General features: G+C 38.6%; 211 protein-coding genes, 2 tRNA genes, 1 other RNA gene and 1 pseudogene (1 of these 215 running past the window's edge). 151 read left to right on the top strand and 64 right to left on the bottom strand.

Annotated features, from left to right (window positions below; genetic code table 11):
• Together AC106S_RS02185 and AC106S_RS02180 are read left to right on the top strand one after the other, a co-directional pair.
• A tRNA-Met gene (locus AC106S_RS02185) sits at positions 1–73 on the top strand.
• Between the two features lie 38 nt (positions 74–111).
• Positions 112–184, top strand: a tRNA-Met gene (locus AC106S_RS02180).
• 161 nt (positions 185–345) lie between these two features.
• On the opposite strand, the gene pdxR is transcribed toward AC106S_RS02180, so the two are convergent.
• Positions 346–1791 (bottom strand): MocR-like pyridoxine biosynthesis transcription factor PdxR, encoded by a 1446-nt coding sequence (gene pdxR, locus AC106S_RS02175; protein WP_482437496.1) that lies wholly within the window; start codon positions 1789–1791, stop codon positions 346–348.
• An 89-nt stretch (positions 1792–1880) separates the two neighbouring features.
• Here pdxR and AC106S_RS02170 point away from each other — a divergent pair, with 89 nt between their 5' ends.
• Positions 1881–2339: a GNAT family N-acetyltransferase gene (locus AC106S_RS02170; protein WP_482437495.1), complete on the top strand. Its 459-nt coding sequence runs from the start codon at positions 1881–1883 to the stop codon at positions 2337–2339.
• A 624-nt stretch (positions 2340–2963) separates the two neighbouring features.
• Here the strand turns inward: AC106S_RS02170 and AC106S_RS02165 are convergent.
• A complete protein-coding gene (locus AC106S_RS02165; RefSeq protein ID WP_482437494.1) occupies positions 2964–3545 on the bottom strand; it encodes a hypothetical protein in 582 nt (193 codons plus the stop codon).
• A 342-nt stretch (positions 3546–3887) separates the two neighbouring features.
• Between AC106S_RS02165 and AC106S_RS02160 the strand changes: the two genes are divergently transcribed.
• From AC106S_RS02160 to AC106S_RS02135, 6 genes are all read left to right on the top strand, one after another.
• Complete coding sequence (locus tag AC106S_RS02160; RefSeq protein WP_343686031.1) at positions 3888–4253, top strand: BlaI/MecI/CopY family transcriptional regulator; 366 nt, start codon at positions 3888–3890, stop codon at positions 4251–4253.
• Positions 4254–4264: 11 nt separating this feature from the next.
• On the top strand, positions 4265–5539 hold the full coding sequence (locus tag AC106S_RS02155) for a M56 family metallopeptidase (RefSeq protein WP_482437493.1): 1275 nt from the start codon (positions 4265–4267) through the stop codon (positions 5537–5539).
• A 57-nt stretch (positions 5540–5596) separates the two neighbouring features.
• Positions 5597–7456, top strand: a complete 1860-nt coding sequence (locus AC106S_RS02150) for a M56 family metallopeptidase (protein ID WP_482437492.1) — start codon at positions 5597–5599, stop codon at positions 7454–7456.
• A gap of 57 nt (positions 7457–7513) precedes the next feature.
• Complete coding sequence (locus tag AC106S_RS02145) at positions 7514–8419, top strand: GLPGLI family protein (protein WP_482437491.1); 906 nt, start codon at positions 7514–7516, stop codon at positions 8417–8419.
• A 124-nt stretch (positions 8420–8543) separates the two neighbouring features.
• On the top strand, positions 8544–9113 hold the full coding sequence (locus tag AC106S_RS02140) for a sugar O-acetyltransferase (RefSeq protein WP_482437490.1): 570 nt from the start codon (positions 8544–8546) through the stop codon (positions 9111–9113).
• A 3-nt stretch (positions 9114–9116) separates the two neighbouring features.
• A complete protein-coding gene (locus AC106S_RS02135; protein WP_482437489.1) occupies positions 9117–9998 on the top strand; it encodes a GLPGLI family protein in 882 nt (293 codons plus the stop codon).
• Between the two features lie 58 nt (positions 9999–10056).
• Here AC106S_RS02135 and fsa read toward each other — a convergent pair whose 3' ends face one another.
• Positions 10057–10710 (bottom strand): fructose-6-phosphate aldolase, encoded by a 654-nt coding sequence (gene fsa, locus AC106S_RS02130; RefSeq protein WP_482437488.1) that lies wholly within the window; start codon positions 10708–10710, stop codon positions 10057–10059.
• 270 nt (positions 10711–10980) lie between these two features.
• Here fsa and AC106S_RS02125 point away from each other — a divergent pair, with 270 nt between their 5' ends.
• Positions 10981–11469: a YdeI/OmpD-associated family protein gene (locus AC106S_RS02125; RefSeq protein WP_482437487.1), complete on the top strand. Its 489-nt coding sequence runs from the start codon at positions 10981–10983 to the stop codon at positions 11467–11469.
• Between the two features lie 61 nt (positions 11470–11530).
• On the opposite strand, the gene AC106S_RS02120 is transcribed toward AC106S_RS02125, so the two are convergent.
• Complete coding sequence (locus AC106S_RS02120; RefSeq protein ID WP_482437486.1) at positions 11531–12079, bottom strand: tetratricopeptide repeat protein; 549 nt, start codon at positions 12077–12079, stop codon at positions 11531–11533.
• A 194-nt stretch (positions 12080–12273) separates the two neighbouring features.
• Here AC106S_RS02120 and pepE point away from each other — a divergent pair, with 194 nt between their 5' ends.
• From pepE to AC106S_RS02105, 3 genes are all read left to right on the top strand, one after another.
• The gene (gene pepE / locus AC106S_RS02115; RefSeq protein WP_482437485.1) at positions 12274–12966 is read left to right on the top strand and encodes a dipeptidase PepE; all 693 of its coding nucleotides are present in this window, start codon (positions 12274–12276) and stop codon (positions 12964–12966) included.
• A gap of 124 nt (positions 12967–13090) precedes the next feature.
• Entirely contained in the window at positions 13091–14458 is a 1368-nt protein-coding gene (dacB, locus tag AC106S_RS02110; protein ID WP_482437484.1) for a D-alanyl-D-alanine carboxypeptidase/D-alanyl-D-alanine endopeptidase, read from the top strand.
• A 7-nt stretch (positions 14459–14465) separates the two neighbouring features.
• Entirely contained in the window at positions 14466–15629 is a 1164-nt protein-coding gene (locus AC106S_RS02105; RefSeq protein ID WP_482437483.1) for a sensor histidine kinase, read from the top strand.
• Positions 15630–15631: 2 nt separating this feature from the next.
• On the opposite strand, the gene AC106S_RS02100 is transcribed toward AC106S_RS02105, so the two are convergent.
• The gene (locus AC106S_RS02100) at positions 15632–15829 is read right to left on the bottom strand and encodes a hypothetical protein (protein WP_482437482.1); all 198 of its coding nucleotides are present in this window, start codon (positions 15827–15829) and stop codon (positions 15632–15634) included.
• A gap of 216 nt (positions 15830–16045) precedes the next feature.
• Between AC106S_RS02100 and AC106S_RS02095 the strand changes: the two are divergent.
• Both AC106S_RS02095 and AC106S_RS02090 read left to right on the top strand, forming a co-directional pair.
• Positions 16046–16219, top strand: a pseudogene (locus AC106S_RS02095) (ATP-binding protein); the annotation flags it as partial.
• 147 nt (positions 16220–16366) lie between these two features.
• Positions 16367–16693, top strand: a complete 327-nt coding sequence (locus tag AC106S_RS02090; RefSeq protein ID WP_482437481.1) for a hypothetical protein — start codon at positions 16367–16369, stop codon at positions 16691–16693.
• Positions 16694–16741: 48 nt separating this feature from the next.
• On the opposite strand, the gene AC106S_RS02085 is transcribed toward AC106S_RS02090, so the two are convergent.
• Complete coding sequence (locus tag AC106S_RS02085; protein WP_482437480.1) at positions 16742–18598, bottom strand: M61 family metallopeptidase; 1857 nt, start codon at positions 18596–18598, stop codon at positions 16742–16744.
• 153 nt (positions 18599–18751) lie between these two features.
• Positions 18752–20383: a M1 family metallopeptidase gene (locus AC106S_RS02080; RefSeq protein WP_482437479.1), complete on the bottom strand. Its 1632-nt coding sequence runs from the start codon at positions 20381–20383 to the stop codon at positions 18752–18754.
• Positions 20384–20610: 227 nt separating this feature from the next.
• Here AC106S_RS02080 and AC106S_RS02075 point away from each other — a divergent pair, with 227 nt between their 5' ends.
• The 6 genes from AC106S_RS02075 (at position 20611) to gwsS (ending at position 24258) form a co-directional block, all read left to right on the top strand.
• Entirely contained in the window at positions 20611–21201 is a 591-nt protein-coding gene (locus AC106S_RS02075) for a Crp/Fnr family transcriptional regulator (RefSeq protein WP_482437478.1), read from the top strand.
• A 125-nt stretch (positions 21202–21326) separates the two neighbouring features.
• Entirely contained in the window at positions 21327–21566 is a 240-nt protein-coding gene (locus tag AC106S_RS02070; protein WP_482437477.1) for a hypothetical protein, read from the top strand.
• A gap of 85 nt (positions 21567–21651) precedes the next feature.
• Positions 21652–21897, top strand: coding sequence for a hypothetical protein (locus tag AC106S_RS02065; protein ID WP_482437476.1), 246 nt, complete (start codon positions 21652–21654; stop codon positions 21895–21897).
• A gap of 62 nt (positions 21898–21959) precedes the next feature.
• Positions 21960–22952, top strand: coding sequence for an ATP-grasp domain-containing protein (locus tag AC106S_RS02060; protein ID WP_482437475.1), 993 nt, complete (start codon positions 21960–21962; stop codon positions 22950–22952).
• 2 nt (positions 22953–22954) lie between these two features.
• A complete protein-coding gene (locus AC106S_RS02055; RefSeq protein ID WP_482437474.1) occupies positions 22955–23188 on the top strand; it encodes a hypothetical protein in 234 nt (77 codons plus the stop codon).
• The gene (gene gwsS / locus AC106S_RS02050) at positions 23170–24258 is read left to right on the top strand and encodes a grasp-with-spasm system SPASM domain peptide maturase (RefSeq protein WP_482437473.1); all 1089 of its coding nucleotides are present in this window, start codon (positions 23170–23172) and stop codon (positions 24256–24258) included. The genes AC106S_RS02055 and gwsS overlap by 19 nt, the downstream gene beginning before the upstream one ends.
• A gap of 145 nt (positions 24259–24403) precedes the next feature.
• On the opposite strand, the gene tatC is transcribed toward gwsS, so the two are convergent.
• The 5 genes from tatC to AC106S_RS02025 all read right to left on the bottom strand — a co-directional run bounded on the left by tatC (position 24404) and on the right by AC106S_RS02025 (position 28261).
• Entirely contained in the window at positions 24404–25231 is an 828-nt protein-coding gene (tatC, locus tag AC106S_RS02045) for a twin-arginine translocase subunit TatC (RefSeq protein WP_482437472.1), read from the bottom strand.
• Positions 25232–25300: 69 nt separating this feature from the next.
• Positions 25301–25813 (bottom strand): hypothetical protein, encoded by a 513-nt coding sequence (locus AC106S_RS02040; protein ID WP_482437471.1) that lies wholly within the window; start codon positions 25811–25813, stop codon positions 25301–25303.
• A 105-nt stretch (positions 25814–25918) separates the two neighbouring features.
• Positions 25919–26605, bottom strand: a complete 687-nt coding sequence (locus AC106S_RS02035) for a type 1 glutamine amidotransferase domain-containing protein (protein ID WP_482437470.1) — start codon at positions 26603–26605, stop codon at positions 25919–25921.
• A 117-nt stretch (positions 26606–26722) separates the two neighbouring features.
• A complete protein-coding gene (locus AC106S_RS02030; protein WP_482437469.1) occupies positions 26723–27286 on the bottom strand; it encodes a Crp/Fnr family transcriptional regulator in 564 nt (187 codons plus the stop codon).
• A 15-nt stretch (positions 27287–27301) separates the two neighbouring features.
• Entirely contained in the window at positions 27302–28261 is a 960-nt protein-coding gene (locus tag AC106S_RS02025) for a KpsF/GutQ family sugar-phosphate isomerase (protein WP_482437468.1), read from the bottom strand.
• A 158-nt stretch (positions 28262–28419) separates the two neighbouring features.
• Here AC106S_RS02025 and recQ point away from each other — a divergent pair, with 158 nt between their 5' ends.
• From recQ to AC106S_RS01955, 14 genes are all read left to right on the top strand, one after another.
• Positions 28420–30624, top strand: a complete 2205-nt coding sequence (recQ, locus tag AC106S_RS02020) for a DNA helicase RecQ (RefSeq protein ID WP_482437467.1) — start codon at positions 28420–28422, stop codon at positions 30622–30624.
• Positions 30625–30693: 69 nt separating this feature from the next.
• Positions 30694–31674: a polysaccharide deacetylase family protein gene (locus AC106S_RS02015; RefSeq protein ID WP_482437466.1), complete on the top strand. Its 981-nt coding sequence runs from the start codon at positions 30694–30696 to the stop codon at positions 31672–31674.
• Positions 31661–32440 carry a formyl transferase gene (locus AC106S_RS02010; RefSeq protein ID WP_482437465.1) on the top strand — a complete coding sequence of 260 codons (780 nt, stop codon included), beginning with the start codon at positions 31661–31663 and terminating at the stop codon, positions 32438–32440. Before AC106S_RS02015 ends, AC106S_RS02010 begins: the two co-directional genes overlap by 14 nt.
• Positions 32440–33519 (top strand): glycosyltransferase, encoded by a 1080-nt coding sequence (locus AC106S_RS02005; protein WP_482437464.1) that lies wholly within the window; start codon positions 32440–32442, stop codon positions 33517–33519. The genes AC106S_RS02010 and AC106S_RS02005 overlap by 1 nt, the downstream gene beginning before the upstream one ends.
• Position 33520: 1 nt before the next feature.
• The gene (locus AC106S_RS02000; protein ID WP_482437463.1) at positions 33521–33877 is read left to right on the top strand and encodes a hypothetical protein; all 357 of its coding nucleotides are present in this window, start codon (positions 33521–33523) and stop codon (positions 33875–33877) included.
• Positions 33878–33890: 13 nt separating this feature from the next.
• The gene (locus tag AC106S_RS01995) at positions 33891–35027 is read left to right on the top strand and encodes a helix-turn-helix domain-containing protein (protein ID WP_482437462.1); all 1137 of its coding nucleotides are present in this window, start codon (positions 33891–33893) and stop codon (positions 35025–35027) included.
• A gap of 58 nt (positions 35028–35085) precedes the next feature.
• The gene (locus AC106S_RS01990) at positions 35086–35733 is read left to right on the top strand and encodes a DUF2306 domain-containing protein (RefSeq protein ID WP_482437461.1); all 648 of its coding nucleotides are present in this window, start codon (positions 35086–35088) and stop codon (positions 35731–35733) included.
• 204 nt (positions 35734–35937) lie between these two features.
• Positions 35938–37341 carry a dihydrolipoyl dehydrogenase gene (gene lpdA, locus AC106S_RS01985; RefSeq protein ID WP_482437460.1) on the top strand — a complete coding sequence of 468 codons (1404 nt, stop codon included), beginning with the start codon at positions 35938–35940 and terminating at the stop codon, positions 37339–37341.
• 102 nt (positions 37342–37443) lie between these two features.
• Positions 37444–38295: a DUF4476 domain-containing protein gene (locus AC106S_RS01980; protein WP_482437459.1), complete on the top strand. Its 852-nt coding sequence runs from the start codon at positions 37444–37446 to the stop codon at positions 38293–38295.
• 330 nt (positions 38296–38625) lie between these two features.
• The gene (locus tag AC106S_RS01975; protein WP_482437458.1) at positions 38626–39450 is read left to right on the top strand and encodes a CvfB family protein; all 825 of its coding nucleotides are present in this window, start codon (positions 38626–38628) and stop codon (positions 39448–39450) included.
• Positions 39451–39837: 387 nt separating this feature from the next.
• A complete protein-coding gene (locus AC106S_RS01970) occupies positions 39838–40431 on the top strand; it encodes a TetR/AcrR family transcriptional regulator (protein ID WP_482437457.1) in 594 nt (197 codons plus the stop codon).
• 97 nt (positions 40432–40528) lie between these two features.
• Positions 40529–41881 carry a TolC family protein gene (locus tag AC106S_RS01965; protein WP_482437456.1) on the top strand — a complete coding sequence of 451 codons (1353 nt, stop codon included), beginning with the start codon at positions 40529–40531 and terminating at the stop codon, positions 41879–41881.
• Between the two features lie 9 nt (positions 41882–41890).
• On the top strand, positions 41891–42952 hold the full coding sequence (locus tag AC106S_RS01960; protein WP_482437455.1) for an efflux RND transporter periplasmic adaptor subunit: 1062 nt from the start codon (positions 41891–41893) through the stop codon (positions 42950–42952).
• Between the two features lie 7 nt (positions 42953–42959).
• Positions 42960–46145, top strand: a complete 3186-nt coding sequence (locus AC106S_RS01955) for an efflux RND transporter permease subunit (protein WP_482437454.1) — start codon at positions 42960–42962, stop codon at positions 46143–46145.
• A 395-nt stretch (positions 46146–46540) separates the two neighbouring features.
• On the opposite strand, the gene AC106S_RS01950 is transcribed toward AC106S_RS01955, so the two are convergent.
• The 4 genes from AC106S_RS01950 to AC106S_RS01935 form a co-directional block, all read right to left on the bottom strand.
• Positions 46541–46987, bottom strand: coding sequence for a KTSC domain-containing protein (locus tag AC106S_RS01950; protein ID WP_482437453.1), 447 nt, complete (start codon positions 46985–46987; stop codon positions 46541–46543).
• Between the two features lie 279 nt (positions 46988–47266).
• A complete protein-coding gene (locus AC106S_RS01945; protein WP_482437452.1) occupies positions 47267–47926 on the bottom strand; it encodes a hypothetical protein in 660 nt (219 codons plus the stop codon).
• A gap of 803 nt (positions 47927–48729) precedes the next feature.
• A complete protein-coding gene (locus AC106S_RS01940) occupies positions 48730–49623 on the bottom strand; it encodes a retropepsin-like aspartic protease (RefSeq protein ID WP_482437451.1) in 894 nt (297 codons plus the stop codon).
• 176 nt (positions 49624–49799) lie between these two features.
• Positions 49800–50564: a hypothetical protein gene (locus AC106S_RS01935; protein WP_482437450.1), complete on the bottom strand. Its 765-nt coding sequence runs from the start codon at positions 50562–50564 to the stop codon at positions 49800–49802.
• Between the two features lie 265 nt (positions 50565–50829).
• Here AC106S_RS01935 and AC106S_RS01930 point away from each other — a divergent pair, with 265 nt between their 5' ends.
• Complete coding sequence (locus tag AC106S_RS01930; RefSeq protein WP_482437449.1) at positions 50830–53286, top strand: SEL1-like repeat protein; 2457 nt, start codon at positions 50830–50832, stop codon at positions 53284–53286.
• 109 nt (positions 53287–53395) lie between these two features.
• On the opposite strand, the gene AC106S_RS01925 is transcribed toward AC106S_RS01930, so the two are convergent.
• The 8 genes from AC106S_RS01925 to AC106S_RS01890 form a co-directional block, all read right to left on the bottom strand.
• The gene (locus AC106S_RS01925; RefSeq protein WP_482437448.1) at positions 53396–53938 is read right to left on the bottom strand and encodes a hypothetical protein; all 543 of its coding nucleotides are present in this window, start codon (positions 53936–53938) and stop codon (positions 53396–53398) included.
• Positions 53939–54142: 204 nt separating this feature from the next.
• Positions 54143–54841, bottom strand: a complete 699-nt coding sequence (locus AC106S_RS01920; RefSeq protein ID WP_482437447.1) for a DUF2306 domain-containing protein — start codon at positions 54839–54841, stop codon at positions 54143–54145.
• 13 nt (positions 54842–54854) lie between these two features.
• Positions 54855–55313, bottom strand: coding sequence for a DUF2750 domain-containing protein (locus AC106S_RS01915; RefSeq protein WP_482437446.1), 459 nt, complete (start codon positions 55311–55313; stop codon positions 54855–54857).
• 24 nt (positions 55314–55337) lie between these two features.
• Positions 55338–55919, bottom strand: coding sequence for a GDP-mannose pyrophosphatase NudK (gene nudK, locus AC106S_RS01910; RefSeq protein WP_482437445.1), 582 nt, complete (start codon positions 55917–55919; stop codon positions 55338–55340).
• Between the two features lie 27 nt (positions 55920–55946).
• Entirely contained in the window at positions 55947–56861 is a 915-nt protein-coding gene (locus AC106S_RS01905) for a TIGR01777 family oxidoreductase (RefSeq protein WP_482437444.1), read from the bottom strand.
• A 16-nt stretch (positions 56862–56877) separates the two neighbouring features.
• The gene (locus AC106S_RS01900; RefSeq protein WP_482437443.1) at positions 56878–57222 is read right to left on the bottom strand and encodes a hypothetical protein; all 345 of its coding nucleotides are present in this window, start codon (positions 57220–57222) and stop codon (positions 56878–56880) included.
• An 8-nt stretch (positions 57223–57230) separates the two neighbouring features.
• A complete protein-coding gene (locus AC106S_RS01895) occupies positions 57231–57824 on the bottom strand; it encodes an HPP family protein (protein ID WP_482437442.1) in 594 nt (197 codons plus the stop codon).
• 339 nt (positions 57825–58163) lie between these two features.
• Positions 58164–64235 carry a non-ribosomal peptide synthetase gene (locus AC106S_RS01890; RefSeq protein ID WP_482437441.1) on the bottom strand — a complete coding sequence of 2024 codons (6072 nt, stop codon included), beginning with the start codon at positions 64233–64235 and terminating at the stop codon, positions 58164–58166.
• Between the two features lie 101 nt (positions 64236–64336).
• On the opposite strand from AC106S_RS01890, the gene AC106S_RS01885 reads away from it, so the two are divergent.
• Together AC106S_RS01885 and AC106S_RS01880 are read left to right on the top strand one after the other, a co-directional pair.
• Positions 64337–65362, top strand: coding sequence for a methyltransferase (locus AC106S_RS01885; protein ID WP_482437440.1), 1026 nt, complete (start codon positions 64337–64339; stop codon positions 65360–65362).
• 3 nt (positions 65363–65365) lie between these two features.
• The gene (locus AC106S_RS01880; protein WP_482437439.1) at positions 65366–65692 is read left to right on the top strand and encodes an EthD family reductase; all 327 of its coding nucleotides are present in this window, start codon (positions 65366–65368) and stop codon (positions 65690–65692) included.
• A gap of 180 nt (positions 65693–65872) precedes the next feature.
• Here the strand turns inward: AC106S_RS01880 and AC106S_RS01875 are convergent, their stop codons facing one another.
• Positions 65873–66229, bottom strand: coding sequence for a helix-turn-helix domain-containing protein (locus AC106S_RS01875; protein ID WP_482437438.1), 357 nt, complete (start codon positions 66227–66229; stop codon positions 65873–65875).
• A 326-nt stretch (positions 66230–66555) separates the two neighbouring features.
• Between AC106S_RS01875 and AC106S_RS01870 the strand changes: the two genes are divergently transcribed.
• From AC106S_RS01870 to AC106S_RS01855, 4 genes are all read left to right on the top strand, one after another.
• Complete coding sequence (locus AC106S_RS01870) at positions 66556–66888, top strand: single-stranded DNA-binding protein (protein WP_482437437.1); 333 nt, start codon at positions 66556–66558, stop codon at positions 66886–66888.
• Positions 66889–66902: 14 nt separating this feature from the next.
• The gene (locus AC106S_RS01865) at positions 66903–67358 is read left to right on the top strand and encodes an HRDC domain-containing protein (protein WP_482437436.1); all 456 of its coding nucleotides are present in this window, start codon (positions 66903–66905) and stop codon (positions 67356–67358) included.
• Positions 67359–67481: 123 nt separating this feature from the next.
• A complete protein-coding gene (hisS, locus tag AC106S_RS01860) occupies positions 67482–68852 on the top strand; it encodes a histidine--tRNA ligase (RefSeq protein WP_482437435.1) in 1371 nt (456 codons plus the stop codon).
• A 9-nt stretch (positions 68853–68861) separates the two neighbouring features.
• Positions 68862–70196, top strand: coding sequence for a leucine-rich repeat domain-containing protein (locus tag AC106S_RS01855; RefSeq protein ID WP_482437434.1), 1335 nt, complete (start codon positions 68862–68864; stop codon positions 70194–70196).
• 262 nt (positions 70197–70458) lie between these two features.
• Here AC106S_RS01855 and AC106S_RS01850 read toward each other — a convergent pair whose 3' ends face one another.
• The gene (locus AC106S_RS01850) at positions 70459–71424 is read right to left on the bottom strand and encodes a dimethylarginine dimethylaminohydrolase family protein (protein WP_482437433.1); all 966 of its coding nucleotides are present in this window, start codon (positions 71422–71424) and stop codon (positions 70459–70461) included.
• A gap of 306 nt (positions 71425–71730) precedes the next feature.
• Between AC106S_RS01850 and AC106S_RS01845 the strand changes: the two genes are divergently transcribed.
• The 7 genes from AC106S_RS01845 to AC106S_RS01815 all read left to right on the top strand — a co-directional run bounded on the left by AC106S_RS01845 (position 71731) and on the right by AC106S_RS01815 (position 77155).
• Positions 71731–72606 (top strand): PH domain-containing protein, encoded by an 876-nt coding sequence (locus tag AC106S_RS01845; protein WP_482437432.1) that lies wholly within the window; start codon positions 71731–71733, stop codon positions 72604–72606.
• 11 nt (positions 72607–72617) lie between these two features.
• Complete coding sequence (locus tag AC106S_RS01840) at positions 72618–73448, top strand: PH domain-containing protein (protein WP_482437431.1); 831 nt, start codon at positions 72618–72620, stop codon at positions 73446–73448.
• Positions 73449–73466: 18 nt separating this feature from the next.
• A complete protein-coding gene (locus tag AC106S_RS01835; protein ID WP_482437430.1) occupies positions 73467–74123 on the top strand; it encodes a GNAT family N-acetyltransferase in 657 nt (218 codons plus the stop codon).
• An 18-nt stretch (positions 74124–74141) separates the two neighbouring features.
• Complete coding sequence (locus AC106S_RS01830; RefSeq protein WP_482437429.1) at positions 74142–75236, top strand: leucine-rich repeat domain-containing protein; 1095 nt, start codon at positions 74142–74144, stop codon at positions 75234–75236.
• A 97-nt stretch (positions 75237–75333) separates the two neighbouring features.
• Complete coding sequence (locus tag AC106S_RS01825) at positions 75334–75861, top strand: PH domain-containing protein (RefSeq protein ID WP_482437428.1); 528 nt, start codon at positions 75334–75336, stop codon at positions 75859–75861.
• A complete protein-coding gene (locus AC106S_RS01820) occupies positions 75858–76355 on the top strand; it encodes a hypothetical protein (protein ID WP_482437427.1) in 498 nt (165 codons plus the stop codon). The genes AC106S_RS01825 and AC106S_RS01820 overlap by 4 nt, the downstream gene beginning before the upstream one ends.
• Positions 76356–76363: 8 nt before the next feature.
• Complete coding sequence (locus AC106S_RS01815; RefSeq protein WP_482437426.1) at positions 76364–77155, top strand: class I SAM-dependent methyltransferase; 792 nt, start codon at positions 76364–76366, stop codon at positions 77153–77155.
• 325 nt (positions 77156–77480) lie between these two features.
• Here the strand turns inward: AC106S_RS01815 and AC106S_RS01810 are convergent, their stop codons facing one another.
• The 3 genes from AC106S_RS01810 to AC106S_RS01800 form a co-directional block, all read right to left on the bottom strand.
• Positions 77481–77717, bottom strand: a complete 237-nt coding sequence (locus AC106S_RS01810) for a YtxH domain-containing protein (protein WP_482437424.1) — start codon at positions 77715–77717, stop codon at positions 77481–77483.
• Positions 77718–77819: 102 nt separating this feature from the next.
• Positions 77820–78662 carry an isoaspartyl peptidase/L-asparaginase gene (locus AC106S_RS01805; RefSeq protein ID WP_482437423.1) on the bottom strand — a complete coding sequence of 281 codons (843 nt, stop codon included), beginning with the start codon at positions 78660–78662 and terminating at the stop codon, positions 77820–77822.
• A 115-nt stretch (positions 78663–78777) separates the two neighbouring features.
• Positions 78778–79665, bottom strand: a complete 888-nt coding sequence (locus tag AC106S_RS01800) for a cyanophycinase (protein WP_482438410.1) — start codon at positions 79663–79665, stop codon at positions 78778–78780.
• A gap of 200 nt (positions 79666–79865) precedes the next feature.
• Here AC106S_RS01800 and cphA point away from each other — a divergent pair, with 200 nt between their 5' ends.
• Positions 79866–82496, top strand: a complete 2631-nt coding sequence (gene cphA, locus AC106S_RS01795) for a cyanophycin synthetase (RefSeq protein ID WP_482437422.1) — start codon at positions 79866–79868, stop codon at positions 82494–82496.
• Between the two features lie 514 nt (positions 82497–83010).
• Here cphA and AC106S_RS01790 read toward each other — a convergent pair.
• The 9 genes from AC106S_RS01790 to AC106S_RS01750 all read right to left on the bottom strand — a co-directional run bounded on the left by AC106S_RS01790 (position 83011) and on the right by AC106S_RS01750 (position 92667).
• On the bottom strand, positions 83011–83517 hold the full coding sequence (locus AC106S_RS01790; protein WP_482437421.1) for a MepB family protein: 507 nt from the start codon (positions 83515–83517) through the stop codon (positions 83011–83013).
• 24 nt (positions 83518–83541) lie between these two features.
• Positions 83542–84726 carry a hypothetical protein gene (locus AC106S_RS01785; RefSeq protein ID WP_482437420.1) on the bottom strand — a complete coding sequence of 395 codons (1185 nt, stop codon included), beginning with the start codon at positions 84724–84726 and terminating at the stop codon, positions 83542–83544.
• Between the two features lie 210 nt (positions 84727–84936).
• The gene (locus tag AC106S_RS01780) at positions 84937–85770 is read right to left on the bottom strand and encodes a type 1 glutamine amidotransferase (protein ID WP_482437419.1); all 834 of its coding nucleotides are present in this window, start codon (positions 85768–85770) and stop codon (positions 84937–84939) included.
• A 35-nt stretch (positions 85771–85805) separates the two neighbouring features.
• On the bottom strand, positions 85806–86924 hold the full coding sequence (locus AC106S_RS01775; protein ID WP_482437418.1) for a carboxylate-amine ligase: 1119 nt from the start codon (positions 86922–86924) through the stop codon (positions 85806–85808).
• Between the two features lie 31 nt (positions 86925–86955).
• Positions 86956–87909: an ATP-grasp domain-containing protein gene (locus AC106S_RS01770; RefSeq protein WP_482437417.1), complete on the bottom strand. Its 954-nt coding sequence runs from the start codon at positions 87907–87909 to the stop codon at positions 86956–86958.
• Between the two features lie 58 nt (positions 87910–87967).
• The gene (locus AC106S_RS01765) at positions 87968–88681 is read right to left on the bottom strand and encodes an alpha/beta hydrolase-fold protein (RefSeq protein ID WP_482437416.1); all 714 of its coding nucleotides are present in this window, start codon (positions 88679–88681) and stop codon (positions 87968–87970) included.
• A gap of 91 nt (positions 88682–88772) precedes the next feature.
• Positions 88773–89984, bottom strand: coding sequence for an ATP-grasp domain-containing protein (locus AC106S_RS01760; RefSeq protein ID WP_482437415.1), 1212 nt, complete (start codon positions 89982–89984; stop codon positions 88773–88775).
• A 141-nt stretch (positions 89985–90125) separates the two neighbouring features.
• Positions 90126–91541, bottom strand: a complete 1416-nt coding sequence (locus AC106S_RS01755; protein WP_482437414.1) for a M17 family metallopeptidase — start codon at positions 91539–91541, stop codon at positions 90126–90128.
• Between the two features lie 4 nt (positions 91542–91545).
• Complete coding sequence (locus AC106S_RS01750) at positions 91546–92667, bottom strand: alpha/beta hydrolase-fold protein (RefSeq protein WP_482437413.1); 1122 nt, start codon at positions 92665–92667, stop codon at positions 91546–91548.
• Positions 92668–92866: 199 nt separating this feature from the next.
• On the opposite strand from AC106S_RS01750, the gene glgB reads away from it, so the two are divergent.
• From glgB to apaG, 7 genes are all read left to right on the top strand, one after another.
• Positions 92867–94816, top strand: coding sequence for a 1,4-alpha-glucan branching protein GlgB (gene glgB, locus AC106S_RS01745; RefSeq protein ID WP_482437412.1), 1950 nt, complete (start codon positions 92867–92869; stop codon positions 94814–94816).
• A gap of 40 nt (positions 94817–94856) precedes the next feature.
• Positions 94857–96263: a glycogen synthase gene (locus tag AC106S_RS01740; protein WP_482437411.1), complete on the top strand. Its 1407-nt coding sequence runs from the start codon at positions 94857–94859 to the stop codon at positions 96261–96263.
• An 85-nt stretch (positions 96264–96348) separates the two neighbouring features.
• A complete protein-coding gene (locus AC106S_RS01735; RefSeq protein ID WP_482437410.1) occupies positions 96349–97617 on the top strand; it encodes a glucose-1-phosphate adenylyltransferase in 1269 nt (422 codons plus the stop codon).
• Between the two features lie 205 nt (positions 97618–97822).
• Positions 97823–98863: an SRPBCC domain-containing protein gene (locus tag AC106S_RS01730; protein ID WP_482437409.1), complete on the top strand. Its 1041-nt coding sequence runs from the start codon at positions 97823–97825 to the stop codon at positions 98861–98863.
• Between the two features lie 124 nt (positions 98864–98987).
• On the top strand, positions 98988–101801 hold the full coding sequence (locus AC106S_RS01725; RefSeq protein ID WP_482437408.1) for a 2-oxoglutarate dehydrogenase E1 component: 2814 nt from the start codon (positions 98988–98990) through the stop codon (positions 101799–101801).
• 39 nt (positions 101802–101840) lie between these two features.
• Positions 101841–103097, top strand: a complete 1257-nt coding sequence (gene odhB, locus AC106S_RS01720) for a 2-oxoglutarate dehydrogenase complex dihydrolipoyllysine-residue succinyltransferase (RefSeq protein WP_482437407.1) — start codon at positions 101841–101843, stop codon at positions 103095–103097.
• 79 nt (positions 103098–103176) lie between these two features.
• Complete coding sequence (gene apaG, locus AC106S_RS01715; protein WP_482437406.1) at positions 103177–103566, top strand: Co2+/Mg2+ efflux protein ApaG; 390 nt, start codon at positions 103177–103179, stop codon at positions 103564–103566.
• Position 103567: 1 nt separating this feature from the next.
• Here apaG and AC106S_RS01710 read toward each other — a convergent pair whose 3' ends face one another.
• The 4 genes from AC106S_RS01710 to AC106S_RS01695 all read right to left on the bottom strand — a co-directional run bounded on the left by AC106S_RS01710 (position 103568) and on the right by AC106S_RS01695 (position 107009).
• The gene (locus tag AC106S_RS01710; RefSeq protein ID WP_482437405.1) at positions 103568–104290 is read right to left on the bottom strand and encodes a T9SS type A sorting domain-containing protein; all 723 of its coding nucleotides are present in this window, start codon (positions 104288–104290) and stop codon (positions 103568–103570) included.
• Between the two features lie 223 nt (positions 104291–104513).
• Positions 104514–105071 (bottom strand): 3'-5' exonuclease, encoded by a 558-nt coding sequence (locus AC106S_RS01705; protein WP_482437404.1) that lies wholly within the window; start codon positions 105069–105071, stop codon positions 104514–104516.
• Positions 105072–105131: 60 nt separating this feature from the next.
• A complete protein-coding gene (locus AC106S_RS01700) occupies positions 105132–106118 on the bottom strand; it encodes a glycosyltransferase family 2 protein (RefSeq protein WP_482437403.1) in 987 nt (328 codons plus the stop codon).
• A 6-nt stretch (positions 106119–106124) separates the two neighbouring features.
• On the bottom strand, positions 106125–107009 hold the full coding sequence (locus AC106S_RS01695; protein WP_482437402.1) for a lysophospholipid acyltransferase family protein: 885 nt from the start codon (positions 107007–107009) through the stop codon (positions 106125–106127).
• A gap of 80 nt (positions 107010–107089) precedes the next feature.
• Here AC106S_RS01695 and AC106S_RS01690 point away from each other — a divergent pair, with 80 nt between their 5' ends.
• On the top strand, positions 107090–107653 hold the full coding sequence (locus tag AC106S_RS01690; RefSeq protein ID WP_482437401.1) for a thioredoxin family protein: 564 nt from the start codon (positions 107090–107092) through the stop codon (positions 107651–107653).
• Positions 107654–107706: 53 nt separating this feature from the next.
• On the opposite strand, the gene AC106S_RS01685 is transcribed toward AC106S_RS01690, so the two are convergent.
• From AC106S_RS01685 to AC106S_RS01635, 11 genes are all read right to left on the bottom strand, one after another.
• Complete coding sequence (locus AC106S_RS01685) at positions 107707–107895, bottom strand: bacteriocin-like protein (protein WP_482437400.1); 189 nt, start codon at positions 107893–107895, stop codon at positions 107707–107709.
• Between the two features lie 67 nt (positions 107896–107962).
• Positions 107963–109324 (bottom strand): aldehyde dehydrogenase, encoded by a 1362-nt coding sequence (locus AC106S_RS01680; RefSeq protein ID WP_482437399.1) that lies wholly within the window; start codon positions 109322–109324, stop codon positions 107963–107965.
• 152 nt (positions 109325–109476) lie between these two features.
• A complete protein-coding gene (gene rplI / locus AC106S_RS01675) occupies positions 109477–109977 on the bottom strand; it encodes a 50S ribosomal protein L9 (protein WP_482437398.1) in 501 nt (166 codons plus the stop codon).
• Between the two features lie 112 nt (positions 109978–110089).
• Positions 110090–110392 carry a 30S ribosomal protein S18 gene (gene rpsR, locus AC106S_RS01670; RefSeq protein ID WP_007844708.1) on the bottom strand — a complete coding sequence of 101 codons (303 nt, stop codon included), beginning with the start codon at positions 110390–110392 and terminating at the stop codon, positions 110090–110092.
• Between the two features lie 31 nt (positions 110393–110423).
• Positions 110424–110765: a 30S ribosomal protein S6 gene (gene rpsF / locus AC106S_RS01665; RefSeq protein WP_482437397.1), complete on the bottom strand. Its 342-nt coding sequence runs from the start codon at positions 110763–110765 to the stop codon at positions 110424–110426.
• 126 nt (positions 110766–110891) lie between these two features.
• On the bottom strand, positions 110892–112214 hold the full coding sequence (locus tag AC106S_RS01660) for a choice-of-anchor J domain-containing protein (RefSeq protein ID WP_482437396.1): 1323 nt from the start codon (positions 112212–112214) through the stop codon (positions 110892–110894).
• 227 nt (positions 112215–112441) lie between these two features.
• On the bottom strand, positions 112442–113794 hold the full coding sequence (locus AC106S_RS01655; RefSeq protein WP_482437395.1) for a chloride channel protein: 1353 nt from the start codon (positions 113792–113794) through the stop codon (positions 112442–112444).
• Between the two features lie 394 nt (positions 113795–114188).
• A complete protein-coding gene (locus AC106S_RS01650) occupies positions 114189–114533 on the bottom strand; it encodes a hypothetical protein (RefSeq protein WP_482437394.1) in 345 nt (114 codons plus the stop codon).
• The gene (locus AC106S_RS01645; RefSeq protein ID WP_482437393.1) at positions 114533–114721 is read right to left on the bottom strand and encodes a hypothetical protein; all 189 of its coding nucleotides are present in this window, start codon (positions 114719–114721) and stop codon (positions 114533–114535) included. The genes AC106S_RS01650 and AC106S_RS01645 overlap by 1 nt, the downstream gene beginning before the upstream one ends.
• Positions 114722–114785: 64 nt before the next feature.
• Entirely contained in the window at positions 114786–116093 is a 1308-nt protein-coding gene (locus AC106S_RS01640) for a dihydrolipoamide acetyltransferase family protein (RefSeq protein WP_482437392.1), read from the bottom strand.
• A 63-nt stretch (positions 116094–116156) separates the two neighbouring features.
• A complete protein-coding gene (locus AC106S_RS01635; protein WP_482437391.1) occupies positions 116157–116984 on the bottom strand; it encodes an SAM hydrolase/SAM-dependent halogenase family protein in 828 nt (275 codons plus the stop codon).
• A gap of 136 nt (positions 116985–117120) precedes the next feature.
• Between AC106S_RS01635 and AC106S_RS01630 the strand changes: the two genes are divergently transcribed.
• The 12 genes from AC106S_RS01630 (at position 117121) to AC106S_RS01575 (ending at position 127797) form a co-directional block, all read left to right on the top strand.
• Complete coding sequence (locus AC106S_RS01630; RefSeq protein ID WP_482437390.1) at positions 117121–118077, top strand: PhoH family protein; 957 nt, start codon at positions 117121–117123, stop codon at positions 118075–118077.
• 102 nt (positions 118078–118179) lie between these two features.
• Positions 118180–118851 carry an outer membrane beta-barrel protein gene (locus AC106S_RS01625; RefSeq protein ID WP_482437389.1) on the top strand — a complete coding sequence of 224 codons (672 nt, stop codon included), beginning with the start codon at positions 118180–118182 and terminating at the stop codon, positions 118849–118851.
• Between the two features lie 349 nt (positions 118852–119200).
• Positions 119201–119866, top strand: coding sequence for a porin family protein (locus AC106S_RS01620; protein ID WP_482437388.1), 666 nt, complete (start codon positions 119201–119203; stop codon positions 119864–119866).
• 142 nt (positions 119867–120008) lie between these two features.
• On the top strand, positions 120009–120506 hold the full coding sequence (locus tag AC106S_RS01615) for a hypothetical protein (RefSeq protein WP_482437387.1): 498 nt from the start codon (positions 120009–120011) through the stop codon (positions 120504–120506).
• A gap of 429 nt (positions 120507–120935) precedes the next feature.
• Positions 120936–121625 (top strand): outer membrane beta-barrel protein, encoded by a 690-nt coding sequence (locus AC106S_RS01610; RefSeq protein ID WP_482437386.1) that lies wholly within the window; start codon positions 120936–120938, stop codon positions 121623–121625.
• 90 nt (positions 121626–121715) lie between these two features.
• Entirely contained in the window at positions 121716–122369 is a 654-nt protein-coding gene (locus tag AC106S_RS01605; RefSeq protein WP_482437385.1) for a porin family protein, read from the top strand.
• An 89-nt stretch (positions 122370–122458) separates the two neighbouring features.
• Positions 122459–123094 carry an OmpW family outer membrane protein gene (locus tag AC106S_RS01600; protein WP_482437384.1) on the top strand — a complete coding sequence of 212 codons (636 nt, stop codon included), beginning with the start codon at positions 122459–122461 and terminating at the stop codon, positions 123092–123094.
• A 136-nt stretch (positions 123095–123230) separates the two neighbouring features.
• Entirely contained in the window at positions 123231–123590 is a 360-nt protein-coding gene (locus AC106S_RS01595) for a hypothetical protein (protein ID WP_482437383.1), read from the top strand.
• 36 nt (positions 123591–123626) lie between these two features.
• The gene (locus tag AC106S_RS01590; protein ID WP_482437382.1) at positions 123627–124253 is read left to right on the top strand and encodes a suppressor of fused domain protein; all 627 of its coding nucleotides are present in this window, start codon (positions 123627–123629) and stop codon (positions 124251–124253) included.
• A gap of 28 nt (positions 124254–124281) precedes the next feature.
• The gene (locus AC106S_RS01585; protein WP_482437381.1) at positions 124282–125769 is read left to right on the top strand and encodes a hypothetical protein; all 1488 of its coding nucleotides are present in this window, start codon (positions 124282–124284) and stop codon (positions 125767–125769) included.
• A 63-nt stretch (positions 125770–125832) separates the two neighbouring features.
• The gene (locus AC106S_RS01580) at positions 125833–127338 is read left to right on the top strand and encodes a hypothetical protein (protein WP_482437380.1); all 1506 of its coding nucleotides are present in this window, start codon (positions 125833–125835) and stop codon (positions 127336–127338) included.
• Between the two features lie 18 nt (positions 127339–127356).
• The gene (locus AC106S_RS01575; protein WP_482437379.1) at positions 127357–127797 is read left to right on the top strand and encodes a hypothetical protein; all 441 of its coding nucleotides are present in this window, start codon (positions 127357–127359) and stop codon (positions 127795–127797) included.
• A 53-nt stretch (positions 127798–127850) separates the two neighbouring features.
• Here the strand turns inward: AC106S_RS01575 and ffh are convergent, their stop codons facing one another.
• Positions 127851–129212, bottom strand: coding sequence for a signal recognition particle protein (ffh, locus tag AC106S_RS01570; RefSeq protein WP_062700049.1), 1362 nt, complete (start codon positions 129210–129212; stop codon positions 127851–127853).
• A 1485-nt stretch (positions 129213–130697) separates the two neighbouring features.
• On the opposite strand from ffh, the gene atpB reads away from it, so the two are divergent.
• From atpB to AC106S_RS01490, 16 genes are all read left to right on the top strand, one after another.
• A complete protein-coding gene (atpB, locus tag AC106S_RS01565; RefSeq protein ID WP_482437378.1) occupies positions 130698–131822 on the top strand; it encodes a F0F1 ATP synthase subunit A in 1125 nt (374 codons plus the stop codon).
• Positions 131823–131874: 52 nt separating this feature from the next.
• A complete protein-coding gene (locus AC106S_RS01560) occupies positions 131875–132093 on the top strand; it encodes an ATP synthase F0 subunit C (protein WP_034681712.1) in 219 nt (72 codons plus the stop codon).
• A gap of 102 nt (positions 132094–132195) precedes the next feature.
• Positions 132196–132690, top strand: coding sequence for a F0F1 ATP synthase subunit B (locus AC106S_RS01555; protein ID WP_482437377.1), 495 nt, complete (start codon positions 132196–132198; stop codon positions 132688–132690).
• Positions 132691–132692: 2 nt separating this feature from the next.
• The gene (atpH, locus tag AC106S_RS01550; protein ID WP_482437376.1) at positions 132693–133232 is read left to right on the top strand and encodes an ATP synthase F1 subunit delta; all 540 of its coding nucleotides are present in this window, start codon (positions 132693–132695) and stop codon (positions 133230–133232) included.
• Between the two features lie 16 nt (positions 133233–133248).
• Positions 133249–134826, top strand: a complete 1578-nt coding sequence (gene atpA, locus AC106S_RS01545) for a F0F1 ATP synthase subunit alpha (protein ID WP_482437375.1) — start codon at positions 133249–133251, stop codon at positions 134824–134826.
• Positions 134827–134900: 74 nt separating this feature from the next.
• Complete coding sequence (gene atpG, locus AC106S_RS01540; protein ID WP_062700037.1) at positions 134901–135770, top strand: ATP synthase F1 subunit gamma; 870 nt, start codon at positions 134901–134903, stop codon at positions 135768–135770.
• A gap of 248 nt (positions 135771–136018) precedes the next feature.
• On the top strand, positions 136019–137377 hold the full coding sequence (locus AC106S_RS01535) for a hemolysin family protein (RefSeq protein ID WP_482437374.1): 1359 nt from the start codon (positions 136019–136021) through the stop codon (positions 137375–137377).
• A gap of 12 nt (positions 137378–137389) precedes the next feature.
• Positions 137390–137695, top strand: a complete 306-nt coding sequence (locus AC106S_RS01530; protein WP_482437373.1) for an ATP-dependent Clp protease adaptor ClpS — start codon at positions 137390–137392, stop codon at positions 137693–137695.
• A gap of 152 nt (positions 137696–137847) precedes the next feature.
• On the top strand, positions 137848–139686 hold the full coding sequence (locus AC106S_RS01525; protein ID WP_482437372.1) for a T9SS type A sorting domain-containing protein: 1839 nt from the start codon (positions 137848–137850) through the stop codon (positions 139684–139686).
• Positions 139687–139882: 196 nt separating this feature from the next.
• The gene (gene udk / locus AC106S_RS01520) at positions 139883–140497 is read left to right on the top strand and encodes a uridine kinase (RefSeq protein WP_482437371.1); all 615 of its coding nucleotides are present in this window, start codon (positions 139883–139885) and stop codon (positions 140495–140497) included.
• A 2-nt stretch (positions 140498–140499) separates the two neighbouring features.
• The gene (locus AC106S_RS01515) at positions 140500–140856 is read left to right on the top strand and encodes an FtsB family cell division protein (RefSeq protein ID WP_482437370.1); all 357 of its coding nucleotides are present in this window, start codon (positions 140500–140502) and stop codon (positions 140854–140856) included.
• A gap of 92 nt (positions 140857–140948) precedes the next feature.
• Positions 140949–142106, top strand: a complete 1158-nt coding sequence (locus AC106S_RS01510) for a methylmalonyl-CoA mutase family protein (protein ID WP_482437369.1) — start codon at positions 140949–140951, stop codon at positions 142104–142106.
• Between the two features lie 114 nt (positions 142107–142220).
• A complete protein-coding gene (locus tag AC106S_RS01505; RefSeq protein ID WP_482437368.1) occupies positions 142221–143378 on the top strand; it encodes a class I SAM-dependent methyltransferase in 1158 nt (385 codons plus the stop codon).
• 137 nt (positions 143379–143515) lie between these two features.
• Entirely contained in the window at positions 143516–143794 is a 279-nt protein-coding gene (locus AC106S_RS01500; RefSeq protein ID WP_482437367.1) for a hypothetical protein, read from the top strand.
• Positions 143795–143985: 191 nt separating this feature from the next.
• Positions 143986–144291 carry a hypothetical protein gene (locus AC106S_RS01495; RefSeq protein ID WP_482437366.1) on the top strand — a complete coding sequence of 102 codons (306 nt, stop codon included), beginning with the start codon at positions 143986–143988 and terminating at the stop codon, positions 144289–144291.
• Positions 144292–144300: 9 nt separating this feature from the next.
• On the top strand, positions 144301–145104 hold the full coding sequence (locus AC106S_RS01490) for a GLPGLI family protein (RefSeq protein WP_482437365.1): 804 nt from the start codon (positions 144301–144303) through the stop codon (positions 145102–145104).
• 355 nt (positions 145105–145459) lie between these two features.
• Here AC106S_RS01490 and AC106S_RS01485 read toward each other — a convergent pair whose 3' ends face one another.
• Positions 145460–145768, bottom strand: a complete 309-nt coding sequence (locus AC106S_RS01485) for a helix-turn-helix transcriptional regulator (RefSeq protein WP_482437364.1) — start codon at positions 145766–145768, stop codon at positions 145460–145462.
• Positions 145769–146204: 436 nt separating this feature from the next.
• On the opposite strand from AC106S_RS01485, the gene AC106S_RS01480 reads away from it, so the two are divergent.
• The 20 genes from AC106S_RS01480 (at position 146205) to AC106S_RS01385 (ending at position 166636) form a co-directional block, all read left to right on the top strand.
• Entirely contained in the window at positions 146205–147584 is a 1380-nt protein-coding gene (locus AC106S_RS01480) for a dipeptidase (RefSeq protein WP_482437363.1), read from the top strand.
• Between the two features lie 251 nt (positions 147585–147835).
• The gene (locus tag AC106S_RS01475) at positions 147836–148657 is read left to right on the top strand and encodes a T9SS type A sorting domain-containing protein (RefSeq protein WP_482437362.1); all 822 of its coding nucleotides are present in this window, start codon (positions 147836–147838) and stop codon (positions 148655–148657) included.
• A gap of 155 nt (positions 148658–148812) precedes the next feature.
• A complete protein-coding gene (locus tag AC106S_RS01470) occupies positions 148813–149727 on the top strand; it encodes a T9SS type A sorting domain-containing protein (RefSeq protein ID WP_482437361.1) in 915 nt (304 codons plus the stop codon).
• A 287-nt stretch (positions 149728–150014) separates the two neighbouring features.
• Positions 150015–151034 (top strand): T9SS type A sorting domain-containing protein, encoded by a 1020-nt coding sequence (locus AC106S_RS01465; protein ID WP_482437360.1) that lies wholly within the window; start codon positions 150015–150017, stop codon positions 151032–151034.
• Between the two features lie 251 nt (positions 151035–151285).
• A complete protein-coding gene (locus AC106S_RS01460) occupies positions 151286–152197 on the top strand; it encodes a T9SS type A sorting domain-containing protein (RefSeq protein WP_482437359.1) in 912 nt (303 codons plus the stop codon).
• 76 nt (positions 152198–152273) lie between these two features.
• Positions 152274–152981 carry an SDR family oxidoreductase gene (locus AC106S_RS01455; protein ID WP_482437358.1) on the top strand — a complete coding sequence of 236 codons (708 nt, stop codon included), beginning with the start codon at positions 152274–152276 and terminating at the stop codon, positions 152979–152981.
• 141 nt (positions 152982–153122) lie between these two features.
• Positions 153123–153869, top strand: coding sequence for an electron transfer flavoprotein subunit beta/FixA family protein (locus AC106S_RS01450; RefSeq protein WP_050020848.1), 747 nt, complete (start codon positions 153123–153125; stop codon positions 153867–153869).
• A 39-nt stretch (positions 153870–153908) separates the two neighbouring features.
• On the top strand, positions 153909–154856 hold the full coding sequence (locus AC106S_RS01445; protein WP_482437357.1) for an electron transfer flavoprotein subunit alpha/FixB family protein: 948 nt from the start codon (positions 153909–153911) through the stop codon (positions 154854–154856).
• A 194-nt stretch (positions 154857–155050) separates the two neighbouring features.
• Complete coding sequence (locus tag AC106S_RS01440) at positions 155051–155650, top strand: bifunctional nuclease family protein (RefSeq protein WP_482437356.1); 600 nt, start codon at positions 155051–155053, stop codon at positions 155648–155650.
• 22 nt (positions 155651–155672) lie between these two features.
• Positions 155673–157055 carry a nucleoside permease gene (locus AC106S_RS01435; RefSeq protein ID WP_482437355.1) on the top strand — a complete coding sequence of 461 codons (1383 nt, stop codon included), beginning with the start codon at positions 155673–155675 and terminating at the stop codon, positions 157053–157055.
• 116 nt (positions 157056–157171) lie between these two features.
• Positions 157172–157726 carry an RNA polymerase sigma factor gene (locus AC106S_RS01430; protein ID WP_482437354.1) on the top strand — a complete coding sequence of 185 codons (555 nt, stop codon included), beginning with the start codon at positions 157172–157174 and terminating at the stop codon, positions 157724–157726.
• On the top strand, positions 157692–158399 hold the full coding sequence (locus AC106S_RS01425) for a hypothetical protein (protein ID WP_482437353.1): 708 nt from the start codon (positions 157692–157694) through the stop codon (positions 158397–158399). Before AC106S_RS01430 ends, AC106S_RS01425 begins: the two co-directional genes overlap by 35 nt.
• Before the next feature lie 77 nt (positions 158400–158476).
• The gene (locus AC106S_RS01420) at positions 158477–159574 is read left to right on the top strand and encodes a hypothetical protein (protein ID WP_482437352.1); all 1098 of its coding nucleotides are present in this window, start codon (positions 158477–158479) and stop codon (positions 159572–159574) included.
• A gap of 148 nt (positions 159575–159722) precedes the next feature.
• The gene (locus tag AC106S_RS01415) at positions 159723–160127 is read left to right on the top strand and encodes a hypothetical protein (protein ID WP_482437351.1); all 405 of its coding nucleotides are present in this window, start codon (positions 159723–159725) and stop codon (positions 160125–160127) included.
• Complete coding sequence (locus AC106S_RS01410; RefSeq protein ID WP_482437350.1) at positions 160124–160534, top strand: hypothetical protein; 411 nt, start codon at positions 160124–160126, stop codon at positions 160532–160534. Before AC106S_RS01415 ends, AC106S_RS01410 begins: the two co-directional genes overlap by 4 nt.
• A gap of 60 nt (positions 160535–160594) precedes the next feature.
• Positions 160595–161773 (top strand): acetyl-CoA C-acyltransferase, encoded by a 1179-nt coding sequence (locus AC106S_RS01405; RefSeq protein ID WP_482437348.1) that lies wholly within the window; start codon positions 160595–160597, stop codon positions 161771–161773.
• A 106-nt stretch (positions 161774–161879) separates the two neighbouring features.
• Positions 161880–163370 (top strand): MFS transporter, encoded by a 1491-nt coding sequence (locus AC106S_RS01400; protein ID WP_482437347.1) that lies wholly within the window; start codon positions 161880–161882, stop codon positions 163368–163370.
• A gap of 167 nt (positions 163371–163537) precedes the next feature.
• Positions 163538–164464 (top strand): mevalonate kinase family protein, encoded by a 927-nt coding sequence (locus AC106S_RS01395; protein WP_482437346.1) that lies wholly within the window; start codon positions 163538–163540, stop codon positions 164462–164464.
• 10 nt (positions 164465–164474) lie between these two features.
• Entirely contained in the window at positions 164475–165404 is a 930-nt protein-coding gene (locus AC106S_RS01390) for a UbiA family prenyltransferase (protein ID WP_482437345.1), read from the top strand.
• 65 nt (positions 165405–165469) lie between these two features.
• Positions 165470–166636, top strand: coding sequence for a proline dehydrogenase family protein (locus tag AC106S_RS01385; RefSeq protein WP_482437344.1), 1167 nt, complete (start codon positions 165470–165472; stop codon positions 166634–166636).
• A 429-nt stretch (positions 166637–167065) separates the two neighbouring features.
• Here the strand turns inward: AC106S_RS01385 and AC106S_RS01380 are convergent, their stop codons facing one another.
• The gene (locus AC106S_RS01380) at positions 167066–167602 is read right to left on the bottom strand and encodes a helix-turn-helix domain-containing protein (RefSeq protein ID WP_482437343.1); all 537 of its coding nucleotides are present in this window, start codon (positions 167600–167602) and stop codon (positions 167066–167068) included.
• An 828-nt stretch (positions 167603–168430) separates the two neighbouring features.
• Between AC106S_RS01380 and AC106S_RS01375 the strand changes: the two genes are divergently transcribed.
• A complete protein-coding gene (locus AC106S_RS01375; protein ID WP_482437342.1) occupies positions 168431–169540 on the top strand; it encodes a M14 family zinc carboxypeptidase in 1110 nt (369 codons plus the stop codon).
• A 290-nt stretch (positions 169541–169830) separates the two neighbouring features.
• Here AC106S_RS01375 and AC106S_RS01370 read toward each other — a convergent pair whose 3' ends face one another.
• Positions 169831–170346, bottom strand: a complete 516-nt coding sequence (locus AC106S_RS01370) for a DUF4920 domain-containing protein (RefSeq protein WP_482437341.1) — start codon at positions 170344–170346, stop codon at positions 169831–169833.
• A gap of 143 nt (positions 170347–170489) precedes the next feature.
• Between AC106S_RS01370 and AC106S_RS01365 the strand changes: the two genes are divergently transcribed.
• The 5 genes from AC106S_RS01365 to uvrA all read left to right on the top strand — a co-directional run bounded on the left by AC106S_RS01365 (position 170490) and on the right by uvrA (position 178517).
• Positions 170490–171908, top strand: coding sequence for an APC family permease (locus tag AC106S_RS01365; RefSeq protein ID WP_482437340.1), 1419 nt, complete (start codon positions 170490–170492; stop codon positions 171906–171908).
• Positions 171909–172131: 223 nt separating this feature from the next.
• A complete protein-coding gene (locus tag AC106S_RS01360) occupies positions 172132–172572 on the top strand; it encodes a GPW/gp25 family protein (protein ID WP_482437339.1) in 441 nt (146 codons plus the stop codon).
• 24 nt (positions 172573–172596) lie between these two features.
• Positions 172597–174480, top strand: a complete 1884-nt coding sequence (locus AC106S_RS01355) for a type VI secretion system baseplate subunit TssF (RefSeq protein WP_482437338.1) — start codon at positions 172597–172599, stop codon at positions 174478–174480.
• A gap of 18 nt (positions 174481–174498) precedes the next feature.
• Positions 174499–175431, top strand: coding sequence for a DUF3829 domain-containing protein (locus tag AC106S_RS01350; protein WP_482437337.1), 933 nt, complete (start codon positions 174499–174501; stop codon positions 175429–175431).
• Positions 175432–175688: 257 nt separating this feature from the next.
• A complete protein-coding gene (gene uvrA / locus AC106S_RS01345) occupies positions 175689–178517 on the top strand; it encodes an excinuclease ABC subunit UvrA (RefSeq protein ID WP_482437336.1) in 2829 nt (942 codons plus the stop codon).
• Between the two features lie 66 nt (positions 178518–178583).
• On the opposite strand, the gene AC106S_RS01340 is transcribed toward uvrA, so the two are convergent.
• On the bottom strand, positions 178584–179072 hold the full coding sequence (locus AC106S_RS01340; RefSeq protein WP_482437335.1) for a hypothetical protein: 489 nt from the start codon (positions 179070–179072) through the stop codon (positions 178584–178586).
• Positions 179073–179269: 197 nt separating this feature from the next.
• Between AC106S_RS01340 and AC106S_RS01335 the strand changes: the two genes are divergently transcribed.
• On the top strand, positions 179270–179404 hold the full coding sequence (locus tag AC106S_RS01335) for a bacteriocin-like protein (RefSeq protein WP_482437334.1): 135 nt from the start codon (positions 179270–179272) through the stop codon (positions 179402–179404).
• 112 nt (positions 179405–179516) lie between these two features.
• Here the strand turns inward: AC106S_RS01335 and AC106S_RS01330 are convergent, their stop codons facing one another.
• Entirely contained in the window at positions 179517–180008 is a 492-nt protein-coding gene (locus tag AC106S_RS01330; RefSeq protein ID WP_482437333.1) for a hypothetical protein, read from the bottom strand.
• Between the two features lie 154 nt (positions 180009–180162).
• Here AC106S_RS01330 and AC106S_RS01325 point away from each other — a divergent pair, with 154 nt between their 5' ends.
• The 3 genes from AC106S_RS01325 (at position 180163) to AC106S_RS01315 (ending at position 181529) form a co-directional block, all read left to right on the top strand.
• Positions 180163–180675 carry a DUF421 domain-containing protein gene (locus AC106S_RS01325; RefSeq protein WP_482437332.1) on the top strand — a complete coding sequence of 171 codons (513 nt, stop codon included), beginning with the start codon at positions 180163–180165 and terminating at the stop codon, positions 180673–180675.
• 3 nt (positions 180676–180678) lie between these two features.
• A complete protein-coding gene (locus AC106S_RS01320) occupies positions 180679–181173 on the top strand; it encodes a GNAT family N-acetyltransferase (protein ID WP_482437331.1) in 495 nt (164 codons plus the stop codon).
• Between the two features lie 122 nt (positions 181174–181295).
• On the top strand, positions 181296–181529 hold the full coding sequence (locus AC106S_RS01315) for a hypothetical protein (RefSeq protein ID WP_482437330.1): 234 nt from the start codon (positions 181296–181298) through the stop codon (positions 181527–181529).
• Between the two features lie 43 nt (positions 181530–181572).
• Here AC106S_RS01315 and AC106S_RS01310 read toward each other — a convergent pair whose 3' ends face one another.
• Entirely contained in the window at positions 181573–181887 is a 315-nt protein-coding gene (locus AC106S_RS01310) for a DUF4286 family protein (RefSeq protein ID WP_482437329.1), read from the bottom strand.
• A gap of 148 nt (positions 181888–182035) precedes the next feature.
• Between AC106S_RS01310 and gyrA the strand changes: the two genes are divergently transcribed.
• The 6 genes from gyrA (at position 182036) to AC106S_RS01280 (ending at position 188900) form a co-directional block, all read left to right on the top strand.
• Positions 182036–184636: a DNA gyrase subunit A gene (gyrA, locus tag AC106S_RS01305; RefSeq protein WP_482437328.1), complete on the top strand. Its 2601-nt coding sequence runs from the start codon at positions 182036–182038 to the stop codon at positions 184634–184636.
• A gap of 28 nt (positions 184637–184664) precedes the next feature.
• Entirely contained in the window at positions 184665–185690 is a 1026-nt protein-coding gene (locus tag AC106S_RS01300) for a tetratricopeptide repeat protein (protein WP_482437327.1), read from the top strand.
• 157 nt (positions 185691–185847) lie between these two features.
• Positions 185848–186684 (top strand): 1,4-dihydroxy-2-naphthoyl-CoA synthase, encoded by an 837-nt coding sequence (locus AC106S_RS01295; RefSeq protein WP_482437326.1) that lies wholly within the window; start codon positions 185848–185850, stop codon positions 186682–186684.
• 94 nt (positions 186685–186778) lie between these two features.
• Positions 186779–187708, top strand: coding sequence for a 1,4-dihydroxy-2-naphthoate octaprenyltransferase (gene menA, locus AC106S_RS01290; RefSeq protein ID WP_482437325.1), 930 nt, complete (start codon positions 186779–186781; stop codon positions 187706–187708).
• A gap of 19 nt (positions 187709–187727) precedes the next feature.
• A complete protein-coding gene (locus AC106S_RS01285; protein WP_482437324.1) occupies positions 187728–188171 on the top strand; it encodes an SRPBCC family protein in 444 nt (147 codons plus the stop codon).
• Positions 188172–188213: 42 nt separating this feature from the next.
• Positions 188214–188900: a metal-dependent hydrolase gene (locus AC106S_RS01280; protein WP_482437323.1), complete on the top strand. Its 687-nt coding sequence runs from the start codon at positions 188214–188216 to the stop codon at positions 188898–188900.
• A 115-nt stretch (positions 188901–189015) separates the two neighbouring features.
• Here AC106S_RS01280 and ffs read toward each other — a convergent pair.
• Positions 189016–189113: signal recognition particle sRNA small type (gene ffs, locus AC106S_RS01275), an RNA gene on the bottom strand.
• Positions 189114–189243: 130 nt separating this feature from the next.
• On the opposite strand from ffs, the gene AC106S_RS01270 reads away from it, so the two are divergent.
• From AC106S_RS01270 to AC106S_RS01155, 24 genes are all read left to right on the top strand, one after another.
• A complete protein-coding gene (locus tag AC106S_RS01270; RefSeq protein ID WP_482437322.1) occupies positions 189244–189843 on the top strand; it encodes a DUF4199 domain-containing protein in 600 nt (199 codons plus the stop codon).
• Positions 189844–189859: 16 nt separating this feature from the next.
• On the top strand, positions 189860–190810 hold the full coding sequence (locus AC106S_RS01265) for a glycosyltransferase family 2 protein (protein WP_482437321.1): 951 nt from the start codon (positions 189860–189862) through the stop codon (positions 190808–190810).
• A 117-nt stretch (positions 190811–190927) separates the two neighbouring features.
• Positions 190928–191896 (top strand): hypothetical protein, encoded by a 969-nt coding sequence (locus AC106S_RS01260; protein WP_482437320.1) that lies wholly within the window; start codon positions 190928–190930, stop codon positions 191894–191896.
• Positions 191897–192011: 115 nt separating this feature from the next.
• Complete coding sequence (locus AC106S_RS01255) at positions 192012–192596, top strand: ankyrin repeat domain-containing protein (protein WP_482437319.1); 585 nt, start codon at positions 192012–192014, stop codon at positions 192594–192596.
• Positions 192597–192599: 3 nt separating this feature from the next.
• Positions 192600–193232, top strand: a complete 633-nt coding sequence (locus AC106S_RS01250) for a WD40 repeat domain-containing protein (protein WP_482437318.1) — start codon at positions 192600–192602, stop codon at positions 193230–193232.
• Positions 193233–193610: 378 nt separating this feature from the next.
• The gene (locus AC106S_RS01245) at positions 193611–194888 is read left to right on the top strand and encodes a PAAR-like protein (RefSeq protein ID WP_482437317.1); all 1278 of its coding nucleotides are present in this window, start codon (positions 193611–193613) and stop codon (positions 194886–194888) included.
• Positions 194860–195396 carry a hypothetical protein gene (locus tag AC106S_RS01240; RefSeq protein ID WP_482437316.1) on the top strand — a complete coding sequence of 179 codons (537 nt, stop codon included), beginning with the start codon at positions 194860–194862 and terminating at the stop codon, positions 195394–195396. Before AC106S_RS01245 ends, AC106S_RS01240 begins: the two co-directional genes overlap by 29 nt.
• A gap of 133 nt (positions 195397–195529) precedes the next feature.
• Positions 195530–196762 carry a DUF4280 domain-containing protein gene (locus AC106S_RS01235; RefSeq protein WP_482437315.1) on the top strand — a complete coding sequence of 411 codons (1233 nt, stop codon included), beginning with the start codon at positions 195530–195532 and terminating at the stop codon, positions 196760–196762.
• 8 nt (positions 196763–196770) lie between these two features.
• Positions 196771–197400 carry a hypothetical protein gene (locus tag AC106S_RS01230; RefSeq protein WP_482437314.1) on the top strand — a complete coding sequence of 210 codons (630 nt, stop codon included), beginning with the start codon at positions 196771–196773 and terminating at the stop codon, positions 197398–197400.
• Positions 197401–197667: 267 nt separating this feature from the next.
• Complete coding sequence (locus AC106S_RS01225) at positions 197668–199980, top strand: T6SS phospholipase effector Tle1-like catalytic domain-containing protein (protein ID WP_482437313.1); 2313 nt, start codon at positions 197668–197670, stop codon at positions 199978–199980.
• A 71-nt stretch (positions 199981–200051) separates the two neighbouring features.
• Positions 200052–201032, top strand: coding sequence for a DUF2931 family protein (locus AC106S_RS01220; RefSeq protein WP_482437312.1), 981 nt, complete (start codon positions 200052–200054; stop codon positions 201030–201032).
• Positions 201033–201038: 6 nt separating this feature from the next.
• Positions 201039–202082 (top strand): DUF2931 family protein, encoded by a 1044-nt coding sequence (locus tag AC106S_RS01215; RefSeq protein ID WP_482437311.1) that lies wholly within the window; start codon positions 201039–201041, stop codon positions 202080–202082.
• Between the two features lie 127 nt (positions 202083–202209).
• Entirely contained in the window at positions 202210–202569 is a 360-nt protein-coding gene (locus AC106S_RS01210; protein ID WP_482437310.1) for a hypothetical protein, read from the top strand.
• 28 nt (positions 202570–202597) lie between these two features.
• Complete coding sequence (locus AC106S_RS01205; RefSeq protein ID WP_482437309.1) at positions 202598–203329, top strand: DUF3667 domain-containing protein; 732 nt, start codon at positions 202598–202600, stop codon at positions 203327–203329.
• A gap of 2 nt (positions 203330–203331) precedes the next feature.
• Positions 203332–204033, top strand: a complete 702-nt coding sequence (locus tag AC106S_RS01200; protein WP_482437308.1) for a GIN domain-containing protein — start codon at positions 203332–203334, stop codon at positions 204031–204033.
• A 2-nt stretch (positions 204034–204035) separates the two neighbouring features.
• Positions 204036–204647: a hypothetical protein gene (locus AC106S_RS01195; RefSeq protein ID WP_482437307.1), complete on the top strand. Its 612-nt coding sequence runs from the start codon at positions 204036–204038 to the stop codon at positions 204645–204647.
• Between the two features lie 17 nt (positions 204648–204664).
• Entirely contained in the window at positions 204665–206380 is a 1716-nt protein-coding gene (locus AC106S_RS01190; RefSeq protein ID WP_482437306.1) for a phospho-sugar mutase, read from the top strand.
• A gap of 7 nt (positions 206381–206387) precedes the next feature.
• On the top strand, positions 206388–207293 hold the full coding sequence (locus AC106S_RS01185; RefSeq protein WP_482437305.1) for a hypothetical protein: 906 nt from the start codon (positions 206388–206390) through the stop codon (positions 207291–207293).
• 21 nt (positions 207294–207314) lie between these two features.
• Positions 207315–208568 carry a pyridoxal phosphate-dependent aminotransferase gene (locus tag AC106S_RS01180; protein WP_482437304.1) on the top strand — a complete coding sequence of 418 codons (1254 nt, stop codon included), beginning with the start codon at positions 207315–207317 and terminating at the stop codon, positions 208566–208568.
• A 75-nt stretch (positions 208569–208643) separates the two neighbouring features.
• Positions 208644–209348, top strand: a complete 705-nt coding sequence (locus AC106S_RS01175) for a hypothetical protein (RefSeq protein ID WP_482437303.1) — start codon at positions 208644–208646, stop codon at positions 209346–209348.
• Between the two features lie 167 nt (positions 209349–209515).
• Positions 209516–210238: a 3-deoxy-manno-octulosonate cytidylyltransferase gene (gene kdsB, locus AC106S_RS01170; RefSeq protein ID WP_482437302.1), complete on the top strand. Its 723-nt coding sequence runs from the start codon at positions 209516–209518 to the stop codon at positions 210236–210238.
• 111 nt (positions 210239–210349) lie between these two features.
• A complete protein-coding gene (locus AC106S_RS01165) occupies positions 210350–210748 on the top strand; it encodes a hypothetical protein (RefSeq protein ID WP_482437301.1) in 399 nt (132 codons plus the stop codon).
• Positions 210745–211407, top strand: a complete 663-nt coding sequence (locus AC106S_RS01160) for a histidine kinase (RefSeq protein ID WP_482437300.1) — start codon at positions 210745–210747, stop codon at positions 211405–211407. The genes AC106S_RS01165 and AC106S_RS01160 overlap by 4 nt, the downstream gene beginning before the upstream one ends.
• A gap of 41 nt (positions 211408–211448) precedes the next feature.
• Positions 211449–212024 carry a glutathione peroxidase gene (locus AC106S_RS01155; RefSeq protein WP_482437299.1) on the top strand — a complete coding sequence of 192 codons (576 nt, stop codon included), beginning with the start codon at positions 211449–211451 and terminating at the stop codon, positions 212022–212024.
• A gap of 327 nt (positions 212025–212351) precedes the next feature.
• Here the strand turns inward: AC106S_RS01155 and AC106S_RS01150 are convergent, their stop codons facing one another.
• The gene (locus tag AC106S_RS01150) at positions 212352–213008 is read right to left on the bottom strand and encodes an NAD(P)H-binding protein (protein ID WP_482437298.1); all 657 of its coding nucleotides are present in this window, start codon (positions 213006–213008) and stop codon (positions 212352–212354) included.
• 130 nt (positions 213009–213138) lie between these two features.
• Here AC106S_RS01150 and AC106S_RS01145 point away from each other — a divergent pair, with 130 nt between their 5' ends.
• Complete coding sequence (locus AC106S_RS01145; protein WP_482437297.1) at positions 213139–213492, top strand: MmcQ/YjbR family DNA-binding protein; 354 nt, start codon at positions 213139–213141, stop codon at positions 213490–213492.
• 20 nt (positions 213493–213512) lie between these two features.
• Complete coding sequence (locus tag AC106S_RS01140; protein WP_482437296.1) at positions 213513–217268, top strand: DUF3857 domain-containing protein; 3756 nt, start codon at positions 213513–213515, stop codon at positions 217266–217268.
• Between the two features lie 52 nt (positions 217269–217320).
• Here the strand turns inward: AC106S_RS01140 and AC106S_RS01135 are convergent, their stop codons facing one another.
• Positions 217321–218241 (bottom strand): bifunctional riboflavin kinase/FAD synthetase, encoded by a 921-nt coding sequence (locus AC106S_RS01135; protein WP_482437295.1) that lies wholly within the window; start codon positions 218239–218241, stop codon positions 217321–217323.
• Positions 218242–218449: 208 nt separating this feature from the next.
• Here AC106S_RS01135 and atpD point away from each other — a divergent pair, with 208 nt between their 5' ends.
• The 3 genes from atpD (at position 218450) to AC106S_RS01120 (ending at position 221217) form a co-directional block, all read left to right on the top strand.
• The gene (atpD, locus tag AC106S_RS01130; RefSeq protein WP_482437294.1) at positions 218450–219958 is read left to right on the top strand and encodes a F0F1 ATP synthase subunit beta; all 1509 of its coding nucleotides are present in this window, start codon (positions 218450–218452) and stop codon (positions 219956–219958) included.
• 81 nt (positions 219959–220039) lie between these two features.
• Positions 220040–220321, top strand: coding sequence for a FoF1 ATP synthase subunit delta/epsilon (locus tag AC106S_RS01125; RefSeq protein WP_062699876.1), 282 nt, complete (start codon positions 220040–220042; stop codon positions 220319–220321).
• Positions 220322–220398: 77 nt separating this feature from the next.
• The gene (locus AC106S_RS01120; protein ID WP_482437293.1) at positions 220399–221217 is read left to right on the top strand and encodes a hypothetical protein; all 819 of its coding nucleotides are present in this window, start codon (positions 220399–220401) and stop codon (positions 221215–221217) included.
• 280 nt (positions 221218–221497) lie between these two features.
• On the opposite strand, the gene AC106S_RS01115 is transcribed toward AC106S_RS01120, so the two are convergent.
• On the bottom strand, positions 221498–223516 hold the 3' portion of the coding sequence (locus tag AC106S_RS01115; protein ID WP_482437292.1) for a B12-binding domain-containing radical SAM protein. 171 nt of this gene lie beyond the right edge of the window; only the last 2019 of its 2190 coding nucleotides appear in the window; its start codon lies off the right edge, out of view; it ends in the stop codon at positions 221498–221500.

Below are 223516 nucleotides of genomic sequence, written 5' to 3'. Positions count from 1 at the left end.
CGCGGGATGGAGCAGTAGGTAGCTCGTCGGGCTCATAACCCGAAGGTCATCGGTTCGAGTCCGGTTCCCGCTACTAGGACAGTGTTTGTCGGTAACACTCTAAAAATATACCGCGGGATGGAGCAGTAGGTAGCTCGTCGGGCTCATAACCCGAAGGTCATCGGTTCGAGTCCGGTTCCCGCTACTAAGACACGTGAGAAGCAGTATTTTATTGCTTCTCTTTTTTATTTGGGATCTGATGAAAGCGTTTATTCACTTTGCCCGTTCAAAATAAAACGGAATGATTCACGTCTTTGCGTGGTAAGTCTGCAATAAATTAAAAAGAACTAATTTCAAATCTGTTCATTATTTCCTCATCATGTATTTTTTCAGAATATCCACAGTGGCTTCCAGTTCTTTTTCATCCATTGAGGCAAAACCAAAACGGAAAGCATTCTGTTCTTCGTCTGTACGGATGATCTTCAGGCCGGGAACCTCTGTCAGTTTTCGCACCGGGTAGCCGGAATCCAGTTTTATCCAAATGGCCATTCCCCCGGAAGGGAGTGTATAGGAAATGCTGCTGCCCAGTTTTTCTTTTAACAGTGTATCTAAAAAATCCCTGCGCTGATGGTAGATCTTTTTTGCTTTTTTAAGATGTCTTTTAAGTTCTCCCTGCCTGATAAGTGATGCCAGGGCATTCTGCATATAGCCGTCACCTCCAACGTCAATGGATTTTCTGAGTATCGTACATTGGGTTATAAAATTGGAAGGGGCTACCATAAAACCTATGCGGAGCGAAGGGTCCAGTATTTTGGAGAAAGAACCTATATAGATAATATTCCCGTTATGACTGCCGCTTGCCAGAGGAAGATAGGGAGAGGAGGTATAATGATAATCATAATCGTAATCATCTTCTATAACGGCAAATGAATACCGGATAGAAAGTTCCAGCAGCTTCATTCTTCGGTCTACACCGAGTGTTACGGTAGTTGGATAATGATGGTGGGGAATAACGTATACAGCACATATTTTTTTCTTTTTACAGATTGTTTCAAGGAGATCCGTATCTATTCCGTTTTCATCCACAGGAATTTCAATAACGGATGCGCCGGTATTTCTGAATACCTCGTTGGCCGCAGGATAATTGGGCTTTCCTACGATAACGGCAGATCCGGGGGCTGAAAGAAGCTGTGCGGAGAGATAGATGCTCATCTGGGCACCATGAGTGATCAGAAGGTTTTCCGTACTGATATTAAGGCCTCTTGTTTCAGAAAGATAGCGGCATAGCTCTTCTCTCAGTTTTAAGGTACCCTGTCCGGTTCCGGAGCCTGCATTTTTAATGGTATGGCGTTTTGAGGTATAAGAACGATAGGTTTTCAGGAGTTCATCAATAGGCGATAATCTTACATCCGGATGGCCGTCGTCAATAATAATATCCGGAACAGCATTATACAGATCCTGTTTTTCTGTCTCACCAATATTTTTGAACGGAAGGCTGAAACTGTTTTCATAAGGAGGAGAAACCGTTGTATTCCATTCTTTAGGCTGGAGTATAGGAATCCGGTCCGACACGACTGTATATTTTCTTGGAATCACTGTAATCCAGTCCTGTGCATGAAGCTCATCATAGGCAGCAATAACCGTTTTCCGGTGTACTCCAAGTTTCTGAGCCAGTTCTCGGGTGCCTGGAAGAGGAGTGCCGGCCTTTAAAGAACCATTTCTTATAGCATTGATCACAGAAACTGCAATTTGTCTGTAAATGGGAGAAGTATTTTCTTTATTAATGATGATAATGTGTTCAAACGGAAACATACTGGACTACTTAATTGTTACAATCTGGAATACAAATGTAGTCCTATTTGGAAATATTTTTGTCCCGTTAATAAAAAATAATCACGACAATGAATTACACCATTAAAAAAGCAGGTCTTGAAGATCTGAATGACGCAGCGGAACTTTTTAATCTGTACCGTATTTTTTACCGCCAGGAATCTGATCTTGAAAAAGGAAAAGCATTTCTGAAAGAACGATTTCTGAACAATGAGTCGGATATTTTTCTGGCTTTTGAAGAAGGAAAGGCAGTTGGGTTTGTACAGCTTTACAAATTATTCCATTACACAAAATTACAGAAGCAATGGCTTCTAAGCGATCTTTTTGTGCATCCCGACCACAGGGGTAAAGGAATTTCAGTAGGTCTTATAGACCGGAGCAAGCAATGGTGCAGGGAAACTGAAGCCTGTGGGCTGATGCTTGAAACCGAAAAAACCAACGACATTGGAAACGCACTCTATCCACGTTGTGGTTTTGAATATGACGGACTGCATAATTATTATCACTGGTGGATTGAAAACCGGAAATAATCTCAACCGGGATTTGCAGGAAACATGCATTACAAGGGGGTATTGGTTATTTCTACGTAATGAGATGTAGAATTACTTCTACATGGAATGTTATTTAATTCTACATTTTTTTTTGATAAGTACAGCCCCGGAATCCTACTTTTGTACCGCTCTTGTGAATCAGAGGAAGACTGGCTTACAGAGTTTTATTTATGTTTAATGGTCTCCGCCATCATTTTCTACTTTTTTCCGAATGTTTTTATGATTAGTACCCATAACTGCTTTCAGGCGGAGATCTCTTTTTAACTCAGCCCTTTAAACGATAACCAGGTTTCGCAAAAGTACAAAAGGAATTCTATTGACGGAAGCAGGTCATACAATGAATTTTGTGACCTGCTTTTTTCATCATAAAAAGATCCGGGTTCTGCCACGGGCAGTCATTACTGCGGCCGGAACCGATATCAGTTTTTGGGCAGATGAATTGGATTTTATAGATTTTTCAGGGGAAGGATAACGGAAAAATCTCACTTTCTATTCATCATCTGTTTCCCAAAATTTATTTTAAGCTGAAAAGAAAAACGAAGACCTGTCCCAATAAAAAAATCCCGCTTAACAGCAGGATTTTGGTATATTTTTATGTTATGATTATTGAGCTAACTGGGAAAAAGAAGTCAGTTTATTATCATCAGACATGGTTTGTCCTAAAAAATCTTTTTTCTGTTCACCTTTCATTCTTCCGGCAGCATCATTGGCATTGAAATAAGCTTCACTTAATTTTGTTGCAATTTCCGCAGGTTTGAAATCGAATTTTGTATCACCTTCTACCCCCAGATATCCGTTCTTTCTGGTAAGGTTGCTGATGTAGTTGCTGTAGTTGATGAAGGTATTTCTCAGATACTGGGTATGGTATTCCATACATTTCTTAGCTTTTTTGGAAGAGTTATTCAGGATGCAGTTCTTCATATTATTTCTGTACAGAAACCATTCAGATTCCAGAATGCCGTATTCTTTGCTGAGTGCTTTCTTTCCGTTGGTTACAATATTGCTGTCGCCTTCCTTATCTGCAATGGTCTGTAAATGGGTAATGACCAGTGGAACCGTATTTTCAATCTTTGATCTGGTTTCTTTCAGAATGCTGAGATCCGCAGCAGGAGAGTTCTTCTTTTGAGCGGTAGTAACGTTAAAAATAAGCAGTAATAGTACAATCAGTAAATTATATCTTTTCATGAGAAATTTTTAAAGCACTAAAATAAATATAATTTCCCGGTTTAAACAAATTCATTTTAATTTTATTTAATAAAAATTAACAAGTTTTAAGAATTTAGAGCCTGATTTCATGTTTTTCTGCCGATTAAACAGGTGGTAAATTCAGTCTGTTAAAAATTTAACATATTTTAATAAAATTTATTCCGCTGGTTATCAGTTAATTATATTAATTTTGTTTTTATCACTAGAAAAATAGTTGTTAGCGTAAGATTTATTTCTACATTTGTATAACTAATTTCTTAGTGATATAGATTTTAAGGGTAATAAAAAGTATATCACATTAATGATTTAAATGAACAGGATATGAAAATTCAGACTTTAACAAAAGCAGAAGAACAGGTAATGCAGTACTTATGGAAAATAGAAAAAGGCTTTTTAAAAGATGTTCTTGATCTTTTTCCAGAGCCTAAACCGCATACCAATACTGTTTCTACCATTTTAAAAGTATTGAAAGACAAAGAATTCGTAGACTATCATGTACATGGAAGACAGCATGAGTATTTCCCGTTGGTTTCCAAAGAACAGTATTCCGGGAAAACCATGAAAAGTCTTGTAAAAAACTATTTTAAAGGATCTTATAAAAGTGCCGTTTCTTTTCTTGTAGAAAAAAATGAAATGACGGTAGAAGATCTGGAAATGCTTTTGGACGAGCTTAAAAAGAAAGATTAAATCAACAGATTATGGAAACGGTATTTCTGTATTTCGGAAAAGTTATCATATGCTCCGGTGTAACGTTTTTGTATTATCAGTTGTCTTTAAAAGACAGGACGTTCCATCATTATAACAGATTTTATCTGTTGTCTGCTATACTGGTATCATTGTTTTTGCCAATGATCAGAACAGAGGACTTTACTATGGAAGTAAATAACGGTGTATATATGCTTCTTGACAGAATACCGGATTTTAATGCTAATAAAAACATCAACAATGATCACACTTATTTTAGAATTATTTTTTCAGCTCTGGGACTGGTTACTCTCTGTTTTCTAGGAAGGCTGTTCTATGGGATCATCAGAATCCGGCAGCTGAAAAATAAGTTTCATAAAGAAAATTTTAACGGAATTCATTTTTACCGTACAGATTTACCCGAAGCACCGTTTTCTTACTTTAAGAATCTTTTCTGGAAGGAAGGTATCCTGCTGGATTCAGAGGCAGGAAAGCAGATTCTGAAGCACGAAATGGTACATATTGAACAGAGACATACCTACGATAAAATCTTTGCAGAGATCATTACCTCTGTGTTCTGGTTCAATCCGTTCTTTCATATCATAAAAAAAGAAATCAGTTTGATCCACGAATATCTGGCTGATAAAAAAGCCATACAACAATCGGACACGAAGGCATTTGCGCAGATGCTTTTGGCAGGGCATTTTTCCGGAACACAATTGCCTGCTGCCAGCCCGTTTTTAAGTTCAAACCTAAAAAAACGACTTAAGATGTTACAAAAACCAAAAACCAGATTCGGATATGCGCGCAGAATTTTTGCCCTTCCGGTAGTATTTTCAGTAGCTTTTACCTATTTGGTAAGCTGTAAAAACGAAGAAATAAAGCATTTAAATGCATCCGTAGAAAAAAATAAAAAGGTTTCGGCCTCCGTTAACAATTTTGATGAAAAACTGGCCTCTGCCTCAGAAAATGCATTGTTTATCATCAATTCCGAAAGAAAAACCAAAGAAGAATTTGTGAACTGGCTTCAAAGCCATGACCGCAATCAGATTATAGCAGGTTATAAAGGCCCTGAAATGAATAATGATGAACATCTGGTTTTCGGGGAGATTGAAAAGAAATACGGTGTTTTCACCATCGATGAACCTGGTAAAATGGGCATTGAAAACAGTGAAAAATACCATCAGCTGATCAAAGAGATCAATCCTAAATGGTATAATGATCAGATTGTCGGCAAGAAGTATAATGTGAAAAAATCTGCTGAAGCAAGAAGAGTTTCCAAATCGTAAAAGAATCCGGCAAAACATTTCTGAAGCAGTACTATTTGAAAAATAAAAACCTAAAGCATGGAAGCGTTGTTTATCTATTTAATCAAAGTCATTATTTGTTCCGGTGTGATGTTGGGATATTATTACCTGTCGCTTAAAGACAAAACATTTCACCACTACAACAGGTTTTACCTGCTGTCCGCAGTGCTGATCTCTTTACTGATCCCGCTTATCAGGATCGAAGATTTTACCATTGAGGTGAATAGTGATATCTATAAACTGATCGACAGGGTGCAGAATTTCAGGACTTCTGAACATGCAGATACCCATGAAAACGTGTATTATACCATTGCTTTTTCAGTTTTAGGACTGGTTGCCTTTTATTTTTCAGCGAAGCTGATGTACGGAATTTTTAAAATCTATGAACTGAAAAAACAGTTCAAGAGAGAGAATATTGAAGGAATCAATTTTTATCATACCGACCTTACCGAAGCACCGTTTTCTTATTTTAAAAATCTTTTCTGGAAGAATTCAATTACCCTGAATTCTGATATTGGAAAACAGATTTTAAAACATGAAATGGTACACATTGAACAGAAACATTCATTTGACAGGATTTTTATCGAGATTATTACCTCAGTGTTCTGGTTCAATCCTTTCTTTCATATCATCAAAAGAGAAATCAGTTTAATACATGAATACCTTGCCGATAAAAAGGCGGTAAAACAATCGGACACCAAAGCATTTGCGCAGATGCTTTTAGCAAGCCATTTCTCCGGAACACAATTGCCTGCTGCCAGTCCGTTTTTAAGTTCAAATCTAAAAAAACGACTCAAAATGTTACAGACATCAAAAACAAAATTCGGATATGCGCGCAGAATTTTTGCCCTTCCGGTTTTATTTTCAGTAGCTTTTGCCTATATGGTAAATGCAAAGAATAAAGAAATTAAAGAAACCAATATAGCGATTGAGAAAGCTGTTGCCCAGATTAAAAAAGATACCGTTGCTCCTCAGGCATCAACAGAAGCAGTAAAGTCCGGAGTTTTCAGAGAACCTCAGAGCCGGAAAGAAATTAAGGCTCTCGGAGAGAAAATACAGGAGAAAAGCAAAGCTTTGAAAGCAATGAAACCTGACAGCAAAGAATTTGAGAAAAACCTTGAAGAGATCGGAGAACTTTCAGGAGAAATAGGAAGAATTGCAAGTTCCGGTGATTTTAAAATGGGCTATGCTATCGATGCTTCGGAATTAAAAAAAGTGAACGAGTATTTCAAATCCAGTGAATGGAAAAATAAAACGAAGGCACTGAAAGATATGGGAGTGGAAATCCCGGATCTGTCCAATCTGAACTTTGACTTCCCGGATACTCCTCCGGTACCTCCGAGAGCTCCCGGAACACCGCCGGCACCCCCTTCGCCGCCCGGAGCACCTAAAGTGAGGTTCTTCAAATCCAATGACTATGTATATGAAAACTGGAGTCCAAAAGCAGAAGCAGCTCCCGCAGATGCAAAAAGAGCAGCCAAAGTGGCAAAGGTAAAAGCTGAAATCGCAAGAAAGAAAGCTAAGCTGGATATAGAACGTGCAAAGCTGGAAGGTGAAAGAGCCAAACTGGATGCCCAACGTAGAGCTTTGGATGCCAGTGAAAGAAATGTTATTGTTTTAAAGTCTTTCAATTTTGATAAGATGGCAGACATGCCAAGAATGATGGAAATGCAGGCAGACTTTATCAGGAAAACCCCGAAAGGAGGAATTGAACTGAACGGAGTAAAGAAATTCAAAGTGGGCGACGACAGCGAGATGAAAATATATATAGACGGAAAAGAGGCTTCCAAAGCCGAACTGGATGCCCTGAAGCCTGGAACAATTACCAGTATAAACGTTAATAAACAAAATACAGACAATGTGAAAAGTGGCGAAATAAGAATTCAGACAAAGAAATAAAGTTCCATTAGCTTTGTCAGTCCCCGATTGACAAAGCTTTTTATTTAAAAATAAATTATGAAAACCCAGATTTTACTTTTAATGCTTCTTGGTATCCTTACCGGAGCACAGACCAACAGATTCTTTTATGAGTACAAATTCATTCCGGATTCCAATAACAAAGAAGAGGTGAAAAAAGAAATGATGCTGCTTGATATTAATAAAGACGGCTCAACCTATTACAGCCATGATAAATTTGTTGCAGATTCCACTTCCAGAGCAGATCTGGAGAAACAGCTGAAATCAGGCTCAGGAAACATCAGTGTAAGCAGAAGAGATAAAATGGGGCAGGTTTCCTATAAAGTAACAAAGCAGTATCCTGACTTTAAAACGTATCTTTTTACCAATATTTCTACGGATAAATATAAAGTACTGGAAGATAAAAAACCGGTTTGGAAAATTCTCTCAGAAAAACAGAAGATCGGAGAATATAATGCCCAGAAAGCAACTGCAAGTTTCGGAGGCAGAGAATGGACCGCCTGGTTTACCTCAGATATTCCTTTTCAGGACGGACCGTATAAATTTTACGGGCTTCCGGGGTTGATCGTAAAAATTGAAGATGCCACAGGTTCCCATATCATGACTCTGGTAGGAAACAAAACCATACAGACTCCTGAACAGGAAAAAGAACTTACACTTCCGGGCAATGTGAAATTATTGGGATTAGACGGGAAAGAGCTTGAAATATCCAAAGAACAGTATAAAAAAGTATGGAAAGCCTATGTGAACGATCCTTCTAAAAATATGAGAGAAATGATGAACCGTAGCGGTGGAAGTGATAATGCCAGAGTGGCTTTTAAAGTAAAAACGGCAGACGGAAAAGAAATGTCTGACCCAAATGAGGTGTTCAGGGAAATAGAAAAAAGAACTAAGGAAAGCCTTAAGAAAAATAATAATCCGATCGAACCGGATCTGATGAATTAAAGTTATTTCATTTTTTAATCTTAAAAAAAAACAGGATATCGTATAGCGGTTATCCTGTTTTCTTTTTTATTGTTATACCTTTAGCCCTGAACCAAAGCCGTAAACTTAAAATTTTGAATTCCTTATGACAGAAAAAGAAAAATGTGCCGCCGGGCTTCTGTACGATGCCAATTACGATGAAGAACTGATCCGCGATAGAATGACCTGCAAAGACCTGTGCCTGGAATATAATCAGTTAAAAAACTCCGATACCCTGCAAAGGAATGAAAAGATCAGAAAGATCATTAAAAGTACCGGGATAAACATTTGTATAGAACCTTCTTTCTGGTGTGATTACGGATATAATATCGAGGTTGGGGAAAATTTTTATGCCAATCATAATCTTACCATACTGGACTGTGCGAAAGTACGTTTTGGAGACAATGTTTTCATCGGCCCGAACTGCAGCTTTTATACTGCAGGACATCCTTTAGATGCTGAACAGAGAAATAAAGGCCTGGAGTACGCTTATCCTGTTACCATAGGAAATAATGTATGGCTGGGGGGAAATGTTGTCGTGCTGCCGGGTGTTTCTATCGGTGATAATTCCGTGATAGGAGCGGGAAGTGTTGTAACCAAAGATATTCCGGATCATGTGGTGGCCGTCGGAAACCCATGCAGGGTGATAAAAAGTATCGAAAAAAACATAATTTAAAATATGATGAATACTAAAAAAATGTTTTTTTTCTTCTGTCTGTTATCCGGATTGTTTTTTTACGGACAGAACCGCCGTTTTATCTACGAATATAAATATTCCATTGATTCTACGGCTAAAGATAAACAGGAAACAGAAATGATGTTGTTGGATATTTCTCCAAAAGGATCAAAATTTTACAGTAAAGATTATTTTGAATCTGATTCCATCATGAAAGCAACTTTTGAAAAGCAGATAAAAAGCGGAACAACGGATTTTAACATTAACCTCACGGGAGTAAAATTCAGAGGAAAAGTGAGATACAGTGTTGAAAAATCCTATCCCGGCTATTCCGTTAATTACTATATGACTTTAGCTGCTGACGAATATCAGGTACAGGACGGAAGAACACAGAACTGGAAGATTCTTCCCGATAAAGCCAAAGTAGGGGAGTTTGCGGCACAGAAGGCAACCTGTGAATTTGCAGGAAGGAAATGGACCGCATGGTTTACTCCAGATCTGCCCATTCAGGACGGTCCTTACAAATTTCATGGCCTGCCAGGGCTGATTGTTAAACTGGAAGATACTTCAAACACACATGTATTTGAATTAAAAGGAGTCAGGAAACTTCCGGAAGGATATGAATGGGAAAGCGTTAAAGATAAAGAACGGTATGACCCTCTGATTGTAGTGAATGAAAAAAAATATAAAAAAGCTTTTAAAGACTTTTTGAATGATCCTATGAAAGGGCACCGTAAAATGATGGGGCAGGGAGTAACGATCGAAATGAGAGACAGTACGGGAAAAATTATAGATCCTGAAATAGCAAGAAGAGATCAGGAAAAAAGAATGAAAGATCAATTAAAAAAACAGAATAATATCCTCGAACTTGATCTGCTGAAATAAAATAAGATCCCGGAATCAGAAGATTCCGGGATCTTTTATATCTGAATAACCTTCAGGTTTAAGCTAATTTCTGGGAATCAGCAATGAACTGGGCAAGTCCGCTGTCAGTTAAAGGATGCTTCAGTAAGCTCAGGATCGGAGGAAGCGGAGATGTGATTACATCAGCACCGATCTTGGCACAGTCGATAATGTGCATAGAGTGACGGATGGAAGCTGCAAGGATCTCTGTTTCATACATATAGTTATCAAAGATCAGTCTGATTTCCTGGATAAGGTTAAGACCGTCAGTAGAAATGTCATCTAATCTTCCTAAGAAAGGAGAAACATAGGTAGCTCCTGCTTTGGCTGCCAAAAGAGCCTGTCCCGGAGAGAAAATCAGGGTACAGTTGGTTTTGATCCCTTTATCGGAGAAATACTTCAGCGCTTTGATACCGTCTTTAATCATCGGGATCTTTACCACAATATTTTCATGGATGGCCGCCAGTTCTTCCCCTTCTTTGATCATTTCTTCGTAAGTAGTAGAAAGTACTTCAGCAGAAATATCACCATCTACAAGCTCACAGATTGCTTTATAATGATTTTTGATCGCTTCAGCTCCCTGGATTCCTTCTTTTGCCATTAAGGAAGGGTTGGTAGTAACACCATCTAAAATTCCGAGGTCTCTTGCTTCTTTGATCTGCTCTAAATTGGCTGTGTCAATAAAAAATTTCATTTTGTTTGATCGATTTATTTGCTGCAAAGATAAGCATTCCTGCGTGAGTGGAAAATTTTAATTTGAGTGATCATAATGATCACACTGTTTGAATCAGCCTCAGAATTTCTATACAGGTTTGAAGCCGGGAAGTTATGAGGGTCCTCTGCTATAAATACAGACCTGTTTCTAGTCTTTTATAATATTAAAGTTTTACAGTAGTTTTCAATACCTATAACTGAAAGGAGCTTCCATCTTTTAAAATAAAATTTAGCTGTACATTTGTTTATCATGAAAAACAGCAGCTTTACTGCCGAACTGCAGATCATCGGCATCAATCCCTTTGTTTTCCTTCCGGAAGACATTTTGAATGAAATATTTGAAACATCCGGGAGGATGAAAAGCCCGATTCCGGTACGGGGAACCGTAAACGGTAAAGAATTTCAGCAGAACCTGATGAAATACCTCGGAGAATGGAGACTTTATGTAAACATGATGATGTTGAAAGATTCTCCCAAAAGAATCGGGGAAACCATTGAAGTTTCGGTAGAATATGATGAGACAGACAGAAGTATTTCCATTCATCCCCAACTGGATAAAGCAATAAAATCAAGCCCCGTTGCTGTTAAAAATTTTGAAAACCTGACTCCCTCCAGAAGGAATGAACTGATCCGGTATATCAACAATCTGAAAACAGAAGCCGGTATCCTGAGGAATATTGAGAAAATCATCAGTCACCTGCATGGTGAGACCGATTTTTTTGGAAAAACGATTGAGTAAAAATAAAGAGAGACCCTAACCATAAAAAAATCCGGAACATATTTTCCGGACCTATTTATTTCTATGAATTTAAAGCTTTACTCAGCTTTACAGCGTCCTGGTTGGTAGGATCATACTGTAAGGATTTGGCAATATGTTCTTTAGCTTTGCCGGGATCACTCTGTTGTTCGGCAAAAGCGATATAAAAGTAAGCGTAAGCCAGATTTTTCTTATTTTGTTCCACCTCTTCAGGTTTTACAGTGGCAATATACTTTTCATAAGCCATTTTTGCATTTACATCATCTTTGGCAGACTGGTAAGCATAGGCCTGGCTGTAATAGGAAGGAGCCCAGTCCGGCAACAGAACGGATATTTTTTTCCAGGTATCAATAGCATTGGTCCAGTCGGAAGCTTCCTGGTAAGCATTAGCCAGCTTAGCCAATACTTCTGCATCCTTTGGATTGGCTTCAGCCTGCTTTTTAAGTCCCTCAATAACCGGATTAGTAGATTGCTGAACGGTGGCTGCTGCGGCACTGTCCCCCTGAGTGGTCTGTGCGTTTACAAGACCTGCACTTCCTGCAAGTATTAAACCTAAAAATAGATTTTTAATATTAACTTTAACCATTTTCATAATCTTATATTTAAAAATTCTAATATTTCGAAGTTCAAGAATAATTCCATAAAAATTCAGATTTTAGAAGCTTTAAGCTTTTTTAGAAAATATTAACGGGATTCCTGTTTTTTTTAATTTAATTTTTGATTCGTTCGGGTCTGGGGTCTATCTTTGTAATCCAACTATTTTTTTAATCAATATCATTTTCTTGTATGAACATCATATTAGCCTCAACATCCACACTTTTCGGTGGAGAATATCTGGAATACCTGAGAGAAGAATTAATTCAGCTGTATAAAGGAATCGATGAAATTGTATTTATCCCTTTTGCCAGACCCGGCGGAATTTCTCATGATGAATATACAGCTAAAGCCCGTTCTTTTTTTGAAACCATTCATATCAACGTCAAAGGGCTGCACGAATTTGAAGATAAGACCGAAGCTTTAAATAATGCCCGGGGATATTTTACAGGAGGCGGAAACACATTCTTATTGGTTAAAACACTACATGAAGAAGGCCTGATGTCCGTTTTAAAGGAAAATACAGAAAAAGGGAAAGCATATCTGGGCTGCAGTGCCGGAAGCAATATCGGAGGACAGAATATGAAAACCACGAATGATATGCCGATTGTTTATCCGCCAAGCTTTGACTGTATGGGACTGGTTCCTTTCAATATCAACCCACATTATCTTGATCCGAATCCCGATCTTAAACATAACGGAGAAACCAGGGAAACCCGTATTAAGGAATTTCTGACCCAGAATGACATTAAAGTGGTAGGGCTGAGAGAAGGAAACTGGATCAGGAGGATTAACGATACCATTACGGTAGAGGGAAGTGAACTGACAAGAATTTTCGAAAAAAATAAAGAACCCTATGAAATAGAAGCAGGGAGTGCTGTGTAAGCGGAAAAATAAACTTTCCATGTAAAATCCATAACGGTTATCCCATGACTAAAAATAAATGAACGGAAGTTCCGGGATATAAAAGGGATTTTTTTTTAATTATATTTGAATAAACAACCTCAGAATGAAAAGAACGATTGCGGTTTTTACGCTTTCTACACAGCTGTTTTTTGCCCAGGATATCACCCGGAAACTGGATAAAGCCACCAAAGACCTGATGGATTCCTCCGGTGCTGTTTCATCCGGTCTGTCGTTTTATGTTTCCGATGAAAGCGGTAATCTGATCTATGAATATCAGGGGAATAAAGGGCTTTCAACGGCTTCCACCCAGAAGATATTTACGGCAGGAGCTGCACTTGAAACACTGGGCCGGGATTATACCTTTAAAACAACGGCAGGCTACTCCGGAACCTTATCAGGAGGTACACTGAACGGAAACCTTTTCATCAGCTCAAACGGAGATCCTACGTTGGGAAGCTGGCGCTATGAGGCCTATAAGCCTGAAGCCTTTAAAAAGAAATTCATCGAAGCCGTTAAAAACTCAGGAATTATAAAAATTTCAGGTGATCTGGTGATTGACGATTCTTATTTTGACCACCAGACAATTCCGGGGGGATGGCCGTGGGATGATCTCGGAAATTATTACGGAGCCGGAGTGTGGGGAGTGAACTGGCGTGAAAACCAGTTCGATATCAACATCAACGGGACCGAATTTAAAGGATTTTCCTATCCTCTGGAAAATGTAAAATGGCTGAATGACCTGAAAACAGGCGGAAGCTCTGATCAAAGTCTGATCTTCACAGCTCCGCATTCCGGTGTTGCCCTGATCAACGGAACACTCCCGGCCGGGAAAACAATTACCGTTTCAGGTTCAGTTCCTGATCCTCCCCTGCAGTTGGGAACAGAAGCCCGTGAATGGCTTAAAGAAGCAGGGGTAGAACTTTCAGGAAAAGTGACCACCTCTTCACAGCTCGAACTGGAAGGGAAAAAACCGGAATCTCCCAAAAATACGATCCTTACCTATCAGTCGCCGTCTCTGGATAAGATTGTATACTGGTTTCTGAGAAAAAGTGTAAACATGTACGGGGAAACACTGATCAAAACTATGGGCAGGGAGAAAAAAGGAAATTCCGGCTTTAAAAGTGGTGTTGCCTATTTGAAGGAGTTCTGGAAATCGAAAGGGATCAATCCGAATATGATTAATTTTGCCGATGGAAGCGGGCTTTCCCCTCAGAATTATGTCGCTGCCAAAGCTGAAGTACAGGCTCTTTTGTACGCAAAAAAACAGCCCTGGTTTGAAGCTTATTATGATGGCTTTCCGGTGCAGGACAACGGGATGAAGATGAAAAGCGGAACCATGAGGGATACCAAATCTTTTGCAGGCTATCATACCGCCAAAGACGGTAAAAAATATGTATTTTCGATCATTATTAACAATTATCAGGGAAGCGGAAGTGCAGAACTGCAGAAAATCCTGAATGTTTTAAAATAAACACACCGTGAGGAAATCCATACTGACCCGACTGAATAACTGGATTATTTTTGTTGTGATGACTGCCCTGGTGGTGGCCATCGTGGTGGCATCTACATCACTGATTAATTTCCTCAGAAAAGAAGAGATTAAAAGGATAAACCTTCTTTCAAAAGCTATAAGAATCCAGCAGGAAGTAAAAACCCCGAATACAGACGTTCTGGATCTTATTCCGGAGATCCTTAATATTAACAATACAATTCCGTTCATTGTAACAGACAGAGACAAAAAGCCGATTATAGATCTTGGGTATTACCGGAATATCCCTGAAGCTACGATAAAAGATCCTGAAAAGCTTCAGGCTCTTATAAGCCGGATGGAAAAGAATTATGCTCCGATAGAAATCAAAGTTTTGGACGGGAACAATCAGTTTGTGTATTATGATAACTCCCGGCTGCTGAATAATCTGCGTTATTCACCCTATATTCTGGGACTGTTTATTCTGCTGTATTTTGGCTTTTCATTCTGGTTTTTCAGGACGATAAAAAAAACGGATGAAGGTTACCTCTGGGCAGGGCTGGCGAAAGAAACGGCCCACCAGATCGGAACTCCTCTGTCTTCAATGATTGGCTGGATGGAGATTATGAAACTGGAAACCCCGGAATCTGAAGGCATTTATGAAATTGAAAAAGATATTGAAAGGCTGAGGACGATTTCCGAACGTTTTTCAAAGATCGGGTCTGTTCCTGAGTTGAACGATATAAATTTCAATGAAACCATTCTGGAAAATTATGACTACCTGAAAACGAGAATTTCCAAAAAAATAAAATTCAGCCTGCATCTTCCTACCTATACCATTGAGGTTCCACATAATAAGATCCTGATGAGCTGGGTGATTGAAAACCTTGTAAAAAATGCAGTAGATGCCATGAAAGGAGAAGGTGTTCTGGAAATGTATGTTTTTGAAAGAAACAAAAATATCCTGGTTGAAGTAAAAGATACCGGAAGCGGAATGACCAAGCAGCAGGCAAGAAATGCTTTCAAACCGGGTTATTCTACTAAAAAACGGGGCTGGGGATTAGGATTGTCATTGGCAAAAAGAGTAGTTCAGGAATATCACAATGGGGATATTAAAATAGCCCAAACCGAAATAGGAAAGGGCACTATTTTTAGAATCATTTTAAAAAAATAATTTTAATTTGAAGAATAGACCTGATTGCCTATGACGTTAAAATATGTAAATGAGCCATCTGACCATTCTATACAATAATATTTACTGTATATCATTTGACCACCAGGAGTTCCTGAACAATAGCCATAGAACATTGTGGTACTAACCTTGGTTTTACCACCATAAAAATTTTGCATTTGATTTTTTGTAAGTGTTTTCATTACTTTTATTTTGAAGATTTGTATGTCAAATTTAATTTTTTTTAAAAATATTATAATGAAAAGATTTTTTTTATTTTAATTTATTGGCTATTTTTGGTTTATTGGTTGGTTTTTGATAATTTTATAAACTAAAATCATAAAATAGTATAAAATTATTAACATGAATTTTTTGCCATTTCCGGATGACTTTAATATTGACGGTTAAGATTTTTACAGCAGGCAAGAAATGCTTGCAAACCGGGTTATTTTACTAAAAAACGGGGTTAGGGGCTGGGACTTTCATTAGCTAGGAGGGTTATTCATGAATACCATAACGGGGATATTAAGATCTCCCAGACTGAAGTAGGTAAAGGAATAACCTTCAGAATTACTGTTAAAAAGGCATCATAGGATATGAATACGTTCAAACCTTATAGATTTAACAATGTATATTTTTTTTAAACTATAAGGTTTTTACAATTAAGCCTGCAGCCGGACCGGAAAATTATCTGAAACCTGCGGAAATAAAAAACTTTTCCTGCGAAAAAAAATTAAATAATGAACTCTACAATACAGTTGCTGAAAGAAAAGCAATCTCAACTGATAGAACAGTTGCGGAACGAAAATGCAGGTATACCTGAAACATTGCAACAAAAGAAAGATATAGACAAAGCCATTGCATGGCTGGAAAATATTGAAAAACATAATCTTGAACATCCTGCACACTACGAATGGGTAGAACTTCCGTGGATGGAAACCGGCTACTATACCGATTATCGCATTATGAATGATTGTGAGACCGACGACCGCCAGTATTGGGTGGAGTTTAAACCGCCATTTACTGTGACGCCCTTTGATTTTCTGCTTATCAAAAAACCAAAATAAAAAAGCGGAGAACCACCTCCGCTTTTTATTGACCGTCTAATTTTGCTTTTATTTCTTTCCCGTCAGCCACTGATCCTGCAGCTTCTGTTCAGCCGGTGTAGGATTGGATTTAAATTGAAGCATTTCTATGCTTATCTTATCCAGCACGGCCTTTCCTTTAAGAGCCATTTTTTCACTTTTACCCCCATTATTTCTAAGGATAGTAACGGTAACCTCCTGTCCTTCTTTGATAGATCTCGCATAGCCTACAAAATCCTGCATCTTTTTAATATCGACAGATCTTCCGTCCAGGGCCAAAATTTCGTCGGTACTTTTTAAGCCGATATTTTTTGAAAATGTAGAAAGAGCGGCTGTCTCTTCAAAAACAAGGGTCTTGTTTTTTTCGTTGTATCCGGTAAGATTAGGATCTTTAATAAACCAGAAGATAGGAGGGATTTCCTGTTTTTGGACGGTTACTCCTGCCATATTCAGGTATTCCGTGTAAGGGGTAGGCTGGTTTCCGGCAATATATTTATTATAGAAATCTTTTACCTGCGGATATCCGGTTACGGCTACCAGCTCATCAATCAGCTTGTCATCTTTGAAAGGCTTATTCTCTCCGAATCTTTGAGACAGCTTTCTGATCATGTCGCGATAGCCCATTTCTCCGTTAGACAGTTTTCTCAGTTCAATATCCAGGCACATCGCAAGCAGGGCTCCTTTTTCGTAAACATTTCTGTACTGATCCTTGTAGGGCTCTTTCAGAACATTTTTACTCATCACCGTAAACGGCATGGTATCATCGTAATTCTTGGAATTGGCGATCTTTTCTCCGATTCTTTCAAGGAATTCTTCTTTATTGATCAGGCCTTCCTGGATCTGGAAAAGGTTGGCGAAATATTCTGTTCCCCCTTCGTACATCCAAAGGTGCTGAGACATTTTCGGGTCTGCATAATCGAAATAGTGAATCTCTTCAGAGTGGGTCTTCAGAGGATTTACAGTATGGAAGAACTCATGCGAAACTACATCCGTAAGCGTTTTATCAATGGCATCTTTCGGCATGGCTTCCGGGAGGGCCACACTCGTTGATTCATGGTGCTCCAAAGCCCCGAAACCTTTGATGTTGGGTCCGTTACCTCCGGAAAGGTAAAGCATAATCGCATATTTTTTATTGGTATTCATGTCGCCTAAGAATTTCTTCTGGGCCACTACCATTTTTTCTATATTGTCTTTAAAATCAGCTGCTTTGTATTTCCCTGTTGCAGAATAAACCCCCAATACCAGATCCATTCCTCCTGCATTGAAGGTAATATAATCCGGTTTGCTGTACATAAGCGGAGAATCTGTCACCTTAGCATAATTGGCCAGCGTGTAGGTATCCGTAACGTCCGATTTGTCCTGATCTACCAGTGCCGTAGTACCGTAGAAATCTGCCGGCTTCTGAACCACCAGCTGGTAGGGAACATCCTGCATATTATCGATGTAGCCAATGAAGCCGTGGGTGTTGATCAGATAAATTTTACCCTCCTCAATATTCGTTCCTGAAGGGGAAAATACAGCCTTATGTTTGGACGTATCCATTTCCTCATCAAAGCTGTCATTCACCAGGTAGGTTACTTTCGTTAAATTCTGGGCGTTTTTGAGTGAATAGGTATTGTCGTTTACTTTCGTATAGGTAAGTTCTTTGCCTTTATTGTCGTAAAATTTAATGCCTTCTACAAATCTTCCGTAATCATCTTCAGAGTAGGTACCCGGAACGGTTTTGGGAAAATGGAATTTTACGTCTCCGGATTTCATTTTCGGAAACTCCATCGTAACAGCTACTTTATCGTCTTTTACATTAACAAGGTCAATTGTTGTTTTTATAGACTGGGCATTGGCCATTAAAGCGGCAAAAAGCCCCAGGCTGATCGCTATTTTTTTCATTAAGTCTGAATTTTATAGTTAAGTAGTTGATTTTTTCCTCATATTGTTACGAAACAGGGTCTTAAACTTTTCTTAAATTTTTTTTTAAATGAACTTATCCCGGAAACCAAAAGGCAGACCACCTGAAATGATCTGCCTTTCAGCGGTTATTATTTACTGGACTTTTATATAATGTATGTAATAATTCTTATTCAGCTCAACCGGGGTACTTTTCTTCAGCTTTACAGTCTGCCACTGTTCAGTTGGATTAATCGTCTGATCTCCGTTGATTCTGATTGGCAGTTTAAGATTCTTGATTACGTTGGTGTAACGGAATTTCAAAGTTTCGCCATCCTGTGAATATTCCAGAGCCGGGATTTTGGTGGTTCTCAGATACTGGTTGAAAACACTTGAAAAATCGATTCCGGCTTTTGAAGAAATATAGTCTTCAATCTGTTTGGTAGTAACGGTCTGATGGTAAAAATCCTTATTCATCCCCCTTAAAATCTGTCTGAACTTTTCATCATTACTGATGATCTGTCTTATGGTATGGATCATGCTGGCTCCTTTAGGATACATATCTCCGCTTCCTTCACTTTTTACTCCGTAATGGCCGATGATCGGGGTATCGTTCATAATGATGTTATGAAGCCCCTGTGCATAGATATCGGCCGATTTTTTATCCATATATTTTTCAGTGAAAAGAACCTCGGAATACATGGTAAAACTTTCGTGTATCCACATATCCGCCATATCTTTCGCTGTAATATTATTGGCAAACCATTCGTGGCCGCTTTCATGGATGATGATATAATCCCAGTTCAGCCCCACTCCGGTTCCGGAAAGATCTCTTCCCAGGTATCCGTTCTGGTATCCGTTTCCGTAAGCTACATTGCTCTGATGTTCCATTCCAAGATAGGGAGAATCTACCAGTTTGTAGGAATCCTCATAAAAAGGATAAGGTCCGAACCAGTATTCAAAAGCCGAAAGCATAGGTTTTACCTGTTGAAACTGTTTCTTTGCTTTTTCCAGGTTATAGTCGATTACCCAGTAATCCAGGTCCAGCTTTCCTTTTTCACCATTGAAAGTGTCTTTGAAATTGACGTATTTTCCGATGTTCGGAATGATGGAATAATCGTTGATCGGGTTTTTAACTTCCCAGGTATAGGCAGTTTTGCTGCCTTCCGTTTTTTTACCGGTCAGTCTGCCGTTTCCAACTCCCACAAGATCATTGGGAGTGATGATTTTCATGATGATGCCGTTATCCGGCTCGTCACTCCAGATATCTTTGGTAGGCAGCCACAGCGAAGACCCTTCCGCCTGGTCGGCAACACTCATCCACGGATTTCCGTTTTTATCTTTAGTGAAGACCCAGCCTCCGTCCCAGGGGGCATTTTTAGCAATCACAGGATTTCCGGAATAGGTAATATTCAGGGTGTATTTTTCGCCTTTTCTGAATTTCTTTTTAGAGGTAATAAAAATAAAATCGCCATCCTGTTTATAACCGGCAATCGGGAAATCGCCATCTATCTTATCTGCCTTCATGGGCTGCTGCAGGTCGATCTGGAAAACAGGATCGGTAGCATCCTTTGTGATTTCAAAGCTTATCTTATTATAACCTTTTATACTTTTCTGTTCAAAATCCGGTTCCACAGAAAGATCATATTTCTTTACATCCCAGAAATTACGGAATGGGGTATCAGATCCTTTTAAAGTATCCTGTTTGGTGAAAACCCTGTTTTTTTCGAAGAACTGCCCGAAAGCAAGACCTGAAGCAAAAAGAAGGGGAAGTGCCAGCTTTTTCATATTGGATTGCATTAATAATCTTTCAAAAATAGAAAAATTAATGCCAACCGGGAGATGTTTTTTCAGGATTAATTATCCGGATTCTCAATAATATTTTGATTTTAGTGTTATTTTATTCATCGGATGTGGAATTTTTTCATCCCAGATTAACATTTGTTAATGAAACTTATGGAAAATGTAAATATTTTTGAGAAAAGTAACTCCGAAAATGATAATAAAAAATACTTATGGAATCTGAAGCATTACTTTTATTTTTAAAAGAAAACCTGAAGCTGAGTGAAGAAGAAATCGGAATGTCAAAACATTTATGGAAAAAAGTGACCTATGAAAAAGGTTCCTACTTTAATCAGCGTGGAGATATCTGTTTACAGCTTGGTTTTATAGAAAAAGGGATTTTCAGGACTTATTTTATTGATGATCATGCCAAAGAGCATATTCTTTTCCTGAGCGGTAAGGGTGAACTGGTAACAGCCTTGAGAAGTATGACCAAAAAGATCCAGTGTACTTATTATATCGAAGCCATTATAGAATCTTCCATATGGGTGATCAATGTGGATGATCTTGAAAATCTGTACGAGGTTTCCAAAGGATGGGAAAGAGCAGGACGTATCATTGCTGAAGAATCTTTCTTTGCCCTTCTTCACAGAATGGAAACCATTTCTTTTCTATGTGCCCGGGACCGTTATATGCAGTTTCTTAAAGAATTCCCGGAGCTGCCGTCTCATATCCCCCAGTATTATATCGCTTCATTCCTGGGAATGGAAAACCCTTCGCTCAGCCGCCTGAAACGCGGTATGGCTGCGAATGAACAGGATTGATAAAATTAAAAATATTCAGTAGCTACGAATAGAGGCCGTAACCTTCTCCGGCCAGAGAAAAAAGAGAAGAAACCGCTGAAACACTCCGGCGGAAGGGAGTGTATTAACCAAAAACGATCAAAATTATGCAACTTGAAAATTTAAACTCAGACAAATTTAAAACCTTAACAAGACCTCAGCTGGGAACGGTAAAAGGAGGGGAAAGATACGCCACTAAAGGTGGAACTTATACAGCTAAGGGACTTGATGTCCTTAAAGACGGTACGTATACCTATTCTGAAGACCGTGAAGAGCGTAACAGTGAAGGTATGACTCTGCATATGGAATATTGTATTGAAGGCAGATGGTATACCATACGTGCCTGATAAAAGATATCCGGTGTGACAGACTGAAGAAACCGTTGAAAACACCGGCGGAAAATAGGGTGTACTAACCAAAAATAGCAAAATCATGAAACTTGAAAATTTAAAGTCAGACAGATTCAGAACGTTAACAAAAGTTCAGCTGGGAACTGTGAATGGAGGTTCCGAAACAATCAAAACACAGGGCGGCTCCGGGCACTTTGGTGGTATTAAAGGTTTGGACCCGGGGAAAGAATATAGTTTTTCATCAGACTGCCAGGAATTTGATGCCAGAGGAAATATGGTCCACCAGGAGTTTTTAATTGATGGAGTATGGTATATGACTAATTATTAAATTTATAATCAGAAGTTGTTCCGTTTTCGGGAACAACTTCTTTTAAAAACAGGATATTTAATATGATGAATATAAAGATCAACTCTATTCATCAGGATTATTCCACCAATGACGTCCTGGACTGGATCTATTTTGAATATCCTTCTGCTGTATGTGACCGGAATGAAGATTTTGAAGTGGAAAGTATGTTGATTTCCAGTCATAAAGATGATGCGAATGAGCATTCATATTGGTATAGAAGGGGATATTTAAAAGAGCATGGCTACAATCCGGCTCCTGTATTGAACCAATATGGTAACCCGTCAGTCAGAAAGATATTCCTGGATGTTTACGGGAAATATAATTTTGAAGAACAGGCAATTCATGAAGCGTATATTGAATGGTATCACAGGCTTTTCAGAAAATGCTTAAATAAAAAGAGTGATAATAATATCAACAAATTGAAAGTTCTTCAGGAAGCTAAAAAAACGGGCCTTATGATCCCTGAGACACTCGTTTCTTCCAATATATCCGCGATAGAAAATTTTTACAGATCCCACAGAAAGATTATCGTTAAAGATGTGATGCTTGATACGATAAGGATGGATTGGGACGAAGAATTTGAGATAATGGTAAAAGTTCCTCCCGCTATTGTGACAGAGGGTCATATCCGGAAGTTAAGGGAAACGGAAAGCAGTATTTCACAGGGATATATTTTTTTGCAGGAATATATTGAAAAAGAATATGAACTGCGTATTTTTTACCTCAGTGGGCAACTGTATTCTATGGCTATTTTTTCCCAGGCCAATGAAAGGACCAAAGTAGATTTCAGAAATTATGATACACAACGCCCGAACCGCTGTGTGCCATACAGGCTACCCCGAAAGGAAACTCTGAAACTGAAAAAACTGATGGAAAACCTGGACATCAGCTGTGCTTCCATAGATATGATCTATACGGATAAAAAAGAATATGTTTTCCTGGAAGTAAATCCCATAGGACAGTTCCAATGGCTTTCCGACCTCTGTAATTATGATATTGAACGCAGCATAGCCCGGTTTTTAAATCAACAATAATAATGAATCAAAAAAGCGAAAAGGTCCGTAAAGATTTTATAACCTGGACCGAAGAAAACAGACGGCATCTGCCCCTGAATTCTACATTCTGGGAGTTCCGGATAGTCCATAAAAAAAAGCAGGACGATATTCAGCATGATTTTGTTGAATTGGGAAAATATCATACCCGGCTGCAAAGAGGAATCCCTTTTTATAAACCCTATTCAAAACTGGTGATATGGAATCTGAATGGTTAAAACTGTACAGCAACTGTGTGTTGGTAAAAGGTGCCGCAAGAGCATCAGTATGTGACTTGCAGCGGGGCGAAATTCATCTTATTCCACTGTCTTTGGCCGAACTGTTCAATAAAAATGACTGCTTTAATACCACAGCTGTCAGAAAGAAATTAAACGGAGATTCTCAGGAAATTCTTGATGACTATATCGGGTTTCTTCTTGAACATGAATTATGTTTTTTCTGTACTTCAAAAGAAATCAGCCGCTTTCCCAAAATGCCGGAAGAATGGCTGTTTCCCGCTCATATTTCCCATGCCGTCCTGGATACGTACTCCGGTTTTGATTATTTCGATGATGCTTTTCTGGCCCAGCTGGAAAAACTCTGCTGTAATCATCTTCAGTTCAGATTTTTTAATGAAATATCTATTCATCAGCTGAACGGTTTGCTCGGAATAATAAAGCCGTCGCAGATTAAGTCCATAGAAGTGATCCTGCCTGAAAACAAGAATGAAACAGAGTTTTACGACAGGATAGCAGATCTGGTAAACAGGCATAAAAAAATAAGCACTCTGATCATAACCAATGCCGGCGATAACAAAGTGCTGCAGGATGAAAATGGAGGGATGGGAATGATCGTGAGGGTTACAGAAAAAATCAGCAGTCCTTTACATTGCGGTTTGATGAGCCCGAAATTATTCAATGTTAATATTCCTACGTATACAGAATCTCTCCATCACAATTCCTGCCTGAACCGTAAGCTCTCCATTGATGCTGATGGTCATATCAAAAACTGCCCGGCAATGAAAGAATCTTTTGGAAATATCCGGGATACGGCTTTAGAAGAAGCTGTCATCCAGTCAGAATTTCAAAAATATTGGAATATCACCAAAGATCAGATCACCAAATGTAGGGATTGTGAATTCCGTCATGTCTGTATCGATTGCAGAGCCTACATAGAAAATCCGGAAGATCAATACTCAGCACCCCTTAAATGTGGCTACGATCCACAAACCTGTGAATGGGAAGACTGGAGCACACACCCTTTAAAACAGAAGGCGATAGACCATTATGGAATGAGAAAAATTCTTTAAAAATGAATCAAAGCTTCAGAAACTTGTTGAAAATCTTTGATTTTCTGGCACCATAAAAACAGCATAATGGTTCAAAAAATATTGAATATCATCCATTCAAACAAAATATAACATTACATCTTGAGTTAGGACCATAGGCCATAAGCTATTTCTGCACTGCCGGAAGATTCCCGTTAGCCTTCTGAACCCTTTTGTATGTGATATTACACATCATGATACTGAATTCATAAAGGATCAGCAGCGGGAAAGCAGCCATCAGCATACTTAAAACATCGGCCGGAGTGATGATTGCGGCCACTACCATGATCAGTACAATAGCATGACGGCGGTAGGTTTTCATAAACATCGGAGTCAGAATACCTATGCTGGTCAGGAAGTAGATCAGAATAGGGAAAAGGAATATCACACCCATCCCTAAGACAACCTGCAGAAACAGAGTCGTATAATCGCTCAGGTCATACAGCGGGACAATAATATCCGAAATTTTGAAAATAACTCCAAAATTTACCGCGAACGGAAGAATCAGGAAATAACCGCAAAGTACGCCTGTCATAAACAGGATCCATACTGCATTAATGATATAAATAGAATTTTTTCTTTCTTTAGGATGAAGGGCAGGACTGATAAAACGCCACAATTCCCATACAATATAAGGAAATGCAGCCACCATTCCTCCGAAAATAGAAACGGCCATCATCACGTTAAACTGCTGGTAAAGTCTCTGTACACGAACCGGAAAATCCTTCGGAAGATGAATGCTGTCTTCCCCTAAGATCATTCTGGAAAAATGGTTCACCAGCTTAAACGTAGGAAAATCATTTCTTGTAGGCCCGAAAAAAATATGGTCCATGATCCAGTTGATATTGAAGCCGACAGCAAAAGCAGCAATTATAATCGCAATAATCGAGCGGATAAGATGTCCTCTTAATTCTCCAATATGCCCAAGAAAGGACATGTCTTTACCTTCACTCACTGAATATATTTTTTAAAGGCACAAATTTATGAAATATTTGATGAAAAGCCCGAGGTTTGAAACTTAAAATTATTTTGGTCTGTACAAACTGAAATCATATCCTCTTTCCTTCACATTCATTGCAGTTAAAAGTTCCTCTGCTGTCCTGTTGATGAGCTTCCACCGTTCGTCATGATCCACATCAACAGAGTCGAAAAGCCATTCGGATTCTGAAATTCGGGAAGTAACCTCTTTAAAATACAGTAACTGAGGTAATAAAGATCTTTCAACCAGCTGATTCCGGAATAAACTTTCCATGCTCTCCTTATGAAAAAGACTTTCCAGATCATCACCAATATCTCCGAAATACAGACTCTCCTCAATAAGTTTGAACTGTCCGGAATTATAAGTACAGAAGATCAGACACTTTACTAAAAGATCATAATGTCCGTGGCTGTATTGGTCATAATAAGCTTCGCTTCCGTACTCATCAGCTCCTTCCCGGGGAATATAGCGCGGTGCGGATCTTCTTATATCATCCTGATGATCCAGATATTTTTTAAGGAAATAGATGAAGATGACCAGAATATATAAAAAGATCATGATTAGTTTTTAGTTCCCAAAATTAAGTTAATCTTCGGGACAAAAAAAGGTCATACACAGCGTATCTGTGCATGACCCTGAGAGATTTCTGATCATAAGCCTGATTTATTTCTCCAGAATTTCCAGAACTTTCTCTCCGACAGCCCCTCCGGACTGTGGATTCTGCCCGGTAACCAAACGTCCGTCCGAAACAGCAAAAGAAACAAAATCCTGATCTGCTTTTACATAATGGGCACCTCTGCTTTTCAAAACGTCTTCAGTAAGGTAAGGCATATGATCGGCCAGTTCCGCGGCAATTTCCTCAGAATTGGAAAAACCGGTCAGCGTTTTTCCTTTAATGAGAAGCTCCCCGTCTGAAAGTTTAATATTGAACAGGCCTACCGCTCCGTGGCAGACAGAAGAAACAACACCTCCGTTTTCATAAATTTTGCGGGCGGTTTCCTGAAGTTCTGTATTTTCCGGGAAATCCCAGACTACACCGTGTCCTCCGGAATAGTAGATCACACTGTAATCTTCCGCGTTGATATCAGCAGGTTTGAATGTATCCGCCAGCTTACCTCTGAATGTTTCATTAGCATAATATTTCCAGTCTGAAGGCTGCACAAACATCTGAAGCGAAACAGGATCGAGTGGAGTATAACCTCCTTTCGGGCTTACAAAATCTATTTCATAGCCTTTTTCATGCAGTTTTTCATAAAAATGAACGGCTTCTCCCAGCCATAAGCCGGTAGCTCTGTCCATTTCAGGATATTTTTCTACGCTGGTAACTACGATTAATGCTTTCTTTTTCATTGTATTCGGGATTAAATGTTATTTTTTGTATTCGTTTTGATAAGTACAAAGTTTCACATTTTAATACCGGAAAAGAAGGATATTCCTCAAAAAAAAAGTGTGACCTTCATCACACTTTTAAGAATATAATCTGCTTAAAGTTTCTCTTGAAACACCCAGGTAGCTTGCAATGAGCTGTTTGGGAACATGTTCCGTAAAACCGGGATACTGCCGTATAAAATCTTCATACCGTTCTTTGGCAGATTTGCTGATCAGTGAAAGAATCCTTTGCTGTAAGGCCACATATCCGAAGTTAGACTTCACCCTGAAAAAATGTTCCATAGAAGGAAATTCTGAGCAAAGGCTATTTAAATTTTCATAAGTTATGGCGTACACTTCCGTATTCTCAATACAGTCAACGGCCAGTGAGGCGTTTTCCTGTTTAAAGAAGGCTGCGAAATCTGAAATCCACCAGTTGGGAGCAGCAAACTGAAGAATGTGCTCTTTTCCCGTACTGTCAACGGTACTGCTTTTAAGAATTCCTTTTTCTATCAGGTAAATTTCATGAACAGGTTGGTTTTCCTGGATCAGAAACTGCCTTTTCCTGAATTGCTTCCGGGTGAAAAAAGGAAGTACCGCTTCAAACTCATCATCATTCAGATGGATGATTTCCTGGATATGGGCTTTCAGAAACTGGTTCATACAGAACAGATACAATTAATTGATTCCCTCGTCAAGAAGTTTATGGAGGTCGATAATCCCGAAATATTTTCCGTTTTTCGTTACCACAAGCTGTCCGATATTGTTTTCTTTAAGGATTTTCATCGCTTCTTTGGCAAGAGCATCTTTTTCAATGGTTTTCGGATAGCCGGACATAATATCCTTGGCCTGAACCTTTGTAATATCTTCCCCTTTCATCAGCATTCTTCTAAGGTCTCCGTCGGTTATTACCCCGATAATTTTTTCCTCATCGGTAACCACGGTGATCCCGTGGCTTGAAGCACTGATTGATATGATGACATCCCGGATCGACGAATCTTCCGATACCTGAGGCTTCTGTGAAGACAGGAACTGTTCCACTTTTGAAGTCAGGTTTTTCCCCAGGCTTCCTCCCGGGTGAAATTTGGCGAAATCGTTCGCTTTGAAATCATTCAGTTCCATTAAAGCCACGGCAAGAGCATCTCCCAGGGCCATCTGTATCGTTGTAGAGCTGGTAGGTGCCAGTTTATTCGGGCAGGCTTCCACATCAACATGCGTATTCAGGATGATTTCAGAAAATTCGGCAAGCCTGCTGGATTTATTTCCCGTCATTCCGATCAGGGCGGAAGAGTAGTCTTTTAAATAAGGAACCAGATTCGCTATTTCAGGGGAATTTCCGGAATTGGAAATACATAAAACCACATCCTGCTTCTGGATCACTCCCAGATCTCCGTGGATGGCTTCCGAAGCATGAAGGAACTGAGAAGGGGTTCCCGTGGAGTTTAAAGTAGCAACGATCTTGTTGCCCACATGGGCCGACTTTCCGATTCCTACAACAATTAATTTTCCTTTGGCCGAATGAATGATCTCTACGGCTTTGGCAAAATCTTCATCAATCCTGTTCTTTAATTTTTCAAGTTCTGAAATTTCTATCTCTAAAGTAGTTTTAGCAATTGAAATAATGTCGGTTCTTTCCATTTTACGAGTTTGAGGCATACAAAAAATCTCTTAAAAAACGTTATATTTTAAAAAGGATATTTAATATAAATTTTATTTTTTATAAATTCGTTCGCTTTTATTTTAAGCAGAATTTTTATAACTTTGAGGTACATGCAAATTTAGCAATAGAAAATTAGATGAGCGCAAAAAAAGCCAATTTATCAGGCGAATTGAAAAAGTATTTTGGGTTTTCTACATTTAAAGGCCAGCAGGAACAGATCATAGAAAACCTATTGAACGGGAAGGATATATTTGTTTTGATGCCGACAGGAGGTGGTAAATCATTATGTTATCAGCTTCCGGCACTTATTTCCGAAGGCACGGCAATCGTAGTTTCGCCCTTAATAGCGTTGATGAAGAATCAGGTAGATGCAGTAAACGGCCTTTCATCAGACGATGGGGTAGCTCATGTATTGAATTCATCATTAAACAAAACACAGACCAAACAGGTTTTTGACGACATCAAAAGCGGGAAGACAAAACTTTTGTACGTTGCCCCGGAATCATTGATTAAAGACGATTACTTAGACTTCCTGAAAGAAGTGAAAATCTCTTTCTTTGCCATTGATGAAGCGCACTGTATTTCAGAATGGGGACATGATTTCAGACCGGAATACCGGAATCTGAAGCAGATTATCGACAAGATTGCCGATGTACCGGTAATCGCTTTAACAGCCACTGCAACGCCTAAGGTTCAGGATGATATTCAGAAAACTCTTGGAATGACGAATGCGCTGGTCTTTAAAGAAAGTTTCAACCGTCCCAATCTGTATTATGAGGTATGTCCGAAAGTAAATGTAGATAAGGAGATCGTAAAATTTATCAGTCAGAATAAAGGAAAATCGGGGATTGTGTATTGCCTGAGCCGCAGAAAGGTTGAAGAATTTGCCCAGCTGCTGCAGGTTAACGGAATCAACGCGCTTCCTTATCATGCCGGTCTTGATCAGAAGATAAGAGTTGCCAATCAGGATAAATTTCTGATGGAGGAAGTAGACGTTATTGTAGCCACCATTGCATTCGGGATGGGAATAGATAAGCCGGATGTACGCTTTGTGATCCACTATGATTTTCCGAAATCACTGGAAAGTTATTACCAGGAAACAGGAAGAGCAGGAAGGGATGGCGGAGAAGGCCATTGCCTGGCATTCTATGACCCTAAAGATATTGAAAAACTGGAAAAATTCCTGGCACAGAAACCCGTTTCCGAAAGAGAAATCGGTCTTCAGTTATTAAACGAAGTGGTGGGGTATGCCGAAACTTCAATGAGCAGAAGGCAGTATATTCTTTATTATTTCGGGGAAAACTTCGATCCTGTAAAAGGAGAAGGAGCGATGATGTGTGATAACTCGTCCAATCCTCCTAAACTGAAAGATGCCGCGGAAGATCTGAAAAAAGTTCTGGAACTCATCAGAGATACCGGAGAAAAATTCAAAGCTAAAGATCTGATCTCCGTGATCGCGGGAAAAGAAACAGCGGTGACCAAGTCCTACAAACTGGAACAGGCTTCCTACTTCGGATTTGGAAAAGAAGAAAAAGACAATTACTGGAAAACCATCCTGAGACAGGCAACAGTTCAGGGAATCCTGCAGAAAGATATTGAAACGTACGGCGTTCTGAAAATGTCTGAAAAAGGTAAAAATATCCTGGACGGAAAATCCAGGGAATCATTCTTAATTGCCGAAGACCGGGAATTTGATCTCAGCCAGACCAAAGCAGAAAGCGATCAGGTACAGATGCAGGCAGGCGGAGGTCTTGATCAGAATCTGTTCGGACAGCTGAAAGAACTGCGTAAAAAAGTGGCGAAGAAACACGGCATTCCGCCTTACACCGTATTCATGGATCCCAGTCTGGAAGATATGACGGTACAGTACCCGATCACCGTAGAAGAAATTGCTAAAATCTATGGGGTAGGAGAAGGAAAAGCCAAGAAATACGGTAAAGAATTCGCAGATTTCATCAAAACGTATGTAGAAGATAACAATATTGAACGTACTCAGGATATGGTGCTGAAACAGGTGGCCAATAAATCCAGCCATAAAGTTTTCATCATCCAGAGTACCGATAAAAAAATTGATCTTGAAGACATTGCAAGAGCCAAAAACCTTTCGATGAACGAGCTGCTGAAAGAAATGGAAAGCATCGTTTATCAGGGAACCAAACTCAATATTGATTATTATATAGAAGACAACTTCGATGAAGATATTGTAGAAGGCTTCATGGAATTCATGAACGAATCTGAAAGCGACAGTATGAAAGTGCTTCTGGATGAATTCGGGGATGAACTTTCAGATGAAGAGGTAAGAATGCTGAGAATAAAATTTATAAGCGATGTAGCTAATTGATGAAAAATGACAGTTTTTTAGTTTCAGATTGAAAGACCGGAAAAAACTGTAAATTTGCAGACAACACTTATGAAAAAAAATAACGGCATTTTCACCGTATCTCTGGATTTTGAACTGTACTGGGGAATCCGGGATAAAAAAACAATTCAGGAATATGGACAAAATATTTCAGGAGTTTGGGAAGTTGTTCCGAGGCTCCTGAAACTTTATAATCAGTACGGTATTCATTGTACCTGGGCAGCAGTGGGAGCTATGATGACCGGAGATTTCCGGGATTTACAGCAATACTGTCCCGAAAACACACCTTCTTATCTGGAAAAAGAACTTTCTCCTTATCATGATTTCATTCCGTCTTCACGGGAAATGGAAGGTCTCTATCTGTATGGAAAAGAGCTGGTGGAGCTGGTTCAGAAAGCCAGGCATCAGGAAATCGGAAGCCATACTTTTTCACACTATTACTGCCTGGAAGACGGACAGACAAAAGATCAGTTTGAAGCAGATATACAGGCTGCCATCGCTGTTTCTTCTGCCCAAAAAATCGAAATTCAGTCTTTTATTTTCCCCCGGCATCAGATTAACAACAGCTATCTGGAAGTCCTTAAAAAAAATGGAATTTTAATCTACCGCGGTACAGAAAAAGCGTGGTATCATTCTCCGGCAAAAGGTTCAGAAGAAGGCGTGGTAAAAAGAGCCTTCAGGTATCTGGACTATTTTGTGAAAGTGGGAAGCCATCATACACAGAAAACTTCCGACCTTCATAAAGACGGCTTTACAGTCATTAGGGCAAGCCGCTGGCTGAGGCCGTATTCAGAAAAAATAAAATTCCTGGACGGGCTGAAGCTTCGGAGAATAAAACAGCAGATGACCTACGCAGCCAAAAACAACGAAATTTTTCACCTCTGGTTTCATCCGCATGATATCGGGATTCATCAGGATATCAACTTCGGGTATTTGGAAGAGATTTTTCAGCACTATAAAAAATTAAATGAAAAGTATAATTTTCAAAGCAAAAACATGTCTGAAATAGCAGCAGAATATGAAAAAAAATAACAGTAAGAAAATTGTCATGCTCACCGGAAACACACGGTCGTCGGCAATTATTTATAATACTTTAATAAAAGATTTTGATATTTCTGCCGTGCTGCAGGAGGAAGCGGTCCCTATGAAGCAGATTATGAAGAACCGTGCTAAAAGATTAGGCTGGATAAATGTGGGCGGACAGATTATGTTTGGCCTTCTACTGCTGCCGTTTATTAAGAAATTTTCGAAAAACCAGACCAGAAGAGTCATCGAAAAACTAAAAATAGACCTGTCTCCGATTCCTGAAACCGTCCTTACAAGAACCGATTCCGTAAATTCAAAGAAAACGCTTAAGCTGCTGCAGGAGCTGAAACCGGATTTGGTAATCGTGAATGGCTGCAGGATTATTTCCAAAAAAATCCTGGACAGTACCAATGCGGTTTTTATGAATACCCATGAAGGAATTACTCCAAAATACAGGGGAATCCACGGCGGATATTGGGCTTTAGCCAATAATGACAGAGAAAACTGCGGGGTTACCGTACATCTGGTAGACCAGTCGGTAGATACGGGCGATGTCCTGTACCAGGCAAGAATTTCACCGGAAAAATCAGATAATTTTACAACATATCCGCTATATCAGACCGCAGAGGGCGGTAAAATATTAAAACTTGCCGTTGAGGATTTTTGTAACGATCAGCTGAAAACAACGGGCGGAACAGAAGAAAACTTCATTTGGTATCATCCTACCATCTGGCAGTATTTATATTATAGAATTTTCAGAGGTGTGAAATAATGAAAAAAAAAGTTTACTTTCTTTTACCGGGGCTTACCTTTGGAGGAGCTGAGAGAATAATTTTTACATTACTCAATCATCTGGATGATGAAAAATATGATTTCACCCTTTTCCTTTTTAAAAATGTAGATTTTCCTACCTCTCAACTCAAGCCCAATATAAAAGTCCGGGAATTGGGCATAGAAAGAATTCGGTTTTCAATTTTTAAAATTTTACCGGTTATCTATAAAGAAAAACCCGATATTTTCTTTTCCGGGTGGGGCGAAATCTCAGCGTTTATGTCCCCGTTTATTCCGTTCTTAAAAAAGACGAAGTTTATCTCCAGAGAAACCAATGTGGTGTCACAGCATGTAACCAAAAAGGAAATAAAAGTTTTCTATAATTTTTATAACAATTTTCAGAGAATCATTGCGCAAAGTGATGACATGAAGAAGGATTTAATAGAGAATTTCAACATCAAAGAAAAGAAGATCGTCAAAATCAATAATCCTGTTGATTTCGATTTTATCAATGCCAGACTGGAAATTTCCGTAAAACCTGAAAGTTTTAAAGATCATTACAAAAATGTAGTGGCCATCGGAAACTTATCCTCCAGAAAAGGATTCGATAACCTGCTCAACGTTTTCTCAAAGCTTACCCATGAAAATATCCTTCTCCATATTCTCGGGGATGGGGATGACAGAGAAATGCTGTATGCAATGAAAGAATCATTAGGGTTAAAAAACGTTATTTTTCATGGAAAACAGGAAAATCCCTATCAGTTTCTGAAGTATGCAGACCTTTTTATCCTTTCATCCAGATATGAAGGTTTTCCGAATGTACTTCTGGAAGCAGGAGCCTGCGGAACCTATTCTTTAGCGAATAACTGTCCGGGAGGAATCAATGAGATCATTCAGCATTCTATCAACGGAGAAATTGCAGATATTGAAAACTATGAAGATTTTGCACAGAAAATAATCAGTGTAATGCAGACGGATTATGACAGGGAGTCCATAAAAAACTCCATCAGATCAAGGTTTTCCAAAGATATTATTCTGGATCAGTATGAAAAGGTATTGCAGGATCTGATGAAAAAATGAGATGAATAAGTTTGAAGAATTAAAACGCAACAGGTACATCAAAAAGATGCATTCCAATGCTATTGCTATGGCAACCGGGCAAACCAGTCTCCGTGAAGGGTGTTTAAAAATGCAATATCTTTATGATCAGATCGACTATATCAGTCCTTTTGATGAAATTGATATTGACATTATGGATGAATTCTCTTCAAAAACGAGTTTTTTTCCTCTTAATAAAGAAAGAAGTGTGTATAATCAGGAATATTTATCAGGTTTGGATAAAAGCCTGGCTGTGATTACAGACCAATACCGGGAACAGGTGATGCAGAAATGCAGCGAGATAATAGAAAAACTTCAGTATATTAAAACGATTACTTAATAATCATCCGGCCATGATATTAGAAAGCATTGCTTTTTCGGGAATAGTTGTTGCATCCATGTGTGCTGCTTTACTGCTTTCTAAAAAGAAAAATGTTTCTTCAGACTATTATCTTATCATTTGGCTGTTAGTTGGTGCTGCCAACCTGGTGTATTACCTTTTTCCGGCTTTACTTCCTGAAAGGCTTCAGCCTTTTGGCTTTGCTCTTCCGGTGCTGGGTATGGGAATGCTTTATCTGTACGTTATTTCAATAACTTTTAATGTCCCTTTCCGTTCAGATTACCTTATCAGACATTCGTTGTTCTTTATTGTTTACAGTGTGTCTTTTATTGGTATTTCGGCATTGTATAGTCCGGTAGGGTTCAAAAACAGTATTCCGTATTTTATTGAAAAGCATCAGGCCGGAGTATTACTGGATCTGTTGACTTTTCCAATGGCTGCGGTGCCGGTAGTTTATATTGTCCTGTGTTTTATGGCTTTAAGAAAATACCGGAAAATACTTCCCGGATATTATTCTGCCCTTGAAAAAATAAATCTTGACTGGCTGAAATATATAGTCATTTCACTAATCGTTCTGTTTATTGGTGTTTTCTGTATCATTGCTTCAGGAACCAGAAGTAAAGCTATTTCTTTTGATCAGATCTTTAAGATTGTTGCGGTGGTACAGAGCGGATATTTATTCTGTATAGTATTCTTCAGTTTAAGGCAAAGCCTTGTTTTTCATCAGCAGGGAGTTCTTGATATGAATAATGCCGTTATTAAAGAAGAGAAAATAAGTGTTCAGGATAAAAACAGAGCCGGTTTTGTTTCTCAAAAGCTGTTACAATTTATGGAAAAAGAGAAGCCTTACCTTGATGAAGAATTGAGTTTGCAGAAATTATCTCTATTAATGAATATTTCCACTCATCAGGTTTCCCAGGCAATCAATCAGGGGCTGCATACTAATTTTTATAAATTCGTGAATGCGTACAGAATAGAAGAGGTCAAAAATAAATTGACAAATCCGGAGTTCGAAAAATATTCAATCCTGGGAATTGCTTTTGAGTCAGGTTTTAATTCCAAGTCCACTTTCAACAAGATCTTCAAGGAAGAAACCGGGATGACTCCATCCGAGTTTAAAAAGTCCGGATTTATCAGAAAAGAGTCCTAACCGGTCATTTAGGACGATCAGAACTGTGTTTTAAAGGATTTTTGCCATCAAAAAAACTATGGACACACTTCATTTAAGCAACATTATTGTGCATGTCATCAGCGGAACTCTTGCATTGATTACCGGATTTCTTATTCTGTTAAAAACAAAAGGAACACGACTTCATATCAGGCTCGGATACTTTTTTTGCTGTTGTATGATCGTTGTTGTAACAACCGGGGCTTTTGGAGTTATCATATTCAAAAGAAACCTGTTTCTTCTCTTAATTACGGTTCTTGCTGCCTATAATACATATTCGGGATTCAGAATATTAAAAGAAAAGTCGAACCGTTTTTATTTCAAAGACCTTTTAATTATGTTGGGAGCTTTATCGATGGCTTTGGCATTCATGTATTATCTCAAATTCATCGGTTTTTATTGGAATCCTGTGGTTATTTACTCCGGATTGGGGTATTTGCTGGCAGTTGTTTCCTATGACATTTTCCGCTATTTCATCCCGGTGTCCCGGTATGGAAACCTGTGGCGTTATGAACATTCCAGTAAAATGATCAGTGCGATGGGAGCCCTTTTATCTGCTTTTACAGGAACTCTTTTGCCGGATTATAAACCATATAGCCAGATTCTTCCGTCTTTGCTGATGACCCTGCTGATGATCTTTTTTAATATTAAAATCTACTTACGCCTGAAAAAGAAAGCGGTAATGTGATTTTGAGAAAAGGAATTTAGAGGATAATTCAGAAGCTATAATCTCCATAAGGTAAGATTTCGGCTTTTGAATATCATTTCACAGGCGGCAGGTATTTACAGCTTTTGATCTCAAAATTGATAAAACTCACTTTGGTGCTTGATAATTTATATGTAAATTTGTGAGAATTAAGATAGATAATAATAAACAAATTCATACAATAACATGAGTCAATTCGATGTTACCGTAATAGGTTCCGGTCCTGGAGGTTATGTAGCTGCTATCCGTGCAGCACAATTAGGTTTCAAAACAGCAATTATTGAAAAATATTCAACTTTAGGCGGAACTTGTCTTAACGTTGGATGTATTCCGTCAAAAGCACTTCTTGACAGCTCTGAGCACTTCGAGAATGCAAAACACAATTTTGCGGGTCATGGAATCATTATTAATGAGCCACAGGCAGACATTACAAGAATGATTGAACGTAAAAATGAAGTGATCAAGCAGAATACAGACGGAATCAGCTATCTGATGAACAAAAATCAGATTACTGTTTTTGAAGGAGTAGGAAGTTTCGAATCTGCTACTCAGATCAAAATCACTAAAAACGACGGTTCTTCTGAAACAGTTGAATCTAAATATACCATCATTGCAACAGGTTCCAAGCCATCCTCTTTACCTTTCATCACATTGGATAAAGAACGAGTGATTACTTCTACTGAGGCATTAAACCTAAAGGAAATTCCTAAACATCTGGTAGTAATCGGAGGTGGGGTAATCGGTCTTGAATTAGGATCTGTGTATTTAAGATTGGGAGCTCAGGTAACGGTTGTTGAATTTATGGACAAGATCATTCCTGGAATGGACGGAGCTTTAAGCAAGGAACTGACTAAAGTTCTTAAAAAGCAGGGAATGAAATTCATGCTTTCCACTGCGGTTTCTGCAGTCGAGAGAAACGGAGATACCGTAAAGATCACTGCTAAAGATAAAAAAGGTGAGGAAGTAGTGGTAGAAGGAGATTACTGCCTGGTTTCTGTTGGTAGAAAACCTTACACGGACGGTCTTGGCCTTGAAAAAGCAGGCGTAGAGCTTGATGAAAGAGGAAGAGTAAAAGTAAACGATCATTTACAGACTAACGTAGCCAATATCTATGCGATCGGTGACGTAATCAAAGGGGCAATGCTTGCGCACAAAGCTGAAGAAGAAGGAGTATTTGTAGCTGAAACATTGGCAGGACAGAAGCCGCACATCAACTACAACCTGATTCCTGGTGTTGTTTATACATGGCCTGAAGTTGCAGGAGTAGGTAAAACTGAAGAGCAGCTGAAAGAAGAAGGAGTGGCTTATAAAGTAGGTTCTTTCCCGATGAGAGCATTAGGAAGAAGCCGTGCAAGTGGCGATATCGATGGTCTTGTGAAAATTATTGCAGACGAAAAAACTGACGAGGTTTTAGGAATGCACATCGTTGGAGCAAGAGCTGCCGACCTTATCGCAGAAGGAGTAATTGCTATGGAATTCCGTGCAAGTGCTGAAGATATCGCAAGAAGTTCCCATGCTCACCCAACTTATGCAGAAGCAATTAAAGAAGCTGCACTGGATGCTACGGCAAAAAGACCGATTCATATGTAATTTTCAAATGAAAGATTACAATATCTAAATAATAAAAGAGAAACAGCTACTGTTTCTCTTTTTTTGGCACAGAAATGGAGTTCGCAATAATAAATTTCACCTATGAAAAATATCTTTACAAGCTTAATCATACTGGCAGGACTGAATTTATCTGCTCAACAGGCCGGAAAAGCCGGCGAACTTTTGAAAAACGAAGCTTCCGCAACCGAAATGAAAGCTCAGGGAGGTACGGATATAAAAAACAGATCTTCTGACAATTCCCGGTATGGTAACATAAACGGTCAGCAAAACAGAAACAGAAACCCCAATTACCAATGGAACAGGAATTACGGGTATGCCGAAGTTTTTCTGCGGATTCCTGAGCAGGGGTATTTTACCGTTGAAGTAGGTGATCAGACGATTTCAAACGGTGCCGGGAAATACCGTTTCTTTGATCTCCAGTCCGGAAGAACCTCTGTTTCAGTGTACAGTAACGGATTCCTGATTTACAGAACTTCTCTGATGTTGAGAAATAACAGCAGAATGGTACTGGACTTCTTTACCAATGAAGGACTGTACTTATTGGATTCCTATCCCGTTCAGGGACAGTATGGCTTCAATGACTGGAATGATGTATGGAACAATCCTTACGGAAACCAGTCCGGAAACTGGAATAACTCCGGGAATGTAATGGATAACAACACTTTTCGCCGTTTTTTTGAAATGCTCCAGAAAAATGCAAAGTTTGATGACAGTAAAATAGCGATGATCAATCAGCAGATGAACAATTCTCTTTTTACTTCCGCGCAGGTCCGGGATCTGGTAAAATTCATCAGTTTCGATAAAAACAGACTGTCCCTTGCCAAATCCATGTATAGAAAATGTGTGGATAAAGACAGGTTCTTTGTGGTATACGATGCTTTTGACTTCGAAAACAGCAGAAAAGAACTCATGGAATATATTTCAAGATCATAATAAGAAAGAGAGAATCCAATGATGATTCTCTCTTTTTATTTTAAGTCTTACCTATTTAAACATTCAACAGGAACGCAATAATTTTAATAACAAGGCCATCCTTTATTTACTCCCTTATTCAATAGAAATGGGCTTCAGCCTCATTTAACAATTGCCAAAAGAAAAGCTATAAAGAAATATCTCTTCATATTTTTTCAGATTTGTTCTTCCAGATGTACAGGTTTTACAGTTGTTATTTTTAATAAAAGGAGGTTAAATAATCACCGAAGAAAATCTGATGGTTTAAAAATCTTCAAATTTCCGTACCTTTGTCAGCTAATTTTATCATCAATGCAACTCGGAAAAACCCAGACTTTAAAAATTTCAGAAAAAAATACTTCAGGATGGATCCTTACAGACGAATCAGGAGAAAAGGCTTTCCTGCCTAAGATCTTTATTCAGGACGAAAAGGAAACAGGTGAAGATGTAGAGGTATTTGTTTACCAGGATGACCATAAACTGAAGGCTACCACTGAAATTCCGCTGGCTGAAGTAGGAGAGTTTGCGGTGATGAGCTGTGTACAGAGTCTTCCGAGCGGAGCGTTCATGGATTGGGGAATCATCAAAGATCTTTTTATTCCGTACAAACAGCAGAAATCCAAGATCATTGAAGGCAAAAGATATCTGGTACATATTTATGTGGATGAAGATCTGGATCTCATCACAGGAACAACGAAATTCAAAAGAAATCCGCAATATGAGGATCTTCCGTTCAAAAAAGGGGATAAGGTAGACCTGATTATGATGAATGAAAGCGAACTGGGCTGGAATGTTGTGATCAATAAGGAATATATCGGGCTGGTATATGCATCGGATGTATTCAAAAAGCTTTATCCGCTGTCTGAAGAAACAGGTTATATTAAAGCGATCCGTGAAGATGGTAAAATTGATGTTTCCCTGCAGCCGGAAGGTTTTGAAAATATTGATGAATTCAGAAAAAAGATTCTTGAAAGACTGGAGGAAAATTACGGACTGATTCACCTTTCGGATAAATCTTCACCGGAAGAGATCAAAGAAGAGCTTCAGATGAGCAAAAAGAATTTCAAAAAGGCAATCGGCGGACTGTATAAGGATAAGGTGATTGATATTTTGGAAGATAAAATCCGACTGTTGTAATTTAGATTGATCTTAAAAAAGTTTAAAATATATTGAGACTGCCCAATGGGTGGTCTTTTTTATTGGTCTTAAGTGGCCTGTCTTTAATAATCAATTTCAGTTTGAAAGTTTGATACAGAGTTATGCGGTCCATTAATAATATGCTTTTTCAGTTAATTTGATTTTACAGACATCTTCAGTAGTTGTACCTAAAAGTAACTTCCAGCTTCCATATTCCAACCTTCATTTGAGGATCTGCCCCGATCTGACGCAATTAGTGAGCATTTGAACGTAAATAAAATAACAAAAACATGATGCATGTCATAACAATTTTGTTTAATTTTTTTGTTTAACAATTTTGTCAAAAACAGATTTTGATTTAAATTTGCACAAAATTGTTTAACAATAATGTCAAATCAAGCAAAAAAGGACCAAACACAGGAATTGATCAAGGAGACCGCGAAGAATTTATTCTTTGTGAAAGGAAAATTTGGCGCAACTACACAGGAGATTGCAGATGAAGCCGGAGTAAACAGAACGCTTATTAACTACTACTTCCGTTCAAGGGACAATCTGATCCAGATCATCTTTGACGAAGCTCAGAAAGTGGAGCAGGAAAAATCAAAAATCATTCAGACCTCAGACCTTCCTTTCAAGGAAAAAATGAGCAAATTCATAGAAAGCAGTCTTTCCACCAGCCTTCAGTATCCGTATCTGGAAACTTATATCGTATCCCAGATCAACAAAGGAAACTGTCATCAGAAAGAAATAGAAGAAGATATTCTGGAAACTTTATATAAGGATATTGAAAAAGAGATGGAATTGGGAAACATTGAGAAAATGGCCCCGGTACAGTTTATCCTCAATATGGTATCGCTTCTCGTTTTTCCGAGTGCCATAAGACCCCTGTTTATGGAGAATCTGATGATTAGCGACGAAGAATATGATAAGATTATCTCCGAAAGAAAAGAGATCATTATCAATATGCTTTTCAAAAACTAAAAAAATGTTAAAGTATTTTTAAAAGTTATTCGTCCTTTAGAAACAAAAACATTGAAAGAGAAAAATCAAACTAAAAAAATAAACGAAGTATAAAATTATGAACAGAAAACGTATAACTGCTAAAAAGCTAAAAATTGGGATAGCTGCAGCATTTATGATTTTCGGTTTTTCATCCGTATCTGCACAGCAGCAGGTTTCTTTGCAGGAAGCAATCAAACAGGCACTGCAGAATAAGGCAGAAGCTAAAAAAGCTGCTTTACAGGTGAAAAAAGCCGAATATAAAATTGATGAGGCCAGAGCCGGAGCTCTTCCTCAGATCAGTGCCACAGCCGGGCTTACCTACAATCCGGTTATTCAGGAATCCCTGCTTGAATTTGGCGGAGAAAGAATCAGAGCCCAGTTAGGACAGCCGTGGAGTTCAAGTGCAGTAGTGCAGCTTCAGCAGGCTATATTCGACCAGAGGGTGTTTACAGGTCTTAAAGCAGCGAAATCTACCAGAGAATTCTACATTCTGAATGCAGAACTTACCAATGAGCAGATCATTGAAAACGTAGCCACAGCTTATTATCAGGTATTTGTACAGGAAGAAAACCTTAAAACGGTAGAAGCCAGCTATGCCAATACCGAAAGAGTAAGAAACGTAATCAAAAGTCTTGTGGATAATGGTTTAGCTAAATCTATTGACTTAGACCGTACCAACGTACAGCTTACCAACATCGGTTCCAATAAACAGCAGCTGATCAATTCGGTTGAACTTTCCAAAAATGCTCTGAAGTTCTACATGGGAGTTCCGATTGGTACAGACATCGAGCTTGAAGAAAAAACCATTGAGCCGAAACCTGAACTTATTGCCAGCAATGTAAATCTGGAAAACCGTACAGAGCTTAAAGTACTCAATAAGAACAGAGAACTTCTTCAGTTTAACAAAAAAGCAACGGAAGCTTATCTTTATCCAACCGTAAACCTTACCGCAAGCTACGGCTGGGCCGGAATGGGTAAAAAGTTTCCTTTAACCAACGGACTTAATAACGGAGTACTTTGGAGCGATTATTCAGCGATAGGCCTTAACGTTAATATCCCGATTTTCACCGGTGGAGCTACAAAAGCAAAAATCCAGCAGGCGGAAATCGATATTCTGGACATAGATCAGGACATTCAGAAAACACAACTGAGCCTGGATCTGGATTATAAAAATGCCATTACCAATATGGAAAATACCATTATCAATATCCAGAGTATGAAAGATAATGTGGAGCTGGCAGAAAGAGTACAGAAAAACACCCAGTCTAACTATCAGTACGGATTGGCAACCCTTACAGAAGTACTGGATTCTGAAAATGCTTTAACACAGGCTAAACAGAATTACTCCAATGCATTATTAGACTACAAACAGGCCGAGATCAAGCTGATCAAGGCTAAAGGCGAACTGAACACATTACAAAACCCATAATAAACTAAAATGAAAAAAACTTTAATATATATCATCGTAGCGGCAGTGCTGGTAGGACTTGCAGCTTACAAGATTGCAGGTAACAAGGAGAAACAGACCCAGGAAGTAAAAGAGGTGGCCAAGCAGGTTGATAAGATCAATGTAAATGTGGTAACTGTTGCCAGAGAAAATATTGATACAGACTATTCAGCCAACGGAACATTCATTCCCAAGCAGGAAATGAACCAGTCTTCAGAGATTTCCGGACGTATCGTAAGCGTTCTGGTAAAAGAAGGCTCAAGAGTGGGAGCAGGACAGGTTCTGGCAACGATCAAGAAAGATGCTATCGAAGTGGATGTTACCCAGGCTCAGAACAACCTTCAGAATGCGGTTATCGACAACCAGCGTTATGAAAATGCTTATAAAACAGGAGGAGTTACCAAGCAGCAACTGGATAATTCAAGATTACAGCTTAAAAATGCACAGGCTGCAGTGAGAGCCCAAAGTGTAAAAGTAAATGATACAAGCATCCGTGCAGGAATTAGCGGAACCATCAACAAAAAAATGGTGGAACCGGGAGCAGTAGTTTCTCCGGGAACCGCAATGTTTGAAATCGTTAATATCAACAGCCTGAAATTATCAGTTTTGGTGGATGAAAGCCAGATTGGCAAAATCCAGTTAGGGCAGGAAGTTCCGATCAAAGTAAATGTATTGCCTGAAGACTCTTTCGTAGGCAGAATTACATTCATTGCTCCGAAAAGTGATGCTTCCCTTAATTTCCCTGTTGAAATTGAAGTTCAGAACAGAGGAAACCTGAAAGCGGGGATGTATGCAACGGCTACCTTTAAAACCAATAACGGTGCCGAAACACAGAATATGATCACCGTTCCTGCGGAAGCTTTCGTAAATGGAGTAAGCTCAGGACAGCTGTTCATCGTTCAGAACGGTACGGCTAAGATGATCAAAGTGACCGTAGGTAAAGTATATGGAGACAAAGTTCAGGTATTAAGTGGTCTGAATGGCGGTGAACAGGTAATTACCAGCGGACAGATCAATCTTGATAACGGATCCAAAATCAATATCGTAAAGTAGAAGAAAGATGAAGTTAGCAGAAATATCCATTAAAAGGCCGTCCCTGGTGATCGTATTATTTACGATACTTACGCTGGGCGGTATCTTAAGTTACTCCATGATGGGGTACGAATTGATTCCGAAGTTTGAAACCAATATGGTAACCATTTCTACGGTATATCCGGGAGCTTCACCGGCAGAGGTGGAAACTTCCGTAACCCGGAAGATTGAAGATGCCGTAGGTTCTTTGGAAAACGTGAAAAAAGTAGAATCTTCCTCTTACGAAAGTTTATCCGTAATCATGGTTCAGCTGAACAACGGAGCAGACGTAGACTATGCCCTGAATGATGCCCAGAGAAAGGTGAACGCTATCCTGGCAGACCTTCCGGATGATGTGGACGCTCCCTCTCTGAACAAATTCTCCCTGGATGATCTGCCGATCATTACAATGAGTATTTCCTCAGATAAACTGAACAGTAAAGATCTTTATGACCTTTTAGATAAAAAGATCGAACCTATCTTCTCCCGTGTAAACGGTGTGGCACAGGTGGACCTTGTGGGTGGACAGGAAAGAGAAATCCAGGTGAATCTGGATGAGAAAAAGCTTCAGGGGTACGGACTTTCAATCGGAGACGTACAACAGGCTATTCTTTCCTCAAACCTTGATTTCCCGACAGGAAGTCTGAAGACCAGAACCACAAAATCTACGATCAGATTATCAGGAAAATATAAGTCGATTGCAGAAATGAACAACCTTGTGGTTTCCAATAAAAACGGAGCCCAGGTACGTTTATCCGACATTGCGACAGTTTTCGATGCTCAGAAAGACATTGAAAAAGTAGCGAGATTCAATCAGTTTCCTACCATATTAATGCAGGTTAAAAAACAGTCGGATGCCAATGCAGTGGCGGTATCTGAAAGTGTTCAGAAAACCATTCAGACAGTAGAAAATGCCTATAAAGTTCAGGGGGTAAAAGTAAAAGTGGTAAACGATACCACAGACTTTACCCTGGAATCTGCCAACCACGTTATTTTCGACCTGTTCCTGGCGATTATCCTCGTGGCAATTGTGATGCTGTTGTTCCTTCACAGTATCAGAAACGCATTCATCGTAATGGTTTCCATTCCGGCTTCACTGGTAGCAGCATTCATCGGAATGAACCTGATGGGGTATACGCTGAACTTAATGAGTTTACTCGGGCTTTCGCTTGTGGTAGGTATCCTTGTGGATGACGCGATCGTTGTACTTGAAAACATCTACCGTCACATGGAGATGGGGAAAAGCAAGATCAGGGCAGCTTATGACGGAGCTTCGGAGATCGGATTTACCGTAGCAGCGATTACCCTGGTAATTGTGGTGGTATTCTTACCAATTGCGATGAGTTCAGGTCTTGTAGCCAATATCCTTGCGCAGTTCTGCGTCACGGTAGTTATTGCCACCCTATTATCATTGCTGGCTTCCTTTACCATCATTCCGTGGTTGTCATCAAGATTCGGTAAGCTGGAACATTTAACAGGTAAAAACTGGTTTGAGAAATTCATCCTTTGGTTTGAAGGTCTGATTGAGAAATTCACACACTGGATCACAGATATTCTTGAATGGTGTCTGAAAACCACACTGAGAAGAATTTCAACCGTAATTATTACATTCGTTGTCCTGATCAGTTCATTTATGCTGGTAGCATTCGGATTCATCGGAGGTGAATTCTTCCCGCCGATCGACCGTGGACAGTTCCTTGTTCAGATGGAATTATCAAAAGATGCAACGATTGAAAAAACCAACCAGCTGACCTTAGATGTTGAGAAGTTTTTAAGAAATGATAAAGATGTAGTGGACCTTATTACAACGGTCGGACAGCAGTCAACAGGTTTTGGTGGAGCCCAGGCAACAACGTACCAGTCTGAGGTTCAGGTAAACCTGACGGATAAGTCTGAACGTTATGAAAGCACCAACATCAAAGCGGCAAAAGTAAAAAGAGCGTTAGAAGAGAAATTCACAGGAGTTGAATTCAAAACAGCACCAATCGGTATCATGGGAGCTGAAAACGCACCGATCGAAATGGTGGTAACCGCTCCGGATAACGCAACAGCAGTAAAAGAAGCGACAAGAATCTTGGAATTGCTGAAAAAAGTTCCGGGAGCAGTAGATGCTGAATTATCAACGGATACAGGTAATCCGGAGGTTCAGGTGAATATCGACAGAGATAAAATGGCTTCTTTAGGCTTAAATCTTTCCAGTGTAGGCCAGACGATGCAGACTGCATTCAACGGAAATACCGATGGAAAATTCAGAGCCGGAGAATATGAATATGATATTAATATCCGTTTCGGAGATGCCAACAGACAATCTATTGATGACGTTAAAAACTTAATGTTCACCAACCCTCAGGGGCAGCAGATTCGTCTGAGCCAGTTTGCCGATGTGAAGATGGGATCAGGACCAAGTTTGCTTGAACGTAGAGATAAATCCCCTTCTGTAAAAGTAAGAGCCAAAGCGGTAGGTAGACCTGTGGGTGACGTAGCCAACGAATGGGCGGCGAAATTTATGGACAGCAAAGAAAAGCCGGTAGGTGTGGATTACATCTGGAGTGGTGATATGGAAAACCAGCAGGAAGGTTTCGGTACGTTAGGTATTGCTTTATTAGCAGCGATCGTATTGGTTTACCTGGTAATGGTTTCCCTGTATGACAGTTTTGTATATCCGTTTGTAGTATTGTTCTCTATTCCTTTGGCAATGATCGGAGTAATGGTGATCCTTGCCCTGACAGCCAATTCACTGAACATCTTTACGATGCTGGGGATGATCATGTTGATCGGTCTTGTTGCGAAAAACGCGATCCTGATCGTTGACTTTACAAATGCCAGAAAAGCAGCGGGTGCCAATACACACGACGCTCTGATTCAGGCCAACCATGCGCGTCTCCGTCCGATCCTGATGACAACGATTGCGATGATCTTCGGTATGCTTCCGATTGCATTGGCAACAGGAGCAGGAGCCGAAATGAATAAAGGTCTTGCGTGGGTAGTTATCGGTGGTCTTACATCGTCCCTATTCCTTACCCTGATCATTGTTCCGGTAGTATACTCCCTGTTTGACTCTATCCTGAGAAGAATGGGTAAACATGAAAAAGTAGACTACGAAGCTGAAATGAAAGCAGATTATGAACACAGAGAACTGAGTGAAGACGGTTACACTCCAAAACACTTAGACTAAAATAACAACCTTTAATTAGCCGAAAGCGCCTCAGATCATCCGGGGCGCTTTCTTATTTCAGGTAAAGCCGTTGGTTTTTCTTGCTGGATTATATGCCAGATGTTAAATCCAGCTCTATTGAATAATGACGTGACCTGATTGATATAAGGTTTATTTTTATAATTTCTGATTGGTTTTAAAGAAAGCTAAACCATGTTTTATTATGATTTTTGAAATCTGTGAAATACTATCGGGATTTTAAAATGAGTTTCTGGGATTGTAAAGTGTTTTAAATAGTTTAAATCGAAAATTATTGATATTCATTATTTTATGATGTTTATGTAAAAACAGGTTCAATCCAAAAAAAAGCTTCCGGAACAAACCGAAAGCCTATATTGTTTTTTATATAACAGAAATTAATCTGCCATAACTTCACCGGATTTTCTGTAAATGAAACTTCCGTAAATATGTCTTCTTGCAAAACGGCTCGGCGAATCGGAATTAACCATTTTAATGTAGGTATTCCTCGGAACTCCCATATATTCATAGATATTTCCATTCAAATGCTGAACGGTTAAAATCGATTTTTCAAGGTAAAAATCCTGAATATTGGATTTGGTTATCGTTTCTGTATATTCTTCCTTATACTTTTCCTGCGTTTCAGGATTGATGCTCACCAGAAAATGATAGGCTTCAATCACCGATTTGCTTTTTTCTTCTGCTTCCTGTTTTCCGGCTTCATCATTGATAAATTTATCAGGATGCGTATCCTTCATTACATTTCTGTAAATGGTTTTTAACTCCTTTAAAGTAACGGTTTTATCAACACCTAAAAGCTTTCTGTGCTCGCCCAGTTTTTTCATAATATATGATCCTTATTTCGGGGTGCAAAATTAAGCTTTTAAATTGTAAAAATCATAACTTATTCATTTTTAATTTATTTAATGACTTGAAACAGAAATTTTATTTATAATAAATACAAATGTACAGGGTTGTTGAAGGAGGCTCATAGGCTTTGGAATTACTCAAGATATAAAAAGAACGTTTTTAGGGAAAAATCAATCGATAAAGCTGTGTTATTCAGTAACAACAGGTTTTTATCCGGAATTGAGACCCAAAGGTTCGAATATATAGAAAATCACTTATTTGCTCCTTATATCCAGGATATTGTCTACGGGTTGGTCCGGATGTTCAAGATAAACTTTATTCATATCCACTCTTCGCAGCCAGTCGGAAACTTTAAAGTTCCGTAACGGTAATGCTGTTGAATCTTCATGGATCTCAAAGCTCAGGCTTTTAATTGTATTTCCTCCACCGAAGGATTGTCCCCAGAACTTATTTTTATCGTAACCGATAAGACGGTTGTCCAGGCTTTTTCCTTCTGTGTCATAAACTTCCGGACGGGTATAGGTTTTATCAAAAGTCCATCGGGTAATGTATCCGATTCCGTTGGAATCAACTTTTAATTCATTGGTATCGAGTTTTGAAAGCACCAGATTGACCTCCCCCGAATATCCTTTGGGAACAATGATCTTCAGGGTCGGGGAATACAGTTTATAACAGGTGACCATTAAAATTGGGATAGATGTTAAAAAAACAATGGATATAAATTGAGTTTTACGGAAAATAAGATTCAGAATAAAAGAGAGGAACAAAATAAGCCCTATAACTATAACAAACACCACGACAGAAACCAGTGATGCCGGAAAGAAAACACCTCCCGGAATATCTTTCAACTGGTATAAAAAACAGATCAGTAAAAGGGCCGATACAACAGGTGCAATTCTCTTTAAAGTGTTCATACAGGTTAAGTTTTAACAAATTTAAGTCAAATGTTCAGAAAGAACAACCATTAAGAGTATGTTTAAACTTTAGAATAAAGTTTGATTATTATGATTTTTTATAAGGGCCAATAAATCATGTCTGAAATTATTTTTTGATTAAAAAAACGAACCCAAAGCTTTATGATTAATACCGTTTTATTGTAAGCAGGCAAAGGTAAGCGGCTTCGTCGCTGATGAAGCTGATGCTTATCCATACGCTTCATCGGATCAACGGAGTTGATTCCTGCCTTTGCTTCCTGAAATATGCACAAAGAAGCTAAGGCCTTTGCGTCAAAAAAATCCATCAGTACACTATCTTATTAATCAAAAGATCCTTAAAGAATGTGATTCAGATAAAGATTTGAATGGTATTTAAAAAATCAAATATAGAATTTAAACATACTCTAAAAAGATCCTGCCAATTCTATATTTCTTCAATTCTGCAAAAAATTAAGCGCAAAGTTGACGAATAATACCGTTTTATTGTAAGCAGGCAAAGGTAAGCGGCTTCGTCGCTGATGAAGCTGATGCTTATCCATACGCTTCATCGGATCAACGGAGTTGATTCTCCACTTTGCTTCCTGAAATATGCACAAAGAAGCTAAGGCCTTTGCGTCAAAAAAATCCATCAATACACTATCTTATTAATCAAGAGATCCTTAAAGAGTGATTCAGATAAAGATTTGAATGGTATTTAAAAAATCAAATATAGAATTTCACAGGCTCTAAGAGTACTTGAAATTTTCAGTAAAAATCTTAATTTTCAAATAAAATTTAGTGGTTTAAAAAGACTCATACAGATATTTATTAAGTTTAAAATAAATGAGCTGCCTTTTGAAATCAATGATCGTATTAAATCTCTTGAGGAATTTATTACCGAAGAAACCTGCCATTTTCTCGGTGGAATCAATACCTTCCTTAGATCCGGAAAGGGTAACCGGGATATTATAAAGGAACTTTTGGGCAAATTTCAGGGAAGGGCAGAGTACCACAGGCATTTCATATACGGAACCGTCTGAACCCTGGGCTGTCGCTTTTCCTATTTTTTTCATGGAGCCTGCCAAAGCATGTTTTCTGGCAAAAGGAGAAGCGATGGTCAGCGCATCATCAGCACCGCTGTCGAGACCGAATAACCCGGAATATTCTTTGCCATTGACGGTGAAGCTGCTTTCTATGGCCGGATAATCATCCACAAGATGCAGCTTCATTTTTTCATAGCCTGTAAAATCTATGGTCTTGCTGTTTTCATCATGAAACCGGATCTCATTTTTATGGTAATCAATTTCAATGATCTTTCCCTGCATCAGGTTGGTACCGAACACACCATCAAAATGATTGGTTTCATAGGGAATCAGGGTAAGCAGGACATCTTTTTTTTCAAGAGTTCCGAACTGTATGGTATTGTGGCTGCTGTGTTCCACCGTATTGCTTCCGTTGGAGCCCTGGTTTACAGATTGGCCGTCAATGGTAAGAGCCGGTTTTTTCTTGGCGTTGCTGTTGATGACAGAATTACTGGCGCCGGTGTCAAATAAAAACTTGATGCTGTCTGTTTTATTGACCTTACAATAGATGTAAATGGAATGATCTTCCAGAGAAAACGGAATAATCACCGGACCGTTCTGTGCTGATATTCCTGTACTGACTAATACTGCTAAAACAAGATAAATGAATTTCATAACGTTTTGATTTACCGGCGAAAATAGATGGAATTATCACCTTTGCAAAAGATTAGCCTGTCATTAACCTTTCCTTAACCGTGCTGTTAACATTCATTGTTCTTTTTCGGATGTTAACAAAAAACAGCACCCGGTCAGGTACTGTTTCTGTTATTTGAAATCTTTTAAACCAAAGCCTATGGCTCATCGCAATCCATTTTCAGCTTTGTAAATATCTTATCAAAGGTTTTATATACGGTTCCTTCTTCATCTACCGTCGGTCTGAAACTGTTATTGGCACAGTTGTGAAACGAAATACCGATCAGATCGATCATCGCATAATCGTCTTTCTGAGGATCATTGAACTTGGCATTAAAGTTAGCCATAACCGCCTGTGGATTGGAATTTCTTTTGCTGCTTGCTTCTGCATAACTCTTCCAGGCTGTATACATCTTTTGTCTGTCAGAGGCAGTGATCGCATCAATATGTTCCCGGCAGGTATTGTAAAATTTACTGCTTTTCAGGGACGAAGGGTCGGAAAAGGCGGTAATGTCTTCTTTGGTAAGCTGATATTCATTTTCAAAGGTCTGCATTGCCTGTTGGTGAAGATCTTTCCATATCGGAAGGTCGATTACTTTAAGACCGTAGAGTTCTTTTTTCTTTTCCTGATACTGCTGTTCCAGCTTTTGGAGATAGGTGTTTTTATTTTTCCTTATATCTTCAAGTCCTGAAAGTTTGAATACCGTAGGACTGTCGAAATAGAGTCCGCTGAACTTATACAAAAGCTTGTACGTATCGTCAATCTCGCTCTTTTTATATTTTGCAGGATCAAAATATCCCTTATTGTCACAGCCGAAAGTCTGGTAAGAATACTGCACCAGACTCTGAGTTTTGCCGGAAGCTTTCTGTCCCCAGACTGCAAACGACATCATCAGGGAAAGCCCGGTTACTATTTTTTTCATATAGATGGAGAAATTATGGCCTCAAAATTAAGGTTTTAAATTCAAAACTGAAGGATATAATGCTCTTTTTAATGATTAAATTTCCCTGAATTAAAGCGTAGCAAAGTCTGTTTTTCATTTTCTTTTATTATTTTGCATGAAACTTGAAGAAAGTCTGTTTCCGGATCAGGAAATGCAATCAGAAATCAGGATCATAAAACTAGAATGAAAGAAACCGTGAGCTGTTCTCCAGACCTGGTTTTTTAATATGAAAAAATGAAAAATTATGGCACACCGTATTTACGTATATAATGTTGATGCAGAGAATAATGGCCAGTATCCCTGGTATTTGGGGGAATGGAATTACGAAATTCCGGCACTTCTGCTTCCTCTGTTTTTTGGAAATCCCAGATCAAAAGGAAAACTGATGTATTTCGACAGACAGGAAGGTATAGCAAAGCTGCGGACATTTTATCAGTTATTGGCAGATCATTATCAGCTGAATTATAAAAAGGTGTATTATGAACCTGTGAATAAAATGTTTGAATTTCTGGAATCACTTCCTTATGATACCTTAAAAATGGATGCCTGGGATGTTTTCAATATGAGTGAAGACAGGCATTCTGATCAGGCTAAAGACTGGATTGAAGAGATAAAAGATCAGTATATCATCTATAATAGAGCCGTTCAGAAAATGGACCTTAAGATTTTGGAAAAAGCTTTCCTGAAAAGATCCGGGTACAGTTCATTTTTGGAAATTCTGGAGACAGACTGGATCAACTACGGGCTGGGATACTGGAACGACGAAGCTTATAAAGATCACTACGAAACTTTTGAAGAAAATGGCTTTCAGGGACTGAAAGACAGTAAAGGCAATGTAATTGCTCCGGCAGTCTATGACGAGATCTATGATTTTAATGAGGAAGGGATTGCCGTTGTTCAGAAAGACGGTAAGTTCGGTTATCTTAAAAATGACGGTATTCTGACTGTGAAATGCCTTTATCAGGATGTTTTGGAGGCACTTTCTATTAACGGAAAAAATTACGGACTGGTTCAGGCCGATGATTTATGGGGTGTTATGGATATAGATGAGGAAGAATGGTCGGTTCCCAACAGTTTTGACGATCTGGAACTGCTGAATTACACAGGACTGTTCAATGCAAAAAAAGGAGAACATTTCAGGCTGATTAACCAGTGGAATAAAGAAATCGTTGCCGGAGATTTTGAAACCCCGTTTAATTTTGATTATCAGGGGCTTGTCTTCAGAAAACTTCCTGGAACTTCAAAGAGGGCCTATTATAACCTGGAAGGAGTTTATATGGGAGAATATCCTGAAGATACTCTGTCTCCGATAGATAACGGGTATTATTGGGTAAATCCTAATAAGTTTCAGCATAAGATCAGCATCATCCGGCCGGATGGAAGCCTTCTGGATGAAGGAATAGACAAACTGATCACACTGGATGGCTATATGGTAGCCGCTTACAGAAAGGATAAAAAATGGCAGATCTATGATACTCTCAGCGAACGGTTCAGGCTTAAAGAGTTTGAAATTGAAAATATCCGGGTCGATTCATTTATTCAGGAGATGAAGAATGTTTTTACTGTTTCAGTTTCAGAAGGAACCGGGCTTTATGAGGCCTCGGAAGACCGATGGCTGGTTCCGTTTTCCAGAGAACATCAGAAAATAGAATCATGCAGGCCGGAAATATGCAGGATCATCCTTCAGACCGGAATGTTTTATTATGACCGGAAAACAGATGTTTCAAGTCCCACGTACGATTATATCTGCGAGGGAATCGACTATGACAACCAGCTTTTATGCCTTTTCAGAGGATCAGAAATGCTGATACTGAACAAAGACCGAAGGCTTCAGAAAATATCTGATTCTGAAATGGGAACTCTTTATGAAAAAAGATACAACCTTCGCGGAAAAGACCAGAAATATTTCCTTGATTTTTATAAGAAATGGACTGAAAAAACCGGCCCGGGATATGAAAATCACTTTGATAATGAAACGCTGAAGTCTAAAGCTGTCGAAATGGAAAGAGAAGGCAACATCAGAGAAGCTGTCCGGTTGTACACGATGGGAGCAGAGCGTGGAGATGCCACGATGCAGACCAATCTCGGGTTTATCCTCACCAATGGAGATAATCCTGAGTTTTACGATCTTCAGAAAGGACTTTTCTGGTATGAAAAAGCGGCAAAACAGAACGAATCTTATGCCTGGAACAATCTGGGATACCATTACCACAACGGAATCGGGTATTCTCAGGATATTCAGAAAGCATTGGAATGTTACGGTAAAGCGGCGGATCTGGGTAACGGTACAGCACTCGGTAACCTGGGAGACCTTTATTTTAACGGAAAATATGTGGAGCAAAATTATGATCTTGCCCTGGATTACTACAAAAAAGCGGAAAAAAAATACAGCTTCAACCGGGAAAACATCTCCGAGATCTACTACCAGAAAAAGGACTATGCAAACTTACAGCGCTATCTGAGACAGGATTACGACGGTACTTACTCCCATATCTATTACGGAATCCTGTATGATCATGGCTTTGGCGTGAAACAGAATATTAAAAAGGCACTCAGATATTATGAGGATGCCCTGGGCTATATGAATTATTTCTATGCGCTTGAAAGACTGCTGCATTATTACAGAGAAGATCCGGATTTTGCAGATCCTGAAAAATATAGGCAGTGGAAGAAGTATGGCGAAGAGAATGATATGGACTGACGATAAGATATTGAATTTTGACGCCAGTTCCGCATTAGAATCTCTGATTCAGAGAGGCTTGAAGCCGACATCGTTAAACGTAATTTCCCTTTTCCGAGTTTAAATAAAATTAGTCAAGATAATTAATATTTAAAATTCCTTTTTTAAAACGGATATGTAAAGTGTCCGTATTCTGATAAGTGAAAATTGATTTTTGATTTCCTGATTTTCGTTTTTCATCAATAAGGTGAAGTTCTTTGGTATCGTGAATCGATTTTTTCTCACCGGCATCCAGCCAGAAAATTTTATATTCGCGGTGATGGATAACCTGATAAACCTGTTCGGTGGTGTTTTTTTCAGTATGAGAATTAACGTACAGCAGTACATTGGAAATCAAAGTTCTGAATGCCCAAAAGGTAAAAAAGCCTGAAAAAAGAGAAATAATAACAATGGCTGCCAGATTTTTCACTTTCATAAGCAAAGTAAGGGCAGCTGTAATGATGACAGCGACTGCAAGCTGGTATTTCCAGAATCCGGCATTGAAGTTCTGCAAATCTGTACTCAGGTAATGATCCTGAATGGCAGGCTTTAAAAAGAAACCGTCAAAACAGAAAATGACTACGAGAATAATAAAAAAAATAATGTTGTTTTTTGATAATAATGCTTTTTTCACAGTCTATTTAGGTTTAAATGATGGTTTTTTAATTTTAAAATAATAGTTTTGATATAAATTTATTTAAACGTGACACTATACTTATTTCTGGGCTTTATAGTCCTTATCTTTGGCGGGATCGCTTATCTGATGATGCGTTTTTTCAATCGCTGGACAAGGAACAGCAAATATGAGACGCTCTGGGATACTGTGATCTTTGTCGGCTCATTCGCTTTGGTGCTGCTTGTGGCAGGATTTATTTTCTTCTACAACCTTAATCTCAGACGCTGATGTCTGCCGTTTTCTTTTAATGATAAAAAAGGCGGTTAAAAGGTTAAGGATTAGTGCCAGCCATACATTCATTCCGTAAAACAACTCATAGTCGTGAAGTTTTTCGTTATAGAAAAGATTTTTAATGATTCTGAATGTAATGGCAGTCACCGTAACGGCATAGCTCAGGATCATAGCATTTCTGTGTGCTGTAACATTTCCTCTTTTAACGGAAAGAATAGCTTTCGTTGTGAAATATGCCCAGAGAATATCCTGAACGATAAAACCGGTAATTCCGATCAATCCTCCGTTTGAGAACATTCCCAGTACGAAACAGGCCGGCACGTTGATGACCAGGATATTATAAACATAGATCCGGCCAATGATTCTGTGCAGCTTTTTATTTTCCTGTAAAAAACGGCTCGAAAACTGCGTTAAACCTGCCAGCAGGCAAAGCGTTATCGAAAAAATATGGATGTAAAAGAAAGCCATCCAGTAAGGATTTCCGGTCACCTGCTGTTTAAACAGAAGAAAGCCCACATTCTTTTCCAGCCCGGTATATTGGAAGATCGTCTGCAGCATGACGAGACTGAATATCATCACTAAACATACAGCCACTGCATTAATGATCTTTATTCCAATAGACTTTGCCATTTAATCCGCTATGTTAATCTTCTAAAACTTCCTTAATCTGCGTTTCCAGATCTTCCATGTTCTCAAATTTTCTGAAATTGAGGGACTTCCCTGTTCTTTTAAGTTCTTCAACAAGATCAAGGATCAGCTCCAGAGGTTCAGCTTCATATCCGAACAGATGATTGTCAAATTCAGTTCCCGCAACCAATCCGTCCTGATTCATGCCCAGACACCAGTTTTCGATGAAATCATTCAGGGAGAGTTCTGATACTTCATAATGGCTCCATTCCTGTTCAATGCAGGATTTTGCCCTTGCCCGGTCAGACCAGAAGCAGATGATCTGTACCGGTTCCCCGTCTTCATATTCCAGTTCGTTGGAGTAGGATACCGCAAACCCTGTTTCATCCTTTAAGGCATAAAGAATTTCTGTTTCGCATACTTTCCGGATAAAGTCTTTATGGCGGTTTTCTACCGTGATATGATCTTGTAGCATAGTGTGTATTGTATTAATTAAGTGTTATAAAATTCCTTTAATTCTGAGATGCTGCAGCAGCATAATTGTTTTGGCATCCCTGATCTCTCCGCTATCGGTCATTTCCAGCGCTTTCTCAAACGGGAGTTCCAGTACCTCAATATGCTCACCTTCTTCTTCCAGGCCGCCCCCGTCTGCTATTTTCATATCATGGGAATATTCGGCAATGAAAAAATGCAGGATTTCGGTAACGGAGCCGGGAGACATATATGCTTCAAAAATCTTTTCGGCATTGGAAATCTTATATCCGGTTTCCTCTTCCGTTTCCCTTTTGATGCATTCTTCAGGATGGTCATTATCCAGAAGTCCGGCGCAGGCTTCAATAAGCATTCCGTCCTGATTGCCGTTGATAAACGTAGGAAGTCTGAATTGCCGGGTTAAAATAACCGTTTTTAAAGTTTTATGATAAAGTAAAATAACCGCTCCGTTTCCCCGGTCATAGGCTTCCCTGCTCTGGGTTTCTGCTGAACCGTCTTTTTTTGAAATAGAGTAGGTGACTTTCTTTAAAATATACCAGTTATCAGAAAGAATTTCGGTATTGGTAATCGTTACGTTGGGAGTATACATAAAATGATGAATCGTTGATATAGTGTGTTATGGATTATTTTGAATTAACAGATCTTCCAGAGCCTTCTTGAGATCCGGAAACCTGAATGTAAAACCTGTGTTCTGAATTTTCTTACAGGAAGCCCTTGATCCTTTTAAAAGCGCGTCTGCCAGCTCACCAAACATCAGCTTTAAAACAAAAGACGGAACATTCGGCATAAATAAAGGTTTTTTAAGAACCTCAGCAATTTTCTTTGTCAGGTTTTCATTAGTGGTATGTTCCGGAGCAACAGCATTATAAGCGCCGTTTATGTCCGGATTTTTCAATGCCGTCTCATAAATCGAGCAGATGTCATCAATATGAATCCAGGGCATATACTGCTTTCCATTGCCTAAAGCAGAACCTATTCCGTATCGTATCGTTGGAACCATCTTTTTCAGGGCACCGTCTTTTTCCGAAAGTACTACGGCTGTTCTTATTTTTACCACTCTTTCTGCCAGGTTCTGTTCCTTAAAATTATCGGCCGCTCTTTCCCACAGAACTACAACCTCACTCAGGAAATCATTTCCCGGCATATCGTCTTCCGTATAAATCTTTTCCGTAGTTTCCGTTCCGTAAAAATTGATTCCCGAAGCGGAAATAAAAGACCTGAGTTTAATTTTTTTATCTCTTACCGCCTTCAGAAGTAGCCCCGCAGAATCTACACGGCTGGAGATCAGTTCTTCTTTCCGTTTTTTCGTCCAGCGTTTTTCAGAAATATTGGCTCCTGCGAGGTGGATGATGTGGGAAACCCCTTCCAGAGCTTTTTCATCAATCGTTCCTTTCAGAACATCCCATTCAAATTCATGTTCATGCTTCTTTTTTCTGGTCAGGAACCTTACTTCAAATTCTTTACTTATCTTTTTAGACAGCTCCTGCGCGACCATGCCACCGGCACCGGTGATCAGAACAATTTCCTTCATAATGATGAGGTTTGGGTTAATTTTGGTTTTTTACAATCAGGATAAAATCATCCTCCAGGAATTTATAGCCGTAATCGTAGATAAAGCGGTATTCAGAACCGTTTTTATAGACTTTCAGATTCGTAAAATAATCGAAGTCAAAACCTAGATTGTCTAATTTGGATTTGGCCACTTTTGCTTTTCCTTCCGTATTAAACTCGGTAAGGATACGGTAGTTTTTGCGGAGCTTATTGTTTACATTCCGCATCAGGTTGTTAGAATCTTTATTCTGCTTATTGTTGTAGGCATTCCGGCAGGCATCGTTGCAGAACTTTTTATCAGCCCTTCCGATAATTTTTTCGCCGCATTCCAGGCAGTTCATTAATTGGTTTATTTTAAATGATGACTATGTCTTTTCTGTAACAGTCTTTTGAACCTGCTGTGGGAAGGATAGCTCCGGTTTGGCGTTATATTATTGAAAAACAAGGCCACAATCAGCAGAATAATGCACCCCGATAAAACAGGGGAGATAACATACCAATATCCCAGCTCCGGAATTTTCCCTGTGGAACTCACGGCGATCAGAGCTGTGGCACCGCCGGGCGGGTGAAGAGTTTTTGTGTACTGCATCATTACAATAGACAATGCTACTGCCAATGGAGCGGAAAGCCAGATGATGTCAGGAACAATCTTGTAAACGGTAACCCCTACAATTGCCGAAAAAACATGACCTCCGATCAGGTTTCTGGGCTGTGCCAGGGGACTTTGAATAGCCCCGTAAATCAGAACACTTGAAGCCCCGAAAGAACCGATCAGGAAAATATTCTCAGTCTCCGCTAAAGAATGCGACTGGATAAAGGCGATGATCCCGATTCCAAAAAACGCACCCAGAAACGACCAGAAATGCTCCTTGTAGTCAACCAGTGTTTCCTTATAGATCACATACTTCGAGACCCTGAAAGTTCTTTTTATTGTCTTCTTCATTTATTCTTCTTTATTGTTTATAATTTGCATTAAATTATTGATAAACGGTTGGGTATAAATTCCCTCTGATGTTTCTTTTCATAAAAGAAATTTCATCAAAGATACAGAATTATCCGTTTACAAACGGATAATTCTCCGGTGAATATGGCTTTAGAATAATTTGAAACAGGACTATAAAAATGCTTTATTCAATTCATTTTAATCTCATAAACAAAAAAAATAATTGAGCATTTTAAAGAGAAAATAAAAAAACTGCATCCGGAGCAAAAGATCCGGACACAGTCAGAGAAATAATTATTTAATCAACAGCATCAGTCTTCTGTTACCAATTACCGTAGACTAAAGAACGCCGAGATATTTACAGAATGCCTCTACATTATCCCGCTGTACGGTTTTATTTTCAATCCCGCTTTCCGAAAGAAATTTTTTGGTATTGCTGATGTCGAAATCAGGGGTATTCTGATGGATTTCAATAATGGATTTTCCATCATAAGCTTCAAACTTAAACAAGTTAAGGAGCGGGTAAAGCGGGCTGTTTTCATCATGTTCCCAAAGTGACCGCCATTCTGTAAAAGGAACGGGAGTTAATTCAAAATTGAATTCCCGGCGCAGAAGTTCAAAGAACTCAGTTACCGTCATATTGTCTTCAGGTTCCGGGCTTAGATGGAAAATATTTCCGGCAGCATCAGGATTTCTGGAAATATGGGCAACTGCTTTTCCTACAAAATCAACCATGATCAGTTCCTCTTTCTGATCCATCAGTATAGGATAGCATTTAAGCTGGATACAGGTTTTGATCAGTGATCCCCACCACTGATATCGGGCAGTAGCTCCTGTCTGGCTGTGGCAGAAAACATATCCCAGTCTGAAAATAATGATAGGAACCCCCTGTTGAATGGCTTCGGCGGCAACCTGTTCCATTACCCATTTGCTTTGAATGTATCCCATATCACGGCTCAGGTATTTAAAAGCCGCTCGTGTATCCGTATCTTCCCTGATAAGCTGAGGTTTGGTGAAATAATGCTCCCAGCTGAATACGCCAACGGTAGAGAGTAAAGAAAGCTGTTTGAGCTGATGGGTGGTTACAAATTGTATCAGGGTATGAAGGGCATCTACGTTGGCCGCTTTCATATACGAATAAGGCTGGATAAAATTTACGGCACTTCCTGCATGATGAACAACATCCACAGTCTGTGCCAGTTCGTTGTATTGTTCAGAAGAAAGTCCCAGAAACGGCTGGGCAAGGTCTCCAACATGAATGCTGATTCTTTTCGGATCATATACTTCTGATGGGATCAGCTGGCTTTCCATAGTTGCAAACAGACGTTCTCTGGCATGATCTTCATCGCGGGCCCTTATCAGAAGGTGAATGGCAGCCTGAGTGGAATGGAGTAGTTCCGTTAATATATGAATCCCCACAAAGCCGGTGACACCTGTCAGCAGAATTGCTTTGGGATCTGTAAAATTTCCTTTTCCGGAAACATGAAATTTAAACTGTTCAGCAGAAACCATAGCGTCTCTTTTTATTTCAAAACTCAGCGGGTCCATGCCGAGACTGTAATTTTTTATATCCGTGCCGGACTCTCTTTCTTCAATCAGCCGGGCAAGTTTTCTTATAGTACTGTTCAGGTATAATTCGCTCAGGGTAATGGTGTTGGGGAATTTCTGAAACAACTTGTTGTAAAGCTTCGTCAGTTGTATAGAATGTCCTCCCAGACTGAAGAAATCGTCACCCATACCGGAAATCCGGCATTGCAGAACATCGGTCCAGATTTCTTTAATGATTCTTTCGTATTCATTGGCAGGCTCTTCTTCTGTAATTTCCCAGGTTTCAGTCATCGATACTGATGCATGCAGATTTAAAGATTCCATATCTGTTTTTCCGTTGGACTTCACCGGAATGGCATCAATCATATAAATCTCGTGCGGAATCATATAGCTCGGAAGTTTCCTGCTTAATTCAGCTTTAATATGAGAAACAGGAGCATCTGCGGCAACAAAGGCCCTGAGCGATTTTTCGGTTTCGGAACCGGTATGAATGTGAACTACCGCATTTTTTATTCCTTTGATTTGGCGCAGGGTATTTTCAATTTCAGACAGCTCAATGCGGTAGCCGCGAACTTTTACCTGATGATCGGATCTTCCGGCGTATTGCAGCATTCCGTCTGATAATATCTTTGCCTGATCTCCCGTTCTGTACATCCTGCTGTAAATCCCGTTTTCTCCGGCAAAAGGATTTGTGATGAATTTTTCATCCGTTAGGTCAGGCTGATTCAGATACCCTCTTGAAAGCTGTATCCCGGAAATATAGAGTTCACCTGTGACCCCATCCGGTACGGGACGTAAGTAAGAGTCCAGAACGTAGAGCCGGGTATTTTTTATTGCGGTTCCAATGGTGTTACCGGGATGAATATCATCAAAAATAAAAGTGTTCACCGCTACGGTGGCTTCTGTGGGTCCGTACATGTTGATTAGTTTTACCCGCTGTTTCCAGTATCTGCTTACCTGTGGCGGACAGGTTTCGGCTCCGGTTCCTATGGTTTTAAGTATTGGAAGTTCCATAGTACCGGAAATTGTTGAAAGTACGGAAGGTGAGATAAATGGAATAACTGTGATAGAATGGAGACTTAAAAATTCAGCAAGATGATCTCCGAGAAGTTTATTGTTCGGATACAGATGAACAGTTGCCCCTTTGGTAAGAGGAATCCACAGATCGATAACCGAACCGTCAAAATTATAAGGAGAGAACTGCAGAGTCCTGTCTTTTTCGTTCAGATTGAGCAGCTGGCCGTATTCTGTGATGAAATTTCCCAGAGACCGATGTTCAATCAGTACACCTTTCGGCGTGCCGGTGGTTCCGGAGGTATGGATAACGTAGACCAGATCGGAGGGAGTATGGGTATGGGAATAAGCGGGCTGTATATGCTCAACAGGATTGGCCAGCATTTCCCCAATAAAAAGGACTTGTTGTTCGGAAGTATTGATCGTTTCAGGATCAACAGACTCAGATACGATAAGGAATTTCGGTTTTGTATCGTTGAGTATGGTCTGAATCCTTTCAGAAGGATAGCCTGTATCCAAAGGAACATAAGCGGCTCCGGATTTTATGATCCCAAGTAAAGTAATGATCCGTTCAGCAGACTGATCCTGACAGCAGGCAATAAAATCTCCGCTTTTACAGCCTAAAGAGATCAGTTGTTCCGCAATATGGCTGGATCTTTCGTTAAGTTCCCGGTAAGAGATACCGATCCCTGAATAATGCAGGGCTGTTTTCTCCGGTGTTTTTTCTACCTGCTCTTCAAATAATTCAATCAGTGTTTTAGGATTTTCAACAGGTGAGTGAATTTCAGATTTTCCTTTTTCTAATACCTCATAAACCTTTATTTCGCCAATCTTCCGGTTGGGATAACGGGCAACAGATTCTAAAATAGACTGATAAACCTCAGCCATCTGGATGATGGTTTCTTCTTTAAACAAAACCTCAGAATAATCAATATTGACGGTTAGTTTTGAATGTTTAGGCAATACTTCAAACTGAAGATCAAACTTGGTTTTCTGATTGCTGATCCATTCCACATCCTGATTCCGGATAATATCAGAAGGTTGCGATTCTTCATCAGGATGCTGAAGCACAAAAACATTCTGAAATAAAGGATTATGCCCTGCAAAACGGTCCTGGATCACCTCATTGATAATTCTGTCCAAAGGAACATCCTGATGTTGCAGTATTTTGGAAACTGAATCCCTGGTTTGTTTTAAAACCTCTGAAAAGGAAGGATTCCCGTCAATGGTTATCCGTACAGGAAGCATATTGGAGAAATATCCGACAGTTTTATCATAGGCAAGAGGACGGCTGGAAGACGGGCTTCCGATGCAGATATCATCCTGGCCGCTGTAATACTGCATTAAAAGTCCGAAAGCAGATAATAACGTCATATATAAAGTAGCGGACTGTTCTTCAGAAATCTTTTGTAAAGAATGCGTCAAGGTTTCATTGATCTCAAACTGATATTGTTTTCCCGGATCTGAACCTGAAGCTTGCTTTTTAAAATCATGAACAATCTGAAGTACCGGAACATCAGCCAGATATTCTTTCCAGAACTGAATGCCATCTTCATAATCCTGCACAGCCTGCCATTGAACATAATCCTCATATTCCGGATACGATATAGAGGCTGAAGGAATGTCAATATGGTTGATCTGCTGATAAAGGGTATTAAGTTGCCGGATAATTAAAGGCATCGTCCAGCCGTCTGTCACTATATGATGTAACATTAAAAACAAAGAAATGGGCTGATCTTTTTCAATGATGATGTATGCTCTCAGCATATAATCTCTTTTCAGATCAAACGGAATCCGGATCAGCTCGTTGATTTTGTTCCGGCTATATACGGTTTCCAGTCTCCAGTTATTTTCACTGATGGGGTGTTGGAAGTACTGTCCGTCATTTTCTTCAATAACTGTTCTTAGTATGCGGTGTTTTTTCAGAAGCTGTAAAAAGGCTTTCTCTAAAACAGGTATAGAAATTTCAGGATTTATCGGATATAAAGCTCCTACATGATAGGCTGAACTTCCGTGTAGCTGGTCCAGAAACCATAGGTTTTGTTGCTGTGAAGAAAGTGGGATAATCGTGTTTTTTGAGGTATAAACATTCTTCTCATGAAAAACCTTCTTGTTAATTATATAATTCTCTAAAACGTGAATTGTTGGATGTGAAAATAGATCCGCAGATTCCAAAGGAAGACTCAGCTCTTTCCGAAGTAACCCCGTAAGACGGTAAGCCAGGATTGAATTTCCTCCAAACTGAAAAAAATTATCATCAATTCCGATTTCTTTTATTCCTAAAATAGCGCTCCATGCCTGAGCCAGTTTTTGCTGCAGTTCGGTTTGGGGTGTTGTATAGGATCTTCTTATCTCTTCAGCTTCTTCCAAATGGAGAAGGGCTGCTTTATCAACTTTTCCATTGGCTGTTAAAGGGAATTCTTTTACTTTTAAAAATCCGGAAGGAATCATATAAGAAGGAAGATGCTCAGGCAGATAAGCTCTGAGGTCCTCAGAAAAGGCTTCCGAACCTTTAAAATAACAGATCAGCTGTTTATCATCCCCTTCCTGTTTCACTATAACGACACAATTTTCAACAAGCCCGGATTGCCTGATATTTTCTTCCACTTCTGCAGGCTCTACCCGGAAACCTCTGATTTTAACCTGCTGATCTGCCCGGCCTGTAAATTCAATATTTCCGTCCGGAAGTCTTCTGACAAGATCTCCTGTCTTGTAAACCCTGGCCACTTTACCTTCATCTGTGATGTATGGAAGAAACCTTTCGGAAGTGAGATCCGGCCTGTTATAATATCCTCGGGACACCTGTATACCGCCAATATAAAGTTCACCTGTTTCATGATCCGGAAGAACTTTCATTGCATCATCCAGAACATAAAAATCTACGTTAGGCAGCGGCTTTCCAATAGTACCCATCGGATAGTTTTCATTGAATGGGAACCCGGACACGACAACCGTAGTTTCAGTAGGCCCATAAATATTGATAAGTTCTACCTTAGATTTCCAGCTATGAATCACAGAGGGAATGGGAGCTTCTCCACCTGTACATATTTTTCTCAGTCTGCCCGTAGTTTTGTCAGTGGGAAGAGTAGCCAGAATAGACACCGGAAGATAAGGAAGGAGGCTGATCTGGTTTTCACAGATATATTCCAGAAGAGGTTCTCCAACGATCCTGTTATCCGGATAGAGATAAACAGTGAGACCTAAAGACAGGGGAACCCACAGATCGAGAACAATACCATCAAAGTTTGAAGATGAAATATTCAAGGCCGTATCACTGAGTTCAGGTTTCAGGAATTCCCCGAAATATTTTACAAAATTAAAAAGACCTGCCTGTTCCGCCATGACTGCTTTTGGAAGTCCTGTACTTCCGGAGGTATAAGCCAGATACGCCAGGCTGTTTTCAGATTCCTGAAATATATTTTCACAAGGCATTTGCTCAATATTTTCTTTCTGTTCATCAATCAGAATGATTTCCCCATGATAGAAATGGAATTTTCCTGCATAAGCTTTTGATGTAATGAGAATTGGACTTTTTGTATCTTCTAAGATATGTCTGCACCTGTTTTCAGGATATAAAGGATCTAAAGAAACGTAAGCGCCGCCGGCTTTCCAGATGGCAAGCATGACAATTACTTTTTCAATAGACTGATCAAGACAAAAACAAAGAGGAACATCCGTAAATATCCCTCTTTGCTTTAAATAACAGGCAAGCTGATTGGATTCATTCTCTAATTGCTTGAAAGTAATAGCTGAATGATTGCAGATCAGTGCCTTTTTGTCGGGATACTTTGCTGTCGCTGTGTTAATTAAAGACACAACGCTTGATTCTTTTGTTAACATTTTGTTCATTTTGGTTGGGTTTTAGTTTAATTTTCTTTAAAAGTATAAAATTATGTAAAAAAAATATTTAATTTCACGTATTGTTGAATTTTTAATAACAATAAATTAATATGAAAGAATCAAATCAAAAACCTGGGCTTACTTTTAAAATGTATGAACTGATCAGTGGTTATTGGCTGGCCTGTTGTATCAGGACAGTAGCCCAATTGGATATTGCCGACCATCTGCTTAATGGCCCTCAAACCCTTAAAGAACTGGCCAAGGAAACAGAATCTGATGAAAGGTCCCTGTACCGCTTGCTCCGGGTCATTACCGGCGCAGGAATATTTTATGAAAGAGAAGATGGTGCTTTTGAACTGAATGATTTCGGAGCTACTTTACTCACTGATGTTCCCGGATCTGTTAAACCCTGGGCTTTGGCAAATCTGGGAGAGCATTATCCTGCTTTCGGAGAATTGGCATATGGAATACAGACCGGAAAAGTTCCCTTTGAACTAGCTCATGGAATGCCTGTCTGGGAATATTACAAACAGCATCCGGAAGAAGGAGCCAATCTGGCGAAAGCAATGGCGGGAATGTCCGGAGCTGTGGTTGAAACGATAACAGAGACCTATGATTTTACTCCTTATAAAACGATAGTTGATGTAGGGGGAGGAAACGGAGCCCTTATGTTTTCCGTATTGAATGCCTCTCCTGAAAGTACCGGAATTATTTTAGATGAACCTTATGTGATAGAGCAAACAGCGCAGTTTATCCCTGAAAATTTAAAAGAAAGATGCGCGGTAATTGGAGGAAGCTTTTTTGAAGAAATACCTGCCGGTGCAGACCTTTACATGACGAAATGGGTAATTCATGACTGGAATGATGATGAAGCGGTACAGATCTTAAAAAACATACATCAGGTAATGCCTGCGGGAGGCAAATTATTAATCATAGATTCTGTAATTCCGGATGATTCCAGAAATACCCCTCATGCCGGAAAGCTGCTTGATATTAATATTATGGCTATGACCACAGGAAAAGAACGGACGCTGGGAGAATTCAGATCACTGCTTGAAAGATCAGGACTGAATTTTATCCGACTGATAGAAACCGATACGGAAATATCCGGTATTGTTGAATCTGAAAAGCTTTAATGCATGTATAAAGTGACTATTTTTTATCCTGTTAAAGATAATGACTGGTTTGACATGGAATATTACATGACCACTCATATGCCATTGTCCAAATCGGTATTCGGAGAGGCTTTAAAGGGGCTTGCGATAGAAGAAGCATATAATCAGCAGTCAGGAACTCATCATTTTCCATATCAGGTTATCGGGCATCTGTTTTTTGAAAAAACAGAAGATTTTTATTCGAAATTTCTTCCGAACAAGGAAATTCTTGAAAAAGATGCAAAAAATTATACCAATGTGGAAGCGGTCATTCAAATCAGCAGGGTAGTGGTCTGGAACCACTATCAATAAAGAGGCTTTATATATAATACCTAAAATTTATAGTTCATTCAGGAGACTTGCCATCCTTTAGCCTGAATCCCTTTAAATTTTATTTGTGTGTCAGCTAAAAAGAAAAATCGGGATAAATGTTCTATCCCGATTATATATTTTAGTATCAGCTATAAATTTATCAAAAGCATTCCTTACTGATTACTTTTTCAGCCTATTAATTTCCTCTTTTAGCAGACTGATGTATTCCTGTAGATTTTTAATGATTTCTATGCTTAATTCATTGTTAATTGTAGCATTGCTATTTCCAACATTAGCCTGTGTGTTATCATTAAAGACAGGGTTTTCAATAATAATTTTAGCTTCCTCTTCCTCATATATTTCTTCCACAGGAACCTCTAAAAACCTGGCAAGTTTGTTCCATTCTGCCTGTGTAATAGATGCGGTGCCACTTTCTTTTCTGCTATAATTGGAAACGTCAGTCGGGATCACATCAGCCATTTGCTGCTGGGTGAAACCCTTCGTTTTTCTTACTGTACGTAGCTTTTCTTTTTGCATATTATACGTTTTTACAAATTTGAAAAAAAATAACTTATAAAATGCAGAGGTTTTCAAAATTTTCATCTGTAAAATAAAATTTATTATTTCCGGGTAAACTCATGTTGTTTTTTTTATTTTCAATTTGTGACAATATTTTTTTTCTGTTAAAATAAAGTATCGCAAAACAATTTTAATTTCACTTATCCGTTTACAAACGACTACAAACGAATTTAAATAGTTTATAACCGACTAGACTTTGGGGAAGTGGCAATCTTTGCAACAGAGATTTGAGAAAACAGTGAACGTCTCTGATCTGAATTATTAATCTTAAAAATTTTAAAGCTATGTCACTAAGAAACAAAGTAACATTAATTGGTTACACAGGAAAAGAAGTAGAAATGGTAAACTTCGACAACGGAAGTGTAAAAGCAAGCGTATCTTTAGCTACAAGCGATCATTACACCAATGCTAAGGGCGAAAAGGTAGAAGAAACACAATGGCACAATCTGATTGCTTTCGGGAAAGTTGCAGAAATTATGGAAAAGTACGTCCATAAAGGAAAAGAAATAGCCATTGAAGGAAAACTGATGTATCGGTCATATGATGACAAAGACGGTGTTAAGCGGTATATAACAGAAATCAGAGTAGATGAAATTCTGCTGCTGGGAGGCAAATAATTCTAAAAGCACAGATGATGAAAGTAAAGGTTTTTAAAATCAGACTTCCGGAAGAGTTTTTATACAGAGATCAGAAAATGCTTGACGACTTTCTGGAAATCAATGAGATTATAAAAGTGGAGACCGCTTTTGTAAATGATGAATGTTATTGGTCTGTGATACTGTATTTTGAAGAGGTAAAACCACCGAAGAATATGGTAAGAGAGCCAAAAATGGTGAAATACTCTGCTGATAATGAGGTTTTAAGTTCTGATGAAGAACAGATTCTGAATGCTCTGAAACTCTGGAGATCAGAAAAAGCAAGAGAACAGAACCTGCCTACTTACTTTATTGCGAGTAATAAAGAACTGATGTCGGTGGCAAAGTATAAACCTGCGAAAAAAGAAGAACTGCTTGATATTAAAGGCTTCGGAAAACACAAGATTGAAAATTATGGTGAAGAAATCCTGGAAATTCTTGAAAGTGTCTGATTTTTCAAAATGAATGATGCTTAACTGTGAAAGCTGGGGAAGATTCCTTCTCCGGCTTTTTTATCTTTCGGAAAAGTCCTTTCAATTCCGTACTTTTGCGTATATCAAAATGACATACAAGAAATGAAACCAGGTTTAGCAAAAGGAACGAGAGATTTTACGTCACAGGAAGTTTCCAGAAGAAAATATATCATCAATATTTTACAGAATAACTTCGAGTTATTCGGATTTCAGCCGTTGGAAACTCCAAGTTTTGAAAATCTTTCTACATTGACAGGAAAATATGGTGAAGAAGGAGACCGTCTGATCTTTAAGATTTTAAATTCGAGCATTAACGAGGCTAAAGAAGATAAAAAGACTCAAATGCTTCAGGACTTCCAAAGAGCATTGGAAAAGCCTTTCAGCTCTGAAAATTTAACAGACAAAGCCCTTCGCTATGATCTTACCGTACCTTTTGCAAGATTTGTAGCAATGAATCATGGGAAACTGACATTTCCATTCAAACGTTCCCAGATCCAGCCGGTGTGGAGAGCAGACAGACCTCAGAAAGGACGATTCAGAGAGTTTTATCAGTGTGATGCAGATGTTGTAGGAAGTGAAAGCCTACTTCAGGAAGTAGAATTGGTTCAGCTGTACTTAAAATCATTTGCAGATTTGGGAGTTTCGGTAACGATTCACATGAACAACCGTAAGATCCTTTCCGGGCTGGCTGAATATGCAGGGATTACAGATAAACTGATTGATTTTACAGTAGCTTTGGATAAACTGGATAAAATCGGAAAAGATGGAGTTGTTAAGGAATTACTGGAGCGAGAAATTTCCCAGGAGTCTATTGACAAACTGGATTTCTTATTTGAACAGTCTGATGATGCTCTGGAAAATCTTCTTCAGCTGAAAGAAAAGTTTGCCGGAAACGAAATCGGATTAAAAGGAGTGGAGGAACTGGAGTTTGTGCTTACCCAGTCTCTGAATCTTGGTGTCGATATGAAGAATCTGGTATTTAATATTACACTTGCCAGAGGGCTGGATTATTATACCGGAGCTATTTTTGAAGTTAAAGCAGATGAAGCCGTGATGGGATCTATCGGCGGTGGCGGAAGATATGATAACCTTACTGAAGTTTTCGGAGTTAAAAATATTCCGGGGATCGGGATTTCTTTCGGACTGGACAGAATCTATCTGGTTATGGAAGAACTGAATCTTTTCCCTGAAGAAGCATCTTCCAAAATAGAATATCTGTTTGCTAATTTCGGAGGAGAGGAAACCACTGAAGCTTTAAAGCTGATCATGCAGTTGAGAGGAAAGGGAGTTTCTGCGGAACTTTACCCTGAAAATGCAAAAATCAATAAACAGTTTACCTATGCTGAAAAGAAAGGGATTAAAAACCTTGTTTTCTTAGGGGAGGAGGAGATAAAAAATAATACGGTGACGTTTAAAAACCTTGAAGCGGGAGAACAGAAAACAGTCTCCGCAGAAGAATTCTTAAACCTGTAATACAGTTTCATGGTAAAAAAAGTTCTTTGTTTGGGCCTGCTGGCATTGGCGGTTACCGTCAGTGCCCAGATTTCCCTTCCTCCGGGGCCTTCGGACCCTCATGCTTATAACGCGCAAAAAAAGAGTATATCTTTAAATAATATCAAAGATTTCCCCAAAGAAGTTTTCAGCAGGGATCTGAAGATCTTAAAAATAAGAGCTCATGAGAGTTTTCGGGAAATTCCTGCGGACATAAAGAACTTTAAAAATCTTGAGGATTTTGAATTGATCAGCTCCGGAGGAAATGTCACTTTTCCTGAAAGCTTTGCAGATCTTCAAAACATAAAAAAAATAAATATCAGCCTTAGAGGAAGTGAATTTCCAGAGCCTGTCTTAAAGTTGAAAAACCTGCAGGAACTGAAATATGGTGATAAAAAGCTGAAAAAATGGCCGGAAAATCTGGGGAATCTGGAAAATCTTAAAACACTGGATCTGTCCTATTTCAGATCGGTAGACACTGATTTTGCCAATCTTCCTGAACTGATATTACCAAAAAGCATAGGAAATCTGAAAAAACTGGAACAGTTCACTGCTGTCAGTAACGGGATGAAAAGACTTCCTGATGAAATAGGTAGCCTGACTTCGTTAAAGGATCTGAATCTGGGATACAACAGCCTGACTGATTTGCCTGAACGTTTTGGAACACTGAAGAGCCTGGAAAAGCTGGATCTTCAACAGAATCGGTTTACTGAATTTCCCAAAGCAGTTTCAGGACTGGAAAACCTTCAGGATCTCAATTTTAATTTTTGTCTGATTGAAAAGATTCCTTATGCAACAGATAATTTGAAATCTCTGAGAACATTAGGCATGGCAGGAAATAAAATATCCTCTGATTTCAAAAAGCTGTATACAATTCCCAATCTCGAAGAACTGAATGTATACGAATGTGGAATCAGTAAAATTCCTTCCGGGGCAGGAAATATGAAACAGTTAAAGATCCTGAATATAGGGGCTAACCGGCTTTCTTCCGGATCGGTTAAAGAACTGTACACTCTCACTGGCCTGGAAGTACTGGAAATGGGCAGCTGTCAGCTCGAAGGTCTTCCTTCGGGAATCCGGCAGCTTAAAAACCTGAAGAGATTAGGACTGGATAAGAATAAAATATCTCAGGATAATCTTAAAGAGATCTATGATTTGGAAAATCTTGAATCACTGGACCTTTCAGAATGCCAGATCGAAACCCTCCCAAAAGGTATTGAAAAACTCAGAAACCTGAAGAGTCTTTATCTGCGGGGAAATCAAATTTCCCAAACAGATATTGAGGGGCTGAAAAAAGCATTACCCTATACCGACGTCCGTATTTAACTAAAATTGTTATTGGCTGATATTTAAACGCTGGGAATGGATTCTGTGGATGCTGTTCCTCATGATCATAGCGTTTCTGAAAACTGAGGATGGTGTCGAAATCAATACGGAAGAAAAGACTTTTAAGCTTGAAAAGGCAGATCCGGAATATGCTTTGTAATTTGTGAGGTTATAAATACTTTATTTGGAAAAGATACTCCGGCTGACAGCACATCTGTTTTTGAACTCCTGGAAAAGCTGTAAGCATTCAAAATTTTATTTTTTAATATCTCAGCAGAGGCTGCGTGCTGCAGCGGAAAGATCCTCCAAAGCTTCTGCTGACAGAAAAATCAATATATTCCACTTTAATATTTTCCTTTTCGATCTGCTCTCCGATATGTTTAAAAGCCGGATCTGTAATATAAACCTCCGGGGACACGGGAAGCCCGTTGGTAGCCAGATTCATGGCTTCATCTAAAGTTACGCGGATTCTTTTCCATTCCTTCAGCGCAGCTGGGAGTCCATCTAAAAATGCTTCTTCGCATACAATCATCAGCCCTTCTTTTATAAGACCGAGTGCGCAATCCAGATGCAGGATATCAGGATGGAGCCTGACCTGTTCAACAGTATATCCCTGCGGTTTTAGAAGTTTCTGCAGCCACTGAATTCCCAGTGTATTCGAAGCAAGCCCGGAATTTCCTACAAAAACCTGTTTCCCTAAGACAAGAACATCCCCACCTTCAAGAAACGGTCCTTTTCCTAACGTTGAATCCCCCGGATCGGCAATTTCAGGCTGAGGTACTGCCACATAACCGCATTCCTCAGGGTAAACTTCCTTAAGAAAGAGTTCCCGTACCGGAAAAACTTCATTTCTGCGGTGTAAAAAACGGAGTGATGACTCAACGACGAAATTTCCCACCGTAAAAAAAGGATCCCTGACAAAAAAATTGGAATATCCGGCTGTTCCCACAGCTTCCTTTTCAGCGGAAGACAGCTTGCGGGGACGGAGTACTTCTACACCATGTTTTTCCAGTGTTTTTTTTAAATTTTCCCTTTCATTTTCCCATTGTTCCTGAAGTTCAGGAAAGGCCTCAGAATAATCTTTTCCTTTATTCTCAAAGTTTTCTTTTATTGCTTCTTCACTCAGGAAACGCAGGTCCTCTGGTCTGGGTTCTTTGGGAAAACCAAATTCAGACTGAGCGAGAACTACTTTTTTCAAAGGGGAAAATTCATTTTCAACAAAGATCATAGCTGGATGCTTTTTGATTACTACTTTTAGCAAAAGTATTTAAATTTTGGAGAAGGTCAGTATTCAAAACAATTTTAATGAAATCTTAGAATTATATTGAGGAAATGACAAATAAAATTTAGCCCGTAAAAACAGCCCGGGGAATTATAAAAATTACTTATTTTTAGAACAAAATTATGAATATATGGGGTGATCTTGCCAGTTGTGGACTTTGCGGAATTTAGATAGAAAAAATGCTGAAACCGGACTGAAGAACATAAAATAATATAATATGCTTTTTTTACAGATTAATATCAAATAATAAAAATGAATACGGAATGTGTTTTATGCGGAACTTCACTTACCTCGATGGACACGCTTTTAGGTGAAAACAAGCTTTCAGACGGAGGTATTCTCTGCAATAAATGTCTGAATAAAGCAACGGATGCCAATAAAGATCTGGTATACAATCTCATCAATTATAATGTCATACAGATAAAGGATATGCTTCAGAACGGAAATGCTGAAGAGGAAGAATACAGGGGACCAAAAGCCGCTGAACTGAAAACCGAAATTCCTCTTGTAGCATCTGTACCGCAATCGGTTCAGTTTGAATTCACCCCGGAAGAACCCTCCGGATCTGTTGAAATAAAAGACCGGATTGCCCCATTGAATCCGGTACTCAGCGTTCTTACTGACAGTGAAGTCAATGAACTGACCAATATCCTTGATGAAGATGAAAAAGTGATTGCCATTGCCGAAGGAACCTATGAATATAACAATCTTAAGGGAGTTGTACTGGCAACGCAGAAAGCGATTATGTTTGTGGATAAAAGTATCTTTGGAGAAGTTTTTAAAAATAAATTTCCGTTTGCAAAAATCACCTCCATACAGTATGATACAAACCTGATGTCTTCCGGATTAAAGGTTTTTACGCCTGGATTTATCGCAGAATTCACATTGTATAGCAGAAGTGCCGCAAAAAAGTTTTGTGAAAGTGCAGAACCTTATCTTTTACGTCCCGGAAGCCATTCTGAAACAGGAATGGAACAAAAACCACAGTTCCGGCAGGAACCTGTAAAAAAAGAAGCTCCTGAAATTATTTTTGGTCAGCTTGAAAAACTTGGGAAATTGAGAGATGACGGAATTTTAACCGAAGAAGAATTCGTAGAGCAGAAAAAAAAGCTGCTTGCCAAACTGTAAATACAAAAAAAATGAATAAGAACTGTGCATTATGCAATGCTGAACTGACTTCTATGGATACACTTCTGGGAGAAAATAAGCTCTCGGATGGAAGTGTTCTCTGCAATACCTGTTTAGAGAAGATGAGCAGTATTAACCAGGAGCTGCTGGACGATCTCAGAAAGTTCAGTATTGATGATATAAAAAAACTTATAGATGATGAAAAAGCAGAACCTGATCTGCCTGTTGAACAGCATGAGGATTTTCCAGTATCTGCGGTCCGTGATCCACAGAGCTTTATTTCCGGTGACGTCTATAAAAGAAGGCTTAAAGAGATTAAATATCAGCTTGATAAAATAGGAGCCAATCTTTCTGTGTTTACGAGAGGGGAGATTAAAGCCCTGCCGCGGATCCTTGCTGAAGAGGAACTGATCCTTGCCGCTACGGATGCCCAGTTTATCAACACAGTGGATGCCGGAATCCTTCTTGTGACTCCAGCAAGAATACTGTCCGTATCAAAATCGATGTTTGATGCTGTAAAAGTAGCGGAATATCCTAATGAAACCATCAGAGAGATAAGCTTCGTACCCAATCGTGTCACGCCGTTCATAACACTGCATACGGAAAATGGGGAGGTTAAATTCGAATGTTTCCGGGACCGGGAAGATGCTGAAAGATTTTATAACTTCGCTAAAAAGATATATAACCAGCCGAAGCAGATTGAACAACAGGAAAAGCCGGAAGAAAAAACCATTCCTTCAGAAACTCTCTATGAGCAGCTTGAAAAACTGGGCGAATTAAGAGAAAGAGGAATTTTAACCCAGGAAGAATTTGCAGAACAGAAGAAAAAGCTGCTTGGATAAACAGTAACCAATAAAATAATGAACGGAACAGTATCCCGGGAAATTCTGGAAAAGTGGCTCAAAGCATGGTCACTGTCAAGAAAATTACCGCTTCCTGAAAAATATAAATCCGGCTTTAAAGTAGAAGTAGGAGAAGAAAAACAGAAAACAAGATATGTTTTTCCGGAAATTACAGACGATTTTATTAAACTTTCAAAAGAAATAAGCGAACCCTGGATTTATCTTAAAGCATGCGCTTCTGCAGGTGAAATAAAAGAGAAAATATCCGGAAAATGGGAAATACAGCCACCCGGTTATATGATGTGCTGTATGGGCGGAATGGAGTTTGGCGAGAAAAAGCTCCCCCTAAATTACAGGATAATATCGGAAAAATATAATACGGTTAACACACTGAAAATTTTCGCAGAAAATGGAAGCCTGGCCTGCTCGGGGCATATTGTAACGGTGGATGATGTAGCGGTTTATGACAGGATTATCACCGAAGAGTCCTACCGGAGAAAAGGGCTTGCCTCTTTCCTGATGTCTGAACTTGAAAAAATAGCTTTATTGAATGGGATCTCAGACAGCTTTTTAGTGGCAACAGCTCAGGGAAAAGGTTTATATGAATCATTGGGATGGGAGCTTTACAGCCCGTATACCTCCATTGTTATTCCGGGACCTGATGATTTTAAATAATGTTACAGACTTTAAATAATGAACAGAAAAATAATATCCGCAATTTTCGCCAGTGCTGTTATGATGTGCAGTGCGCAATATTCAGAAACTTACAGCTTCAAACGGCAGGATCTCACAAAAGAAAGTGAAGTGGTATCGTTAGATGAATTAAAAGAGTTCCCCAAACATATTTTAGGCTGGAAGAAGGTTAGAGTGCTGAGCATTATCAGTGAAAAAGAATTTAATGAAATTCCAAAAGATATAGACCGTCTGGAAAACCTTGAGTTATTCAGCATGAGCGGAGGTACGGGAGTAACCACGTTTCCCAATTCCTTTTCCAGACTGAATAAGCTGCGTGAAATTACAATCCACTCAATTTATATTAAACAGTTTCCACAGCAGTTACTCAAGGTTAAAAATCTTGAAAGTCTTGGCTTTTTCTGTCCTTTTCTGGAAGAATATCCTTCCGGTCTGGGAGATATGAAGAACCTTAAAACCTTAAATCTTGCCTGCAGAACAAAAGATAAAGTGATTGTAGACGGGAAAAATTTTATTTTCCAGCCTTTGACCATTCCTAAAAGCATCAGGAATTTAAAGAAACTGGAAGATCTTTCAGTAAGCCAGAATATGCTTCAGAGTCTGCCGGAAGAAATAGGAGATTTGCAGAGTCTGAAAAGGCTGAACGTATCCGAAAATCAGCTGAAATCCCTTCCCGGAAGTCTGTCTAAACTTAAAAACCTGGTAGAAATAACCTTAGACCGCAACAGCTTTAAAGAATTTCCTTCCGTATTGTACAGTATTGAGAACCTTGTGAAGATCAATTACAATAATAATACGATTCAGAATATTCCTGCGGGTATGGAAAAGATGAAAAATCTGAAATATTTCTTTGCCTCAAATTGTAAGATTGAGCCATCGGTACTTGCTGAACTCTATAATGCTTCAAACCTTGAGGTAATAGATCTTTCGGATTGCCAGATCGAAAGTCTTCCGCCGGGAATTGAGAAACTTTCTCATCTGAAAGCATTGTTTTTTTGGGGAAACAAAATTTCTTCTGCAGATGCTGAAAACTTAAAAAAGAAGCTGCCCAATACTAAAATACATCTGAATAGTCCGGCTAAAAGAGGTTTCTAAATAAAAATATAAAAATAAGATGGCTGTCGCGGCAATTTTTTATAACAACAAAATCATTTTTTGAGGAGAAATAGTAATTTAGCTGTAAATTAAAACTATGGGGAACAGATCAAGATTAGACGAAATAAAAGACGAACTCGAAAAACTGGATATCAGTCCTACCTTTTTTGCAAGAAAAGAGATCCGTGCACTTCCGGACATTCTATCAGCAGATGAAAAAATTGTTTACCTTGTTGAAGGACGGAATAAAGTAACAAATCATCATATCATCTTAACGGCAACAGACCGGAGGCTTATTTTTGTGGATAAAGAGTTTATGTACGGATTAAAAGTACAGGATTTTTCCTACGATAAAATAAATTCCATACAGTATGAAACCTCATTTATGCTTGGCTCCATCGATATTCATGTTGCAGATGATATTGTTGAAATTGATGGTGTTGGAAAGTACGAAGCAGAATTATTCTGTGAGAAAGTAAGAGACTTTATGGCCAGACCGAAGGTGCCTGCCTATGAACCTATGCTTTTTGAATTGCTCGAACAATTGGAAAAATTAAAGGAAAGCGGCATGATAAGCGAAGAAGACTTTATGAAACAGAAGAAAATGCTGCTTAACGAGATATGAAACCGTACTATTGGCTTTTAATGACATTCTTTTTCGTTTCCTGTGCCGGTCAGAAAAATAAAGAAGACCGGATAAAAGAAACCGACCGCCAGGCTCAGTTGCTCGATACCGGTGAAGGATTAAAAAAAGATAGCATTATTTCCGGAATCAGCAGTGGAGGAGTGGACAGAATAGTTTCAACGGTAAGCGTGATCTTTAATCCTCAGTATCCTGAATATGTTAAAATAGAGCATAAAACAGGAGCAGATGGAACCCATAGCAGTCAATTCTACTATAAAAACCAAAAACTTATCAAAGCGAAAATAAATATTAAAAATAATACAGATTCCGGAAAACCGGAGGCAGACTACAACGCCGTTTACTATTTACATCGTAACAGATGCATTAAAAAAATAAATGAAGACCCCGGAAGATCAGACTGCCGTAAAGTAAAATACGATTCGGAAACGGCTCTTTTGGACGGACTTCCGTTATTCCCCAGGAATCTGAAATAAACAACATTATGGAAAATTACTTAGAAATCAATAAAAAATCATGGAATGCCAAAGTAGAACCGCATCTGAAATCGGATTTTTACTTTGTAGATGAGTTTTTAAAAGGAAGAAGTTCATTGAATTCAATAGAACTGGAACTGCTTGGGGATATAAAAGGCAAAACAATTCTGCATCTGCAGTGCCATTTCGGGCAGGATTCCATTTCGCTTTCCAGAATGGGAGCGGAAGTTACCGGAATAGACCTTTCGGATAAAGCCATTGAAACAGCAAAAGATCTGGCACAGCAATGCGGTACCGGTACAAAATTTATCTGTTCAGATGTGTATGAACTGCCCAATGTTCTCGATCAGCAATTTGATATAGTCTATACCAGTTACGGGACAATAGGCTGGCTTCCCGACCTGGATAAATGGGCAGGGGTGATCAGTCATTTCCTGAAACCGGGCGGAAAATTCATCATGGCAGAATTTCATCCGGTTGTGTGGATGTTCGATGATGACTTTACCAAAGTGGCTTACAATTATTTTAATGAAAAGCCTATTGTAGAAACCTATGAAGGAACTTATGCAGACCAGTCGGCAGAGATTGTACAGGAATACGTAATGTGGAACCATTCGCTGGCAGAAGTCCTTCAGAGTTTGCTCCAAAACGGTACCGACCTGAAAACCTTCCGGGAATTTGACTGGTCTCCGTATCCATGTTTCAGACATGTAGAAGAGTTTGAAAAAGGAAAATGGAGAATTCCACAGTTCGGAAACAAAATACCGATCGTTTTTGCACTGGCCGCAGAAAAAAAATAATAGAAGGAAAAACCAAACCTAATAGGTTTTATAAAGCACTCACATTATAAACCTATTAGGTTTCTCTCATGGCTTGCTCCATTTTAAAATACCAAAATTGAGAATAAAATATAATGAATTTCTCTTTCATATCTGACCGATATGCCGACTTTTTCCAGGAAAATAAATCAGAGAAATATAGAAGGTTTTTTTAGAACAAAGGACTAAACCTATTAAGTTTCTCCAATAATTCCTTCATCTTGAAATATCACGATCAAAAAAGTCACCGTAATAAAATTTACGGTGACTTTTTCTATATATGAATGTTAAAAAAACTAATTTGCTTTTAGCTTAAAGAGTCCTCAGCTTTTGTTCTGGCTTCATCTACTTTATTCTGAACCTGGGATGCTACATCATTTGCCTTGTTTTTAATATCATTACCCCATTTGTTAAGGTTGTCTTTAGCATTGTTGATTTTGTCCTTTACAGCCTGCTGTTCTTCCGGAGTAGAGTTCTTATATTTCCAGTATGCTAAAGCACCAATTCCTAGTAAAGCCAATAAGCCTTTTGTTTTATTTCCCATGATTTCTATTTTTTAAGGTTGTTAAACTATTAAAATTTGTTATTAGTAATCATGTAAAATACGTGCCAAAAAATTATGTGAAATTATAAAAAAATGTTAAACTTATTGAAAGACCTCAAATTTTTCGCCGTCGAAACTGGCAAAAACCATAGTAGGATAGGAATCCTGATGGTATAGATTTCCATCTTTATCAATAGCAATGGCACCTGCAAATCCGTCGATGGTTTTCAGCTCTTCAAAAGTTTTGTGAAAAGCTCCATCAAGACTCATCCCATCGGTAACTCTTGTTACGATTTTAGCAGCAGTAGCATTGCTGACAATATCTTCTCCGACACCTGTACAGCTTACGGCGCAAAAGGCATTGGCATAATTTCCTGCCACAGTGGCAGAGTCAGAGATTCTTCCCGGAATTTCAAAACCTTTCCCTCCGGTGGAAGTCGCTACGGCAAGTTTTCCGTCTTTATCCAGTGCAACGCAGCCAACCGTTCCTTTTCCTGCAGATCCCGATTTCGCTTCATATTCTTTTCTGCGTTGGGGAATTTCCGTTGAGAAATTTTCAAAGCCATGTTCGGTAGCATATATTTTAGCACCGTTTCCGCCCAGGACCCTGTCATCTTCCTTCATCAGTTCTTTGGCTACGAAAACCGGATTTTTTACATCCTGAATATTGATGACGCCGCTGAGTTTCTGAGTTTCCCCATTCATAATGGCTGCACTCATGCGGATTACGCCGTCACTCTGGATCTGGGAGCCGATCCCCGCGTTATACAGCGGATCATCTTCCAGAAGGGAAACAGCATAAGCTGCCGTATCAAAAGCTGAATGATCCTGAAGGTATTCATAAGCTTTCTGAGCAATTTGTTGTAAAGAATTCTGCTTTGCCGTTTTTACTTCGTGGCTCTGATCGCTTTCAGAGAAAAAACCACCGTGGATAATGACTTTCATATAGTATAAATGATCGTTGATATTAATAAATCATATTTTAAGGTAATATTGAAATAATATTACTGATTGCTAATTACCCATTACCCATTACCCATTACCCATTACCCATTATCCATTATTTATCCTGCGGGATCGGATTGAACTGTGAATTTTCAATCGTAAGCGTCTTGGTTGTCAGATCATAATGATCGTTCATAGACATCACATGAACCGTTAAATTATCGATGGAAATAGGTTCCCCCAGATTGATATTGGTAAGATTGGTATCTTTAATAAATCTTCCGTCTACAAGAATCACAAGCCCTGATCCCACGGCCGTCATCACATCATTGTGGATGAAAAGCCCGGTATCTTCTCCCAGCCCGATTCCCAGTGTTCTCGGATTGTTTACTACTGCCTGGAAAAGTCGTCCGATTCTGCCTCGCTGAACAAAATGGGTGTCAATAATTACATTATCGATTAGGCCTAGCCCTTGTGTTGTTTTGATTTCTCCTTTCAGAAGAGCTTCAGAACTGCTTCCCTGATAGATCATATTTTCAGAAGCGGCAGCTGCACCGGCAGAAGTTCCGGAATAAATGAAATCCTGTTCCTGATATTTTAGCAGAATGGTGTCATGAAATCTTGTTCCTCCAAGAATGGAGGTCAGTCTCAGCTGATCTCCTCCTGTAAACATCATCACATCCGCAGCATTGGCTCTGGCCACCATAGCATCAGAGTTGGCCTCTTCACGGTTGTGGATATCAAGGACATTCACATTTCTGGCACCGAGAAATTCAAAAGCCCTCTTGTATTCTACTCCCACAATCTGCGGGATCTGAGAAGCAGTTGTAACGATTTCTATAACAGAGTCTTCTTTATGTTTAGATTCGTTGATAATTTTTCTTAAAATTCCTCTTTCAAAGAAATTAAGATTTTTTTCGATATTCTGATCGTAATCGGTTTCTGAAAAGCTTCCTTTATTTACAGCTCCTCCGATCACTATTAATTTTCCAACAGGTTTCATCATAGGGTACAAATTTAAAAAATAATTGACATTTGACGAAATTCATGCCATTTAAATTGATTTTTAATGTTTTAGGATTGTTAATTGTTTTCAAATCTTTTTTGAGAAATCTTTAAATGGAGTATAGTTTTGTTTAGGGTTTTACATTATCTTTGGTTTCTGAAGGAGTTATTGTTAACAGATAAAAATGCAAATAGATTATGAAAATTGAGAAGATACAGGCACTGCGCGGCCCGAACATCTGGAGCATCAGACGAAAGAAGCTGATACAGATGAGATTGGATCTGGAAGAGATGGAAAATTATCCTACCAACAAGATCGATGGATTCAGAGAAAGAATCGAAAAACTGATCCCGTCACTGATTACCCACAGGTGTTCGGAAGGAATGGAAGGAGGTTTCTTTCACCGGGTGGAAACGGGAACCTGGATGGGACATGTTATTGAACATATCGCTTTGGAGATTCAGACCCTGGCGGGTATGGATGTAGGTTTCGGAAGAACCAGAGAAACAAAAACTCCGGGTGTATATAACGTTGTTTTCAACTACATAGAAGAAAATGCCGGGATTTACGCTGCAGAAGAAGCCGTAAAAATAGCACAGGTTTTGATTGATGGCGGCGAATATGATATGAATGCCTGTATCCACAGACTTAAAGAAATCAGGGAACGTGTACGTTTGGGACCTTCAACGGGAAGTATTGTGGAAGAAGCTGTTTCCAGAAGAATTCCATGGATCAGGCTGGGTACCAATTCTTTGGTACAGTTGGGGTATGGAGTGAATCAGCAGCGTTTTCAGGCTACTATAACCGGAAAAACAAGCTCTATTGCGGTAGATATTGCCTGTAACAAAGAACTTACCAAAAAAATGCTTCATGATGCGGCGATTCCTGTTCCTACCGGTGATCTGGTTGTAGATGAGGAAGATCTGGGTGCGGTTATCAGGAAAATAGGCTATCCGATTGTTTTAAAACCGCTGGACGGAAATCACGGAAAAGGCTCTTCCATTAATGTTAATGATTGGGAAGCTGCAAAAACAGGACTTGAACACGCCCGGAAGTATTCCCGAAAAGTAATTGTAGAAAAATACATTACAGGATATGACTTCAGGGTCCTGGTAATCAATAATAAAATGGTTGCTGCCGCACGACGGGTTCCTGCTCATGTGGTAGGAGACGGAGAACTGAATCTGCAGCAGCTGATTGACAAAGAAAATAAAGATCCGAGAAGAGGGTACGGGCATGAAAATGTTCTTACCGAAATAGAAGTGGATAAAGATACGCTGGAACTTCTTGAAAAACTTCAGTATACCCTGGAAACTATTCCTCAGAAGGGGGAAGTTGTTTACCTTAAATCCACGGCCAATCTTTCTACGGGAGGAACTTCCATTGATGTAACCGATATGGTACACCCGGAAAATATTACGATGGCAGAAAGGATTTCAAAAATTATCGGCCTTGATGTATGCGGAATTGATATTATGGCAGAAAATTTAACCCAACCGCTGAAAGAAAGCGGGGGAGCCATCATAGAAGTGAATGCTGCTCCCGGATTCAGAATGCACCTGGCACCAAGTGAAGGCCTTCCGAGAAACGTTGCCGCTCCGGTAGTGGATATGCTTTATCCTCCGGGGAAACCGTTTACTATTCCGATTATTGCAGTAACCGGAACCAACGGGAAAACCACTACAACAAGATTAATTTCCCATATTGTAAAAAGCAACGGTTACAGAGTAGGTTTTACCACTTCAGACGGAATTTATATTCAGAACACAATGCTTTCAAAAGGAGATACCACCGGACCGCTTTCCGCTGAATTTGTATTAAAAGATCCTACCGTGGAATTCGCTGTACTGGAAACTGCCAGAGGCGGAATTCTGCGTTCAGGGCTGGGCTTTTCTCAATGTGATATCGGAGTTCTCACCAATATTGAAGAGGACCATCTCGGAATGAACGATATTCACAACCTGAAAGATCTCACTAAGGTAAAAAGAGTGGTTCTGGACAGTGTAAAGAAAACCGGATGGAGTGTTCTGAATGCAGACAATGCTTATTCCATGAAGATCATTAATGACCTGGACAGCAATGTCGCCATTTTCAGTATGGATGAAAACAACCCTCATATTGTAAAATTTGCCAAAGAAGGAAGAATCACCTGTGTATATGAAGAAGGTTTTGTAACCATCAAGAAAGGGGACTGGAAGATCAGAATTGGAAAAGCCAAAGACTTCCCGATCACTATGGAAGGTAAAGCAAGATTCATGATTGAAAATGTTCTGGCAGCCAGTCTGGCAAGTTATCTGTATGGTTTTGAAATCGAGGATATTTCCAACTCTTTAAGAACTTTCATTCCAAGCGCGCAGCTTACCCCGGGAAGACTGAATATCTTTAAGTTTAAAAGCTTTAAAGTGCTGATCGACTTTGCGCATAATCCGTCAGGTTATGAAGCCATTGAAGATTATCTTAAAAATGTGGAAGCTACCAAGAAAATAGGGATTATTTCCGGAGTAGGAGACCGGAGAGACAGTGATATTAAGGAATGTGGGAAAATTGCCGGAAGAATGTTCGACTACATTATTATCCGGAATGAAAAACATCTGAGAGGAAGAACCGAAGACGAAATCAACGGTCTGATCATAGACGGAATCAACGAAGCCGGAAGAAATGTAAGCTACGAGATTATTCCTAAAGAAATTGAAGCTTTAAAACATGCGATGGGAATGGCTGAAGAAGGAACTTTCATCACAGCCCTGAGCGACGTAATCTCCAATGCTATTGATCTTGTCCAGGAATATCAGGCAAGGGAACTGCTGGAAGATGACAAAAATGGATAAAACAAAGAATGCCCGGAAATTCCGGGCATTTTTATTTGATGGAGACTGGGAGAGAGAAGCTGGAATTTAGTCCGGTCTTTAGTTTGAATACTTTTTTTAAGACTCGCAGATTTTGCGGATGGAGCAGATTTTTTTTGTTGGCTTAACGCAAAAGTCACAAAGATTTAAGTGATTATACTGCTTTTAAGGCGCAAGAAAATCGAAGATTTTCAGCAGATTTTTAGAATTAAAATCAATTCTTTTAAAGATAAAACAGCCGAAGGCAAATCCATCGCTTCATCGAATCAACGGAGTTGATTCTACACTTTGCTCCCTTTAAATATGCATTGCCTAAAAGCAAATCTTTGCGTTAAAAAAAACAGGATTTTCATCTATCTTTTCAACTTTTATCAGTTAGTTTAAGACTTAAAACAGCCGAAGGCTAATCCATCGCTTCATCGGATCAGCGGAGTTGATTCCTCTCTTTGCACTCTTGAAGTATTCATCCACAAAATTCAACTTTGCATTAAAAAAATTAAGATATTATTGATTCCAAACCAAACAATAACTTAGCTTTTCGAAGCCGGGATTCTTCGTTTTCAGAAAGATTCAGAAAATATTCTGTCTGCCATTTTTGTGTAGCTGAAGCCTGTCTGTTTTCGGTTTTATCCCAGACAGGGTATACTCTGAATCCTCTCTTACCTTCCTTTCCTTCGTAAGTTAATATTCCCTTTTTTGCAAGAATTTCCTTTGAAAAAATGAAAATTCCGGTATGATTTTCTTTAGAAGCAGAAATCAGGTAAAAATCAAAAGGATCATCGGAATGAAACGGAGTTGTTTCTCCTTTTTCATTCCTTTTCCAGAGTGTCACAAATTGCCCTGTTTTAGTTGGGGTTATTTTGGATGTACGGAATTTTATGCTCAGTGGGTCTAAAGTAAAATTCATTCCTGAATATTCCCTGCATCCGGTATCCTCTTCAGCATTAGATATTTTCAGTCCGAGTGGCTGAAAAATCATTTCATCAACATTTTTCAGATTCATTTATTTTTATTTGAATTTTAAAGTTTATTCTTCTCCAAAAAAGGCATTGGAGCTTCCGATCCATATCGCGTCTTTTTTGTTGAAATCTACATTCACCATAGCGGCTTTGGTCATTCTTCCCAGGTTTTCCAGCAATACAGGGCGGTCCTCATTTTCGTGCCACACGTAAAGAAGCCGGATCTCTGCTTTTGAGAAGTCTCCGTTGATGTCTTCAAATACAGGCTCATAACTTACTTTTCTCTGAAGAATATAGTTTTCTTTATCCTGAATAGCATCAGTAATTTCCTGAGTTGGATTGAGATTTACTCCGCTTCCTGCAAATGAAAACAGGGGTTTCAGTACAAAGTTTTCCAGGTTTTCATGCTCCGGAAATTCATGCAGGAAATAACTCTTCGGGACAAACTGATGATGGAGCAGTGGGAGGAGAAACTTGGAAATTTTAAAAAACCAGTTGGGATGGGTGATCCATTTTACGTCAACCTCATCGCGGAAATCAAATTCAGTTACCAGATCCGGAATGCGATCCAGTTCATCGAAGATAACGCGGTTGTAAATTCTTTTAATTTCAGTTTTTCTGCCGTCTTTTTCGTAAAACAGTTTCTTTCCGTCTTTTTTTACCTGGGTGAGACAGACTGTTTTTATACCCAATAATTTTTCAGTAAGGGCAAAATCTATGGCTGTCTTTTGTTTTTCGGGGAATATTTCCAGCAGAATGACATTTTCCGGATTTTCATCGCCTACTATAATTCTCTTCAGATGATCCCTGAATTCTTCATCGGGCATTGGGTTTTTAATCTCATTCAGAAAAGGATAAATATCACAGAAGGTTTCTTCAAAGATCTTTTGAAAGGCATATAGAGAAGGGAAGGCCTGAAGTTCAATCAACTGGGGCTCTATCTCTCCGTTCTCATTTCTGCATACTCCAAAGTCAATGGTAAAGAAATGAGGCTGCCCGGTATCATTGGGAACGTAGCAGTTTTCAGGGACAGCTTTCCGAAGAAGGTCGGAAGGAAGTGCTTTGATCTGGTCAATGATACTTTCCGTAGCATCAATAAGTTTATTTTCAAATGCTCTGGTTAGAAAAAGCGGACTTTCCGACACCCTGAATGTTGGAGTTATTCCGCCTTTCTGTGCCAGAATTTCTTTAAGCTGAGTATATTTTTCCTGTGAAAATTCCTGATTGAATTGCTTTCTGTATTTTGGGATCATATTTTTTCTTTGTGATTTTGATTTAAAAAATCGAGCAGTTGTGCCCGATTTGGTATTTGATAACTTATTTAAAGTTCAGGACTATTGAGTAAAATTTAACAAAAGGCACAAAAAATTTATACTTAAATTACTTTATGAAATAACATTTAAGTGTTCTAAAAGGTTTAAAAACACTTCTGTGACTTTTATGGTTTATTGTTAATTTACTTTTTAAGCCAGGGCTTCACATCCTTTCAGAATGTTTTTTTTTGCAAACTGCAGGAATCTCGGAAGAATCTGGTTTCTGGTCAGGATAATTTTGTCTTCATCATCTATTCTGTCCATCGTTTCAAGATACTTTTCCATTCCGAAGCTTTCAATCATAGCGGTCTTGTTCTTTTCGTCTTTCAGGTTTTCAATCATTCCCTGCGGATCTGCTTCCGGGTGGAACTGGGTTCCGAATATCTCTTCAGAAAAACGTACGGCCATTACCGCTCTTTCCAGGTTGATATGCGGACGGAACTTCTCAATCGCTGTGATTTTCATTCCAAGTTCGTCAAGGCGCTCCAGATCAGGCTCAATAAACTGATAGGCTCTTGAGTCTACGGCATAGAAAGGATCCTGAAGATTTTTAAACAGAAATTCTTCTTTTCCTTCATCTGTTTTATGAACCGGCATCACTCCGAAAGAATATGATTTTCTTTTACAGATGTTCCCCAGCTTCCAGTGGATACTGGCCAGCTGAAATGAGTGGCAGATCAGGAAAACGTATTTCTTATCTTCGTTATATCGGTTGTGTTCAAAAACGGAATCCAGAAAACCGGCAAATCGATCTTCCCATTCCAGACCTTCACGGTGCGGATTTCCAGGCCCTCCTGAGGAAATGTAGATGTCAAAATCATGAATGTCAGGCATTTCATTTTTGAACCTTACGTCGAAGGTCTGAATCACTACATTTTCATCGGAATTTTGCTGAAAAGCTTCAGAAATCTCTTTAATATTCCTGAAACCCTGATTCGCATGATTGTTGTTCATGTCCAGCAGGGCAATTCGAATATCTTTCATACTACTTCATATTTTTTGCAAAGTTACCAAAAATATTATGAAGCTGTTTCACCATGTGTTATGCCATACTCAGTTTCAGAGATCATATAATCAACGACTTTGGTGAGGTCTCCGGTTTCCTTATAGATCTGAAGCTGGCGGTCTGCACCCGTTCCGTTTTCAATGATCTTCCAGGCATATTGTACTTCTTCCCGGCATCCCAGGTCGTCCACAACGTCATCAATGAATTCCAGAAGTTCTTTCAGCAGATCAGGATAGGGTACGGATTCTTCTTTCCCGAAATCGATCAGATGAGCTTCTATGCCGCTTTTGGAAGCACGCCATTTATTTTCATTCAGCAGCAGCCTGCGGTAGCTTCTGAAGCTCAGATTCTGCTGGTGAAGTTTATAGATCTTGGCAACCAGGCACTGCATGATGGCAGCCAGGCACACGGTTTCATCAATTCTTAAAGGCATATCGCAGATCCTGAACTCAATGGTAGGATAGAACGGGTGTACACGCAAATCCCACCATATTTTTTTGGCGTTGTCGATCGTTCCTGTTTTTACAAGTAAATCAACATAGCTGTCAAATTCAGCCAGAGAGTTGAAATAACTTGGAATGCCGGTTCTCGGGAATTTAACGAAAATTTCCTGTCGGTAAGATTTGAAACCGGTATATCTTCCGATCCAGAACGGGGAATTGGTAGAAAGTGCGTAGACGTGCGGCAGAAAATAGCGCATGACATTCTGGATTCTTACTCCTTCTTCACGGTTCGGAATTCCGATGTGTACGTGGAGTCCGAAAATAAGGTTTTCACGGGCCACGTCTCCCATGTCGTCTACAATTTTGATATACCTTTCGCCCTGGGTGATATTATTGGCAGACCAGTGGGAAAAGGGATGTGTTCCTCCTCCTGAAACTCTCAGCCCCTGTTCGTGGGCTGTATTGATCAGGTGTCTTCTAAGATTGGTGAGCTCAGCTCTCGCTTCCTGGATATTCTGACAGATGCCGGTTTCCATTTCAATCATGGATTCGTGCATTTCATGCTTTAAATTCTCGCTTAAAACGGCCTTCCCGCCTTCAATGATCTTGGAAACATGAGATATTAAGTCTCTGCTTTCAACATCAATGATCTGATATTCTTCTTCGATTCCGATAGTAAATTGATGCATTTTTTTCCGTGTTTTTTATTTTTTCAGTTTTTTATTGTACAGAGTCTTTTACGAAAGTTCCCCATGAAATGTTAGGTTTTCCGGGAACATACTCTTTTGCTTTTTCAACAGCCAGTTTGGCGGCATGCTCTACGATCCAGGCAAAGTTGTCTTCACCTACCGAGTTCCTGTCGGCATCCGGAGCCGGATTGCAGAAGTCAATAGCATATGGAATACCGTCTCTTACGGCAAATTCTACCGTATTGAAATCGTATCCAAGAGCTTCATTCATTTTGATCGTATAATCGTGAATCGTTTTTAACAGTTTTTCCAGTTCTTCTCCCTGCGTCTGATGGGTTGTTGCATACCTTAAATGATGAGGATTACGCGGTTCGTAAGGCATGATATGAACATATTTTTTACCCAGGCAGTATACCCTGTAATAGTCATCAAAAATGATTTCTTCCTGTACCATCATGACCAGCTGTTCTGTTTCACTCAGTTTATTCCAGAGATCATCCGGGTTTTCCACACGGTAAACATTTTTCCATCCGCCGCCGTCATGAGGCTTCATATAAGCCGGAAACCCTACATAATTGAAAATATATTCCCAGTCATGAGGGAATTTCAGGTTTCTGAAAGAGGTTTCAGAAGTGTCTGTCGGTCTTTCGTGCGAAGGAAGCAGTACCGTTTTAGGAAGCGGAATACCCAGCTTGGTCATCAGTGCGTTATTGAAAAACTTTTCATCAGCACTCCACCAGAACGGATTATTGATTACATACGTGCCGTTAAGTGCTGCATTTTTCAGATAAGCTCTGTAGAAAGGAACATTTTGCGAAATTCTGTCGATAATCACTGCATAGCCATAATCAGCTCCCTGTTCCAGTTTGTCGATATTTACCGGTTCAGCAATAATTTCTCCGCCTCCCAGTTCATTAACCTTGTCGATGAACGCCCAGGGAAATGTATCTTCCATACCGAATAGAATTCCCACTTTTTTTGCCATAATTTTTGTTTTTTAGTTGGTGTTTATTAATAAATTATCTTTCACTAATGTACGTTTTTTAAGAAAAGTACGCGCCTATAAATGTCGGAAAAACCATTCTCCATAACGGCCAGTCATGATTGATCCATTTTCTCTCGTCATACCAGAAGTCAATTCCTTTTACCCGCAGGATCTCGGCCATTTCTATATTTTTATCCCGGCAAATATCCTGATCGGAAGTGCTGAGGACAATATGCATGTGTTTGTATTTCCAGGCCTCATCATTACGGACAAATTCTCTCGGACAGTTAAAATAAACCAGATCATCCGAATATCCGTCCATAAAATTTCTTATGCTGAATGCTCCTGAAAGACAGAACAGATGAGATACCACATCGGGGAACCTGAAAGCAAAATTAGCTGCATGATACCCCCCGAAACTGGCTCCGGCAATAGCGATGCGGTGTACTTTGTGGAGCTTCTGGATATACGGAACAAATTCTTTGATCAGAAACTGCACGTACAGTTCGTAGTTCTTAATCCTTTTCTGCGGCGGAATCTTTTCGTCATAGAAACTCCAGCTGTCTATGGTCTGGATATTGTAAAGTTTTACCTTTCCCTGTTCTATAAACCAGTTGATACTTCCGTTAAGGTGAAAATCGTGATTCTGGGTGTACTGTCCCTGGGAAGTCGGGAACATGATAATCGGATATCCGTGATGCCCGGTAACTTCTACTTTTAAACTTGTTCCTAAGATATTTGAATAGTAATCTGTATGTTCTATATGAGGCATTTTTTATTTGGTTTTTAGTATTTCAGTCATATGAATTTCATAGGTCCGTCTTTTCAGGATAATGTATCATTTTTATCCTGTATACGTCAGATTATGAAGTTAGTTTGCTTTTTGGGGGAAGAATGTTCAGCATTTCTGTCTGTATTTTCTCTGCGGCACTGTCCAGCCTTTCCTGTATCATATCAGGATCTGTGGATTTATATACGATTCCCACATGGTGGTCTATCGGGAGAAATTTTACAGCTTCTTCACATTCAAAAGCTTTATAGTCCGGATGTTTGTCTTTAATAAGAGCAACGATCAGTCCTGAATAATATCCCGTAGGTTTAGGGGCTTCATAGGTTTTTCCGCGGAGTAGGACGTCCTCGATTTTAGCCCACTCGCGCCAGATATTGATATTGCTGGAAGCTTCTACCAGATCCGGAATATGAGCACCGCCGACCCTTGATGATGTTTCCAGGAAATACCATTTGCCATCTTCTTTTCCGCGAATAAATTCCGTATGAGTGGCTCCGTTGAGCAGTCCGAAACTTGAAAGTACCTTTGCATTCACTTCTTCAAGGGCTCTGAACTCATCAGAATATCTTCCTAAAGTTTTTGACCTGAATACACCTCCTTCATGGGAAACCTGCATAGGAGGGGCCAGATATTTTGAGGCGGACGTAAATACGATTTCCCTGTTGAAAGTAAGGCTGTCAACATGGTAAACATCGCCGGGCTTAAAACTTTCCAGTAAAAACATATGCCGCTCCTCACCCAAGGTTTCCAGTGCTTCCCAAAGCTGGTCTTTGGAGGTGATCTTTTTAATGCCGGAAGCCGAAGCTTCTGATCTTGGTTTAAGTACCCAGGGAGCCGGAACTCTGTCTGCAAAACTGCTTACCTCATCGTTATTAAAGACCGCTGTAAATTCAGGCACATTAATGCCCGAATCTCTGGCTTTCTGGCGCATGGCCAGTTTATCTCTGAAATAACGGTGTGTAGTCTGCCCCATCCCCGGAATGCGGAATGTTTCCCTGATAAGGGCTGCTTTCTCTACGTCGTAATCATCCAGTGCAACCACGGCATCTACCTTTCGGGTTTTCATCAGATGGGAAAATCCCTGGACCAGATGCTCCATATTCCAGACGGAAGGCCGTTCTTCGGTCATATAAAACACCTCATCAATGGCATGCCACGGCCAGTTTTTTTCTTTGAGATTCTCTGAAGTAACCAGGATGATTTTATTACCGAGCTTTTTCATTTCATCCATGAAATCATAGCCCTTGTAATAGCACGAAATACATACTATAATTTTCTCCTCCATACAATATTTTTTAATTTTTAGTGAAAATTCAAAAATAAAAGCAAATTTTTGTTGATTGTTTAATGTTAAAAAATCAAAATAAACTGCGTTTTTGAAAATCGCTAATCAATTATACAGAGAAATTTTGTAATAAACTAATTTTTAGTGATAATTTTCAATTAAATCAGCTAATAATTGTACTCCAAAACCGGTTGCCGCTTTTTCCTTTGCATATCCCGTATTTCCGAAAGCAACTCCGGCAATGTCGAGATGAGCCCATTTAGGATGGTTTTCAATAAACTGTTCCAGAAATTTGGCTGCCACGATGCAGTCTCCGATCGGTTTCATGGAAATATTTTTCAGATCGGCAACGTCAGACTGAATATCCTCTTTCCATATATCCCATAACGGAAGATTCCATAATCTTTGGTTCGTTTTGTCACCGGTTCTGATCAGCAGGTTTTTAAGATCTTCATTATTGGAGAAAAGGGCTCCACAGGTGTCCCCGAACATTCTTACGGAACTTCCTGTAAGTGTGGCAAGATCGATCAGGAGGTCTGTTTTGTAGTTTCCGGCAAGATAAGACAGGGAGTCTGCCAGGATCATTCTGCCTTCTGCGTCTGTATTTAATACCTCAATGGTTTTTCCGTTGTAGGCGGTAATCACATCGCTGGGAAGGAATGCTTTCTCGGAAATCGCATTGTCAGTAACCGGGAGAATGGCAATAATATTCACCGGAAGTTTCATTTCCGCGGCATAAATAAGGGCTCCGATCACAGCGGTTGCTCCGCCCATATCAGATTTCATATAATGCATATTGTCAGGATTCTTTAGAGAAATCCCGCCGGTATCAAAGACCACGCATTTTCCGACCAGACCGATTGTTTTGACATTTTTCGCGGTGGTTTTGTATTCCAGAATTGTGAATGCCGCATCGTAAGCGCTTCCCTGGTTTACCGAAAGATAAGCATTCAGTCCCAGTTCTTCACATTTTTTCCTGTTGAAAGCAGTATACTTCAATTCGTATTTTTTTGCCAGGTTTTTAAGATAGGTACTTAAAATTACAGGGCTCTTCAGGTTGGCAGGCTTGTTGAGCCATTCCTGACAGGCAGTTTGTCCCGCAGTTACAGCTTCCGCTCTTGTATTGATTGTATCCAGCTTTTTCTGGCTCAGGTTTTCGGAATGGATTTCAAATTTCGTATTCCAGAAAGGGTGTTTTTTATCAAAAGGGTAGTTGTAGGTTCCCGTAAGAAGTCCTTTGATGAATTCTTCAAACTGTTTTTCGTTCAGAAATTCAGCGAGAATCAGAGTGGGGACAGGCTGAAGTTTCTCTTTCTGAGTCTGGGAGAATTTAACGGCAGTCTGCTGAATTTCAAAATCCTGCATACCGGATTTACCTAACCCAATGAAATAGATGATGCTTTCTTCGTTGGCATGAATGAAAATCTCATTCTTTTTTCCGGAAAAAAGAGAGGTAATGTTTTTAGGGAAATTTTTACCCGATTTTGTCCATTCTTCTTCAGTAAATAACTGGAAAATCTGGGAATAACTTTTATTTTTTTTATTGATCAGTTTCATAAGTTTAATTTTTAATGCTTTGTTGCTGCGGCTTTACCTCAGCCGGGTTTTCTTTGTTGTCATAGAACAGCCATTCGATAGCCCTGGGGAATTCCTGAGACCAGTAAAATTCACTGTGGGTGCCTTCAGGATTTACGCTGGTTCTGAACTCAAAATCGAATAGGTTTTTCTTTTCCCACCTTTTGAGATACTCTTCAAAAATATGGATCCTTTTGACCATCTTTGAGCCTTCCTGACCTCCTCCGTACAGGTAGATCTTTGTTCTGAAGGGGACTCTGAAGTTCATCATCGGGAAATTGTTATTCGGTTCAACCCAAAGAGAAGGGGAGAAGATCAGCAGCCTGGAATACACTTCCGGATAGAGGAATCCACTGTAAATGCTGATGAGGGCACCCAGGGAACTTCCGCCGATTCCGGTATTCTCCCGGTCTTTCTTTGTCCGGTAATTTTCGTCTACAAAAGGCTTTAACGTATCGGTAATAAAACGGATGTATTTTTTGCCTTCCGATCCGTTAGCTATATTGTCATTGTCGAAAATATATTCCTTGATGCGGTCTTCACTTCCGTGTTCTATGGCAATAATAATGACATCGCCCCGGCCGTATTCAGCCAGAATAGAGAGTTTTTTATCGATTTCCCAGTTTCCGTACCCGCTGCCTTCGTTGAATAAGTTCTGGGCATCCTGAAGGTATAGTACAGGGTAGCTTTTGTCAGAAACATAATAATCATAAGGCAGAAGAGCCCATACTTTGCGGTACCGGTCAAGCTGCGGAATATAAAATTCTTCGGAGATGATTTCGGCGATCGGGAAAAATTCCTTTTTGAACGGTCCCCAGTTGAGTCTCCATTTTTCTACGTGATCAGAGGTCTTTTCAGCTGATTTTGCGATTTTCCGGTTGGGGGTAATGCTTCCGTATGGATCCAGCTCTACATTTTCCCAGCCACCTTTTGTAAATTTATATTCAATGGTATCGGGAAGGATCCCGTTGTCGATCTCTATGCAATAACTGTTCGGGGTCAGTTGTTCGAGCTGATAACTGTAATCCCTGGGGTTCCAGCTGTTGAAATTTCCTGTGATGTATACTGTTCTGTCGTCGGTTTCGTCAGTATAAAGTTCAAACCTCATCCTGTGTGTTTTATAAATTGGCAGCTAAATTTATAAAAAAGATTGTTTTGAAACCTTAAAAAAAATAATGAAAAATTTGATATATTTGATAGAAGTGCCGGAGAAGGGAATTAACATAATAATTATTTGACTAATAATTAACGGTTGTTGACCGGAATTTTCGTAGTTTCAGAGAAAAATTAAATACAGTTCAGTCTTGATGAATTCTGTTAAAACATACACGCTGTTCACTGATCATGATGTTTATCTTTTTAAAGAAGGAAAGCATTATAAACTGTATGATAAATTCGGAGCGCATTCAGCAGAAAAAGACGGAATAAAAGGTGTTTATTTTTCAGTCTGGGCTCCCAATGCCAAAAAGGTATCCGTAATCGGAAACTTCAATAACTGGAACCATAAAGACCATATTCTGTTCCCACGCTGGGATGGCTCGGGGATTTGGGAAGGTTTTATTACCGGCCTTACCTGGGGTACTTTATATAAATACGCCATTGAAACCGCAAGAGGTGAAATTCTTGAGAAAAGCGATCCTTATGCCTTAAGCTGGGAACAGAATATTCAGGCAGCATCACTGGTTTCTACCACCTGGTATGAGTGGAATGACCGGCACTGGATGGAGAACCGCGGAAAAAACAACAGCCTTGAAGCTCCTCTGTCAGTGTATGAGCTTCACATGGGATCGTGGGTAAGAGATGGAGATGCCCCGGACCGGTTCCTCAATTACCGTGATATTGCTGAAAAGCTGGTTCCTTATATCAAAGAAATGGGCTTTACCCATGTGGAATTCATGCCTGTTATGGAATATCCGTACGATCCGAGCTGGGGATACCAGATTACCGGATTTTATGCGGCTACCTCACGCTTCGGCTCTCCGCAGGATCTTATGTTCCTCATCGATGAGCTTCATCAGAATCATATCGGGGTTATTCTGGATTGGGTTCCTTCTCATTTTCCGGGAGATGCCAACGGACTTTACCGCTTTGACGGCTCTTATCTTTATGAACATGAAGATCCGAGAAAAGGTTTTCATCCCGACTGGAAATCCCACATCTTCAATTACGGCAGAAATGAAGTGAAATCTTTTCTGATCTCCAATGCGATGTTCTGGCTGGAGCGTTATCATGCCGACGGACTCAGGGTAGATGCTGTAACTTCTATGCTTCATTTAGACTATTCAAGAAATGAAGGCGAATGGGAGCCTAATATATACGGCGGAAATGTAAATCTTGAAGCCAAAGCTTTCCTGCAGGAGTTTAATACAGCGGTGTATAAAGAATTCGGAGACGGTATTATGACTATTGCGGAGGAAAGCTCAGATTTCCCTCTGCTTACAAAGCCGGTTCACGAGGGTGGGGTAGGCTTCGGAATGAAATGGATGATGGGCTGGATGCATGATACGCTGGATTACTTCAAAGAAGATCCCGTCAACAGAAAATACCATCATCACAAACTGACCTTTGCTTCCATGTATATGTATAATGAAAATTATATGATGCCGCTGTCACATGACGAAGTGGTGCATGGTAAAGCAAGCCTTATTTATAAAATGCCGGGTGACGAATGGCAGAAATTTGCCAACCTCCGCGCTCTTTACGTATATATGTATACCCATCCGGGAGCCAAGCTGCTTTTTATGGGAGATGAATTCGGGCAGACCGGCGAATGGAACTTTACCAGAAGTCTCGACTGGCATCTGCTGCAGTATCCTGTTCATAAAGGTCTTCAGACATTAGTAAAAGACCTTAATCATTTATATAAAGGAGAAACTTCACTGTATGAAAATCAGTTTAATAAAAACGGCTTTGAATGGGTGGAAGCCGATGATCTGGAAAATTCGGTATATGTTTATCTCAGAAAAGGCAGAAGGAGGGATGATGTGCTGATGATTGTTCTGAATCTCACTCCCCGTATCACAGAATATAAAATCGGGGTGAATGCAGGAACGCATTGGGAAACAGTTCTCAGTTCGGATGACGGAAAGTATGGCGGAAGCGGTGCGCAGGCAGAGATCCTGAATGAAAAATATGAAGAATCGACCAAGTTTCCGAAGTCAATAACAGTAAGACTGCCTCCTCTGGCGGGTATTGTTTTGAGGCAGCATAAAGATAAAAAATACAGACTGCACAGAATTAAGCATAAAAAAGAATAATCTGATCCTCAGTAGAAAGAATACAAATGACATTAAAACTATGGTAATATATCATTTAAGTACAGAATGCTATCCGGTAGCCAAAGTTGGCGGCCTGGCTGATGTGGTGGGAGCCCTGCCCAAATATCAGAATAAAATGAAAGGGATTGATGCCCGGGTCGTCATGCCCTGGTACAATAAGCCTTTTGTTTATGATCATGAATTTGAGACCGTTTTTGACGGATTTATTCACCAGGGAAACAATATGCTGCAGGTTCAGGTGATGAGAGAGAAAACAGATGTACTGGGATTTGAACTGTATATGGTAAAAATTCCCGGACTTCTGGACAGGGAAAACCCTTACGGTTATCAGGATGAAAGTTTCCAGTTTCTGGCTTTCCAACATGGCATCCTGCATTGGCTTACTGCAATGGAGATCCGTCCGGATATTCTGCACTGTCACGATTACCATACAGGTCTGGTTCCTTTTATGATTGAACACTGCCCTGAATTTAAGTTCCTGAAAGGCGTAAAAACAGTCGGAACCATACATAATGGCGAATACCAGGGAATGATGAGCTGGAATATGGCGAATTATATGCCCTCTTTTGATGCCTATAAATGGGGATTAATGGACTGGAACGGCCTTATGAATCCGCTGGCAAGCATGATCAAATGTTCCAGTGCTTTTACAACAGTTTCCGAAGGCTATCTTGAGGAACTCTTTATAAGCTTCAGAGGTCTGGAGAGCCTGGTGCGGGAAGAATTCGGAAAAGCTTACGGAATCATCAACGGAATCGATACGGAAGTATGGAATCCGGAAACAGATCCGATGCTGGATTTTAATTTTAATATCAAAAATGCGGTAGCCAAAAAGAAGAAAAATAAAGAAAAGCTTTGTAAAGAATACGGACTGAAACCCGAACTTCCGCTGTTTGCCTTTATCGGAAGGTTTGCAACGGAAAAAGGAGCCGATCTTCTTCCGGATGTGGTCTGGAAAAGCATTAAGCAGAGTTATGGTGCTTTGAACATTATAATCCTGGGGTCAGGAAATTCGTATATTGAAAACAAACTTAAAGAATACGAATACACCTATACCAATTTTGCCCTGGATCTCGGATATAAAGAGCATCTTTCCCACAAAATCTATGCCTCCGCAGACTTTCTGCTGATGCCTTCAAGAGTAGAACCCTGCGGGCTGAACCAGATGTATTCCATGAGATACGGAACGGTGCCGGTGGTAAGATATACCGGAGGGCTGAAAGATACCGTGGAGGATATATCAACCGGAGGAGCGGGGCTTAATTTTACCTATCCCGGTGTAGATGATGTTGTGCATACGATGAACAGGGCTCTGGCAGTATATAACCAGAAAGGGGCAATGGAGAATCTCATTCATGCCAATATGAGTTTTGATTTTGCATGGGAGAAATCTGCAGAAAAATACATAGCTTTATATAATAACTGAAAACCGTACGGATATCCGGCAGCATACCGTGTGGAAACATTAAAAAAGCTGCACAATTAATACATTAAAAAACGCAATATAATTTATGAAACGAAACGTAATCTCCATAGTTTTAGGAGGAGGCAGAGGGACAAGGTTATTCCCGTTAACCTATTCAAGATCGAAACCGGCAGTTCCTATTGCGGGGAAATACAGGCTGGTAGATATTCCTATTTCAAACTGTCTGAACTCAGGGCTGAACAAGATCCTGGTACTGACGCAGTTTAATTCAGCATCATTGAATTCCCATATCAAGAATTCCTATCATTTTGATATTTTCAGCAAAGGTTTTGTGGATATTCTTGCCGCAGAACAGAATGTAGAAAACGAAAGCTGGTATCAGGGAACGGCAGATGCCGTACGGCAGTCGATGAAGCATCTTGAGAAGTATGACTACGATTATATCCTGATTCTTTCCGGAGACCAGCTTTATCAGATGGATTTCCGTGAAATGCTGGATTTCCATATCGATAACGGAGGTGATCTGACGATTGCAACCATTCCCGTGATTGCCAAAGATGCCACAGGTTTCGGGATTCTGAAATCAGATGATGACGGTAATATCACTTCCTTCTATGAAAAACCGGATTATGATATGCTGGACGGCTTAAAATCTGAAGTTTCAGAAGAAAATAAACGCAGAGGAAAAGAATACCTGGCTTCTATGGGAATCTATATCTTCACCAAGAATATTCTGAAAAAAATGTTTGAAGAAGGAGCCGGCGATGATTTCGGAAAAGATATTATCCCAAGTTCTATCGGGAAATATAAAACACTGAGCTATCAGTACGAAGGCTACTGGACAGACATCGGAACAATAGAATCTTTCTACGAAGCCAATCTGGATCTGTGTCAGGATCTGCCGCAGTTCAATCTTTTCGGTTCATCGCCTATTTACACCAGAGCAAGAATGCTTCCTCCGTCCAAAATCAACGGTTCTTATGTAAGTAAGGCGGTTTTTGGGGACGGATGCATCATCATGGCCGATAAGATTGAAAATTCAGTGATTGGAAACAGAACCAGGGTGGATAAAGGAAGCTCTATTGTCAATTCTTACGTCATGGGTGCTGATTTCTACCAGAATACCACAGAAATTGTACTGAACGACAGGAGCGGCCGCCCGAATATGGGAATCGGAAAATACTGCTATATTGAAAAAGCAATCCTTGATAAAAACTGCTATATCGGCGATAATGTAAAGATCATCGGCGGAAAACATATTCCGGACGGAGATTACGGAACCCATTCCGTTCAGGATGGCATCGTTGTGGTGAAGAAAGGGGCGGTCCTTCCTCCGGGAACCCATATAGGATAAAGAAAAGGAAGCGGGAAAACGGAAGTTGATGGCATTCGGTAATACAGAATTTTTTTTGACTTCTCAGAATTTAACATGAAATTCAAAAGTCTGTCAGTTATTAAAAAAAAACGATCAAAACTTCCATTTTCCTTCATCCGTCTTTTTTAAAAACAAGCGTGATCAGCATATTGGTCACTTTTTTTATTTGTATTACTTTTGTACGATGCGTTTTTTTAAAATAACAGCCGTAATTCTTGTTCTCCTGGTTGGAGCTTATGCTGCTTCCATGTATTATTTTGTGGATGAAAATAAAGATTTCAAAATTGAAAAAGAGATCGATTACCCCATTGATAAAGTTTTTTCCCAGTTTAATAATCTGCAGCACTTTACCCGCTGGAACAACTTTTTTACCAGTTCACCATCCATTGATATTGATTACTACACCCCTTATGAAGGACAGGGGAGTTCAATGAGCTATGTGGATCCTAAAAACGATACAGACGGAGAGATGTTCATCCGTTACGAAAATCCCAACAAAACTTTGAGGTATCAGCTTTTTGAGGACCGTAATGAAAATCCTACTCTGGTAGATGTAAAATTTAAAGCTGTTTCTGCTGAAAAAACCAAAATTACCTGGTATGTACATACCCCGAAACTTTCCGTGATGAGAAGAGTGGAGAATTTCTGGACCGAAGACCGCTTTGCCGAAAACATCAGCAAAAGTATGGTCAATCTGAAAAACGTACTCGGGAATAAAGTGGAAAAAGATAACCAGATGGCTTCCATTAAATACGACAGCCTGATGGTGGAAAACGAAGAAGATAAAATACTCCTGGGAACTAATGTGAGTACCGCCAACAAAAAGGATGCGCTTTATAAAAATATCGTTATGAATTACAGCAAAGTCTACAATTATGTGACGATGGATCTGGGTAAAAAAGACGATGAATTCGGGTTCCCGGTGCTGATTACCGATGCAGACAATTACAAAGACAAAGAAATATCCTATTTCCTGGGAATCCCGCTTTCCAAGAAGATCGGAGTAACGGATAATAATTTCAATTTCAGAACCGTAAATCCGTCCCGGAATTACGTTATGTATTACAAAGGAAGTTACGAAGGAAGAATAAGGGCAATTCAGCAGCTGATTCAGAAAGCCAAAAAAGATGAGATGCGCTTCGGAGATGTCCGTATAACTTTTATTGAGCGTCCGATAGAAGGACAGGAGGTGAATGTTAAGCTCTCATTATCAGTGTTTAAGTAAATTTGAAAAAATAAATTTTCCGATAATTTTTTTTAATGCCTTCAGGCTGTTCCAAATCGGTTTTTTTTATTAAATTTGAAGATTAATTCTACAAATAAATTTTAATAATAGATAAACTGTAATAATGGACAGATTTTCATTCCTAAACGCAGCTCATTCTCAGTTAATTGAGGATTTATACCAACAGTACTTAAAATTCCCGGATTCTTTAGAGCCTTCATGGAAAGCCTTTTTTCAAGGTTTCGACTTTGCTCTGGAGAACTACGGAGATGACGATAACATCCAATACATCCAGGCTCCGGCCAGCACTGCACCGGCAGTACAGCAGATCTCTCAGGCCGTAGCAGGCGGCGAGGTTCCTGAGCACATCAAAAAAGAATTCAAAGTAGTAAACCTTATCGAGGCTTACAGAACAAGAGGGCATCTTTTTACCAAAACCAATCCGGTAAGAGAAAGAAGACATTATACACCTACTTTAGATATCGAGAACTTCGGTCTTACTAAAGAGGATCTGAATACAAAATTCAACTGTGCTGTTGAAACAGGAATGAAAGAGCCTGCAACACTGGCAGACCTTATCAAACACCTGGAAAATATTTACTGCGATTCTATCGGGGTAGAGTATATGCACATCAACAATGTTGAGGAAAAAGATTTCATCAAGAGATGGCTTCAGGTTAACGAAAACCATCCAAGCCTTTCTGCTAACGAAAAAACAGAAATCTTATTAAAATTAAACCAGGCAGTAGCCTTTGAAAATTACCTTCATACAAAATTTGTAGGACAGAAAAGATTCTCACTGGAAGGAGGAGAAACGTTGATCCCTGCTTTGGATCAGCTGATTTCAAGATCTTCCCAGCTGGGGGTGGATGAAGTGGTTTTAGGAATGGCTCACAGAGGAAGACTGAATGTACTTTCCAATATCTTCGGAAAATCATACAAGCAGATCTTCTCGGAATTTGAAGGAAAAGAATTTGAAGAAGACGTATTCTCAGGGGACGTTAAATATCACCTGGGATCTTCTAAAAAAATTAAAACGGCTTCAGGGGAAGAAGTTTGCATCAACCTTACGCCGAACCCGTCTCATCTTGAAACGGTAGCAGCTCTTGTAGAAGGAATCTGCCGTGCAAAAGTGGATGATAAGTATAAAGAGTATTCTAAGGTTTTACCGATCATCATTCATGGTGATGGTGCGATCGCGGGTCAGGGTATTGCTTATGAAGTAGCCCAGATGATGACTTTGGAAGGATACAGAACAGGAGGTACGGTACACATCGTTGTCAACAACCAGGTATCTTTCACCACCAATTTCCATGACGCACGATCTTCAACCTACTGTACAGACATTGCAAAAGTTACAGAATCTCCCGTAATGCACGTTAATGCGGATGATGCGGAAGCAGTAGTTCATGCGATGCACTTTGCCGCCGATTTCAGAGCTAAATTCGGAAAAGATGTGTATATCGATCTTTTAGGATACAGAAAATACGGTCATAACGAAGGAGATGAACCGAGATTTACACAGCCTAACCTGTACAAAGCTATCTCTAAGCACCCGAACCCAAGAGAAATTTATAAAGATAAATTAATCAACGACAGCGTTATTTCCAACGATATCATCAAAAAGATGGAAGTGGATTTCAAAGCACTTTTAGATAAAGACTTTGATGCTTCCAAAGAGATCGAGAAAAACGTTATGGACGTATTCATGGCTGAAGACTGGACGAATTATCCTATCGGGAAGAGAGGAGCTGTTCAGCTGCCGGTTGATACTAAATATGATTTAGCTAAACTGAAAGAGCTGGCTCTTAAAATGTCAACACTTCCTTCAGATAAAAAATTCATTAACAAGATTACAAGACTTTTCGAAAACCGTATCAAAGCTATTGAAGGAAATTCATTAGACTGGGCGTTAGGAGAGTGGCTGGCTTATGCTACACTTCTTGTGGAAGGTCACAACGTAAGAATTTCCGGAGAAGATGTGGAAAGAGGTACTTTCTCTCACAGACATGCTGTGGTAAAAACAGAAGATACGGAAGAAGAATATATCCCGCTGAGACACGTTTCAGAAAGCAGGTTTGATGTATACAACTCTCACCTTTCAGAATATGGGGTGTTAGGATTTGACTACGGATATGCAATGGCTTCTCCCAATACGCTAACGATCTGGGAAGCTCAGTTCGGGGATTTCGTAAACGGAGCACAGATCATTGTAGATCAGTATCTTGCCGCTGCAGAAGAAAAATGGAAAATTCAGGACGGTTTAGTAATGTTATTGCCTCACGGTTCTGAAGGACAGGGAGCGGAACACTCTTCAGCAAGGCTGGAAAGATTCCTTACCCTTTGTGCCAATGAGAACATGGTGGTAGCCAATATCACTTCACCGGCCAACTATTTCCACTTATTGAGAAGACAGCTGAAATGGGCGTTCAGAAAGCCATTGGTCGTAATGAGTCCTAAATCCCTGTTAAGACATCCTAAAGTGGTTTCTCCGCTTGAAGATTTTGCAGAAGGTTCATTCCAGCCTATCCTGGACGATCCTGCCGCAGATCCTAAAAAAGTTGAAAAATTAGTTCTTTGTTCAGGAAAACTGTACTTCGAATTATTGGCGAAGAAAGAAGAGCTGAACTGTGAAAATATTGCACTGGTAAGATTCGAGCAGTTATATCCGCTTCAAACGGATGCTATCGAAGCGATCTTCAGCAAATATGAGAACAGAAAACAACTGGTTTGGGCTCAGGAAGAACCTGAAAACATGGGAGCATGGTCTTATATCTTAAGAAACTTCAGAAATACAGGAATTGAAGTTGTTGCTCCGGTACCAAGCGGTGCTCCGGCTCCGGGAAGCCACAAAATGTTCGAAAAGAACCAGAATGCAGTGATCAACAGAGTTTTCGACAGAGACGATGCTCCTGCAAAAAGACCTGTAACAGCCTAATTTAAATAATAATCAATTAAAAAATAAAAAATACTCAATATGTCAGTTTTAGAAATGAAAGTTCCTTCACCGGGCGAATCAATCACAGAAGTTGAAATTGCAACCTGGCTTGTAAAAGATGGTGATTATGTAGAAAAAGATCAACCTATCGCTGAAGTAGACTCAGACAAAGCAACCCTGGAATTGCCTGCAGAACAGAGCGGTGTGATCACTCTGAAAGCAGAAGAAGGTGATGTGGTACAGGTAGGTCAGGTAGTTTGTTTAATTGATATGGATGCTGCAAGACCGGAAGGAGGAAGTGCTCCTGCTGCTGAAGCTCCAAAACAGGAAGAAGCTCCGAAAGCTGCTGAACCTGCTAAACAGGAAGCTCCGAAGCCGGCTGCTCCGGTTGCTGCTCCACAAACTTATGCTACGGGTGCTCCATCTCCTGCGGCTAAGAAAATCCTTGACGAAAAAGGAATTGATGCAGGACAGGTTTCCGGAAGCGGAAGAGACGGAAGAATCACTAAAACTGATGCTGAACTGGCTGCTGTTCCTGCGTTAGGAGGAAATCCTCTTACGGCAACAGGATCAAGATCTACTACAACAACAAAACTTTCTGTTCTTAGAAGAAAAATCGCTCAGAGATTGGTTTCTGTAAAGAATGAAACAGCGATGTTAACCACTTTCAATGAAGTTGACATGTCTGAAATCTTCAGATTAAGAAAGCAGTATAAAGAAGAATTCGCTCAGAAACACGGAGTAGGACTTGGTTTCATGTCTTTCTTTACAAAAGCGGTTACAAGAGCTCTTCAGATGTACCCGGATGTAAATGCATCTATCGACGGAGATTTCAAAGTAAACTACGATTTCTGCGATATTTCAATCGCGGTATCAGGTCCTAAAGGATTGATGGTTCCGGTACTGAGAAACGCAGAAAATATGTCTTTCAGTGCTATTGAAGCAAATATCAAAGATCTTGCTACAAAAGTAAGAGACGGTAAAATTACAGTGGACGAAATGACGGGTGGTACTTTCACCATTACCAACGGTGGTACTTTCGGGTCTATGATGTCTACACCAATCATCAACCCTCCTCAATCTGCAATTCTTGGGATGCACAATATTATCCAGAGACCGGTTGCTGTTGACGGACAGGTAGTGATCAGACCGATGATGTACGTTGCGATGTCTTATGACCACAGAATTATCGACGGAAAAGAATCAGTAGGATTCCTTGTAGCGGTAAAAGAAGGTATCGACAATCCTGTTGGAGTATTAATGGGAGGTGACGAAAGAAAAGGTCTTGGATTATAATTTTGTTAAAAATATAATATAACTTTACAATCTCGCCTAAAAAGGCGAGATTTTTGTATTTATTAAGAAAATACTCAAAATGATGTTTTCAAAAATGACCTCTAATATCAAAGTTTCAGTAATTCCTGAATATGATAGTAAAAACAGTTATCCGTCTGAAAACCGTTATGTCTTTAAATATACGATTACCATTGAAAATGACGGATTGTTCCCGATTAAGGTGCTTAAAAGAAAATGGCTGATCTTTGACGTAGGTTTTGGATATACCGAGATTATAGGAGACGGTGTCATCGGATTGACTCCCGAGATCTCCGTAGGCGAAAGTTTCGCTTATTTTTCCAATGTAATGCTTCGTTCCGGAGTAGGGAATATGAGCGGGAAATACCAGGTTAAAAACCTGGAGACGCAGGAGATTTTTGAGATTGATATCCCAAAATTCAACCTGCTCTCCGAAGTTTTAAGTAACTAAATTATTCTTTAATAAATTTATGTCTGCTAATACCACTTTGAGATTTTACTTCCATAAAGTAGCCCCCTTTTAGCAGGTTAGAGACATTCATTTTAGCATCGCCGGAGTGATCCTGCATAATAAGCTTTCCTTCCGTACTATATACTTTTATCCATTCAATTCGTTCTGCGTTTTTAAGATAAACAGTTCCTTCTTTAACAGGATTGGGATAAACGCTTATCGTTTTATCAGACAGATATGGATGAGCTTCTTTTGTTCCCAGTGTTTCGGCCTGGTAGAAGGCTTGGTTTCCTGTGTCGGTGGTTATAACAAGGTTTTTTACTCCATTGGCATAAGTGATCTGATAATTATACAGAGTCGTCATTAAAACACTGTTATACAGGTTAGTGAAAGCAATATTTTCCGGTATTGTACAGGTTAAAGTACCACCAAGACCATTGGCCCAGGGATTAAATCGGTCTGCGTATATTTCAGCATCATAAATTAATGCCCATGCATAGGTTCCGCAAATAGGACTTTTCATGTCACTTGTTGGTGGAGTAGAAGGGTTCGGGGAAGATGTAAAAGTAAGAACAGGAAATCCCATTTCGCTGTTTTGCGGAAGATTGTAGGTAATATTATTCTTTACTACTTTCTTTAAGTTCCATTGCGTGTTGTGAAGTTGTGTCTGAGCCTGTGCAGAAATGCCGGCAATTGCAGTAAGAGACAGTAAGATTTTTTTCATGGTTTTTTGTTTTTTAAGTTAAAATTTTGTCTGAACCTGTGCAGAAATGTCTGCAATTATAGTAAGAGACGGTAATATTGTTTTCATTGTTTTATTTTTTAAGTTAAAGATTTGTCTGAACCTGTGCAGGAATGCCCACGATTGTAATAAGAGAAAGTAAGATTTTTTTCATTGTTTTTTAAGTTAAAATTTTGTTTTTAAAATTAAACTTTTATTTTTAATGTTACAATTTTTTGATATGTTTTTTTAATACAGATTCATTGATCTCTTCATTTCTTGTGATAAAAAGCTTTTCAAAAGCCAGTAAAGAGATTTTTGCACAGACTTCTGCATCTGCACCCGCCCTGTGATGATTGAACTGAATCTGATGATATTCCGCTAAAGGTTTCAGCCCGTATTTCGGAAGATAATTCCAGGATTTTTTAGCCAGCTGTATGCTGCACAGATAGTTCAGTTTGGGAGTAAACATTCCGTAATGCTCAAGACATCCTCTTAAAACGCCGGCATCAAAACCTGCGTTGTGGGCAATCATAAGGCTTCCGTACATCATTTCTTCCGCCTCATACCAGATCTCGTCAAAAGTAGGCGCATCCTTTACATCTTCAGGAGTTATTCCGTGTACATCTATATTGAACCTGCTGAAATAAGGAAAACTCGGAGGTTTGATCAGCCATGTTCTGGTTTCCACGATTTTAGAATCCTGAACCACACAGATTCCCATCTCACACGCAGAACTCCTGTCGTGGGTTGCCGTTTCAAAATCTATTGCGCAGAAATCCATTGTGTTTGATTTAAAGTTTAATGTCCGGAGTTTCAATTGACCGGTCTTTTATCTGAAATTCTATACCTGTTTTTTTCCTCCCAGAAAATGTTTAAAAATTAACCATTTCGTCTGGTAAAATTCATTCTTCTGATGCTTTTGGCGAAGTTTCCATGTTCCGGCAGCCTGTCCGTAAAAGCCAAAGTGAGCCCGTACAACAGCCCAAAGATGGGGAAACCCCTGTTTTAAGCCAAAATAGATCCCGGCAATTCCGTCAAGACAGAGTCTGAAAAAGACCAGCCCTATGAGCTTCGGAAAAGGCAGGTTCTTCAGCATCATGGAAAGATTGTTCCTGATATTGAGATACGTTTTTTGTGCACTCTGTTTGTTCAGGGTTCCGCCACCTACGTGATATACTTTGGATCTTCCCGTATAAAAAATCTTTTTCCCTGAATTGATAAGTCTCCAGCAGAGATCAATTTCTTCCTGGTGGGCAAAAAAACGTTCATCAAAACCATTCTGTTCCCAAAAATCCTCTGAGCGGATGAAAAGACAGCAGCCTGATGCCCAGAAGATCTCCGTTTCATCATCATACTGGCCTTTATCTTCTTCCAGATCATCGAAAACACGTCCACGGCAGTAAGGATAGCCTAAATTGTCAATAAGACCGCCTCCGGCTCCGGCAAACTCAAAAAGATTTTTGTTGCTGAAAGATAAGATCTTCGGTTGTACTGCTGCAATGGAAGCATCTTTTTCAAATACTTTCATCACAGGATCAATCCAGTTTCCGGTAACTTCCACATCGGAATTAAGAAGGCAGTAGTATTCGTTCCGGATCTCTTTCAGTCCTGTATTATATCCGCCTGCAAAACCGTAATTTTTATCGTTTCTGATGATCTTTACCTCCGGATAATAAGTCTGAAGAAAGGTAACCGAATCATCAGTCGAGAGATTGTCGATTACATAAATATCAGCTTCCTGAGAAAAACGGATTACACTGGGTAGAAACTGTTCAAGCCATTTTCTGCCGTTCCAGTTCAGGATGGCCACTCCTAATTTTTTCTGCATCTGCATCTATATTTTTTCAGAATCGAAGGTTTTAATAGAACTCTGATATTTCCATTTCCGGTGTGACCAGAGATAATTGTCCGGTCTTTTATGAAGTGTATTTTCTAACAGTTTATGGAATTTTTTCACTACCTCATGTTCAACGAATTTTTCTCCATCCGGATAGATCCTGTGGTAATTTACCTGATAATATCCCCGTTTTACCTTCTTCATTTCACAGTAGATGAAAACAAGATCCATTCTGGTGGCCAGTTTATCATACCCGATAAAAGCAGGCGTTCTCTGGCTTAAAAAATCCAATCCGTAATTGACGTGGGCAATATGAGGAGTCTGATCCGCTACAAACATATAGGCAGAATCACCGTCATTCTTCGATCTGAAGATGTTCATAATCACTTCATTCGCTTCCAGGGCCTCATTTCCGAATTTATTACGGACTTTCTTCATCTGGTTTTCCCAGAAATCATTGTTTACTTTTCTGTATACAGGATGGCAGTGCTGCTGAGGAATGATCCTGGCCAGCGCATTGATCCATTCCCAATTGAAGACATGGCCTGCAAGAAGAATAATGTTTTTTCCCTCTGCCTTAGCTTCATGAAACAGTTCCTGATTGATGTGCTGCATCCTTACCCTTGATTCTGTTTCCGAAATACTGAATGATTTGATGGTTTCTACAAGGTAGTCAGAAAAATTACGGTAAAATTTCTTCCGTATTCTGTTGATTTCTCCTTCAGACTTATCAGGAAAAGAATTGTGTAAATTCTGCGTAATAACCTTCTTTCTGTATCCTACAAAATAATAATTTAGGAAAAACATAACGTCCGAAAAAATATACAATACCTTAAGCGGAAGTTTGGAAATGAAGAATAATATTTTAATTAAGAAATTCATAAAACACGCAAATTTAGTGATAATAAAATTATGGTTCTATTTTTGCTTGCAATAAGTGATATTTTTTTTATTTTTATGTTATGAAAAATTTAGTTGTTATTGCTTTTCTGGGATTGAGCACATTGGCCTTTTCCCAGAACGTTGTAAAGACGAATGAAGACAGAAAGCATGATAATGCTCTTCTGGTAAAGCCTGACCATGCGGAAATGGAAGCCAAGAAGATGGCAGGAGAGGAAAAAGCAAAACTTCCCAAACCTTATGATCCGAAGGCTGATGCACAGGCTGATCTTGATAAATTAATTGCCCGGGCTAAAAAAGAAGGAAAAAATATTATGATTCAGGCAGGCGGAAACTGGTGTATCTGGTGTCTGCGCTTTAATAATTTTGTACAGACCACTCCTGAACTGAAGGAAATTGTAGATAAAAAATATTTATACTATCATTTAAACTATTCTCCGGATAATAAGAATGAAAAGATTTTCTCTCAATATATTAATATTAATGAACAACAGTTTTATCCTTTCTTTATCATTTTAGACAAAAATGGGAAGAAAATTCATGTTCAGCAGAGTGAAGTATTAGAAGATGGCAAAGGCTACAGCAAGGTGAAAGTAAAAGAGTTTCTGGAAAAAGGAGAAATCTAAAATATTATAAAAAACAGCGCCGATCATAAAATTTGTGATCGGCGCTGTTTTAGTTAACAACTAGCTACGTGTATGCTATTATCGCGAGAATCAAAACAAGCTACGCCGTCTCCCTTATAATCTATACATGAAGTACATGTATTTAAAACTACGGATGATCCGTTTGAGCAAGAAGAAATACAAGATGCCCCTCCTGAGATAGTTTTCAGTTGATTTTTAGTTAATTTTTTTAGATTTTTCATAAATTATTTTTTAATGGTATAAATAAATTTACAGTAAAAAAGTTATAATTTTTATTTTTGGGAATATTTACAATAACTTTCTGATCCAGCTTAATTTTTTATCAGAATACGGAGGATATTTAATATCCGGTTCACCCCAGATTGCTTTTTCAAGAACAGATTTTTGGTGTGAAAAGGCTTCAAATCCATATTTTCCGTGATAATTTCCGATGCCTGATGCTCCGGTACCTCCAAATGGGAGATTGTCATTACTTAAATGCATCACAACATCATTGATGCAGCCTCCACCGAAAGAGAGTTTTGCTGTAAATATTTCTTTTTCTTCAGCGTTACCGGTAAAAAGGTAGGCGGCAAGCGGTTTTTCCATCGCTGAGATCATATTGAGGGCAGTATTGAAATGGGTAAAACTGATCACAGGCAGAACCGGCCCAAAAATCTCTTCCTGCATAACGGGGTCCTCCCAGGTAACATGATGCAGAACGGTCGGTTCTATATACAGCTTTTCTTCATTGAAACCTCCTCCGAAATATACTTTTTCAGGATCAATAAGGCGGATCAGCCTCTGGAAATTTCTGACGTTAATAATCCGGGTATACTGCAGAGAATCCGGTTCATACTGAAATTCCCGGATGAATTTGCGGAGCATTTCCGTGAACTGTTCTTCTACCGATTCTTCTACAAGCAGATAATCCGGGGCTACACAGGTTTGGCCGGCATTCAGGAATTTGCCCCAGACAATTCTTCTGGCAGCTGTTTCCAGATTGGCATGTTTCGTTACAATAGCGGGTGATTTTCCGCCTAATTCAAGAACAACCGGAGTAAGATGCTCCGCTGCTGCTTTATACACGATTTTTCCTACTCTGGTGCTTCCGGTAAAAAATATTTTATCAAACCTGAATTTCAACAATTCTGTGGTTTCGTCTATACCGCCCTCATAAGCATACAGATATTCAGGGGGAAAGTGGGTATTGATGATACCGGCCATCGCTTTCATGGTATGGAAGGCAATTTCGCTGGGCTTCAGAATACAGCAGTTTCCGGCTGCCATCGCTGCGATCATAGGTGAAAGTGAAAGCTGGTAAGGATAGTTCCAGGCTCCGATTACCAGAACACATCCTAAAGGCTCGGGATAGATTCTGCTGTTTCCGATCTGATTAACCAGATTGGTCCTGACTTTTTTAGGCTTTGAAAGTGAATTGATATTTTTTAAATAATAATCAATATCATTCAAGACAAATGAAATTTCTGTTGTTAAGGTATCAAATCTTGATTTGCCGAAATCTTCAGCAATAGCTTCATACAGAAGTTCTTCATTTTTTATGATAAGATCCCGGAGTTTTTCAAGATACATCTTCCTGAATTTGATGCTTTTAGTCTGTTGGGTTCTGAAAAACTCTTTCTGGCTGAATACAATATCCTGAATTTTCATACGTCACATTTCCCGAAGTACAGCAAATTTTCTGCCTAAAATATCATTTTGTATTTTACAGGAAGGCATAATGATGGGAAGTAAAATATTAACAACAAAAAACCACTCCAAAAATTGAAGTGGTTCTGTATGGTGAGAAAATTCTCTTCTGATTAAGCTTCTTCAGTTTTAGCTTCTTCTTTCTTAGGAGCAGGAGCTTCAACCGGAGCATCAGATACGATGTCAAACTCATAGTTGTACTCAACGTTTCTGTGAAGTCTGATAAGAGCTGAGAATTTACCGGTTCTTTTGATCGTGTTACCAGGAATCTTGATGTATTTCTTATCTACTGAAACACCAGCTTTTCCTAAAGCTTCAGCTAAGTCAGCATTGTTGATAGAACCGAAAAGTTTATCACCGGTACCTACTTTTGCAGGGATTGTGATAGAAGTTTTCTTCAATTGCTCAACTATACCGTTTGCAGCAGCGATTAATTTAGCTTCTTCTTCTTTTCTAGCTTCAAGAGTAGCTTCTAAAGCAGCTTTGTTTTTAGGAGTAGCTAAAAGAGCAAATCCCTGAGGGATAAGGAAGTTTCTAGCATAACCTGGTTTTACGTTTACTGTATCAAACTCAAGTCCTAAGTTTTCTACATCTTTTTTTAGGATAATTTCCATTGTTGTTGTCCTTTTTTAGATTTCAGAGGCTGTCTGAAATCAAGTTAGAATTAAATTAGTATTATTCAGCAACAAAAGAAGAGGTTGCCCTCTTCCTTTATTATTTTTTGTCTTATTTCAATAAGTCAGCTACGTACGGCATTAAAGCAAGGTGTCTTGCTCTTTTGATAGCAGCAGAAACTTTTCTTTGGTATTTTAAAGAAGTTCCGGTGTATCTTCTTGGTAAAATTTTACCCTGCTCGTTTACAAACTGTAATAAGAAGTCAGCATCTTTGTAATCTACGTGCTTAATTCCGAATTTTTTGAATCTACAATATTTCTTTTCAGATTTAGTGTTGATATCAAGCGGAGTTAAGAATTTTACTTCTGATTCTCCTCCAGCTGAGGCTTGTTTAGCCATTTCATCTATTGCCATGTCTTGTCTTTTTAAAAAATTGGGTTAATAATTAAGCTTTAGCTGCTTTGATTTTTGTTCTTCTGGTTACAGCGTACTCAACAGCGTGTTTGTCAAGTTTTGTAGTTAAGTAACGAATTACTCTTTCGTCACGTTTGAAAGCTAATTCCAGATCAGCAACTACAGTACCTTCACCTTTAAACTCGATTAAAGTGTAGAATCCGTTCTTTTTCAATTGGATCGGATAAGCTAATTTTTTTAATCCCCAGTTTTCTTTAGCAACGATTTCGCAGTTCTTTTCTTTTAAAAGATCTTCAAATTTTTTCACTGCTTCCTCCACCTGTGCGTCAGATAGAACGGGAGTTAAAATGAAAACAGTTTCGTAATTGTTCATAATGTTAAATAAATTTGTTAATTATTTCGAGGTGCAAAAGTAGAAAATATATTTGTAATATGCAAGATGTTTATAAAAAAAGACCTGCGGGAGCAGGCCTTTCGTTCATAAAGACAATATATCTTTTTACTTTTTGATCACTTTTACCGACTGGGCTCCGCTCTCGGTATAAGCGGTTACAATGTAGGTTCCTGCATTCAGCCCGGAAAGATCAATAGTGGATTTACTGCTGTTGATCTCAGTATTCATTACATTTCTTCCGCCTGCATCATATACATTCACTGATTTTATTTTGCCCTTCGATTCAATATTTAGAATATCGGTTACCGGATTAGGATATGCTTTGAATGAAGTATCTTTTTTGGCGATATCATTTACGGCAAGGGTATTGGTTACGGTTACGGTGTAATCTTCTGCCTGTCCGTAGCTTCCACCAGTACAAGGATCGAGAAGGTTTGTTGTTCCATACATCTTTTTCACCCTCATTCTTGTATTTCCAAGCAGTGCATTGACAGGAACCGAAATTGAGTGTACCGCCTGTAAAGCATCGCTGCCCGTGGAATTCTGAATGGTCTGGGTTACCTGGTACACTTCACCGGCATCATCTAAAATACCGTTCTGATTCCAGTCGATAAAGACAACGAAATTGCTTGCATAATTTCCTCCTGTATTTCCTTTTAAAGTTATATCATAAGACTGTCCGCGGGCAACGGAAGCAGCCTGTTCCAGAAACATTTCATGAGAATCTCCTGTATAGGCGGTGGCACTTGTGGGATTATTGATTCCTGCAAAATTGACCAATGTGATAGGCTCATCTCCCGGCTCTTCGAAAAGAGGATCTAAAAAGCTTACCGGGCCACAATAAAGAGCAGTAAAGACAGGGTCCACTTTAATGTTATCAACAAGCAGCATAAACTTGTCATTACTGTTGTTTACAAAAGCTACTCTTATATTCTGTCCGATATAGGGTGTCAGATCTGCGGATCTTGTTGTCCATGCTCCGTTCTCTCCTGCGGTGGTGTAAAGCTGTACGGTAAAATCTGCTATTGTGTTGCCACCGTTCGGGGCAAGCATTACTTTATAACCATCCCTGTAACTTGGGTCCTGTGCCTTTGCATCCCAATACAGGGTAGGTGAAGCTCCGGAGATAGTGATCTGTGGAGAAATCAGCCAGTCGTTCGAGGTGCCGGCAGGGGTATACCAGGACGTGCTCATTGCAGCATAATTTCCGGCAGGCCCGCCAAAACTTCCATCATCTCCCGCTCTGTCAATACGGTTCCAGCCGTTGGTAATAAAGGAAACATCTTCAGCCGGAGTTAATCCGTCGGCATCTATTACAGTCCATGCAGCCATTCCCGGGCCGCTGCCATCAAAATTTTCTTGAAATATCTGGCTGTATCCAAGCAAAGGGAGAGCAGCCAATACTACACTCAGTAAAGGTCGTTTCATAAGTTATTATTTTTTTATTGATTTATCCAAAAATAGATAAAAAAATCAATAATTCAAAATTTAAGAGTCTTTAACGAGGTTTTTATTGAATGGTTTTAGTTAAAATTGAAAATTTAATGTTTATTTTATATTTTTAGACCTCCTGTTCTAGGGGCTTTGCTGAGATTTGCAGATAAGGTTGAGTGAATGAAATAATTTTTATAAAAAATCTATTTTTAATTTAAAATTTACCTGTTATTTCTAATTTCTGATAAAAAATTAACTTTAATTACATCATACAAAGAATGTCGACTAACTAAAATTGAAGCAATAGAAGAAACCATTCCCGCCAGCATCAGATGAAAAATGAGAGAGTGTCTGTCGGTCATTTCAAGGACAATGATGGCCGAAGTAAAAGGTGCCCGGGTAATTCCGGTAAGGAAAGCTACCATTCCGGCGAGGATAACGACATTGGTTTCATTCGGAGTTAAATGAATTGCTCCTGAAATAACAGATCCTATGCTGGCTCCGGCTGTCAGTGCGGGAGCAAAAATTCCGCCCGCTCCCCCGGATGTAAAGGAAAGGGCAGGACCCAGCATTCTCAGGATGGGAACATACCATTCTTCATGTTTATTCTTTGTGAAAAGAACACGTTCCATGATTTCTTTTCCGGAACCCAGAATTTCCCGGTTGATGAAATAGGCGATACAGGCAATAAAAAGCGCACAGATCACTAAGAAAATCACATTGGATTTATCTGTTGTAAGTTTTCTTTTTTTCCAGTCATTCATTTTCAGCATGCTCACAGAGAGCTGGCTGGCCAGAATTCCTGCTGTTCCTGCCACCAGAATAATAGGAAACATTACCATCAGGGAAACTCCGTTGGTTTTTGGGTAACCCAGATATAAGTAAGATCCGGCTAAGGTCTGAGCTGTTAAGCCGGCTATGATAACCGCTGTAAATAAAGCGGTTTTAAAATAGTTGATATGGGTCTTTGAAAGTTCTTCCACAGCAAACACAATTCCTCCGAGAGGAGTATTAAAGGCAGCTGCAAGACCTGCCGCAGCCCCGGTCATGATCATGTTTTTCTTGGAAATTTTCGGCCACCATTCCGGAAGGTATTCATTAACTTTTCTGAATACAGAGCCGGCAATCTGAATCGTGGGTCCTTCACGGCCTACTGCTCCGCCTCCGATAACCAGAATCACCGATGAAAGGATCTTAAAAACAATGATTTTAATGCTTAAAAGACTTCTGATGTTTTTATGTTCCTTAGGATTGGCCAGTTCCACAGCAGCCATTACCTGTGGGATGCCGCTTCCTTTGGCATTGGGAGCAAATTCTTTCACCAGCCACCAGGAAAGAACGAAACCAACAGGAGCAATAATGAAGATCATCCATGCATGCCAGTCGAGGATGAAATTTAAAAGGTGTTCTCCCCACGCAAATATCTGGGCGTACATTACGGCAAAAAAGCCTGTGATCACCGATCCTATCCAGAAGGGAATAGCCTGAAGAAGGTTATACTTCAGCTGCTCATTCCGGATGTTGTCAAAAGATTTTTTCAGGCTCCTGCGAAGCAGAACAAAAATTTTCAGCATGTGTGTAGATTAGAAATGACCTGTGAAAAATTATGAAAAATATCCGGGATATAAAACCTGTGAGGAAAAAAACAGGTAAGAAGTTTAATTCTGACTTGGTTATAAGTGAAAATATTGGGAAATAAACGAGGTTGGAAGCTGAAAGAAGGAGGTTGGAATTACTTTTAGTTAAGGTACTGAAAAACCTTATCAAATTAACTTAGAGTGTCTTTAAAAAAATCAAAGATTCTACTGTGTTCTCGCAGATAAAATATCCATTAAGATCCGTGTTATCTGAAAAATCTGTGGGAACTTCTTTTAACTAAGATAAAAGACTCTCTAAAGCCAAAAGATACAATGATTTGATTATGATAAAAGTAAAAAAGCTTCCCTGAGAAGAGAAGCTTTTAATTGATTACTTAAACCAGCCTAAAAACAAGCCGTAAATAAATAAGAGGCCTACAATTAAACCAAGATTTGTATTTCTGAGAATCAGTTTATTATTGCTTTGTAATACCAATGCTTCAATAATCATAATAACAGCCCAGAGTACGTGGAAAACCAGCATAAACAGCAGGTAACCCAAAGCTCCCAAGCCGTACTCATCATTCATGGCAATCCCGAAACCAACTGTTCCGGCAATAAGGACGGCAAGACGGATTAAAACATGTTTAACAACGTTTTGTTCTGGAGTTTTAGGTATTCCTGTTTCCACTTTTTCGTCTTTAAGCTCAAAAAGTTCCTTTAGTTCAGGATCCATTATTTCTGTTTTTTATAAAGGGTTATAAAAAATGGAAGCAGGCCGGCAAAGGCAATAAGATTTAAAACACCAAATAGCTTGAATACCGATAATGAATAAACCTCGAAGAAACTGAGGACAATCTGGACAAAATCAATAAGAACGATCGCAATCAGTGAGATAATAGCAATTAAAGTTGTATTTTTCATGTCCTTATTGATTTTGTAGGTTATTTAAAGTTGATTTAAATTCTTTTTGAATTGGAATCAGTTCTTAGATCTCTGTATTAAGATCCCAGTTTTCCAGGTAGTCGTGAACATGCTTAAGCATCATTCCTCCCAGGGAACCGTCTACCACTCTGTGATCATAAGAGTGAGACATGAACATCAGGTTTCTGATCGCAATCACATCACCGTCTTTTGTTTCAAGAACAGCAGGTTTTTTAACGATAGCTCCGATGGCTAAAATCGCTACCTGTGGCTGAGGAATGATTGGAGTTCCCATAAGGTTTCCGAAGCTTCCTACGTTAGAGATGGTATACGTTGCTCCCTGAGTGTCCTCAGGTCTCAGTTTTTTGTTTCTTGCTCTGTAAGCTAAATCATTGATGGCTTTTGCAAGACCTGAAAGAGACAATTGATCTGCATTCTTGATCACAGGAACAATAAGGTTTCCGTCCGGAAGGGCAGTGGCCATACCGATGTTGATGTTTTTCTTTTTGATGATATTTTCACCGCTCACAGAAACGTTGATCATCGGGAAATCCTGGATTGCTTTCACTACCGCTTTTACGAAAATCGGCATGAAAGTCAGCTTTTCACCTTCCCTTTTTTCGAAAAGAGCTTTGTTCTTATTTCTCCATTTCACTACATTGGTTACATCTGTTTCAATGAAAGAAGTAACGTGTGGAGCGATCTGTTTTGCTTTTACCATGTTTTCAGCGATGATCTTTCTCATTCTGTCCATTGGAATGATCTCATCACCTGCAGCAGCTGTAATTGTTGTAGCTGGTGCTGAAACAGGAGCCGGAGCAGAAACGGTCTGCTGAACCGGAGCTGCCTGTTGTGGCTGACTTCCTCTGTTGGCTACATAAGCCAGTATATCTTCTTTGGTAATTCTTCCTTCTAAACCGCTTCCTTTGATGGTTTTCAGCTCTGCTTCGGAAATGTTTTCCTGCTGTGCGATGGATTTTACCAGTGGAGAAAGGTAAAGATCACCGGAAAATTCTACGTTTGATGCGGCTGCTTGTAACGGCTCTTCAATGGTTTTTAAAGTGTCGGCATCCGGAGCTGCGGCAGGAGTTTCAGTTTTTACTTCTTCTGAAGCTGTATTTCCGCCTTCACCTTCGATTTCTAAAATAGCAATGGCTTCACCAACTTTTGCAACTTCGTCTTTTTGCTTTAAGATTTTTACAATTTTCCCCGAAACTGGTGTCGGAACGTCTGAATCTACCTTATCTGTTGCAATTTCTACTACGGAGTCATCCTCTTTTACATTATCACCTTCATTGAATAACCAAGTGATAATCGTCGCTTCCATAACACCTTCTCCCATTGACGGAAGCAATAATTTGTATTCTGCCATTTTTAATTTTTAGATTTTGACAAATATATAAAAAAAATCGGTTTTTTTATGAAATATATAATTTTAGAAAAATTCAATGTAGATATTCTCCCCTACATTCAGTCCGAACAGGCTTTTCGCGCCGTTTTTCTTACTCCCTTTATAGATGGTAAGCTCCAGCAGCTGGCTGTCGTTGAAGATCGCTGCCGACTGTCCGTGGAATTCCGTTTCCCTGTCCCAGTCCGAGACCACTTCCGTATGGCTGGAAAAGACTTTCGAAAGCGTTAAATTTCTGAATTTGATGATGAAGCCTTCCTGTCCTTTGCTGATGGTTTCAAAAAGATCTTTGCCGATATTCGAGATTATATTTCCGAAATTATCAATATAGGTCACCTCGCCAATGATCATTTTTTCCGATTCGTTATACACCGGTTTAGGGAAAAGAAGCTGCTTGGCAGAGTCTATCTTCCTTCCGATCACTTCGGGAAGTCCGCCTCCTGCTAAATGCACGGCGGCAGGTACAAAAATATCGGTAGAAGTAAAGTCTACTACATCATCAAAACGGCTGTTCAAAGTAATTTCATAAATCGCTTCCGGTTTTATATCGAAGAAGATAAGACTCAGAAGTCCGTTGTCTGCGGCCAGAAAATAAGAGCCGTCCGCCTTGTACAGGATATTTTTTCTGGATCTGTTATAAAAACTGTCAACAGAAAGGATATGAATGCTCCCTTTTGGGAAATATTTATAAGCATTCCGGACAATATAAGAGGTCTGTATAAGGTTGAATGCCTGGATATCGTGGGTTATATCAATAATATTAACCTCAGGATTTAGAGACAGGATTTTGCCCTTTACAGCGGCAACTCTGTAATCTAAATTTCCGAAATCCGAAGTAAGGGTAATAATTGACATGAATTGTTGGTAGAATAAATAGTGTTTCCTGCAAAGTTATTTAAAATAAAAACAAAGCCCGAAAGATTATGGAAAAGAATTTCATATAAATTTGAAAAAAAACGTTAAATTTAAAATCTAAAAATAAAAATACTGCATGTTTGAATTAACCTATGATCTGGAAGATGTTGACGTGAAAATCTTCTATGGTGTTAATAACCAATATTTCAATTTAATAAAATCAAGCTTTCCGACGCTTAAAATTACAGGAAGAGACCATTTTATCTTTGCTATGGGGAATCAGGAAGCTTTAGACATACTTAAACAGAAACTGAATGATATTGTTAAATTTATTTCCAAAAACAATTCCATTGAGCTGAAGGATGTGGAAAATATCCTGAATATTAAAGATGAAAATGAGAAACAGCTGATCTTTGACCAGGATATTATTGTAAAAGGGGTAAACGGTAAAGTTATTAAAGCGAAAACCACCAATCTTAAAAAGCTCGTTAAAGAAACCGAGAAAAAAGACATGGTTTTTGCCATTGGCCCTGCCGGAACAGGAAAAACATACACGAGTGTGGCGTTGGCGGCAAAAGCTTTAAGAGATAAGGAGGTGAAAAGAATTATTCTGACCAGACCTGCCGTAGAAGCAGGGGAGAGTCTTGGATTTTTACCGGGAGACCTTAAAGAAAAGCTGGATCCGTATTTGCAGCCTTTATACGATGCGCTCCGGGATATGATTCCCCATGAGAAGCTGGAAGGATTTATGGAGAAAAAAGTTATTGAAGTGGCGCCCCTTGCCTTTATGAGGGGAAGAACGCTGGATGACGCATTTGTAATTCTTGATGAAGCCCAGAATACTACGCATGCCCAGATGAAGATGTTCCTGACAAGAATGGGGATGAATGCCAAATTCATTATTACCGGAGACCCGAGCCAGATCGACCTTCCGAAAAACCAGCAGTCTGGATTGAAAGAAGCGATGAGAATTCTAAAAGACGTTAAAGAAATCGGCTTTGTACACCTTACAGAAGAAGATGTGGTAAGACATCCTGTGGTAAGAAAGATCATTCTGGCGTATAACGATGAAGAAAAAAGACTGAGAGATTAAATTTCTGTTATCTGAAAATTATCTTTAAATGAATAAACAGTGACGGGGAATGCAGATTCCCCGTTTCATGATATATTTGGGATCTGAAACCTCAGATTAACCATGAAAAAAGCACTGTTTACAGCCTTACTTCTTCTTTACGGAGCCGGTATTTCCGGACAGAAATTCAATTTCGGTATCAAAGGAAACGTTGGACGCACCACATTAGATCCGTCATTTAAAAATCCTGATTTTAGCTTTGAATCCAAAGGAAGGCTCGCCATCCGTATTGCGGGATTTGCAGAATATCAGTTCGATGAAAAACTGGCCGTACAGGCCGAAATTGCGGCATCTGTTCTTGGAGGAAAATATGAATATCAGGACGAAGAAACAGGAATGATCAACAAGATCAATCTGAAAACACTTAACTTTCCTCTGTTGTTCAAATATTATCCTGCACGCAGCTTTAATCTTAATGCAGGAGCGGATATTGGATTTCTGATTGAAGCCGAAAGTGCGGTCAGCAGAAACTCAGATCATAAGCTTTTCCTGGCCGGTGATCTGGTTCAGAATCTTTTCAGTGAGAAAAAGAATAATAAGGACCAGCTGAGAACCTTTTCGGTAAATCCTTTTGCCGGAGCAGAATATCATCTGAATAACGGAATGTTTCTGGATGTAAGATATACTTTCGGAATGTTCAATATGGTGAAAAACAGCAGCCAGCAGGACTTTTATACGATGAAGAACAGTTACCTGCTGCTAGGAGTGGGATATAAAATTAAAAAGAAAGACTGACGAATCTGTTGGAATTGTTCTAAAAGGATATTTGAATTCGGAGAAACATGGATTTTGAAAGTTTTCTCTCTCTGATTTATTGGAAGGACTAAACCTTACAGATTGTCAACCTCATACATATTAAAACTTATAAGATCTGATCTGACAATTCCCCGAAGATCTCAGATTCTTATGAGTGGGAAATCTGCCGTATACGCAGGAACAACTGAAATCTTTATGAAAATCTGATAGAGATTTGAACGTCCCACAAAAAATAAATTTATAAATTTAAGCCAAACCTTAATTTATTTCATGGATACTTGCTGATTTGAAAAAAATATCTAGTTTTGTACCGAACTAAAAAATAATCATGAAAAAACTATTACTGGTTGCAGCTATTGCAATGATAGGCACAAAACTAAGTGCTCAGGAAACAAGATTCGGGGTAAAAGCAGGATATTCTCTCTCAACTTTAAAATTCAAAAACGACGGCAAATCTGAAAGTACAGACCCTTCTCATACGTTCTATGTAGGAGGTGTGGTAGAGCACAAACTGAGTGACAAGTTTGCACTTCAGGGAGAAGTTCTTTATTCAAAGCTGGGGGGCAAAATCAGCAGACATGTGGAGGACGCGGATGATCCGGGAACATTTTTCGGTGTAAAATCCAAAAGAATGTTAGGAACCTTACTGGTGCCGGTTTCAGCGAAATATTTTATTACAGAGAATTTTTCAGTATCTGCAGGAGCGAGTTTCGGAATCATCCTTACAGCAGAAGAAAAAACGGTAACGGATTTCGGGCTTGGAATGATTCCTGGTTTTGAAATTTCGGGAAGCGATAAAGTAGATGTTAAAGATCAGATGAATACCCTGAATATTGCTCCTTTCTTAGGTGCGGAATATGCTCTTGAAAACGGGTTATTCTTTGATGCCAGATACAATATGGGAGTTTCTAATCTGGCCAAGAATTCAGGAGATGCTAAATTAACAAACAGCTTCCTTCAGGTAGGCGTTGGGTTTAAGTTCGGAGGAAACTAAGCCTTTACCCGTAATAAAGATAACAGAAAGCAGGGAAAATTTTTCCTGCTTTTCTTTTGTTTATAGTATTCAATCATGAATATTGCCTGAGTAACGGAAATATTTAGTAATTTTGGGGCATCAATCGAAAACTATTTTAGAAATGAAAAAACTATTATTACTAGGTGCTTTTGCGTTTTTAGGAGGCGCTGCACATGCGCAGGAAGGTTTTAAGCTGGGTGGACACATCGGAGTTCCGGTAGGTGATGCGGGAGATGCTTCTTCATTTACATTAGGAATAGATGCAGCTTATATGTGGAACATTACAAAAGGGCTTGACCTTGGGGTTACCACAGGATATTCTCATTTCTTCGGAAAAGATCATTTTGATGATTTCGGATTTATTCCGGTAGCGGTTTCCGGAAAATATAAATTTTCAGGAGCTCCTATCTTTGTGGGACTTGACTTAGGATACGGGATTTCTACGAAAGACGGAGTAGACGGAGGTTTCTATGCACAGCCGAAATTCGGGTACCAGATGTCTAAAGGTGAGCTTTACATAGGATATCAGTCTATCAGCAACAAGCGTGATTACGGATGGTATACTTCCAGCTGGAACGTAGGTGCTGTAAATATTGGCTATAACTTTTTCCTTAAATAAGGAAACTTAAAATCGAATCATACAGACTCCGGCTTTTATGGCCGGAGTTTTTTATATGATATTACACTTCATTTCCGGCCAAATAATTTTTTATAAGAAAAAGTCCGGATTTATGTCTTGATTCGTTTGATTAATGTGTAATATCTTAAAAATTAACGTTTTAAATCTACGGACAAATGTTAAAAACTAAAATTTATGATGATTTTTCATGAATTGCTGAATTAAATAAAATAATCGATATTATGGTACCATTGAAAAATTGTAATTTTTTTATTCATAATATTGTGAAAACCTCAATGCCTTATTGTAACTAGGTTTTATTTCCGAAAAACGCTTAATTTTAACAATGATATTAATCAGGTTAACAAATTTTAATATTAACAGCTCCCACTGTAAATTTGCCCTCAGAAAGTATTAAAATTTTTTAAAATGAAAAAAATATTATTAGCGGGTGCAGTAGCACTTTTCGGTTTATCAAACGCTCAGATTGCTAAAGGTACTGTATATGTATCTGGTCAAGTTGGATTTTCTCAGGAAAGCGATAATAATACAGATAAGAAAGTATCTGAATTCAATATTGTTCCAACAGTTGGATATTTTGTAAATACTAACCTTGCAATAGGTTTAGGTGTTGGGTACAGAAATGGAAAAACAACTTTTGAAAAAAGCGAAACTAACACATCTGGTACTACTGTTACTACTTTAGATGCAAAAACTAAAGATATCAACAACGCTATCGTAGTTGAGCCTTTCGTAAGAAAATACTGGACTTTAAGCGATAAATTATATTTCTTCGGTCAGTTATCAGTTCCAATGGAATTCGGAAGCGGTAAAGATAAAGTAGAAGGATCTACAACTGTTACTACTCCTTCAGGAACTACAACTACAAGTGTTTCTACAAGCACTGACAAAGCAAAATCTACTTCTATCGGAGTGAGCATCAAGCCAGGTTTGGATTATTTCCTAAACAAAAACTGGACTATCGAAGCTACTATCGGTGAGTTTGGTTACAACAACAAAAAATATAACACAGACGGTGCAAAAAGCGTAGATAACTACAACTTCGGTGTAAATCTATCTACTGTAACTATCGGTGTTAAATATGTTTTCTCTAAATAATTAGTAAAAACATTAATAAAACAAGAGCCCTAAAGAGTAATTTTTAGGGTTTTTTTTATCTTTATAAATCAAGTTTTTAAATTAATGATCATGAAAAAAATCTTATTAATCGGAGCTCTTGCTCTGTTTACCGGAATAAATGCCCAAACCAGATTTGGAGTAAAAGGAGGTTATGCTTTATCAAAATTAACCTCGAATGAAAATGATTTTGAGCTGGGAGGAATTGAAGGAAGCCTGAAATCTAAATCCGGTTTTTACATCGGCGCTTTGGTGGAACATAAGTTCAATAATAAATTCGCGATCCAGGGAGAGCTTGAATACGCTGGTTTGGGCGGAAAAGCTGAAGTTGGCATGGGAAATATTACTGTAACAGAGAAGTTCAGAATGAACAGGATTGTTATCCCTGTGTCTGCCAGATATTATGCAACGCCCGAACTGGGAATTTACGCAGGTCCTTATGTGAGCATTAAAACAAGTACAGATGCAAAAGTAGAGCTGGAAGGTGCTGTGGGAAATCCTGCCTCTATTGACGCTGCTGAACAGTTCCTTGAAAAACAGCTGAATGACGGACTTAAATCCGCTGATTTCGGACTTTTCTTCGGAGCGGATTATAATGTTTACAAGGGATTGTTTATTGATGCACGTTACAGTTTTGGACTGTCTAATATGATTAAAGATCCGGTAAATAATGAGAAACTGAAGATGAACTTCTTGCAGATCGGAGTAGGATATAAATTTAAATAAAGATCTTTTTTGATAAAATAAAGTCCTGGGGAATAATTCTCAGGACTTTTTCTATATTTGCACCCAAAACTAAATTTTATCTAATAATCATGAAAAAACTAATATTAATGGGTGCTGTCGCACTTTATGGCCTGTCTGATGCTCAAATGACAAAAGGTGACTGGGTGATAAGCGGAAATACAGGACTGGGTTTCAATAATACCACTACAACCGTAAAGGGAGGCGGTTATTCTGAAGATAATCCTAAAGTAAATAAATTTAATGTAACTCCATCGGTGGGATACTTCGTCATCGATAAACTGGCTGTTGGTATCGATATGGACTTTTCAAATATGGTTACCAAATACAATAAAACAAAGCTGACAACGACAAGCTTTGCCGTAATGCCTACTGCTGCTTATTATTTTGCAAACGACAGTAAGTTTGTTCCTTTTCTGGGGGCAGGTATCGGATATGCAACCGTAAAAGACAAAGGAGAAATGGAGGTTATGGGTTATCCTGTGTCCAGTGAAACTAAAATGGATGGACTGATGTGGAGAGTGAAAGGCGGACTTACCTATATGGCGACACAGTCTCTGGGAATTAATCTTGGTATTTCTTACGACCAGTTCTCAAGTAAAGAAACCTATATGAACACGAAATTTACCACCAATATCAAAAATTTCGGAGTAAATGCCGGCTTCTCTTATTTTATTAAAAGTAAGGCCGGGAAATCAGATAAATAATCAGCTTTGTTTTAAAAAATCTGCTGACGGTTGAAAATTATTTTTGCCGTTTCACTGAAATTTCCGGAATTCTGAAGATCTTGAGCAGTTTCCTGATGAAAAATTCAGAAACAGACTTTTAACAATTACAATAACTATGAAAAACATACGCTTAGCACTGCTTGATAAATATAAAGACAATCCGGACTACGAGCTGACGGAAGGAAACATTTACAGAGATCCTGAAGAAGATCATTATGTCTTTGCCATCAGCTATGAACTCGAAGGCGAAGAGGACTCGCAGTACCCTCTGGAAGACATCCTCGATAAGTTTTACCTCCATGTATCCGATTTTATTGATGAGGACAGCTATTATATTTCAAGAAATGTGACCCTGGAACTTGCCGGTGAATTGGAGGATGTAAAAACGGCGATAAAGAGCATCATCGGCAAACACGTGTACAATGAAGAATATGATGATGAGGGTGTAACCAAAGTCAGAATGGTGATAGAGTAGCGGAGACAGGAACAAATAAAGATTAAAACGAATACCATGAATGATAATAACGAAAACTACATTGAGTACTACAATCTGAAACAACAGGCCATTGAGGGTATATTGGGAGCTTCAGCCGAAGTAATCGGCCATGCGGTCATTCCTTTCAGGGTAATTGCAGGAATGACGCTGGGAGCTGTGGATATGCATTATTTCCCCAATCATATAGAAGGAACCGGGTTTACAACGATGGAACTCATCACTAAGGAAGGCGAAGGCCCGAAACCCAACCAAAATGGAACATATGAGCTGATTGCTTTTACAAAACAGCCTTTCAGCGATATCAGTCAGGATCCTCCTACCGCATTCAATATTATGGAAAGACGTATGTGTGAAAACTTTACACAAATCGCGGGGGCAGCATATAACAAGGTTTTTAACCCGTATGAGATATGCCGGATATCCGGAAGTGACGGCGAGCCAAGATATATTATTTTTGATGTGTATAAGGAGTTTGAGATCGAAAGCCACACGCATCATCTTCTGCTGTGCATGGAGATTTTTGAAGAAGAACTGGCTACCGTAGAAATGTTTGGCCATGAGGGATTCGTCAATATGCTGAAGATGATAAAAATCTACCCATACAGTGACCTGGACAGGAACTGGGTAGGTGTTAAAAAGTAATTTGTACGGAACAAAAAAAAATTTAAAAATGCAGAAAGAACTTATACTGTCCCCTTCAAAAAAGAAATCTGAAATTGAAGGTTTTCCCAGCCTTAAAAGCTGTCTGATTGATATAAAAGGGTTCAAAAAGAAGTTGCTGCCTATTGTAAAGCTGGACGGCAGCGTAGTCAGTGAAAAATGGAAAGGCATTCCGTTTACCTTTATGGTTCAGAATGTAGACGTAAGCCGTATGGACTTCCGCCTGGAGGACCAAAAATACCGGCTGCTTGCCCCGCTTAAACTGGAGAAAATTGATGAATTTGAAGAATATGAGGATTTGGATGAGAAACGTAAATATCTTCAGACTTCGGTAGACAGGATAGAAAAACTTAATTACAAACAGGTGGACCAATACAGCAGTGATGGTCTGCTGGTGCAGTCGGGATCCTATTCGTACAGTCCCCATAAGCGTCTGGTGTACAGTTATGATAAAATAGGCGGAGCACTCATGCCGGTTACAAAAACAGTACAGTATTACACAGGCAATGGAGAATGGCTGGATTCGGAAATACACGCCTACCGCTATGATGCAGATGGATTCATTGAAAAAGTTACCATACATCAGCCGGGAGGAGATATAAAGATCACCGAAAAGATCCTGTATAAAAAGACCCGAAAGGGCTTCACCGCATCAAAGGAGCTGGCTCCCCACCTTCTTCCTGCAATAGATAAAAAACTGGGGGTTACATACACGAGGGTCCCTTTTTCAGCAGTATTTGAAGAAGAGGAGGATGCGTGGTACCTGGGAATTGAGGGACGTTCCATTACTTTAAAAAAGCCGGTAACCAATGCTGATTATGGCAACATGATATATCGGCATGCATTTAATCATTTTTATGATCTGTATTCCGGATTTCTCAGGTATACCTGTAAAATTGAAAGACAGGATGAGATACAGGTCAAAGTCAATGAAAAAGACAGCCTGCCCGATACTATTGAATATACGTTCAGCTTTCCTGAAAAAACCGACGATTTACCTCTGGAGTACACTGAGAAAAGTGATAAGAAAGTGGTCATGCAATGGAAATGGGGTAGTAAATACACCTTTGAGCATTCAGGTAATGAAATACAGGTGACTTCAGAAAGTAAATATGGTACGGGACAATTTGTGCTTCCCGGACAGTATACCCTGCAGCAGGCCATTATGATCGTACACACCCAGAGTTACCTTTGGTACAGCAATTTTGAACAGGAAAGAGTTTCTGAGTGGCCTCAGGATCTGAAAATTACCTATAACAAAACTGAAAACGGTATTGAGCGTATTATACAGGAAGTAGAAATAGAAGATAATATTACTGAAGGCACACTGCGCACAGGCGAACCGGACTGGCTGCAAAGCGATGAAACCCCATGCGATCCTGACGGGCATAAGATGGAATTTGTTGCCCAGCTGGACCATGACGATATGTTCGGCTCGCTGTTTCTGTTCTATTCGGAGAAGCATCAGATGGTATCCCAGGTGTTTCAGTGTACATAATAGTTATTCATAAAATAACGACCTTGAATAATCTGTGCAGGTATTACCCGAAATAATTAAAAAATGGGAAAAGATTTCATACTGTCCACCTCGGAAAAGAAAACTAAAATAGAAAGTAATCCCGGTCTGGGGAGCTGTCTGATCAGTATTAAAGGTTTTAAAAATGTATTGAAGCCTATTTTAAAGCTGGACGGCAGTATCGTCAATGAAAAATGGGAAGGCATTCCTTTTACCTTCTTTATCCAGAATGAAGAGGTCGACCGTATAGATTTCCGGCTGGCAGGTGGCAAATATCAGCTGCTTGCTCCGCTTAACCTTAGGAAGCTTGATCGGTATTACCTTAATAAAGAGCGCGAATACCTTCAGACCTCAATAGATTACATTGAAAGCCTGAATTACGAAAGGGTGGATAAGTATAATAACGACGGCCAGCTGATACAGTCAGGTTCGTGTTTATACAGACCCAATGGGCGTGACATCTACGGCTATGAAAGCATCAACGGAATATCCATGCCTGTTACGAAGACTGTACAATACTATCTGGGAAACAGAAAATGGATGAATCTGGAATTTTTCAGATACCATTATGATGCCGATGGCTTTTTGAAAGAAATTACCATGAACATTCCGGAATGTGAGGTGAAGATCACTGAAAAGATGCTGTACAAAAAGACCCGTAAAGGCTTCACTGCCTCCAAGAAAATGGCAAAGCATCTCATTCCATTAAAGAAACTAAGCTTTTACAGCAGATATGATATGTTTTCAGCAGTTTTTAAAGAAGATAAGACCGATTGGAATATCAAAGTAAATTACTGGAACATTCACGGTATACAAGATAAGAATGTAATGGCTGATGCAGGAGAAGTAATCAAAAAATTTGCGGTTGATCATTTTCATAGTTCATACAGCTGGATCAATTACCATAAACGGGATGGGATGCATGTTGAAATCAGTGAAAAGGAAGGTCTGCCTGATACATTTGAGTTTACCCTTAAATGTCTTGAAAAAAATGAGGTATGGAAAAGAAATTACATTGAAAAGAGTGAGAATAAAGTCATTCTGGATAGAGGTAACGGGAAATATACCTTTGAACATTTTGGTGATAAGATAAAAGTAACAAAAGAAGAATATTCTAAGACTAAACGCTTTAGTCTTTCAGGGAAATATACTCTGCAGCAGGCTGTAATGATGCTTGATACCCAAAGTTATCTGTGGTGGCATGACTTTAATGAGGAAAGAGTACTCGATGGGATAATGCATCCGTACGGCAGTGAACCTGTCTTATTGGATTTCACCAACAATAAAACTAAAAACGGTATTGAACGCATTGTACAGGTGGTAGGGCATCATTATGAAGATGATGAAGAAGATGGTGAACCTTTCGACAAATTGTGGATAGGCGAAGAAGCGGCATGGGAGAAGAAAGATGAAACCCCATTGGACCCCGATGGGCAGAAAATGAAATTTGTTGCCCAGTTCTACCGTTACGGACTTTGGGGGACACTCTACCTGTTTTATTCGGAAAAACATCAGATGGTATCCCAGATATTTCAACCTTCACCATATTAATATTAAAATTTCGGAAAGATGGAACTTAATGAATTGTATGATCAACTGATAGCAGAAGGCTGTGTCCGGTTTTGTATTGAAGGGATCGGCGCACAGCGTTATGATGATATGGAACGGCTGGAAATGAAAGCCGGGCAATGGCAGGTCAATTATTATGAACGGGGACAGGTAGTGGAAACCCTGTTTTCAGGTCCGGATAAACAGGAAGCAATCCGTTTTTATTATGACTATGTGATGAAGATACAGCATTGGCATCTGGTGGTTTTCACGCGCTCACTGGCTGTATTTAATTGGCATAAAGACATATTGGAAAATCTCGGCATCGGTACAATACAGAATGATCTTGAGGAAGAGCATGATTATAAATACCGGTTATTTGTAACCAACAAAGATATTTTCAACGCAAAAGAGGCATTGGATGAAATTCCTTATTTTGACGAAGATTTAAAACAACCATAAAAAAATCCGGTTCTGATCTGAACCGGATTCTATATTTTAAATAAAATTTCTTATTATTTTCCGAACATTCCGCCCATTCCAGGCATATTCGGCATTTTGCTCATCATCTGCATCATCTGTTTGCCCTGAGGTCCCTGCATCATCTTCATCATTTTACCCATCTGGTCAAACTGCTTCATCAGCTGGTTCACATCTTCAATCTTTCTTCCCGCACCTTTGGCAATTCTTTGCTTTCTCTGAGTATTGATAATAGAAGGTCTTCTTCTTTCATCCGGAGTCATAGAATAGATAATCGCTTCAATATGTTTGAAAGCATCATCGCTGATCTCAACATCTTTAATTGCTTTTCCAACCCCCGGAATCATTCCCATAAGGTCTTTCATATTACCCATCTTCTTGATCTGGTTGATCTGCTTTAAGAAATCATCAAAACCAAATTCGTTTTTAGCGATTTTCTTGTGAAGTTTCTTAGCTTCCTCTTCGTCAAACTGCTCCTGAGCTCTTTCTACTAAGGAAACAACGTCTCCCATTCCCAGGATTCTGTCTGCCATCCTTTCCGGGTAGAAAAGATCCAGAGCTTCCATTTTTTCACCGGTAGAGATGAATTTGATCGGTTTTTCAACCACAGAACGGATCGTTAATGCAGCACCCCCTCTGGTATCCCCGTCTAATTTGGTAAGAACAACCCCGTCAAAGTTCAGCGCATCGTTGAATGCTTTGGCCGTGTTTACCGCATCCTGGCCGGTCATGGAGTCAACAACGAAAAGTGTTTCATTAGGTTTAATGAAATAATGTACGGATTTGATCTCGTTCATCATCTGCTCATCAATAGCCAAACGCCCGGCAGTATCCACAATCACAACATCGTGGCCGTTTGATTTGGCAAAATTGATTGCATTTTCAGCAATCGTAGAAGGATTGGTTGCTCCTTCTTCCGTATAAACCGGCACATCAATCTGGCCTCCTAATACTTTAAGCTGGTCGATCGCCGCAGGACGGTAAACGTCACAGGCTACCAGTAACGGTTTTTTATTTCTTTTCGTTTTTAAATAATTGGCAAGTTTTCCGGAGAAAGTCGTCTTACCGGAACCCTGAAGACCTGCAATAAGAATTACAGAAGGTTTTCCCGAAAGATTGATTCCTTCCTGGGAACCACCCATCAGATCTACCAGTTCATCATGAACGATTTTTGTCATCAGCTGTCCCGGCGTAAGGGACGTAAGAACATTCTGTCCCAAAGCCTTATCCTGAACTCTTTTTGTAAGATCTTTGGCTACTTTATAGTTAACGTCGGCATCCACCAGCGCTCTACGGATCTCTTTTACGGTTTCCGCTACGTTGATTTCAGTAATTTTTCCCCTTCCGGAAATATTGTGTAATGCCTTGTCTAATTTATCCTGTAAACTATTAAACATATTTATTGTAAATTATAGGTTTGCAAAAATAAGGAATTTTTAAGAAATGCAGGTATAATACACTTAATATTATAAGGATTTTGAACTGGGAATGGAAGATGGAGGCCGGAAGAGGGAAGTTGTGAAGGTTATTAAACATAATTGTTTGTCTTTTTAAGATGATTTTTTTGAGATTGAAATTCTTTAAAACATAAATCAGAGAAAAATATCCACAAACATCTGTGAGATTTATGGAATCTGTGGAATCTCCGGGAAATTATTTTAACCACAAACCGAAGGTTCGACGTAGTCAAAAGATTTTTACACTTAAGATCCTTTTTAAGAGACTAGCTTTATGTTGAGAAGAACACTTAGGTTTAAAAATCAAAGATTTTTATGGATTTTACGGTGTGAAATTTTATCGGAGATAAAATCATTGCGTCCCTTTTTTATACAGCCTGTAAAATAATTCTTGCGGCCTTGCGCATTCCAACAAAAAAAACTGCTCAATCTGCACAATCTGCGGACAAAAAATTTCCATAACCATCTGAGAAAATCTGTGGAATCTCCGGGAAATTATTTTAACCACAAAAGGTTTTTACACAAAAGATTCTTTTAAGAAACTAGCTTTATGTTGAGAAGAACACTTAGGTTTAAAAATCAAAGATTTTTATGGATTTTGCGGTGTAAAATTTTATCGGAGATAAAATCATTGCGCCTTTTTTTTATACAGCCTGTAAAATAATTCTTGCGGCCTTGCGCATTCCAACAAAAAAATCTGCTCAATCTGCACAATCTGCAGGCAAAAAATTTCCATAACCATCTGAGAAATTCTGTGGAATCTCCGGGAAATTATTTTAACCACAAACCGAAGGTTCGACGTAGTCAAAAGGTTTTTACACAAAAGATTCTTTTAAGAAACTAGCTTTATGTTGAGAAGAACACATAAAAATCAAAGATTTTTATGGATTTTGCGGTGTAAAATTTTATCGGAGATAAAATCATTGCGCTCTTTTTTATAAGCCTGTAAAATAATTCTTGCGCCCTTGTGTATTCCAACAAAAAAAACTGCAAAATCAGAGACGATGTAACTTCCATTTTGACCATCCTTATTATTTCTTCCGTCTTAAAAAATATAGTTCTATTTTTGCAGCATGAATTTTTTAGAGGGGTTTATTATTATAGCATTGGCAGCGGTTCTTAATACAGCTGTATATATAATATTTAAAAAGTATTTTTATGGCAGAGAGAATGCGGGGCTCAGATTTCTTACGGTAAATATTCCTAAAGATGTGATTTGGCTGCTGATATCTTTACTGATTATTGACAAAACAAACGAAAATTTTCTGTTTTTGCTCGGATGCTTTGTGGTAGCGTCATTCCTTATATATATGCCTATAATAAAACTCATTAATAAATCCTGATTTTTTTGATGATAAAAATCAATTTTTAGTATTGGTAAAGTTTAATAAAATCGATATATTTGCACACGATTAAAAAAGAGATATGAACAGAAAAATTTCTTCATTATTTTTCGCATTTTTGTTTGTGTTTATTAGTGGTTTAGCCACTGCGCAGCATGAAACTGAAGGGGAAAAAGTAGCTGAAAAAGTAGAGCATAAAGAAGACGAGAAGGGCTTCAATGCGACTAAAGTGATCATGGAACACATTGGCGATTCTAACGAATGGCATTTATGGACTACAAAAGATGACAGTGGCGAAGAGCATCATGTTTCAATCCCATTGCCGGTGATCATTAAAGATAATGAAGGATGGCATACTTTTCTTTCAAGCAGCATTGCTCATGGTCTTGAACATGACGGGTACACTTTAGAGCACGGGCAGGTAGTTTCCACTAAAGGAGTTCAGAAAGCAACATTATTCTCTATCATCAGCGGAAAACAAAAATCAAACGAAGTGTTTTTTGATCTGTCAATCACAAAAAATGCAGCTTCAATGTTCTTGTCAGTAATTTTTATGGCAGTAGTGTTCATAGGAATGGCAAGGAATTATAAAAAATCGCAGCTTCCAAAAGGAATCGGTAAAGTAATGGAGCCTGTAATCGTATTCATCAGAGATGAAGTGGCTATCCCAAATATCGGATCAGTGAAATATAAAAGATATATGCCTTACCTGTTAACGGCGTTCTTCTTTATCTGGTTCAACAACCTTTTCGGATTGATTCCTTTCTTTCCTTTCGGGGCGAACCTTACAGGTAATATTGCAATCACTGCGGTTTTAGCTATCATTACATTATTAATTACCTTATTCAGTGCCAATAAAGATTACTGGAAACACATCTTTATGCCGCCGGTACCGTTATTGTTATATCCAATTATGGTTCCTATCGAGATCATCGGTATCTTTACCAAGCCGTTTGCATTAATGATGCGACTTTTCGCCAACATCACTGCCGGACACATTATGATTCTTGCGATCATCTCACTGATCTTCATCTTTAAGTCTCCGCTTTTAGGATTTGCATCAGTACCATTAGCGTTATTCGTTTCCGTACTGGAATTATTGGTAGCAGCGCTCCAGGCTTATATCTTTACGGTATTATCTGCATTGTTTATCGGTATTGCAGTTGCAGAGCACGAGCATGATCACCATGAAGAGCACGCTCACTAATTAAAAAGAAAGAATTTAAAAATAATTTTTTAACTAATATAATTTATTTATTATGGATTTATCAACAGGAACAGGTTTAGTTTACGTAGGTATCGGTTTAGCAGTACTAGGTGTAGGTCTAGGTATCGGTAAAATCGGTGGTCACGCAATGGACGCTATCGCTAGACAGCCGGAGCAGGCTGGTAAGATTCAGGGAGCAATGCTTATCGCTGCTGGTCTTATTGAAGGTGCTGGTCTTATCGCGATCATCTTTGGTGCTTTCATCAAGTAATCTATCCTCAAAAAACATTCTTAGCAGTGATGCGGTTGGCAGCTGCTAAGAATTTTAAAAAACAATCCATAAATAACATTTAAAAAAAAAGAATTTACAGATATGGGAATTATTGAACCTGGAATTGGACTTTTGTTTTGGATGACCCTTACGTTTGTTATCCTGTTATTTCTTCTAGCAAAATTCGCTTGGAAACCAATCGTGAATGCAGTTAATGAAAGAGAAACCTCTATCGTTGATGCATTGAACCAAGCTAAACTGGCTAAAAAAGAAATGGAAGAACTTAAGGCTGATAACGAAAGAATTATTCGTGAAGCTAAAATCGAAAGAGATGCTATCCTTAAAGAAGCCAGAGAAATCAAAGACAGAATCGTTGGAGAAGCTAAAGACGCTGCTAAAACTGAAGGAGACAAAATGATCGAAGCGGCTAAGCAGACAATCCAAGCTGAGAAAAATGCTGCTATGGCAGACATCAAAACTCAGATCGGTACTTTATCTGTAAACATCGCTGAGTCTATCTTAAAGCAAAAGCTGGATAACAGCGAAGCTCAGGACGAATTAGTTCAAAATTATTTAAACAAATCTAACCTTAACTAAGAATGCTTACATCTAAAGTAGCTAAAAGATACGCACAGGGTCTTCTGGATTTCACAAACGAATCAGGACAGACAGCTGCCGTATTTTCTGAAATGAAAGAGGTAGTGAAGATCATGGCTCAGTCTGCGGATTTGAACAAATTCTTCCTTACTCCTTACATTGATGCAAAAAAGAAAATAGAGGTAGCAGACCAGATATTCAAAGGTTTATCAGTTTCTTCACAAAATCTGATCAGATTAGTGATCAGACACGGACGTGAAAACCAATTGAAAAACATTGCCCAGGAATTCATCAACAAAGTTGAAGACATCAACGGCGTACAGAGAGTAACCCTTACTACGGCAACACAGCTTTCAAAAGAAAACATCGATCAGATTTTAAAAGCCAGTAATCTTGTAAAAGCAGGCTCAAGCTTTGATCTGAATCTAAATGTAAAACCTGAGATCCTTGGAGGATACATCCTTAGAGTAGGAGACCAGCAGGTAGACGCGTCTGTGAAGACAAAACTAAACCAAGTTAAAAAAGATTTCCAATTAAATTAAGAAAAACAACCATACAATGGCAGAAATAAATCCGGCAGAAGTATCTGCGATCTTAAAACAGCAATTGGCCAACTTCGATACTCAGTCAAACGTTGAGGAAGTAGGTACAGTTTTAACCATCGGTGATGGTATTGCTCGTGTATACGGGTTAGAAAACGTACAATACGGAGAGTTGGTGAAATTTTCTAGTGATGTAGAAGGTATTGTACTTAACCTTGAAGAAGACAACGTAGGTGTTGCTCTACTTGGTGAAAGTAAATTAGTAAAAGAAGGAGATACAGTAAGAAGAACAAACAGAATCTCTTCTATCAAAGTAGGAGAAGGAATGTTAGGAAGAGTAGTGGATACTCTTGGTAACCCAATCGATGGTAAAGGTCCTATTTCAGGAGATTTATACGAAATGCCATTGGAAAGAAAAGCTCCCGGAGTTATTTACAGACAACCGGTAACTGAACCTTTACAGTCAGGTATCGTTGCGATAGACTCTATGATCCCTGTAGGAAGAGGACAGAGAGAGCTTATCATCGGTGACAGACAGACAGGTAAAACTACTGTTGCTATCGATACGATCATCAACCAAAAAGAATTCTTTGATGCTGGTAAACCAGTATATTGTATATATGTAGCTATCGGTCAGAAAGCTTCTACCGTAGCACAAATCGTTAAAACCCTTTCTGATAAAGGAGCTTTGGCTTATACAGTAATCGTTGCAGCTAACGCATCAGATCCGGTTCCAATGCAGGTATACTCTGCGATGGCAGGTGCTGCTATCGGTGAGTTCTTCAGAGATACGGGTAGACCGGCGCTTATCGTTTATGATGATTTATCTAAACAGGCGGTTGCTTACCGTGAGCTTTCCCTGCTTTTAAGAAGACCACCGGGCCGTGAAGCTTACCCTGGAGACGTTTTCTATCTTCACTCCAGACTATTGGAAAGAGCAGCTAAAGTAATTGCTGATGACAATATTGCGAGCCAGATGAACGACTTACCGGAGTCTCTGAGACCAATCGTAAAAGGAGGAGGTTCATTAACAGCTCTTCCGATCATCGAAACTCAGGCAGGTGACGTTTCCGCGTACATCCCAACCAACGTAATCTCTATTACAGACGGACAGATCTTCCTGGAGTCTGATCTATTCAACTCAGGGGTTCGTCCTGCGATCAACGTAGGGATCTCTGTATCAAGGGTAGGAGGTAACGCTCAGATCAAATCAATGAAAAAAGTATCTGGTACTCTTAAATTAGACCAGGCACAATATAAAGAACTTGAAGCGTTCGCTAAATTCGGTTCTGACCTTGATGCTGCTACATTAGCGGTAATCTCTAAAGGGGAAAGAAACGTAGAGATCCTTAAGCAGCCGGTAAACTCTCCACTTCCGGTGGACAGCCAGGTAGCCATGATCTATGCAGGAACTGAAAACCTTCTTAGAAATGTCCCTATCAGAAAAGTAAAAGAATTCCAGATAGAATACATCGCATTCTTAAGATCTAAGCACCCGGATACAATGGCTGCTATCAAAGCAGGAAAAATTGATGATTCAATTACCAGCGTTCTTAAGCAGGCAGCTAACGATCTAGCTTCTAAATATAACTAAAAATCTCAACGTTTAAGGTTTGAAACATCGTTTTAAACCTTAAACTTCAGACCATAAACTTTGAACCCAAATTAATGGCAAACTTAAAAGAAATACGAGGCAGAATTACGTCAATTTCATCTACGATGCAGATTACACGTGCTATGAAAATGGTTTCCGCGGCGAAGCTTAAAAAAGCACAGGATGCAATCGTAATGTTGAGACCTTATTCTGAAAAACTACAGGAAATCATCCAGAATGTAAATTCTAGCTCAGATCCTGATCAGGTTTCTGTTTATGCTCAAAAAAGAGAAGTGAAGAGAGTTCTTTTCATCGCTGTTACTTCAAACAGAGGTCTTGCAGGAGCTTTCAACTCATCTATTGTAAAAGAACTTAACAGCCAGTTTCAGAATAAATCTCAATACGAAGTTGAAGTTCTTACAATCGGTAAAAAAGCATTTGATGCGGTAAGAAAAAACCGTAAAGTATATGCCAATGAAAGTGCCGTTTTTGATAATTTAAACTTTGATACGGTTGCCCACGTTACAGAAGGTGTAATGGGCAGCTTTAAAGAAGGTAAATTTGACGAGGTTTATCTGATCTATAACAAATTTGTAAATGCTGCCACTCAGGAAGTAATGACTGAACAGCTTCTTCCGATTTCAATGCCTGAAGCAGATGCATCGCAGGCTCCGGTAGAAACAGATTATATCTTCGAGCCCAACAGAGCTGAAATCCTTGATCATTTGATCCCTAAATCGATCAAAACACAGGTTTTCAAAGCCGTTCTGGATTCAGTAGCATCAGAGCACGGAGCGAGAATGACAGCCATGCATAAAGCGACAGACAACGCTCAGGCTTTAAAGAATGATCTTGTGATCTTCTACAACAAAGCAAGACAGGCTGCCATTACCAACGAGATCCTGGAGATCGTTTCCGGAGCAGAAGCCCTGAAAAATTCATAAGAAATACCTTAACAGTATATCCAAAGCACCGACACCTTCGGTGCTTTTTTATTGAAATATGAAGAATTAAGGTCCTATGCTTCTAAAAAAATCGGGCTTACAGAACCTTAAAATAACAGCACCCTTTTGTTATTTCCGGCCATATTTTTCTTCCTCTTCCAGCTTCTATCACCCTTTCCCTAAATTAAAATCCTTAGTTATTTATATTTTCCATATCTTTGTAGAAATAAAAATTACACAATTTCTAAATGGACTCGGACATAGTCAGGCTTTTGCTAGCCTTATTTCTTGTTTTACTCAATGGCTTTTTCGTAGCCGCAGAATTTTCAATTGTTAAAGTTCGTTACTCACAAATTCAGTTAAAAGCCGCAGAAGGAAACTCTATGGCAAAACAGGCGGAACACATCATCAAACACTTAGATGAATATCTTTCTGCCACACAGCTTGGTATTACATTGGCTTCCCTGGCATTAGGTTGGGTAGGGGAAAGTGCGCTTCACCATATTGTTGAAAATATTTTTCACTCCTTAAGCATAGAGATGAGCCAGGCATCGATCACCTCGGTATCACTGATCATCAGTTTTGTATTGATCACCATCATGCATATTGTTTTCGGAGAACTTATTCCTAAGTCAATTGCGATCAGAAAATCAGAGGCAACGACGATGGCTACGGCAGTTCCTCTAAGAGTATTTTACACCGTTTTCAAGCCGTTTATCTGGTTGATGAACTCCATGTCCAATGCTTTCTTAAGAATCGTAAAGATCCATCCCGCTTCAGAACAGGAGATCCACTCCACAGAAGAGCTTCAGTTATTGGTAAAACAGAGCGCCGATAGCGGAGAAATCGAAGAGGAAAATTACGAGATCATCAAAAATGCATTCGATTTTACCGATCATTCTGCCAAACAGATCATGGTTCCCAGACAGAATATTACCTCCATCGATTTTGAAGAAGATATCAATGAGATTATCAATAAGATCATGGACAGCGGGTATTCCCGTATTCCTGTATACCTGGATTCCATTGATAATGTAATCGGTATTTTCTATACCAAAGAGATTATCAGGGAATTTGTTAAGAGAAAAGGAGATCTTAACCATGAAGACCTTAAAGAGCTGATGCGTGACGCCTTTTTCGTAGTGGGAAGCAAAAAGATTTCAGACCTTTTGAAGATCTTCCAGCAGAAAAAACAGCACCTGGCTATCGTTATTGACGAATTTGGGGGAACAGAAGGAATTATTACCCTGGAAGATATTCTGGAAGAACTGGTAGGAGAGATTCAGGATGAAGAAGATGATGAAGATAAACTGGTAGATAAGATCGGGGATAATATTTACTGGGTTCAGGCAACCCAGCCGTTGGATGAAATCAACGAATATCTGCCTAAAAAACTTCCGTTATCAGAAGACAGCGAATACAATTCACTGGCAGGATTCATTCTTCATGAACTGGAAGATATTCCGGAAGAAAATCAGGAATTTGACCTTGATAATTACCATTTCAAGATCCTGAAAATGAATAATAAAAGCGTAGAGCTTGTAGAATTGATATATGAAGGGCCAAATATGATCAACGATCTGGCCGATAAAATAGGAGAAGTTTAAAATTTATTAAAGATGATTTTTTATAACAGTATAAAAGATTATGAAGATCCGAAACGGCAGTATGAAGAAGAAGTACTCGTTCTGGATGATACGGATGAAGTCTACAAACTTGTTTTACACAATGATGATGTTCATACCTTCGATTATGTGATCGACTGTCTGATCGAAATCTGTAAACATACTTTGGAACAGGCCGAACAGTGTACGATATTGGTACATTACAAAGGCAAATGTACCGTAAAAACAGGCTCAATGGATCTTTTGAAGCCTATGCATGAAAAATTGCTTTCAAGGGAATTAACAAGCGAAATCGTATAAAAACAGTAACCGTTTCATTTTCATGAAACGGTTTTTAATATCTGTAAAACAGTTTATCAAATTTTCTATACTTTATGTTGTTTTTTTGTGTTAAAAAAACTTAATATTCAATAATATTTATTATTTTTATAACGATTACAAAAAAACAATATATGAAATTGAAAATTACTTCACTGGTATTAGGCAGTGTTTTATGCTGCAGCACACTAATGGCCCAGCAATCATCTTTTGAAGCTCCCGCTAACAGGTGGATCCAGGACAACTCAAGAAACCTGGGAATTCAAAGTTTTAGTAAACTTACTTTAAAATCTGTACGTAAAGGTAATACCGGAGAAACACTCCGTTTTCAGCAGTTTATAAAAGATGTGCCGGTTTTTCAGTCTGAAATTCTGGTTCATTTCAATAAGGACGGGAAAATAAGTTATACGGGTACGGAAAGTTTCAGGAAAGATCTGAAGGAAGTGGATACAGTGCCTTCTATTTCCGCATCGGAAGCTCTTAAAAAAGCGCATACAGCTTCTAAGACCACAGGAGAGATCACTTATGAAGAAAATAAACTGGTTGTTTATATTACAGATTCAGGAGAAACAAAGCTTGTTTACAGAGTACTGACCAGTTCGTTTGACAATCCTGGAAGTTGGGAGACGATTGTGGATGCAAAAACAGGGGCTGTAATCAGCATGAAAGATATTTCTGTAAAACATCACAACGAAAATGGCCCGTCTAATCATAAAAAAAGTAAAAAAGTAAAGGCGAAAAAAGCTTTTGTAACAGGAACTGCTTATATTTTTGAACCGGACCCCCTGTCTAAAACCGGATCAGACTATGGAGGTAATTTCGTAGATAATAATGATGCTACAAATGCAAGTCTGGATGCGGCCAGAACATTAGTCACTATTCCTGAAATTGATTTTACTGGCGGAATTTATACCTTAAAAGGAAGCTATGTTGAGATTAAAGATATAGAAGCACCTGCTACGGGACTTTTTACACAATCTACCAGCCAATTTCTTTTTAATAGAAACGAGCAGGGATTTGAAGCGGCTAATGCTTATTGGCATCTGGATAATAGCCTTAGATACATCAACGTAACTTTAGGAATAGCATGCAGGCCTTCGCAAAACAGTGGGGTATTAAGATTTGATCCGCATGGCTTTAATGGATCAGATAATTCTCATTACCTGACCGGAAGCGAATCTCTTGGATTTGGAGAAGGAGGGGTAGACGACGCTGAAGACGCTGATGTAATTCTGCACGAATTGGGACATGGTATTCATCACTGGCTGGCTGGAGGAATATCTAATGCAGATGGTCTGAGCGAAGGATGTGGAGATTACTGGGCACACTCCTACAGCAGAAGCTTAAATCAATGGCCTTCATCAGCTCCACAGTATAATTGGATGTTTAACTGGGATGGGCATAACCCTTTCTGGGATGGGAGAATTACTAATACCACAATGACCTATCCCGGATCTGGAAATTATTACGATAAGGCTCAAATCTGGTCTGCTGCTCTGATGAGAATCTATGACAGAATTGGAAAAGAGAAAACAGACAGAGCATTCCTGGAAGGACTTGATTTAACCACTTCAACCACTAACCAGCAAAATGCAGCTATTGCTGTAAGACAGGCTGCTATCGATATGTTGGGGCAGTTTGGATTTAACTGTAATGATATTACCGCAATGACTCAGGAATTTACAGCAGCCGGGTATACGCTTCCTGCCTATACCTGCCAGCTTAGTACAAAAGAGGTTGCTAAAGAACAGCAGATTGCCATTCATCCAAATCCTGTTTCTGATATCTTAAATGTATCACTGAAAGGAAATAAAGAGCAGAAAGCCGAGATCTACAACATGGAAGGCCGAAAAGTAATGGATGCAACAGTAGGAAACGGAAGAAGCCAGATCAATGTTTCATCACTTCAGACAGGCGATTATATTTTAACCATTAAAGAATTGGAAATATCCGCGAAATTTATTAAAAAATAAACATTAAAAGACTTTTTAAATCCGGTGCACAGCATCGGATTTTTTTTGTCCCGAATGGCATATACTGCCGGAAAAGTGCATCATCTTTTTCCCCAGGAGATATCTGCCGTTCTTAATTTGTCAAATTATCTGTCCGTACTGTCATATTTTTATCTAAAATAGTATATTTGTACAAACTATAAAGAAACAAAAAAGAATGCTTGTAATAGGAATTGCAGGAGGTACAGGCTCCGGCAAAACTACAGTTGTTGACAAGATACTCCAGCAGCTTGATATTGAAGGAATGAACATCCTTTCGCAGGATAATTATTATCATGACAATCCGAATCTTACCCTGACAGAGCGGGAAGCGTTAAATTACGACCACCCGAAGTCCATAGATTTCGAACTCATGCTGAAACACGTAAAAGCTCTAAAAAACAATCAGCCCATAGAACAGCCGATTTACAGCTTTGTAACGCATTCCAGAACAGGAGACCATGTCACAGTAGAACCTAAAAACGTATTGGTGGTAGAAGGAATTCTGGTCCTTACCAATAAAGAACTCCTGAAAGAATTTGACCTGAAAGTATTTGTTCATGCCGATTCAGATGAAAGGCTGATCAGAAGGATCAGAAGAGATACACAGGAAAGAGGAAGAGACTTAAACGAAGTTCTTCACCGTTATCAGACCACTTTAAAACCGATGCACCAGGAATTCATTGAACCGTCTAAGAATGAAGCAGATCTTATCATTCCGAATATGAAACAGAATTCCGTAGCGATTGACTTTTTAACTACTGTTATAAAAAATTCGTTGAGAAAACATTAAAAATGAAAGAAAACAAACTTATTAAAGATATCCGGCCGAAGTCTGAAACACTCAGACTCATTCAGAAATATGTGCTGAATAAATATACCATTACCATTGGTCTGTTTCTGGTCTGGATGATTTTCTTTGATAAAACCTCTTTTCTCGTAATCAATGAACTGAACGGCGAAATCAGCCGGTATGAAGAACAGCTGGAATACTATAAAAAGGAATACGAAAAAAATGATACTTTTTATAAAAAGCTGATGAATAATAAATCGGAAAAAGAAAAATACGCAAGAGAAAATTACTTTATGAAAAAACCGGACGAAGAAATCTTCATCCTGGTGGTAGACAGCAGTAATATTGCGAAAAAATAATACAAACTGAACAGAATCCGTCAACAGTGAATTTACATTCAGTTTGAAACTCACTATTGGCGGTTTCACAATTCACAAATACTCCATCTCCAATGTCAGAAACACTTCCAAACTGGGAAAATTTAGTAAAAAAGCAACTTAAAACAGAAGATATTTATTCAATTTTAAAAAAGGAAAACCTGGAAGGAATTGAAGTAAAACCGTTTTACAGTGAGGTCCCGAAACCACTGGCCAACCTGCCGAAAGTTGAAGAAAATACCCATCTTGTGGCAACTTACCACGAAAGTCTGGAAGAAGATGTATTTGCGTTTATTCTGGAACATAATGTAGAGAATCTTGAGCAAAAGACGCTATTTGTCAATAACAGGGATCTTGCAGGGCACATCAGCCCAAAAGAAGAAGATCAGTATTTTTCGCTCATCAGTGTTATTGATGAAAAAACGGCTGTTATAGACGATCAGCTGGCTAAAGAACTTTTAGCAAAAAACTTCAGAAGAAATATCTGCATTGATATTTCCCTTCACCAGAATGCGGGAGCCGCCATTTATCAGCAGCTGGGAGTAGCACTGGCTCAAACAAAGGAACTTACTGAAGTGTATGGTTCCGAAATTTTAAATAAACTGATCTTCAGAATTGCTGTCGGTGGAAACTATTTCTTTGAAATGGCGAAACTGAGAGCTTTTAAAATCGTTTTTAACCAGCTTTCCAAAGAATACGGTCTGGACGAAGTTCCTTATATCTTTGCCGAAACTTCCCTTAGAAACAAAGCCATTGCTGATCATGAAAACAACCTGATCCGCTCAACCCTGGAACTAGCTTCCGCAATGATCGGAGGAGCAGATGCCGTTTTCAGCAACAACTATCTCGTAGAGAAAAGTACGGAAAATTCCGAAGAAATTTCTTTCAAACAGCAGATTGTTTTAGCTTATGAAAGCATTATCAATGTATTTGAAGATGCTTCAAACGGAAGCTATTATGTAGAAGATATTACCCGCCAGATTGCAGAAAAATCCTGGGATCTTTTTGTAGAAATAGAAGAAGCCGGAGGTTATCTTGAACTTTTAAAACAGAGAACTGTACAGAAAAAGATCTATGACCATGCCGTTGAAGAGCAGAAATGGGTGGAAGAAGGGAAAATAAAGCTCATCGGAGTTAATTTATACCCTAAATTAGACATTAAAAAGTCAGTGGAAGAGCTTTACAGCGAAAATGAAATAAAAGCCGTACGTTGGGCTGAAATGTTTGAATAACTGTAATTTCCCACAGATTCCTCAGATGCCAAAGATTATTCTGTTGAATATCAATGATATTTATATGTAAAAAATCTGCGTGATCTGCCCAGTCTGCGGACTTATATAAAAAATATGAAACCCGAGGGAAACAAAATACTGGACGAACAGGTTCAGAACTTCATCAATACCAATCTGAATACGGATTTACACGCATTACTGCTGAAAAAATCCCCGTTTCCTGATGTTTCTATGCCGGAAATCGTACAGCAGATCAAAGGAAAACAGGTTGCCGGGAAAAAATTTCCTTTCCTGTTAAAAGACGGAATTGTTTTTCCGCCCCAGCTCAATCTGGAGCAGTCTTCTTCAGAAAAGACCGCTGCCTATAAATCAGAAATGTTAAAAGGAAGAAAGTTCGCAGATCTTACGAGCGGATTCGGGATTGATGCCTGTTATCTTTCGCAGAATTTTGAAGAAGTTACACTGGTAGAACAAAATACTGAACTTTTGGAAACCGTAAAACATAACTGGGGCATTATGGAACGTAAAGCTTCATTTATAAACCGGAAGCTGGAAGAATTTCTGGACTCCAATGCAGAACATTTTGATGTGATGTATCTTGATCCGGCAAGAAGGGACAGCAGTAAAAACAAAGTTTTCCTTCTGGAAGATCTCTCACCCAATATTCTTGAAATTCAGGAAAAGCTTATGGCATCTTCAGATCAGGTGATCATAAAACTTTCTCCGCTGATTGATCTTAAATATCTGGTTTCAGTACTTTCCGGTATTTTCCGGATAGAAATTATAGCCCTGAAAAACGATGTGAAAGAAGTCGTTGTTTTCCTTTCAGAAAAAAAATATGACGGAATTATCTGTAATTGCGTTAACCTGGACAGCAATGAACCCGAATTTTCATTCACATTTGGTGGGGAAGACCGTGCAGAAGCTGTATACGGTGAACCCGAAAGGTTCATTTACATTCCCAATAACTCTATTCTGAAAGCCGGAGCATTCAGCCTGGTCTCTGAGCGGTTTACACTGAAAAAACTTCATCCCAATACTCATATTTATACTTCAGATAAAAAAAATGACGGTTTTCCGGGTCGGATCCTGGAAATGGAAACGGTTGAATCTAAGGAGATTAAAAAGAAAGGACAGTTCAATATTATTTCCAAAAACTATCCGCTGAAACCCGAAGAGATCAGGAAGAAATACGGGATAAAAGATGGGGGAGAAAACTATCTTATTTTTACACAATCCAAAAAAGGTAAAATTATTTTAAAATCAGTATAAAAATGTTGCCGAAAAAAGCAGGATTTCTTAATTTTGGGCAATCAAAAATTTAAGCATGAAGCCGCCTGCTGTTTAAACGGTCGGGACAGACTGAAATACTGCGGTTTCATACGACCTTTAAAAAATAAATTTTGTATATGAAAAAATTAGTTATATGTTTAGCTATTGCTGCTGTAGCTGTAAGCTGTAAAAAGATCCAGGCAGGAGGAAACAAAAATACACTGAAACTGGAAGAAGGAGTAGAAAGATATTCTGATGACGTACAGGGCGGAGGCGAAGCACATGGTCATAACGCTGCTGAAGGTCACAAAGAAGCGGCTCCTGCTGAAAAGCACGAAGCTGAAGCTCCAAAAAAAGACAGCACTGCCGCTGCAAAGCCTGCTGAAGCTGAAAAAGCTCCGAAAGCCGAACATTAATTACGAGTATACCATATAAAATGTCCTGCCACTGTGTGCAGGACATTTTTGTTTATAACTGTCGTCAGGATTTAAGCTCATTTTTCATGAATATGTATATAAAATTCAACAAAATTTGTTGAATTTTATATACATCAATTTAGGAGGTTTATATCTACGTTTGTAGTGTAAACCAAATAAATATTTCAACTATGAAAAAAACAATTTTATTAGCCACTTTTTGTGTTGCTGGAATGGTAAGTGTAAGTGCAAAAGAAACTGAAACTAATAAAGAAAAAGAAACTGTTTCTAAAACTGAGCAATCGGAAAGTTCTCAGAAAGTTTTGATGACCTGCCAGCAAGTAGGCTTATATGTCTGGTGTAAGAATACAACATACGATGATACCATTTGCTGGGGTGAAGGATCTCATAACGCTACATATCAGCAGGCGCACATTGAAGAGGTTCATAACGCTCAACTTTTAACTGAATCTATTTGTGGAAAGCAGAACCCATAAAATATATATATGCGCTTTTTTATTCTATTTTCTCTGATCGCAGGCAGTTTCCTGTATTCTCAATCAGCTAAATCTGATACTATTACATCACAATATGAGATTATTTATAGGTTAAAAATGGTAAGAGATACATTGGTTAAAGATAATGTTATTGAAGAAGATTTGTCCTTGCTTATAAAGGGTAGTACATCTTTATTTAAAAGTAACAAGAAGGCTGTTAAGGATTCGGTTATGATGGCTATTGGAGAGAAAGCTTTTGCTGCCCCTGCAAATGGTAAGGTGATACTGGACATGAGAAATGTTCCTTCAGTCTTTTTTCCTGATGAAGTATTTGCTCAAAACGGAAAGCAAACAGTTTTTAAAGAATTTTTGAGAAATCGTTTTGCATTTCCTCTCGAAGATAAAGTCATTTGGCAACTTGATAAGGAAACAAAAAAGATAGGCTCTTATCTATGTCACAAAGCTTCTGGAAAATACAAAAATCGCAATTATGAATCATGGTATACGTCTGAGATTCCGATTAATGATGGACCATATATATTTAAAGGCTTACCTGGATTGATCTTGGAAATTTACGATACTAAAACATATAATATCTTTTCAATGATCAGTGTTAAAAAGGTTGCCAAGCCTATGGTCCTGATGAAAGAAGCAATCAATACAACCTATCAGACATTCCAAAAATCCCGCCAGAATTATTTAAATGATCCAGCAGGAACAGTCTTAAGTAGGATAGGTGGTTTTAAACTTACTCCTGAAGATATTGAAAGGATAAACAGTAATGCGAGACGTGACAATAATTTTATAGATTAAATGTAAAGTGTTTATAATATTACCTTTATAGTTTTTAGTTTTACACAGCCTCATCAATTTAGGAGGTTTATATCTACGTTTGTAGTGCAAACTGCTCGCTCAGCTTTTCTACAATTTTTTGTCTGAAAGATTGATGAAAATTCCATTATTTAAATTACCGGAAGAATTGTCATTATTAATCGGAATAATGCTGGTGGCAGATGTTTCAAATAAATCTTCAATTTTTACACCAAATATATCTGCCTGCTTAGGATCTGGAAAATTTTGAATAACGTAAAATAATTGCGGGAAATATTAAAAAAAATGAGACCGTAGCAAAAAGACGGCCTCATTAAATTAACAAAATGATGAAAAATTATTTTAGTAAAGTTTTGATAAGTTCCTGTATCTGTTTACCCAGTTTTTCTGCTGTTTCCTGATCAGAAACCTTAATGATAATCTGTCCTCCAACCTGAATAATGCTGGTGGAGGGTGGCTCAAACAAGCTTTCGATTTTCACGCCAAATATATTTGCCAGCTTAGGAATATATCTGGATTTTACTTCTGTGGTTTCATTTTCCCAGTTGACATACGTAAGCCTGTCTACCTCCAGCATATCTGCAATATCCTGCTGGGAATATTGGGTTCTGCTTCGAAATCTTTTAAGGGTTACTCCTATGCTCATATATCTGCTTTTAAATGGTTTGCTTATTTCCTTAATTTCCTGTATGCTTTAAATGCAGAATAAAGCAATATAAAAACTGAATAAAATCAAAATAAAAACGTCGGTTATTGTAAAATATGGCGTTATTTGTGTAATTCCCTTTAAGGTGTAATAAAATATAAATGTAATCTCTTATTTTTAATTATTTATTTTCACTTACAGGTGATAAATATTAAGTGATTCATACGGAGGATTTGTAAAAGTGATCCGTATGATTTATCTGAATTATCTGAATGAATTTTTCACAACGTTCCGAAGCTTATAAAAAAAGACTTTCAGTAGAAGCCTTTCCTTCATGGCAGGAAAAATACAATTTTAGAAATCCCTTTGAAAATTCTTCCTTTTTACTTGCGCCTGCAGGCCATTTTTTTTACTTTTAGCAAAATAAAATTTTACAATGCAAGAGACATTAAATTACATCAGCGAAAACAGACAGCGTTTCGTGGATGAGTTATTTGAGTTATTGAGAATTCCTTCTATTTCTGCAGATCCGGCTTATAAAGATGACGTACTGAAGTGTGCAGAGGTATGTGCAGAACACCTGAAGAATGCAGGCGCAGATAATGTGGAAGTATGCGAAACAAAAGGATATCCTATCGTTTTCGGAGAAAAAATTTTAGATAAAAACCTTCCTACGGTTCTGGTATACGGGCATTACGATGTACAGCCGGCAGATCCGCTGGAGCTGTGGAGAAAACCGCCTTTCGAACCTTATATCGAAAAAACCGAACTTCACCCTGAGGGAGCTATCTTTGCCAGAGGATCTGCAGATGATAAAGGACAGTTTTTCATGCATGTGAAAGCTTTTGAAGCCATGATGAAAACCAATACGCTTCCGTGCAATGTGAAATTTATTCTGGAAGGAGAAGAAGAAGTAGGGTCGGTAAGCCTGGGTGATTTCGTGAACGAAAACAAAGAAAAACTGGCCTGCGACTGTATCCTAATATCCGATACCCATATTTACAGTAATGAGCAGCCTACCGTAACGACCGGATTAAGAGGTCTGAGCTATGTGGAAGTAGAGGTGGAAGGACCCAACAGAGACCTGCATTCAGGACTTTACGGAGGAGCAGTTCCTAACCCTATTCATGTATTATCCAGAATGATTGCCCAGCTGATCGATGAGAACGGGCATATCACGATTGATGGTTTTTATGACAATGTAGAGGTGGTATCTGATACCGACAGGGCAGAAATGAACAAGCTGAAAGACAATCCTGAAGAATTCAAGAAATCAATCGGGCTGAACGGAGTAGAGGGTGAAAAAGGCTATACTACACTGGAAAGAACCTCTATCCGTCCAACACTGGATTGCAACGGAATCTGGGGCGGATATACGGGCGAAGGGGCCAAAACAGTTATCCCTTCCAAAGCTTCTGCTAAAATTTCCATGCGTCTGGTTCCTTATCAGACTCCGGAAGAGATCACAGAGAAATTTACCAGACATTTCGAAAAAATTGCTCCTGAAAACGTAAAGGTAAAAGTTACCCCTCATCACGGAGGAATGCCTTACGTTCTTCCAAGTGATACAAAAGAATTCTTAGCGGCAAAACAGGCAATGGAAACTGCTTTTGGTAAAGAGGTACTGCCTTACAGAAGCGGCGGAAGTATTCCGATTACGGCAATGTTCGAAAAAGTATTGGGCGCTAAATCTGTATTGATGGGCTTCGGTCTGGATTCTGATGCTATCCACTCTCCCAATGAGCACTATGGATTATTTAATTTTTATAAGGGAATTGAAAGTATTCCATTATTTTTTGAAAATTATTCGAAATAAATAGTTAATTTTTATAAGATATTTTTCTCAAACAAGGCATTTCTTTATGAAATGCCTTGTTTTTTTTGTTAATAATTATAAATGGTTGAAAATAATCGTTTTAAAATAGATTTTTATGTGATTTTAAGGTTTTTTTTAATTTTTCATTCGTAAAAATTTGTTTTTAATGATACGGAAAATATCTTTGGAATATACTGTAAATCAGTTTTTCAGTACCTGTCTTTAATGTTGAATTTTAAAAAAAACATTTTATGAAAAAATTATTATTTTTTGCCGTATCTGTATTATTTTCTACAGCTTTACAAGTAAATGCCCAAACTGGTTTTGAGGAAACCTTTTCGTCAATTACTGAACCTGATCTGCCACCAGGCTGGGTAGCTGTTGACCGGGATGGTGATCTAAAGAATTGGGAAAGTGATAGTTCCGGTTTTCCAATAACTGATCCTTTTGGTTTTTCAGGTAATTTTGCTTATTCTTATTCTTTTCTTGCTGATCCGGATAACCTGCTGGTAACACCATCTATTACTTTAGCGCCAGGAAGCCCTGCCGCATTAACATTTTTAATAGGCGGGTATAAATTCGATGCATTAGTTATTAATCCAAAGGAACATTATGCAGTTTATGTTCTTCCTTCCGCAAGTACTTTTCAGGGAACAGAGACACCGCTTTTGGAAGAAACACTTTCTACTGCAGGAGTTGCTTTTAGTAAAAGTATAGATCTGTCAAGCTTTGGAGGACAAAGTATTAAAATTTATTTCAGACATTTCAACACCGCTAATCAGCTGGCTCTAATTTTAGATACGGTAAAGGTTACTCATGGAAGTTTAGGAACCTCAGAGATAGATTTAACACAGGATGGACTGGTTATATACCCTAATCCAGCCACAGATTATGTGTCCTTACAGTCTAAATCTAAAATTTTAAAAGCGGAAGTCTTTGATTTAACAGGAAGAAAGGTAAGTACGGAACTGATTGATGATAAAGTTAACTTACAGCAGCTCCCTCCAGGAAATTACCTGATGAAAATTGCCACCGAAAATAAAATCTATTCAAAGAAAATAATTAAGAAATAAAGATTAATAGATTAAAAAAACGCTTCAAACGAAGCGTTTTTTTTTATTTAAAAATCAGCTTCAAGTTAATAACAATAATTGGATTTCCCCTTGATTCATGGTATTTTTTTTACTCCAGGATGTTTTTAATTTCATTCTGACTTAAAAAAATGACTATGAAAAAAATCTACTCCACCGCATTTTGTTTGTTTTCAGTGTTTTATTTCACACAACTGAGGACTTCTTTTGAAGATTTTGAAGGCTTTTATACCGGAAGTATTCATGCGCAGGGACCATGGATCAGCACTCCCACAGGAGATGAGCCTCCCAATATACTCAATCAGACCATTTGTATTGATGATGCCACAGATGGCTATAATTCTCTCCGGATTGTAAAAGAAAATACATACGGAACCCAATCGGTTCCAATTATCGGGGCTTTTAATAATGTTCAGATTCAGTTGCCTTCTACGGGATTTTCTGTTTCATTTGATATTACAATGTCTCAGCTCAACGGATCGGTATTTGGCTTCCAGGGAATGAACAATGCTGAAGACAAGTTTGTAATCCGTGTGGACTTTGAGAATACAGGCTCTGTTAAAATCCTTGATCAGTCTTCAGGCTCTGGGATGATCACAGCTTCCGGATCATGGCAGCCCAATATCTGGTACAGATTTAAGGTGGTGGGCACCCTTTCAGATATAAAATATTATCTTGACAATACACTGATCTATACAGGAGCAGCAGCACAGCCGGCCAATATTGATCAGCTTCGCTTTGTTCACAATAATGAAGAAGGCTACGCTTATATTGATAATATCCGGATAAATAATGAAACTGCATTATCTGTAAAAGATATCACGGATACTAAGAAAAGAATCATGATATATCCTAATCCGGCTACGGATTTTATCCGGCTTTCTGGTTCTCACCCGGTAAAGGCCGTTAAAATTTATAATATGGAAGGAAAAGAAATTCAAATTAAACTGAATAAGGATATGCTGGATATAAAGAGTCTGCCGGAAGGTTTGTATCTGCTTAATATAATAACTGATGAGGGGAATTTCACGGAGAAATTCACTAAAAAGTGACCGTATATGTAGTTGACAGTCAGTTTTTTTGTTTTGATGTTTTGCAAAGTGTATTTGTAGGATTCCAATATATTTTTTGTGTTTTGTATATTTTTCAGTAAATGTATTGGCTGTTGGTATTATTTTCAGTTAAAATATTTTTATTATATGATTTTAGCAAAATAAATAAAATGCCATATGTTTATATTTTTAGTCAATATATTGATTTATGCTTTATTTTTTGTTGTATTTTTGTTTTTGATTAGAATAAAAGTTCTATATTTACAACATTAAATAAAAAAAATATCATGAAAAGAAATCTACTATTTTGTTTAGCATTAGCGTCAGCAGTTTCTGCTTCAGCTCAGGTTCTGGAATCAGACAACTACAATTCTTATACACTGGGAAATGTTGCAACATCTACTGCGGGTACAACTGCGGGACAGGGAGGTATATACCTGTATAACGGAGCAGTATCCGATTATCAGATTGTAAATGGCAATGCAGCTCATGGAAAATATATTCAGATTATCGGAGGTAATGACGGGGCGGCAACTTCTGCGCGTTATGCCTTCAAAAGTGGAATGGATTTAGCCTGGGCAGCGAGAACACCAGGAAATAATATCATCAGAGGTAAAGCGGATATCTTTACCGGAACTTCTACAAATCAGCATGCATCCGGGATCGCTATCTTTGGAGGTGACGGAAATGGAATTGTAGGAGTGAGATATAACTCACAGACCAAACTGATGACAGGTCTGGCTTATCTTAATACAGGACTGAGTTCAGCTTTTTATACAATTACAGGAATTTCTGCTACTACCTATCCTGCCAATACATGGGTAACAGTTGGGTTCAGCTACAACAAAACAACTGGAGAAATTACCTATACAATCGGTGATGAAGCTCCTCTTACATTGGCAGTTGACGGTGCAGACACTGTGGCAGGGCTTGATCCGGGAGAATTCGATATTTACAGCTCTCCTTACAGAGCTACGGCTACATCTCCGGTAAATGCAGGACCAACAACTTTCGGAATTGATAACTATGCAGTGGTTGCTGCTAATAATGCTACATTGGCAACGACTGAGACAGACAGTAAAAAGAATTCACTGATCGCTATCGGACCAAACCCAACAGCTGATTACTTAAATATTCTTACAGGTTTAAAAATCAATAACCTTGAGATCTATGATATGAGCGGAAAAAGAGTTTCTTCTCAGCTGGAAGGAAACAAGGTTGATGTAAAGCATCTTAATCCAGGTAGCTATATCGTGACTTTTGAAACTAAAGACGGTAAAACTACCGAGAAATTCATTAAAAAATAACCTGACAGTTCTCAGGATATATAAAAACGCTCCAATTGGAGCGTTTTTTTGTTTGAAAACAGGGCTGTTACGGGAACAAACTGTTTTTTAATTGTTAAATAAATTATTTAATAATGTTTCAATAATTAATATTTTACACTAACCGGCATGGTTTTTTTTTAATATTTAGCGTTTTTTTAAATTGATAATCAGGTAGTTTGCTTTCTTTATGGGAGGTTTTTATTTTTACAATGTATAAAATAATATTTGTAATGAAGAAAACTATACTTTTAAGTGCTCTTCTGGGAATGATTTTCCTAAAGGCGCAAACAACAATCTATTCACAGGCAGCGACAGGAACGGATGGAATGCTTTCGAATGCTTTATCGGACGGGACCATTTTTATCTTAGCAGATGATTTTACCCTTACCTCTCAGAGTAAAATAACCAAAGTGAAAATCATGGGATCTCAAAATGCGGAAAATTTAGAAACAGCCGTTGCGACAGGAGCTATGCTCTATATTTATGCGGATGCTTCAGGAAGACCTGCAGGAATTCCCCAGGTATCAGGAACCCCTATTATGGAAGTTGATATTGCAAAAGGTGCTCCCGGATATAATTTGATAAAAACGCCGAACAGCAATGCCTATACGTTTGAAATTGATATAAATGCTGCCCTGGCTGCCCCTGTAATTTTATCAGCAAATACTACATATTGGCTGGTATTTGCTGCAAAAACAAACTTACCGGACTTTGATGCGCCCGATTTCTGGTTTAATTGGTATGTGGGACAGGTAAACGGCAATGCTGCTAAAGCAATAGACCCTTCCGATTTGCTTGGGGAAGGGCTTACTAGCTGGACTGATATCAGCAGTTTAATGATGAGTTCTGCTTATGATGGCCTTGCATTTTCTATCGAAGGAGATATTTCTTGGTTAGGAACAAAAGAAATATACAGCTCTCTGAAAAAAGTAGCCGTATATCCGAATCCTGTTTCTGATTATCTGACCCTTGTTTCCGAAGAAAAGATCACTGCTGCGGAGATCTTTGACAGCAGTGGAAGAAAAGTTCCTGTTGATCTTAAGGACAATAAAGTGAATGTAAAAAATCTGACCCCCGGAAGCTATATCATCAATATGGAAACAAAAGCAGGCAGGATCGCCGAGAAATTCATCAAATACTAACCTGATAAATCTTAGGGTATATAAAACGCTCCAATTGGGGCGTTTTTGCTATTTTAGAGCATTAAAATTCATAGATATGCCAGACGATAAAGTTGCCTATATAACAGGAGGAACCAAAGGAATAGGTTTCGGGATTGCAAAAATATTGCTCGAAAATGGAATTTCTGTTGCATTTTCAGGACGCAAAAGAGATGAGGTGGAGAAAGCCGAGAAAGAACTTAAACAGTATTCGGAAAACGTTCTGGGAATTGTTTCTGATGTGAGAAGCCTCGAAAGTGAAGAAGAAGCGGTGAAATATACTGTGGGAAAATTCGGAAAACTGGATTTTGTTATTGCCAATGCAGGCCTCGGAATATTTAAACCCGTAGATGAACTCACAGCCGGAGAGTGGAACGATATGATTGAAACCAATCTTACCGGAGTTTTCCATACCTTAAAAGCTTCCGTAGGAGAATTAAAGAAAACGGAAGGATACTATATCACCATTTCCAGCCTGGCAGGTGCCAATTTCTTCGAAAACGGAACAGGGTATAATGCTTCAAAATTCGGTGTGGTAGGCTTTACACAGGCTGCAATGATTGATCTCAGAAAATACAACATCAAATCTACGGTAATCATGCCGGGATCGGTGGCCACTCATTTCAACGGTAATATTCCTTCAGAAAAAGACAGCTGGAAGATCCAGCCCGAAGATATGGGGAATCTTGTACTGGATATTTTGAAGATGAATCCCCGTGTTTTGCCGAGTAAAATAGAATTTAGGGCAACGCAGCCGGCTAAATAACTACATTTAATGTATTGAATAATAATTTAATAAGTATTATGCATGCATAATATATTTTTTATTTATATTAGCAAAAATTAATTACAATAAAATCTCTGCATTATTTTTTATGCAAAAAAGGGAAATAATAAAATAGTACACATGAAAATATTAGTTTGTATTAGTAGTGTTCCGGATACTACTTCCAAAATTAACTTTACAGCAGATAAGTCTGCTTTCGACAAAAACGGAATTCAGTGGGTAATCAACCCTTTAGATGAATTTGCGTTAACAAAAGCGGTTAAACTTCAGGAATCTCAGGGAGCAACAGTAACAGTAATCAACGTAGGAGATGCTGCCACAGAGCCGGTAATCAGAAAAGCACTGGCAATTGGGGCCAATGATGCGGTAAGAGTAAATCTTGATCCTAAAGACAGCTATTCAACAGCAAAAGAGATCGCTGCCGTAGCTCAGAACGGAGGATATGACCTTATCCTTTGCGGTAAAGAATCTATCGACTACAACGGAGGTTCCGTTCCGGGAATGGTTGCACAGCTGCTGAACCAGCCTTTCGTAAATGCATCGGTAGGTTTAGACGTAAACGGAAGCGAAGCTACTGCAGTAAGAGAAATTGAAGGAGGTAAAGAAACTATTTCAGTGAAACTTCCGGCAGTTATTGCAGGACAGAAAGGATTAGTAGATGAAAAAGACCTTATCATTCCAAATATGAGAGGAATTATGTCTGCAAGAACAAAACCTTTACAGGTTGTAGAACCTGCTTCTTCAGAAGTAAAAGTTCAGGGAGTATCTTATGACAGCGTACCGCCGAGAGCTGCCGTAAAAATGGTTTCTCCTGACAACCTTGATGAATTGGTGAGATTACTTCATGAAGAAGCTAAAGTGATCTAATTCTTAATCCTTTAATTTTAATCTTTTAAATTTAAAAAAATGGCAGTATTCGTATACGCAGAAAATATAAACGGAGTTTACAAAAAAGCAGCCTTTGAAGCAGTTTCTTACGCTAAAGCTGTTGCAGATAAAGCAGGTGATACCGTTACCGCAATCTCCGTAAACCCAACAGATTCTTCAGATTTATTATACAGATATGGAGCATCAAATGTAATCAACATCAAGGATGAAGGCCTTAAAAATTTCTCCGCAAAAGCTTATGCACAGGCTGTAAACGAAGTAGCAGACGGAAACATCATTGTTTTCCCTCACACTACTGATGCTTCTTCCATTGCTCCGATGCTGGCGGTTATGAAAAACTATTCTTTAATTACCAATGCTTTGGAAGCTCCTGAAAGCCTTTCTCCGTTCCAGGTGAAAAGAAAAGCGTTCTCAGGAAAAGGATTCATGCACGCAAAAGCAGAAGGAACCGGAGTAATTGTTACCGTTTCTCAGAACGCTTTCGGAGTAAAAGAAAATGCAGCTTCAGGTTCAGAAGAAGTGAAAAATCTTTCCGTAGCCAACGAAGATACCAAAGTGATTTCTCACGAGCAGAGCTCTGGTAAATTAGACCTTAAAGAAGCTGAAATCGTTGTATCTGCAGGTAGAGGGATGAAAGGTCCTGAAAACTGGGGAATGATCGAAGATTTGGCCAATGTTCTCGGAGCCGCTACCGCTTGTTCCAAACCGGTTTCTGACATCGGATGGAGACCTCACACAGAACACGTAGGACAAACCGGTAAGGCCATTGCCCCGAATCTTTACATTGCAGTAGGAATTTCCGGAGCCATCCAGCACCTTGCAGGAGTAAACTCTTCCAAGACCATTGTAGTAATCAATAATGACGCAGAAGCACCGTTCTTCAAGTCTGCTGATTACGGAGTAGTAGGAGATGCTTTCCAGATCATTCCGGCTCTAACAGAGAAAATCAAAGCAATCAGAGGATAAAAAAGTTAATGGTTAAAGGTGAGAATTGCCTTCTTCCGTCATTTTTTTGACCGATTGGAAATTCACCTGCAAAGCAAAATTTGCTATTGACCATTAATAATCATACACAATACTATAAAAGCTCGGCTTTCCGGGCTTTTATTTTTGCGTAAAAAAGTGAAAACACAATAAAAAATTAATCTATATTTGTAGCTATGGATTATAAACAGCTAATTATTCGCGGAATATCGTACAGCCAGACTCAATCTGGCGCGTATGCCTTGTTACTGGAACATGAAGAGACACACATAAAATTACCTGTTGTCATTGGAAATTTTGAAGCACAGTCCATTTCTCTCGGACTGGAAAAAGATATCCATCCACCGCGCCCTCTTACCCACGATCTATTTACCAAATTTATAGTTTCTGCACATTACGAACTGGTTTCTGTGATTATTTATCAGATTGTAGACGGAGTTTTCTTCTCCAATATCAATTTTAAAAATAAAGCTAACGACGAGGAACTTATTCTTGATGCAAGAACTTCTGATGCCGTTGCAATGGCAGTAAGATTTGATGCACCGATCTTTACTACTCAGCAGGTACTGAATGAAGCAGGAATCCTTCTTGAGCTGGAAGACGTTTCAAAAGAGGATCAGTCATTCTCAGAAACCGTACAGTCAGAAGATAACTTAAAATCAGTGTCTATGGAAGAACTTCAGAAATTACTGGATGAAGCCGTAAGAGAAGAAGATTACGACACTGCTCTTGAAATTCAGGAAGAAATTAAAAGGAGGAAAAAGAAAATTGACTAAAAGAGATACTTTATTATAAACTATGAATTTAAAATTACGACTGACCATCCTCAGTTTTCTTCAGTTTTTTGTCTGGGGAGCATGGCTGATTACGATGGCTAATTTTTGGTTCGGTACAAAACATTGGGATGGAACCCAGTTTGGAGCCGTTTTCGGAACCATGGGGATTGCTTCTATTTTTATGCCAACCATCACCGGGATTATTGCTGACCGATGGGTAAATGCTGAACGAATTTTTTCGGTACTGCACATTCTTTACGGTGCTATTCTTTTCATACTGCCGCATTCCGCAGATCCTAACTCCTTCTTTTCGGTAATGCTTGTTGCCATGTGCTTTTACATGCCTACCATTGCCCTTGCCAATTCTATTTCCTACACTATTCTTAAAAATAGTAACCTGGATGTGGTAAAAGATTTTCCTCCCATCCGTGTGTGGGGAACCATAGGATTTATTGTAGCCATGTGGATTACTAATCTTACCGGAAACAAAGCAACCGAAGGACAGTTTTATATCGCCGGAGCAGTAGCAATTCTGCTCGGGATTTATGCCCTGACCCTTCCGAAATGCCCGCCGCAAAAGCTAATTGACAAAAGCGCTCCGTTATCAGAACAGCTGGGACTCAATGCATTTAAACTGTTCGGAAACTATAAAATGGCTCTGTTCTTTTTGTTTTCAATGCTTTTGGGAGCAGCACTTCAGCTTACCAATGCGTATGGGGACGTTTTCTTAAGTGAATTTTCACATTTCCCGAAATATGCAGACTCATTTGTTGTTCAGAGATCCACCATTATTATGTCGATCTCCCAGGTTTCTGAAACCCTGTTTATATTGGCAATTCCTTTCTTCCTGAAGAAATTCGGTATTAAAAAGGTTATGCTGATGTCTATGCTGGCTTGGGTTTTAAGATTTGGATTCTTTGCTTACGGTGTTCCGGACGGATTTGGACTTTCACTCATCATTCTTTCCTGTATTGTATACGGAATGGCATTTGACTTCTTCAATATCTCAGGTTCCCTTTTTGTGGAAACAACAACAGATAAAAAAATACGCTCTTCTGCTCAGGGATTATTTATGATGATGACCAATGGCTTTGGAGCTGTTTTAGGAAGTTATATAGCAGGCTGGGCTATTGATAAATTTTTCACCCATAAATTTACAACCGCTTCAGATCTTTCCACTTACCTGGAAACCACACCGGATAACCCAACATTCCTTGAAATTCTGAAAAGCGGATTTAATGCTGCTGTAAATCCGGATGGTACCCTTTCATCTGTGGTTATGGTAAAAGACTGGCACCAGATATGGCTGTCTTTTGCCATCTATGCCCTGGTTCTGGCCGTATTCTTTGCGGTACTGTTCAGGCATAAGCACAATCCGGAAGAAGTTTCTTCAGTGAATCATTAAATTTATCCTGTTGAAAATTAAAATATTAGACTGCACTTTAGAAAAAAAGTGCAGTTTTTTTTTATTTTCGGGCAACCATTTAAAGAAATGTTCGTCTTATAGATAGAAACCGATACATGAAGAATTTAGAAAAGAATTTTTTACTGGCAAAAAAACGGGAGCGGAAAGCCCAGAAAGCACTGTATGAGATGTTTTCGGCTAAAATGCTGGCCATTGCCAATTCTTATGTCAGTAATCTTCATGATGCGGAGGATATTTTAAGCACTGCATTTCTGAAATGTTTTACAAAACTGGATGAATGCAGAGACTGGAAAAGCTTTCCGTTCTGGCTCAGAAAAATAGTTGTGAATGACGCTGTAAGCTTCCTCAGAAAAAACAGGAATATTCTTTACTCAGATATTGAAATTGCTGAAGACCATCCGGAGGAAGAGCAGGATGAACGCCTGGCGGAAATCAATATTGAAGAAATATTTTCCCGGATGCCGGCAGGATACAGACTGATCTTTAATCTCTATGTATTTGAAGACAGGAAGCACCACGAGATCGCAGAAATGCTCAATATCTCGGAAGGAACCAGCAAAAGCCAGCTGAGTAAGGCAAAAAAATGGCTGACAGAATTTTTAAAAAACCAGGAAAATGAAAAAAGAAATACTGAAACAGCTAAAATCTGATTACGAGGCCCTCGAAATAAAGCCTTCCGGAGATCTTTGGGCAAAACTGGACCAGGAGCTGGACGGAAATTCCGAAGCGGCAGTAAAGCCTTCTTTTCAGTGGTGGAAGTATGCAGCAGTGGCAGTGCTGCTGATTTCAGCAGGAACGCTCATTTATTACAGCAGCCTGGGAAATGTTTCTGATACTAAGAAAACAGACTATGTTATTAAGAAAACTATTGAACAGACAGCAAACCCCGATATCCGGAATCCACAGGTTTATCCTCATAAAGAGCAAATTCAGAAAGAGGAAATAAAAATAGCAGATGAGTTTCATGAAAAAAGAACTGCCGATAAGGCTGCAATTCCTTTGAAAAAGATAAAAACACAGAGTATTGAAACTGTTGAATATAAAGAGTCACAAATAGCTGCAAAACAGCCGGAAAAAATAAATCATATCCCTGAAAAAACAGAAATCAGCGCACCGGATGTTCCTGTTCTCGCAGAAGTGAAGCAGGTGAAAACAAACTACATCAGTACAGATGATCTTCTTCTGGGAAATGAATACGATAAAAACCGCGCAAAAGCAGCAAGAAATGCTAAAAAAATGGGAACCTTCAATTTTGACAGGGTAGTACCGAATGTAGGAAATGTAACAGTTCTTGGTGTGACGGTCTATATCGATTCAAAATAACATCCTTCTTTTATATGAAAAAATACTGCCCTTGAATAAGGACAGTGAGAAAATATGGTCTGAAAACGAATAAAAATATGAAAACTAAACTCGCCCTAATGGCTGCAATAACAGCTTTTACCTACGGTTTTACCCAGGAAAAGCAACAGATGAATCCAAGGATAGAACTGTACTCGAAAAAAGTAGACAGTATTGTAATCTCTGAAAAATCAAAGATGAATGCCGAGCTGGATGTAATAGATAAAAGCTTTAGCCAGAATAAGATCACATCCGATGAAAAACAGAAACAGCGCACGGAAATAGCTTCAAAATATCAGCAAATCATCAATGATAAAATAGAGGCTGAAAAATCCGGGCTGGAAGAAGCTACGAAAGAGATGGTAAGAGATGCCGTTTTAGAGGGTAAAAATCCGATACCTCCCAGCAGATATTCGTTACAGCTTGGCTCTAATGGATTCAAAATGGAAATGTTCCCGGCAAGACGAAAAAACCCTAAAGAGCTTTTAAATTCTTTAGCCATGACATTCAGCTTTATCGGTACCAATATGACCTCTAAAGATCAGCCGTTCAGGTTTTACAGTAAAGATTCTGAAGTGAAAAATACAGTGTATAATTCCTATAATTTTGCGCTCAGATACGAAAGCCAGGTCGGTGGTTTTAAAAGCCCGTTGTTTTACAGATTCGGATTAGGATTACGTTCAGATCAGTTTTCTGCAAAATATGGAAAAGTATATTCACAGGAAGGACATACACTGTCTGTACAGGAATTTACCAAAGGTAATCTGAAACAGACCCGATTTAATAATAGCTATATTTTTGTTCCTGTAGATCTTAGGTTTGTTCTGAACCCTAAATATGTTGAATTTGAAGGAAATACCTATTTAGATAACAAGAAAGACCAGCTAAGTATTGTTTTAGGAGTATACGGAGGAGTAAGGGTTGGAACCGTTATCTATAATAAGTATTCCAATGAATTTTCATCAAGGATTGTAGAAAGAGAAAAAGTAGGATACGGAATGAACGATCTTGTAGTTGGAGGAAAATTCGGAATTGGTTACGGAGGCTTCAATTTATTTATTCAGAAGGATTTTACTCCTACATTTAATAATAATGCCCAGCTGACCAAGAAATACGGACTTCAGATCGGGATAGAGCTTGCCAGTATTTATTTTTAATTTAATAATAAAATTGACAATCGTTTGAAATATTCCTAATTTTATTTGTTTTTTTAAAAACTTATCAGCGTTTGTCCGGTAATAATCTGAATTTGAAACACACTTTTTTTTAGTGTGTTTTTTTTCGTATTTTGGCACTTTAGTAATTATGAGAAATATTCAGTTATTAGGATTATTATTAGTGGTTGCAGGCAGCTTTATGCCCCTTGTTCATGTTCCCATCATCGGAAACTGGAATTATTGGAAACTGGATCATTACCTGGCCATTGCATGTTGGATCTTTGCCTCATGCGCCGTATTTGGTATTGTGAATAACAGTGCGAAAATCGTAAGATTTTTTGGGGTGTTGCTTATCATCTTATTCTCATTCACCCTGGTGGCTGTCAAAATGCAGTCGCTGGAGTATTTCAGTTTTTTACCCTTTAAATCCTGGAGAGAAACTTTTGCAGGAATCGTAAAGCTTAAATGGGGGTGGGCCGTAGAATTTCTGGGGGCTTTCATGATGGTTTTTGCCAGAAATCGCAATCAATTAAACAACAGAGCACAGATATGACCTCTATAAAAATATTTTCTGCCGCAATACTGATGCTGGCAATTTCAAAAACTAAGGCTCAGACTGCGGATTTCAGCAAACCGGATAAGCCGGCTAAATGTAAAAACATGAAGGCAGGTAAATTTCTGCGTGAAAATTATCCGGAAGGAATCTGGTATATGACCGTTAAAGACAATGTTCAGACCGAATATTTCAATAACGGGAAAGATTTTATAAAATCAGCGCTGGTTTTTGTGGACGACTGCAATTATAAAGCAATTGTTACTGAAAAATCCGATAAAAATGATCCTGTACAGGTAGGAGATGTTTTCAGCGTTAAAATTATGGAAACACAGGGCAATTTCCTGAAAGTTCAGACTAAGATTGAAAACAGCGAGTTTGAGCTTACCTATGTAAAAGTTAAATAAAAGAGTAAAAATATGAAGTCTGGAGGCTTCATCAATTAAAAAAAGTAAAATATAATACACATGAAAGAAGTATTCATCGTTTCCGCAGTAAGAACCCCTATGGGAAGTTTTATGGGAAGCCTTTCAACAGTTCCGGCTACAAAACTGGGATCTGCGGCAGTAAAAGGAGCATTAGATAAAATTGGTCTTGATCCTAAAAATGTTCAGGAAATTTATATGGGAAATGTACTGCAGGCAGGAGAAGGCCAGGCACCGGCACGTCAGGTAGCTCTTGGAGCAGGATTATCCATCGAGACTCCGTCTACAACGGTAAATAAAGTATGTGCTTCCGGTATGAAAGCGGTAACTATGGCTGCACAGGCGATCAAAGCCGGTGATGCTGAAGTAATTGTTGCCGGAGGTATGGAAAATATGTCTTCAGTTCCTCATTATTACAATGCGAGAGTGGCTACCAAATTGGGTGACATCAAAATGACGGACGGAATGGTATTGGATGGCCTTACTGACGTATACAACAAAGTACATATGGGAGTATGTGCAGAAAAATGTGCAACAGATTACAGCATTTCAAGAGAAGATCAGGATAATTTTGCCGTAGAATCTTATAAAAAAGCGGCAAAAGCATGGAGCGAAGGGAAATTCAATGATGAGGTTGTTCCTGTTGAAATTCCGCAGAGAAAAGGAGAGCCTGTTATTTTTGCAGAAGATGAAGAATACAAAGCTGTCAACTTCGACAGAATTGCAACTCTTCCTACGGTATTCAAAAAAGAAAATGGTACGGTAACCGCTGCCAACGCTTCTACACTGAACGACGGTGCTTCCGCGCTTATCCTTGTATCTAAAGAAAAAATGGAAGAACTGGGATTAAAGCCTTTAGCAAAAATTGTTTCTTATGCAGATGCGGCTCAGGAGCCTGAAAATTTCACCACAGCTCCGGCAAAAGCCCTTCCTGTCGCTCTTAAAAAAGCAGGTCTTGAAATTTCAGATATCGATTTCTTCGAATTTAATGAAGCGTTCTCGGTAGTAGGACTTGCCAACAACCAGATTTTAAAGCTGGATGCTTCCAAAGTAAACGTAAACGGAGGAGCAGTAGCTTTAGGACACCCGCTGGGAAGTTCAGGATCAAGAATCATTGTTACGCTAATCAATGTATTGAAGCAAAACAATGCAAAATATGGTGCTGCAGCGATCTGTAACGGAGGTGGAGGAGCTTCGGCTATCGTTATTGAAAATATGTAATATTCTCTCAGAGAGTATTTTGCCATTAAGGAATCGATAATTTTTTTAAAATCTTATCCATTTCTTAATGGTTTTTTTATTTTTGTGCTACTAATATTTATTTGAAATGTCTGAAATTGAGAATCAACAGCCTCAAAATATAAAAAATAATCCCCGGATTATGAAGGCTTGGGCGGTATATGACTGGGCGAATTCCGTGTATTCACTGGTGATTACCTCTACCATTTTCCCTATTTATTACTCTATCCTTACCACAGCGTATGAGAAAAAAGAATATGTAGAGGAAACCAAAACCTGGATCGATGTCCCCGTAAGGCACATGATTAAGATCTTCGGGGAAGAATATCAGCCAGATGCGGTGTACGGATATTCACTCACCATCTCTTTCTTTATTGTCGTGCTGCTGTCTCCGTTTTTATCGTCATTGGCAGATACCATCGGGAATAAAAAATCATTCCTTCAGTTTTTCTGCTACCTGGGAGCTACTTCATGTATGGGCCTGGCGATGTTTACAGGAATGCATAATGTGTTTTTAGGTCTTCTTTTCAGCATTACGGCCAGCGTCGGATTCTGGGGAAGTCTCGTTTTTTATAACTCCTTTTTACCGGATATTGCGACGCAGGACAAACAGGACGCACTCTCTGCCAGAGGATATGTTTATGGATATATCGGATCGGTTGTGCTCGTAGTAATCTGTTTGGTGCTTATTCAGGTATTCGCAAAAGGAGCAGCACAGCAGCTGCTGTTTACTAGAATCAGTTTCTTGCTGACAGGTGCCTGGTGGTTCGGTTTTTCACAGTATACCTTCAAACATCTTCCTCAGTTTGGGGATGTTAAAGACAAACTTCCGAAAGACCTGGTACTTTTGAACTACAAGAATATCTTTAAAAAACACGAAGAACAGGGAGGTTTCTTTGAAGTACTGAAAGATAATTTAAGCTTTTATAAAGATATTGCTAAAGAAAGCTTCCACGAATTGTTCAAAGTGGGAGGAGAGCTTTTCAAAGACAGGAATCTGAAGTTTTTCCTTTCCAGCTTTTTCTTTTACAGCGTTGGAATGCAGACTATTTTCCTGATGGCAACACTATTCGGGAAAAGCGAGATCAACCTGGCTCAGGATAAGCTGATTGCTACACTTCTGGTCATTCAGATAGAAGCGATCATCGGGGCAGTGATCTTTTCAAGACTTTCAAAAAGGATCGGAAACAGAAATGTGATCTCCATTGCAATTATTTTATGGATTGTAGCATGCCTTTGGGCTTATTTCCTGAATAAGGAAAACCCTACGGTAGAATATCAGTTTTATGGGGTAGCAGCCGTTGTAGGGCTTGTAATGGGAGGTCTTCAGGCGATGTCCAGATCAACATATTCCAAGTTGCTTCCGGAAGATTCTATGGAAAACACAACGTTTTTCAGTTTCTATGATGTACTGGAGAAAATTGCCATCATTATCGGAACCTTCATTTTTGCAACATTAATTGAGCATTTCAATAATATGCGTATTGCAGCCCTTTCCATGACGCTTTTCTTCGCGGCAGGACTGGTTCTGATACGGTTCCTGAAAGTCAAAATGCGCAAAGACAGAGAGACTTTGTAAAAAATATAAAAGCTGTTTCATTTTTCTGAAGCAGCTTTTTTTATAGATTTTCTTATCCCGGTTTAACAGAAAAAGGCCTATTTTTATATTAAATGTAGAATTCGGTGTGGATTTTGCTTATATTCAGCAGAATAATTTTTAACTTTGTCAAAAGATTTATTGTCAAAATGACCAACCCTCTATTTTATGCAAAAATAATTCTGTTTGGAGAATATGGAATGATTGAAGATTCCCAGGGGCTTGTAGTACCTTACAGCTTCTATAAAGGGACTTTGAAATTCTCTGATCTGAGTTCTGAATTTGAACTTAACTCCAACAGACATCTGCAGAAATACGCTGATTTCCTTACAACGCTTGACCTTTCCGACGATTTTAAACTGGATATTGAGCGCTTTAAAAGTGATATTGCAGACGGACTTTTCTTTGATTCCAATATTCCCCAGGGATACGGAGTCGGAAGTTCCGGAGCTCTGGTAGCGGCTATCTTCGAAAAATATTCAGTAAGCAAACTGGATTCCGAACATATTTCAAAAGATAATCTGAAGAAATTGAAAACTGTTTTCGGAGAAATGGAAAGCTATTTTCACGGTAAAAGTTCTGGAATGGACCCTCTGATCTGTTATATGAACCTGCCGATTCTCATCGAAAATAAAGAAAATTTAGACAGGGTAAACATTCCGGAGGGAGAAGCCGGAAAAGGAGCTATTTTCCTTATCGACAGCGGAATTACCGGAGAAACAGGGCCTATGATCCAGATCTTCTTTGAAAAAATGAAAACCGAAGGGTTCCGTAAAACACTTAAAGAAGAATTTATCCGTTATAACAATGCCTGCATTGATGCCTTCCTTAAAAAAGACATGAATCCTTTCTTCAGAAACCTGAAAAAGCTTTCCCACTGGGCCTATGAACATTTCCGTCCCATGATTCCTGAAAGTATCTTTAAGATCTGGAAAAAAGGACTGGATTCCAATGCCTACTACCTTAAACTCTGCGGAAGCGGCGGCGGCGGATATATCCTTGGCTTTACCAAAGATTATGAAAAGGCCGAAAAAATGCTTGACGGTTTCCAAAAAGAAGTGATTTACAGATTTTAAACAGCCTGGAATGAATTCTGAAAAAGAAACTTTCCAGTCCAAAAACTATGTCTCTAAATCTATATTTTACAGATTCTCACAACTGGTGGGCTTCCTTCTCGGAGCAAGGTTTTTCGTTGCCGCTCTCCTGACTTTTGCCCTCTATGTTTCAACCTTTTTCCTGTTTAACCAGGATGAAACCTTCAGAAAATTCGTCTTCGATTTCAAAGTACACGGTATTATTTTCTGCACGGTACTCACGATCCTGGCGGGAGGAATTATCAACCAGTTCTACGATCTGGAAAAAGACCATATTGTAAAACCGTTCCGCACCAGGGTCCAGAGTTTTATCAAGCAGAAATATTTCCTGTATGCTTACCTGGCGTTAAGTGCTATTTCTCTGGGTGTAGCGTGGATGATCTCACACAGGGTTTTTGTTTTCTTTCTTGTATACCAGTTTTTTATGTGGTTTTACAGCCATAAACTGAGCCGGATTCTGATCCTCAATAATCTTACCTTCGTAAGTCTTACACTCTATCCTTTCTTCGGAATGATGGTCTATTACGAGACCTTCTCCTGGAAAGTACTGCTGATGGCCGTTTTTCTTTTCCTGATTCTTCTCTGTATAGATATTGTAAAGGATATGCTGACCAAAAGTGTGGATAAGACTTTCGGTTATACCACGATTCCGAATTATTTCAATAACAGAAATACCCGGATCATCATTATTTCGCTGCTGCTTGTAACAATGTCCGTATCCGGGAAAATCATTCTTAAAACCGGAGTTTCAGGCTTCATGGCCTATTATTTTGCCGGTGGATTATTTGTAATGATCCTCTGCATTTATTTGCTGCTGAACTTCTCCCGGAGAAGGATTTTCCTTACCCTCAATATTTTAAGATTCTGGGTTTTTGCAGGAATTATTGCCATGCTTCTGAATGGAATTGAGAGCAAATTATAGAAAAAATTTCTTTAAATAAACTGAGGTATTCATTACCTTTGCAGAACTAAATTTAATAAAAAGGAATGCCCATTTTTAACGATACCAAAGTTGCATTTGCAGACAAATCTGATGCACAACTGAAAAAGGCGTACTGGATGTTTAAAATGATTGAACAGCCCGCTCTTACAAGTCTTGGAACTTCTGTCCTTAATTTTACCGTACATCATAACTTTCCTTTCGTTACCGGGATTGTTAAAAACACATTGTTTGAACAGTTTTGCGGAGGTGAAACACGCGAAGAAAGCATGAAGGTAGTGAAACAGCTTTTCAAAAGAGGAGTTGGAAGTATTTTTGACTATTCCATTGAAGGAAAAGAAGATGAGGAAACCTTTGATGCCGTATGCAGAGAGATTAAGGATATTGTAAGATTTTCAGTGGGAAATCCGGCCATTCCCTTTATTGTATTTAAACCGACTGCATTTGGAAGAATTGATCTCTATGAGGCCGTAGGTAAAAATGCCGAACTGACTTCCAGCCAGAAAGAAGAATGGGATAGAGTGGTAAAAAGATTTGATGAAGTATGCAGCCTGTGCCATGAGAATGACAAAAAAGTAATGGTAGACGCCGAAGAAACCTGGATGCAGGATGCGGCAGATCATCTTTGTGAAGAGATGATGGAAAAATATAATCAGGAAAAGCCTATTGTCTGGAATACCATCCAGATGTACAGAACAGGAAGGCTGGAATATATGGAACAGAACCTTCAGAGAGCCAGGGAAAAGAATTATTTTATCGGTTATAAGATCGTTCGTGGAGCTTATATGGAGAAAGAAAGAGCAAGAGCTGCCGAAAAAGGATATCCGGATCCTATCCAGCCGAACAAAGAGGCTTCTGATAAAAATTACAATGCCGGAATTGATTTTGTTATGAATCATCTGGACAGAGTTTCAGCATTCTTCGGAACACACAACGAGGTATCATCAGAACTGGTAATGGATAAAATGAAGGCTAAATCGCTTGAAAACGGAAATCCTCATGTATATTTCGGGCAGCTGTACGGAATGAGTGATAATATCACCTTCTACCTGTCTGATAAAGGCTATAATGTGGCTAAATATCTTCCCTATGGACCTGTAAAGGATGTTGTGCCTTATCTTACCAGAAGAGCCCGGGAAAATACCTCTGTGGCCGGACAGACCGGAAGAGAACTCGGACTTATTAAAAAGGAACTGGAAAGAAGGAGAAAATAATTCCTTTCAAAAATAAAAAAAGACCTGTATTTTTCTGCAGGTCTTTTTTATGCATTTATTGAAGAAAAACCGTTTTTATTGTCACTCTGCATAGATTTTTACTTTTTTTGAAATTGATAATTATCTATATTGTTGTTTTATATGTTAATTAATTTTTGAATTTATTATAAAATTATTGTCAATTTCATTATGTTTTTCTATATTTGATAAAATCATAAAGATGTTCAGTATTTAACAGACTTCAATATAAAATGACCTTCTTCTGTATGAGTTGAAACAGGAGTAGGATGAGGGTAGATTGATGAACCCGGATTGGCGTCAAAGAAAAAATGAACAGACTCTTACAATTACAAAACTAAATAAAGCAATAGCTTTAGTTTTCTTCTTCAAATATTTTTTTACCTGGTTATGTTCTTTAGCCAGGTTTTTTTATGGTTCAAAACTCTCGAATTTTCCGTTCTCATAAAACAAAACGATACGTTTTATCTTATTATCCTGGTTTCCAATAGCTTGTGCAATAATCTGTTCATGAGAATTTTCTAATCGCTGAGAATCGGATAAATTTCTGTGAGCCGTACTTCCGGACGGTATAAACGATTCTCGCAGCTCTGATTTTGGGGGGTCAGGATACGCTTCCGTATGTTCTGTATCTTCATCACTGCTCATCATAGTGAACAGATCCGGAAGCGGGGTAGGTCTCGGCTGCTCATCCGTTTTTTCTTTCGTTTCTTCTGCGGTTTCCGGCAGTTCCGTTTTCAGCATTTCTCCTTCTCCTGTTATCAGCCAGTCCCAAAGGATCTCCGGGAAACGGGATTTTATTTTTATGATAAATTCCAGGGAAGGTTTATTTCTTCCCGATGTAATATGCGAAATAGAAGAACGCTGCACATCGATCTCATCAGCAAACTCAGAAGGAGTAAAAGCAGAATACTCTATCACTTTGGAAATTCTATCATTCAAACTCATCAAAACAGGTTTTTAATTATTTTACAAATGTAAATAAATAGAATTACAAATGCAAATTACAAAAGTAAATAATAAGAACAAGTTATTATATACAAATGTAAATGAATGTAATTGATTAATTATCAGTATATTAATTTTATTTTGAATTCAATTAAATGCATAACATACGTAAACAGCTTATTTAAACTGATTACAGCAGCTAAATATCCGGTTTTTACTCTGTCTTATACTTGATGCAGCTTAATTTAGGAACGTAAACAGCGTAAATAGCTATATATCAATGATATTAACGGGTAATTTACAATATTAAAATGAGAAGCAGACAGGTAGTATTGTGAAATAAAACGAGTGAAAAATCAATATATACAAAAGTAAATTAACCAGTAATGTACTAATTATAAGTTATTTATACTGTTTTTATGGTTAAATTGTCAATTTGTTTTCAAATGTAAATCTTAAAAGATAATATTCTGCTTTCACAGTGCATTATAGTCCGGATTTGGGTAAAATTTCAAAAATTCATTCAGTTTACAATTGTGTATCGCACTATCATGTAAAGTTATCCACATTATTGATGTTTGATAAAATAACTGTCAACAACCGATAAACACCCGTTTCCATACTTAAAGTTGTATTGGTATTATCATTGAAGTGAAATTTGTAACTTACTGAAATAAAGTATTTTAAATTATATGTTTTGAATTATTCACAATTCACAATTTTATCCACAGACAAAATGGCAGTTAAGGATGTTTAGGTAGTTTACATATGTTAATTTTAATTTTTACTCAAAAATGCCTAAATTTGACTCTTGTAAACAACTTCATAATGAACTTTGAACAAATCTATATTCCGAATCCTGATTTCCCAAACCGCTATATTTCCCCTGAAAAATTATTTTCGTACTTACAGACGAATCTCAGCGATTACATTAATGAGATAGGAAGATCCTATTTAGAGAAACCTATTTACCGTTTAAGTATCGGTTCCGGAGATATTAAAGTTCTGGCCTGGTCGCAGATGCACGGAAACGAATCCAATGCTACCCATGCTATGCTCGATTTACTGCTGACTTTGGATAAAGCTCCGGAAATGAAACAGGAACTGTTCAGTAAGATCAGCCTTGATTTTATATTTATGCTCAATCCGGACGGTTCAGAAAAATGGACCAGGCTGAATGCTTCAGATATTGACCTGAACAGGGATTTTCATAATGAAGCCAGCAAAGAAATCAGATACCTCAAAGATGCCGCTGCCGGAAAAAAATATGATTATGCATTAAACCTCCATGAGCAGCGTACTATATTTACCACAGACGGAATTCATCCGGCAACACTTTCATTTCTGGCGCCTTCGGAAAATGTAGAACGTACCATTACCGATAACAGAAAAAAATGCATGGCTGTCATTGGTAAAGTATATGAACATTTAAAAGAATTGATTCCCGATCATATTGGCAGATATTCAGATGAATTTTATCCCACTTCTACCGGAGATAATTTTATCAAAGCCGGAATGCCGACTATCTTATTTGAAGGAGGTCATTTTATAGACGATTACACCAGGAAGCAGACGAGAAAATATTACACAATAGCCTTATATTATGCGTTGAAAGCCATAAGCGATCTGAATTCAGATATTGAAGGATGGGAAAAGTACCTTGAAATCCCTGAAAATAAAGAAACCCATTACGATATCATGTACAGGAACGTAAAACTGAATACCGAACATGAATGCATTCTGGATGTGGCGGTTCAGTATAGAGAAATAATTGAAGAGGGGAAAGACGAAATTTCCTTTATCCCTTTCGTTATGGAAGTTGGTGATGTGAAAAAAAGAAAAGGCTGGCAGGAAATAGACTGTACCGGAAAAAAATTCGTAGCTGCGACCAAATATCCTAAACTGGATGCACCTGTTGATTTTACAATAGAAGATTAAGGAGCCGGGAATGCTTTTTTTCTCTTTTTATAAGAATATATGAATAGGGCGCTGAAAAGTCAAAGATGTTTAGATCGTTTTTCCGGTATGAAATTTTACCGAAGATAAATCTTTGCGCCTTATGACCATAAAGCTGGTGAAAAAATATCGTCATTGCGCAAACCCAACAAAAGCAAATTTAAAAACTCTGTGCCATCTGTAAAATCAGTAAATCATTCCTGTATCCGTGGTATAAAAATAAAAACATCCTCAAAAAACTTTGAGGATGCTGTTTTATATATTAGAGAAAACTAATTAACCACTTTGATTCCGTTGGCCACAAATCTGATCTCTTCCTTAGGCTTAGTGATCGCATCAATTTCAGCCTGTGGCTTTTTAGCATCTTCCGCATAGTGCTTCTGCTCATCAACAGAAGTCACTTTTCTTTCCGCATTACCTTCCAGCACAACGTTCTTCCCTTTTAGAGCGGTAGGAACAAAGAATGCATAATCTTTCATTTTCACGAAAAACTGAGAATCATCTTCAGTCTGGATCGTAAGCCAGCATCCTTTTTTCTCACATACGTCGGTAACTTTACCTTTAATGGCTACATTTTCTACTTTCTTATTGTCTTTTTTAAGCTTTTTACTTAATTTTTCAACAGATATTGCTTTAGATTCCGAAGAAGAAGCAACTCCCGCTCCGTAAGCATCACCCACAACAGCGTTTCCTGCCGGTGGTCCGAATTTTTTCTGTGAGGTCTCCTGTGCAAAAGCCAAAGTAGAAACACTTACAGCTGCCGCGAATAATATAGCTTTGAATTTCATTTTTAATATTTTTTTCAAAAGTACTAATTAAAATTGAATATAATAAGGATAAAAAGTTGATAAAAAACAGGTTATTTCTGAATTTATAAACAAATTTAAAAATCAATAGCATATTTGTTTATATTTGACACCTATACTTGACTATGCACAAAAAACTGAAACTATGGGACGCCGTTATGCTTGTAATGGGGTCTATGATCGGAAGCGGAATCTTTATTGTCAGCGCAGATATGATGCGGAATTTAGGTTCCGGGTTCTGGCTGATTGCCGTATGGGTCATTACAGGAATCATGACGGTAGCAGCAGCAATCAGCTACGGTGAACTTTCCGCCCTGTTTCCAAAAGCCGGAGGGCAGTACACCTATCTCAAGGAAATTTTCGGAAGAAAAATGGGATTTCTTTACGGCTGGGGGCTTTTCACGGTAATTCAGACAGGAACGATTGCAGCGGTAGCTATGGCTTTTGGTAAATTTACAGCCTATCTGGTTCCTTCATTAAATGATGCGGCTCCTATTTTCCAGAGTGGCGAATTTAGAATTACATGGATACAGATTCTGGCCATAGCCGTTATTCTCCTTCTTACTTATATTAATACCAGAGGAGTGGAAAGCGGAAAGATACTTCAGAATGTATTTACAGGATCTAAAATCATTGCTTTGGCGGGACTGATTGCCGCCGGATTTATCCTGGTGGATGTTTCCCGTTTATCTGAAAATTTCAGTCTGGGCATGGAATCATTTAATAATCTTAAAAAAGATCTCAGCGGTAATTTTCTTAAAGAAGGTTGGGAATCCATCAGCGGAATGACCCTTCTGGGAGGAATTGCTGCTGCTATGGTAGGTTCTGTTTTCAGTTCGGTAGCCTGGGAAAGCGTAACATTTGTTTCCGGAGAAATAGAAAATCCTAAAAGAAATGTTGTTAAAGCAATGATTTACGGAACTGCTGCCGTAATGACACTGTATCTGGCTGTAAATTTTGTATACCTGAATGCTCTGGACAGAGAGAGTATTGCTTTTGCTGCCAACGACCGGGTGGCAGTAGCTGCCTCTCAGAATATTTTCGGAAGTGCCGGAACAATTATTATAGCCTTGCTGGTAATGGTTTCCACCTTCGGATGCGATAACGGGCTGATCTTAGCAGGAGCCAGGGTTTTTCAGACCATGGCAAAAGACGGAATGTTCTTTAAATCAGCTGTTAAGAATAACAGGAATGAAGTACCGGCAAACGCTTTATGGATGCAGGGAGTCTGGGCTTCATTATTATGCCTGAGCGGGCAGTACGGCAACTTGCTGGATATGATTTCCTTTGTTATTGTCTTATTCTATATGATCACCGTTTTCGGGGTGATTTATTTAAGATTCAAAAAGCCGGAACTGGAGAGACCTTACAAGACGTGGCTGTATCCGGTAACGCCTGTTATTTATCTGCTGATAGGAAGCGGATTTTGTGTACTCCTCCTGATCTATAAACAGCAATATACCTGGCCGGGATTCGTCATGGTATTATTGGGGCTTCCCGTATATTACTTCATCAACCGGAAAAATAAAACGGAAGAACAATAGTCATAATCAACTTGAATGATCATCATATAAGGCTTTTCAGTAAATGAAAGGTCTTAATTTTTTATCCCGTACAACAAGTTTAAGTTCAGATTTTTTCATCTTCCGGGACTTCTCAATAATAATATTTTTAAAATCATGTAACAATTATTTAGTGAAAATGTGTATTTTGGTATTTCATTTTACGTAAACCAGACCATGGAGTAAAAAAATTAAGAAGCTGATTATGGATACACCAAATTACAGAATGCCTTTTGTACCGTCTACATTGATGACGGAAGGCGGAAGCATCGATACATGCGATATGGGAGAAAGTATTGCCCACAATATCATGTTGCTGATCACCACCAAAAAAGGCGAAAACCGATATGACGAAAATTATGGAAACGACGTCTGGAACCTGGAATTCGATAATGGAGTGACCAGCGCCGTTTGGGAAAATGTCTTTATTAAAAGTCTCAGAAAGCAGATCCTGGAATATGAACCGCGGATTGTACAGCCTCAGATCGATGCCCACATCCAGATCGTAGAACACAGCTACGATACCAAAGAACATACAGAAATCAAAAAGAAAGTAAGAATAGCCATAAACGCCAAAATGGAGGAAACAGGAGAGCGCTTCAGCTTTTCAACAGAGCTGTTCCTGAGTCCGATGTCTATTGATTAAATCTACTAACCACCACAAAAACTTATGAACTTAGATCAGAATATATATTCCAAAGAATCTGTAAAAGCCAGGATGCTTCAGAATGCAACCAAAGTATGGGGACTGAAAAGTCCGCAGTCTCTGGATCCCTTTGTAAAACTGCTGATAGATGCATTCAGCACAGAAGTTTTTAAAGCCAATAATGAAATCCAGACCGTTAATGCCAGAATCCTTGAAAAACTGGCCAAACTTCTGACACCCTCCATTTATACCCATCCGATTCCTGCTCACGCAGTAGCCTATACACAGCCTTATGAATCCTCCGAAATCCTTCTGGAACATTCCGAATTCTTCTTCCGCAAGCAAATGACCTCTACGGTAAAATCAGAATCGGATAAACAGCTGAATATTCCTTTTACACCTATCGGAAATGTACGGATCAATAAAGCGCAGACGGCAGTAATGTTTGTAGGAAATACATGTTATAGCATTGATGACCGGCTGAATAAAATTCCGGTGGCAAGATTTCAGGGAAGACCGGAAGATTACCGGAAGGTTACCATAGGAGTGGACGTCAGTAAATATGCCAGTGAAAATTTTCCTAAATACCTGAGTGTATTCTGTTCCAATCCTGCTTTCGAACACCTGGATTTCGTCTATAAGCTGTTGCCTTATATTACCGTTTCCAGTAATGGAAATCCACTGTTTGTAAGAGAGGGATTAAGTTACCTTTCCAATAGCCAGCAGGACGGATATGAACAGATGTTCAGAGAACAGTCTATCCGGAATAAAGTAATTGAAGATATTAAAAGTATTTATCGCCATAAATTCATAGAGATTACTGGTCTTTCGGGCAGTTTATTTTCAGAGCCGGGAAAACTTCCGCAGAATCTTGACTTTCTTGCCGGAAAAGAAGAAATTATAAAACAGATAGGGGACAAGCGTTACTTATGGCTTACCTTCGAATTTCCGCCACAGTTTTCAGCGGAAATCCTCGATAATTTCTCATTTGTAATGAATGCCTTCCCAATCTACAACAGAGGCTGGAAAAAAACAGAATACAGTTTGGATATTATGGGAAATAATATCCCTCTGGTAACAGACGAAGGTGAGCACTTTCTTTATGTGGATGAGGTTCAGGACGGAGACGGAAGGAGATATACCGAAATACCCTTTACCCCGGCAGATGACCTGAAAAAAGGATTGTATACCGTAAGAAAAGGAGGTATGGAACGTTTCACCAACAGAAATGCGGTGGATATGATTGCTAATGTACTGGAACTGACGAGGGATGAAATCGCAGCATTCTCGCTTTTAAACAGAGATAATGTAAAAGGAGTGCTGAGCGAAATGTCCGATAAAATGAAGTCGATGGTACAGAAAGTAAACAATGCCAAGAGAAATATCAGGCAGGAACTGAACTATGTGATCATGGAACCGGTAGAAAAAACGGATCATACTTATGCTTCCTTCTGGATCACCCACTGTACGCTGGCCAATCATATGCGTTCCGGAACAGAACTTTCCAACCAGTTAAAATCGCAGACCGTGATCCTGCTTACCGAAACCATCGGAGGGTCTGAAGAGCAGAAAGGAACAGACAGTATCCAGGCTTATAAGTACGCGTTAACGACCAGAGATAAGATTATTTCCCTGGAAGACGTGAAAAACTACTGCAGAATGATTCTTAAGGACGAGCTTAAAGAAGTAAGAGTAAGAAGAGGAACCATGATCAGCAACAGACCGAAAGAAGGTTTTGTAAGAACCGTGGAGGTGGAGATTATCCCTCAGAATTACTCATTCTACGGAAGAGCCTACTGGGAAAATATGGCCAATATCATCAGAAACCAGATCATTGCAAAAGCCATAGACGGGATTGAATATGTTGTGAAGATCAGTAACGAAGATAGCGAGTACCAGGATATGTAAACCTAAATAGAAAAAAATATGAAAAAGATTATTGTACTTGCCCTGGCACTGAGCTTTGCCTCAGCCGGTGTTATAAGCTGCAAGAAAGACATCAGTAAACTGGGCAAATCGGTATTGGATCTTGGCGGAACAGAAAATGCAAATGCTATTATCGATTTCAATAACAATTTTTTGGATTCCTATAAAAGCAGTTCAAAACATATTGATGAAATCCTTAAATATACAGAAGCAGCCGTTACCAAATCGAAAGGCGGGAATGTATTGATTATGCCTCTTGTTATGAGTTCTATGGATTACAGCATTTCAAAAATCAAAGAAATACCTTCCGGCTTTGATAAGGATAAAGCCGCCATAGAAACAAATTTTAATACCTATAAAGCAAAAAAAGAAAGCATAGGAAAAAAATTTGAGGAACTGAAATCTTACATGAATTCGGAGGATTATAAAGACGACAAAGGAGCGAAAGCTGAAGCGATAAAAAAAGATATTGAAACGGATGCCCAGGCTTTCTTTACAGCAGGGGAGAATGTTGTTGCTAAAATTAAACCCGCAACAGATGCCGCAGAAGAAATTGTGCTTAAAGATCATCCGATGAAAGAATACATTATTTCTTCAAAAAGTGTGATGAGTTCTCTGGACGGTGTTCTGGATGTTCTGGAGAAGCAATATGGCGGAAAATTTGATGAAGCCGAAGTACAGAAGAAATATGATGAATTTGCCAAAGTAGCAGAAGCCAATGCAAAACTGGAGTTCAATGTGAAAGACCCGCAGTATTCTTATAAAAAAACACAGTTTGAATACTTCAATAAAAGCGCTTCAGGCTTTCTGGACAACTACCGCAAGCTGATCCGTGATTCCAAAGCCAGTGGGAAAATATCAGACTCAGACATACAGCAGATCGATTCCTCTTATGAATCCGTATTGAATGCTTACAATACATTTGTGAAATAATGAATTGCCCAACATACAAGACTGTCTCCAAAAAGGCAGTCTTTTTTTATGATTTATCTTCATTCGTGAGGTAAAATATTTCAGATTTCTAAAATGATAAAGAACTTAAAGTAATTGATTCTTGCAGATACTGCAGATTTAAATTTAACTGAAGTTTAAATTTTTTCTACAACTTTTGTGACCGTAATCATTCATAGAATTGCATAAAATTCCGTAATTTTGCACATCGTGATTTTCAGGTAGAATCACTCCAAATTATGAGTAAATCAACAGAATATATAGAAGTTTACGGAGCACGTGAACATAATCTGAAAAATATTAACGTCAAAATTCCGCGCAATGAACTGGTCGTGATTACCGGGCTTTCCGGAAGCGGAAAATCTTCACTGGCTTTTGACACCATATTTGCTGAAGGACAGCGTCGTTATATTGAAACCTTCTCAGCGTATGCAAGACAGTTTCTGGGCGGACTGGAAAGACCCGATGTAGATAAGATTGAAGGACTTTCTCCTGTAATTGCCATTGAGCAGAAAACAACGAATAAAAACCCCCGTTCAACCGTAGGAACGGTTACTGAACTTTACGATTTCCTCCGTCTTTTATATGCCCGGGTTTCGGATGCCTATTCATTATCAACAGGAAAAAAACTGGTAAGCTACACCGAAGAACAGATTCTGGAAACGATCAAGGAAAATTATAAAGGCGAAAAAATAATGCTTCTGGCCCCTGTGGTACGATCCAGAAAAGGACACTACCACGAACTTTTTGTACAGATGGCTAAAAAAGGGTACGGGCAGGCAAGAATTGACGGCGAACTGCAGGATATAGAGTACGACCTGAAGCTGGACCGCTACAAAACCCACGATATTGACATCGTTATAGACCGTTGGATCATTGGAGAAAATGCATCCGAGAACAGAATGGAAAAATCTCTCCGTACCGCTATGGAAATGGGTGAGGGAATCATCGGAATTCAGAAACTGGGAAGTACGGATATCGAATATTTTTCTAAAAATCTGATGGACGCAGAGACAGGCCATTCACTGGCATTGCCGGAACCCAATACGTTCTCGTTCAATTCTCCGAAAGGAAGCTGCCCGGACTGTAAAGGACTGGGAATGATCAAAAAAATTAACACCGATTATTTTGTAGAGAATCCTAAGCTTTCCATTAATCAGGGAGGATTGCTGCCGTTGGAAGATATCAAATCCAATAAATGGATCCTTTCCCAGATCAAAAATATTCTTGAGATTTTCGGATTGGGAATGACAACACCTATGCAGGATATTCCTGAAGAAGCGTTGGACTATATCTACAACGGATGCCATAAAGAATTCAATAAAGATCTGAAATATGCAGGGATTACCAAGAAGATAAAGATCAGTTTTGATGGTCTTATTCCTTTCATGGAAGAGATTATTGAAGAAAGAGAATCTTACGAAGCCGTATTACTGGAAAGACATTTTACAACCGAAGAAACCTGCCCGGTTTGCCAGGGAACACGTCTTCAGCCTTCAAGCCTGAGCTTTAAAATAGACGGGAAAAATATAGCCGAAGTAAATGCTTTAAGTTTAGCGGATCTGAAAGACTGGCTGGCAGAGGTAAAAGATAAATTTTCAGAAAAAAACAAGATCATTGCCCACGAGATCTTAAAGGAAATAGAAACCCGCCTTCAGTTTCTTCTGGATGTAGGATTGGATTACCTGAGCTTAAGCCGGAGTTCCAGAACCCTTTCCGGAGGAGAATCTCAGAGAATCCGTCTGGCAACACAGATCGGGTCTCAATTGGTAAATGTTCTGTATATTTTGGATGAACCCAGCATCGGGCTTCATCAGAGGGATAATGAAAGGCTGATCAGTTCACTGAAAAACCTGAGAGATATAGGAAACTCCGTACTGGTGGTAGAGCATGATAAAGATATGATCCTTGAAGCGGATGAGGTACTGGATATCGGTCCCAGAGCCGGAAAATTCGGGGGAGAAATACTCTGGCAGGGGAAACCGGAAGATTTGCTGAAAGCAGATACCATTACCGCGCAGTACATCAACGGGAAAAGAAAGATAGAGATTCCGGCTGAAAGAAGAGCCGGGAGCGGAAAAAATATAGTATTAAAGGGAGCTACCGGAAATAACCTGAAAAATGTCACCTTAGATATCCCCTTAGGAAAACTGGTGGTGGTAACCGGCATTTCAGGAAGCGGAAAGTCATCCCTGATCAACGGAACTTTGTACCCGATTCTGAATAAGCATTTCTACCGAGCCGTTCAGGAACCTCTTCCTTATAAAAAAATTGAAGGCCTTGAAAATATCGACAAGATTGTAGATGTAGACCAGACCCCGATCGGAAGAACCCCCCGTTCAAACCCTGCAACCTATACAGGAATGTTTACCGACATCCGAAACCTTTTTGCAGAACTTCCGGAAAGTAAGATCCGGGGGTATAAACCGGGCAGATTCTCTTTCAATGTAAAAGGCGGAAGATGCGAAACCTGCCAGGGGGGAGGACTTAAAGTCATTGAAATGAATTTCCTTCCGGATGTATATGTACACTGCGAAACCTGCAACGGAAAACGTTTCAACAGAGAGACCCTGGAGGTCCGGTATAAAGGGAAATCCATTTCTGATGTACTGGATATGACAATTGATGAAGCAGTAGAATTCTTCCAGCCGATCCCGAAAATCTTTGCCAAAGTGAAGACTTTACAGGATGTCGGTTTGGGGTATATTACATTGGGACAGCAGTCTACAACACTTTCCGGAGGAGAAGCCCAGCGTATCAAACTGGCTACCGAACTCTCCAAAAGACAGACCGGAAATACATTATATATCCTTGATGAACCTACAACCGGCCTTCACTTTGAAGATGTAAAGATCCTGATGGATGCTATTAACAGGTTGGTGGAACTGGGAAACTCGTTCATTATTATTGAGCACAATATGGATGTGATCAAGCTGGCAGACCATATTATTGATGTAGGTCCCGAAGGAGGAAAACATGGCGGGCAGATCGTGGCGCAGGGAACTCCTGAGGAAATTGTGAAGTCTAAGAAAAGCTTAACAGGAAAATTCCTGAAAAAAGAATTATAAAAAAATCATTGAAATAAAAGAATCTGCTTTTCCTGAGCAGATTCTTTTTTATATCCAATACTGAAGTTACAGAGAAGAAATATAAACTTCTATTTTTGTACCGTCATAATTAAAAGTTCCGTCTTCAGCATTCCGCTTGCCGAGAACCCATTTCATATCTACCGGTACAGACCATGCCGTTCCCAGTTTAAACCCGTTTACAGACCGTATTTCTGCACCGTTTCCGGTACTCAGAGCAGAATGAAACCACGTCCTGTCATGTAACCTGTAAAACCCGATTGCTTTTCCTTTGGGGATAACTGAGTAGCCGTCCCATTTTTCTCCATTGGGATAATCGAATTTCTTCAGCCAGCTCTGTCCGCTGTGCATGGTAAGCTCATCCGGAGAGATGGAGGATCCCAGCATATACATAGCATAGCCTACCGCATCGTGGCATATTCCTTTATTGTAGTGGATGATATCGTCACTGCCTTCAATAAGAGAATTTCCGATCCGTGATTTACTTACAGCATCCATTTGCCCGGTATGAGCTCCCTTAGGTGTAATAATTTCCATATTAATTTTGTATTGATGTGATGATTAGGTGGTTTAAAGATAGGGAATTAAAATCAAATGGTTTTTCTCGCACATCTGTACTTTGGAATGTTGATATTTCTCAGGACAACCTGGAAAAATGAAAATTTTAAATATAAAATTATAATAATTGATAAATAAATTCGTTTTAAATTGACAAATCGTAAAATTAAAACAATATGAAAAATTTAAAAAAACTGACAAAAACAGACCTGAAAGCCGTGTATGGAGGACAGCCTAAGCTTTATTGTTTTTACTGTGAAAGATACAATAGAACCATATGCAGCGAAATTCACCTTTCTCAGTGTCCTTAAAAAAATTAAACCGCTTTTTACAGGCGGTTTTTTTGTGAAGATATCTGTTTATCGGTTACTTTTAATAAATTCATTCAGTGTTGTTTTAAGATCCTTAGAATGAGCAATGGTATCAAAAAACAATATTGTCGATCTTCCATCCCTGTTTGGAACTGATCAGGCGAATGTGATCCGTCCATACTATTCTTGGCGGGCTTAGAGCGTATTCAAACTCAACAGCAGCTTCGGCAGCGGTTTTACCGGTATTTATATGAACGGATTTGATCTTATAACCGGTATATCCTTCATATAAACCTGAGAATACGGCACCTTCAAATATCAGAGGTTTTTCATCCGGATGATTACTCTTACTTACTCTCTCAATATCTGCTTTAGATGTATTCACGGCTGTTTCCAGGGTCTTTTTCAGGTCAGGAGAAAACAGACTGTCGGAAAAGGTCCGGTGATAAAGAGCTTCATTGGATTTTCCATACCGGATATAGAGGGTATTGATCTTTCCGGTAATCATAGTATGATCATCAGATACAGAAGAGGAAGACCTTTTATTGTTACATGCTGCCAGCATAATGATCGTGCCTAAGGATAAAAAAAGTAATCTTATCATGCGTGGATATTGTTTAAATTCAGTTTCAAAACCTGTACCAAACGAAGCAGAACATAAGATTGCTGATTTTTCTCCCGGTGATGAATACATTTTGTATGAACACGTCTGTACAATAACAAAAAATCTATACATTTGAATATATAAAAAACTCTCCGTGGATCCCATTCTTAATGTAGTTGTCCGTTCCCTGTGTGTTTACCTTTTCATGGTAATTGCCATACGGCTTTTTGGGAAAAACCAGCTTTCACAGTTGAACGCCGGTGATGTAGTGCTTCTGTTGCTTATTTCCAACGCTGTACAGAATGCGATGGTGGGGCCGGATACCTCTTTGCAGGGAGGCCTTATTGCAGCTTTGGTTCTCTTTGTTGCTAACTTCATTTTAAAACGCCTTATGTTTACCCATCATAAATTTGAAACATTTATGGAAGAAGATCCCGTGATTCTTATTAAAGACGGAATTGTCGATCAGACCGCCCTAAACAGAGTTAAAATCACCCGTGATGAACTTGAAGAAGCAATCCGGGAACATGGAGTTGAAAACATAAAAAATGTGAAGCTTTCTATCCTGGAAGTAGACGGCAATATCAGTGTTATTTCGGAAGATGAACAACAAAAACAGACCCATTATTCGAGGATCAAAAGAAAAAATAAAAGAAAATACCATTAAAAGATGAATTACGAATTACGAGAAATGCTTCCCGCCGATGAAAAAAGAGTACTGGAAATCTTCAGACAGGGCGTAGATGGCGGTATTGCTACTTTTGAAACAGAAGTGCCCACTGCCGAAGCCTGGAATATGGAATACTTCAATGACTGCCGCTGGGTACTGGAAAACGAAAACAATGAAGTGGTAGGGTGGTGTGCTTTAAAACCTGTGAGTAAAAGAGAATGCTTTAAAGGAGTTGCTGATGTCAGTATTTATTTCGATAATAATTATCAGGGAAAAGGGCTGGGATCGGTGCTGCTGAAAAAACTGATTCTGGACAGTGAAGATCATGGGTTCTGGACCCTTCAGGCCAATATCTTTCCCGAAAATGAAGCCTCTCTCAGATTTCACCAGAAAAACGGATTCAGGACCATTGGAGTAAGAAAGAAGATCGGAAAACTGAACGGACAGTGGAAAGACCTTATTATGCTGGAAAAGAGAAGTGACAGTATCGCGTAAAAATTGAATTATGAATAAGAAACAGAGAAATTTTAAATGTTAAATATTTCAATCTTTTAATCATATCATTACTTTGGCATCAACATTGTTATTTCCATTGCGAAATTTGAAAAAGTGAGAAAATGAAAAGTTTTATTAAAATGGCTGGTGTAGCGACTGTGATGTTGATGCTTACATCATGTGTAGTTCACGATCACCAAGTCAGAAGGGTTCCTCCGGGACATGCCAAGAAGATGTATGGGGGAAGTGCAAGATACTATGCACCGGGACATGTGAAAAAAAGAGTCTATTACTATGACAATGACGACAGAGGTCACCGTCACAAACACAAAGGTCACAAACGTCACAGAGATTGAAAAAAATAAAAAAGCCCTGAATTTTCAGGGCTTTTGATGTATATTAAAATCTGGATTTCTTAGGATTCAGAAATGTATTGAAGATCATTACTTCCTGCCCGAATTTTTTTTCAACCCTTTCAGCGATATTGACCAGCTCACTTTTGATGAAATCTTCACGAAGATCCTCATTATCAAACATCAGAAGAAGATTGTAATTCTTCCCTTCTTCAATATAATCGGTGTGTACTTCCGACAAGATATATTTATTTACATCCATCAGGTTTTCTGCCATCAGGACCAGGGTTTCGTCGATATAATTTTCCCATTCTTCAATATTGTTTTTCGTACAGTGAAAAGTTATACTTAATAGGCTCATATTTTATGAATTTTTAAGATTTTGTGGATAAATTCTAGGGCAAAAATCGGTAAAAATTTCGTAAATTAGCCCGTTAATAAAAATTGGAAATAAATAATTTTCAGACGCACAGCTAAGGGTCTGACTGTCATTATAATAAAATTTGTTTATGCAAAAAGAAGGAGAAAGACTGATTCCTATCAACATTGTTGATGAAATGAAGTCGTCTTATATCGATTATTCGATGTCCGTTATCGTGTCAAGAGCACTTCCGGATGTAAGAGACGGCCTGAAACCCGTTCATAGAAGAGTACTGTATGGTATGTATGGATTAGGGGTTTTTTCTAATAGAAAATATTTGAAATCTGCGAGAATTGTTGGGGACGTTTTGGGTAAATACCACCCGCACGGAGACTCTTCTGTATACGATGCAATGGTAAGAATGGCTCAGGACTGGAGCTTACGTTATCCGCAGGTAGACGGGCAGGGTAACTTCGGTTCGATGGATGGAGACCCGCCTGCAGCAATGCGTTATACCGAGGCAAGACTGAAAAAAATCTCTGATGAGGTTCTTGCAGATCTTGATAAAGAAACCGTTGATTTTCAGAATAACTTTGACGACAGCTTACAGGAGCCGACCGTGCTTCCTACAAAAGTTCCGAATCTTCTGGTAAACGGTACCTCAGGGATCGCAGTAGGGATGGCAACCAATATGGCACCGCACAACCTTTCCGAATCCATCAATGCAATCTGCGCATACATCGATAATAAGGAAATCACCATCGATGAGCTGATGCACCACATCACCGCCCCGGATTTTCCGACAGGAGGTATTATCTATGGTTACGACGGCGTAAGAGACGCTTTCCATACCGGAAGAGGAAGAGTCGTACTGAGAGCAAAGGTCAATTTCGAAGAAATCGGAAACCGGAATGCAATCATTGTTACAGAAGTTCCTTACCAGGTCAATAAAGCAGATATGATCGCCAGAACTGCCGAATTGGTTAAAGATGACAAAATCCAGGGCATTCATGAGATCAGAGACGAATCGGACAGAAATGGTCTGCGTGTCGTTTATGAACTGAAAAATGACGCAATTCCTAACGTTGTCCTGAACCTTCTTTATAAATATACGGCACTTCAGACCTCTTTCAGTGTTAACAATATTGCTTTGGTTAACGGAAGACCGGAACAGCTGAACTTAAAAGATATCATTCATCATTTTGTAGAGCACAGACATGAAGTAATCGTAAGAAGAACCAGGTACGAGCTTAAAAAAGCAAAAGAAAGAGCCCATATCCTTGAAGGTTTCATGAAAGTAATCGGAACCCAGGATGCATTAGACAAGGCTATTTCAATAATCCGTCACAGTGCCAACCCTCAGGCTGCAAAAGAAGGTCTTATCGAGGCTTTCGAGCTTTCCGATATCCAGGCACAGGCTATCCTTGATCTGAGACTGGCACGTCTTACAGGAATGGAGCTTGATAAGATCCGCGACGAATATGATGCCATCATGAAAGAAATTGCGAATCTGGAAGACATTCTGGCCAACGAACCGAGAAGATTTCAGATTATTAAAGATGAGCTTATCGAGATCAAAGAAAAATATGGTGACGAAAGAAGAACGGAAATCGACTATTCAGGAGGTGAAATGTCTATTGAAGATATCATCCCGAATGAAGCCGTAGTTCTTACGATTTCCCACGCCGGATACATCAAGAGAACCTCTCTTTCCGAATACAAAGTTCAAAGCAGAGGCGGGGTAGGTAACAAAGCGGCAACAACAAGAGATTCCGATTTCCTTGAATATATCGTTTCTGCAACCAACCACCAGTATATGCTCTTCTTTACAGAAAAAGGAAGATGTTACTGGTTAAGGGTATTCGAAATCCCTGAAGGCTCTAAAACCGCTAAAGGAAGAGCTGTACAGAACCTTATCAACATTGAACCGGATGATAAAATCAAAGCATACATCAGAACCAATAACTTAAAGGATGCTGAATATGTAAACCAGATGAGCGTAGTGATGGTTACCAAAAATGGTACGATCAAGAAAACATCGCTTGAAGCTTACTCAAGACCAAGAGTAAACGGGGTGAATGCCATTGAGATCCGGGATAATGACCAGCTGCTTGGAGCTTATTTAACCAACGGAACTTCCCAGATCATGATTGCCACCAAAAACGGTAAATGTATCCGTTTCCCTGAAGAAAAAGTGAGAGAGGTAGGAAGAGGCTCCATCGGGGTGCGAGGTATCGCTATGGAGGATAATGATGAGGTAATAGGCATGATTGTGGTGAATGACGTAGAAAAAGAAACCGTTCTTGTAGTATCTGAAAAAGGATACGGTAAGAGAACAGCGGTGGAAGATTACAGAATTACCAACAGAGGAGGAAAAGGAGTTATTACCCTTAACATTACCGAAAAAACAGGTAACCTGATCGCTATTCAGAATGTAACAGACGAAGACGGGCTGATGATCATCAACAAATCCGGAGTTGCCATCAGAATGGGTATGGATGAAATGAGAGTGATGGGAAGAAATACCCAGGGCGTAAAACTTATCAACCTTAAAAAGAACGACGAAATTGCAGCGATTGCAAAAGTAGCAATGGATAAGGATGTAGAAGAAGATGAAAATGAAGATACTGAAGATATTATAGAAGGCACAGGATCTCTTTTTGATAACCACGAAAACGACAATACAACACCTCAGGCTGAAAATGAAACACCGACAGAGGAAAATGAGAGTTCTGAATCTGAAGAATAAATTGTACAATTAATATAATATAGTTATTATGAAGAAACTCATTTTAGGTATGGCTATCGTTGCCTCGGCTTTTGTTTTCGGACAAAAAGGCGATGATGCCAAATTACAGGCGGCCAATAAAGCGGCTATGGATGCTTACCAGGCAAAGAACTATTCAGCAGCAGCTCCTAAGTTTGTAGAAGTTTATAACTTACTGAAAACAGCAGGGCAGGATGACAAGATTTATATGTATTATGCAGGGCTTAGCTATGCTTTAGCAAACAACAGCGATCAGGCCATTAAAATATATACAGACTTAATTAATTCCGGATTTACCGGGGTTCAGACTACTTATTCTGCTAAAGAGAAAAAGACAGGAAATGTAATACCTTTGGATAAAACAACCTGGGATCTCATGAAGAAAAATGCTGACTATACAGATTTTAAAACAGAGCAGACTCCAAGCGTTGAACCGGAACTGTATGAAACCCTGACTACCCTTCTTATGAATGCCAAAAAATCAAATGAAGCTTTGGCAATTATTGAAAAAGGATTGGCCAAGTTTCCAAACAGCGCTAAACTGAAAGATGCCCAGGGGGCGGCTTATTACGAGTCCGGAAATCATGATAAATATGTAACTACCCTTAAAGAACAGATCGCTAAAAATCCTAATGATGCCACAAACTGGTATAATCTTGGAGTAATGCAGTCTAAAAATCCGGCTTCGAAAGAAGATGCCATTGCTTCCTTCAAAAAAGCAGTAGAACTTAAGCCGGATTTCAATAATGCATACCAGAACCTGGTTTACACTACAATTGGTGATGATTCTAAAATTGTAGAGCAGATCAATGCTCTAAGAAAAGATAATCCGGATGAAGCAACCAAACTTATCGACGAAAGAAGAGAAAGATTTACAAAGGCTCTTCCATATGCAGAAGCCTGGTATAAAACATCTCCGGAAAACCTTGATGTAATTTCCGCATTAAGGGATATCTACATTGTTACTAAAAATACAGAAAAAGCTAAGGAAATGAAAGCTAAGGAAGCTGAAATTTCTGCAAAGGCAAAACAGTAATTCTTGAGTTTGAATATACATAAACCGGAACAGCAGTGTTCCGGTTTTTTTTATTTTTCCGTGCTGGAAACCGTATCTTATTTTTACAGATATTCTCTCCGAATTTCACCCTTAAAATTCTCTGTAATTCCGTATCTTTGAGAAAAATTTTTATAAAATGATTGAGTGGAAAACCGCCAAAGAATACGATGATATTACTTACAAAAAATGTAATGGTGTAGCAAGAATTGCTTTCAACAGACCGGAAGTTCGCAACGCTTTCAGACCTAAGACAACTTCAGAGCTTTACGATGCCTTTTATGATGCCTCAGAAGACCCTTCCATTGGTGTGGTGCTACTTTCAGGAGAAGGGCCTAGTCCAAAAGACGGAGGTTGGGCGTTCTGCAGTGGCGGAGATCAGAAAGCAAGAGGCCACCAGGGATATGTGGGAGAAGACGGAAGACACCGCCTGAATATTCTGGAAGTTCAGCGTCTGATCCGTTTCATGCCAAAAGTGGTGATCGCAGTGGTTCCGGGATGGGCTGTTGGCGGAGGACATTCTCTTCATGTAGTCTGCGATCTTACTTTAGCAAGTAAAGAGCATGCCATTTTTAAACAGACCGATGCTGATGTTACCAGCTTTGACGGTGGCTACGGATCTGCTTACCTGGCTAAAATGGTAGGACAGAAAAAAGCACGCGAAATATTCTTCTTAGGCAGAAATTATTCTGCTCAGGAAGCTTTGGATATGGGAATGGTAAATGCTGTAATCCCACATGCAGAACTGGAAGACACTGCTTATGAATGGGCTCAGGAAATTCTTGCAAAATCCCCGACTTCCATCAGAATGCTGAAATTCGCCATGAACCTTACAGACGACGGAATGGTTGGCCAGCAGGTATTTGCAGGAGAAGCAACCCGTTTAGCCTACATGACGGCAGAAGCACAGGAAGGAAGAAATGCATTCCTTGAAAAAAGAAAACCTGATTTCGGAGAAAACCAGTGGATATCATAACATGAGTGATAAGTAATCAGTAATAAGCAATATTTTCATTACTCATTACTCATTACTCATTACCCATTACCCATTACTTATTGTTTATAATAGTATGACTGATTGGATAAAAGCCGCAAGGCTAAGAACTTTACCGCTTTCCCTGAGCGGAATTATTATGGGAGCTTTCATCGCCAAATGGAGACTTTACAGGGAAGGAGGAACCTGGGACTGGAAAATTTTTGCTCTGGCTCTTCTCGTAACCCTTCTGTACCAGATTTTATCAAACTATGCCAATGATTATGGCGACGGCGTAAAAGGAACCGATGCCAAAAGAATCAACGAAGCGGAAGCAAGAGCAGTAGCATCTGGAAAAATTACGGCAAAACAGATGAAAAATGCGGTGATCATTTTTTCTGCATTATCTTTCATCGCTACGGTTGCTCTGTTGTACGTTGCCTTCATTCCGGAGTATATGAATGAATTTTATATCTTCATCGGATTGGGAATAGCAAGTATTCTGGCAGCAATCGGGTATACAGTCGGTAAAAAACCTTACGGATATATGGGACTGGGAGATATTTTTGTATTTATCTTCTTCGGGCTTGTTTCCGTATGCGGAAGCTATTTTCTGTTTACCAAAACCTTCGGCTGGGATATGCTGTTGCCGGGAACAGCTGTGGGAATGATGAGTATGGCAGTTCTTAACCTTAACAATATGAGGGATATTGAAAGCGATAAATTATCAGGAAAAAACAGCTTTGCACTGAGAATAGGCTTCAAAAATGCTATGATCTACGAAATGATCCTGCTGCAGCTTCCTTTAATCCTTATTCTTATATTTTTAGGCGTAAACGGGTTTATACAGGCTCAGAATTATTACGCTTTTGTTGTAATGATTTTATTATTCCCGCTTGCCAAACTGAGAAGGAGCATCATGTCTGTAAAAGAACCCAAAGAATTAGACCAATATCTGAAGCAGGTGGGAATCATGACGTTTGTAATGGCAATTCTTACGGCAGCCGGACTTAATTTATTCAACTAAATCTAAAAAATATTACATCATGAATTCTAATGTCTATGTGGAAGCACAGATGCTTATCAGAAAACCGGTTGAAGATGTCTTTGAAGCTTTTATCAACCCCGAAGTAACTACTCATTTCTGGTTTACCAAATCTACCGGAAAATTAGAAGAAGGTAAAACAGTTACCTGGGAATGGGAAATGTATGGAGTGTCGTCTGATGTAAAGACCCTTCAGATTATCCCGAACCAGCTGATTAAAACCATCTGGGGAGATCCTTCAACAAATGTAGACTACGAATTCAGTGTAATGGAAAAAGGAACCCTTGTTGTGATTAAAAGCTACGGATTTGGCCAGACCGGCGAAGAACTTCTAAGGCAGGTCAATGACAATACGGGCGGCTTTACAACCGTTTTAGACGGCTGTAAAGCCTATCTGGAACACGGAATTAATCTACGGTTAATTGAAGACAAATTCCCATCCTGATAACACACTCTGTGTTTAATAGAATCAAAAATTAAATTGACAATGAAAATACAATTTTTAGGACAAAACTGTTTTTTGTTTACGTACAAAGACAAAACTATTCTGAGCGATCCTTTTTACAATTATAAAAAAGCGGAATCAGGATTCGATATAACGGCTCAGAAGATCGACTATATTCTGCTTACCCATGCACATGGCGACCATATTGCAGATGTAGAGGAAGTTCTTCAGCATCATCCGGAAGCAACCATCATTGCGGTTCCGGAGATCTGCGGCTACTTTAAAACAGCAAAAAATACAGATGATGTGAACCTCGGAGGATCGGCAAAAATCGACGATCTCAAAATTTCTATGGTACCGGCCCACCATACAAGTTCTTTCCCGGATGGAAGCTATGGAGGCGTTCCTGTGGGGTATATTTTCAGATTACCTGAAGGCAAGAACCTCTATCTCGCAGGAGATACCGGTGTAATGGCAGATATGGAACTGTTTCCGAGACTTTTCGGGAATATAGATCTTTCTATCCTTCCTGTCGGAAGCCATTATACGATGTGCCCGAGAAAAGCAGCTTTTGCAGCAGCAGAATTATTAAAGACCCCGAAAGTAATCGGATGTCATTTCGATACATTCCCCGCTATTGAAATCAATCACGAAAGTGCACTGAAGCATTTTGCTGATAAAAATGTAGAACTTGTACTACCAAAGCTGGGAGAGGAGTTCACATTTTAAATAAAAAATAACAGAGGTAATTTGAAAATCAGAAAAATGAATGCAATGCAGAAGGGATTAAAAACAAAAAAAGATAATTATCAAATTACCTCTTCCTTCAGTTTAAAGCAAAAAAAAATGGCAAGCTACCTAAATCACACCGCTACAACCGATTACCTTTGCTGCGTTCCCACCCTGGAGGATTCTCAGGAGCTGGTTGTTTAGGACTTGCCGTTGCAAAGGTAGGAATAATTTATAAACTTCAAAACTTTATTAAAGAAAATTAGTCGAAAAAATGCAGTGGTAAAGCTAAACAGCTGACATTTAAGGGAATAATTTTTCACTTTTTTCTAAAAAATTAAATATGACGAAAAGTCCATCAACACTAGGAATTTTACTTTTTATCGCTACAATGATCATCTTTTTTGTAGCTTATTTCTTCTTTTCAGGAGTGAGTTATTTTGATACATCTCTGAAAATCAATGCTTTTGTTCTTCCTATTTTATATGCAGGAGGAGCCTTCTGGTCGGTAAAATCGTTCTGGAACCAAAACAGGGTGGTGAAATTCAAAGATGCTTTCAAAAGAGCTTTTGTTCCGATGTTTATTGGAGGAATTCTTTCTATTTTCAGCATTTATGCATTCCTGAATTTTGCAGATACAGATGCCAAAAAGCTGCTGAACTATCAGTATGTGCAGAGACAGAAAACAGAACTGGATACGGAATATAATTCTGCAAGAAAGATTCTGAAACATCAGAAAGACATTGACGAACTGGACCAGAAGTACAAAGAAAGACTTCCCAGCTTTTCTCCGGAAGCTGTAAAAGGAAAAGATATGCTTACCGCAAGTCATTTTTCAGGATATTTTGCAGCAATTCTTATATTTTACGTAGTTTTGTCGCTGTTTTTCGGAGCGTTCTTCAGAACAAGAACAGTGTATGAAGAACCAACAATCAAAGAATAATTTTATCAGAAATTAAATGAATTTATCTATCGTTATTCCGTTACTGAATGAAGAAGCCTCTCTGGAAGAGCTTTTTTCAAGAATTGATAATGTCTGCAGAACTGCGTCTCTGTCTTATGAGATCTGGTTTGTAGATGACGGAAGTACAGATTTGTCGTGGAGTATCATTGAGAATTTAAAAATACAGTATCCTCAGATCCACGGCATTAAGTTTTCAAGAAATTACGGGAAATCACAGGCCCTTCATGCAGCTTTTGAAAGAGCCCACGGAGATGTTGTGATCACCATGGATGCTGATCTTCAGGACTTTCCGGAAGAAATTCCTGAGCTTTATAAAATGGTGGTTGAAGACAATTATGATATTGTTTCAGGCTGGAAAAAGAAGCGTTTTGATAATGTAATGACGAAAAACGTACCGTCAAAACTCTTCAATGCTGCGGCCAGAAAAGTTTCCGGAGTGTATCTTCACGATTTTAACTGCGGTCTTAAAGCTTATAAAAAACAGGTAGTAAAATCCATTGATGTATATGGAGATATGCACCGGTATATTCCGGTATTGGCTGCCAATGCGGGATTCAGAAGAATTACCGAGAAAGAGGTACAGCACCAGGCAAGACCTTACGGGACCTCAAAATTCGGGACTGAAAGATTCATCAGAGGATTTCTTGACCTGGTAACACTTTGGTTTGTAAGCCGTTTCGGCGGAAGGCCAATGCACTTTTTCGGAGCGGTAGGAACTTTAATGTTTATCGTAGGGTTTCTTTCTGCGCTCTGGCTGGGCGTTTCAAAACTGATTGATGTAGCCAGAGGAATTTACGGTCATCTGATTACCAATAATCCGTGGTTCTACATCGCACTGACGATGATGTTGATGGGAACACTGCTGTTTATAGCAGGTTTCCTGGGAGAAATGATCATCAGAACGAACAGGGAGCATAAAAACTACAATATTGATGAAGTGATTTAATAAATTTCATATAAATCATTAATTTATAGATACTCTTGAAAGACTTATGTTTTTTAAGAGTATTTTTTTTGATTTCATCAATTCCTTTTCCGATATTCGTCATGATAAATAAATTCCATGGAAAGCATTAAAATAGAGATCAAAGACCTGGTAGATATTGACGTTATCTCAAAAGAATATGATATTTCAAAACATGATCTGATCTCGTTCCACAACAGGAACTGTGCTTTGCATGAACTGCTTCCGGAGCAACTGCCTAAATACATCAGCAGCATTTATATTCCCGTAGAAAAATATAATCAGTGGAAAGAAAAACAGCTTCCCGCTTCCCGCATCCCTCTTCCGGGAGCTTCGGAAAAGCTTACCTATGGAGTTCTGATCAGGCAGCAGCCGTCGGAATTACAGATGGATTACCTTATTGATATTCAGAGACAGGCTGAAAATAAAATCTCAGTTTCCCGGCAGAAACTCTATGTCAATAATAATGAAGTAGGAATGATGGTCGAGAAAATGATGGAGTCAGCCGGAGAAGCTCTGTATCCCATAAAAATGTCCCTGAATAAAAGAGGAAAACCGGAACGTATAGACAATGCTGAAGAAATACAGGCTCGCTGGACAGAAGTATGCCGTCCCGGGATCAGGCAGTATTATGTAGGTGAGGTTGCAGACGGACTTATTGCCAGATTTGATCATTTCTACGAAAATATAGAGAAAAATATAGAAAGTTTACAGCGGAATATATTTTACCCGCTGTTCTTTATGTCTCTTTATGATTCATACCCGGATTATCAGAAAAAAGAACGGCTGGACTTTTATTTTCCTTCTTTCGGAGAAACCGTTTTCTATGATGCTGTCTTTTCGCTTCAGAAAATTTTTACAGACCGTGGAAGAATGGTTGTTCAGATAAAAGGAGAGCAGTATTATGATGAAATAAGCCTGGATGAAGACAAAGGGAAAATAGATCTTGTTTATCAGCTGGATAAAGGCGGAAATATATTTTCACTTACCGGAACATTATCAACATTCTATGATAATCAGGAAATAAAGATCGGTATTGAGATGTATAGACAGGAATCTTACGTTTAATAAACCTATAATACACAGACACTTTTTATTCTCTGAAGTCTATTCCGCAATACTATTATATCTGCGGAAAAATAACTCTCCAGTCCCGAATAAATACAGAAAAATATATTAAAGAATGAATATAGCACAAGCTAAGAAAATCCTGGAAAATCGATTTGTAGATCCATCAGGGGGAATGTTATTTGAATTTATCACGGATAAAGAAGTTTTTGAAGCACTGCTGGTGAACGGGATTTCTCCGGATAATTCTGATAATTATTTTAAAAAACCAATACTGAGCCTGGCATATACCAGAAAAGAATATAACTCTTTTAAGCTGTTGCTGGATTATGGAGCTGATCCTAACATAGAAATGGAAACATATTATTCATCTGAGATGAAGTGGCCTCTTGTTTTTTCTATGGTGAGCAGCTATCCTCAGGATAAAAGATTTTTTAAAAAGATCAGTAAACACGGTGTAGATTTTAAAGCGATGGATGTAAACAGAAATAATTCATTACTCCATGCAAGTTTATCAGCGTCATCCCCATCGGTAGAAATGGTCGAATTTTTATTAAGTAAAGGAGTTGACCGTAATCTTAAAAATAATGACGGATATACAGTAATGGATATTGCCCGGAAGCGACATGCATCGTATTCCTCCTGGAGCAAAGAGCTTCAGGAAAAATGTGCTGTTATCATTGAACTCTTAAAAAAATAATTAATGAATACCAGCCATAAAGTTTACTATTCACATCCAAGTATAAGTAAAGACGGATGCTTTGAAGCAGTGGGAGAAAAAAACCTTACAGTTCTGAATGCTGAAACCGGAAAAAAGGTTATTTCCTTTAGCGGACATAGACACGTAATTAATTGCTCGGACTTTTCTCATGATGGTAAATACGTATTGAGCGGATCCGGAGATAACTGGTCTCCATACGACTTTACAGTCAGAATATGGGATATTGACAGTGGCAAAATGTTCGCTAAATTTAAAAGCAATTATGCCGGAATTATTGATGCTAAATTTGCTCCCGATGACAAACATGTATTTATACTGGATCATGATCATATCTTTTACATCTATTCTGTTTCTCAAAAAAAAGTAATTCATACGCAGAGACCCCAATGTTTGGTTTTACCAACAAAAAGCGGCGCGGTTGGCAAAACAGGCAGAATTATTATCCAGAAAGGACTCATAGCATCACTTATTGATAATAATCTTGTATTCTGGGACTGGAGTTCCGGAGTCATTAAACATCAATTGGACGGGGTGTATGGGTTTGGGAAAATAATGTTTAGTGAAAACGAATGTACTGTGATTTTTAATAATGAAAAGTACAGTTTCAGCCTTTAGGATAGCGATGCCGTTAAATGCAGATCAAATAATAAAATAGAGTCAGGTGTTATCAATTTTCTATAATAATCAATAATTTAAAAAATATATTGAAATATATCGCCAGGAATCTTATCTTTGACATACCAAATTATAAAAAAATATTAATATGCAAGTACTTTTTGATCCCTGAAGTCCCAGCCGGACCTGATGTCTTTTACAGTAATACCTGGCCATATCACTGGCCGGATCCTTACTTCTACAGAAAATAATCCGTATTTTAAAATAAATTCTTTGCAGTTATTGTGAAGAAATTTGAGGTATAAAACTTCTGCAAGTCTGTTTTTTACCGGGTAAATAAGAGCACAGGAGATAAAAGTATGTAAAACACCAAAAAGGATGAGTGAGAAACATTTGGTTTGCCAGGGTGCCATCTGTAAGTGCCAGTTCGGAACAGCTCCGGATAAGCTTATGGTAAAAACCCAGAGTAAACGCTACATCAACGATAAAGAGGGCAGTGACAAACTAATGGTCACCCATGTGGACATCGGGGCAACGTTTGAAAAAAATACGTTCGGAAGCTGTGCGAAGATGAACAATAATCCCTGTACACCAACAGTTACAAAATGGGATGGCTACTATGAGAAAATCACCGTAGAAGACAATGGAGGCAATGCTCTTCTTGAAGACAGCAAAGCAACCTGTGCCATAAGCGGAACTCCGAGTATAGAAATTATATTTCATGGGCAGACTGCAGAACCCAATCAGCAGAATGTAGATAATGTGTGTCCTGAAGTGGCTGCACAGTTATTGCCTGTAAAGGAAGAAGAAAAGAAATGTTTTTGTGACAGAGATTTTACAGAAGGGGATATGAAGACAATTATCCAAAATCTTAGAGAAACTGAAAAAATTAAAACATCTCTATTATTTTATGATGAAAATTGTCCCTTACCAGAGACGGATAAAACCTATAAAAGATTATGTGATGAACTTAATAGCATGATGAAGAAGCATAACATTAATACATGTATCAGGAAAATCCATTTTTTAGCACAATCTTATCATGAATCTTCAAGGTACGGTACAACTTTGGAATATTCTTCGGGAAGAAAATATGATCCGGGAAACCATAAAGATGCAAAATCTATGGAACATACTGTTGAAGGTGATGGGCCGAGATATAAAGGCCGAGGAATAATTCAGTTAACCTGGAGAAAAACTCAAAAAAAATATTTTTCTTATGTTTTAGAAAATAACCCGGAGTTATTAAGTCAAAAAGAAATAGAAAAGTTATTTGATAGAAAACCTCTCTACAAAGAAAAATATATTTATTATAAAGACAAAGTCGATAGCAATGGTAATAAAATTTTAAATAAAAATAAAAAGCCTGTAAAAGAAAAAATTATTGAAACTGTTGATGTAGATTCTGCATCTCTTATTGCCGGTAATTTACATTTTGCTTTTGACTCTGCCGGGTGGTATTGGGAGAACCTGGGAAACACAGTGTCTACTGGAGAAAATATTAATCTTGTGGCTGACAAAGATGATGTACTTAAAGTGTCACAGTGTATAAATGGAAAAGTAAAAAAGCCATATGGACTGGAAGAGCGGAAAAAATTTACTAAAAGTCTAAAACTATTTTTTAAGTATGATGAATTATGTATTTCAAAAAAGTAAATTAATTTGTTTTCTATTCATTTATCTTTATAGTAATGCACAAAATAAAATTCTTGCTAAACAGGATTTGAATCAGGATGGAATTAAGGATGTAATTCAAATAGATACTGTTACAAATAAATTAATAATTGAATATGGCGGACTAACAAAAAGTAAAAATAATGATTCAATATTATTTTTCTCTAATTATCCTGCAGAAGCTGGTAATGTACATTTTAAAGTTATAGGGAATAGTATGAGTCTTAAATTTACATATTCACCGAAATATCTGGATTATGATTTAATGAATTTTAAATATAAAAAACTTAATAACGATTGGATTTTAACCAATATTGTGAGTTCGAGAACAAACCCTTTGAGTGAAAATTTAATGACTGAAAGGTGCAGATATATAATACCGTATAAAATAAATTTTTCTCTGAAAAGAAATGATTTTGATCAAGTCCAGGAAAATTTGCTGGATAATAAAAAGTATCTGGTTAAATGTACGGAGACAAATCTTGAATAATCAGCTTATGGGAAAACATTTTTCTGGAAGTTACAGAAAGAAAAAATTATATGTCTGAACAGAAGGTTAATAATCAATAAGCTTGATAGCATATAGACTTAGGAAGGTAAAAGTATGTAAAACACCAAAAAGGATGAGTGAGAAACATTTGGTTTGCCAGGGTGCTATCTGTAAGTGCCAGTTCGGAACAGCTCCGGATAAGCTTATGGTAAAAACCCAGAGCAAGCGCTACATCAACGATAAAGAGGGCAGTGACAAACTAATGGCCACCCATGTGGACATCGGGGCAACGTTTGAAAAAAATACGTTCGGAAGCTGTGCGAAGATGAACAATAATCCCTGTACACCAACAGTTACAAAATGGGATGGCTACTATGAGAAAATCACCGTAGAAGACAATGGAGGCAATGCTCTTCTTGAAGACAGCAAAGCAACCTGTGCCATAAGCGGAACTCCGAGTATAGAAATTATATTTCATGGGCAGACTGCAGAACCCAATCAGCAGAATGTAGATAATGTGCGTCCTGAAGTGGCTGCACAGTTATTGCCAGCGGAAGAAGATCATACCGAATATATCTATTATACCCGCGAAGGTCTATATCTGGGCGGCTTGGAGAAAAGCGCCAAAATATATCTGGCTACTCAGGAAGAATATGATAAAGTAAAGGCAGATAAAAAATGGTCGGGAATTAATATTGAAAAAAATCTGTTAAAAGAGAAAAACCGTATAATTTCTAATAATGAATTTAGTAATAACGCTTATTTGGTTTGGCACGAAGCGTCACTGACAGGAAATAAAACAACTGCTTTTTGGATCGCACATACAGTGAATAATGCATTAAATTCAAAATATAAAAGAGGAAAGAAAAACTTTAATGAATTATTCAAAACAGGTTATTCTTCTGTAAGTAGTTCTGATAAACTCAAAGTTATTAGTATAAAAGCTACCTCGGATAATGAGGTGTATTCTAGAGCTGCTATAATAGACGTTTTTCTGAATAATCAGGATCCCACTGGAAAAGCTTATTTCTGGGATGGGCTAGATTTATTTACAAGAAAGGGGGAACTGGATCATCCCAAGTTTAAACAGTATAAATCAGTTTTAATATATGCTGATCATTTAAAAAATGCTATAACATTTTGGAGTGATATTAATAATAAAAAGAAAGTAAATCCAAAAGCAACAATAAATTCAGTTTTTGAAACAAGCACTGAATTAAAAAAGGTAGCTGATGGTACAATTAAAAATGACAGTAGTTTTTTTGTTGGTGCCAGGACCGACTCTCAGAAAAATCCATTAGTTCATGAAGACTTAGTTTCAACCGGATTTCATGGTGGAACTATGTTCTGGACAACTTCTAAATAAAAGTATTTATGAAAAGTTTATTTTTTTATCTGGTAATGGGCCTTTTATTTTATTATTGTAAGGATAATAGGATGGCTTATCAAGTTTCCAAATATAATGATACCATTGTGGCCCCTTCTGGATATGGTATACAAGAGAAAAACTGTAAAAAAGCAATGCAGGGCTTTACTAAAAAATATAATGTAAATCTTTCAAAATTCTATATATCAGATAAAGGATCAGCTTTTAATAAAAAAGATAGTGTATCAATTGCTAAACCTTTTTATACACAAATAAATTCTTTTGAAAATTGTTTTCCAGAAGAATCTTTTCCAAATTTATTGTTGGTATATAATCATATTGATACTAAAACAAATGTTTATAGAAATGCTTTGTATGTGGATGAACCAAATACATTTCAGGAGATCATTCCAGATAAGAATGGCTTTGTTATTTCGACGGAAAGGGGAAATTCTTCCAAAGTTATTTCCAAAGTAAAGGTATCTTATAAGTCAGGGGTATTGTATGTAAATAATATTGATCTTGAATCGTCAGGCTTCAATCAGTATAGAAAAAAATATAATTTTAATAATTTAAAGTTGGAAAGTTATTCAGTAAAAATGATAGACTCTCTACAAAGTATAAATGAAGTAAAATAATATTTTGAGTTTGAATAATGTAAAATATGATGATAAGACTTTCCAGTATAAAAGAAATTATTATTACGATAATAAAAGAATAAAAAAAATAATTACCTCTGTAAAAGACAATAATTCCACGGATTCTTATGAAGATACGTATTCTGTGAAGAATTGAATGAAGGTAAGTAACGGACTTTTAATTGCTGAAATGTACGTACATCCGGCAATTACGGTCGGCAAAAGAAATAAAGCAACGATGAAAAACTAATTAAAAACTGAATTATCATGGTTATTACAGGAGATACACGCCCGGTTGCCGGTACAAGCTGTACCTATGCCCTTACTTCAGGAGGTAAAAAAATTACCGTAAAAGAATGGAAAATAGAATATGGCGGCAATGTGCTGGCTACCAGTGCAAGCGGTTCATTCAAATTCAATATCAGTCTGGCCGGGAAAACCGTGAAACTGATTGCAGTTGCCATACAAAATGGTAAACAGAATGCTTATTCCACTACCCTGACCATCCTCGCAGAAAAACCTAAAATAGTATCCGTAGAATGGCAGGACTCCAATGGAAAAGCCATTGGAAAACGGAAAGTGGGCTATCTGGATAAAATAAAACTCAGCATCAAAACAGCCAATATCCCCAAAGGGGATACCCTTAAAATCACTGTTTACGAAGACGATACCACCGGTGACCGTACTATGGGAACCTATACCAGCAGTGCCGTTAACGAAAGAGGATACGCGTTTTTATATTTCAACCAAATAAGCTTATACCAGACCAAGCTGAACGACTCCGACTGGATAGACGAAAGTGAACATGAATACTTTGTAAAAATAGTATACAAAAACCATATAGACCAGGCAGAAGAAAAAACTCAGCTGGTCGTAGAAAATGAACTGAAAAAACATATCGATCAGCCCAAGCCAACCAATAACCCCTTAGTGGTGGGAAAAACTGAGGCTCAGGTAAAACAAAAGAAAAGGGCTGTTAATTTTACGTTTGGAGTATTTATAGATGGTACGCTGAATAATATGTATAATACAGAGCTCAGAAAAAAAGCGGAAGGACAAGCACAGTCTGATACAACAGGTCTTAGCAGGGTTATCCTGGCAAGTGCTGTGTATGATAAACATGGGGATGCTGATGATCAGGAAAGCAGTTACGAAAATGACCTTTCGAATCCTGCTATTTTATTTAAAAAGTATAAGGAAGATAAAGGAAATAAATTATTTAAAGTTTATACGGAAGGAATAGGGACAAATAGTGCTCCTCAAGCTCAAGGTGCAGATCTTTCAGCTGGTGATTATAAAGACGATGATGTTATGCAGGGACCCGGCTTTGGAATGGGAAGTGCCGGGATCAAAGACAGGGTAAGAAAAGCAATTCAGGATGTGAGACAATTTATATCATCTAATATTTCACCAAGCAACGAAACTGTAGGTACAATCGTTTTTGATGTATTTGGGTTTAGCAGAGGAGCAGCAGCAGCTCGCCATTTTGTACATGTAGTTACACAGGGAGCTTATAAACCTAAAGTAACCCACGGAAAAGAAACAATCTACGCAAGAGATATGTTTGGTTATACCTTGGATCAGTCTTATGCCTATAAAATGATGCCTGCATATGGATACCTTGGACAGTTGCTGGACGAAGCAAAGCTTATGGATGAGCAGATGAAAGTCGTAATCCGTTTTGTTGGTATTTATGATACGGTACCGCATTACGGCCTTGCCCAGTCAAATGATATCAGACAGCTTGGATTGGATGATGTTAACAGGGCGAACTATGTGGTGCACATGGTCGCAGCAGATGAACATCGTGCTAATTTTAGCTTAGTTAATATTTCATCTGTTGCCAAAACATCTCCTGAAAGTTGTAAAAAAGGAGGAATAGAATTATTCTATCCGGGAGTTCACTGCGATGTAGGGGGGGCTTATGAAGAAGGCCGTCCGGATAATCCTAAAAGAATAGATGCTACTATATTTGCGAGCAGCCTGGAACCGTTACGGACTGAACTGATCAGACAGGGCTGGTTTAAGGAAAGTGAACTTACTATTATTCAGGATCCTTTTTACAGGCCCACCATTAATAATTTCCGTCTGGAAGGGAACAGGAGAAAAATCAGTAACCAGTACAGCTATATTCCCCTACATATCATGGCTGATTTCTGCAATAAAAAAGCAGTTCCGATCAATACAACAGCTTTATTGGAATTTAAGAATTTCAAAGGAAACTGGATCAGTGGAAATGTCCAGTTTTTAGAAGCGATTAAGACCAGATTGGAAAACTATTCTTTCAAAGGTGGGGAACCTTTTACATTTGTTGAACCACGTGTTCATGTTGAACCGCCTATTGTATATGCAACCAACAGTCCGGATGCAGGCAGATACCAAATGGAAAGAAAGATGCGTGAATATGAAGGGCAGGCAAGACTGAATGCAGAAGCTGATAAAAAGAATGAATGGATTAAATTCCTTCGTAATAATTATTTACACTGGAACTCTAGATATGGACAAAAAGCCTCTGAAATACCTGTCCAGAAAGATCATCCTAATATCGAAAATGGAAAAAGGAAAAGAATTGTATACTAATGAAAATATTATTAATCAATCTGCTGTGTGGAATACTCTTATTACAAAGCTGCAGCAAAGGAGACAAACAAATGAATACAGAAAATAAAAAAGATTTTTCCTATGCCTTAACATTTTCCGCTGCCACAGGCTTTACAGCGGAGGTACATGAAGGCTATTTAGCCGATGAAAGTAAAAAGCTAATTTGTGGAGTTCCAAAGGCTGGAATGGAAGATGGACCGTGGCAATACGATGGTGCAAAAGGAGGTCAGGGAGGGAGTATTATTCCAGCTTACATTGATCTTACGTATGTTGCTTATGCTGAGAAGAAATTTTATAAAGTAGAAGGAATCCTGCCTAAAGATAAAATCCTGGAAGAATTTAAAAAAGGTTTCTTAGTTCAGGAAGGGCTGGATGAAAATGGAAATGCTAAATGGATTGAGGGAACTTATACTGAAATTGCAATTGGTGCTGCACCGGGAGGTGTGGTTGTAGTATGGCTTTCTGGCAACCATCATAGAACAGAAATTTGTCGTTTGCAGGCAAAAGAGACTACCGTAGATGTTAATGATTTTTATGATAATCCACATAACAGAACCCAGCAGGGATTTTTTGACGAATTATACAAGATCTCTATTCCCGACAATGTGAAAACTGAAATTGAGAAAAATGGAATCCCATTTGGTTTGTGGGACAAGTACAGGGAAAAATATAATTACCGTTTCAAACTTCACCCTTATGATGAAAAAGATAATTTTGTTCAGGTTTACCGTTTGAATTATAATGGAGAATCGGAGTATTTAATAGGAGCAAAAGCTGTTGAAGCTTATAAAAAAGACGCGATACCTTATAATGTTATCTTTATGATGCAAAAATATAGTGCAGAAATAGGATTTAACGATGAGGAACTGATGAAAATATTTGAAGACTTCAAAGAAAAGCATTCTGAAAAACCAATAGATCTTGTATTGGTTCCTTCATTCATGTATAAGGATATTAAGGTCTATGCAGAATGTGATGGTGAAAAAGTAGAACTGAAAAAAGTAAAGATTGTTGAAATCTGGGGAGGATAAGCTGTTATGTTAAAATCAACATCTTTATTTCTGCTTATCTTCCTTTCCTTACTTATCAATTGTAGTAAAGATAACAAAAATAATAAGGAAAACTTTTCTTATGCCGTAACATTTTCCGCAGCCACAGGATATGCAGCAGAAGTACACGAAGGCTATCTGGCCGACGAAAATAAAAAACTAATTTGTGGAGTTCCAAAGGCCGGAATGGAAAAAGGGCCATGGCAGTATGATGGAACAGCAGCAGGGCAGGGAGGAAATATTATTCCGTCTTACATTGATCTTACTTATGTTGCCTATGGAGAGAAAAAATTTTATAGAGTAGAAGGGGCGTTGCCTAAAGATAAGATTTTAGCAGCTTTTCAAAAAGGGTTTAAAATTAAAGGAAATGAAATTGAAAATGGAAAATCAGTATGGGAGGATGCGACCTATGACCATATAACAATCGGAGCGGCACCTGGCGGTATTATAGTCGTGTGGCTTTCGGGTAACCATCATAGAACAGAAATTTGTCGTTTACAGGCAAAAGAGACTACCGTAGATGTCAATGATTTTTATGATAATCCACATAACAGAACCCAGCAGGGATTTTTTGATGAACTATACAAGATCTCCATTTCCGACAGTATAAAAACTGAAATTGAGAAAAATGGAATTCCCTATGGTCTGTGGGATAAATACAGGGAAAAGTATAATTACCGCTTCAGACTTCATCCTTATGATGAAAAAGATACTTTTGATCAGATTTACCGTTTAAATTATAATGGTGAATCAGAATATTTAATAGATACAAAGGCTACTGAAATTTATAAAAAAGACGCAATACCTTATAATGTTATTTTTATGATGCAGAAGTATAGTGCAGAAATAGGATTTAACGATGAGGAACTGATGAAAATATTTGAAGACTTCAAAGAAAAGCATTCTGAAAAACCAATAGATCTTGTATTGGTTCCTTCATTCATGTATAAGGATATTAAGGTCTATGCAGAATGTGATGGTGAAAAAGTAGAACTGAAAAAAGTAAAGATTGTTGAAATCTGGGGAGGATAAAATATACAGACCATAAAACATAAAAAAGCATCTGAAAATGGTGCTTTTTTCTTTATATTTGTAGAAGAGCAGGGTTCAAAAACCAGAATGCTGCCGTAAATTTTTTAAAAAGATATTGAAAATAAAATTGGCCAGATTTTTTTTAACATGCTTTGTTCTGTTGCTGCTGTTTTCCTGCAAAACACAGAAACTGGAGGGGACCTGGGAGTTTATAGAAGTGTATGACGGAATAGTAAGTAACGTAGACACCCTGAAAAATAAAGAAAATTACTCTGAAGCAGGAACCGGAACTTTGGTTTTTCATAAAGACGGAACATTCAGCTCCCTGGAAAATAAAGGGAATTACCGGAAAGAAAGAGAAGTCCTGAAAATGAAATACAGCCAGGATAATGATACACTGATGATGAAAATTGCCTATGTAAGCCGGGATTACCTTCTCCTGTCCGATAGAAAAGGTTTCAAAACCTGGTTTTACAGAAAAAAATAAAGTGAGTACCAATTTTGACTGATAGACGATGAATAAAAAAAACTGTCTCAATTGCGGTCACAGAATCTCCGGTGAGTTTTGCCCTCAATGCGGACAGAAATCTGATACAGGCAGAATAACAGCACGCTCACTCATCAAAAGTGACATTCTGGGCTCAATCTGGCATATGGAAACCCGTTTCTTCAATACGGTAAAAGACATTATGTTCAGACCCGGAAAAACTGCAATGGATTATATCTCAGGCAAAAGAATCAGGTACTATAATTTTCTTTCTCTGCTGCTTATTCTGTTCAGTTTCAATGTGATCGGGCTTCATTTTTATGAAAAATTAGCTCCTCCGGAAACCCTGGCTCAGGATACTGAAATCAAAAAATTCTTCTCAAAGTATTCCAAAACAATCCTGTTTGTGATCATTCCAATGTTAGCCGTTAATGCTTTTTACCTTTTCAAAAGAATAAAATTGAACCTTGCCGAGCATTTTATCATTGGAACAGTAAGTCTTTTAGGAATTTTAATCCTATTTTTGTTAAATGATATTGTCAGTCTGATCGGGCTGTGGAAGCCTGTGACTAAGATTTTCGATGTTCTGGACAAGATTTTATTCGCTCTTTTTATTCTGTTTCCGGCAGTTACCTATTGGAATGCTTTCAAAAATTCATATTCAAAACCAGGTCTGCTATGGAGAACAGCAGTTCTTTATGTACTGATGGGAGTGGAAAGTCTGGTCATTATAATGATTTATATAGAATATTTTAAATAAATATGAAAAAAATATGGTATGCATCCCTGCTTGTTGTGGCAGTTTCCTGCGGAAAGGTTTCTCCGAAAGGAACCATTGAAAAGAAAGATGTGGATGTTTCAGAATTTGTAAATCTCGATCTTGAAGGGAAATTCCGTGTATTTTATGCCAGAGGACCCAAAAACTTCGTAGAGATAGAAACTTATCCCAATGTAGCCTCCAATCTGGATGTGGATGTAAAGGACAAAACCCTTTTCATTAAAGAAAAAAGAGGAACAAAAGGAGTGGATTTTTATAACGTAACCATTTACTCCAAATATAACCTTGAAAAAGTAGCAGTTTCAGACTCCGTTGAAATGAATATTTCCAGCGAAATTAAGACCGATAATTTCAGGCTTAATATGAAAAATAATGCTACATTTATGGGTTCGGTGAATGCAAGAAGGGCAGAAGTGGAAATGCAGAACAGAAGCCGGGCCAACTTTATCGGCCTGACTAAAGAAGCAGTGATAAAAATTTCAGATACCGCAAGCTTAATCGCTCCTTACTGGAAGATTACCAACCTGAATATCGATTCCAAAAACGGAAACTATGCTGAGGTGAATGTAAAAGATTCCCTGAAAGGACATATTCAGAACACCGCAAAATTTATCTATTACAACGACCCGATCAGGGCATTTAAAATTGATAAGACCACCCGCGTGGAAAACAAAAAATTAGAGTAAAATTGGAAGGTAAAAAATATACAATAGACGATATTCAGACACTGGACTTAACTGAGCATGTGAGAATGCGTCCTCAGATGTATTTTTATGAATGCTTCAGTAAAAAGAATCTGAATCCTCTTGTTACCGATATGCTGTGTCATGCTGTGGATGAATATTTGGATAACAATTGCAATAAGATTATCATCGGAATAAATGATAATCTGTTATTGATGGAATACAATGCAGGAATGTCACTGAAAGAATCTCAGGGACTTACCTCGGCAGAATGTATCATGACAAAAGTATGGGCCTGCAGTAATCAAAAGAAACACCTGGAAATAGGTGCTGAGTTTTGCCTTTTAGGAATGGCAACAATCAATGCAGCAGCAGAAAGATGTGAATTAAAAACCATCTGGAATAAACAGCATGGCCATTTTATTTTTGAAAACAGGTCTACGGTTTTTAATGAAATCTATCCGGATGATGTCTCTGAAGAATCTACAAAGATCAGTTTCAGGATGAACCGTGAAATTTTTGGAGAATTAAAATTTGAATGGACTGATCTGCAGCAAAGATTGGATATATTAAGCGAAAAATTACCCAATTTAAAAATAGAACTTTACAAACTATAAAAGAACGAAATACAAATATGACAACATTAGAAAAGGCGAAACTTTGGTTAAGCGATACATTCGATAAAGAAACAAGAGATGCGGTACAGCTGTTAATTGACAGCAATTCTCCGGATCTGGAAGATTCTTTTTACAGAGAACTTGAATTCGGAACAGGAGGAATGAGAGGAATTATGGGGGTAGGAACCAACCGTTTAAACAAATATACATTAGGTCAGGCAACTCAGGGATTGGCAAATTATATGCTGGCCCAGTTTAAAGGCGAAGAAATTAAAGTGGCTATTGCCTATGATGTCCGTAACAATTCAAAAGAATTCGGAAAACTGGTGGCAGATGTTTTAACGGCAAACGGAATCAAAGTACTGCTTTTCAAAGATCACAGACCGACTCCGGAACTTTCCTTTACCGTACGTGATAAAAAATGTAACGGAGGAATCGTACTGACGGCTTCTCACAATCCGCCTGAATACAACGGTTATAAAGTATACTGGAATGACGGGGCACAGATCGTACCGCCTAATGATGAAGCGATTATCAGTGAAGTATATTCCGTGAAATTCGACGAAATCAAATTCAACGGAAATGATGACCTGATCGAATGGATCGGAGAAGAACAGGACGACGTTTACATCGATGCCTGTATTGAAAATTCAACCTATCAGAATGTAGGAAAAGAAAACCTGAATATTGTTTTCACTTCCATCCACGGAACAACCTATACAACCATTCCTAAGGCTCTGGAAAAAGCAGGATTCAAAAAAATTGACCTGGTAAGAGAACAGATGATCCCGAGCGGAAATTTCCCTACCGTAGACTCTCCGAACCCGGAAGAACCGGCTGCACTGGAAATGGCGATGGATCTTGCAAGAATTACCAATGCCGATATCGTGATCGGAACAGATCCTGATGGCGACAGACTGGGAATTGCCGTAAGAAACCTTGATGGTGAAATGCAGCTGCTGAACGGAAACCAAACCAATACCATTCTTACCTATTACATTCTGAACGAATGGAGAAAGCAGGGAAGAATTACCGGAAAAGAATTCATTGGCTCTACCATTGTAACTTCCGATATTTTCTTTGATATTGCCCAGAAATTCGGCGTTGAATGTAAAGTGGGACTTACAGGATTCAAATGGATCGGGAAAATGATCCGTGAAGCAGAAGGAACTCAGAAATTTGTCTGCGGAGGCGAAGAAAGCTTCGGATTCATGACCGGAGACTTTGTCCGGGATAAAGATTCTTGCGGAAGTATCCTTTTAGCCTGTGAAATCGCCGCATGGTGTAAAGCTAACGGAAAAACAATGTACCAGTACATGATCGAGATCTATGAAGACCTGGGAATGTATTACGAAGGACTGATTAATATCGTAAGAAAAGGAAAAGAAGGTGCTGAAGAAATTCAGAATATGATGAAAGACTTCCGTGAAAACCCTCCGAAAGAACTTGCCGGTTCATTGGTAGAAGAGATCAAAGACTTTAAAGAGCAGACCAGCTTCAGCGTTTCCAGAAATGAAACCAAAGTAATGAACGATATTCCGAAGTCCAATGTATTGATTTATTATACACAGGACGGCACAAAAGTCTGCATAAGACCTTCAGGTACCGAGCCGAAAATTAAATTTTATGTTTCGGTAAAAGATTCCATCAATTCCGAAGCAGACTTCAGGGATAAATTAACATCCCTGGAAGCCAAGATCGGGGCCGTTAAAACAGATTTAAAACTGGATTAACAGATTGATGATAAAACAAATTATAACAGTTTGCATACTGTCTGTGGCTGTGGTTTCCTGCAAAAAGGAAGCTGCAGTTTCTGATGTAAAACCGGTAAACGACTCAATTGTTAAAAGCGAAGTCCGGGAAGATCAGTATAAGCCTGTTGATACAGCCTGTTCTCCTTCCCGCAAAACGGAAGATTATATTACAGCACTTCAGTGGTATCAGGCTAAAGTTGAGAAAGACCTTACCGCAGGTACTCCGGAACAGAATGACAAAACGTATGAGGACTTTGTTAAAATAAGAGAAAAGTATACGGAATGTCTTACTACCTTACACAGTGATATTTTAGACAAATATGTCAATTACTATAACTCTGATAAAGACCGCTACGATCTTCCGGATAATGTAAAGAAAGTAGCCGCTGAACTGAAAAAAGCAGGGCTGGAGTTCAGGGAAGTAGGGGAAGGAATTACCGAGATCTGGAGCGTTCCGGGATATTACCCTCCTGTTTTTAAAGGAAAGGTAACCCCGGACTATGAGGCATATATCACGCAGATAGCAAAAGAAAACGAAAGCAATTATGCCGCGGACGCAGGGCTGATCATTACCTGGGAAGAATTGGGTGAAAGACTGATATTCTGGGAGAATTTTATTAATAAATATCCTAAAAGCAAGCTTTTGAAAACAGTAAGGGAGGACTATCACAATTACCTGTACGACTACCTTTTCGGAATGGATAATACAATGACCTACGAAAGCGCAGACGGAAAACTATACGATGAAAACATAAAGGAATTCAACAGGATTATAAAAAAATATCCCAATTCCAACACGGCAAAAAAAGCCAGAGAACTAATGACCCTTTTTGAAGCACAGATGCCGGCAGATCAGATCCGTGAGAAGATCAATATAGAAAGACAATATTAGTAAATTTTAAATAAAAATAAAGTGAAAGTTTCAAAATTAGCGGCGAACCTGATCGGTTCGGAAATTGTAAAAATTGGTAATGAAGTAAATGATTTAAAGGCAAAAGGAGCAGAAATAGCCAATCTTACTATTGGTGACCTCAATTCTAATCTCTATCCTATTCCGGCCCTGCTGAAGGAAGAGATTCAGAAAGCGTATCAGAATAATCTGACAAATTATCCGCCTGCCAACGGACTTTTATCTTTAAGAAAAGAAGTTTCAAAAGACCTGAAAAGCAGATGGAACCTGGATTATACACCAAACGACATCCTGATTACCGCAGGATCAAGACCGTTGATCTATGCCGTTTATAAAACGATCGTAGATGAAGGGGATAAAGTAGTATATCCAACTCCGTCATGGAACAACAACCATTATGCTTACCTTACTTCCGCCAATGCCGTAGAAGTAAAAACAAAACCGGAAACCAACTTCCTTCCGACAGCAGATGATCTGAGACCGCATCTGGACGGAGCAGTTCTTCTGGCCCTCTGTTCTCCACTGAATCCTACGGGAACCATGTTTACAAAAGAGCAGCTTTCAGAAATCTGTGAACTGGTGATCGCTGAAAACAAAAAAAGAGGAGCAGACGAAAAACCTTTATACTTAATGTATGATCAGATCTATTCCAACCTTACTTTTGGGGCAGAACACGTAGATCCGGTTTCTCTTTTCCCTGAAATGAAAGAATATACCGTATACATCGACGGAATCTCCAAATGCCTTGCTGCAACAGGAGTACGTGTAGGATGGGGATTCGGTCCGGCACACATCATCGATAAGATGAAAGCACTTCTTACGCACGTTGGAGCCTGGGCACCGAAACCGGAGCAGGAAGCAACCGCAAAATTCTATGAAAACCCAGAAAACGTAAATGTATTCGTAGAAGATTTCAAAGCAAAGCTGGAAGACAGCCTGAAAGTTCTTCACGGCGGAATCCAGGATTTAAAAACCAAAGGCCTTAATGTAGACAGCATCGAACCGATGGGCGCTCTTTATCTTACCATTAAACTGGATTACATCGGAAAAACAAAACCGGACGGATCTGTCATTGAAAACTCTTCTGATCTCGTATTTTACCTGATCAATGATGCAGGAGTGGCATTAGTTCCATTCTCAGCATTCGGAGAAGAGAAATCAGAGCCGTGGTTCCGGGCTTCCGTAGGCGGACTTGCCATTGATGAAATCAAAGTAATGCTTCCGAAACTGGAAAACGCATTGAATAATCTTAAATAGAACCTCCCATACAACAGTGTAATAGTTCATTAAGAAGGGTTACACTGTTGTATTGCTATATTGTTACATTAAACCATGAATTACCTTAGAAAAGGTTTTATTATACTCGCAGGAACCCTTCTGATCTCCTGTAAAAAAGAAAATTATGTGCTTTACTCTGTTGATAATGCATGTGATTCGGTAGTGATTAACCAGACAGGATATAAGAAGTATCAATTTATCTCTGAAGACAGGGCATTTGATGCCCGTATTATTAAAGATAAAGACAGCGTGAGAATAATGGAATTGGATAGAGGTCCCAATTCAAAACTCAACAAACTCATTCTGAAAAATGAACGTGCTTATTATCCGGGATTGATAGACGTAGATTATTTTATCGTCAGAAAAACCGGTGAAAAAGATATCACCCTTTCAGATTCAAAATGGGCCTTGCTGCCGCACTGCGGAAGTAGTATGGAATTCTTTAAAAGCTTTACATTCAATAAAAAGGAGCACTTATTTGAATTTGACAATGGATATACATATGTTTTTACCTGTAAAACCAAAGATTCCCTTCATTATAAACTCTATTTAAAAACAATTATAACGGAGAATCCTGAAGTTGAAAGAAAAATGGTCTATGATCCGGATTTCGTTTCGGCAGAAGTACAGCTTATCGCATCGAATATGGTGAAAGCTCAGTTTTATGGTATGAAAGTAAAAGACAGTACGCGGATTTATCCTTTCGATTACAAATCAGATAAGCCTCAGAATGTATATTTTTACAAATATGAAAAATAATTAAAAGAGTTGAAATTGGTTAATATTGTTTAAACCTTTTTGCAGGATCAAAAGTATAAAATAAGTCTTTTAAACTTAACTACAAAAGCTATTTAACCACTTTAGTGTTTTAAGTAAAAAGGTTGTACAGGTAAAGAACATTACAAAAAACAGACAATTAGAAGAATATGAAAATAATCGCTGTTATTCCCGCAAGATATGAAGCCAGCCGCTTTCCGGGAAAATTGATGCAGAAATTAGGGGAAAGAACCGTAATCACCACCACTTATCAGAATGTGGTAGAAACAGGATTGTTTGATGAGGTTTTTGTAGCCACAGATTCCGGAATTATTTTTGATGAAATTGCTGAAAACGGCGGAAAAGCTGTAATGACCGGCCAGCACGAAACAGGTAGCGACCGTATTGGAGAAGCCGTTCAGAATATTGATTGTGATATTGTGATCAATGTACAGGGAGACGAACCTTTCCTGAAGCTGGAACCTTTAAAACAGCTGATCGGAGTCTTCCGGGAAGACCATAACCAGGAAATTTCACTGGCTTCCCTAAAAATAAAGCTGACTGAAAAAGAAGAGATCGATAATCCGAATAACGTAAAAGTAATTACCGATAACAATGGTTTTGCCCTTTATTTCAGCCGTTCTGCCATTCCTTTTCACAGGGAAATTTCTTATCAGGTAGATTATTTCAAGCACATTGGTGTTTATGCTTTCAGGAAACACGCGCTTCTTCAGTTTTCGAAACTTGAAATGAAACCCCTGGAAATATCAGAAAAAATTGAATGCATCCGATACCTGGAATACGGTATGAAGATCAAAATGATAGAAACCAATTTCGTAGGCGTAGGAATAGATACTCCGGAAGATCTGGAAAAAGCAAGAAAATTAATCTGAAAAACAGGAAAAATTCCCCGTTTCTGATCATAAATCTCTTTCCCTTTCCTTCCCATCTTTTGCTTTTTTAGTCAATTCCTCTTATATTTGAATGGATAAATAAGTTTATAGGTGAAAACCTTATTTTTAACAGGAATATTATTTTGCTGTTCACATCTGCAAGGACAGGATCTGAATGATAAAAAATTCTATGCCCGGCTCAGGTACAGCTGTATAGCCACAACGAACGGAGTATTGGACAGATACACCTTCATCGTTCTGGAATTTAAAAATAATCAGCTTTATCCGTCCTATTTAGAGATACCGTCAAAAAAAGAAACCAAAGAAGAGCCGGTAAATTATAGATTTGAAAATAAAATAGTATATCTTGCAAAGCCAACAGGGGTTAGAGAGGTCCCGGAATTGATTTTTAAGTATGAGAACGGAAATCTTGTACCTCAAAAGAAAAAAGGAGAACCGGATCTGGTATTCAGACCTTCTCTGAAATATTACTTTAAAAAAAATAAATGAAAAAAATAATATATTTAGTCTTTTTAATCGTTGCCACTTCACTGTATTCCCAGACTGCAAAGGAAATTATAGATAAAAATATAGAGCTTTCCGGGGGATTAACGAACTGGAAACTTTTAAATTCAGTATTGCTGCAGGGAAAAGTAGTGTTAGGCATCAAAGATGAATATCCTATAAAAATATACCAGCAGCGCCCGAATCTTACCAAAACAGTTATTACCATCAACGGAAAAGATACAGCGATTGAAGGGTTTGACGGAACAAAAGGCTATGCAATGAATTATGCCGCCAATAAACTTCAGGAATATGCGGAATATGTACCGGAAAGTTTTGATAACGACTTCATCGACTGGGAAAGCAAAGGTTTTGAAGCAAAATATCTCGGAAAAGAAAAAGTGGGAGAGATCTACTGCCATAAAGTAGAACTCACAAAAAATGTGAATAAGAACATATATTATTTCGACACTAAAACCTATATGCTTTTAAAAGAGGTGAAAAAAGACGAAACACTGGTATATGCTGATTATAAAAAAGTGGGAAATCTTCTGATGCCTTTCAAAATAGAATCCTCAAGTACTAAAAAAGACGGAGATTATGTGATGCTTTTGAACAGGATAGATGTCAATAAAGTGTTTCCGGCAAATATTTTTAAGTTTTAACGGAAGAAATACCGCAGCCCGGCTGCTTAAAATCGATAAAAATGAAAAAGATGTTCTTGCTGCTGCTTTCATTTGTAGCATTTTTACAAAACTGCACCAATCAGAAAAGTGAAATTTCTCAGGCTAAAACCAAAGAACTTATGGGAAAAACAATATATGATTTCAAGGTGGAAAGCCTTGACGGAAACGAAATCAACTTTGCCGATTTCAAAGGAAAGAAGATCCTTATTGTAAATACAGCTTCAGAGTGCGGGTTTACCCCTCAATACGCAGATCTGGAGAAAGTATATGAAGAGCATAAAGAAAAACTGGTGATTGTAGGTTTTCCTGCCAACAATTTCGGAGGTCAGGAACCGGGAACCAATACTGAAATCGGGGCTTTCTGCCAGAAAAATTATGGAGTAACATTCCCGATGGCTGCAAAAGTTTCCGTAAAAGGGGACGATACAGCTCCTATCTTTAAATACCTTACGGAAAAAGAACTCAATGGGGTAAAAAACACCACCATTCTCTGGAACTTTACCAAATTCCTGATCGATGAAAACGGAAAACTGGTGGATACATTCGTCAGCACCACAAAACCGACAGACGAAGCTATTACAAAGTATCTGAAATAACAGAAAAAATAAACGTTTAGTTCAATTCAGACTCCGCTCAGTATGACAAACTACAATACACTTAGTATTAGAAATGTCATATTGAGCGGAGTTAATTATTTTCAGATTTAGATCACTAAATATTTCCGAAAATACATCTCTGAAACACAGTTTCTTAGTATTACTTTGCTAAGTTTACGGCCTTGTTTCTCTTAAAAACACTTTGTTGTTATTCATCTTTGTATAGCATTGCGATTTAAAAAAAAACGCTCAACTTTCACACCGGATTTTTAAATATCATAACTTATAAAACTTCCCCCTCCCTTTCCCAGCTTCCAACTCATAGCATCACTCCGCTTTCTTTTCCGCAAAGCAAAAAATATTCCCCAGCTTAATACTGGAATATCCATTACTCTTTATTTTGGAAGAATTAATCATCGCTTTGGCCAGAATATCAGTAGGAAGCGGTTTCTGGCTTTCCAGAAGGCCTAATTTATTGGCAAATTTAATGATCCTGCTGCCTAATACTTCACCGGTTCTCGCCGAATCTTTCCGTTCAAGCATTCCGGGTTTAAAAATAGTGATCTTGGTAAAATGCAGCTGTTTTACAGCCTCTTCCAGCTCTCCCTTCATTCTGGAATAGAAAATTTTAGAATCCGGACTGGCTCCGTAAGCTGAAACCAGAATATAATCTTCCACCTCATTTTCTTTGGCGGCTTTGGCAAATTCGTATTGATAATTAAAATCCACTTTCCGTTGGGCTTCCTTGCTTCCGGCATCTTTCAGGGTAGTTCCCAAACAGGAAAAAACGACATCGCCTTTTACCTGATCCTTCCATTCCCCGGGATTTTCAAAATTCACAACATGTACTTTTAATTTATCATTCTGAATATCAACAGGTTTTCTTACGAAAATATCAACTTCTTCAAAATCTTTATCACTGAGTAACTGATTGACCAGATCTTTTCCTGTGGCACCCGTAGCACCGATTACTAAAGCTTTCATAACAATGTGGTTTGATGAAACGATATTTTCTTTCTTAAATTTACTAAATTTGGATCAATAAAAGATCATAAGAAACGGTAAATATCATTATATATTACTCATTGCTAATTACCCATTACTCATAAATAATATGGATGCCAACGAAATTCTGGACTACTGTCTTGCTAAAAAAGGAGTTACTGAAACATTTCCTTTTGATAATGAAACTCTCGTTATGAAAGTCGGAACCAAAATGTTCCTGCTGATGCCCCTGGAAAAACAGCCTTTGAGTATTAATGTGAAAACAGATCCCGAATGGAGCGCTGAACTCCGCGAGCAGTATCCGCAGATTACCGGAGCATTTCATATGAATAAAACCCACTGGAATTCTGTAATGACAGACGGGCTGAAAAGAGAGCTGGTCTTTAAAATGATAGATCAGTCCTACGAGCTGGTATTTAAGTCCTTAACCAAAAAAGATCAGAACATAATAAATAATTCTTAAAAAAAAACGAAACTGATACCATGAAAAAAATATTGATTTCGGCTGTTTATTTCCTGTCAGTCGGAGCATTTGCTCAGTCAAAGGATCATGCCAGAACCTGGGAACTTTTGCTGAACAACAAAAGAGATGAAGCCAGAACTTTCTACGATAAAACATTACAGTCCCAAAAATTTAAAAACTTTGAAAGCCTTTTTCTGGATGCAATGATTGATCAGGAAATGGGTAAATTCATTTTTGATGAAACCTTTGTGAGCCATTTTGTAAACAGTACCGATGAAGAAGCTTATCTGTATCCTGTTTTCAAGGAGAAATGTATGCTGGGCGATATGGATGAAAGCGGAATTGATGATTACACTTACAAAAAAGTAGATATCCTGTATGGCAGTAAAAATTTCGGAAAGGTAAACGGCATTATAGAGCTTAAGACTTATTTTGATTATATGAGAGGTAATTTTGCCGGATCTGCTGATGCGCTTTCAAAACTCGGAAAAATTGATAAATGGCAGTATGCCGGAGTATTTGAAAACCTTAACGGAAGCGGTATGGACAACGAATATGAGCCGGAGACCTATGCTAAAAACGACAGATTATTCAATACCGGAAGTTTTGGAAATGTAGGCTGGTACAACAAAAAACATAAAGATAACGGAGGATTCAGTTTTTTCATCAATGAGCTGGAGTATGGACGGGGAATTGTTTATGCACAAACATTTATAGATAATCCGGAAGAAAGAAAAGTATGGTTTGAAGTCAATGCAAATAATGAACTCAAGGTCTTCCTGAATGATACCGAAATACTGTCAAGCACAAAAGACGGTTATACCTCTACGGGTTCACATCTTGTGGAAGTGATATTGCCCAAAGGAATGAACCGTCTGCTCATTAAAAATGATTCACAGCTTGATAAGACGGCAGGGTTTATGGTTGTGCCTTTTGATACAAATTACAGCAAAATCAGTGATCTGGCTTATTTTGATACTTATCAGGAGTATAATAAAAGTACACTTGCCCAGCTTCAGCCCAAAGAATTAGAATTGAAATTTGAACACAAGCTCAAGGAGAAAATCATGCAGTCTCCCAATGATTTTATTTATGATTACCTTCTGACTCTGGGTTATCTTAACAATCAGCAGAATGACAAAGCAAAGGAAAAAATAGACCTTTTTACCCAGAAATATCCGAAATCTTCTCTCGTTCAGATGCTCCTTTCCCGGTATTATAACAATCTGGAAGATCACGTGAAAATCACAGAAATTCTTAAGAATATAGAAGTGAATGATCCTGAATATTACCAGGTCCCGGTTATGAAAATTGCTGATGACAATATTACCAAGAATATGAGCATTCAGGAACTGGAAAAATATAAGGCGCTCCTGAAAAAAACAAAGGCAGGAGCTGTTACGGAACTTTTTGATGTGATTATATCCGCAAGAAATCATGATATCGAAAAGATGAAGTCCCATGTAACCAGCCTGAAAAAAGCTTTTGCCAATAATGAAAAATATACTATTTCTTTAACTTCCCTTGAAGAAGCTGATAAAAAAGATCAGAGCGGCATCATTAAAAAGCTGGAAGACTTTATTGCCACAAGAAATAATCTTGATATCATGTCTTCATTATTTAATTATTATGAAAAGGCCAACAGGATAGAGGATGAAAAGAAACTGATCAGAAAATTCATTGAAATATATCCGTCTTTAAATGTGCTGAGAACCAAATATATTTCTCTTTTACAGGAAGATCCTAAAGATCCGGAAATTATGAAACAGATTAATGAAGGGCTTGAAAATTTTCCGTATTCCTATTCTCTGATGGCATTAAAGGCTGAAATCCTGGCACTGCAGAAAAATAAGGATGAAGCTGTGAAGTATGCCCGGGAATCCCTTTCTCATTTTGCAGAGAATGAACGGATGTATAAGCTTATCAAAGATCTGGGGCAGACCGAAGATGAAATTGACCAGGTTTCTGTAAAAGATCTGAAAAAGCTGGCTTCGGAAAGAAAAAACAAAGGAGTAAAAGGAAAAAAAGGAGTTACCACATTGTGGGATGAATATATTGTAAATGTATATCCTGAAGGAGGATTCAAAAAAAGAAGTACCTATATCTATGAAATTACTTCAGAAAGCGGAATAGAAGAACTGAAAGAGTACTATATCAGCTATTACGACAATGTGCTGAAATCTGAAATCGTAAAACCGAACGGCAGTATTGTGCCGGGAGAAAAATCCGATGACCAGATCGTCTTCACCGGTCTTGAAGTGGGAGATGTGGTTCTTATACAAAAAGAAAGTATAGAAAGAAGAGGCGGGCGATTCTACAAAGATTTTAATATTAGTTCTTATTTTAATTCCGAATATCCTGTTGTAGAATCCGTCTTTACGGTCATCACTCCTGAAAATATGCCTTATCAGGTAAAGAGTCATAACGCAGAAGTGGCTTCTACAAAGAAAAAAGTGGGAAATAAACTGTTTCAGACCTGGAGACTTAATAATCTTCCGGAGATAAATCTGGATGAAAATTACAGGCCCACATATTATGATGCCACTATTTCGGTAACGGCCAATTCTATAAAAACCTGGCAGGAAATATCCAACTGGTATTCGGATCTGATCAGAAAAAGCCTGGTATCAGACAGGGTAGTGGATAAAGCCTTCAGGGAGATATTCCCCAACGGTACTTCAGGAATGAACGATACTGAAAAAGCTGAAAAAATTTATAATTATATTGAGAAAAATGTATCTTACAGTTCTGTGGATTTTCGCCAGAGCGGATTTATCCCTCAAAAACCATCCAAAACATTGGTGACAAAGCTTGGAGACTGCAAAGATTTATCTACATTATTTTTAATTCTGGGAAATCAGGCAGGGCTGAAATCCAATCTCGTGCTGGTACAGACCAATGATAACTCTCCACAACGTCTTCTTTTGCCTAATTTAAGTTTCAATCACTGCATTGTAAAGGTAAATCTCGACGGAAAGGAAACTTTCCTTGAAATGACAGACAAGTATTTACCCTTTAATGCCATTGTTAAAAGCAATTATAAGGCAAAAGGTCTGGTGATTTCCACAGATAAGAACAGCGGGAATGCTGCCCGGCTTATTGATATACCGGCAGATAATAATACAAAAAGCCTGTTCAGGTCTGTAAGTGAAGTTCAGATTAACGGAGATGATCAGAGCTTTGTAACCAGGCAATATACAATGGGAGAAACCAAAAGTTATTATAATACTTTCTTCCAGAGTTCACAGACAGAAGAAAACCGTAAAAAAAATATGGAAAAGGAATATGGTGGAATTTTAGATAAGGTAATCAACGTAAAATCAGTAAAATTGCTGGATGGGAAAGATCTTACTGCAACCCCTTTATCATATGAAGTTCAGTTTAATATCAGTGATAAACCTCAATCCGTAGGCAATCTGAAAATTATGAAGATTCCTTTTATTACAAAACCATTTACAAAGGATGTGGTTGCTACTGAAAACAGAAATACAGATATTCTGTACACGCAATATGAACGGCAGAATGAATATTTTGAAGAAGTATATCTTAATATTCCTGAGGGAATGAAGTTTATTGAAATTCCTGAAAGTAAAACTATGGCGTATAACAATTTCAACTATTCAATCAGTTATGAGCTGGAAAAAAATAACAGATTAAAAATAACAAGGAAATCCCAAACTCCGTGGGATAATATCAGAAAAGAACAATATCCGGAATTTAAAAAATTTGTAGAAGAAGCGATCAACGCAGAAAATCAGATTTTGGGATATAAATAACAGAATAAACATGGAAAAGGCTACTCATCAATGAATAGCCTTTTTTAATATCTTAAAACGGAAACGCTTCCGTCAGCCTTTTATCTTCATCCAGCCGTTCTGTCAGTTTTTCAAGCCCTTCGAATTTAATCTCATCATGAAGGAAATCCCTGAACTTTACCGTAATCTTTTCACCGTAAATATCATCATCAAAATCAAGGATATAAACTTCAACGGTTAATTGCTCACCGTTCACCGTAGGATTGGTTCCAATGCTTAACATTCCTTTGTATGACCGGCCTTTTACGTCGACTTCAACAATATAAGCCCCTTTTTTAGGAAGGAGTTTAAGGGATTCCGTCTCAATATTGGCGGTAGGATATCCAATTGTTCTTCCGATTTTCTTCCCGTGAACCACCGTACCCGAAACAGAATAAGCGTAGCCCAGCATTTCATTGGCATCTTTGATATTGCCTGCCAGAAGTGCGTTGCGGACTTTCGTAGAGCTGATGTTATTCTCATGAATATTGATCGCTTCCATCTGTTCTACCTCAAAATCAAGCTCTTTGGACAGCTTCTGAAGAAGTTCAAAATTGCCGCTTTTATTTTTTCCGAAAGAATGATCATAGCCAATGATCAGGTATTTTACATTTAATTTTTCGATCAGGATCTGACGGACAAATTCTTCTCCGGTAAGGTTTCTGAACTCTTCATCAAATTCTTTCAGGAATAAATGATCAATACCGTATTTTTCAACCAGCTGTTTCTTTTCCTCAAGAGTATTAAGAAGTTTAAGATTCTCATCAGGATTGAAAACAAAACGGGGATGTGGCCAGAAAGTAAGAATGGCAGTCTCCAGGTGGTTGTCTTTACCAGATTTTATAAGTTCATCAATGATGCTTTTGTGACCCAGATGCACTCCGTCAAACATGCCTAAAGACAATGCCAGAGGTCTTTGAGAAGAGTAATCTTTAAAATTCTTGAACACTTTCAAAACGGAAAAAATTTTGACTGCAAATATAGATATAATGTAACAATCTATCAAGATAACAGCAGACCAATATTTTCAGCCGGGAAATGCGGCTGAAAGATCAATCAACTGCCGGATGAATAAATTTATAAAAAGCATGATAAAAATCTTTTTTTTACCAATTGCGGGTTTATGAAGAATCATTATATTTGCACCAAGAAAAAATTTAGCAATGGCAAACCAAATTAAAGGTAAAATTTCTCAAATTATTGGTCCGGTAATCGACGTTGTCTTTACAGATGTAGAAGCAGTTCCTGCAATCTACGACGCGTTGGAAATTACAAAGGAAAACGGTGAAAAGGTAGTCTTAGAAGTAGAACAGCATATTGGAGAAGATACAGTAAGATGTATCGCAATGGATGCAACTGATGGTCTTAAAAGAGGTCAGGATGTAATCGGATACGGAAATCCTATTACGATGCCTATTGGTGAAGCTGTGAACGGAAGACTATTCAACGTTGTTGGGGATGCTATCGACGGGCTTCAGAATATTTCTAAGGATGGCGGGCTGCCAATCCACAGAGAAGCTCCAAAATTTGATCAACTTTCAACTTCTGCAGAAGTTTTATTTACAGGGATTAAAGTAATCGACCTTATCGAGCCTTACGCAAAAGGAGGTAAAATCGGTTTGTTCGGTGGTGCCGGTGTAGGTAAAACAGTATTGATCCAGGAGTTGATTAACAATATTGCAAAAGGACACGGAGGTCTTTCTGTATTCGCCGGAGTAGGTGAAAGAACGAGAGAAGGAAATGACCTTTTGAGAGAGATGTTGGAATCAGGAATTATCAAGTATGGTGACGATTTCATGCATTCTATGGAAAATGGAGGATGGGATCTTTCCAAAGTAGATCTTGAAGTAATGAAAGATTCTAAAGCTGCATTCGTGTTCGGTCAGATGAACGAGCCGCCAGGTGCAAGAGCGAGAGTAGCACTTTCTGGTCTTACATTAGCTGAGTATTACAGAGATGGTGGTGAAAGCGGACAGGGTAGAGACGTACTTTTCTTCGTAGACAACATCTTCCGTTTTACACAGGCTGGTTCTGAGGTGTCTGCACTTCTTGGACGTATGCCTTCAGCGGTAGGTTACCAACCGACACTTGCTTCTGAAATGGGAGCGATGCAGGAAAGAATTACTTCCACTAAAAACGGATCCATTACTTCTGTACAGGCAGTATATGTACCTGCGGATGACTTAACTGACCCGGCTCCTGCAACTACCTTTGCCCACCTTGATGCAACTACGGTACTTGACAGAAAGATCGCTTCATTAGGTATCTATCCGGCGGTAGATCCATTGGCTTCTACTTCAAGAATCCTTGCTCCTGAAGTTATCGGTGAAGATCACTACAACTGTGCTCAGAGAGTAAAAGAAATTCTTCAGAGATATAAAGCTCTTCAGGATATCATTGCCATTCTTGGTATGGAAGAACTTTCAGAAGAAGATAAAGCAGTAGTTTACCGTGCAAGAAAAGTTCAGAGATTCTTATCTCAGCCTTTCCACGTAGCAGAGCAGTTTACAGGTATCCCTGGATCTCTGGTAGACATTAAAGATACCATCAAAGGGTTCAACATGATCATCGACGGTGAATTAGACCACCTTCCGGAAGCTGCTTTCAACCTGAAAGGAACCATCGAAGAAGCTATCGAAGCCGGACAAAAAATGTTAGCTGAAAACGCATAAATTATTAACAATTTGAGATTTGAAATTTGAGATTCGATGAGTAATTTCAAATTTCAAACATCAAATTTCAAATTTGTTTCTATGAATATAAAAATTTTAACACCAGAATATGTAGTTTTTGAAGGAGAAGTAGACTCTGTACTGCTGCCGGGGAAAAATGGTGAATTCCACATCATGAAAAACCACGCAGGTATTGTTTCTTCTTTAATCGGAGGTAAAGTAAAGCTTTTTGCCAAATCTATTGATGAAGCATATACCAAAAACTTAACCAAAGAAAACGAAAAGGATTCAGCTTTTTCTTATCCTATCAAAAGCGGTGTTGTAGAATTTAATAATAATAAAGGAATCATCCTTTGTGAATAATTAAATGAAAAGCTAAATATATTTTCAAGAAAGTGTAACTTTGTTACACTTTTTTTTATGACATAAAATCTGATTATATGAGGAATGGGATGATCATATTTTTTGCCGTTTTGGGGACCTTTTTCAATGCTCAGAACTTCAAAACCAAAAGAGGTATTATAAGCCTTGACGGGGTACATGTAGCCAAAATATCAAACAAATCCAATGTTTATACATTCATGGATTTGAAAGAAACCCCGATATACACCATAGAATTCATAGATAAAAGTGTTGTGGATTCTGTAAGAGACAGCTATATCCGGCTGAACAGGGTATATAACAGGGATAAAACCATAGACATGGACTATATTTCTCCGTCAGCATTTTCAGGAGAAGAAAAATCAGCGGTTTATACCTCTATAAAAGGCTTAAAAGTTATCGATAACAAAGGGATAAACATCAGGAATCTGGATGAAATCTTTAAAAATGTTCCGAAAAGGAAGCTTGACACAAAAACAAAAGATGCCTATACCACCAGAAGCAAAATAGATAAACTGAATATAGAAGTCAATAAAGTTGGAGAGATTTTAAGCAATGGGGTTCCGGTAGGATATTTTACCAATTTACCCGTAAGTTTTGGCTCGGAAGATACCATTACCGATAAAACTTTTGTAGATATTGAAGTATATGATGCAAAAAGCAAATTTATCGGGCGTTACATCACCACAACAAAGCAGATTAAAACTGCCAACGGGAAAATCTTTACTATTTACAGGGAAATGTCCGGAAGAGCAGCGCTCCTGAAATTTCCTACCTATAAAGCAATAGCAGAAAGAATGGCTATTATGGATCCGAATTTTATCAAAATACAGGAAAAGGTATCTGTTGGCCCTGTTGAAAAACAAGTCTCACAATAATAAAATACAGTTATGAAAGTTTTGCTTTTTCTGTTATTATTTTCATTCTTGTCAGCACAAAAATTCCAGATCTGAATAGTTATCGGGCTACCCAATGTGAAAAATACGGCTGCATAATGATAAAGAGAAGATTATAGAATCCGGAAAATATACCTTCGAAGAAATCGCAGAAAAAAATTAAATGGGAAGAGGATTACTCAGATGATATTCCATAAAAATCTGTGAGAAAAAGTATTAAAATCGTTAAAATTAAATTTCCTGTCCAATTTTAGTTCAAAAATTAAAGCGATAAAATCACGCCGTTTTCCTTCAGCTGCTGCATGGGTTTCGAGAACCAGAACAATTCAAAATCTTCAAAATTTTCCTCAAACTGAACTTTAAGTTGCTGAACAGTAGGTTTTTTCTGATTCTCAATTGAATTTTCCCGCAGGACATTCATCAGCCATTCTGCTTTTTCCTGTTCCAGTTCTACCTTTACAATATTCGTTTTCAGGTGGAATGTAAGGAGTGTAAACGTACCGGAGTATTTCTTTTTATTTTTTACGCGATTCTCAGCGATTACGTTCTGGGCTAAAAAAATAACTTTTGAATTGTTTTTCAGTTTAAAAATTTCATCATCCAGAAGACAGTCATGAATATGATCCGGATGTATGGTTGTTCGTGGAATTTTAAAATCGAACCATTCCTGAAGAGGAAGTTCAAAGTTGATTCCGTGCATATAATTGAAAAGAGATTTTTTCAGACCGAAACTGAACCGGCCATGATCGATTCCTGTTTTATCTTTGAAGTCGATATCATTATGGGCAAACATAATTTTTTCCTTTACGGGAACCACTCCGAATTCTTCAGGATGAAGCCCGACAGGTGAGTGGGCAGTCATAGCGAACTGATGCCAGAATCCGCTCTGGAGAATTCCCATTTCAAACATCTGTCTTACCATTTCCAGGGAATCTACGGTTTCCTGAATCGTCTGGGTAGGGTAGCCATACATCAGATAGGCATGAACCATAATTCCGGCTTCGGTAAAATTTCTGGTCACCCGGGCTACCTGTTCTACGGAAACTCCTTTATCTATTAATTTCAAAAGCCTGTCGCTGGCCACTTCCAGACCTCCGGAAACGGCGACACATCCTGAAAGTTTCAGCAGATAGCAGAGATCTCTGGTGAAACTTTTCTCAAAGCGGATATTGGTCCACCAGGTCACAACGAGATTTCTCCGCAGAATCTCCAGGGCTACTTCCCGCATCAATGCCGGCGGAGCAGCTTCATCCACAAAATGAAATCCTGTTTCACCGGTGGTTCTGATCAGTTCTTCCATTCTGTCAACCAGAATTTTTGCAGAGATAGGTTCATATATTTTAATATAGTCCAGGGAAATATCACAGAAAGTACATTTTCCCCAATAGCATCCATGAGCCATCGTCAGTTTATTCCATCTTCCGTCACTCCATAAGCTGTGCATCGGATTGGCAATTTCAATCACTGAAATATATTGGTCCAGCTGAAGATCCGTATAATCAGGAGTTCCTATGTCGGCCTGCTTATAATCGTGTCTTTTGGAATTATTTTTATAAACGACTTCCCGGCCTTCAAGCAGAAAGGTTCTCTTATATTCCTGATGTTCTTCAGGATCGGTTATATGATCGTGAAGAAGTTCAAGGGGAAGCTCACCGTCATCCAGTGTAATAAAATCAAAAAACTCAAATACCCTCTGATCTTTGATTTCCCTTAACTCCGTATTGGGAAAACCACCGCCCATTGCCGTTTTGATGTGCGGGTAATTCTTTTTGATAAACCGGGCACATCTGAATCCGGAATATAAATTTCCGGGAAAAGGAATCGAAAAACATACCAGCTTCGGCTGTACTGTCTCCAGCTTTTCCTTTAGAATCTCTAAAGTAAAATCATCAATAAAGGTCTGATGATCTGTTAGTTTTGAATATAATTCATCAAATGAATTGGCACTTTTTCCCAGACGTTCCGCATACCTGCTGAAACCGAAATCAGGGTCGATATTTTCTACGATATAATCGGAAATATCCTCAAGATATAAAGTAGCAAGATGCTTGGCTTTATCCAGAAGCCCCATATTTCCGAAAGCAAATTCCATATCATCCAGCTGGTTGAAACGGGAAGCTTCGGGAAGGAAATTCATACTGCAGATCTGCCTTGCCAGCGTTGGTGTTTTCCCCTGAAGAAAAGGAATTACCTGATCTATGGTTTTCAGATATTCATCTTTTAAAGCAAAAATTCTCTGTGAATTTTCAGAAACAGACAGGAGATCCATCTTCTGATCAAA

It is taken from the genome of Chryseobacterium sp. FR054 (genome assembly GCF_056844565.1).
Note: the sequence above shows the minus strand (reverse complement) of the source record. Positions and strands in the feature narration are given on the sequence as shown.

Bases quoted from the DNA above. Each gene is read 5' to 3' on its own strand.
- AC106S_RS01500 (WP_482437367.1), top strand. From the start codon at position 143,516: ATGAAAAAATTAGTTATATGTTTAGCTATTGCTGCTGTAGCTGTAAGC.
- AC106S_RS01955 (WP_482437454.1), top strand. From the start codon at position 42,960: ATGAAGTTAGCAGAAATATCCATTAAAAGGCCGTCCCTGGTGATCGTA.
- AC106S_RS01495 (WP_482437366.1), top strand. From the start codon at position 143,986: ATGAAAAAAACAATTTTATTAGCCACTTTTTGTGTTGCTGGAATGGTA.
- AC106S_RS01585 (WP_482437381.1), top strand. From the start codon at position 124,282: ATGCAGAAAGAACTTATACTGTCCCCTTCAAAAAAGAAATCTGAAATT.
- AC106S_RS01655 (WP_482437395.1), bottom strand. From the start codon at position 113,794: ATGCTGAAAATTTTTGTTCTGCTTCGCAGGAGCCTGAAAAAATCTTTT.
- AC106S_RS01845 (WP_482437432.1), top strand. From the start codon at position 71,731: ATGAATACGGAATGTGTTTTATGCGGAACTTCACTTACCTCGATGGAC.
- AC106S_RS01390 (WP_482437345.1), top strand. From the start codon at position 164,475: ATGAATTCTGAAAAAGAAACTTTCCAGTCCAAAAACTATGTCTCTAAA.
- AC106S_RS01610 (WP_482437386.1), top strand. From the start codon at position 120,936: ATGAAAAAAATATTATTAGCGGGTGCAGTAGCACTTTTCGGTTTATCA.
- AC106S_RS01915 (WP_482437446.1), bottom strand. From the start codon at position 55,313: ATGCTACAAGATCATATCACGGTAGAAAACCGCCATAAAGACTTTATC.
- AC106S_RS01310 (WP_482437329.1), bottom strand. From the start codon at position 181,887: ATGAGCCTATTAAGTATAACTTTTCACTGTACGAAAAACAATATTGAA.
- AC106S_RS02165 (WP_482437494.1), bottom strand. From the start codon at position 3,545: ATGAAAAGATATAATTTACTGATTGTACTATTACTGCTTATTTTTAAC.
- AC106S_RS01950 (WP_482437453.1), bottom strand. From the start codon at position 46,987: ATGAAAAAACTGGGCGAGCACAGAAAGCTTTTAGGTGTTGATAAAACC.
- AC106S_RS01790 (WP_482437421.1), bottom strand. From the start codon at position 83,517: ATGAATCTGAAAAATGTTGATGAAATGATTTTTCAGCCACTCGGACTG.
- AC106S_RS02150 (WP_482437492.1), top strand. From the start codon at position 5,597: ATGGAAGCGTTGTTTATCTATTTAATCAAAGTCATTATTTGTTCCGGT.
- cphA (WP_482437422.1), top strand. From the start codon at position 79,866: ATGAAAATTGAGAAGATACAGGCACTGCGCGGCCCGAACATCTGGAGC.
- AC106S_RS01945 (WP_482437452.1), bottom strand. From the start codon at position 47,926: ATGAACACTTTAAAGAGAATTGCACCTGTTGTATCGGCCCTTTTACTG.
- AC106S_RS01765 (WP_482437416.1), bottom strand. From the start codon at position 88,681: ATGCCTCATATAGAACATACAGATTACTATTCAAATATCTTAGGAACA.
- AC106S_RS02145 (WP_482437491.1), top strand. From the start codon at position 7,514: ATGAAAACCCAGATTTTACTTTTAATGCTTCTTGGTATCCTTACCGGA.
- AC106S_RS01295 (WP_482437326.1), top strand. From the start codon at position 185,848: ATGATTGAGTGGAAAACCGCCAAAGAATACGATGATATTACTTACAAA.
- gwsS (WP_482437473.1), top strand. From the start codon at position 23,170: ATGGAATCTGAATGGTTAAAACTGTACAGCAACTGTGTGTTGGTAAAA.
- AC106S_RS01320 (WP_482437331.1), top strand. From the start codon at position 180,679: ATGAATTACGAATTACGAGAAATGCTTCCCGCCGATGAAAAAAGAGTA.
- AC106S_RS02120 (WP_482437486.1), bottom strand. From the start codon at position 12,079: ATGAAAATGGTTAAAGTTAATATTAAAAATCTATTTTTAGGTTTAATA.
- AC106S_RS01375 (WP_482437342.1), top strand. From the start codon at position 168,431: ATGAACTTTGAACAAATCTATATTCCGAATCCTGATTTCCCAAACCGC.
- AC106S_RS01575 (WP_482437379.1), top strand. From the start codon at position 127,357: ATGGAACTTAATGAATTGTATGATCAACTGATAGCAGAAGGCTGTGTC.
- AC106S_RS01240 (WP_482437316.1), top strand. From the start codon at position 194,860: ATGATGAATTATGTATTTCAAAAAAGTAAATTAATTTGTTTTCTATTC.
- AC106S_RS01350 (WP_482437337.1), top strand. From the start codon at position 174,499: ATGAAAAAGATTATTGTACTTGCCCTGGCACTGAGCTTTGCCTCAGCC.
- AC106S_RS01820 (WP_482437427.1), top strand. From the start codon at position 75,858: ATGAAACCGTACTATTGGCTTTTAATGACATTCTTTTTCGTTTCCTGT.
- AC106S_RS02075 (WP_482437478.1), top strand. From the start codon at position 20,611: ATGGAATCTGAAGCATTACTTTTATTTTTAAAAGAAAACCTGAAGCTG.
- AC106S_RS01285 (WP_482437324.1), top strand. From the start codon at position 187,728: ATGAATTCTAATGTCTATGTGGAAGCACAGATGCTTATCAGAAAACCG.
- AC106S_RS02160 (WP_343686031.1), top strand. From the start codon at position 3,888: ATGAAAATTCAGACTTTAACAAAAGCAGAAGAACAGGTAATGCAGTAC.
- AC106S_RS02135 (WP_482437489.1), top strand. From the start codon at position 9,117: ATGATGAATACTAAAAAAATGTTTTTTTTCTTCTGTCTGTTATCCGGA.
- AC106S_RS01800 (WP_482438410.1), bottom strand. From the start codon at position 79,665: ATGAAACCTGTTGGAAAATTAATAGTGATCGGAGGAGCTGTAAATAAA.
- AC106S_RS01465 (WP_482437360.1), top strand. From the start codon at position 150,015: ATGAAAAGAAATCTACTATTTTGTTTAGCATTAGCGTCAGCAGTTTCT.
- dacB (WP_482437484.1), top strand. From the start codon at position 13,091: ATGAAAAGAACGATTGCGGTTTTTACGCTTTCTACACAGCTGTTTTTT.
- AC106S_RS02100 (WP_482437482.1), bottom strand. From the start codon at position 15,829: ATGAAAACACTTACAAAAAATCAAATGCAAAATTTTTATGGTGGTAAA.
- AC106S_RS02005 (WP_482437464.1), top strand. From the start codon at position 32,440: ATGAAAAAAAAAGTTTACTTTCTTTTACCGGGGCTTACCTTTGGAGGA.
- AC106S_RS01355 (WP_482437338.1), top strand. From the start codon at position 172,597: ATGAACTTAGATCAGAATATATATTCCAAAGAATCTGTAAAAGCCAGG.
- AC106S_RS02000 (WP_482437463.1), top strand. From the start codon at position 33,521: ATGAATAAGTTTGAAGAATTAAAACGCAACAGGTACATCAAAAAGATG.
- AC106S_RS01365 (WP_482437340.1), top strand. From the start codon at position 170,490: ATGCACAAAAAACTGAAACTATGGGACGCCGTTATGCTTGTAATGGGG.
- menA (WP_482437325.1), top strand. From the start codon at position 186,779: ATGACTGATTGGATAAAAGCCGCAAGGCTAAGAACTTTACCGCTTTCC.
- AC106S_RS01395 (WP_482437346.1), top strand. From the start codon at position 163,538: ATGACCAACCCTCTATTTTATGCAAAAATAATTCTGTTTGGAGAATAT.
- glgB (WP_482437412.1), top strand. From the start codon at position 92,867: ATGAATTCTGTTAAAACATACACGCTGTTCACTGATCATGATGTTTAT.
- AC106S_RS02090 (WP_482437481.1), top strand. From the start codon at position 16,367: ATGAACTCTACAATACAGTTGCTGAAAGAAAAGCAATCTCAACTGATA.
- atpG (WP_062700037.1), top strand. From the start codon at position 134,901: ATGGCAAACTTAAAAGAAATACGAGGCAGAATTACGTCAATTTCATCT.
- AC106S_RS01420 (WP_482437352.1), top strand. From the start codon at position 158,477: ATGAAAACTAAACTCGCCCTAATGGCTGCAATAACAGCTTTTACCTAC.
- AC106S_RS01340 (WP_482437335.1), bottom strand. From the start codon at position 179,072: ATGGAAATTATTACACCTAAGGGAGCTCATACCGGGCAAATGGATGCT.
- AC106S_RS01840 (WP_482437431.1), top strand. From the start codon at position 72,618: ATGAATAAGAACTGTGCATTATGCAATGCTGAACTGACTTCTATGGAT.
- AC106S_RS01515 (WP_482437370.1), top strand. From the start codon at position 140,500: ATGAAAGAAAACAAACTTATTAAAGATATCCGGCCGAAGTCTGAAACA.
- AC106S_RS02060 (WP_482437475.1), top strand. From the start codon at position 21,960: ATGATGAATATAAAGATCAACTCTATTCATCAGGATTATTCCACCAAT.
- AC106S_RS01770 (WP_482437417.1), bottom strand. From the start codon at position 87,909: ATGGCAAAAAAAGTGGGAATTCTATTCGGTATGGAAGATACATTTCCC.
- AC106S_RS01485 (WP_482437364.1), bottom strand. From the start codon at position 145,768: ATGAGCATAGGAGTAACCCTTAAAAGATTTCGAAGCAGAACCCAATAT.
- atpB (WP_482437378.1), top strand. From the start codon at position 130,698: ATGAACAGAAAAATTTCTTCATTATTTTTCGCATTTTTGTTTGTGTTT.
- AC106S_RS01970 (WP_482437457.1), top strand. From the start codon at position 39,838: ATGTCAAATCAAGCAAAAAAGGACCAAACACAGGAATTGATCAAGGAG.
- uvrA (WP_482437336.1), top strand. From the start codon at position 175,689: ATGAGTAAATCAACAGAATATATAGAAGTTTACGGAGCACGTGAACAT.
- AC106S_RS01190 (WP_482437306.1), top strand. From the start codon at position 204,665: ATGACAACATTAGAAAAGGCGAAACTTTGGTTAAGCGATACATTCGAT.
- AC106S_RS01965 (WP_482437456.1), top strand. From the start codon at position 40,529: ATGAACAGAAAACGTATAACTGCTAAAAAGCTAAAAATTGGGATAGCT.
- AC106S_RS01315 (WP_482437330.1), top strand. From the start codon at position 181,296: ATGAAAAGTTTTATTAAAATGGCTGGTGTAGCGACTGTGATGTTGATG.
- AC106S_RS01385 (WP_482437344.1), top strand. From the start codon at position 165,470: ATGCCCATTTTTAACGATACCAAAGTTGCATTTGCAGACAAATCTGAT.
- atpD (WP_482437294.1), top strand. From the start codon at position 218,450: ATGGCAAACCAAATTAAAGGTAAAATTTCTCAAATTATTGGTCCGGTA.
- hisS (WP_482437435.1), top strand. From the start codon at position 67,482: ATGAAACCAGGTTTAGCAAAAGGAACGAGAGATTTTACGTCACAGGAA.
- AC106S_RS02055 (WP_482437474.1), top strand. From the start codon at position 22,955: ATGAATCAAAAAAGCGAAAAGGTCCGTAAAGATTTTATAACCTGGACC.
- AC106S_RS01440 (WP_482437356.1), top strand. From the start codon at position 155,051: ATGGATTATAAACAGCTAATTATTCGCGGAATATCGTACAGCCAGACT.
- AC106S_RS01475 (WP_482437362.1), top strand. From the start codon at position 147,836: ATGAAAAAATTATTATTTTTTGCCGTATCTGTATTATTTTCTACAGCT.
- AC106S_RS01960 (WP_482437455.1), top strand. From the start codon at position 41,891: ATGAAAAAAACTTTAATATATATCATCGTAGCGGCAGTGCTGGTAGGA.
- AC106S_RS01245 (WP_482437317.1), top strand. From the start codon at position 193,611: ATGAGTGAGAAACATTTGGTTTGCCAGGGTGCCATCTGTAAGTGCCAG.
- AC106S_RS01600 (WP_482437384.1), top strand. From the start codon at position 122,459: ATGAAAAAACTAATATTAATGGGTGCTGTCGCACTTTATGGCCTGTCT.
- AC106S_RS01470 (WP_482437361.1), top strand. From the start codon at position 148,813: ATGAAAAAAATCTACTCCACCGCATTTTGTTTGTTTTCAGTGTTTTAT.
- AC106S_RS01755 (WP_482437414.1), bottom strand. From the start codon at position 91,541: ATGAAACTGATCAATAAAAAAAATAAAAGTTATTCCCAGATTTTCCAG.
- AC106S_RS01855 (WP_482437434.1), top strand. From the start codon at position 68,862: ATGGTAAAAAAAGTTCTTTGTTTGGGCCTGCTGGCATTGGCGGTTACC.
- AC106S_RS01215 (WP_482437311.1), top strand. From the start codon at position 201,039: ATGTTAAAATCAACATCTTTATTTCTGCTTATCTTCCTTTCCTTACTT.
- AC106S_RS02080 (WP_482437479.1), bottom strand. From the start codon at position 20,383: ATGAAAAAGCTGGCACTTCCCCTTCTTTTTGCTTCAGGTCTTGCTTTC.
- AC106S_RS01775 (WP_482437418.1), bottom strand. From the start codon at position 86,924: ATGCATCAATTTACTATCGGAATCGAAGAAGAATATCAGATCATTGAT.
- gyrA (WP_482437328.1), top strand. From the start codon at position 182,036: ATGCAAAAAGAAGGAGAAAGACTGATTCCTATCAACATTGTTGATGAA.
- AC106S_RS01810 (WP_482437424.1), bottom strand. From the start codon at position 77,717: ATGGGAAATAAAACAAAAGGCTTATTGGCTTTACTAGGAATTGGTGCT.
- AC106S_RS01455 (WP_482437358.1), top strand. From the start codon at position 152,274: ATGCCAGACGATAAAGTTGCCTATATAACAGGAGGAACCAAAGGAATA.
- AC106S_RS01920 (WP_482437447.1), bottom strand. From the start codon at position 54,841: ATGGCAAAGTCTATTGGAATAAAGATCATTAATGCAGTGGCTGTATGT.
- AC106S_RS01825 (WP_482437428.1), top strand. From the start codon at position 75,334: ATGGGGAACAGATCAAGATTAGACGAAATAAAAGACGAACTCGAAAAA.
- AC106S_RS01145 (WP_482437297.1), top strand. From the start codon at position 213,139: ATGGATGCCAACGAAATTCTGGACTACTGTCTTGCTAAAAAAGGAGTT.
- fsa (WP_482437488.1), bottom strand. From the start codon at position 10,710: ATGAAATTTTTTATTGACACAGCCAATTTAGAGCAGATCAAAGAAGCA.
- AC106S_RS01645 (WP_482437393.1), bottom strand. From the start codon at position 114,721: ATGAAAAATACAACTTTAATTGCTATTATCTCACTGATTGCGATCGTT.
- AC106S_RS01400 (WP_482437347.1), top strand. From the start codon at position 161,880: ATGTCTGAAATTGAGAATCAACAGCCTCAAAATATAAAAAATAATCCC.
- AC106S_RS01940 (WP_482437451.1), bottom strand. From the start codon at position 49,623: ATGAAATTCATTTATCTTGTTTTAGCAGTATTAGTCAGTACAGGAATA.
- AC106S_RS01535 (WP_482437374.1), top strand. From the start codon at position 136,019: ATGGACTCGGACATAGTCAGGCTTTTGCTAGCCTTATTTCTTGTTTTA.
- AC106S_RS01270 (WP_482437322.1), top strand. From the start codon at position 189,244: ATGACGAAAAGTCCATCAACACTAGGAATTTTACTTTTTATCGCTACA.
- AC106S_RS01990 (WP_482437461.1), top strand. From the start codon at position 35,086: ATGGACACACTTCATTTAAGCAACATTATTGTGCATGTCATCAGCGGA.
- AC106S_RS02125 (WP_482437487.1), top strand. From the start codon at position 10,981: ATGAAAAACAGCAGCTTTACTGCCGAACTGCAGATCATCGGCATCAAT.
- AC106S_RS02040 (WP_482437471.1), bottom strand. From the start codon at position 25,813: ATGATCTTTTTATATATTCTGGTCATCTTCATCTATTTCCTTAAAAAA.
- AC106S_RS01710 (WP_482437405.1), bottom strand. From the start codon at position 104,290: ATGAAAAAAATCTTACTGTCTCTTACTGCAATTGCCGGCATTTCTGCA.
- AC106S_RS01235 (WP_482437315.1), top strand. From the start codon at position 195,530: ATGAGTGAGAAACATTTGGTTTGCCAGGGTGCTATCTGTAAGTGCCAG.
- AC106S_RS01430 (WP_482437354.1), top strand. From the start codon at position 157,172: ATGAAGAATTTAGAAAAGAATTTTTTACTGGCAAAAAAACGGGAGCGG.
- AC106S_RS01250 (WP_482437318.1), top strand. From the start codon at position 192,600: ATGAATACCAGCCATAAAGTTTACTATTCACATCCAAGTATAAGTAAA.
- AC106S_RS01155 (WP_482437299.1), top strand. From the start codon at position 211,449: ATGAAAAAGATGTTCTTGCTGCTGCTTTCATTTGTAGCATTTTTACAA.
- AC106S_RS01160 (WP_482437300.1), top strand. From the start codon at position 210,745: ATGAAAAAAATAATATATTTAGTCTTTTTAATCGTTGCCACTTCACTG.
- AC106S_RS01625 (WP_482437389.1), top strand. From the start codon at position 118,180: ATGAAAAAAGCACTGTTTACAGCCTTACTTCTTCTTTACGGAGCCGGT.
- AC106S_RS01805 (WP_482437423.1), bottom strand. From the start codon at position 78,662: ATGAAAGTCATTATCCACGGTGGTTTTTTCTCTGAAAGCGATCAGAGC.
- atpA (WP_482437375.1), top strand. From the start codon at position 133,249: ATGGCAGAAATAAATCCGGCAGAAGTATCTGCGATCTTAAAACAGCAA.
- AC106S_RS01505 (WP_482437368.1), top strand. From the start codon at position 142,221: ATGAAACCCGAGGGAAACAAAATACTGGACGAACAGGTTCAGAACTTC.
- AC106S_RS01230 (WP_482437314.1), top strand. From the start codon at position 196,771: ATGAAAAGTTTATTTTTTTATCTGGTAATGGGCCTTTTATTTTATTAT.
- AC106S_RS01680 (WP_482437399.1), bottom strand. From the start codon at position 109,324: ATGAAAATTCAGGATATTGTATTCAGCCAGAAAGAGTTTTTCAGAACC.
- AC106S_RS01930 (WP_482437449.1), top strand. From the start codon at position 50,830: ATGGCACACCGTATTTACGTATATAATGTTGATGCAGAGAATAATGGC.
- AC106S_RS01150 (WP_482437298.1), bottom strand. From the start codon at position 213,008: ATGAAAGCTTTAGTAATCGGTGCTACGGGTGCCACAGGAAAAGATCTG.
- ffh (WP_062700049.1), bottom strand. From the start codon at position 129,212: ATGTTTAATAGTTTACAGGATAAATTAGACAAGGCATTACACAATATT.
- AC106S_RS01280 (WP_482437323.1), top strand. From the start codon at position 188,214: ATGAAAATACAATTTTTAGGACAAAACTGTTTTTTGTTTACGTACAAA.
- AC106S_RS01510 (WP_482437369.1), top strand. From the start codon at position 140,949: ATGTCAGAAACACTTCCAAACTGGGAAAATTTAGTAAAAAAGCAACTT.
- AC106S_RS01760 (WP_482437415.1), bottom strand. From the start codon at position 89,984: ATGGAGGAGAAAATTATAGTATGTATTTCGTGCTATTACAAGGGCTAT.
- rpsF (WP_482437397.1), bottom strand. From the start codon at position 110,765: ATGAACAATTACGAAACTGTTTTCATTTTAACTCCCGTTCTATCTGAC.
- AC106S_RS01330 (WP_482437333.1), bottom strand. From the start codon at position 180,008: ATGATAAGATTACTTTTTTTATCCTTAGGCACGATCATTATGCTGGCA.
- AC106S_RS01525 (WP_482437372.1), top strand. From the start codon at position 137,848: ATGAAATTGAAAATTACTTCACTGGTATTAGGCAGTGTTTTATGCTGC.
- AC106S_RS01380 (WP_482437343.1), bottom strand. From the start codon at position 167,602: ATGAGTTTGAATGATAGAATTTCCAAAGTGATAGAGTATTCTGCTTTT.
- recQ (WP_482437467.1), top strand. From the start codon at position 28,420: ATGAGCGCAAAAAAAGCCAATTTATCAGGCGAATTGAAAAAGTATTTT.
- AC106S_RS01905 (WP_482437444.1), bottom strand. From the start codon at position 56,861: ATGAAGGAAATTGTTCTGATCACCGGTGCCGGTGGCATGGTCGCGCAG.
- AC106S_RS01450 (WP_050020848.1), top strand. From the start codon at position 153,123: ATGAAAATATTAGTTTGTATTAGTAGTGTTCCGGATACTACTTCCAAA.
- AC106S_RS01445 (WP_482437357.1), top strand. From the start codon at position 153,909: ATGGCAGTATTCGTATACGCAGAAAATATAAACGGAGTTTACAAAAAA.
- AC106S_RS01935 (WP_482437450.1), bottom strand. From the start codon at position 50,564: ATGAAAAAAATAGTAACCGGGCTTTCCCTGATGATGTCGTTTGCAGTC.
- AC106S_RS01605 (WP_482437385.1), top strand. From the start codon at position 121,716: ATGAAAAAAATCTTATTAATCGGAGCTCTTGCTCTGTTTACCGGAATA.
- AC106S_RS01640 (WP_482437392.1), bottom strand. From the start codon at position 116,093: ATGGCAGAATACAAATTATTGCTTCCGTCAATGGGAGAAGGTGTTATG.
- AC106S_RS01780 (WP_482437419.1), bottom strand. From the start codon at position 85,770: ATGAAAGATATTCGAATTGCCCTGCTGGACATGAACAACAATCATGCG.
- AC106S_RS01460 (WP_482437359.1), top strand. From the start codon at position 151,286: ATGAAGAAAACTATACTTTTAAGTGCTCTTCTGGGAATGATTTTCCTA.
- AC106S_RS01725 (WP_482437408.1), top strand. From the start codon at position 98,988: ATGGACAGATTTTCATTCCTAAACGCAGCTCATTCTCAGTTAATTGAG.
- AC106S_RS01300 (WP_482437327.1), top strand. From the start codon at position 184,665: ATGAAGAAACTCATTTTAGGTATGGCTATCGTTGCCTCGGCTTTTGTT.
- AC106S_RS01695 (WP_482437402.1), bottom strand. From the start codon at position 107,009: ATGAATTTCTTAATTAAAATATTATTCTTCATTTCCAAACTTCCGCTT.
- AC106S_RS01850 (WP_482437433.1), bottom strand. From the start codon at position 71,424: ATGATCTTTGTTGAAAATGAATTTTCCCCTTTGAAAAAAGTAGTTCTC.
- pepE (WP_482437485.1), top strand. From the start codon at position 12,274: ATGAACATCATATTAGCCTCAACATCCACACTTTTCGGTGGAGAATAT.
- AC106S_RS01480 (WP_482437363.1), top strand. From the start codon at position 146,205: ATGCAAGAGACATTAAATTACATCAGCGAAAACAGACAGCGTTTCGTG.
- AC106S_RS01425 (WP_482437353.1), top strand. From the start codon at position 157,692: ATGAAAAAAGAAATACTGAAACAGCTAAAATCTGATTACGAGGCCCTC.
- atpH (WP_482437376.1), top strand. From the start codon at position 132,693: ATGCTTACATCTAAAGTAGCTAAAAGATACGCACAGGGTCTTCTGGAT.
- AC106S_RS02030 (WP_482437469.1), bottom strand. From the start codon at position 27,286: ATGAACCAGTTTCTGAAAGCCCATATCCAGGAAATCATCCATCTGAAT.
- AC106S_RS01410 (WP_482437350.1), top strand. From the start codon at position 160,124: ATGACCTCTATAAAAATATTTTCTGCCGCAATACTGATGCTGGCAATT.
- AC106S_RS02155 (WP_482437493.1), top strand. From the start codon at position 4,265: ATGGAAACGGTATTTCTGTATTTCGGAAAAGTTATCATATGCTCCGGT.
- nudK (WP_482437445.1), bottom strand. From the start codon at position 55,919: ATGTATACTCCCAACGTAACGATTACCAATACCGAAATTCTTTCTGAT.
- AC106S_RS01875 (WP_482437438.1), bottom strand. From the start codon at position 66,229: ATGCAAAAAGAAAAGCTACGTACAGTAAGAAAAACGAAGGGTTTCACC.
- AC106S_RS01555 (WP_482437377.1), top strand. From the start codon at position 132,196: ATGGGAATTATTGAACCTGGAATTGGACTTTTGTTTTGGATGACCCTT.
- AC106S_RS01220 (WP_482437312.1), top strand. From the start codon at position 200,052: ATGAATACAGAAAATAAAAAAGATTTTTCCTATGCCTTAACATTTTCC.
- AC106S_RS01580 (WP_482437380.1), top strand. From the start codon at position 125,833: ATGGGAAAAGATTTCATACTGTCCACCTCGGAAAAGAAAACTAAAATA.
- AC106S_RS01530 (WP_482437373.1), top strand. From the start codon at position 137,390: ATGATTTTTTATAACAGTATAAAAGATTATGAAGATCCGAAACGGCAG.
- AC106S_RS01200 (WP_482437308.1), top strand. From the start codon at position 203,332: ATGAAAAAAATATGGTATGCATCCCTGCTTGTTGTGGCAGTTTCCTGC.
- AC106S_RS01700 (WP_482437403.1), bottom strand. From the start codon at position 106,118: ATGCAGAAAAAATTAGGAGTGGCCATCCTGAACTGGAACGGCAGAAAA.
- lpdA (WP_482437460.1), top strand. From the start codon at position 35,938: ATGAGTCAATTCGATGTTACCGTAATAGGTTCCGGTCCTGGAGGTTAT.
- AC106S_RS01895 (WP_482437442.1), bottom strand. From the start codon at position 57,824: ATGAAGAAGACAATAAAAAGAACTTTCAGGGTCTCGAAGTATGTGATC.
- AC106S_RS01865 (WP_482437436.1), top strand. From the start codon at position 66,903: ATGATGAAAGTAAAGGTTTTTAAAATCAGACTTCCGGAAGAGTTTTTA.
- AC106S_RS01740 (WP_482437411.1), top strand. From the start codon at position 94,857: ATGGTAATATATCATTTAAGTACAGAATGCTATCCGGTAGCCAAAGTT.
- AC106S_RS01370 (WP_482437341.1), bottom strand. From the start codon at position 170,346: ATGAAATTCAAAGCTATATTATTCGCGGCAGCTGTAAGTGTTTCTACT.
- AC106S_RS01870 (WP_482437437.1), top strand. From the start codon at position 66,556: ATGTCACTAAGAAACAAAGTAACATTAATTGGTTACACAGGAAAAGAA.
- AC106S_RS02140 (WP_482437490.1), top strand. From the start codon at position 8,544: ATGACAGAAAAAGAAAAATGTGCCGCCGGGCTTCTGTACGATGCCAAT.
- AC106S_RS02015 (WP_482437466.1), top strand. From the start codon at position 30,694: ATGAAAAAAAATAACGGCATTTTCACCGTATCTCTGGATTTTGAACTG.
- AC106S_RS01785 (WP_482437420.1), bottom strand. From the start codon at position 84,726: ATGATCCCAAAATACAGAAAGCAATTCAATCAGGAATTTTCACAGGAA.
- AC106S_RS01980 (WP_482437459.1), top strand. From the start codon at position 37,444: ATGAAAAATATCTTTACAAGCTTAATCATACTGGCAGGACTGAATTTA.
- AC106S_RS01635 (WP_482437391.1), bottom strand. From the start codon at position 116,984: ATGTCAATTATTACCCTTACTTCGGATTTCGGAAATTTAGATTACAGA.
- AC106S_RS01405 (WP_482437348.1), top strand. From the start codon at position 160,595: ATGAAAGAAGTATTCATCGTTTCCGCAGTAAGAACCCCTATGGGAAGT.
- apaG (WP_482437406.1), top strand. From the start codon at position 103,177: ATGATGTTTTCAAAAATGACCTCTAATATCAAAGTTTCAGTAATTCCT.
- AC106S_RS01590 (WP_482437382.1), top strand. From the start codon at position 123,627: ATGAATGATAATAACGAAAACTACATTGAGTACTACAATCTGAAACAA.
- AC106S_RS02035 (WP_482437470.1), bottom strand. From the start codon at position 26,605: ATGAAAAAGAAAGCATTAATCGTAGTTACCAGCGTAGAAAAATATCCT.
- AC106S_RS01650 (WP_482437394.1), bottom strand. From the start codon at position 114,533: ATGGATCCTGAACTAAAGGAACTTTTTGAGCTTAAAGACGAAAAAGTG.
- AC106S_RS01885 (WP_482437440.1), top strand. From the start codon at position 64,337: ATGAAAGAATCAAATCAAAAACCTGGGCTTACTTTTAAAATGTATGAA.
- AC106S_RS01900 (WP_482437443.1), bottom strand. From the start codon at position 57,222: ATGAACTGCCTGGAATGCGGCGAAAAAATTATCGGAAGGGCTGATAAA.
- AC106S_RS01890 (WP_482437441.1), bottom strand. From the start codon at position 64,235: ATGAACAAAATGTTAACAAAAGAATCAAGCGTTGTGTCTTTAATTAAC.
- rpsR (WP_007844708.1), bottom strand. From the start codon at position 110,392: ATGGCAATAGATGAAATGGCTAAACAAGCCTCAGCTGGAGGAGAATCA.
- AC106S_RS01140 (WP_482437296.1), top strand. From the start codon at position 213,513: ATGAAAAAAATATTGATTTCGGCTGTTTATTTCCTGTCAGTCGGAGCA.
- AC106S_RS01595 (WP_482437383.1), top strand. From the start codon at position 123,231: ATGAAAAACATACGCTTAGCACTGCTTGATAAATATAAAGACAATCCG.
- AC106S_RS01120 (WP_482437293.1), top strand. From the start codon at position 220,399: ATGAGGAATGGGATGATCATATTTTTTGCCGTTTTGGGGACCTTTTTC.
- AC106S_RS01185 (WP_482437305.1), top strand. From the start codon at position 206,388: ATGATAAAACAAATTATAACAGTTTGCATACTGTCTGTGGCTGTGGTT.
- AC106S_RS01205 (WP_482437309.1), top strand. From the start codon at position 202,598: ATGAATAAAAAAAACTGTCTCAATTGCGGTCACAGAATCTCCGGTGAG.
- AC106S_RS01265 (WP_482437321.1), top strand. From the start codon at position 189,860: ATGAATTTATCTATCGTTATTCCGTTACTGAATGAAGAAGCCTCTCTG.
- rplI (WP_482437398.1), bottom strand. From the start codon at position 109,977: ATGGAAATTATCCTAAAAAAAGATGTAGAAAACTTAGGACTTGAGTTT.
- udk (WP_482437371.1), top strand. From the start codon at position 139,883: ATGCTTGTAATAGGAATTGCAGGAGGTACAGGCTCCGGCAAAACTACA.
- AC106S_RS01560 (WP_034681712.1), top strand. From the start codon at position 131,875: ATGGATTTATCAACAGGAACAGGTTTAGTTTACGTAGGTATCGGTTTA.
- AC106S_RS01615 (WP_482437387.1), top strand. From the start codon at position 120,009: ATGAAAAAACTATTATTACTAGGTGCTTTTGCGTTTTTAGGAGGCGCT.
- AC106S_RS01830 (WP_482437429.1), top strand. From the start codon at position 74,142: ATGAACAGAAAAATAATATCCGCAATTTTCGCCAGTGCTGTTATGATG.
- AC106S_RS01335 (WP_482437334.1), top strand. From the start codon at position 179,270: ATGAAAAATTTAAAAAAACTGACAAAAACAGACCTGAAAGCCGTGTAT.
- AC106S_RS01490 (WP_482437365.1), top strand. From the start codon at position 144,301: ATGCGCTTTTTTATTCTATTTTCTCTGATCGCAGGCAGTTTCCTGTAT.
- AC106S_RS01705 (WP_482437404.1), bottom strand. From the start codon at position 105,071: ATGGATTTCTGCGCAATAGATTTTGAAACGGCAACCCACGACAGGAGT.
- AC106S_RS01730 (WP_482437409.1), top strand. From the start codon at position 97,823: ATGCGTTTTTTTAAAATAACAGCCGTAATTCTTGTTCTCCTGGTTGGA.
- odhB (WP_482437407.1), top strand. From the start codon at position 101,841: ATGTCAGTTTTAGAAATGAAAGTTCCTTCACCGGGCGAATCAATCACA.
- AC106S_RS02025 (WP_482437468.1), bottom strand. From the start codon at position 28,261: ATGGAAAGAACCGACATTATTTCAATTGCTAAAACTACTTTAGAGATA.
- AC106S_RS01815 (WP_482437426.1), top strand. From the start codon at position 76,364: ATGGAAAATTACTTAGAAATCAATAAAAAATCATGGAATGCCAAAGTA.
- AC106S_RS02085 (WP_482437480.1), bottom strand. From the start codon at position 18,598: ATGAAAAAAATAGCGATCAGCCTGGGGCTTTTTGCCGCTTTAATGGCC.
- AC106S_RS01255 (WP_482437319.1), top strand. From the start codon at position 192,012: ATGAATATAGCACAAGCTAAGAAAATCCTGGAAAATCGATTTGTAGAT.
- AC106S_RS01260 (WP_482437320.1), top strand. From the start codon at position 190,928: ATGGAAAGCATTAAAATAGAGATCAAAGACCTGGTAGATATTGACGTT.
- AC106S_RS01225 (WP_482437313.1), top strand. From the start codon at position 197,668: ATGGTTATTACAGGAGATACACGCCCGGTTGCCGGTACAAGCTGTACC.
- AC106S_RS01835 (WP_482437430.1), top strand. From the start codon at position 73,467: ATGAACGGAACAGTATCCCGGGAAATTCTGGAAAAGTGGCTCAAAGCA.
- AC106S_RS02070 (WP_482437477.1), top strand. From the start codon at position 21,327: ATGCAACTTGAAAATTTAAACTCAGACAAATTTAAAACCTTAACAAGA.
- AC106S_RS01750 (WP_482437413.1), bottom strand. From the start codon at position 92,667: ATGAGGTTTGAACTTTATACTGACGAAACCGACGACAGAACAGTATAC.
- AC106S_RS01630 (WP_482437390.1), top strand. From the start codon at position 117,121: ATGTTTGAATTAACCTATGATCTGGAAGATGTTGACGTGAAAATCTTC.
- AC106S_RS01880 (WP_482437439.1), top strand. From the start codon at position 65,366: ATGTATAAAGTGACTATTTTTTATCCTGTTAAAGATAATGACTGGTTT.
- AC106S_RS01360 (WP_482437339.1), top strand. From the start codon at position 172,132: ATGGATACACCAAATTACAGAATGCCTTTTGTACCGTCTACATTGATG.
- AC106S_RS02170 (WP_482437495.1), top strand. From the start codon at position 1,881: ATGAATTACACCATTAAAAAAGCAGGTCTTGAAGATCTGAATGACGCA.
- AC106S_RS01995 (WP_482437462.1), top strand. From the start codon at position 33,891: ATGATATTAGAAAGCATTGCTTTTTCGGGAATAGTTGTTGCATCCATG.
- pdxR (WP_482437496.1), bottom strand. From the start codon at position 1,791: ATGTTTCCGTTTGAACACATTATCATCATTAATAAAGAAAATACTTCT.
- AC106S_RS01685 (WP_482437400.1), bottom strand. From the start codon at position 107,895: ATGAAAAATCTAAAAAAATTAACTAAAAATCAACTGAAAACTATCTCA.
- AC106S_RS01125 (WP_062699876.1), top strand. From the start codon at position 220,040: ATGAATATAAAAATTTTAACACCAGAATATGTAGTTTTTGAAGGAGAA.
- AC106S_RS01415 (WP_482437351.1), top strand. From the start codon at position 159,723: ATGAGAAATATTCAGTTATTAGGATTATTATTAGTGGTTGCAGGCAGC.
- AC106S_RS02010 (WP_482437465.1), top strand. From the start codon at position 31,661: ATGAAAAAAAATAACAGTAAGAAAATTGTCATGCTCACCGGAAACACA.
- AC106S_RS01975 (WP_482437458.1), top strand. From the start codon at position 38,626: ATGCAACTCGGAAAAACCCAGACTTTAAAAATTTCAGAAAAAAATACT.
- AC106S_RS02065 (WP_482437476.1), top strand. From the start codon at position 21,652: ATGAAACTTGAAAATTTAAAGTCAGACAGATTCAGAACGTTAACAAAA.
- AC106S_RS01735 (WP_482437410.1), top strand. From the start codon at position 96,349: ATGAAACGAAACGTAATCTCCATAGTTTTAGGAGGAGGCAGAGGGACA.
- AC106S_RS01620 (WP_482437388.1), top strand. From the start codon at position 119,201: ATGAAAAAACTATTACTGGTTGCAGCTATTGCAATGATAGGCACAAAA.
- AC106S_RS01435 (WP_482437355.1), top strand. From the start codon at position 155,673: ATGAATTTAAAATTACGACTGACCATCCTCAGTTTTCTTCAGTTTTTT.
- AC106S_RS01660 (WP_482437396.1), bottom strand. From the start codon at position 112,214: ATGAAACGACCTTTACTGAGTGTAGTATTGGCTGCTCTCCCTTTGCTT.
- AC106S_RS01175 (WP_482437303.1), top strand. From the start codon at position 208,644: ATGAATTACCTTAGAAAAGGTTTTATTATACTCGCAGGAACCCTTCTG.
- AC106S_RS01690 (WP_482437401.1), top strand. From the start codon at position 107,090: ATGAAAAATTTAGTTGTTATTGCTTTTCTGGGATTGAGCACATTGGCC.
- kdsB (WP_482437302.1), top strand. From the start codon at position 209,516: ATGAAAATAATCGCTGTTATTCCCGCAAGATATGAAGCCAGCCGCTTT.